At 61.2% G+C, this 230,686-nt stretch carries 213 protein-coding genes, 4 pseudogenes and 1 riboswitch (2 of these 218 only partly in view); of the genes and pseudogenes, 120 read left to right on the top strand and 97 right to left on the bottom strand.

All coding sequences use genetic code 11. From position 1 onward, the window contains the following. From AC2444_RS33885 to AC2444_RS33875, 3 genes are all read right to left on the bottom strand, one after another. Positions 1-765, bottom strand: the 5' portion of a protein-coding gene (locus AC2444_RS33885) for an aldo/keto reductase (protein WP_222004432.1). The gene continues 267 nt to the left of window position 1, outside the view; the window shows 765 of its 1,032 coding nt (coding positions 1-765); its start codon is at positions 763-765; the stop codon falls past the left edge of the window. Between the two features lie 230 nt (positions 766-995). Then, complete coding sequence (locus tag AC2444_RS33880; protein WP_128450427.1) at positions 996-2,267, bottom strand: flavin monoamine oxidase family protein; 1,272 nt, start codon at positions 2,265-2,267, stop codon at positions 996-998. Positions 2,268-2,330: 63 nt separating this feature from the next. Next, the gene (locus AC2444_RS33875; RefSeq protein ID WP_128405905.1) at positions 2,331-2,843 is read right to left on the bottom strand and encodes a MarR family winged helix-turn-helix transcriptional regulator; all 513 of its coding nucleotides are present in this window, start codon (positions 2,841-2,843) and stop codon (positions 2,331-2,333) included. On the opposite strand from AC2444_RS33875, the gene AC2444_RS33870 reads away from it, so the two are divergent. The 9 genes from AC2444_RS33870 to AC2444_RS33830 all read left to right on the top strand — a co-directional run bounded on the left by AC2444_RS33870 (position 2,844) and on the right by AC2444_RS33830 (position 10,968). Beyond that, positions 2,844-3,734, top strand: a complete 891-nt coding sequence (locus AC2444_RS33870; RefSeq protein WP_128405904.1) for a haloalkane dehalogenase — start codon at positions 2,844-2,846, stop codon at positions 3,732-3,734. It abuts the gene before it with no gap. Positions 3,735-3,829: 95 nt separating this feature from the next. Beyond that, positions 3,830-4,093: a hypothetical protein gene (locus AC2444_RS33865; RefSeq protein WP_128450426.1), complete on the top strand. Its 264-nt coding sequence runs from the start codon at positions 3,830-3,832 to the stop codon at positions 4,091-4,093. Between the two features lie 135 nt (positions 4,094-4,228). Next, positions 4,229-4,903 (top strand): response regulator transcription factor, encoded by a 675-nt coding sequence (locus AC2444_RS33860; RefSeq protein ID WP_012763182.1) that lies wholly within the window; start codon positions 4,229-4,231, stop codon positions 4,901-4,903. Then, entirely contained in the window at positions 4,900-6,279 is a 1,380-nt protein-coding gene (locus AC2444_RS33855; RefSeq protein WP_017996917.1) for an ATP-binding protein, read from the top strand. Before AC2444_RS33860 ends, AC2444_RS33855 begins: the two co-directional genes overlap by 4 nt. Before the next feature lie 198 nt (positions 6,280-6,477). After that, on the top strand, positions 6,478-7,458 hold the full coding sequence (locus tag AC2444_RS33850) for a 3'-5' exonuclease (protein ID WP_128450425.1): 981 nt from the start codon (positions 6,478-6,480) through the stop codon (positions 7,456-7,458). A gap of 183 nt (positions 7,459-7,641) precedes the next feature. Continuing rightward, the gene (locus tag AC2444_RS33845; protein WP_003594835.1) at positions 7,642-7,788 is read left to right on the top strand and encodes a DUF1127 domain-containing protein; all 147 of its coding nucleotides are present in this window, start codon (positions 7,642-7,644) and stop codon (positions 7,786-7,788) included. 629 nt (positions 7,789-8,417) lie between these two features. After that, entirely contained in the window at positions 8,418-9,254 is an 837-nt protein-coding gene (kduI, locus tag AC2444_RS33840; RefSeq protein ID WP_113547768.1) for a 5-dehydro-4-deoxy-D-glucuronate isomerase, read from the top strand. Further along, positions 9,251-10,015, top strand: coding sequence for a 2-dehydro-3-deoxy-D-gluconate 5-dehydrogenase KduD (gene kduD, locus AC2444_RS33835; RefSeq protein WP_281021075.1), 765 nt, complete (start codon positions 9,251-9,253; stop codon positions 10,013-10,015). Before kduI ends, kduD begins: the two co-directional genes overlap by 4 nt. Positions 10,016-10,227: 212 nt before the next feature. Beyond that, positions 10,228-10,968 (top strand): FadR/GntR family transcriptional regulator, encoded by a 741-nt coding sequence (locus AC2444_RS33830; protein ID WP_128450423.1) that lies wholly within the window; start codon positions 10,228-10,230, stop codon positions 10,966-10,968. A gap of 27 nt (positions 10,969-10,995) precedes the next feature. Here the strand turns inward: AC2444_RS33830 and AC2444_RS33825 are convergent, their stop codons facing one another. Beyond that, entirely contained in the window at positions 10,996-14,283 is a 3,288-nt protein-coding gene (locus AC2444_RS33825) for a GH36-type glycosyl hydrolase domain-containing protein (protein WP_128450422.1), read from the bottom strand. A gap of 341 nt (positions 14,284-14,624) precedes the next feature. Here AC2444_RS33825 and AC2444_RS33820 point away from each other — a divergent pair, with 341 nt between their 5' ends. From AC2444_RS33820 to AC2444_RS33805, 4 genes are all read left to right on the top strand, one after another. Next, a complete protein-coding gene (locus AC2444_RS33820) occupies positions 14,625-15,293 on the top strand; it encodes a hypothetical protein (RefSeq protein ID WP_128450421.1) in 669 nt (222 codons plus the stop codon). A gap of 811 nt (positions 15,294-16,104) precedes the next feature. Next, a complete protein-coding gene (locus tag AC2444_RS33815; RefSeq protein ID WP_012763190.1) occupies positions 16,105-16,893 on the top strand; it encodes a DNA polymerase III subunit epsilon in 789 nt (262 codons plus the stop codon). A 48-nt stretch (positions 16,894-16,941) separates the two neighbouring features. Continuing rightward, entirely contained in the window at positions 16,942-17,202 is a 261-nt protein-coding gene (locus tag AC2444_RS33810; RefSeq protein ID WP_012763191.1) for a hypothetical protein, read from the top strand. A gap of 222 nt (positions 17,203-17,424) precedes the next feature. Further along, complete coding sequence (locus tag AC2444_RS33805) at positions 17,425-17,721, top strand: PRC-barrel domain-containing protein (RefSeq protein WP_012763192.1); 297 nt, start codon at positions 17,425-17,427, stop codon at positions 17,719-17,721. 105 nt (positions 17,722-17,826) lie between these two features. Here the strand turns inward: AC2444_RS33805 and AC2444_RS33800 are convergent, their stop codons facing one another. Next, a complete protein-coding gene (locus AC2444_RS33800; protein WP_128450420.1) occupies positions 17,827-19,368 on the bottom strand; it encodes a DHA2 family efflux MFS transporter permease subunit in 1,542 nt (513 codons plus the stop codon). Positions 19,369-19,605: 237 nt separating this feature from the next. After that, the gene (locus tag AC2444_RS33795) at positions 19,606-20,514 is read right to left on the bottom strand and encodes a flagellin N-terminal helical domain-containing protein (protein WP_128450419.1); all 909 of its coding nucleotides are present in this window, start codon (positions 20,512-20,514) and stop codon (positions 19,606-19,608) included. 585 nt (positions 20,515-21,099) lie between these two features. Here AC2444_RS33795 and AC2444_RS33790 point away from each other — a divergent pair. Further along, positions 21,100-23,121, top strand: a complete 2,022-nt coding sequence (locus AC2444_RS33790; protein ID WP_128450418.1) for a beta-N-acetylhexosaminidase — start codon at positions 21,100-21,102, stop codon at positions 23,119-23,121. Between the two features lie 85 nt (positions 23,122-23,206). On the opposite strand, the gene AC2444_RS33785 is transcribed toward AC2444_RS33790, so the two are convergent. Then, complete coding sequence (locus AC2444_RS33785) at positions 23,207-23,683, bottom strand: winged helix-turn-helix transcriptional regulator (RefSeq protein WP_012763196.1); 477 nt, start codon at positions 23,681-23,683, stop codon at positions 23,207-23,209. 89 nt (positions 23,684-23,772) lie between these two features. Here AC2444_RS33785 and AC2444_RS33780 point away from each other — a divergent pair, with 89 nt between their 5' ends. Further along, positions 23,773-24,588 (top strand): oxidoreductase, encoded by an 816-nt coding sequence (locus AC2444_RS33780; protein WP_012763197.1) that lies wholly within the window; start codon positions 23,773-23,775, stop codon positions 24,586-24,588. A 50-nt stretch (positions 24,589-24,638) separates the two neighbouring features. Further along, positions 24,639-25,640 carry an NADP-dependent oxidoreductase gene (locus tag AC2444_RS33775; protein ID WP_128450417.1) on the top strand — a complete coding sequence of 334 codons (1,002 nt, stop codon included), beginning with the start codon at positions 24,639-24,641 and terminating at the stop codon, positions 25,638-25,640. Positions 25,641-25,744: 104 nt separating this feature from the next. On the opposite strand, the gene AC2444_RS33770 is transcribed toward AC2444_RS33775, so the two are convergent. Then, positions 25,745-26,632 carry a helix-turn-helix domain-containing protein gene (locus tag AC2444_RS33770; RefSeq protein ID WP_487762931.1) on the bottom strand — a complete coding sequence of 296 codons (888 nt, stop codon included), beginning with the start codon at positions 26,630-26,632 and terminating at the stop codon, positions 25,745-25,747. A 130-nt stretch (positions 26,633-26,762) separates the two neighbouring features. Here AC2444_RS33770 and AC2444_RS33765 point away from each other — a divergent pair, with 130 nt between their 5' ends. Then, positions 26,763-27,713, top strand: coding sequence for a DMT family transporter (locus tag AC2444_RS33765; protein WP_128450416.1), 951 nt, complete (start codon positions 26,763-26,765; stop codon positions 27,711-27,713). Here AC2444_RS33765 and AC2444_RS33760 read toward each other — a convergent pair. From AC2444_RS33760 to AC2444_RS33740, 5 genes are all read right to left on the bottom strand, one after another. Then, positions 27,710-28,912 carry an ROK family transcriptional regulator gene (locus tag AC2444_RS33760; RefSeq protein ID WP_128450415.1) on the bottom strand — a complete coding sequence of 401 codons (1,203 nt, stop codon included), beginning with the start codon at positions 28,910-28,912 and terminating at the stop codon, positions 27,710-27,712. The two genes, AC2444_RS33765 and AC2444_RS33760, sit on opposite strands and share 4 nt — an antisense overlap. Before the next feature lie 96 nt (positions 28,913-29,008). Next, positions 29,009-30,208: an MFS transporter gene (locus AC2444_RS33755; protein WP_128450414.1), complete on the bottom strand. Its 1,200-nt coding sequence runs from the start codon at positions 30,206-30,208 to the stop codon at positions 29,009-29,011. 61 nt (positions 30,209-30,269) lie between these two features. Then, positions 30,270-31,046, bottom strand: coding sequence for an SDR family oxidoreductase (locus AC2444_RS33750; protein WP_012763203.1), 777 nt, complete (start codon positions 31,044-31,046; stop codon positions 30,270-30,272). A gap of 25 nt (positions 31,047-31,071) precedes the next feature. Then, positions 31,072-31,935 (bottom strand): MurR/RpiR family transcriptional regulator, encoded by an 864-nt coding sequence (locus AC2444_RS33745; protein ID WP_012763204.1) that lies wholly within the window; start codon positions 31,933-31,935, stop codon positions 31,072-31,074. A gap of 21 nt (positions 31,936-31,956) precedes the next feature. Further along, positions 31,957-32,346: a RidA family protein gene (locus tag AC2444_RS33740; RefSeq protein WP_012763205.1), complete on the bottom strand. Its 390-nt coding sequence runs from the start codon at positions 32,344-32,346 to the stop codon at positions 31,957-31,959. 111 nt (positions 32,347-32,457) lie between these two features. On the opposite strand from AC2444_RS33740, the gene AC2444_RS33735 reads away from it, so the two are divergent. The 3 genes from AC2444_RS33735 to AC2444_RS33725 are packed head-to-tail and all read left to right on the top strand — an operon-like array spanning position 32,458 to position 35,548. Further along, on the top strand, positions 32,458-32,940 hold the full coding sequence (locus AC2444_RS33735; RefSeq protein ID WP_128450413.1) for a hypothetical protein: 483 nt from the start codon (positions 32,458-32,460) through the stop codon (positions 32,938-32,940). A gap of 31 nt (positions 32,941-32,971) precedes the next feature. Continuing rightward, entirely contained in the window at positions 32,972-34,447 is a 1,476-nt protein-coding gene (locus AC2444_RS33730) for a M81 family metallopeptidase (RefSeq protein ID WP_128450412.1), read from the top strand. Continuing rightward, positions 34,448-35,548: a D-TA family PLP-dependent enzyme gene (locus tag AC2444_RS33725; RefSeq protein ID WP_128450411.1), complete on the top strand. Its 1,101-nt coding sequence runs from the start codon at positions 34,448-34,450 to the stop codon at positions 35,546-35,548. It abuts the gene before it with no gap. A gap of 264 nt (positions 35,549-35,812) precedes the next feature. Here the strand turns inward: AC2444_RS33725 and AC2444_RS33720 are convergent, their stop codons facing one another. Next, positions 35,813-37,192 carry a transposase gene (locus AC2444_RS33720; RefSeq protein WP_487762926.1) on the bottom strand — a complete coding sequence of 460 codons (1,380 nt, stop codon included), beginning with the start codon at positions 37,190-37,192 and terminating at the stop codon, positions 35,813-35,815. 441 nt (positions 37,193-37,633) lie between these two features. Here AC2444_RS33720 and AC2444_RS33715 point away from each other — a divergent pair, with 441 nt between their 5' ends. Continuing rightward, complete coding sequence (locus AC2444_RS33715; protein WP_128405890.1) at positions 37,634-39,340, top strand: adenylate/guanylate cyclase domain-containing protein; 1,707 nt, start codon at positions 37,634-37,636, stop codon at positions 39,338-39,340. Between the two features lie 305 nt (positions 39,341-39,645). On the opposite strand, the gene AC2444_RS33710 is transcribed toward AC2444_RS33715, so the two are convergent. The 5 genes and pseudogenes from AC2444_RS33710 to AC2444_RS33690 all read right to left on the bottom strand — a co-directional run bounded on the left by AC2444_RS33710 (position 39,646) and on the right by AC2444_RS33690 (position 45,057). Then, on the bottom strand, positions 39,646-40,779 hold the full coding sequence (locus AC2444_RS33710) for an ABC transporter ATP-binding protein (RefSeq protein ID WP_012763210.1): 1,134 nt from the start codon (positions 40,777-40,779) through the stop codon (positions 39,646-39,648). 90 nt (positions 40,780-40,869) lie between these two features. Further along, the gene (locus AC2444_RS33705; RefSeq protein WP_017996939.1) at positions 40,870-42,075 is read right to left on the bottom strand and encodes an ABC transporter substrate-binding protein; all 1,206 of its coding nucleotides are present in this window, start codon (positions 42,073-42,075) and stop codon (positions 40,870-40,872) included. Between the two features lie 73 nt (positions 42,076-42,148). Next, positions 42,149-43,005 (bottom strand): annotated as a pseudogene (locus tag AC2444_RS33700) (carbohydrate ABC transporter permease). Beyond that, a complete protein-coding gene (locus AC2444_RS33695) occupies positions 43,002-43,886 on the bottom strand; it encodes a carbohydrate ABC transporter permease (protein ID WP_003553168.1) in 885 nt (294 codons plus the stop codon). Before AC2444_RS33695 ends, AC2444_RS33700 begins: the two are co-directional and overlap by 4 nt. A gap of 13 nt (positions 43,887-43,899) precedes the next feature. Further along, positions 43,900-45,057 (bottom strand): Gfo/Idh/MocA family protein, encoded by a 1,158-nt coding sequence (locus AC2444_RS33690; protein ID WP_128449664.1) that lies wholly within the window; start codon positions 45,055-45,057, stop codon positions 43,900-43,902. A 332-nt stretch (positions 45,058-45,389) separates the two neighbouring features. On the opposite strand from AC2444_RS33690, the gene yghX reads away from it, so the two are divergent. Continuing rightward, positions 45,390-46,277, top strand: a complete 888-nt coding sequence (yghX, locus tag AC2444_RS33685) for a YghX family hydrolase (protein ID WP_003553166.1) — start codon at positions 45,390-45,392, stop codon at positions 46,275-46,277. Between the two features lie 65 nt (positions 46,278-46,342). Here the strand turns inward: yghX and AC2444_RS33680 are convergent, their stop codons facing one another. Continuing rightward, the gene (locus AC2444_RS33680; RefSeq protein ID WP_128449665.1) at positions 46,343-47,716 is read right to left on the bottom strand and encodes an MmgE/PrpD family protein; all 1,374 of its coding nucleotides are present in this window, start codon (positions 47,714-47,716) and stop codon (positions 46,343-46,345) included. A gap of 39 nt (positions 47,717-47,755) precedes the next feature. Here AC2444_RS33680 and AC2444_RS33675 point away from each other — a divergent pair, with 39 nt between their 5' ends. The 8 genes from AC2444_RS33675 (at position 47,756) to AC2444_RS33640 (ending at position 57,249) form a co-directional block, all read left to right on the top strand. Further along, positions 47,756-48,730 carry a LysR family transcriptional regulator gene (locus AC2444_RS33675; RefSeq protein WP_206615934.1) on the top strand — a complete coding sequence of 325 codons (975 nt, stop codon included), beginning with the start codon at positions 47,756-47,758 and terminating at the stop codon, positions 48,728-48,730. Positions 48,731-48,767: 37 nt separating this feature from the next. Then, positions 48,768-49,673, top strand: a complete 906-nt coding sequence (locus AC2444_RS33670) for a LysR family transcriptional regulator (RefSeq protein ID WP_003553160.1) — start codon at positions 48,768-48,770, stop codon at positions 49,671-49,673. A 178-nt stretch (positions 49,674-49,851) separates the two neighbouring features. Continuing rightward, positions 49,852-50,796: an ABC transporter permease gene (locus tag AC2444_RS33665; RefSeq protein ID WP_003553158.1), complete on the top strand. Its 945-nt coding sequence runs from the start codon at positions 49,852-49,854 to the stop codon at positions 50,794-50,796. After that, complete coding sequence (locus AC2444_RS33660) at positions 50,793-51,611, top strand: ABC transporter permease (protein ID WP_003553156.1); 819 nt, start codon at positions 50,793-50,795, stop codon at positions 51,609-51,611. The genes AC2444_RS33665 and AC2444_RS33660 overlap by 4 nt, the downstream gene beginning before the upstream one ends. Then, entirely contained in the window at positions 51,608-53,236 is a 1,629-nt protein-coding gene (locus tag AC2444_RS33655) for an ABC transporter ATP-binding protein (protein ID WP_128449667.1), read from the top strand. The genes AC2444_RS33660 and AC2444_RS33655 overlap by 4 nt, the downstream gene beginning before the upstream one ends. A gap of 1 nt (position 53,237) precedes the next feature. Further along, entirely contained in the window at positions 53,238-54,101 is an 864-nt protein-coding gene (locus AC2444_RS33650; RefSeq protein ID WP_128449668.1) for a serine hydrolase, read from the top strand. 24 nt (positions 54,102-54,125) lie between these two features. Beyond that, entirely contained in the window at positions 54,126-55,670 is a 1,545-nt protein-coding gene (locus AC2444_RS33645; RefSeq protein ID WP_128449669.1) for an ABC transporter substrate-binding protein, read from the top strand. A gap of 130 nt (positions 55,671-55,800) precedes the next feature. After that, positions 55,801-57,249: a M20 family metallopeptidase gene (locus tag AC2444_RS33640; protein ID WP_487762930.1), complete on the top strand. Its 1,449-nt coding sequence runs from the start codon at positions 55,801-55,803 to the stop codon at positions 57,247-57,249. A gap of 135 nt (positions 57,250-57,384) precedes the next feature. Here AC2444_RS33640 and AC2444_RS33635 read toward each other — a convergent pair whose 3' ends face one another. Together AC2444_RS33635 and AC2444_RS33630 are read right to left on the bottom strand one after the other, a co-directional pair. Then, positions 57,385-57,825 (bottom strand): DMT family transporter, encoded by a 441-nt coding sequence (locus AC2444_RS33635; protein WP_128449671.1) that lies wholly within the window; start codon positions 57,823-57,825, stop codon positions 57,385-57,387. Then, positions 57,822-58,304: a DMT family transporter gene (locus AC2444_RS33630; RefSeq protein WP_128449672.1), complete on the bottom strand. Its 483-nt coding sequence runs from the start codon at positions 58,302-58,304 to the stop codon at positions 57,822-57,824. The genes AC2444_RS33635 and AC2444_RS33630 overlap by 4 nt, the downstream gene beginning before the upstream one ends. A 243-nt stretch (positions 58,305-58,547) precedes the next feature. On the opposite strand from AC2444_RS33630, the gene mug reads away from it, so the two are divergent. From mug to AC2444_RS33610, 4 genes are all read left to right on the top strand, one after another. Continuing rightward, on the top strand, positions 58,548-59,054 hold the full coding sequence (mug, locus tag AC2444_RS33625; protein WP_245461262.1) for a G/U mismatch-specific DNA glycosylase: 507 nt from the start codon (positions 58,548-58,550) through the stop codon (positions 59,052-59,054). Positions 59,055-59,106: 52 nt separating this feature from the next. After that, entirely contained in the window at positions 59,107-60,867 is a 1,761-nt protein-coding gene (locus tag AC2444_RS33620) for an MOSC and FAD-binding oxidoreductase domain-containing protein (RefSeq protein WP_128449674.1), read from the top strand. 88 nt (positions 60,868-60,955) lie between these two features. Further along, positions 60,956-61,801 carry a pirin family protein gene (locus AC2444_RS33615; RefSeq protein ID WP_128449675.1) on the top strand — a complete coding sequence of 282 codons (846 nt, stop codon included), beginning with the start codon at positions 60,956-60,958 and terminating at the stop codon, positions 61,799-61,801. A gap of 60 nt (positions 61,802-61,861) precedes the next feature. Further along, a complete protein-coding gene (locus AC2444_RS33610) occupies positions 61,862-62,080 on the top strand; it encodes a hypothetical protein (protein ID WP_003553121.1) in 219 nt (72 codons plus the stop codon). 155 nt (positions 62,081-62,235) lie between these two features. Here AC2444_RS33610 and AC2444_RS33605 read toward each other — a convergent pair whose 3' ends face one another. The 5 genes and pseudogenes from AC2444_RS33605 to AC2444_RS33585 all read right to left on the bottom strand — a co-directional run. Next, positions 62,236-62,757, bottom strand: coding sequence for a cupin domain-containing protein (locus AC2444_RS33605; RefSeq protein WP_128449676.1), 522 nt, complete (start codon positions 62,755-62,757; stop codon positions 62,236-62,238). A 94-nt stretch (positions 62,758-62,851) separates the two neighbouring features. Further along, on the bottom strand, positions 62,852-63,262 hold the full coding sequence (locus AC2444_RS33600) for a TIGR02588 family protein (protein ID WP_003553118.1): 411 nt from the start codon (positions 63,260-63,262) through the stop codon (positions 62,852-62,854). Positions 63,263-63,268: 6 nt separating this feature from the next. Then, a complete protein-coding gene (locus tag AC2444_RS33595; RefSeq protein WP_164902782.1) occupies positions 63,269-64,138 on the bottom strand; it encodes a TIGR02587 family membrane protein in 870 nt (289 codons plus the stop codon). Positions 64,139-64,308: 170 nt separating this feature from the next. After that, a complete protein-coding gene (locus AC2444_RS33590; RefSeq protein WP_012763225.1) occupies positions 64,309-65,196 on the bottom strand; it encodes a DUF1206 domain-containing protein in 888 nt (295 codons plus the stop codon). A 156-nt stretch (positions 65,197-65,352) separates the two neighbouring features. Further along, a pseudogene (locus AC2444_RS33585) lies at positions 65,353-65,570 on the bottom strand (hypothetical protein); the annotation flags it as partial. Between the two features lie 79 nt (positions 65,571-65,649). On the opposite strand from AC2444_RS33585, the gene AC2444_RS33580 reads away from it, so the two are divergent. Then, positions 65,650-65,964, top strand: a complete 315-nt coding sequence (locus AC2444_RS33580; protein ID WP_128449678.1) for a helix-turn-helix domain-containing protein — start codon at positions 65,650-65,652, stop codon at positions 65,962-65,964. A 16-nt stretch (positions 65,965-65,980) separates the two neighbouring features. On the opposite strand, the gene AC2444_RS33575 is transcribed toward AC2444_RS33580, so the two are convergent. The 9 genes from AC2444_RS33575 to AC2444_RS33535 form a co-directional block, all read right to left on the bottom strand. Next, on the bottom strand, positions 65,981-66,355 hold the full coding sequence (locus tag AC2444_RS33575) for a type II toxin-antitoxin system RelE/ParE family toxin (RefSeq protein ID WP_128449679.1): 375 nt from the start codon (positions 66,353-66,355) through the stop codon (positions 65,981-65,983). A 21-nt stretch (positions 66,356-66,376) separates the two neighbouring features. Next, entirely contained in the window at positions 66,377-66,898 is a 522-nt protein-coding gene (locus tag AC2444_RS33570; RefSeq protein ID WP_128449680.1) for a GNAT family N-acetyltransferase, read from the bottom strand. A 19-nt stretch (positions 66,899-66,917) separates the two neighbouring features. Further along, entirely contained in the window at positions 66,918-67,736 is an 819-nt protein-coding gene (locus AC2444_RS33565; RefSeq protein ID WP_128449681.1) for a bifunctional allantoicase/(S)-ureidoglycine aminohydrolase, read from the bottom strand. A 204-nt stretch (positions 67,737-67,940) separates the two neighbouring features. Beyond that, a complete protein-coding gene (locus AC2444_RS33560) occupies positions 67,941-69,776 on the bottom strand; it encodes an ABC transporter ATP-binding protein (RefSeq protein ID WP_128449682.1) in 1,836 nt (611 codons plus the stop codon). Positions 69,777-69,808: 32 nt separating this feature from the next. Beyond that, the gene (locus AC2444_RS33555) at positions 69,809-71,005 is read right to left on the bottom strand and encodes an aminotransferase class V-fold PLP-dependent enzyme (protein ID WP_128449683.1); all 1,197 of its coding nucleotides are present in this window, start codon (positions 71,003-71,005) and stop codon (positions 69,809-69,811) included. Positions 71,006-71,073: 68 nt separating this feature from the next. Next, positions 71,074-71,586, bottom strand: a complete 513-nt coding sequence (locus tag AC2444_RS33550) for a RidA family protein (RefSeq protein WP_128449684.1) — start codon at positions 71,584-71,586, stop codon at positions 71,074-71,076. A 50-nt stretch (positions 71,587-71,636) separates the two neighbouring features. After that, positions 71,637-72,506, bottom strand: a complete 870-nt coding sequence (locus AC2444_RS33545; RefSeq protein WP_128449685.1) for an ABC transporter permease — start codon at positions 72,504-72,506, stop codon at positions 71,637-71,639. Then, a complete protein-coding gene (locus AC2444_RS33540) occupies positions 72,506-73,447 on the bottom strand; it encodes an ABC transporter permease (RefSeq protein ID WP_003547937.1) in 942 nt (313 codons plus the stop codon). The genes AC2444_RS33545 and AC2444_RS33540 overlap by 1 nt, the downstream gene beginning before the upstream one ends. 80 nt (positions 73,448-73,527) lie before the next feature. After that, a complete protein-coding gene (locus AC2444_RS33535; RefSeq protein ID WP_128449686.1) occupies positions 73,528-75,054 on the bottom strand; it encodes an ABC transporter substrate-binding protein in 1,527 nt (508 codons plus the stop codon). 228 nt (positions 75,055-75,282) lie between these two features. On the opposite strand from AC2444_RS33535, the gene AC2444_RS33530 reads away from it, so the two are divergent. From AC2444_RS33530 to AC2444_RS33440, 19 genes and pseudogenes are all read left to right on the top strand, one after another. Next, positions 75,283-75,867 (top strand): DUF1349 domain-containing protein, encoded by a 585-nt coding sequence (locus tag AC2444_RS33530; protein WP_128449687.1) that lies wholly within the window; start codon positions 75,283-75,285, stop codon positions 75,865-75,867. A 224-nt stretch (positions 75,868-76,091) separates the two neighbouring features. After that, complete coding sequence (locus AC2444_RS33525) at positions 76,092-77,225, top strand: transporter substrate-binding protein (protein WP_128449688.1); 1,134 nt, start codon at positions 76,092-76,094, stop codon at positions 77,223-77,225. Next, positions 77,222-77,803 (top strand): ANTAR domain-containing response regulator, encoded by a 582-nt coding sequence (locus tag AC2444_RS33520; RefSeq protein WP_128449689.1) that lies wholly within the window; start codon positions 77,222-77,224, stop codon positions 77,801-77,803. Before AC2444_RS33525 ends, AC2444_RS33520 begins: the two co-directional genes overlap by 4 nt. After that, the gene (locus AC2444_RS33515) at positions 77,803-78,651 is read left to right on the top strand and encodes an ABC transporter permease (protein ID WP_128449690.1); all 849 of its coding nucleotides are present in this window, start codon (positions 77,803-77,805) and stop codon (positions 78,649-78,651) included. Before AC2444_RS33520 ends, AC2444_RS33515 begins: the two co-directional genes overlap by 1 nt. Beyond that, a complete protein-coding gene (locus AC2444_RS33510) occupies positions 78,651-79,571 on the top strand; it encodes an ABC transporter permease (protein WP_128449691.1) in 921 nt (306 codons plus the stop codon). The genes AC2444_RS33515 and AC2444_RS33510 overlap by 1 nt, the downstream gene beginning before the upstream one ends. 25 nt (positions 79,572-79,596) lie before the next feature. Further along, the gene (locus AC2444_RS33505; protein ID WP_128449692.1) at positions 79,597-81,216 is read left to right on the top strand and encodes an ABC transporter substrate-binding protein; all 1,620 of its coding nucleotides are present in this window, start codon (positions 79,597-79,599) and stop codon (positions 81,214-81,216) included. A 67-nt stretch (positions 81,217-81,283) separates the two neighbouring features. Next, positions 81,284-82,228: an acetamidase/formamidase family protein gene (locus AC2444_RS33500; protein ID WP_128449693.1), complete on the top strand. Its 945-nt coding sequence runs from the start codon at positions 81,284-81,286 to the stop codon at positions 82,226-82,228. Continuing rightward, on the top strand, positions 82,225-83,913 hold the full coding sequence (locus tag AC2444_RS33495; protein WP_128449694.1) for an ABC transporter ATP-binding protein: 1,689 nt from the start codon (positions 82,225-82,227) through the stop codon (positions 83,911-83,913). The genes AC2444_RS33500 and AC2444_RS33495 overlap by 4 nt, the downstream gene beginning before the upstream one ends. Before the next feature lie 186 nt (positions 83,914-84,099). Continuing rightward, positions 84,100-84,196, top strand: a riboswitch (TPP riboswitch). 50 nt (positions 84,197-84,246) lie between these two features. Continuing rightward, the gene (gene thiM / locus AC2444_RS33490; RefSeq protein ID WP_128449695.1) at positions 84,247-85,050 is read left to right on the top strand and encodes a hydroxyethylthiazole kinase; all 804 of its coding nucleotides are present in this window, start codon (positions 84,247-84,249) and stop codon (positions 85,048-85,050) included. Further along, a complete protein-coding gene (gene thiE / locus AC2444_RS33485; RefSeq protein WP_128449696.1) occupies positions 85,047-85,682 on the top strand; it encodes a thiamine phosphate synthase in 636 nt (211 codons plus the stop codon). Before thiM ends, thiE begins: the two co-directional genes overlap by 4 nt. Then, entirely contained in the window at positions 85,679-86,488 is an 810-nt protein-coding gene (thiD, locus tag AC2444_RS33480) for a bifunctional hydroxymethylpyrimidine kinase/phosphomethylpyrimidine kinase (RefSeq protein WP_128449697.1), read from the top strand. The genes thiE and thiD overlap by 4 nt, the downstream gene beginning before the upstream one ends. 220 nt (positions 86,489-86,708) lie before the next feature. Then, a pseudogene (locus AC2444_RS33475) lies at positions 86,709-87,187 on the top strand (GNAT family N-acetyltransferase). Between the two features lie 24 nt (positions 87,188-87,211). Next, positions 87,212-88,234 carry a glycoside hydrolase family 3 N-terminal domain-containing protein gene (locus AC2444_RS33470; protein WP_128449698.1) on the top strand — a complete coding sequence of 341 codons (1,023 nt, stop codon included), beginning with the start codon at positions 87,212-87,214 and terminating at the stop codon, positions 88,232-88,234. Between the two features lie 44 nt (positions 88,235-88,278). After that, on the top strand, positions 88,279-89,925 hold the full coding sequence (locus tag AC2444_RS33465) for an ABC transporter substrate-binding protein (RefSeq protein ID WP_128449699.1): 1,647 nt from the start codon (positions 88,279-88,281) through the stop codon (positions 89,923-89,925). Between the two features lie 56 nt (positions 89,926-89,981). Further along, on the top strand, positions 89,982-90,959 hold the full coding sequence (locus AC2444_RS33460; RefSeq protein ID WP_113547709.1) for an ABC transporter permease: 978 nt from the start codon (positions 89,982-89,984) through the stop codon (positions 90,957-90,959). A gap of 1 nt (position 90,960) precedes the next feature. After that, on the top strand, positions 90,961-91,839 hold the full coding sequence (locus tag AC2444_RS33455; RefSeq protein WP_128449700.1) for an ABC transporter permease: 879 nt from the start codon (positions 90,961-90,963) through the stop codon (positions 91,837-91,839). Further along, positions 91,836-92,639, top strand: a complete 804-nt coding sequence (locus AC2444_RS33450; RefSeq protein ID WP_128449701.1) for an ABC transporter ATP-binding protein — start codon at positions 91,836-91,838, stop codon at positions 92,637-92,639. Before AC2444_RS33455 ends, AC2444_RS33450 begins: the two co-directional genes overlap by 4 nt. Then, complete coding sequence (locus tag AC2444_RS33445) at positions 92,636-93,535, top strand: ABC transporter ATP-binding protein (protein ID WP_128449702.1); 900 nt, start codon at positions 92,636-92,638, stop codon at positions 93,533-93,535. The genes AC2444_RS33450 and AC2444_RS33445 overlap by 4 nt, the downstream gene beginning before the upstream one ends. A gap of 70 nt (positions 93,536-93,605) precedes the next feature. Continuing rightward, on the top strand, positions 93,606-94,286 hold the full coding sequence (locus AC2444_RS33440; RefSeq protein WP_128449703.1) for a spermidine synthase: 681 nt from the start codon (positions 93,606-93,608) through the stop codon (positions 94,284-94,286). A gap of 3 nt (positions 94,287-94,289) precedes the next feature. On the opposite strand, the gene AC2444_RS33435 is transcribed toward AC2444_RS33440, so the two are convergent. The 3 genes from AC2444_RS33435 to AC2444_RS33425 form a co-directional block, all read right to left on the bottom strand. Further along, positions 94,290-95,081, bottom strand: a complete 792-nt coding sequence (locus AC2444_RS33435) for an HpcH/HpaI aldolase family protein (protein ID WP_128449704.1) — start codon at positions 95,079-95,081, stop codon at positions 94,290-94,292. A 99-nt stretch (positions 95,082-95,180) separates the two neighbouring features. Further along, positions 95,181-95,384 (bottom strand): hypothetical protein, encoded by a 204-nt coding sequence (locus tag AC2444_RS33430; protein ID WP_113547705.1) that lies wholly within the window; start codon positions 95,382-95,384, stop codon positions 95,181-95,183. Positions 95,385-95,505: 121 nt separating this feature from the next. Beyond that, positions 95,506-96,408 carry a choline sulfate utilization transcriptional regulator gene (locus tag AC2444_RS33425; RefSeq protein ID WP_128449705.1) on the bottom strand — a complete coding sequence of 301 codons (903 nt, stop codon included), beginning with the start codon at positions 96,406-96,408 and terminating at the stop codon, positions 95,506-95,508. A 142-nt stretch (positions 96,409-96,550) separates the two neighbouring features. On the opposite strand from AC2444_RS33425, the gene betC reads away from it, so the two are divergent. After that, positions 96,551-98,059 carry a choline-sulfatase gene (gene betC, locus AC2444_RS33420; protein WP_128449706.1) on the top strand — a complete coding sequence of 503 codons (1,509 nt, stop codon included), beginning with the start codon at positions 96,551-96,553 and terminating at the stop codon, positions 98,057-98,059. A 137-nt stretch (positions 98,060-98,196) separates the two neighbouring features. Here betC and AC2444_RS33415 read toward each other — a convergent pair whose 3' ends face one another. Both AC2444_RS33415 and AC2444_RS33410 read right to left on the bottom strand, forming a co-directional pair. After that, positions 98,197-99,057 carry a sugar phosphate isomerase/epimerase family protein gene (locus AC2444_RS33415; protein ID WP_128449707.1) on the bottom strand — a complete coding sequence of 287 codons (861 nt, stop codon included), beginning with the start codon at positions 99,055-99,057 and terminating at the stop codon, positions 98,197-98,199. Between the two features lie 66 nt (positions 99,058-99,123). Continuing rightward, entirely contained in the window at positions 99,124-100,494 is a 1,371-nt protein-coding gene (locus AC2444_RS33410; protein ID WP_128449708.1) for an amidase, read from the bottom strand. 275 nt (positions 100,495-100,769) lie between these two features. On the opposite strand from AC2444_RS33410, the gene AC2444_RS33405 reads away from it, so the two are divergent. Next, positions 100,770-101,048, top strand: coding sequence for a hypothetical protein (locus tag AC2444_RS33405; protein ID WP_017996456.1), 279 nt, complete (start codon positions 100,770-100,772; stop codon positions 101,046-101,048). A gap of 72 nt (positions 101,049-101,120) precedes the next feature. Then, positions 101,121-101,561 (top strand): DUF1810 domain-containing protein, encoded by a 441-nt coding sequence (locus tag AC2444_RS33400; RefSeq protein WP_128449709.1) that lies wholly within the window; start codon positions 101,121-101,123, stop codon positions 101,559-101,561. 48 nt (positions 101,562-101,609) lie between these two features. On the opposite strand, the gene AC2444_RS33395 is transcribed toward AC2444_RS33400, so the two are convergent. Then, positions 101,610-101,798 carry a hypothetical protein gene (locus AC2444_RS33395; RefSeq protein ID WP_003547852.1) on the bottom strand — a complete coding sequence of 63 codons (189 nt, stop codon included), beginning with the start codon at positions 101,796-101,798 and terminating at the stop codon, positions 101,610-101,612. Between the two features lie 82 nt (positions 101,799-101,880). Further along, positions 101,881-102,504, bottom strand: coding sequence for a TetR/AcrR family transcriptional regulator (locus tag AC2444_RS33390; RefSeq protein ID WP_003553843.1), 624 nt, complete (start codon positions 102,502-102,504; stop codon positions 101,881-101,883). Between the two features lie 127 nt (positions 102,505-102,631). Between AC2444_RS33390 and AC2444_RS33385 the strand changes: the two genes are divergently transcribed. Continuing rightward, the gene (locus tag AC2444_RS33385) at positions 102,632-102,847 is read left to right on the top strand and encodes a hypothetical protein (protein WP_003553845.1); all 216 of its coding nucleotides are present in this window, start codon (positions 102,632-102,634) and stop codon (positions 102,845-102,847) included. Positions 102,848-102,929: 82 nt separating this feature from the next. Here the strand turns inward: AC2444_RS33385 and AC2444_RS33380 are convergent, their stop codons facing one another. Continuing rightward, positions 102,930-103,787, bottom strand: coding sequence for an SDR family oxidoreductase (locus AC2444_RS33380; RefSeq protein ID WP_003553847.1), 858 nt, complete (start codon positions 103,785-103,787; stop codon positions 102,930-102,932). Between the two features lie 249 nt (positions 103,788-104,036). On the opposite strand from AC2444_RS33380, the gene AC2444_RS33375 reads away from it, so the two are divergent. Further along, entirely contained in the window at positions 104,037-104,885 is an 849-nt protein-coding gene (locus tag AC2444_RS33375) for an IclR family transcriptional regulator (RefSeq protein WP_017996459.1), read from the top strand. A gap of 22 nt (positions 104,886-104,907) precedes the next feature. Here AC2444_RS33375 and AC2444_RS33370 read toward each other — a convergent pair whose 3' ends face one another. Then, complete coding sequence (locus AC2444_RS33370) at positions 104,908-106,116, bottom strand: amidohydrolase/deacetylase family metallohydrolase (RefSeq protein WP_113547904.1); 1,209 nt, start codon at positions 106,114-106,116, stop codon at positions 104,908-104,910. 213 nt (positions 106,117-106,329) lie between these two features. Next, positions 106,330-107,199 carry a sigma-70 family RNA polymerase sigma factor gene (locus AC2444_RS33365; protein WP_128449710.1) on the bottom strand — a complete coding sequence of 290 codons (870 nt, stop codon included), beginning with the start codon at positions 107,197-107,199 and terminating at the stop codon, positions 106,330-106,332. Between the two features lie 125 nt (positions 107,200-107,324). Between AC2444_RS33365 and AC2444_RS33360 the strand changes: the two genes are divergently transcribed. Further along, the gene (locus AC2444_RS33360) at positions 107,325-107,783 is read left to right on the top strand and encodes a carboxymuconolactone decarboxylase family protein (protein ID WP_128449774.1); all 459 of its coding nucleotides are present in this window, start codon (positions 107,325-107,327) and stop codon (positions 107,781-107,783) included. 93 nt (positions 107,784-107,876) lie between these two features. On the opposite strand, the gene rhaI is transcribed toward AC2444_RS33360, so the two are convergent. Then, entirely contained in the window at positions 107,877-109,169 is a 1,293-nt protein-coding gene (gene rhaI / locus AC2444_RS33355; protein ID WP_128449711.1) for an L-rhamnose catabolism isomerase, read from the bottom strand. Positions 109,170-109,247: 78 nt separating this feature from the next. Here rhaI and AC2444_RS33350 point away from each other — a divergent pair, with 78 nt between their 5' ends. Continuing rightward, positions 109,248-109,406, top strand: coding sequence for a YqaE/Pmp3 family membrane protein (locus AC2444_RS33350; protein WP_003547831.1), 159 nt, complete (start codon positions 109,248-109,250; stop codon positions 109,404-109,406). Positions 109,407-109,450: 44 nt separating this feature from the next. On the opposite strand, the gene AC2444_RS33345 is transcribed toward AC2444_RS33350, so the two are convergent. Beyond that, on the bottom strand, positions 109,451-111,547 hold the full coding sequence (locus AC2444_RS33345) for a bifunctional rhamnulose-1-phosphate aldolase/short-chain dehydrogenase (protein WP_128449712.1): 2,097 nt from the start codon (positions 111,545-111,547) through the stop codon (positions 109,451-109,453). 198 nt (positions 111,548-111,745) lie between these two features. Here AC2444_RS33345 and AC2444_RS33340 point away from each other — a divergent pair, with 198 nt between their 5' ends. The 14 genes from AC2444_RS33340 (at position 111,746) to AC2444_RS33275 (ending at position 127,922) form a co-directional block, all read left to right on the top strand. After that, the gene (locus AC2444_RS33340) at positions 111,746-112,558 is read left to right on the top strand and encodes a DeoR/GlpR family DNA-binding transcription regulator (RefSeq protein WP_011655152.1); all 813 of its coding nucleotides are present in this window, start codon (positions 111,746-111,748) and stop codon (positions 112,556-112,558) included. Positions 112,559-112,606: 48 nt separating this feature from the next. Further along, positions 112,607-113,602: a rhamnose ABC transporter substrate-binding protein gene (gene rhaS, locus AC2444_RS33335; protein WP_003553864.1), complete on the top strand. Its 996-nt coding sequence runs from the start codon at positions 112,607-112,609 to the stop codon at positions 113,600-113,602. 73 nt (positions 113,603-113,675) lie between these two features. Next, entirely contained in the window at positions 113,676-115,211 is a 1,536-nt protein-coding gene (locus AC2444_RS33330; RefSeq protein ID WP_128449713.1) for a sugar ABC transporter ATP-binding protein, read from the top strand. A 59-nt stretch (positions 115,212-115,270) separates the two neighbouring features. After that, positions 115,271-116,272: an ABC transporter permease gene (locus tag AC2444_RS33325; RefSeq protein WP_128449775.1), complete on the top strand. Its 1,002-nt coding sequence runs from the start codon at positions 115,271-115,273 to the stop codon at positions 116,270-116,272. Further along, the gene (locus tag AC2444_RS33320) at positions 116,269-117,276 is read left to right on the top strand and encodes an ABC transporter permease (protein ID WP_003553869.1); all 1,008 of its coding nucleotides are present in this window, start codon (positions 116,269-116,271) and stop codon (positions 117,274-117,276) included. The genes AC2444_RS33325 and AC2444_RS33320 overlap by 4 nt, the downstream gene beginning before the upstream one ends. Beyond that, entirely contained in the window at positions 117,273-117,593 is a 321-nt protein-coding gene (rhaM, locus tag AC2444_RS33315; RefSeq protein ID WP_003553870.1) for an L-rhamnose mutarotase, read from the top strand. Before AC2444_RS33320 ends, rhaM begins: the two co-directional genes overlap by 4 nt. Next, the gene (locus AC2444_RS33310; RefSeq protein WP_128449714.1) at positions 117,590-118,969 is read left to right on the top strand and encodes an FGGY-family carbohydrate kinase; all 1,380 of its coding nucleotides are present in this window, start codon (positions 117,590-117,592) and stop codon (positions 118,967-118,969) included. The genes rhaM and AC2444_RS33310 overlap by 4 nt, the downstream gene beginning before the upstream one ends. 79 nt (positions 118,970-119,048) lie before the next feature. Next, a complete protein-coding gene (locus AC2444_RS33305; protein WP_012763263.1) occupies positions 119,049-119,807 on the top strand; it encodes a fumarylacetoacetate hydrolase family protein in 759 nt (252 codons plus the stop codon). A 125-nt stretch (positions 119,808-119,932) separates the two neighbouring features. Then, positions 119,933-120,817: a helix-turn-helix domain-containing protein gene (locus tag AC2444_RS33300; protein ID WP_041935778.1), complete on the top strand. Its 885-nt coding sequence runs from the start codon at positions 119,933-119,935 to the stop codon at positions 120,815-120,817. A gap of 166 nt (positions 120,818-120,983) precedes the next feature. Beyond that, entirely contained in the window at positions 120,984-123,143 is a 2,160-nt protein-coding gene (locus AC2444_RS33295; protein WP_128449715.1) for a TonB-dependent siderophore receptor, read from the top strand. A 93-nt stretch (positions 123,144-123,236) separates the two neighbouring features. Continuing rightward, complete coding sequence (locus AC2444_RS33290; protein WP_128449716.1) at positions 123,237-124,016, top strand: ABC transporter ATP-binding protein; 780 nt, start codon at positions 123,237-123,239, stop codon at positions 124,014-124,016. Between the two features lie 3 nt (positions 124,017-124,019). Next, positions 124,020-124,895, top strand: a complete 876-nt coding sequence (locus tag AC2444_RS33285; protein ID WP_128449717.1) for an ABC transporter substrate-binding protein — start codon at positions 124,020-124,022, stop codon at positions 124,893-124,895. Next, the gene (gene fhuB / locus AC2444_RS33280; protein WP_128449776.1) at positions 124,888-126,876 is read left to right on the top strand and encodes a Fe(3+)-hydroxamate ABC transporter permease FhuB; all 1,989 of its coding nucleotides are present in this window, start codon (positions 124,888-124,890) and stop codon (positions 126,874-126,876) included. The genes AC2444_RS33285 and fhuB overlap by 8 nt, the downstream gene beginning before the upstream one ends. Next, positions 126,873-127,922, top strand: coding sequence for a DUF2218 domain-containing protein (locus tag AC2444_RS33275; protein ID WP_128449718.1), 1,050 nt, complete (start codon positions 126,873-126,875; stop codon positions 127,920-127,922). The genes fhuB and AC2444_RS33275 overlap by 4 nt, the downstream gene beginning before the upstream one ends. Positions 127,923-127,929: 7 nt before the next feature. Here the strand turns inward: AC2444_RS33275 and mmsB are convergent, their stop codons facing one another. The 7 genes from mmsB to AC2444_RS33240 all read right to left on the bottom strand — a co-directional run bounded on the left by mmsB (position 127,930) and on the right by AC2444_RS33240 (position 135,126). Beyond that, positions 127,930-128,811, bottom strand: a complete 882-nt coding sequence (mmsB, locus tag AC2444_RS33270) for a 3-hydroxyisobutyrate dehydrogenase (protein WP_128449719.1) — start codon at positions 128,809-128,811, stop codon at positions 127,930-127,932. A gap of 9 nt (positions 128,812-128,820) precedes the next feature. Further along, the gene (locus AC2444_RS33265) at positions 128,821-130,416 is read right to left on the bottom strand and encodes a GMC family oxidoreductase (protein WP_128449720.1); all 1,596 of its coding nucleotides are present in this window, start codon (positions 130,414-130,416) and stop codon (positions 128,821-128,823) included. Between the two features lie 132 nt (positions 130,417-130,548). Continuing rightward, entirely contained in the window at positions 130,549-131,538 is a 990-nt protein-coding gene (locus AC2444_RS33260) for a branched-chain amino acid ABC transporter permease (protein WP_128449721.1), read from the bottom strand. Between the two features lies 1 nt (position 131,539). After that, positions 131,540-132,427 carry a branched-chain amino acid ABC transporter permease gene (locus AC2444_RS33255; protein ID WP_128438643.1) on the bottom strand — a complete coding sequence of 296 codons (888 nt, stop codon included), beginning with the start codon at positions 132,425-132,427 and terminating at the stop codon, positions 131,540-131,542. Positions 132,428-132,431: 4 nt separating this feature from the next. Further along, positions 132,432-133,133 (bottom strand): ABC transporter ATP-binding protein, encoded by a 702-nt coding sequence (locus AC2444_RS33250; protein ID WP_128407204.1) that lies wholly within the window; start codon positions 133,131-133,133, stop codon positions 132,432-132,434. Then, complete coding sequence (locus AC2444_RS33245) at positions 133,133-133,915, bottom strand: ABC transporter ATP-binding protein (RefSeq protein WP_012763273.1); 783 nt, start codon at positions 133,913-133,915, stop codon at positions 133,133-133,135. The genes AC2444_RS33250 and AC2444_RS33245 overlap by 1 nt, the downstream gene beginning before the upstream one ends. A gap of 5 nt (positions 133,916-133,920) precedes the next feature. Next, on the bottom strand, positions 133,921-135,126 hold the full coding sequence (locus tag AC2444_RS33240) for an ABC transporter substrate-binding protein (RefSeq protein WP_003553898.1): 1,206 nt from the start codon (positions 135,124-135,126) through the stop codon (positions 133,921-133,923). Between the two features lie 174 nt (positions 135,127-135,300). Here AC2444_RS33240 and AC2444_RS33235 point away from each other — a divergent pair, with 174 nt between their 5' ends. Continuing rightward, complete coding sequence (locus AC2444_RS33235; protein WP_003553900.1) at positions 135,301-136,254, top strand: LysR family transcriptional regulator; 954 nt, start codon at positions 135,301-135,303, stop codon at positions 136,252-136,254. Here AC2444_RS33235 and AC2444_RS33230 read toward each other — a convergent pair whose 3' ends face one another. Next, positions 136,255-136,593, bottom strand: coding sequence for a cupin domain-containing protein (locus AC2444_RS33230; RefSeq protein WP_003553902.1), 339 nt, complete (start codon positions 136,591-136,593; stop codon positions 136,255-136,257). 163 nt (positions 136,594-136,756) lie between these two features. Here AC2444_RS33230 and AC2444_RS33225 point away from each other — a divergent pair, with 163 nt between their 5' ends. From AC2444_RS33225 to AC2444_RS33210, 4 genes are all read left to right on the top strand, one after another. Then, positions 136,757-137,944, top strand: a complete 1,188-nt coding sequence (locus AC2444_RS33225; RefSeq protein ID WP_012763286.1) for an acyl-CoA dehydrogenase — start codon at positions 136,757-136,759, stop codon at positions 137,942-137,944. Positions 137,945-138,134: 190 nt separating this feature from the next. Further along, the gene (locus tag AC2444_RS33220; protein ID WP_003553906.1) at positions 138,135-138,596 is read left to right on the top strand and encodes a DUF4126 family protein; all 462 of its coding nucleotides are present in this window, start codon (positions 138,135-138,137) and stop codon (positions 138,594-138,596) included. Beyond that, positions 138,593-139,954, top strand: a complete 1,362-nt coding sequence (locus AC2444_RS33215) for an FAD-containing oxidoreductase (protein WP_003553908.1) — start codon at positions 138,593-138,595, stop codon at positions 139,952-139,954. The genes AC2444_RS33220 and AC2444_RS33215 overlap by 4 nt, the downstream gene beginning before the upstream one ends. Before the next feature lie 43 nt (positions 139,955-139,997). Beyond that, positions 139,998-140,567 (top strand): DedA family protein, encoded by a 570-nt coding sequence (locus AC2444_RS33210; RefSeq protein ID WP_003553910.1) that lies wholly within the window; start codon positions 139,998-140,000, stop codon positions 140,565-140,567. 128 nt (positions 140,568-140,695) lie between these two features. Here the strand turns inward: AC2444_RS33210 and AC2444_RS33205 are convergent, their stop codons facing one another. Continuing rightward, on the bottom strand, positions 140,696-141,739 hold the full coding sequence (locus tag AC2444_RS33205; protein WP_128449722.1) for an NAD(P)-dependent alcohol dehydrogenase: 1,044 nt from the start codon (positions 141,737-141,739) through the stop codon (positions 140,696-140,698). A 490-nt stretch (positions 141,740-142,229) separates the two neighbouring features. Here AC2444_RS33205 and AC2444_RS33200 point away from each other — a divergent pair, with 490 nt between their 5' ends. The 8 genes from AC2444_RS33200 to AC2444_RS33165 all read left to right on the top strand — a co-directional run bounded on the left by AC2444_RS33200 (position 142,230) and on the right by AC2444_RS33165 (position 151,002). Continuing rightward, a complete protein-coding gene (locus AC2444_RS33200; RefSeq protein ID WP_003547774.1) occupies positions 142,230-142,319 on the top strand; it encodes a K(+)-transporting ATPase subunit F in 90 nt (29 codons plus the stop codon). A 69-nt stretch (positions 142,320-142,388) separates the two neighbouring features. Continuing rightward, the gene (kdpA, locus tag AC2444_RS33195) at positions 142,389-144,092 is read left to right on the top strand and encodes a potassium-transporting ATPase subunit KdpA (RefSeq protein ID WP_128449723.1); all 1,704 of its coding nucleotides are present in this window, start codon (positions 142,389-142,391) and stop codon (positions 144,090-144,092) included. A gap of 9 nt (positions 144,093-144,101) precedes the next feature. Beyond that, positions 144,102-144,257, top strand: a complete 156-nt coding sequence (locus AC2444_RS33190; protein ID WP_164902783.1) for a hypothetical protein — start codon at positions 144,102-144,104, stop codon at positions 144,255-144,257. A gap of 44 nt (positions 144,258-144,301) precedes the next feature. After that, positions 144,302-146,362, top strand: coding sequence for a potassium-transporting ATPase subunit KdpB (gene kdpB, locus AC2444_RS33185; protein WP_128449724.1), 2,061 nt, complete (start codon positions 144,302-144,304; stop codon positions 146,360-146,362). A gap of 33 nt (positions 146,363-146,395) precedes the next feature. Next, complete coding sequence (gene kdpC / locus AC2444_RS33180; protein WP_003553920.1) at positions 146,396-146,965, top strand: potassium-transporting ATPase subunit KdpC; 570 nt, start codon at positions 146,396-146,398, stop codon at positions 146,963-146,965. A 112-nt stretch (positions 146,966-147,077) separates the two neighbouring features. Next, the gene (locus AC2444_RS33175; protein ID WP_128449725.1) at positions 147,078-149,786 is read left to right on the top strand and encodes a sensor histidine kinase; all 2,709 of its coding nucleotides are present in this window, start codon (positions 147,078-147,080) and stop codon (positions 149,784-149,786) included. After that, entirely contained in the window at positions 149,783-150,475 is a 693-nt protein-coding gene (locus tag AC2444_RS33170; RefSeq protein ID WP_012763295.1) for a response regulator transcription factor, read from the top strand. The genes AC2444_RS33175 and AC2444_RS33170 overlap by 4 nt, the downstream gene beginning before the upstream one ends. 71 nt (positions 150,476-150,546) lie before the next feature. Further along, on the top strand, positions 150,547-151,002 hold the full coding sequence (locus tag AC2444_RS33165) for a PTS sugar transporter subunit IIA (RefSeq protein ID WP_128449726.1): 456 nt from the start codon (positions 150,547-150,549) through the stop codon (positions 151,000-151,002). Positions 151,003-151,117: 115 nt separating this feature from the next. Here AC2444_RS33165 and AC2444_RS33160 read toward each other — a convergent pair whose 3' ends face one another. Then, complete coding sequence (locus AC2444_RS33160; protein ID WP_128449727.1) at positions 151,118-152,134, bottom strand: porin; 1,017 nt, start codon at positions 152,132-152,134, stop codon at positions 151,118-151,120. Positions 152,135-152,494: 360 nt separating this feature from the next. On the opposite strand from AC2444_RS33160, the gene AC2444_RS33155 reads away from it, so the two are divergent. The 5 genes from AC2444_RS33155 (at position 152,495) to AC2444_RS33135 (ending at position 157,356) form a co-directional block, all read left to right on the top strand. After that, positions 152,495-153,520 carry a sulfate ABC transporter substrate-binding protein gene (locus AC2444_RS33155; RefSeq protein ID WP_128449728.1) on the top strand — a complete coding sequence of 342 codons (1,026 nt, stop codon included), beginning with the start codon at positions 152,495-152,497 and terminating at the stop codon, positions 153,518-153,520. 8 nt (positions 153,521-153,528) lie between these two features. Beyond that, entirely contained in the window at positions 153,529-154,386 is an 858-nt protein-coding gene (gene cysT, locus AC2444_RS33150; protein ID WP_003553931.1) for a sulfate ABC transporter permease subunit CysT, read from the top strand. Further along, a complete protein-coding gene (gene cysW / locus AC2444_RS33145; protein WP_128449729.1) occupies positions 154,376-155,248 on the top strand; it encodes a sulfate ABC transporter permease subunit CysW in 873 nt (290 codons plus the stop codon). The genes cysT and cysW overlap by 11 nt, the downstream gene beginning before the upstream one ends. 10 nt (positions 155,249-155,258) lie before the next feature. Beyond that, positions 155,259-156,299, top strand: coding sequence for a sulfate/molybdate ABC transporter ATP-binding protein (locus AC2444_RS33140; protein WP_128449730.1), 1,041 nt, complete (start codon positions 155,259-155,261; stop codon positions 156,297-156,299). 220 nt (positions 156,300-156,519) lie between these two features. After that, on the top strand, positions 156,520-157,356 hold the full coding sequence (locus tag AC2444_RS33135) for a cell wall hydrolase (RefSeq protein WP_128449731.1): 837 nt from the start codon (positions 156,520-156,522) through the stop codon (positions 157,354-157,356). A 55-nt stretch (positions 157,357-157,411) separates the two neighbouring features. On the opposite strand, the gene pepT is transcribed toward AC2444_RS33135, so the two are convergent. The 8 genes from pepT to AC2444_RS33095 all read right to left on the bottom strand — a co-directional run bounded on the left by pepT (position 157,412) and on the right by AC2444_RS33095 (position 165,687). Continuing rightward, positions 157,412-158,644, bottom strand: coding sequence for a peptidase T (pepT, locus tag AC2444_RS33130; RefSeq protein ID WP_128449732.1), 1,233 nt, complete (start codon positions 158,642-158,644; stop codon positions 157,412-157,414). Positions 158,645-158,748: 104 nt separating this feature from the next. After that, entirely contained in the window at positions 158,749-159,501 is a 753-nt protein-coding gene (locus AC2444_RS33125) for a metallophosphoesterase (RefSeq protein ID WP_128449733.1), read from the bottom strand. Between the two features lie 70 nt (positions 159,502-159,571). Next, positions 159,572-160,630 (bottom strand): ABC transporter ATP-binding protein, encoded by a 1,059-nt coding sequence (locus AC2444_RS33120; RefSeq protein ID WP_017996489.1) that lies wholly within the window; start codon positions 160,628-160,630, stop codon positions 159,572-159,574. A gap of 4 nt (positions 160,631-160,634) precedes the next feature. After that, on the bottom strand, positions 160,635-161,465 hold the full coding sequence (locus tag AC2444_RS33115; RefSeq protein WP_003553943.1) for a carbohydrate ABC transporter permease: 831 nt from the start codon (positions 161,463-161,465) through the stop codon (positions 160,635-160,637). A 4-nt stretch (positions 161,466-161,469) separates the two neighbouring features. Next, positions 161,470-162,405: a carbohydrate ABC transporter permease gene (locus AC2444_RS33110; RefSeq protein ID WP_026157612.1), complete on the bottom strand. Its 936-nt coding sequence runs from the start codon at positions 162,403-162,405 to the stop codon at positions 161,470-161,472. A 95-nt stretch (positions 162,406-162,500) separates the two neighbouring features. After that, complete coding sequence (locus AC2444_RS33105) at positions 162,501-163,760, bottom strand: ABC transporter substrate-binding protein (RefSeq protein WP_003553948.1); 1,260 nt, start codon at positions 163,758-163,760, stop codon at positions 162,501-162,503. A gap of 35 nt (positions 163,761-163,795) precedes the next feature. Next, positions 163,796-164,968, bottom strand: coding sequence for a PLP-dependent transferase (locus AC2444_RS33100; protein ID WP_128449734.1), 1,173 nt, complete (start codon positions 164,966-164,968; stop codon positions 163,796-163,798). Next, complete coding sequence (locus AC2444_RS33095; protein WP_003553952.1) at positions 164,965-165,687, bottom strand: FadR/GntR family transcriptional regulator; 723 nt, start codon at positions 165,685-165,687, stop codon at positions 164,965-164,967. The genes AC2444_RS33100 and AC2444_RS33095 overlap by 4 nt, the downstream gene beginning before the upstream one ends. A 221-nt stretch (positions 165,688-165,908) precedes the next feature. Here AC2444_RS33095 and AC2444_RS33090 point away from each other — a divergent pair, with 221 nt between their 5' ends. Both AC2444_RS33090 and AC2444_RS33085 read left to right on the top strand, forming a co-directional pair. Continuing rightward, positions 165,909-166,187, top strand: a complete 279-nt coding sequence (locus AC2444_RS33090; protein WP_128407619.1) for a hypothetical protein — start codon at positions 165,909-165,911, stop codon at positions 166,185-166,187. Positions 166,188-166,563: 376 nt separating this feature from the next. Beyond that, positions 166,564-168,189: a carboxylesterase/lipase family protein gene (locus AC2444_RS33085; RefSeq protein WP_128449735.1), complete on the top strand. Its 1,626-nt coding sequence runs from the start codon at positions 166,564-166,566 to the stop codon at positions 168,187-168,189. A gap of 77 nt (positions 168,190-168,266) precedes the next feature. Here AC2444_RS33085 and AC2444_RS33080 read toward each other — a convergent pair whose 3' ends face one another. Continuing rightward, positions 168,267-169,097 (bottom strand): SDR family oxidoreductase, encoded by an 831-nt coding sequence (locus AC2444_RS33080; RefSeq protein WP_128449736.1) that lies wholly within the window; start codon positions 169,095-169,097, stop codon positions 168,267-168,269. 110 nt (positions 169,098-169,207) lie between these two features. Between AC2444_RS33080 and AC2444_RS33075 the strand changes: the two genes are divergently transcribed. Continuing rightward, positions 169,208-170,113: a LysR family transcriptional regulator gene (locus AC2444_RS33075; RefSeq protein WP_003553995.1), complete on the top strand. Its 906-nt coding sequence runs from the start codon at positions 169,208-169,210 to the stop codon at positions 170,111-170,113. A gap of 7 nt (positions 170,114-170,120) precedes the next feature. On the opposite strand, the gene AC2444_RS33070 is transcribed toward AC2444_RS33075, so the two are convergent. From AC2444_RS33070 to AC2444_RS33060, 3 genes are all read right to left on the bottom strand, one after another. Continuing rightward, on the bottom strand, positions 170,121-171,011 hold the full coding sequence (locus tag AC2444_RS33070; protein WP_128449737.1) for a LysR substrate-binding domain-containing protein: 891 nt from the start codon (positions 171,009-171,011) through the stop codon (positions 170,121-170,123). A 210-nt stretch (positions 171,012-171,221) separates the two neighbouring features. After that, on the bottom strand, positions 171,222-172,037 hold the full coding sequence (locus AC2444_RS33065) for an endonuclease/exonuclease/phosphatase family protein (RefSeq protein WP_017996496.1): 816 nt from the start codon (positions 172,035-172,037) through the stop codon (positions 171,222-171,224). Between the two features lie 93 nt (positions 172,038-172,130). Beyond that, positions 172,131-173,594: a phospholipase D-like domain-containing protein gene (locus AC2444_RS33060; RefSeq protein WP_128449738.1), complete on the bottom strand. Its 1,464-nt coding sequence runs from the start codon at positions 173,592-173,594 to the stop codon at positions 172,131-172,133. A 161-nt stretch (positions 173,595-173,755) separates the two neighbouring features. On the opposite strand from AC2444_RS33060, the gene AC2444_RS33055 reads away from it, so the two are divergent. The 4 genes from AC2444_RS33055 to AC2444_RS33040 all read left to right on the top strand — a co-directional run bounded on the left by AC2444_RS33055 (position 173,756) and on the right by AC2444_RS33040 (position 178,174). Next, complete coding sequence (locus AC2444_RS33055) at positions 173,756-174,397, top strand: UdgX family uracil-DNA binding protein (protein ID WP_003554004.1); 642 nt, start codon at positions 173,756-173,758, stop codon at positions 174,395-174,397. Between the two features lie 142 nt (positions 174,398-174,539). After that, positions 174,540-174,794, top strand: a complete 255-nt coding sequence (locus AC2444_RS33050; RefSeq protein WP_012763312.1) for a DUF2934 domain-containing protein — start codon at positions 174,540-174,542, stop codon at positions 174,792-174,794. Positions 174,795-175,110: 316 nt separating this feature from the next. Next, positions 175,111-175,284: a hypothetical protein gene (locus AC2444_RS33045; RefSeq protein ID WP_164902784.1), complete on the top strand. Its 174-nt coding sequence runs from the start codon at positions 175,111-175,113 to the stop codon at positions 175,282-175,284. Positions 175,285-175,456: 172 nt separating this feature from the next. Beyond that, positions 175,457-178,174 (top strand): hybrid sensor histidine kinase/response regulator, encoded by a 2,718-nt coding sequence (locus AC2444_RS33040; protein WP_128449739.1) that lies wholly within the window; start codon positions 175,457-175,459, stop codon positions 178,172-178,174. Positions 178,175-178,203: 29 nt separating this feature from the next. Here the strand turns inward: AC2444_RS33040 and AC2444_RS33035 are convergent, their stop codons facing one another. Then, on the bottom strand, positions 178,204-178,581 hold the full coding sequence (locus AC2444_RS33035; protein ID WP_128449740.1) for a hypothetical protein: 378 nt from the start codon (positions 178,579-178,581) through the stop codon (positions 178,204-178,206). A gap of 134 nt (positions 178,582-178,715) precedes the next feature. Between AC2444_RS33035 and AC2444_RS33030 the strand changes: the two genes are divergently transcribed. Genes AC2444_RS33030 through AC2444_RS33020 form a run of 3 tightly spaced genes read left to right on the top strand, consistent with a single transcriptional unit; the run spans position 178,716 to position 180,106 of the window. Then, positions 178,716-179,030, top strand: coding sequence for a hypothetical protein (locus AC2444_RS33030; protein WP_003554014.1), 315 nt, complete (start codon positions 178,716-178,718; stop codon positions 179,028-179,030). A gap of 53 nt (positions 179,031-179,083) precedes the next feature. Further along, a complete protein-coding gene (locus AC2444_RS33025) occupies positions 179,084-179,374 on the top strand; it encodes a DUF3175 domain-containing protein (RefSeq protein WP_128449741.1) in 291 nt (96 codons plus the stop codon). Between the two features lie 6 nt (positions 179,375-179,380). Continuing rightward, positions 179,381-180,106, top strand: coding sequence for a glutathione S-transferase (locus tag AC2444_RS33020; protein WP_128449742.1), 726 nt, complete (start codon positions 179,381-179,383; stop codon positions 180,104-180,106). A 133-nt stretch (positions 180,107-180,239) separates the two neighbouring features. Here AC2444_RS33020 and ligD read toward each other — a convergent pair whose 3' ends face one another. The 12 genes from ligD to AC2444_RS32960 all read right to left on the bottom strand — a co-directional run bounded on the left by ligD (position 180,240) and on the right by AC2444_RS32960 (position 197,430). Then, a complete protein-coding gene (gene ligD, locus AC2444_RS33015) occupies positions 180,240-181,118 on the bottom strand; it encodes a non-homologous end-joining DNA ligase (protein ID WP_128449743.1) in 879 nt (292 codons plus the stop codon). Further along, the gene (locus AC2444_RS33010) at positions 181,115-182,122 is read right to left on the bottom strand and encodes a DNA topoisomerase IB (protein ID WP_003554023.1); all 1,008 of its coding nucleotides are present in this window, start codon (positions 182,120-182,122) and stop codon (positions 181,115-181,117) included. The genes ligD and AC2444_RS33010 overlap by 4 nt, the downstream gene beginning before the upstream one ends. 15 nt (positions 182,123-182,137) lie before the next feature. Beyond that, positions 182,138-184,294, bottom strand: coding sequence for a glycogen debranching protein GlgX (glgX, locus tag AC2444_RS33005; protein ID WP_128449744.1), 2,157 nt, complete (start codon positions 184,292-184,294; stop codon positions 182,138-182,140). 104 nt (positions 184,295-184,398) lie between these two features. Further along, positions 184,399-185,193, bottom strand: a complete 795-nt coding sequence (locus AC2444_RS33000) for an SDR family NAD(P)-dependent oxidoreductase (protein ID WP_128449745.1) — start codon at positions 185,191-185,193, stop codon at positions 184,399-184,401. Between the two features lie 114 nt (positions 185,194-185,307). Then, positions 185,308-185,898 (bottom strand): DUF4760 domain-containing protein, encoded by a 591-nt coding sequence (locus AC2444_RS32995; RefSeq protein ID WP_128449746.1) that lies wholly within the window; start codon positions 185,896-185,898, stop codon positions 185,308-185,310. After that, a complete protein-coding gene (locus tag AC2444_RS32990; RefSeq protein WP_128449747.1) occupies positions 185,895-186,335 on the bottom strand; it encodes a hypothetical protein in 441 nt (146 codons plus the stop codon). Before AC2444_RS32990 ends, AC2444_RS32995 begins: the two co-directional genes overlap by 4 nt. Beyond that, entirely contained in the window at positions 186,322-190,800 is a 4,479-nt protein-coding gene (locus tag AC2444_RS32985; protein WP_245461263.1) for a caspase family protein, read from the bottom strand. Before AC2444_RS32985 ends, AC2444_RS32990 begins: the two co-directional genes overlap by 14 nt. A 596-nt stretch (positions 190,801-191,396) precedes the next feature. Continuing rightward, positions 191,397-192,611 (bottom strand): MFS transporter, encoded by a 1,215-nt coding sequence (locus AC2444_RS32980; RefSeq protein ID WP_003554035.1) that lies wholly within the window; start codon positions 192,609-192,611, stop codon positions 191,397-191,399. A gap of 175 nt (positions 192,612-192,786) precedes the next feature. Further along, positions 192,787-194,280, bottom strand: coding sequence for a sulfatase (locus AC2444_RS32975; RefSeq protein WP_128449749.1), 1,494 nt, complete (start codon positions 194,278-194,280; stop codon positions 192,787-192,789). Positions 194,281-194,318: 38 nt separating this feature from the next. After that, positions 194,319-195,176 (bottom strand): carbohydrate ABC transporter permease, encoded by an 858-nt coding sequence (locus tag AC2444_RS32970; protein ID WP_003554040.1) that lies wholly within the window; start codon positions 195,174-195,176, stop codon positions 194,319-194,321. Continuing rightward, complete coding sequence (locus AC2444_RS32965; protein WP_245461264.1) at positions 195,173-196,138, bottom strand: carbohydrate ABC transporter permease; 966 nt, start codon at positions 196,136-196,138, stop codon at positions 195,173-195,175. Before AC2444_RS32965 ends, AC2444_RS32970 begins: the two co-directional genes overlap by 4 nt. Next, the gene (locus AC2444_RS32960) at positions 196,138-197,430 is read right to left on the bottom strand and encodes an ABC transporter substrate-binding protein (protein ID WP_128449750.1); all 1,293 of its coding nucleotides are present in this window, start codon (positions 197,428-197,430) and stop codon (positions 196,138-196,140) included. The genes AC2444_RS32965 and AC2444_RS32960 overlap by 1 nt, the downstream gene beginning before the upstream one ends. 245 nt (positions 197,431-197,675) lie before the next feature. Here AC2444_RS32960 and AC2444_RS32955 point away from each other — a divergent pair, with 245 nt between their 5' ends. Further along, a complete protein-coding gene (locus tag AC2444_RS32955; RefSeq protein WP_128449751.1) occupies positions 197,676-198,584 on the top strand; it encodes a LysR family transcriptional regulator in 909 nt (302 codons plus the stop codon). Here the strand turns inward: AC2444_RS32955 and AC2444_RS32950 are convergent, their stop codons facing one another. From AC2444_RS32950 to AC2444_RS32935, 4 genes are all read right to left on the bottom strand, one after another. Further along, entirely contained in the window at positions 198,585-199,067 is a 483-nt protein-coding gene (locus tag AC2444_RS32950) for a GNAT family N-acetyltransferase (RefSeq protein ID WP_128449752.1), read from the bottom strand. A gap of 76 nt (positions 199,068-199,143) precedes the next feature. Continuing rightward, complete coding sequence (gene pcaF / locus AC2444_RS32945) at positions 199,144-200,349, bottom strand: 3-oxoadipyl-CoA thiolase (RefSeq protein ID WP_128449753.1); 1,206 nt, start codon at positions 200,347-200,349, stop codon at positions 199,144-199,146. 9 nt (positions 200,350-200,358) lie between these two features. After that, the gene (locus tag AC2444_RS32940) at positions 200,359-201,063 is read right to left on the bottom strand and encodes a 3-oxoacid CoA-transferase subunit B (protein ID WP_128449754.1); all 705 of its coding nucleotides are present in this window, start codon (positions 201,061-201,063) and stop codon (positions 200,359-200,361) included. Then, on the bottom strand, positions 201,060-201,767 hold the full coding sequence (locus AC2444_RS32935; protein ID WP_003554056.1) for a 3-oxoacid CoA-transferase subunit A: 708 nt from the start codon (positions 201,765-201,767) through the stop codon (positions 201,060-201,062). Before AC2444_RS32935 ends, AC2444_RS32940 begins: the two co-directional genes overlap by 4 nt. 157 nt (positions 201,768-201,924) lie before the next feature. Here AC2444_RS32935 and AC2444_RS32930 point away from each other — a divergent pair, with 157 nt between their 5' ends. From AC2444_RS32930 to AC2444_RS32885, 10 genes are all read left to right on the top strand, one after another. Continuing rightward, positions 201,925-202,683: an IclR family transcriptional regulator gene (locus tag AC2444_RS32930; RefSeq protein WP_003554058.1), complete on the top strand. Its 759-nt coding sequence runs from the start codon at positions 201,925-201,927 to the stop codon at positions 202,681-202,683. Beyond that, a complete protein-coding gene (locus AC2444_RS32925; protein ID WP_409565780.1) occupies positions 202,680-202,850 on the top strand; it encodes a PIN domain-containing protein in 171 nt (56 codons plus the stop codon). Before AC2444_RS32930 ends, AC2444_RS32925 begins: the two co-directional genes overlap by 4 nt. Before the next feature lie 112 nt (positions 202,851-202,962). Further along, positions 202,963-203,889, top strand: a complete 927-nt coding sequence (locus AC2444_RS32920; protein WP_017996516.1) for an ArsR/SmtB family transcription factor — start codon at positions 202,963-202,965, stop codon at positions 203,887-203,889. A 210-nt stretch (positions 203,890-204,099) separates the two neighbouring features. Further along, positions 204,100-205,608, top strand: coding sequence for an arabinosylfuranosidase ArfA (gene arfA / locus AC2444_RS32915; RefSeq protein WP_003554061.1), 1,509 nt, complete (start codon positions 204,100-204,102; stop codon positions 205,606-205,608). Between the two features lie 203 nt (positions 205,609-205,811). Further along, on the top strand, positions 205,812-207,716 hold the full coding sequence (locus AC2444_RS32910; protein WP_017996517.1) for an ABC transporter substrate-binding protein: 1,905 nt from the start codon (positions 205,812-205,814) through the stop codon (positions 207,714-207,716). Positions 207,717-207,829: 113 nt separating this feature from the next. Further along, positions 207,830-208,834 carry an ABC transporter permease gene (locus tag AC2444_RS32905; protein ID WP_003554064.1) on the top strand — a complete coding sequence of 335 codons (1,005 nt, stop codon included), beginning with the start codon at positions 207,830-207,832 and terminating at the stop codon, positions 208,832-208,834. Positions 208,835-208,837: 3 nt separating this feature from the next. Continuing rightward, positions 208,838-209,695: an ABC transporter permease gene (locus tag AC2444_RS32900; RefSeq protein WP_003554066.1), complete on the top strand. Its 858-nt coding sequence runs from the start codon at positions 208,838-208,840 to the stop codon at positions 209,693-209,695. Between the two features lies 1 nt (position 209,696). Next, the gene (locus tag AC2444_RS32895) at positions 209,697-210,686 is read left to right on the top strand and encodes an ABC transporter ATP-binding protein (RefSeq protein ID WP_003554069.1); all 990 of its coding nucleotides are present in this window, start codon (positions 209,697-209,699) and stop codon (positions 210,684-210,686) included. Beyond that, positions 210,683-211,495: an ABC transporter ATP-binding protein gene (locus AC2444_RS32890; protein ID WP_128407604.1), complete on the top strand. Its 813-nt coding sequence runs from the start codon at positions 210,683-210,685 to the stop codon at positions 211,493-211,495. The genes AC2444_RS32895 and AC2444_RS32890 overlap by 4 nt, the downstream gene beginning before the upstream one ends. Before the next feature lie 148 nt (positions 211,496-211,643). Further along, a complete protein-coding gene (locus tag AC2444_RS32885) occupies positions 211,644-213,887 on the top strand; it encodes a bifunctional diguanylate cyclase/phosphodiesterase (protein ID WP_128449755.1) in 2,244 nt (747 codons plus the stop codon). 78 nt (positions 213,888-213,965) lie between these two features. Here the strand turns inward: AC2444_RS32885 and traA are convergent, their stop codons facing one another. Continuing rightward, positions 213,966-217,253 carry a Ti-type conjugative transfer relaxase TraA gene (gene traA, locus AC2444_RS32880; protein ID WP_128449756.1) on the bottom strand — a complete coding sequence of 1,096 codons (3,288 nt, stop codon included), beginning with the start codon at positions 217,251-217,253 and terminating at the stop codon, positions 213,966-213,968. A 287-nt stretch (positions 217,254-217,540) separates the two neighbouring features. Between traA and AC2444_RS32875 the strand changes: the two genes are divergently transcribed. Further along, positions 217,541-217,858 carry a mobilization protein gene (locus AC2444_RS32875; RefSeq protein WP_128449757.1) on the top strand — a complete coding sequence of 106 codons (318 nt, stop codon included), beginning with the start codon at positions 217,541-217,543 and terminating at the stop codon, positions 217,856-217,858. Next, positions 217,858-218,274, top strand: a pseudogene (locus tag AC2444_RS32870) (hypothetical protein); the annotation flags it as partial. The gene AC2444_RS32875 and the pseudogene AC2444_RS32870, both read left to right, overlap by 1 nt. Positions 218,275-218,458: 184 nt before the next feature. On the opposite strand, the gene AC2444_RS32865 reads toward AC2444_RS32870, so the two are convergent. Continuing rightward, positions 218,459-219,715 (bottom strand): type II toxin-antitoxin system HipA family toxin, encoded by a 1,257-nt coding sequence (locus AC2444_RS32865; protein WP_128408279.1) that lies wholly within the window; start codon positions 219,713-219,715, stop codon positions 218,459-218,461. Beyond that, on the bottom strand, positions 219,708-220,037 hold the full coding sequence (locus AC2444_RS32860; RefSeq protein WP_128408281.1) for a helix-turn-helix domain-containing protein: 330 nt from the start codon (positions 220,035-220,037) through the stop codon (positions 219,708-219,710). The genes AC2444_RS32865 and AC2444_RS32860 overlap by 8 nt, the downstream gene beginning before the upstream one ends. A 406-nt stretch (positions 220,038-220,443) precedes the next feature. Between AC2444_RS32860 and AC2444_RS32855 the strand changes: the two genes are divergently transcribed. Further along, positions 220,444-220,689, top strand: coding sequence for a WGR domain-containing protein (locus AC2444_RS32855; protein ID WP_128449759.1), 246 nt, complete (start codon positions 220,444-220,446; stop codon positions 220,687-220,689). Positions 220,690-220,751: 62 nt separating this feature from the next. Here the strand turns inward: AC2444_RS32855 and AC2444_RS32850 are convergent, their stop codons facing one another. Next, on the bottom strand, positions 220,752-221,672 hold the full coding sequence (locus tag AC2444_RS32850) for an ArdC family protein (RefSeq protein ID WP_128449760.1): 921 nt from the start codon (positions 221,670-221,672) through the stop codon (positions 220,752-220,754). Between the two features lie 359 nt (positions 221,673-222,031). Beyond that, entirely contained in the window at positions 222,032-222,874 is an 843-nt protein-coding gene (locus tag AC2444_RS32845; RefSeq protein WP_245461269.1) for a GGDEF domain-containing protein, read from the bottom strand. Positions 222,875-223,133: 259 nt separating this feature from the next. Here AC2444_RS32845 and AC2444_RS32840 point away from each other — a divergent pair, with 259 nt between their 5' ends. The 3 genes from AC2444_RS32840 (at position 223,134) to AC2444_RS32830 (ending at position 225,282) form a co-directional block, all read left to right on the top strand. Then, positions 223,134-223,568 carry a hypothetical protein gene (locus tag AC2444_RS32840; protein ID WP_012763335.1) on the top strand — a complete coding sequence of 145 codons (435 nt, stop codon included), beginning with the start codon at positions 223,134-223,136 and terminating at the stop codon, positions 223,566-223,568. A gap of 454 nt (positions 223,569-224,022) precedes the next feature. Further along, complete coding sequence (locus AC2444_RS32835) at positions 224,023-224,328, top strand: hypothetical protein (protein WP_003548855.1); 306 nt, start codon at positions 224,023-224,025, stop codon at positions 224,326-224,328. A 306-nt stretch (positions 224,329-224,634) separates the two neighbouring features. Beyond that, a complete protein-coding gene (locus AC2444_RS32830) occupies positions 224,635-225,282 on the top strand; it encodes a thermonuclease family protein (protein WP_245461265.1) in 648 nt (215 codons plus the stop codon). Here AC2444_RS32830 and AC2444_RS32825 read toward each other — a convergent pair whose 3' ends face one another. The 5 genes from AC2444_RS32825 to AC2444_RS32805 all read right to left on the bottom strand — a co-directional run. Beyond that, positions 225,283-226,257, bottom strand: coding sequence for an OmpA family protein (locus AC2444_RS32825; protein ID WP_128449761.1), 975 nt, complete (start codon positions 226,255-226,257; stop codon positions 225,283-225,285). It abuts the gene before it with no gap. Then, positions 226,242-227,447 (bottom strand): hypothetical protein, encoded by a 1,206-nt coding sequence (locus AC2444_RS32820; protein ID WP_128438611.1) that lies wholly within the window; start codon positions 227,445-227,447, stop codon positions 226,242-226,244. The genes AC2444_RS32825 and AC2444_RS32820 overlap by 16 nt, the downstream gene beginning before the upstream one ends. Next, complete coding sequence (locus AC2444_RS32815) at positions 227,447-228,271, bottom strand: hypothetical protein (RefSeq protein ID WP_128449762.1); 825 nt, start codon at positions 228,269-228,271, stop codon at positions 227,447-227,449. The genes AC2444_RS32820 and AC2444_RS32815 overlap by 1 nt, the downstream gene beginning before the upstream one ends. Beyond that, positions 228,249-229,697 carry a hypothetical protein gene (locus AC2444_RS32810; protein ID WP_128449763.1) on the bottom strand — a complete coding sequence of 483 codons (1,449 nt, stop codon included), beginning with the start codon at positions 229,695-229,697 and terminating at the stop codon, positions 228,249-228,251. Before AC2444_RS32810 ends, AC2444_RS32815 begins: the two co-directional genes overlap by 23 nt. Before the next feature lie 779 nt (positions 229,698-230,476). Next, positions 230,477-230,686, bottom strand: partial view of a type 1 glutamine amidotransferase domain-containing protein gene (locus AC2444_RS32805; protein ID WP_128438608.1) — the 3' portion only. It continues 492 nt past the right edge of the window; 210 of the gene's 702 nt are visible here — the last part of the coding sequence; its start codon lies off the right edge, out of view; its stop codon occupies positions 230,477-230,479.

The raw sequence follows: 230,686 nt of genomic DNA, 5'->3' as shown, positions 1-230,686 counted from the left end.
GCCGATGATCGCCCAGGTTCTCTCCAGCGCATTGCGCGGCGCATAGGATTCGCCGCCGCGATTGGGGTTTTCACCGAGGCGGGTGGCGCCGGTCGGCATCTCGTCGCGCTTGTACTTGCCGGTCAGCCAGCCGCCGCCGAGCGGTGACCACGGCAACAGACCCATGCCGGCATCCTGGCAGGCCGCGACGATCTCGAGTTCGATGTCGCGCACCAGCAGGTTATATTGCGGCTGCAGCGTCACCGGACGGGTATAACCGCGCGCCTTGGCGATCTCCGAGGCCTTGGCGATATGCCAGCCGACATAATTGGAGAAGCCGTAATAGCCGATCTTGCCGGAGGATACCGCATCATCGAGGAAACGCAGCGTCTCTTCGATCGGGGTCAGCGCGTCCCAGGCATGCATCTGGTAGAGGTCGATCTGCTCGAGGTCGAGGCGGCGGAGCGAATCGTCGAGCGCCTGGCTAAGATGCCGACGCGACAGGCCGATATCGTTGGGCCCGTTGCCCATCGGAAAGCGTCCCTTGGTGGCGACGATCGCCTGGCGGGCCTCGGTCGGTCGGGCCTTCAGCCAGCGTCCGATGATCTCTTCCGACTTGCCGGCGCTGTAGACATCGGCGGTATCGATGAAATTGCCGCCCCAGGCGAAATAATCGTCGAGCAGCTTGTGCGACGCGGCCTCGTCGGCCTCCGCGCCGAAGGTCATGGTTCCGAGGCAATAGGCGGTGACGACGGTCCCGCTGGGACCGAGCTTGCGATAATCCATTTCTTCCTCCTCATGCGGATACCCGCAGCCGACGTGCAAACGTCGGGGTAGAAGCCGGGGCTCCTGCAATCAATGACAATGACAATATTGTGCTTGAGGCGGCCGCTTGCCGCCGGATGACGTATAGCGCCCTGGGCTGGGAACTCAGGGGCGAGGGCAGCATAACCAATCCCGCCCGCGCGACCAAGTGAGAAAAAAATATTCCTGCCTGCCGTCGTGCCCGGCGAGGATCACGGATTTTGCCAAAACGAACCGGCGATCCGATCGGCTGCGGCGACACCGGTCTCGTAGGCGCCGTGCGCCGTCGAATAACGCGACGTCGAACAGGCCTCTCCGGCAAAAAAGATCCGCTCGTCATGCGGCGCGGCGAGACGGCCGCGTTGATCGGAGGCGCCGGGTTCGGCGTAGGAATAGGAGCCGCCGATATGGGGCGTTGCGGCCCAGGCCGACATCGCGGCGACCGACAGCTCCTCGCGGATATCCGCGCCGAAATGTGCCGACAGTTCGTCTCCAGCGAAGGAGAAGGCGGCCTCTCTGCCTTGCCCCTCAAGATCATGCGCGAGGTCGCCGGCGAAATAGGCTTCGACGACGGGGGCGCCGAACGGCCGGAGCTGATAGGTGCCGGTCGCGCCGCGACTGTTGGAGCCCAACATATGCGTGTCCGCCGGCAACGCCTCCCGATTTGCGAGCCTCAAGAACAGCTTGTCGGCGAGCCCGAGCGGTAAACGGGCTGCTGCCTCGATCTTGTCAGGCAAAGGCGGGTCGAAGGCGATCTTGCCGGCGGCAAGCACATTCGTCGAAACCGTCACCAGCACCGCGCGGGCACTGAGCACACCCTGGTTCGTCTCGATGCCGATACGGCCGGCATGACGATGGTCGATGCGCGTGACTTCGGTGCCGAGCCTTGCCCGAACCGGCTTGCCGTAAAGCGAGACCAGCGTCCCATAGCCCTCGCGCACCCGCCAGTCAGGGCCGGGGCCGGGATCATATCTGTTGTAATCGACGACCGACGACCGCTCCAGTTCGGCGCCGGTGATGTAGGTACCGACCGCCCGGATCTGGCCGTTCCAGGGATTGCCGGGCTCGAGCATATCGGCCATGGCTGCATCATTGCCCGCGTGGCTCTCCAGCCGCTCGAAATAGGCGCCGATCGCCTGCCTTGCCGCACGCGCCTTTGCGTCATCGCGCTGAAGCCGCCGTCCGCCATCGTTCCAGGGCGCAGGTGTGTGGTCGACCGTCAGTCCGACCTCTCCGGCGATCGCAGTCCAGGCATTGGTCCGCGCGCCATGCAGCCAGCCGCAGCCAAGATCGAGCCCGATATCGGCGGCCTCAGGCAGTCCAACCGTCCAGGCGCGACCGCCGAGACGATCGCCAGCGTCAAGCAGGAGGATGGAAAGATCCGGGCGGATTGCCTGTAGGCGACGGGCGGCGGCAATGCCGGCGGCACCGGCGCCGATGATGACGACGTCCTCGTCGGCACCTTTGTTGTTGTCACCAGGCATGTATTTTCCTTCGGTCGTGCGACGGTTAAGTGGAAAGGGTCGTCTCAAGCCAGCCCCGCTTCGCTATTGCAGCTGCTCCAGCAGCCGCTGGAGTGCTGTCCGCAAATCGTCCATCTGCTGCTGGCTGGCCAGGGCGGCCCAGCTTTCATCGACGCGCCGGCCCGCCGCCATCGCTATCGGCCTGACCCCCTGGCCTTTTTCCGTCAGAAACACCAGCCGGCCACGCCGGTCAGTCGGATCGGGCCGGCGCTCGACATAACCCAAGCGCTCGAGTTCTTCCACGGCCTGCGTCATCGTCTGCTTGCGAACACGGGCGAGCCTGGTCAGCTCGCTGACCTGGATGCCCTCCGGCCGCGCGAAGGTAAAGACATTGGCGTGCGGCGGGCGGATATCGCCGTAACCGGCCTCATCGAGTGCCGCTTCCACGGCCTGTGTCCAATGCTGATGGACCAGACGCAACAACAGGCCAAGGGAAGAAGACGACATGAAACCCCGCGCAGCGATATAGACAGTTACCTGTCTATATGATAGATGGACAGTCGCCTGCCTATATAGCACGAAAGCGTGGAGCTCCATATGCCGACCATCGATATCCTCAACTCGTTCATCTCCTACGAGGAGCTGGGGGAGGGCGACCCGATCGTCTTCCTTCACGGCAATCCCACCTCATCGCATCTCTGGCGGAACATCATGCCCGGTATCGGGCCTGGCCGCTACCTAGCGCCCGATCTCATCGGCATGGGACGCTCCGGCAAACCCGATATCGGCTATCGCTATGGCGATCACATCGCCTATCTCGACGCCTGGTTCGATGCGCTTGACCTCGACGACGTCGTGCTCGTCGGCCACGACTGGGGCGGCGCGCTGGCATTCGACTGGGCTTCGCGCCACGTCGAGCGGGTGCGCGGCATCGCCTTCATGGAAACCATCCTGCGGCCGATGGGCTGGTATGATCTGCCGGGCGGCGGAAAGGCGCGTTATGAACTGTTGCGGGGCGCGGGAACCGGCGAGACCAAGGTCCTCGACGAAAATTTCTTCATCGAACAGGCCTTGCGCGCGACCACGCTGAAAGGGCTGAGCGATGCCGACTGGGATGTCTACCGAGCACCCTATCCGGACCGTAACAGCCGGCGCCCGCTGCTGGAATGGCCGCGCGCCATGCCGATCAACGGCGAGCCGGCCGACGTGGTCGCCAGGATCGAGGCCTATGACCGCTGGCTTTGCGCCAGTCCTCAGACTCCCAAGCTGTTGCTGACCTTCGACGGTCCCTCCGAAACGCTGTTGATCGGCAGCGAGATGATATCGTGGTGCCGCGACAATATCGCCGGCCTGGAGATCAGGGGGTGCGGGCCGGCGCGCCACATTGCCCCCGAGGACCAGCCCGAGGCGATTGCCGCCGAAATCAAAAGCTGGATCGACAGGAAGGGGCTCAGAACAGCGCAGCGGAAGGTCGCGTCTCAGACATAAAATCTGCGTCTGCGTCACCGTGACTGCGACATGACAGACTGCTGCAATGTTGAGCCGGTTCATGGGTGGAATCAATCAGCCACTGTGAAGGTCCAATGCCACGTTTCGATCGACGACGCTTTCTTCTTGCTTGGCTTCGTGCGCCGCTGCGCATCGCTTCGATCACGCCATCAGGCCCGCGCCTTGCGGGCCTGACCTTTGGCCCAAAATGCTCGGTGCCCATCGAAATCCTCGACTCCCTCGGTCTTGTCTCAAAGAGGATCGACTGGACCTTGCGCAATATCCCGCCGGCCGCAGTCTACCGCATCAGCCGCAGGTACCAACCGATGGCTTTGATCGAGCAGCGCCGTGCATCATGATGGATAGGATCCTTTGCTACGAGGCGGCGATCTTCCATTCGATGCTCTGAAGGCACCGCCGCCTTGCTTGATGGTGATATGGTTTCCACCTGAGGACCGGCAGTCCCCGATAGGCACCCCCGATAGGAATATGAGATGCGCATACTACTGATCGAGGATGAACCTCAAATGGCCGTGGCGCTCCGAGGCGCCCTGACCAGGCACGACATGGTGATGGATCACGTTTCGACGCTGTGCGACGCCGAGATGGTGATCGGCGACGGCGCCTACGACGCCGTGCTTCTGGATCGGCAATTGCCCGACGGCGATGGTCTCGAACTCATTCCGAAGATCCGCAAGAAGGGGCTGACGCTGCCGATCATCGTCATTACCGCCAAGGGAGAGGTTCCAGACAGGATCACCGGCCTCGAGACCGGGGCCGACGATTACCTTGCCAAGCCCTTCGTCTTTGACGAACTTCTGGCGCGGCTGCGTGCCGTGATGCGCCGCTCCGAAACCTTGCGCCCGGCGCTGATCTCGATCGGGCGGCTTTCGTTCGATCCGACCTATTGCGACATCATCGTCTCCGGCCTGCGTTTGGAAATGCCGCGCCGGGAGGCGTTGGTGCTCGAATGCCTCATGCGCCGTGCCGGTCGTATGGTGCCGCGACCGGCCTTGATGGAAGCGGTCTTCGGCTTCGACGACGAGATCCAGTCGAACGCGCTCGATTCCCACATATCGCGGTTGCGGCGCAAGCTGGCGGCATCGCAAGCAGGTGTCGTCATCAACGTTATCCGGGGCGTGGGTTATCTCCTGCGTGAAGCATCATGAGCAAACGATGCTCCTATTCGCTGCGCAAGCGCCTGTTCTGGCGGCTCCTTGCCGTCCAATCGGTCGTCCTCATCCTGGTGATGATCGTGCTGATTTCGGTTGGCAAGATATCCGAATTCAGGTCGACGGAGGGCACGATCGAGGTCCTGCGCCAGGCCGTGTTCCGCCAGCCCACCGGAGAATTGAGCCTGAGGGAGACCGAGGATCTGCGACAGCTGCGCAAGGACGCGCCCGATCTCTGGTACACCATACGCGACCTGCAGGGTCATGTTTTGACCGAGGGCCCGGTTCCGGAAGAATACGCCGCAATCGGCAACACGCTCGATCATGTCGGCCAGGCCAAATTCGGCTCGAATCTCGACGACCACGACCGTCCGGCTGCCCGAATGAAGTGGATTGCCACGGATGGGGGACAGGTGCAGTTTCTGACGGGCACCGACGGCCCAAACTCGTCCACCTTCATCCTGCTCAAGCTTTCGCTGGTCCTTGCGAAAATTGTTATTCCGATCGTCGCAGTGATGGCGTTGGGTGCGTTGATCGCGACGCCGCTGGTCGTGCGAAGGTCGCTGGTCGGGATCGACCAGGCCGCGCTCCAGGCCGATACGATCGATATCGACCAGCGTGGCGGGCGGCTGTCGGAAAACGATACTCCCGAAGAGATCGCGCCGCTGGTGCATGCCGTCAACCGCGCGCTCGGCCGTCTCGACGAGGGTTATGAGCGGCAGGAACGGTTTCTGACCGATGCCGCCCATGAACTGCGCACACCGATCGCCATCCTGAACACGAGAATTGGATCCCTGCCGCACAGTTCAATCAAGACCGACCTGTTGGAAGATGCCGCAAGGCTTGCGGTTCTCACCGAGCAGATGCTCGATCTTCAGCGACTGAAACAGGGCAAGGTCCAGTTCATCAAGATCGATCTCGGCCAACTGGCGAGGAAGGTCATCATCGAGATGGCGCCACTGGCCTTTGCCGCCGGTTACACGGTGCAGTTCGATGTCGACGGCGCCGGCGAGATCGAGGGCGATCCCCTGGCGCTGCAGCGCGCCCTGATGAACATCCTGCAGAACGCGATCAACCACGGCGGCAGGAAAGGCATCATCTCGCTGACATCAGGCTGCAACTGGATCGAAGTCAGCGACGAGGGACCGGGCATCCCCGCCGATATGGAGGATCGGATATTCGAGCCGTTCTTCAAGCGCCATCACGACGGACGCGGTGCCGGCCTCGGTCTCAACCTTGTTCGCGACATCCTGCGCATGCACGGCGGCGAGGTGACGATCGACAATCGCAGTCCTGGCGCGGTCTGCCGGCTGCGCTTCCCGCCGGACAAATCGGCAGGCGTTTATACCCCATCGCATCTGGCTACTGCATAATTCAACGCGCTAAAGCGCGTCGCGTTCTTTCAGATTCGCTTGCCACGCTTTAGGTCTTTGTTTTGCGCATGTCGTTGTCGCAAAATCGCTCCACACTTTTGCGCGACATGCTTTGTTGCGTCCTTTGCGCCTCTCGAAAAGAGGCGCAGCGCTGTCCGTGCGATGGATTAAATCGCGTCTGCGTGACATATAGATTCGATGAGCGTGCACAGAGATTCGCAACTCGACATGTTTGCCAAGGCATCGCCCGTGACGGCTAAGGCGCGCGGTCCAGCGCGCCGGCGGCCGTCGCAGCCGGTCGTCCACTCCGATGAGGACGTGGCGCGGGCGCTCGAAGAGAGCGGCAACTATCGCATCTTGAGAAAGCTGGTCGCCCGCCCGATTGCGTCAGTCAAACGGCCCGGATTTTCGCGCCTTGGCGTCATTCTCGATACGGAGACCACCGGTCTCAACCACCGCAGCGACGAGATCATCGAAATCGGCGCCGTCGCCTTCACCTTCAACGATGATGGGGCGATCGGCGATATCGTCGGCATTTACGGCGGCCTGCAACAGCCGTCCCGGCCGATCCCGCCCGAGATCACCCGGCTGACGGGTATTACCGATGCGATGGTCGAAGGGCAGCTCATCGATATCCAGTCGCTGAGAACTCTGATCGAGCCGGCGGATCTGATCATCGCCCATAATGCCGGATTCGACCGGCCGTTCTGCGAGGCCTTCTCAAAGATTTTCACCGGCAAGGCCTGGGCATGCTCGGTTTCGGAGATCGACTGGAGCGCCCGCGGCTTCGAAGGCACGAAGCTCGGCTATCTCGTCGGCCAGGCCGGATATTTCCATGAAGGCCATCGTGCCGTGGACGACTGCCATGCGCTGCTGGAAATCCTCGATCGAGAGCAACACGACGGTGAAAGCCCGTTCACCGAGCTTTACCGCGCCAGCCAGCGCTCGCGCATCCGCGTCTTTGCCGAACACAGCCCGTTCGAGATGAAGGATCATCTGAAGGCGAGGGGTTATCGCTGGTCGGACGGCAGCGACGGCCGCCTGAAGTCCTGGTGGATCGAAGTCGGCGAAGAGGATCTCAACGACGAGCTCTCCTATCTGCGCTCGGATATTTACCGATGGGCCGAAGCGGAGCCGCCGATGGTGCGGCTGACGGCCTTCGATCGTTTCAAACTCTGACCGCGAAGCGGTTCGGATCCTGATTGGCTGCTAGATATGGCGACCCATGCAACTGCCGCATAGGTGCAGTGATGCATTGGCGCTGCAATAATCGGATGCCCCACACTATATACAACTCATCGAAGCGAACAAAGCGCCAAGGACTGGCAGCTAAGCTTCGAAAGCCCACGAAAGGGGATCATCATGAACGTAGCACGCTCTTTCAACAACTGGCGCAAGTACCGTCAGACGGTCGCCGAACTGGGTCGTATGTCCGCACGCGAACTGGACGACCTCGGCATCGGCCGCGGCGACATCCGCAACGTCGCGCGCGCAGCCATCGCCCGCTAACGGCAGCTTAGACCAAGCATCTTCAAGACCATGCCAGCGCCTGCTTCTTCCCGAGCGGGCGCTTTGCTTTTGTGCTTCCGGCAAGGTGGAATCAAGGCGATCGAGCCTCCCGCTTTTCGCATAACGCATAGCTGCCCTGCAAAGAAATGCCTATCAACTGAGCAAGAAATAAGTATGATTATTTCTATCGAAGCGATGCACCTCCTCCCGCATCCCTCGATATACAGGCGCCCCATCCTCCTCCCAGGGTCGTCTGTGGAATGACAGCACTCCTCCTCCCAGCTGTCGTTCGGTTTTTTACGAAAGCCTGCCGCACCTCCTCCCGCGGCAGGCTTTTTCGTTTTGGGCGATAGCATTGCCGGATCTCGCCAAGAGCGACCGCCAGCGATCGATCCATCGCATGACGATGGTGTCATCACCTCCGGCGTTTTGCTCTTATCCCAATTCTGCTTTCGTGCTCTTGCCGGCCCGTGCATCTCCTAAAGCGCGCACCGACAAAGCTGTTGACACCAAACTTGTCGTACAACTATGTAACCGGATGGATACCGCCGCAGCGGAATACGCCGGACAAGACCGGCTTGCGCAATAGCGACGACCCCTGGCGACAATGAAGCGGAAGGAAAATTGACATGCAGATCGACGTGAGGCACGCCTCCCATCCGGAGGCCGTGCGTGATTTCGACACGGAGACGCTGAGGCGTCACTTTCTGGTGGAAACCGTCTTCGCGAGCGGCGAGATCCGGCTCACCTATTCGCATTACGACCGGATGGTCATCGGCGGCGCGACGCCGATCGGCCCCGGGCTGACGCTGACGGCGCCGACAGCGATCGGACAGGAAACCTTCCTTGCCGAACGTGAACTGGGCGCTCTGAACATCGGCGGTGCCGGCCGCATCATCGTCGACGGCACGAATTACGATCTTGCCAAATATGATTGCCTCTACGTCGGCAAGGGTGCCAAGGACATCAGATTCGAGAGCACGGATACCGCCAATCCGGCAAAGTTCTATCTGGTCTCGACGCCAGCCCATCAAACGCACCCGACCGTGTTGCTCACCCGCGAAAAGGCCCGTCACCTGACGCCGGGCGAAGCCGCGACGGCCAACAAGAGGTCGATCTACCAGTTCATCCATCCTGAGGTCTGCCAGTCCTGCCAACTCACCCTGGGCTTCACCATGATCGAACCGGGCAGCGTCTGGAACACAATGCCGGCCCACACGCATGACCGCCGCATGGAAGCCTATCTCTATTTCGATCTCGAAGCAGAGCAGCGCGTCTTCCACTTCATGGGCGAGCCGCAGCAGACCCGGCATATGCTTGTCGCCAACGAACAGGCGGTCATCTCGCCGCCCTGGTCGATCCATTCGGGCGCCGGCACCAAGAATTACAGCTTCATCTGGGCGATGGCCGGCGACAATAAGAGCTTCACCGACATGGACCATATCGCCATTGCGGATCTGAGGTGAGCGTCGTGGCAAATCCCTTCGACCTTTCCGGCAGGACTGCCGTCGTCACCGGCGCCAATACTGGCCTCGGCCAGGCCATCGCGGCCGCACTGGCAGGAGCCGGTGCGTCGATCGTCGCCGTCGGGCGCTCCTCGATGGACGAAACCGAGGCGCTGGTGAAGGAAGCGGGAAGCCGCTTCCATGTCGTCAAGGCCGATCTTGCCAGCATCGAACCGGTCAAGGGGATCGTCACTGAGGCCATCCAGACCTTCGGCGGCGTCGACATCCTCGTCAACAATGCCGGCATCATCCGCCGCGCCGATGCGCTCGATTTCACCGAGGAAGACTGGGACGCGGTGATCGACGTCAATCTGAAGACCGCCTTCTTCCTGTCGCAGGCAGCCGGCCGCCATATGGTCGACAAGGGCAGGGGCAAGATCATCAACATCGCCTCGCTGCTCTCCTTCCAGGGCGGCATCCGGATTCCGTCCTATACCGCATCGAAAAGCGGCCTCGCCGGACTGACCAAGCTGCTTGCCTGCGAATGGGCCGGGAAGGGCGTCAACGTCAACGCCATTGCCCCTGGCTACTTCGTCACCAACAACACCACGGCGCTGCGCGAGGATGCCGACCGCAATGCCGCCATCCTTTCCCGCATCCCGGCCGGGCGCTGGGGAACGCCGTCCGAACTCGGCGGTGCGGCGGTATTCCTGGCATCGTCGGCATCCGACTACGTGCATGGAACGGTGCTGCCCGTCGATGGCGGCTGGCTGGCGCGCTGATCGGTCTCACCAACCGATCACACCGAGAGCGCCTCGCGTCTTTTCAGACGCGCCAGGACGCTCTATCGCTTCGATCTGCGCATAACCCCGAAAATCGATTCGGATTTTCGGGATTGTGAGCGAGGGCCGCTGCCGACGCTCTCGACTTATATGTGGATGCGAACAGGAAACGGGTCGGCGCAGCCGCCTCGACACCAGGATCTCGAAACAGGATGGCAGACAAGGACAACGCGGTCTTCAACACCATTCAGCAGGCGCCGAACCTGCGTAGCAACCTTGCCGATATGCTGACGGCGCAAATCGAGTCCGGCGACCTGAAGCCCGGCCAGCGCCTGCCGACCGAACAGGCGATCATGATAGCGACAGGCGTCAGCCGGACGATCGTTCGCGAAGCGCTCGCAGCGCTGCGCGCGAAGGGGCTGATCACCACGCGGCAAGGCCTTGGGGCTTTCGTCTCGAACGATCCGACGCCCCGATCCTTCTCCATCATTCCCAACGACCTGCGGTCGATCGACGAGGTTCTGCGCGTGCTGGAGCTGCGCATGGGGGTCGAATACGAAGCCGCCGGTCTTGCCGCGTTGCGGCGCACCCAGGAGGATATCGACCGCATGCAGGATCGTCTCGATGCCCTCGACAAGGCGCTTGAGGAGGGTGGATACGGCGCGCAAGAAGACTACGCCTTCCACAGGTCCATTCTGGTCGCGACGCAGAACTCCTATTACGGCCGTCTCTTCGATACGTTCGGCAACATCATGGTGCCACGGCAATGGGCGCGCCTGGACAAGATGACATCAGCCGAGCGCAAGCGCCATGCGGCGCGCATGCGCAGGGAACACCATGCCATATTCGCGGCGATCCGCGACCGCGACGAGCCCGCCGCGCGCCGCGCCATCCGAAGCCACCTGTCGAAGAGCGCCGCGCGCTTCGAAGAGTTGCGTGACGCTACCGCATAATGCCGCGGTGCATGAGGCGCGCCCGCTTCACACCTCAGGCTTCGGCTTCATCAGCCGGCGCCAGACGGCGTGGTCGGTTTGCAGATCGGCAGAGGCGTGGACCGCGGGAAGAAGCGGCTTGCGTTTGCGGCGGCCGAAGCGCCGTTTGAAGCCGAGGATATTTTCGACGAAGCTCCTGATGTAAAGCCCGGGGCCGCTTGAATAGATCCGCCATCCGCCGTCGACGGCGATCTTTCCCGCCTTGACGCGCTCCCATTCGGCCGCTGCCTGATAACGGTCATGGAAAGCCGCATCGCTGCTGCTGAAATAGGTGTTGCGCTGGCGCAGCGATGCATGCGGCAGCGCCGATGTGGCCGAAATCGGGTTGACGAGGGCGATCGCCTTCCAGAGCTCTTCCGCTTCGGCATCAAGCGCCAGCGTTTCGCAGTAGCGCAGATGCGCATGCACATACATCAGCCCGATCTCGCGGCCGAAGAAGGAGGAGGATTCGGCGCGGCGAAACAGCGTCTCGGGTCCGCCGGCATAGGTCGCGGGCTTCTCCATCAGTCGTACGCCGTCGGGAAAGAGCAGATGCTCTTCGATCAGCTTCATATGACCCTGTCTTTGAGCCGGTGTGAAGAGGCCGCCGAGCATCGCCTGCGTCATCGAGATCAGCGAAAAATGCAGGCCGGTGCGCCGGTCGCTCGGGTGCAGCAGCAATTCGACGCCGTCATGGCTGGGATCGAAGATACCGTAGCCGGCCACGACGCCGTCGCGCACGAGATGGCGGTTGAAATCCCGGCGCATCGCCGTTGCGATCTTTCTCAAGCCTTTCGCCTTGCCGCCATGGCCGAGGCGGCGCAGGATCGCCGAATAGCGCACGATCTGCTCGTAGAGCAGGGCAACGGTCCAGCTGCTGACCATCCAGTCGCGCAGATGCGGATCGGCCGGCTGCAGAGAATCGTTCCAGTCTCCCTCGCCATAGCGGATCAGATGCGTTCCGGGGATGAAAGCTTCGCGAACGGCATCGAGCAGCTTCTCGACATGGATTGCGATAGTGTCGAGCTCCGGCGCCCTGGCCATCGTCTTTTCATCGCGCCAGGAGACTTTCTCGTCGAGGATGGCGAGATCGCCGGTCGCTTCGATATAGTCGCAGAGCGCCTTCAGCGGCCAGACGACGATATCGCCGTGACTATCGCCCGCCCGGATGTTGGCATAGGGCTCCAGCATGAACCATTGCGGCCAGTCGCCTTTTCCCAGGTATTGTTCGCTGAAGACGGTTTTCAGCACCTGCTTGGCTTCGCGGTCATGCTCGTAGGCGAGCAGGAATTCTATCGGCCCCTGGCAGGCGTCGCGTGTGCCCCAGGCCGCACCCGTATATTGCTCGAGGCCGTGCGGCACGCTTAGATGCACGATTGCATCATGGGCGAGCCAGGGCAGCAGGGTCGTCTGCGCGGCAAGGTCGGGTGACGTGCTGGCGACCGTCAGGCCGCGCACGGTGTTCCGCCAGAATTTCGATGCCGGGGCAAGCATGGCTTCATCGGTGACGCCGGCCTGATAACGCTGCGCCAGGCGCTCGGCTTCCGCCGCATCTGTCATCGAGCCGACGACAGCGAACGACAGCGCCTGCGTCATCAGTGATCGTAGTGCCACGAAAGCGCCGTTGCGTGTTACCCCATCGCTGTAGAGCAGTTCGTCGCCGCCGATCTCTTCGATGGCATCGGGCGTCGAACTCACCAGCCAGTAGCCGGCGTCGGGATAACGCTCGCCCCAGAGCCAGGCCGGGTCCGGCCGGAAAAGAATGCGTTTGCCCGACGTATCGAATTCGATCTGCCCGCCCGCATCATATTCGCGCTCGCCGAGCACGACATGACCAAACACCAGGAAGCGGCACGGCTCGCCCTCGACGGAGACGGTCCACTGCATCGCCGCATCCTCGCCGGAGGCGACCGCCGACACGATGATCGTGCGTTCAGGGAGGCGATAGATCCAGCGGCAATCGCTGAGCCCCATTTCGAAAGCCGACGGCACCGCCAGAAGCTGCCAGCCGGCGCCGACATCGGCCATGATGCGCAGCCCGCTGGCGCGGGTCAGATTGTAGGGGTCGCGGGAGACCGAAAAGAGCTTGTGAAAGGACGTATTGCCGATCGTCAGCTGGGCCGCGAAAATACCCTGCATCCAGCAGGTCGCGGCAAGCGTCCTATCGTCGAGCAGCATATTCGCACCGCTTCTGACGATCGCCCCGTGACGGCGCGCTACCAAGAGCTCCTTGTCGCGCAGGACCACATGGCGGTTCAAAACGCCGTCGGAGACGAAAAACGAAAGAAGCTTTCCGTCGACGCGCTCTTCCAGGCTCCGTTGCGGATAGAGCTGGCTGATCATTTTTTTATCCAGCGCCTCGGCCTTCAGCAAAGCAGCATCCTGGAGCAGGCTGCGGACCGGCGCGGCCTCGGCAATATCGGCCGCCGTCCCCTCTGTCGCCGCAAGCTCGTCAAGCCGTGAAAGGTCGGCATCGCTCGATGCCTCGGGATGATCCGCGGCGAAGACGGCAAAGAAGGTCGCGGTCGCACCGCTTGCCGGGACGGAAAGCGATTTTGACTGGATGGCGGGGCATGCCGTCTCCTGCTGGCGCCGCTTGCTCGGCAGGTTGGTGCCGAAGGGGCCGACCAGCAAGTCGCCGAGACGGTCACTCGCCTGTACCAATTGGATCGCATCGGTGGCATAGGCAGCCGCCCCATCGAGGCAGCCCTGCACGAGCCAGGGGTTGCGAGCACCCGACTGCTTGAGATTTTGCCGGTTCATTACGACAGAACCGAATGTCTCGTGATCGGCGATATGGTGATCGACATATTGCGAGGCATAGGCTTCGCTGTTCATCAGGAAGCCGCGATCGCCAAGACCGACGTCCTGGATCAGCACCAGATCGACCGGCAGCGTGCCATCCTTCAGATGCCGGATGGAAACACGCCAGAACCAGGCCGTTTCGGAGGGATGAAGCTCGAGGCGGACATTGTAGCCGATATCGCCTCTCTTGCCGCTCCAGGAGAGACTTGTCGCATCGTGCCCAAAGCTGCCATCGGCGAAAGACCCGACAAGCTCGACGACATCAGGTGCCGCACCACCGATACGCAGATAAAGGCGACTGACGCCGCCGGTCAGCGGCGAGCCCTGGATCTGGTTGATCTGCACCGATCCCTTGTCGTCGGCATATTCGATGGCAAACAGGGTGCCGTTCGGCAGCGCCGATATCGACAGGCCGGAACCGTTGCTGATCGTGAAGAGGCCAAGCTCGTCGCGTCGGGGCATTTGAAAACTGCGGTCAAGGTCCGTGGCCATTGAGATCTCGTCGATTGGCTTCAGAGGGGAATTGGAGGATGACGCAAAATGGTTGAGAGAAATCTTACCAACATCGCCGGTTCTCGATTTGGTCCTTGAAAGCCAGGCCAGTCGATATCACTTGATGTTCTAATTCGATAGTTGCAGCGATAGGTCATTGCCAAGGCCTCAAAGGAACAGTGGTCGCCGGTGACGAGGCGTCAGGTTGCCCGATGGCGCCATACCGGCGGGAACGGAGTTCCCTATCGTTTAAGTTCAAGGCAAACTGGGACGGAAACCGCTGATTCCGTCTGTGCGTGCTTCTTGATGCAACTCGCAGCTCCTATTCAACGAGGTGACTATTGACGCAGTTCTTCGAAACCACTCAAGGGATCATGGCAATGGGAGCGTTGATCGGCGCTGGCGGTTTAGCCGCTGGCTCCTTGCTTCCCATCGTCATTCGACTTGCGAAGTCTGGGATCAACCGGCGCCCGAAAGCCGAGGTTAGAAATCTGGCGATGCTGACGGTGCTGGCCCTAGACGATTTTGTCGGAGCCAGCTATGCGGCCGTTCACGACATGCCAGAATTCAATCCTATGGATGAAGGCCAATTCGCGTTTCACGTTCCCGATCCAACCCTTGCTCTTCCGCGTGAGGCAAACTGGGGGCTTTTTAATACCGAGCTTTCAGAAGAAATTTTGTGGTTGTCGAACCGAGTGAAGACGCTTTCTTATGCGTTGGATAGCCTCGACCTTTCCAGGCCCGGATACGATGGCTTCTTTGAACGACGCCGAGAAGGTTATGCTGGTCTGGCCGCTGAAGCGATGGACATTATTGAGCGCATGCTTGAAGAGTTTGACCTCACCCTGCCTGGCAAGCCAGATTATTATCGCCAGCGGGAAGGTCTCGTTTCAGCTGTCCAAAAGGCTGGGGAAAACAACTCGCAGCGCCCAAAGGCTCGCACTGTCGCGCACCCGAGCGGGTCAAATGTGCTGCAACTGTTCCCAAAGGCGAACGACGACGCCGAGTAAAATCAAGCGAAATCGTCGAACCCGATCAAAGGCATCGCATCCTCACGCATGGCCTCTTCTCCAGTGGATGGCTCGTTCCATTGCGGCGTAGTCCGGCGCCAGATCGACGCCTTCTAAAAAGTTCAAGATCCAGGCGCGGTAGCAGCCTTCAAACACGGACTACTTTCGGCTAGATGGTCCGCCATTGCATAGCTGCGTTGCACAAAAAATGTTTTCCAACTGGTCAAAAAAGGAGCATAACGATCATAGCTGATGCAACACGACGGCTTTCCTCCCAGTTCCGTCGTTTCAGCTGTTCCCCTCTGGAGGTTTATATCTCCACAATTAATGGGCCACGGTTTACCGTCGGCCCTCTTTTTTTGTCTCCGAAAATCACGCGTTGCCGCCGGGTTTGATCGACCGGCCTCCCAATTCCCAGGCGCTGGCTTCGGTCCGCGATTGCAATGGAGAAAAACTTATAGGGCGCTCAACCCGTGTCCGGGGAGCGCCCTTTTTGTTGCTCAAAGCGCGAAAACCAACGAGTCGGCAGGCGATTTGAAGTGGCGCTGCAATACAGGCGTGACGCCGTCGCGTAAAGTCCCGATCTCTCAGGCCTGGTAAGTGGTCCCGGTTATTTTCCGGAACATTGGGCACAGTGACCTGCCGCTCGGAACATTCTCCAAATTGATCAGTGCTGGTGGCGGAGCAGGCCTCTTTTAGCCATGTCGCTCAGGTTAAGCACGTCGACCTTGTCGACAATCGTTAGCAAGCCCGTCGCATCGTGTCCGAGCGATATCTGGACTTTTACGGCATTCGGCCGAAATAGATAAATATGTTGATCGAGAGCAGTGGGATCCTATCAAAACCGGTAGATCATAAGTCTCGCATCCGGGTCGTTGACCTCGAAACAGCCGGGAATGGCCTGAATGATGTTTGCGAGGTCGGATGGCAGGACGTCGTGCTTGGCCATGACGGGGGATGGCAGGTTGACGAAGAGCGCGGATCATTGCTTATAAATCCAGGGCGACCGATCTCTCCTGAGACGATGGCAATACATCACATCGTGGACGCGGAGGTCGCGACGGCACCTTTTTGGAAAGAAATCGCCTCCAGCGTCTTACGGCCGGAAGGTGGAGTGATCGCACTGGCTGCACATCGGGCAAGTTTCGAGCAGCGCTACTGCACCCCCAGATTTACCGGCGGAGCGGCCTGGATATGTACGTGGAAATGCGCACTTCGGCTGTGGCCTGAACTGCCGAGGTTCTCCAACCAGATGCTCCGGTATCTGCGTATGCCCGAGGGACTGGTGCACGCGATTGGCCTTCCCGCCCATCGCGCAATGCCCGATGCATACGTAACCGCACACCATTTGCGGGACATGTTGAATGAATCCACCTTCGAGCAACTGGTGAAATGGAGCAGCGAGCCCGGTCTTTTGCCACGAGTACCTTCTGGCCCAGAGCGTGGCAAAAGCTGGGATCGGCTGGATATTGCGGCATTGCAGGCGTTTGCTCGCGATCGGGATGCCGACCTCCGCTTCAGCGCGGAGACGGAACTTCGCCGGCGAGGCGACGCGGACATGAAAGTAGCTGACGAAGCCGAGCAGGGAACACTGTTTTAGGAGTTCTTCGGCTCCTGCAGGGAAAAGGGACACAGCGGTGAGGGTTTGATGGCAGAACGAATGTCTGAACGCGCCAAGGGTGACATCGACGCCATTTTGGAACGGCTCTATCGGGTTTCCCCGGAGCTGGATAGAATTGCCGCCGATTGCGAGAGAGCTTTGCGGCTCAATGCTGAAGCAAGAGGCGATTACATTTCGCCACGAACCATGCAGGCATTTGCCGAAATGCGCGATGCCGTAAGCGCGCTGTATGGCTCGGCGCAGAACGCGATGAAGGAAGCCGACAGGTTCTTTAAGCCGAAATCGTAGGTCAGTTTTCGCTCCAAATGCGCGATCGGGCCATGGGGCTCGGCACGGCTGATGATTTCAACCCATTCGCCAAGTTAACCGTTCATCTACAGGAGCTTAGACAACCAAGAGCGACAACGGTTCCGAAAGGCCGATAGCTCTTGAGCGTCAGCTTTTAGCCTCACGCAGGAACAAACAGCACCCCGGCGGCTTTCACATGGGCTCGAACGGAGGAGTTTGAAAATGGACCACAGCAAGCACGTGAGACTTGGCACCGACGAACTAACGCCCGCAGTCCTTGAAGGCGCTACTGTCTACGGCGCAGATGACGACAAGGTTGGAAGCGTGGACCACATGCACGGTTCAGGCAGCAGCGCAAATGTCGTCATCGACGTCGGTGGGTTTCTCGGCATTGGCGCGAAACCTGTTTCCGTGCCGATCAGCGATCTGGACTTCATGCGCGATGAAGATGGTGACGTTCACGCAGTTACGTCCTGGACAAAAGATCAGCTGAAAGACATGCCTGAGCATCGAGACTAACTCGCGGCGAGGAAGTTGAAAGCCCGATCTCAGCATCAGTCTCGGCTCCAGGTTTTTCAACAACTTGGTTGATTCTGTTCAGAGCGGCCTCGTCAACCCCAGTTTTCACGTTGGCGTTGGCCGCCTGGCAAAGGGCACTGAGAGCAGGGCGCAGCCGGTCAGGACGGCAATCACCATCCAGGCTTCGTTGATGGCCTGGACGCTTGCCGCGGTCTGGACCAGCGGATCGAGCAGTGCCGTGGTATCCGCGTCGAAGCTGCCATTATGCCCCGCTATCGTCTGAAGAGGCGCGCCGACGAATGACGCAGCCTCGACGTCGCCGGCTTGAAGGCGGGTCCACAGGCCTTGTCCCAGCGGCTCCGAGCGCGTGTAGATGATCGTATCGATCAGAGCGATGCCGATGGCCCCGCCGAGATTGCGCATCAGGTTGAAAAGTCCGCTGGCATCGGGGATGCGCTCTGGCGGCAGTGTACCGAGCGCCAGCCGCGTCGGCGGCAGCAGGCAGAACATGATAGCGACGCCGCGCACCACCTGCGGCCAGAACATCGCGTCATAGTCCGAACGAGGATCCTGAAAAGCGCTCATCCCGACACCGATCGCAAAGAGAGCGAAACCGGCCGCCGACAGCAATCGCGCGTCCATCCGCTTCTCCAGCGCCACCGCGATCGGCGCCGTGATCAATTGCGCGATGCCGGTGACCAGCATCGTCATGCCAATTTCGAGGGCGTCGTGTCCCCTGATGAAAGCGAGATAAACCGGCATGAGATAGACCGAGCCGAACAGGCCGATGCCGAGCACAAAGCTCAAAACCGAGCCGACCAGAAAGTTCCGGTCGCCGAAATTGCCGAGATCGACGATCGGACGGCGTCGGCGCAGCGTTCGCCATATGAACGCGCCTCCCGATGTGAGGCAGATCGTCAGCAGACTGAGCACATAGGCCGAGATCCAGCCGCTCGTCGGCGCCTCTTTCAGGCTGAGTTCCAGGGTCGTCAATGCGGTTGCCATCAGCAGAAGCGAGAGCGTGTCGAGATGCCCGAGTTCAGAGGGATCGGGCGCCTGCCGCGGCAGGAACCACGCAGCGACGATTGCCGAAACGATGCCCGGAATAACGTTGATCAGGAACAGCCAGTGCCAGGAGTAGGTCTCAGTCAGCCATCCGCCGACGATCGGTCCGACGGTCGGGGCCAACACCGCGAGAACGCCGGCGATCGTCGTCGCAAGCGCCTGGCGCTCGTTCGGGAAGAGAATGAACACGGCTGAAAACACCGAGGGGATCAGGGTTCCGCCGGAAAAGCCCTGCAGCACCCGCCAGGCTACCAGCTCGCCGAAGCTGCCGCTCGCCGCACAGCCGGCCGAGGCGACGACGAACAGGCTGATGGCGGTAACGAACAGCCATCGCATCGTCAGCAGTCGGGTCAAGAGGCCGGTGAGCGGAATCGCCACCACTTCGGCGATGAGATAAGCGGTCTGTATCCAGCTCATCTGATCGGGATCGATACCCAGCGCCGACTGAATGGTCGGCAGCGATGTCGCCACCACCTGAACGTCGAGGATCGCCATGAACATGCCGACGCACATCGCCATGAAGCCGAGCCAGACGATGGCGGGGGTTTCATCAGGGCGGGCAGATTCAAGTCGTTCCGACATGCGATGATCCGGCGCGCTGCATTCTCAGCCGAGGGTGCGAAGACTACTGCATAATTTCTTAAATCGGAATCAATCGAGAGTAAAATATGCGGCAATTCAAAGTGCTACAGCGCCGCGTTTGAAAGACCGCGGCGCTATTGGCATTTCCATCCCCAATTGCGATCGAGCCTGACCAGGTGGGTCAGGCTCGATCGTCTTTTCAACGGATTTGGTTCAGGCGTAATATATGTCAGGCGCTTAACTGCGGAAGAGCGACAGAATATTCTGCGACGACGAATTCGCGATCGATAGCGATTGGATCGCAAGCTGCTGTTGCGTTTGCAAGGCAGACAGCCTGCTCGACTCCTCCTCCATGTCGGCGTCGACCAGCCGTCCCACGCCCGACTCGATTGAATCGGACAGCGCACCGACGAAGTCTTCCTGCAGTTCGACGCGCGTCGAGATCGAACCCAGCTGCGCACCGGCAGAGGTCATTGCCGACAGCGCCGATTCGATGGTTGACAGCGCCGACTGGATCTGACCGGTGGTGAAGTCGGTAATGTCGAGCGAATAGACGGAATCGCCATTTGCGTCCACCGTTCCGAGGATGCCGGACGCGGTATCGATCGTCCCGCTGCTCATGCCGAACAACACGTTGCCCGTGGAGCTGGTATCCAGGGCATAATCCGTCACTTTAACGGAAACGGCGCCGGAGCCATCGCGAACAAAGGACGACACGACGCTTTTCGTGCCGCTTTCGCCCGCGACCCAGTTCTCACCAGAGAACGACGCTGACTGGGCGATGCTCAGCAGCTGTTCCTGAAGCTGCGTGATTTCTTCCTGGACCTTGGATTTGTCGACACCGTCTTCCGTCGCTGCCACAAGCTTGGATTTGATCTCGTCGACGACATCGATCGCATTTTCCATGGCCGTATAGGCAGTATCGACCTTTGCTGCGCCGAGGCCAAGGGCGTCGGAGACGGCCGAAAGCGCCTTGTTGTCGGACCGCATCGTGGTCGCGATCGACCAGTAGGCGGCGTTGTCGGATGCGGTGTCGACCCGATAGCCGGTAGAAACGCTGTTCTGCGTCGTTTCGAGGTTGGAGTTGATGCTGCGCAGCGTCTGAAGGGCAGACATCGCTGAATTGTTCGTATTGATGCTCGTCATTGGAAGTTCGACCCGTCCATGAGTTGGATGTGTTGCATCCCGGGTGAATCCGGGCCGTGGCGAGCAGCCTCATGCTTATCGACCCGTGTTCGGAAAGGTCAATTCGCCATCGTTGAGTTAATTATGGTACTTAAAAGTACCTTAATAGTTAACGCGAAGGACGAGTCGACACTTTTTGCATGAATACGCCGCGAAGGCTCGGCTGCTTGATTTGACGGTCGTTTTTCGGTGAGGGTCATGCCCAGACAATGTCTGCCGGGAGCCGGTCCGAAAGGCGCTTCAGAAATTTCCAACCGGCAATTGACGTCTCGGCGGGAAACTGACTATCAATCTTAAATCAATTTGATTGACTTCAAAACAACGGGCTCGCGGGCATGAGGTTGAGCAAGGCTGCACCGCGCCACTTCCATCGGAGCCAGCTTCGCGGCAGCAACCGCCTCCGACCGGCTGGGCCTACGCGATCGTCGGCAACGTCACACGCTCGGCCTGCCACGAAAAGGCCGCTTGCCCCATGCCGATCACCAATTCCGCTCCGGTAGTGTGCCGGAATACTCATGATCCGATCTCCAAGAAGAAAGAGCGACCATGTCCACATCTCGACCGAAAGCCCTGCGGCTTGAAACCCTTTGGAACCCGCCCGCTGACGGTAAGGAATTCTCCTACGTCCTGCGTCTCAAGAACCTCGGCACCGAGCCGCTTTCGAATTTCTCCCTCTGCGTGAGCGGCCCAGGCCGTGTCGATCCGGCCGGTCGTGTCGAAGGCGCCACGGTTTCGCAGCGGCTCTCGAATTTCACCGAATTCCAGCCACCGGCCAATTTCGTTCTCGGCGCCGGCGAGACGTGGACGATATCGGTCTACGCACTGAGCTGGCAGTTCCGTCACTGGACGGACGGCGCGACAAGCGGTTATCTCGCGCTTTCCGATGGAAGCACGATCGTGCTCAGCATAGAGCCGACGCGATCTTCGGTCAGCAATGCGCCGCTGAAGCGTGGCGCCGAGATCTATCCGGTTCCCATCAATGCGCCCGTTCAGGTGTCGATCATCCCCTGGCCGAACCATGTGGCGGTCACTTCCCGCCGGCCGCTGCCGGCCGGTTTTGCGCCGCAGTCGCAGAGCGCTGAAGGGGAGGCGGCATCAAGAAGTTTCGCAGCGCTGGTCGAGCATCTCTTTGCCGTCGAAGGCATTATGCGGAGCGAGACGGAAGGCGCGGTTCCAGTTGCCCTGAAGGATGCCGCCGGCTTCGGGCCGGAGGCCTATCGGCTGAGCTTCGAGGGTGAGGCGATCACGATCGAGGCAAGCAGCCAGACCGGCTTTCTCTACGGCCTCGTCACGCTCGGCCAGATCTGGCGCGGTGCAAGGCTGCATCCCGAGGTCTTCCAGTTTCCGGCTTCCGGCGAGATCGTCGATGAGCCGTCAATGGGCTGGCGCGGCCTGCATCTCGACGTCGCCCGCCAGTTCTACGGTGCGGCTGAGGTCAAGAAACTGCTGGCGGTGCTTGCCTGGAACAAGCTCAACCGTTTCCACTGGCACCTTTCCGACGACGAAGCATGGCGCGTCGAGATCGACGCCTATCCTGATTTGACCGCGGTCGGTGCCTGGCGCGGCCACGGTCTTGCCGTTCCGCCGCTGCTCGGTTCGAGCCCGGCGCGCACAGGCGGTTATTACACCAAGGCTTCGATCCGCGAGATCGTCACCCATGCCAAGAGCTTCGGCGTGGAGATCGTGCCGGAGATCGATATGCCAGGCCATTGCTACGCCATGTTGCAGGCGATACCGGAGCTACGCGATCCGGCTGAGGTCGGCAGCTATTATTCGGTTCAGGGCTTTCCCGACAATTGCATCAATCCCGCCCGCGAGAAGACCTATGAGATCGTCGAGACGATCCTTTCGGAACTCATCGAGCTCTTTCCGTTCAAGACCATCCATCTCGGCGCCGACGAAGTTCCGCTTGGCGCGTGGTCCGGTTCGCTGGAAGCGCTCGAGCGCCTGCGTAGCGTGGCGGGGAACGAAGTTGCCGATGCGCATGCCAAGCGGCTGAACGTCGTGACCAATACCCACGGTGCCGACGACATCCACGGCTCGGGCGCCGCCATCCTGCAGGCGGAGTTCCTGAACCGGGTCCAGCGCTTCCTTGCGAGCAAGGGCTGCATCACCGGCGGCTGGGAAGAGGCGGCCCACGGCGATGTCATCGACAAATCGAAGAGTTATCTCTGCAGCTGGCGCAATGTCGAGGTCTCGGCCGAACTTGCCGAGCGCGGCTACGAAATGGTCGTCTGCCCCGGACAGGTCTACTACCTCGACATGGCGCTCAGGCCCGACTGGGATGAGCCCGGCGCCAGTTGGGCGGGGACTTCGGACGCCGAGAAGCTCTACAATTTTGATCCCATCGGCGGCTGGACGGCGAGCCAGAAACAGAAACTCCTCGGCATCCAGGCCTGCATCTGGTCCGAGCCGATGACGGATCGGGCCGTTTTCGACCGCCTCGTCTTCCCCCGCCTTTCCGCACTTGCCGAAACGGGCTGGACGAAGCCGTCATCCAAGTCGTGGGAGCGCTTCAGGGCGCTCGCAGGACTGATGCCGCTGCTCTACGGGCTGCAACAGTCGTAGCGCTCCGTTTGGGCCGCCGGTTTTGATTTAAGGATCACCCTTGCCATTGCCGGAGGCGGTGATGGCAAGGATACTGACATCGCTTTCAAAGGGCGTTGTCAGGTGCCGCCCCATCTGCCGCGGGCAGCTCGCATTCGGGTGCGGCGATACGAATAGGACGGGTTCCAATCTCCGCGCCGGTCGCGCGGTCGATTGTGAGGGGATCGATCTCCGTTCCGGTTGCAGCGTCAAAGAAACGGGTGACTGCACCGCCGCTGCGATGCTTGCGGCCCCAGGCGCCGATCGCAAACAGCACCGGCAGAAAGTCGCGGCCGGCTTCGGTCAGCACATATTCATCGCGCGGCGGACGCTCGGAATAGCGACGCTTTTCCAGCAATCCTTCCTCGGTCAGCGATGACAGCCGCCCCGTCAGCATTGTCGGGACGATGCCGAGGCTTTTGCGAAATTCATCGAAGCGGGTCAGCCCCGCATGGGCGTCGCGCATGATCAACATGCTCCACGCATCGCCGACGAGTGCCAGGCTACGGGCGATCAGGCAGGGCTGGTTCGAAAGATTCTTCATGTCGATATCTTTTTAGTAGTGACTTGCTATCAATTTGATAGTAACAGAATGCGCATGGATATTCCACGACAAAACGAAGGCAGACGTCGATGAGCAAAAGAGAACGCGGCATTGCCCTGGTCACAGGGGCTTCTTCCGGCATCGGGCTGGTAACGGCGAAGGCCTTGCTACGCGACGGCTACAAGGTGTTCGGCACCAGCCGAAAGCCGATGGCCGACACCGCCGACGGCATCACCATGCTGGTTTGCGACGTCATCGACGATCAATCGGTGCAGAGCGTCGTCGATGAGGTTCTGAAGCGCACGGGACGGATCGATCTGCTGGTCAACAATGCCGGGATCGGCCTGCTCGGCGGCGCCGAGGAGTCGACGACGGAGCAGGCCAAAGCCGTGTTCGACGTCAACGTCTTCGGCACGATGCGCATGACCAATGCAGTGCTGCCAGTGATGCGGCGGCAGCGTAGCGGCCGGATCATCAACCTGAGCTCGATCCTTGGGCTGATCCCGGCGCCCTTCAACGCGCTTTACGCAGCGACCAAACACGCGATCGAAGGCTATTCGGAATCCCTCGACCATGAAGTGCGCACACAGGGCATCCGCGTCGTGCTCGTCGAACCGGGTGTCACCCGGACCTCCTTCGAGGAGAACATCACGCGCCCCGACCGGCCGCTTGCCGTCTATGATGCGGTGCGCGCCGACGCGGAGAGGCTGATGCGCGAGATCGTCTCAAAAGGCGATGCGCCCGAGGTGGTCGCCGCAACCGTCATCCGGGCTGCCAATGCAGCCTCGCCCAGGAGACGCTACACAGCCGGAAAGGCCGCAGGACAGATCCGTTTCATCCGCCGCTTCTTGCCCGAGTCCTTCGTCGACAAGAACCTCCGGAAATTCAACAAACTTCCCGATTGATCCTGGCTTGCCGCATTGTCGGCTCATCACAAAAACGAAAGTTCGCCGTTATGAAAGCATTCCTGATCGATCACTACAAGAAAGGCGGCGCCCTCAGGCTCGGCCAGAGCCCTGAACCGCAGCTGCGCGAGAATGACGTCATGGTCGAGATCCATGCCGCTAGCGTGAACCCGCTGGATGCCAAGATACGGGACGGAGAGTTCAAGCTGATCCTGCCTTACCGGCTTCCCTTGGTTCTCGGCAATGATGTCGCTGGTGTCGTGGTCCGGGTGGGCGCCAATGTCCGGCAATTCAAACCCGGCGACGCGGTCTATGCGCGTCCCGGCAAGGATCGCATCGGCACCTTCGCCGAGTATATCGCCATCGACGCTGCCGATGTTGCGCTGAAACCCGCCAATCTCAGCATGGAAGAAGCCGCATCCATTCCGCTTGTGGCACTGACCGCATGGCAGGCGCTGGTCGAGCGCGCCAAGCTGCAGAAGGGCCAAAGGGTGCTGATCCATGCGGGCTCCGGCGGCGTCGGCACCATCGCCATCCAGCTTGCCAAACATCTCGGCGCCCATGTGGCGACGACCGTGAGCACGGCAAATATCGATCTGGTGAAAAGCCTCGGCGCCGATGTGGTGGTCGATTACAGGAAGGACGACTTCGAAAAGGTGCTGAAGGGCTATGACGTGGTGCTGAACAGCCTCGACAAGGAGACGCTGGAGAAATCGCTCGCCGTCCTGAAGCCCGGCGGCAAGCTGATCTCGATATCAGGTCCGCCCGATCCCGATTTCGCCCGGCAAAACGGTTTCGGCTTTCTGCTGCAGCAGGTCATGCGCTTCTTGAGCTTCGGCATCCGGCGGAAATCGAAACGCCGGGGGATCGGCTATTCCTTCCTCTTCATGACGGCAAACGGCGCGCAACTCGGCAAGATCACCGCGCTCATCGAGGCAGGCGCCATCCGCCCCGTCATCGACCGGGCCTTCCCGTTCGAGAAGACCAACGAGGCGGTGGATTATGTGGAAACCGGACGCGTCAAGGGAAAGGTCGTCATCGCGGTGAAGTGAGGTTTGGGAAGGCCGAAGAGCGCTCGGTTAGCCGAGCGGCTTTTGCAGGACGTCGAAGCGCGGATTGATTTCGGAAAAGAAAAGTGCGCTCGAGCGAAGCGGCTTCACGGTCGTTGCCGGTAGGCTGAGGGTGTAACACCTGTGCCCGACTTGAATGCCCGCGTCATGTGGCTCTGGCTGCTGAAGCCGCAGGCCGAAGCGATCTGTGCGATCGGGTCCATGCCTGATAACATCGATTTGGCGCGCTCGATACGCCGGTGAGCCACCCAGCCATGCGGGGACACACCATAGCTTGCCCGGAACATCCGCTGAAAATGAAAGGCGCTGAGCTGCCCGATCGTCGCCAGATCCTGCAAGCGGATCGTCTCACCGAGATGGGCCTCGATATACTCCAGACTCCGGCGCCGCACGTGAGGAGCGAGCCCGCCGCTGATCGCGCAGGGACGCATCCCTCCATAACGCGGATCAACGAAGAAATCGTTGATCGCCTGCGTCATCGCTTCCTCAGCCAGCAGATGACCGCCCGTCACCATCGCTTTCGTCATCTGCCGAAGCGTGTGCGCCAAGACGGGCGCATCTGCGAAGGTTAATTCGGGAAGAGCCATGAGCCGAGCATCGCGGTCAAACGTCTCGGCAAACATCCGGCGCATCTGGTCGTCGGGAACATACAGATGGACGAATTGGGAGAAATCGGTGATTTCCCATTCGGAAGAGTGCTCCTGTGGCATGATGCACAGCACTCCCGGACGGCCGCGAGCGGCGGGGCTGCCATCCAGACGACGCGTTCCGGCGCCGCCTCTCAGATAAAGGCTGAACGTATGATCGTTCGGCCGCTGATAGCTCATCCTGTCGTGTGCATTGCTCCAGATGGCAGCTGATCGCCCGAACCCCAGATCGATGGACTGTGACATCTGCGCAGTGGGAGATGCGGATAGAAACCTGAAAACCGAGGGGTGACTATATCTCACCAATTCTTCCCCACACCTGATCATGCCGCGCGAACAATACCGGCGGACGACCAGTATGGCGAGCCGGAAGTCCGGGCAAATCGATTTCGTAGCAAGAATCTGCAAGAGGCCTGCTCACGGTTCGCCTATTGGTCGGGAAAACGAGGATCACGCCATGGCAAATGCCGCTCTTTTCATCGCCACCGTCCTGATATGGGGCACGACCTGGATCGCCATTGCGATGCAGGTCGGTCCCGTGCCGGTCTTGGTCTCGGTCTTCTACAGATTTGCGGTTGCAGCAGCTATCCTCGTCGCCATCCTGGTTGTCATGCGGCGGCTCAAGCTGCCTGCCTTGCGCGATCAACCTTTCATCCTTGCGCAAGCGCTCTGCCTGTTCAGCCTCAATTTCATCTGTTTCTACAACGCCGCCGCCTCTATCCCGTCCGGGCTGATCTCGGTGATCTTCTCGCTCGCAACGATCTACAACGCCGTCAATGCGCGCCTCTTCTTCGGCGACCGCATTACCGGCCGCACGCTTCTCGCAGCCGCGCTCGGAGCAACCGGGCTTCTGCTTCTTTTCGGACAGGACGTTGTCGTCGATTTCGATATGGCCACGTTGAAAGGGATCGGACTCGCAGCGCTTGGCACCCTGTTCTTCTCGCTGGGCAATATGGCATCGCGTCGAAACAGCGCGGTCGGAATCTCACCGCTGACCGCCAACACCTGGGGCATGACCTATGGCGCGATTATCCTGCTCTTTCTGATTGCCGTGACGCGAACGCCGATCGTGGCACCGCCTAACATCACCTATCTTGCCGCCATGCTCTATCTTGCGGCAATCGGATCGGTGATCGGCTTCACCACCTACCTCATGCTGGTGTCGCGCACCGGCTCCTCGCGCGCCGCCTATGCCACCGTCCTGTTCCCGATCGTCGCCCTGTCGTTGTCGACGGTTTTCGAGGGCTACCACTGGAGCGGTCTGGGCCTGTTCGGCCTGGCGCTGACGCTTCTCGGCAACGTGGTCATCTTTGCGCCACCTCCAGCCCGTCGCCCGCAGTCAGATGCGAGGCTGCCAGCAGGCGGAGGAGGGGCCGGCCTCGGCAATCTCCGGGGCGGAGGTAGCTAACCGAGCGGCTTTTGCAGGACGTCGAAGCGCGGATTGGTTTCGGAAAAGATCGGCAGGGCGGCGGCGCCGAGGATTGCCGTATCCTTGCCGGTCATGCCGATCATCACCCGAGGGACCGCCCGCTTCTGGTTGGGATCGATGGGGGTGTGCAGCGGCTCCAGCCGCTCTGCAAGCCGAAGCATCAGCGAGGTCGATATGCTGCCGCCGAGCACGATGGTCTGCGGATCGAAGGCAAGCTCCAGAAAATCGACGGTCTGTCGCAGCGGCTGGACGGCTTGCTCCAGCCAGGCATCGAGGCCTTCGCCACCCTTGGCGATCAGCGCATCGAGATCGTCGGGCGACAGCTCCTCGGCATTGGCAATGCCCATGAATTCGTATGCAACGGCCGGCGAGACGTAGCGATCCAGACAGCCGCGCTTGCCACAGCTGCAGAGCTTGCCATGCGGTTCGACGATGATATGGCCGATCTCGCCGGCATTGTTGCGGCTGCCCTTGTAGAGGTGGCCGTCGAGGAACATTCCGGCGCCGATGCCGCCGCCGCCCGCAAGAAACAGATAGACGAAGCTGCCCAAACCGCGGGCGACACCATGAAGACGCTCGCCGATCGCTGCTGCCGTCGCATCGTTCTCGACCAGCACCGGCACTTTTATCCGCTGTTCCAGCTCATGCCCGACAGGAAAATCCTGCCAGCCGGGCAGGTTCAGCGGACTGAGCGACGTGGTGCCGCCATCGGCATAACGGCCGGGCAGGGCCATCCCGACGCCCAGCAGCCGGTTCCGGTCGAATGCGAAGGCCTGCTGAAGATCCTCGACTATTGCTTGGAGCGCCGGCATGGCCCGTTGCGGATCGGGATGTTCGACGTGGCGCTCGATGCGCGCGCAGACAGCGCCGGAGAGATCCGTCAGAACCCCGCTGGCGCGCTGGCGGCCAAGTTCGAGACCGATCGAATAAGCGCCGCGCGGATTGATGGAGTAGGGGATGATCGGCTGGCCGCGCGATAGCTTCTGTGCCTGGGATGGGACGAGAAGGTGCGACCTCTCCAGTTCCTCGACGATATTCGACACGGTCTGGGCAGTCAGCGCCGTCATCCGGGCGATCGCCGCGCGCGACAAGGGACCGTTCGTGCGGACAGCCTCGATCACCACACGCCGGTTGTGAGACTTGGCCTGCTCGAGATTCGTGCCGGAGATCGCCTTCATGTCGCCTTCAAAGGAAATGGTGCGTCACCCTTGTCACAAGACGAACACCGATGAAAGCCGCATTCTTCGTCTGGTCCCATTTGCCAATGGTGTCGACTAGCGGGCTTTGCCTCTATGCAGGAGGCCGATGATCGCTATCCCCGCCAATCCGGTGACAGTGCTGAGGATTGCGGTTCCCGAATAGCCGGTCACATAGGTGCCGGCGGCAAAGACCAGCGCGCCGATCCCGGCACTGGCAAAGATATTGACGGAGATCAGTGCGCTGCCGAGGCCCGGCCGGTCGGCGATCAGATCCTGCAGATAGGTGATCGGAATGGTGATGATCGCCGACGCTCCGATGCCGGCAAGCAAGGTGAGCGCATAGAGGTGCCACGGCTCGGAGGCAAAGCCGAGCAGACTGAGGAAGACGGCATAGATGATGGTACCGGCGGCAAGCGCCGTCATCTGTCCGGTCTTCCGCGCGATCCGCGACCAGACGATGATGAAGACGACTTCCAGCAATGCGACCATGCCGACGAGAATGCCGACGTCGCTCAGCTTGCCATGCGCAGCACCAGTGGCGATCAATGGCAGCAGGGCGTCATTCAGATGCAGCGTACTGGTGATCAGCGCGACCCCGCAAATATGCGCCGAAATCCGCGGAGAAACCACTTGGCCAAGCGCGCCGAGGTAAGTGAGATGATGAACTGCTGCCATTTCCGTTGCCGCTCGCTTCGGCAAGGCGAAGACGATGATCCCCTGGCACAACAGACATGAGATGCTGGCAAAGAGGTAGGCCGGCAGCATGCTCGATGCGCCAGACAGCAGCAGGCCGGTTATCCCTGGGATCAGCACCCACGACAGCGAGATCATGGCGCGCACGCCGGAGTTGGCCGTCACCATGTCGCTTCGGTTCATGCCGTGCATAGCCGCGCGCGCATTGGCAAACAGCAGCGAGTTCAGCGCCCCGTAGATCGGCAGGGGCAGCAACCCGCTGATGACGAAGACGGCGGCGCTGGGAAAGGCGTAGACCACGCCGTAGCCGACGATGCCGAACAGGCAGGCGCAGATCATCGTCGAACGGTATTCACCAAGCCGGTCGGCGAGATTGCCGAGCAGGATGCTGATGACGACATTCACCGCCGCCGAGACGAAACTCAGGAAGGAATAGAGGCCGTCGCTCAGCCCCAATTCGCGGATGCCGATGATCGAACGGTAGGGTGCGGTCATCGCTCCCGCCATGCCGAAGGTGAAAATGGCGATCATGCTGGCGCGGATCGCCGGATTGCGGAAGACGTCAGGGAAAAGTCGGCTCATGCGGTGATCGATCAGAAGTAAGCCGGCTTCACAACCTGCTCCTCTCGTCTTCCTCTAGGTTTCAGTAATGTTCCGATTGCGAGAAGGTCCGCGCGAGCTCGGCCTGGCCTGCCGTGAGGCCGCAATCGACAGGCAGGCAGACGCCGGTGATGGCTGCGGCCAGGGGACCGGCAAGGAAGGCCACCGCATTGGCAACATCTTTCGGATCGACGACGCGCTGCAGCGGATACCAGCGGCGTGCTTCCTCGAAAACATTCGGATTGGCTGCCGCGCGCGCTTCCCAGGCCTGCGTCTTTACCGTCCCCGGTGCGACGGCGTTGGACCGGATGCCGAACTTGCCGTATTCCACCGCAACCAGCCGGGTGAAATGCAAAAGGCCTGCCTTGGCGACGCTATAGGCAGGGTGCCCGAAGACATGCAAGCCATTGACCGAGGCAATATTGACGACGGAACCCTTCGAAATCGTCAGCATGGGCTCGAACGCGCGGAAACATAAGAATGCCGCTTCGAGATTGAGCGCATTGTCCGCCCGCCAGATCTCGGGCGTCGTGTCGTGCAGGCTGGTCGCGCGGGCAGCACCCGCATTGTTGACCAGGGTTCGACACACGCCGACGTCGGCGGCGCGTCTTGCCAATTCCGCAATGCTCGTCTCGCTGGTTACATCACATTGGACTGCGACGAAGCGATTGTCCGGCCCGAGCTTCAATGCCACGGCAGCCGCGGCCTCCGCATCGATATCGGCGAGCAACACGACGTCGTGGTCATCGGCGAGCCGTGCGGCGATCGCCGCGCCGATATCGCCTGCAGCGCCGGTAACGATGGCTATCGACTGCGTCATTTTCCGTCGCTCCCGTTCATGAACTTCAATCTCCAAGCAATTGCCGGTCGTCGCCGTCACGGTGAATGACAAGCTGCTGCTTGATACGCCGAAGCGTGGTCGTTGCCTTCGGCTGAACGGCATAAGCGACCAGGCTCGACAAGATATCGATCGTCGCGATGTAGGCGATGCGCGTCGAGGTCGGGCGATAGATATTGTGGCCCTCGGGAAGGTCGATCGGCACGACGATTTCGGCGGCCTTGGCAACCGGGCTGTCCGTCTGGGTGAGCGCGATCGTCTTCACCTTGGTCTGGCGGGCAAGCTCGAAGGCGCGCACCAGCTCCATATTGCGCCCTGAGAAGGACGAGCCGATCAACACGTCGCCGGGCCTTGCCGCGGCAGCCATCATCAGCTGCATGCTGTGGTCGGAACTTGCCGTGATGCGAAGCCCGAGACGAAAGAGCCGGTTCTGGAGCTCGTCGGCGATCATCGATGAATTGCCGCCCGACCCGAACGCATAGATCATATCGGCCTTGGCGATATGCGATACGGCGGCTTCGATCGCGGCAAGATCGAGCGACCGATGCAGGAGAAAGAGCGCGTTCTGGGCTTTGGTGATGATATCCTGGGCGACATCGGCCGGATCGGTGCTTTTCGATTCCGGTTTCAGGTAGCGAACGCCGATATGGGCGGTGCGGGCAAGCTGCACCTTGAAGTCGGAAAAGCTCTCGCAACCAAGCCGCCGGCAAAAGCGTGTGACGGTTGGCGGCGATACCTTCGCCCGTTCCGCCAGCTCGATGATCGAGGCATTCACGGCAAATTCGAAGTCGTTGACGATGATCTCCGCAATGCGGCTCTCGGAGGGAGAGAGCCGACCCTTGTCTTCCTGCAGCGTTGAAAAGATATCCAAGCCCGTCCCCCCGATGGTTCTCTATCCATCCCTCTTCTTATAGGCCACGCAGTCGATCTCAACCTTGCAATCAACCATCATCGACGATTGCACACAGGCGCGTGCCGGCGGGTGTTCGCCGAAATACTCCTGATAGATTTTATTGAAGGTCCAGAAATCGCGCGGATCATCGAGCCAGACGCCGACGCGCACGACGTCCTCGACGCCATATCCGGCCTCATCGAGGATCGAAAGGACATTGGCAATCGTCTTGTGGGTCTGAGCAATGATGTTGCCGTCGATGATTTCGCCATCTTCCATCGCAACCTGGCCGGAAACATATAGCCATCCGTCGGCTTCGACCGCACGTGCGAAAGGCAGCGCCTTGCCGCCGGCGCCCGTTTGAACAGTGCCATAGCGCTTGATCGGCATGCTGAAGTCCTTGCAAATTATTTTCTTGATAAGTTGACAAGTGACCATAGAAAGCAGAATTTGACCAGTGAAAAACACTATTTATGAAAAGAATTTCAATCCGGGGCTGATATGCGCGATCCTTTCCAGAATCCTTTCCCGTCAGACAGCGCCCGGCATGCCATCTGGGAAATGCTCGTTCCGCGCGATATCGATGCGTTTCTGGCCGCCGATTGGTCGATGGTGGAGCATGACTTCGTGGAGGAGGGCTTCATCGGTATCGATGCCCAGAAGCAGGTCAACCCCGACAGGTGGCGTCTCGCATTTCCGACGCTGTCGGCCTATCGCCAGGAATGGCTGAGGCAGGCAAAGGATTTCGCCGAGCAGAGTTTCGCAGAAGACGCGCGCATGGCGATCTTCACCACGACGACGCTTGAGGATATCGAAATCGAGGGCGACATGGCGCTTGTTCGCAAGAAATTCGACGGCGGCATTACCAAGAGCGACGATTCCCGGGACGTCCTGCAATGGCAGACGCTCTATTACTGCAGGCTTCACCAAGGACGCTGGAAGATCTCAGGTTTCACCGGCTACCTGCCGAACCCGATGGGTTGACGCGGGGGCCGACAACACGAAGGCCACTTTCTTGCGCATTTTCACCGCAGCACTGGCGACCGAGACCAACACCTTTTCCCCGATCTGCGTGGATCGTCGCGCATTCGAAGCCTCTCTTTATGCTCCGCCCGGCCAGCATCCCGAAACACCGACGCTTTGCACTGCGCCGATCACCGTCGGAAGGCGCGTCACCCGAGAAAAGGGTTGGGAACTGATTGAGGGAACTGCCACCTGGGCCGACCCCGCAGGCCTCGTCAACCGGACAACCTACGAGGAATTGCGTGACGAAATCATAGACCAACTCCGCGCAGCAATGCCTGTCGACGCTGTCGTCATGGGCTTGCACGGCGCCATGGTGGCCGCCGGATACGAGGATACCGAAGGCGATCTTCTGTCGCGCATCCGCGAGATCGTCGGGCCTGATGTCCTCATCTGCGCCGAGCTCGATCCGCACAGCCATCTCACTGCAAAACGTGTCGCCGCTCTCGATTTGGCCGTCTATTTCAAAGAGTTTCCGCACACGGACTTCGTCGACCGCGCCGAGGACCTCTGGCGCATTGCGGTCGCGACGCTCGAGGGCCGGATCAAGCCTGATATGTCGGTGTTCGACTGCAAGATGATCGACGTCTTCCCGACATCGCGCGAGCCCATGCGTTCCTTCGTCGACAAGATCATGCAGATCGAGAAGGATGATCCGGACGTCCTGTCGATCTCGGTGATCCACGGCTTCATGGTCGGCGACGTTCCCGAAATGGGAACGAAGCTGCTTGTCGTGACGGATAATAAGCCGGAGAAGGGCGCGGCGTTGGCCCGCGAACTCGGCCTTGAGCTATTTTCGAAGCGCGGCACCTTCATGGTCCCGCAGATCGACGAGAAGGAAGCTGTCTCACGCGCGATGACTGCCACCGCATGGCCTGTTGTCATCGCCGATGTCTGGGATAATCCGGGTGGCGGCACGGCAGGGGACGCGACGGTTATCCTCGGGGAGCTGATCGCCCGCGGCGTCACCAGTGCTGCGATCGGCACCATCTGGGATCCGGTGGCCGTCCAGATTTGTTTTGCGGCAGGCGAGGGGGCGGAAATTCCACTGCGCTTCGGCGCCAAGTCGGCGCCCGGCACCGGCAATCCCATCGACGGCACCGTCAAGATCGTCAAGCTCGTGAAGAATGCCGAGATGCACTTCGGCGAGAGCCTCGCACCTTTCGGCGATGCCGCACATATCGTGCTTGGCGGCATCGATATCATCCTCAATTCGACGCGCGCTCAAAGCTTCGATCCGAGCCTTTTTTCGGTGATGGGCATTAATCCCGCCCGGCAGAAGATCCTGGTGATCAAATCCACCAACCACTTCTTCGCGTCCTTCTCGAAGATCGCGGCGGAGATCCTTTACTGCTCCGCCGGAACGCCCTATCCCAATAATCCGGCAACGACGCCGTACAAGCGGGCACCGAAGACCATATGGCCGATCGTCGCCGATCCACACGGACCAGAACGCGGAGCCGCCTAGATGCATGACAACAGGTTTGCCGTCGTCGCCAAGGCAGGCGACAGGATCGCCGATCTCTCGACGCCGCGTCCTGTTATCGACGAAGACAGGCTGGCTGCAAACATAGGCCGCGTTCAATCCTATATGGATCAGCACGGGCTGAACTTCCGCCCGCATATCAAGACGCACAAGATCCCGGCTCTCGCCGTCGCGCAGGTTGCCGCCGGCGCCAAGGGCATCAATTGCCAGAAGGTGACGGAAGCCGAAGTCTTTGCCGAAGCCGGCTTCGAGGACATCCTCATCACCTTCAATATCCTCGGACCGCAGAAACTCGAGCGCCTGGCCAAGTTGAACGAGAAGATTTCGGCCCTCAAGGTCGTCGCCGACAGTGAAGTGACGGTCGACGGGCTAGCGGCACATTTGTCCGGCCACAAGCCGCTGAACGTGCTGGTCGAATGCGATACCGGCGGCGGTCGTTGCGGCGTGCAGACACCAGATGAGGCGGCCTCGCTCGCCAAGCGCATCGCCGCTTCCGACGGCCTCACCTTCGGCGGCATCGTGACCTATCCGAAACCGCAATCGGCCGCCGCCGTCGAAGCCTTCATTGCCGAAACGCTGGCACAGCTGAAAGCCGAAGGCATAACCTGCCCGATCGTCAGCAATGGCGGAACGCCAAGCCTCTTCGAGGCGCATCTCGTCACCTCGGCCACGGAACACCGCGCCGGCACCTATATCTACAACGATCGCCAGATGGTGCGCATGGGCCATTGCACCGAGGACAATTGCGCCATGCACGTGCTGGCGACCGTCGTGTCACGGCCAAACGCCGACCGCGCCGTCATCGATGCCGGGTCGAAGGCTCTGACATCGGATCTTCAGGGTTTTAGCGATTACGGCCTGGTGGTCGGCTATCCCGAGGCGCGGATCAGCAGCCTCTCGGAAGAACACGGCGTGATCGACCTGTCGAATTGTACCGGCCCCCGGCCGCAGATCGGCCAGAAGCTGTTCATCATCCCGAACCACACCTGCGTCGTGTCGAACCTGTTCGACACCATGGTCTTCCATCGGGGCGGCGTCGTCACCCGCGTCGAGCAGGTCGCGGCCCGCGGTCTCGTCTGGTAGGGGGCGGTTCCGGTTGGAGCGAAATGATACCGATTGCCGAAGGCTGCGGTTATCGGTGGATCGCTCGCGATCTCGGTATCAGCAAAATACAGTAGCCGATGTTGCGAGACGTGCGCGCAAGGGATGACCTGGTTGCGCCGATATCGTTGAAAAACTCGATGGATTAGCCGCTTAGCCCGCCGTTTGGGCCTTTTGGGCCTTTTGGGCAGGGAGTTATCGGTTATCTGCCCTGCGCCTGTGCGCAAGGTTTCGATTTATGCCGCCTTATGCGGCGATAACGCCGTGCAGCGACCTTTGTGGTCTGAGTTTGGCCAGCCTCCTGAGGTTTTGAGCGGTTGCGGCAAGCAGGAATTCGTCTCGCGCCCCGCACGGACCTCGCAGCCTCAAACGGGCCATCCGGAGAATGCGTTTCAAGTGTGCAAAGAGCATCTCGACCTTCTTGCGACGATGCCGGGACTGCTCATATTCTGGCGTGGCAGCAATCGCTCGGGCGACATCGCGGGCATCTTCGTTGAGATCACGCGGTACCTTGCGTGCAACCGCATTTGGACAGCAAAGCTGTTTGAGTTCACAGCCGTCGCAGTCCTTCTTGCTGGCGCGATAGAGCCGTGTCCCTTCGCTCGTGATCCCCGATCTGGGCGTTGCATAGGTTCGGTGGAACTGCTTCAGCTCCTTGGCCGCCGGGCATATGTAGCGATCATTCGCACTGTCCCAGGTAAAGTCCGAGCGCGAGAAGGTCCCGTCGGTCCGGTTCGATTTGTCGAAGACAGGAATGTGCGGCGCGATCGTCTTTTCCTTGACCAGCCAAGCCAGATTGTCGGCGGAACCATAAGCACTGTCAGCAGCGAGATAGCCTGGCCTCAAGCCGAAGCGGTTCTCTGTCCTATCGATCATCGTGCGGGATGCTCCGACCTCCGCTTGGCGGATGGCACGCGTCGCCTCCACATCAAGAATGACGCCATGATCGGTATCAATCAGATAATTGGTGGCATAGGCGAAGAAGGCATGCCCTTTGTGGGCACCAGTCCATTGAGCTGCCGGATCGGAAGGCGAGATGAACTTCGGCCTCACCGGTGACGCAGCACCAAAAGCCGCGTCATCGAGGACCGCCAGATATTCCTGCACCGATCGACCGGCATCCTCTTTAACTTCCCATTCCGCGCCAGGCACTGAGCGCTGCTTGTTGGCGTCCGCCGCGATCAAGCTGGCATCGACGGCAAAGCCTTCCGCGCCGACCAGTCCCTGCGCCAGACAGCGCTCCACCACCGTCTCGAACATATGCCGCAGGATATCGCTTTGCCGGAACCGGCCATGACGGTTCTTCGAGAAGCTGGAATGGTCCGGCACCTTGCCATCCAGCCCAAGGCGGCAGAACCAGCGATAGGCAAGGTTGAGGTGGACCTCCTCGCAAAGCCGCCGTTCCGAGCGGATGCCCATGCAGTAACCGATGATCAGCATCCGCATCATCAGTTCAGGATCAATCGAAGGACGGCCCGTATTGCTGTAGAAAGGCTTCAATTGTACTCGCACGCTGTCGAGGTCGAGATGGCAGTCGATCCCGCGCAGCAAGTGGTCCGCAGGGACGTGTTCATCAAGGCAGAAGTCGTAGAAGAGCTGCGCCGGAACCGCCTGACATCCCATCATTGCTCAATTCTCCGCAAATCAATGCGACGATTGAATCACGCCACTACGGCGCCAGCAAGCCGAGTTTTTCAACACAATCCGCCAAGAGCTGACATTTGGCGAGATTGAGTGAGTGACCGATTTGGGGCCGGAAGGAGACTGGCCGCATCTGGAGAGTTAGCCAGAAATGCAGACTTAGCGCAGTTGCAGTTCGGGCTCCCCGGGACAGAACTGGGCACTTCCGCCGAGGCCCCCGCTCGCCGCCCATCACCAGACGTTCAAGAACCGTCCGCTTTCCGTGGATACTCATTTCCGTGTCGTCCACCTCGACGCCGTCGGTCACAAAGAAGGATGACGGCTCGATGGAGGTGGAGATCGCCTGGGCATCACCTCTTTACCACTTGTTGACTCACCCGCGGTTGAACAATAACTTGCTAATTCGGTCGTTAGGCTTGTCCTCACATGACGGATCAATCTATTCAGCGTCGCCTTGCCGCCATCGTCGTTGCCGATGTGGTGGGATACTCACGCCTGATGGAGGCTGATGAGGTCGCAACGCTGGCGACCCTCAGGGAACTCCGTTCCGGCGTTATCGAGCCGGCTGTGATGCGCAACCACGGTCGCATCTTCAAGGTCATGGGCGACGGGTTCCTAATCGAATTCGGTAGCGCAGTGGACGCGGTCGCAGCAGCGTTGGAAATGCAACGGGCCACCACTGCTGTTGAAGCTTCCGGAGACCGGCGCCTGCTTTTGCGTGTAGGCGTCAATCTGGGAGATGTCATTGACGACGGTTCAGACGTCCTCGGCGACGACGTCAATGTCGCGGCGCGCCTCCAGACGCAGGCCGCACCGGGAGGTATCTGCATTTCAGCCAATGTTCACGGCGAGATCGTCGGCAAGATTAGCGACCGGTTCTTTGATGCAGGCGAACGCTACCTGAAGAACCTGACTCGCCCGGTCCACGTGTGGCATTGGCCGGATGCGCTGCAGAGCATATTGCCGCTGCCCGAATGTCCCTCGATTGCTGTATTGCCGTTCACGAATATGAGTGGGGATGATGCGGACGCGCCTTTCGTCGACGGCTTGACTGAAGACCTGATCACCGACCTTTCCCGTACGGCTGGTCTGTTCGTCATCGCGCGCAATTCCGTGTACGTCTACAAGGGCAAACCGGTCGACGTACGGCTGGTCGCCCAGGAACTCGGCGTCCGCTATGTCCTCGAGGGGAGCGCCAGACGCGCAATGGGCCGTGTCCGCATCAATGCCCAATTGGTCGACACGCTTGCCGGCCAGCACTTGTGGGCCGACCGGTTTGACAGGACGGTGGAAGATGTTTTCGAACTACAGGATGAAGTTAACGCCAAGATTGTTGAAGCCCTCGTCGGCCGGCTGACCATCCCGACGCCGCGCAATCGGCCGAAGAACTTTGAGGCGTACGATCTGTGTGTGCGCGCCCGCCTCCTGACGGAAGAGTCGCCGCAAACTGAGCGTGAGGCCTATATGCTGCTCCAACGCGCGGTTGAGCTCGAGCCATCATATGCCGAGGCGCTCGGTCTGCTCGCCTATAACCGTTGGCTTGCCTGGACTCATTTCGGCGAGCCCGAAGATCCTAATCGTCGGATGGCGGCGACGTTCGCGCAGAAGGCGGTCGACCTGGATCCCAACGATGCCGGCTGCCGTTACGTTCTGGGGACCATTTTGGCTTATGAGCGGCGATGGGAGGAATCGGAGGCCGCCTTCGCCAAGGCCCTGGAGCTGGACCCCAACCACGCCGACACCTGGGCCGCCATGTCGGACATGTCCGTGCTGGACGGCAGGGTTGCCGACGGACTGGCGCAGATTGAAAAAGCTCTGCGGCTCAATCCCTACCCAGCCTGCTGGTATCTTTGTCATCTTGGGCAGGCGCAATACGCCGCGCATGACTATGAGGCGGCAGCCGCTACGCTCCGCAGGAAAGACACGTATCGTACCAACTCACGCAAATTCCTGGCTGCTACGCTTGTGCAGTTGGGCCACCGTGAGGAGGCGCGGCGAGAAGCAGAATTGTTCCTGATCGCCCACCCTCATTTCACGATCGGCCATTGGCTCAGCTCCCAGCCGCTGCGCGATGCATCTGTACGAGACCACTTTGTTGACGGCTTCCGAAAGGCCGGCCTGCCGGAGATGTGACAGCGGGTGGGCACAATCCCGACGCGTTCGAGGACTTGATCAACGGATATGCGCTGTGCGAGAACGGCGGTCTGGATCGCAGTGCCCGGCTTCTTCAGACGCTCCACAAAACGCGTCAATCAGCCCGAGTCTTGCATGACTTCAAATAGGCCGGCCTCTGCCATCTGCAGGAGATTGTCCAACGACGTTCGTGGGGTGAAAATCACCCCGAACCCTACCGGCGAGCAGCCAAAATTGCTTAGGGCGTCGTTTAGCCCCTATCCGGTGCCGCCCCCGGTAGGAAAAACGCCGACCTGGCCGCCGGTTCACGCCGCCGTCGGGTTGATCACGTTCATATCGATTTCGGTCAGTTCAACCCGCCGCTCAAAGGCTATGCCCGCCTCGTCGAAGAGATGGCAATCTGCGGCATTGATGCCGGTTGCAACCGGCGCGTCCGCACGGATGCCGACGCTTCCTGGCAGCATGGCACAGAAATTCTCGGACTCTCCATTGAGCGAAGCGTAAGCGACCGTATTTGCTCCAAGGCGCTCGATGACCGTCGGCGTCACGGTAAAGACGATATCGCCGCCGCCAAGCTGGATATGTTCCGGCCGGATGCCGAGCGTCAAAGCCTTGCCGACCATACCGTCACGCGGCGTCACGGGCAGAACGGCTGTCTGACCCTGATAATCAACTTCGACACCATTGGCGCTGACGCCCTTGCAGATTACGGGCAGAAAATTCATTTTCGGATTGCCGATGAAGCCGGCGACAAACTGATTTGCGGGCTTGTGATAGAGCTCCAGCGGCGCCCCCGTCTGGGAGATATCGCCGGAATCCAGCACGACGATACGATCGGCCATCGTCATGGCCTCGACCTGGTCGTGCGTCACATAGATCATCGTCGCCTTCAACTGCCTATGCAGCTTGGCAAGCTCGATGCGCATGTCGGCGCGAAGTGCTGCGTCGAGGTTGGACAGCGGCTCGTCGAACAGGAATATCTTCGGTTCGCGCACGATCGCGCGGCCGATCGCGACGCGTTGGCGCTGGCCGCCGGATAACATGCCGGGTTTCTGCTGCAGCCGCTGTTCGAGGTGAAGGATGCGCGCCGCGTTTTCCACCTTGGCCTTGAGCTTTTCCTCCTCCATCCTTTCGACGCGAAGCGGGAAAGCGATGTTCTCGAAAACAGTCATGTGCGGATAAAGCGCGTAGGACTGGAACACCATGGCAATGCCGCGCTTGACCGGCGGCAGATCATTGACCCTGATACCATCGATGACGATGTCGCCCGCGCTCGTCGCGTCGAGACCGGCGATCATGCGCAGCAAGGTGGATTTGCCGCAGCCGGACGGACCGACGAAGACGACGAACTCGCCGTTCTTCACATCGAGCTGCACGCCCTTCAGAACTTCGTAGTCGCCATAGAACTTCTGAACTTTGTTGAGAAGGAGCTGTCCCAAAAATCTGTCTCCGCTGGCGGCCGTCGCACATTCGATCATCAGAGAAGGGATCGCGGATGGTCTCCCGCGATCCCGAAGAGCCCAATGGGCTTACTTGAACGCCTCGACTTCGCCGGCAGCCTTCTTGAGAGCAGCCTCCGGCTCGGCCTTGCCCGTCACCACGGACTGTACCATCTCGATCATCGAGTTCTGGAAGCCCTTGTAGTCGGTGAAGAGCGGCTCGGGACCACCGTAGCTGATGCCGTCGATGAGCGGCTTCCAATGGGGATCCTTGGCGACGAATTCATCGACCTTTGCAGACGGCCGCAGCGGGGTGAGGCCGGCGCCGCCCTGCAATTCGTATTCGGACTGCACATCGGGCGAGGTGATGAACTTGGCGAATTCCGTCGCCTTGTCCTCGACCCCCGAACCCTTGAAGATCGCCAGGCTGTCGGTGATCAGCAGCGTGCCGGGGCCCTTGGCGTCGGGACCGAGCGGCAGCGTCGTGATGCCCCAGCTGATCTTCGTCGCCTTCAGGCGGTCGGCTGCACCCGATCCTGCCTGGATCATCGCCACCTTGCCGTCGAGGAAGATGGCGCGGACTTCGTTCTGCTCGTAGGCCGTCGGGCCTTCTTCGGAGTAGGGGACGATATCCTTGTAGGCCTTTAGCGCGGCGAGTATCTGCGGGCTGTCGAGCGTAACTTTGCCGTCGGCATCGATCACCGTGCCGTTGTTGGTGTAAACCCAATGCATGAACTGGTGCATCGTGTTGTCGAAGGTCTTGGCGGAGAGACCGAAGCCCGGAATGCCGGTCTTTTCCTTGATGGTCTTTGCCATCTCGATTTCTTCAGCCCAGGTCTTCGGCGGCGTCTCGGGATCGAGGCCGGCCTGCTTGAAGAGATCCTTGTTCCAATAGAGCGCCTTGGTAGAGAAGGCGATCGGAACGCCCCACTGTGAGCCCTCGAAGGTCACGGTGTTGACGATGTTCGGATAGTAGGTCTTCTTCTCGTCGTCCGTCATCGGCACAGGAACGATAAGGTCGTTCTGCGCGAATTCCTTCAGCGTGCGCGAGCCGACATAGGCCATCGCCACCGGCGTACCGGCGGCAGCGAGCGTCGTTGCCTTGTCCTGGCACTGTGCCCATCCGACGACCTCAGGGGCAATCTTCCAGCCCGTGTTCTTTTCTTCCCACTGCTTGATGTATTTGGTGTGGACCGGGTCGATCGTGTCGCCGCAATAGATCCAGCTGATTTCCTTGTCGGCGGCCTGGGCAGTGACGGCCGTCAGTGCCGTCGAACCGAGCAGGGCGAGCGCCATAAGGCCTGTCTTGATTGATATGCTCACGTCGTGACTCCCATTCTTGTGTTAGCTGTTCACTCGTTTTTTGGTCTTATTGTTTCACCGCACCGGCGGTCAGCCCGCCGACAAGGTAGCGCTGAAGGAAGAAGATGACGACCATCGCCGGCGCAATACCGACGAAGGAAGCCGCCATCAGTTCGTTCCAGATGACCTCCTGCTTGCCGAAGTAAGCAAAGAGCCCCACCGGCAAGGGCATGTATTCGGTCTTCGAGTTGAACGTCAGCGCGAAGATGAATTGCTGGGCGTAGGCGCCGATGAAGGTGGTGATGGCGACGACGATGATCCCCGGCATCGCAATGGGCAGGATGACCCGGCGCAGCGTGTAGAAGTGGCTGGCGCCATCCATGTAGGCCGCTTCGTTGAGTTCCTGCGGAATACGGATCATGTAGGTTCGCAGCAGCCAGATCGCCGAGGGGATCAGGAAGGCGACGCCCGGCACGATCATGGCGAGATAGGTGTTGAGCACGCCGATGCTGCGCATCAGCCGGAAGAGCGGGATCAACAGCACGGCGCCGGAGAACATGTTTACCGTCAGGAAGGCGCCGAGCAGAATGCCCATGCCCCTGAATTCGAACTTCGCAAAGGCATAAGCCGCCGGAATGACGAGGCAGAGCACGATCAGCGTGACGATGATCGAGATGAAGAACGAGTTGAAGATATAACGTCCGAAGCCCGGCACGCTGATCCACATCGTCCGATAGGCTTCAAACGAGCCGTTCTCCGGCCAGAAACGGTAGGGCGAAGAGAAAGCTGGCTGAGCGGCTTCAGCGAAACCAGGAAACCTTCGACGAAGGGCGACAGCACGAAGAAAAGAAACAGCGCGATGCCGCAATAGATCAGGATGATTTCCCACCAACGGTAACGGTCGATCATGGCTGCATTGCTCATGCGCGCTTCTCCGGGTTGAGGCGGCGGGTGACGCGGAAATAGGCGAAGCAGAACAGCGACAGGAAGATGCAGATCAAAACGGCGCGCGCTGCACCTTCACCGTATTTCTTCGAGCCGATCGCGGTCTGATAGGTATCGATGATCATCGTCGTCGTCTCGCCGCTCGGTCCGCCCTGCGTCAGGATCCAGATGATGTCGAACGAGTTGAAGGTGGCGATCAGCGACAGCATCGACATGGTGATGATCGCCGGCACCATCAGCGGCAGCGTGATGCGGCGGAAGCGGTACCAGCGGCCGGCGCCGTCGGTCCAGGCGGCCTCGTAGAGATCCTTCGGAATGGATTGGATCGCCGCCAGGAAGTAGATCGTCACCAGCGGCACGCCGATCCATACGTCGGTGATGATCGTTGCCCAGAAGGCGGTGTTTCCATAGGCGAGGAAGGCGACGGGGCCGTCGACGAGACCGAAGCGCTGCAGCATGCCCGATATCATCCCGAACTGGCCATTATACATCCAGCCCCACATAAAGATGCCGATGGCCATCGGCACGATCCATGGCGGCATGGTCAAAAGCCGGAACAATGAGCGGCCGGGGACCGCGGCATTCAGCATGGTCGCACCGAAGGTGCCGATCACCATTTTCAGGGCGACCGAGAAGAAGGTCCAGATGAAGGTGCGGATGATGACTTCGGCAAACCGCTCGTTGAAGATCTTCTCGTAGTTGGCCCAGCCGACCCAATTGGTGGTCTTCCTGAGGGACGCGTCGGTGAAGGAGAGAATGAAGGTATCGACCAGCGGATAGGCGACGATCGCCAGGACATAGAGCACAGCCGGAAGAAGAAGGACGCAAGCGAAGATGAAGGTGCTTCTTTGAACACTCATCTTGCCGCCCTCCTCAAGCCGCTCTCGCGTGAAGGGCTTCGTCGAAGCGGTCCCAGATGGGTCTGAGATCGACGACCGCTTTCTTCATCCTCGCTTCGTCCATCGCCAAGGCGAGGATGCCGGCTTCGAGCGCATTCAGGGTGGAAACAGGAAGTTCGAGCCCGGTGCGCACGCTTTCAAGCAGGTCGCTCGCCATCTGCTCATCGGCGCCGTAGTGCTGAGAGAGCTCGGTGGCGGCATATTTGTTTTCGAGCACCTTGTTGCCGGTCAGCTGTTCGTGAACGTCGAGATAGCCGCGAACGAAATCGCCTTCGGCCATGCCGCGCGAACCCATGATGGCAAAACGGCGGAATTGGTCGGGCACATTGAGATTGGTGTGAAAGTTCATGCCGACGCCATTGGCATATTCGACGATCGCGACCTGATAGTCGATGATATCGGCATCGCTGTCGAACACCTTGTCCGATCCCATCCATCCGCTCGGCTTGCGGTGGAAGAGCTCGAGGTCGTTGATGCCCTCGCGCGCCGGGTCGTTTGCCGGAATGAAGCTCTTGCGGCCGCCGAAACTTGCGACGCGCTCCGGCCGTGCGCCGGCGACGCCATTATAAAGATCGAGGTCGTGGCAGCATTTCTCCAGCATGAAGCTGCCGGAATAGCGCTCATAGCGGCGCCAGTCGCGCATGAAGAAGGCGCCGTGATAAGGCTCGATATGTTCGGAAGCCTCGATCGACACGATCTGACCAAGCTTGCCCTCGGCCTGGATGGCGCGAAGATCCTTATAAAGAGGAGAATAGCGCAAGACGAGACCGACCATCAGTCGCTCATGTCCGAATTTTGCCATCAGATGGGCAAGTTCGATGCTTTCGGCGATCGTCGTGACGATCGGCTTTTCGCAGAAGACCTTGAGACCGGCTTGAAGTCCGAGCCTGATATGGTCGAGATGCAGGTGGTTGGGGGAGCCGATCATCAGCAGATCGAGCTTTTCAGAGGCAAGGAGCTCCTCCGGCGAACCATAGGCCTTGCCGACCGAAATTCCCTTTTCCGTCAATCCCGGAAGTCCGGCGGGTTCCGGATCCACATAGCCGACAATGTCGAAGCTGCTATCGATTGCCTTGAAAACATAGCCGAGATAGCCGAGCCGGAATCCTAGCCCGATGATTCCCACTTTCATGCCGATCAAGTTCCCATTTAGTAATTTATTTTCTTTAAGTTGGGACAAAAATCGGGGGGCGTCAATAGAAAACGGGCATCGAAGCGCAAGCATGAAATTAATTTTCATAGATCGATAGCCGGCGGTCGATTGCTGGCTGTCACCGGCCGGACGCAGATTCCACAAGGGACGTGTGCGCATCACTTAACGCCGGGGCAGCGAATTCAGCGACTGTTGGCACAGCCAGCGATCGCCCCGGCAAAGCTCACGCGGAACTCGCGAAATGTTGAAAAGAGCCGCGAGTTTACGTGTGTAGGATGGGCGCGACAACCCGGAGGCAAGGAGGAGCCATCATGACACGTATGACAGCCAAGGATTTCCCTCAGGAACTTCTCGAACTCTACGATTATTACGCGCACGGGAGAATTACCAAGCGCGAGTTTCTCGACCGGGCCGGCAAATTCGCTGTCGGCGGACTGACCGCAGCTGCCATTCTTTCATCGCTGAGCCCTGACTATGCGCTGGCGACCCAGGTCGAGTTCACCGATCCCGATATCTCAGCCGAATACATCACCTATCCCTCGCCAAAGGGAAATGGCGATGTCCGTGGCTATCTCGTCCGCCCTAAAAACGCGACCGGCAAAGTCGCGGCCGTGGTGGTCGTTCACGAGAATAGGGGCCTGAACCCCTATATCGAGGATGTGGCGCGTCGCGTGGCGAAGGCAGGTTTCATTGCACTTGCGCCGGATGGCCTCACCTCGGTCGGAGGCTATCCCGGCAACGACGAAAAGGGACGGGAACTGCAGCAGAAGGTCGACCCGGAGAAGCTGATGAACGACTTCTTCGCGGCGGTCGAATTTTTGATGCACAGCGATCTCACCACCGGCAAGGTCGGTATCACCGGCTTCTGCTATGGCGGCGGCGTTGCCAACGCTGCGGCGGTCGCCTATCCGGAGCTTGCCGCAGCCGTGCCCTTCTACGGCAGGCAGCCGCGCGCCGAAGACGTGCCGAAGATCAAGGCCCCGTTGCTTCTCCATTATGCCGGACTGGACAAGGGCATCAACGAGGGCTGGCCGGCCTACGAAGCTGCGCTGAAGTCATCGGGAAAAACATTCGAGGCCTACGTCTATCCTGACGTCAACCACGGCTTTCACAATGATTCCACGCCCCGCTACGATGAGGCGGCAGCCAAGCTCGCCTGGCAGCGAACGGTCGACTGGTTTACGAAATACCTCGCCTGAGAAACCGGACTTGAACGAGCCGCGGCGGGGAGCCATTCCCCGCCGCTTTTCCGTCCCGCGGCTTGTCAAGGCGACTGACGGCCTGTGATCAGGCTCCAGAAGGGATCGTCGCCGGACAGGTTTTCCAAATCGGCAAGCCCGCGAAGCCGCAGGAAAGCGGCGCCGGACACACTCCGATTTCCCCAGCGCAAGCAGTCCATGAATTTGACTTCGCGTTCCTGGACGCTCATCGGCGCTTCGAGCGATCCCTTCGCATGCAAGCGGGACTTGTTCAAAATGCGCCCGTCGCGCATCGTCACAGTGACGACATGCGGGAGGCGCTCCACGCCTTTTTCCTCATCAGCCGAATAGGACTGCATGTCGATGCGCGGCATGAATTCCCGGATTTCCGCTCGCCCAATCTCCTGCCGTGTAAAGTCCGAAAGGCTAAGGGAGCCTCTGAGGAAAGCTGTCGCCAGGCAATATTGCATCGAGAAGCGTGCCTGCATCTCGTCGGTGGGCTCGGGATAGGCGAGGTTACGGGCAGCGGATATGCCGACTTTCGTCTCGATCCTGGCAATGTCGTCCGCCAAAAGCCCATGCTCCTGCTTCAGATCCAGAAGCGCGTCGATGGCGCGATGAGTGGAGGCGCAGCAGGGATGGCGCTTGGTCACCACGCCCCGGCTTTCGATGATGTGCTCCGCCTCGAATGTCAGGCCGTCCCAGCCCTTGGCGTCATCGCCGCCGAAAAGATCGAGGAAGCCTTGCGGCCGTTCGAGGATATCCGGCCGCCCGCTCATGCCCGCCAGCGCCATTCGCGCCGCGTCCACGGCATTGCGCGCGGCAATGCCGGCGTGAAGCGGTTTGGCGGTCGTGCCGAATTGCCCTTTCGGGCCGCAGGCAAAGCTCGTCGCCAGGCTCATCGCCGCGACTAAGCCGTTTTCGTCGGCGCCGAGAAGCCGTGCTACGCCAGCCGCGGCCCCGATGCTGCCGACCGTCGCCGTTGCGTGCCAGCCCCTGTTGTAGTGGGAGGGATTGACGCCAAAGCCAACCGCCGCTTGCGCTTCCAGCCCGGCCAGGTAGGCCTCGAGAAACCGTCTTCCGCTGGTGGCCTTGCCGCGCGTCAGAACGGCCAGCAGCGCCGGCACCAGAACCGCGGAAGCATGCGCCCTTGCCGGATGGAAATTGTCATCGAAATCGAGCGCATGCGCCGCCGTTGCGTTGATGAGTGCGGCCAAAGAGGGCGAGGCGGAGCCGCCGGTGACGAGCCGCGCTTGCCCGCCTCCGGCGATTTCCCCGTCGAAGGCACGGGTGAGTGCGGCAACGCTGTCATCGCCCCTGCCTGCAATCATGCAGCCGATGGTGTCCACCGCAGCATCTCTTGCCCGGTCCATCGCGAGGTTTGAGAACGTCGTTCGCGACAGGAGCTGTTCCGCGATCTTCCGGAGAATGGTGGCCATTGACGAAAGTCTTTCCGTGAGTTTGGTTCTCAGCGGAAAATGTTCAACTTTCCGCAGCTCCGCAATCTTATGCGGTTTGCGGGTAGGGCTATCGACGTTGGAGATAGAATGGCGCGACACACGAGTGCGGCGATCAGCCTGAAGCATATCGAGGCCTATGACGCGATCGCCGCGACGGGCTCGACGATCGCCGCTTCCGTCGAGCTTGGGATCTCGCAATCGAACGCCAGTCGCCTGTTGCAGCAACTGGAAGACTATCTCGGCGTCCGGCTTTTCGACCGGGAAAAGAACCGGCTTCAACCAACCCGCGAGGGCCTGCAGCTCGGCCCGGAAATCCGGGCCATTTCCGACCGGCTACGCGCCTTGAAAACGGCGGCGATGGAACTCGAGAGCGGTCGATCGCGCGAGATCATGCTGCGGCTCGCCTTTCCCTCCAGTCTTTCCTCGACGCGCATTCCGAAGCTGGTGAAGAACTTTCTCGCAGCGAATGGACCGATGCGCGTCGAAGTCGCATCCGGCAGCTATCTGGCAATTGAACGGATGGTGGCTGACGGCGAGGTCGATCTCGGCTTCGCGCGTCTGCCGCTGATGAGCCCGGGATTGAAACAGGAGAAGATCCTGTCGTCGCGGGTCATTTGCGCCCTGCACAACGATCATCCCAAGGCCGGCAGCCGCCAATTGTCGGTCGGCGACCTGAAGGGGCAGGATCTGATCATGCTGAACAGGGAGCGACCGGTTCGCCATGAGCTTGAGGCATTGTTCTACAAATCCGGCATCCGTCAACGCCCCCTGCTCGAGGCGCATTCGGTGGCGAGTGCCTGCGCGCTGGCTGCACAGGGGCTCGGCATTGCACTGGTCGGCGAGATCATCGCCCGCGAATATGCGACGCTGCCGCTGCAGTTCATTCCGCTCGAACCGGAACTGCCGGTTGCTTACGCGCTGATCAGCGGAGAGAAATTTCCGATGCCCAAGGCCGCCAGCCTCTTCCTTCAAAGCATTTCGGACTGGGTATGATGACGGCGCCTGAACCGTACCGGGGGGTCGCAAACGCATGAATATCAAGCAACTGGAAGTCCTGCGCACGCTTTTGGCGACAGGGTCGACGATTGCCACGGCAAAGACGATGGGCCTCAGTCAGTCCGGCGTCAGCCGCCTTCTCCAGCAGCTCGAGGCGGACCTTTCGATGTCGCTTTTCGTGCGCGACAAAGGCCGTCTCATCCCCACCCCCGAGGCCCTGCTTCTCGCCCGCGATGCCGAGAACATCTTGCTCGCAGTCGATCGGATGTCGGGCCACGCGGAGGACTTGAGAAGCGGCGCTGCCGGCCCGGAGATCGTCCGCGTCGGCTTGCCGAGCAGCATGTGGGAGCATTTCGCGCCGGCAATGCTGGCCGATTACTTCAGCGATTTCCCCGGTGTGCGGATCGAAACCTTCTTCGAGACGACGACCGCGATCAACAAGCTCGTCGAGCAGAGGGTGATCGATTTCGGCTTTCTTCGCATGGAGGGCGAGAGCGGACCGGGCATCGAGGTCGAGCGGGTCGCAACCGGCGAAAGCGTCTGCGTCGTTCCGAAGGATCATCCTCTAGCGAAACTGGAGGAAATCACGGTCAGAAATTTGCGCGACGTGCCCCTCATTCTGATCGGCCGCCAACGGCCGAACCGCATGGCGCTCGACCAGACCTTCCGGCGGGCCGGCATCAAGCAGATCGTCAAGATCGAGACGCATACCAACAGTTCCGCCTGTTCCTATGTCGCGCATGGCCTTGGGGTCACGATCATCAGCAGCTTTTATGCGAATCTCTATCGCCACCTGCCGGTGGTGCACCGTCCTTTCGTGCCACGCGCGACCCAGGAGTTCGGATTGGCGAGGGCGGTCGGAACGCCACTCTCGATTGCCGCCCATGCTCTCAGCGACGCCTTAAAGCGACAGATCAAGCTATCGCAAAAAGACATTTGAAATTAAATATTTAGCCTGCATTCCTATTCCAGCGCAGCCGCTTTGGTTGCGGTCGTATTCCGCATAGACTTATGACAGAATCGCATAATATTGCGGATATTTCCTCATTCGATCATAGTCTGCGGCAACGAAACCGATGGCGCCGGGCACTATCCGTCGCCAATCGCGGGGAACAAAAATGCTGAAATTCGTTCTAAACCGCCTGTTGATGGCATTGCCGACGATCGTCCTCGTTTCGGTGACGGTCTTCACGCTGATCCGCTTCATACCCGGCGATCCGGCGGCATTGATGCTGGGTGATATGGCTGAGCCGGGTCAGATCGCGGCGATGCGCTCCGAACTCGGCCTCGACAAATCGCTGCCGGAACAGTTCCTGATCTGGACCGCCAATGTCGTCCAGGGTGATTTCGGCCGCTCGATCGTCAATGACGAGCCGGTTCTGCCGCTCGTTGCATCACGTTTTCTGGTCAGCGCCGAAGTCGTCGTCATCGCCGTCCTTCTGGCGAGCCTCATCGCCGTGCCGGCCGGTGTCATCGCCGCCTGGCGGCAGAACAGTCTGACGGACCTGGCGCTCGTCGGCACGGCCACGATCCTGCTGTCGATCCCGACATTCTGGCTCGGCCTCCTGCTCCTGCTTTTCTTCGGCCTGAAACTCAGCTGGCTACCGGTCCTCGGCTATGTCTCGATCGGCAGTAATCTCACCGGCGGCCTGCTTTACCTCGTGCTGCCGATCATGACCCTGGTCATTCACGAGATGGGTGTGTTGATCCGCATGGCACGCGCCTCGACGCTGGAAGTGCTGCGTCTCGACTATATCACCCACGCCCGGGCCAAGGGGCTTTCCGAGAGCGCCGTCCTCTGGCGGCACGCCTTCAAGAATGCCTTCGGCCCGACCTGGACAGTCATCGGTCTGATCCTCGGCAATCTGCTCGGCGGCATTGCCGTCATCGAAACTGTCTTCACCATACCGGGGCTCGGGCGACTGATGGTCGACAGTATTTTTGCCCGCGATTACCCCGTGATCCAGGGGTGTCTGCTGTTCGTCTCGCTTTCCTATGTGCTGGTCAATTTGGTCGTCGACCTGCTCTATCCCCTGTTCGATCCGCGGGTAGTCGCCGAATGAAAAACGTCACCTTCAACGGCTTCATCGGCAGCATTCTGATTGCCGCATTGCTCATCTCCGCTGCGATCGGCCTCTTCTGGACCCCCTACGATCCGATGAAGCTCGGCTTCACCGCACGGCTGGCGGCACCAAGCAGCGCCCACTGGCTCGGAACCGACGAATTCGGCCGCGACGTGCTCAGCCGCCTGATCGTCGGCGCCCGGGCGAGCGTCTGGATCGGCACCTTGACGGTCACATTCGCGACGGTCTGCGGCACTCTGATCGGTCTCGTCAGCGGCTATGCCCGCGGTTGGATCGATGCCGCTATCATGGCCGTCAACAATGCGCTTCTCGCCTTTCCCGGCATCCTTCTGGCGCTTGGATTGCTCGCCGTCTTCGGCGCCAACCAATATGGCATCATCTTCGCGCTGGGCATTGCCTATTCTCCCTCCATGGCCCGCGTTGTCCGGGGTGCCGTCCTGTCGCTGCGCGAGCGGGAATTCATCGAGGCCTCCAAGGTGATGGGCAATGGCGAGCTCTACACCATGTTCCGCCATATCCTCCCCAATTGCATCGCGCCGATCACCGTGCTGGCGACCTCGATGTTCGGTTGGGCGATCCTTTCGGAAAGCGCGCTCAGCTTTCTCGGTCTCGGCGTCCCGCCACCGGCGCCAACCTGGGGCAACATGCTGGCTGCGGGCCGACCATTCATCGAACAGGCTGTCTGGCTGGGTCTCTTCCCGGGCCTGGCGATCGCCCTGACGCTTCTCGGCATCAATCTTCTGGGCGACGCTCTACGGGACAAGCTTGATCCGCGGATGAGGGGGCTGAAATGACCAATAGAACGCTTTTGAATGTCCGCAACCTGTCGCTTCAGGTCACTGGGACCGGTGTGCAGGTCGTCAAGGACGTCAGCTTCGACATCGCGCCGGGCGAAATCTTCGGCATCGTCGGAGAAAGCGGATCGGGCAAGACGCTGGCAACACGCGCCCTGATCTCGCTGCTGCCGGCACCCATCAAGGTGATCGGCGGCTCCATTGCCTACAAGGGACGCGACGTGCTTTCCATGAACGGCGCGCAATTGCGCCAATTGCGTGGTGCGGAAATCGGTGTCGTCTTCCAGGAGCCGATGACCTCGCTCAATCCCTCGATGACCGTCGGCCGCCAACTCGAAGAAGGGTTGCAGCTGCATACGAAACTTTCGAAGGAGGAACGACGCAGCCGGATCCTCGACATGCTGAACCGGGTCGGGATCCGCGACCCCGCCGGGGCGCTCACGTCCTATCCGCATGAATTCTCAGGCGGCATGCGCCAGCGCATCATGCTGGCATCGGTGATGCTGCTGAAACCGGCGCTCTTGATCGCCGACGAGCCGACGACCGCGCTCGATGCCGTGATCCAGCGCGATGTCATGGAATTGATGGTGGAGCTGACGCAGGCGGAAGGCACCGCCGTGCTGCTGATCAGTCACGATCTGCCGATGGTTGCCCGCTACACGAACCGCATCGTCGTGATGGAAAAGGGCGTGATCGTCGAAGAAGGACGCACCGCCGATCTGCTCGACGCACCGCAGCGTGCCTATACGAAGAAACTGCTTTCCTCCCTGCCGTTTCGCGGAGAGACGCGGACGATCGACAAGACCAGGGCGCCGATGGTCTCTGCGCGCGATATCGTCGTCGACTATCCGGGCCGGCGGTCGCTGATGAAGAAGGCAACGCCGAAACGGGCGCTGCATGGCGTCAGCATCGATATCCACGAGGGCGAAGTCGTGGCGCTGGTCGGCGGTTCGGGTTCCGGCAAGACCACGCTCGGCCGCACCATTGCCGGACTGGTCCGCGAGAGCGAAGGCGATATCCGGTTCAAGGGACGCAGCCGCGACGCCGACTGGATGGACTATCGGCTGAATTGCCAGATGGTGTTTCAAGATCCTTATTCCTCGCTCGATCCGCGCATGACCATCCTCGCGCTCGTGGAAGAAGCGCTGCGGCTCGTTCCCGATCTCGACGCCATGACTAAGCGCAAGCGCGCCCTGGAGACGCTGGAGGAAGTCGGTCTTGGGTCCGACTATGCCGGGCGCTACCCGCATGAGCTTTCGGGCGGCCAGCGGCAGCGCGTGGCGATTGCCCGCGCCATTGCGCGCCGGCCGAAATTCCTGATCGCCGACGAACCGGTATCGGCGCTTGACGTGACGGTCAGGGCGCAGGTGCTCGAACTCCTGTCCGATCTGCAAAAACGCTACGGCTTTTCCTGCCTGTTCATCAGCCATGATCTCGGCGTGGTCGAACAGGTGGCCGATCGCGTCGTCGTCATGCAGGACGGCCGGATCATCGAGGAGGGCGACCGCGATACGGTTTTCGACCGCCCGAAGGAGGCCTATACGCAAAGGCTTCTCTCGGCCATCCCCACTCTGGACCACAATGCTCAGGGCGGCGTGATCCTCAAATGGCGCCTGGAGAACTGACATGACGACGATGATTGAATCCGCAAAGCTCGGCGAGCGATTGAACGCGATCTGCGATGCCCAACCTTTCGTCACGCGTTTCATGGTGCGTGCGCTTGGCACAGGTGAAACGATCGGCAGAGGCGCGGACGAGGAAACCCCTTCCGCCAGCACCCGAAAGACCTCGATCATGATGGCAGCCTTGAAGGCCGCCCATGAAGGCCGCCTGGATCTGGACGAACGGATCACCTACGAAAAGCGATTCGCCGAGGAAGTGGCGAGCGGGATGTTCCGCTATCTGACGCCCGGTATCGTCATATCGCTGCGCGATGCCATCACCGGCATGATGGTGCTGAGCGACAATGTCTGCACCAAGATGGTGTTCGAAAGGCTGACGCTCGAAGAGGTCGACAGCTATTGCAAGTCGATCGGCATGACGGGCACCAACCATCGCTTCCTCATCCCTCCCTTGGCGCTGTCGCCCGATCACTCATTGAAAGCCGTCACCACGACGACGGCGCGGGATCAGGTCTATCTGCTGCAGACCATCCTGGATGCGCAGGATTCGCGGGAAGCCGCGGACCGGCTCGGCTGCTCGCAGGCGCTCAGCGCCTATGCGCTTCAGACCCTGAAGAACCAGATCCTGCGTTATGCCATTCCCTCCAGGCTGCCCTTCGGTGTGCTCGTCGCCCACAAGGGCGGCACGGGAAAGCGCGGCCGCATGAATGCCGGTATCGTCTATCGCGACGGTTCCCCCTTCTACATCATCGCCGCCTATACCGACGACGTGCCGCAGGAGATGCCGGACGGCACCCCCGGCTACACGGTCGCGCTTGAAACCATCGGCAGGCTTTCACGCGCCTGCTGGGATGAATTCCAATCCTGACGATCATAAAAAGAGGGTAGAACGATGCACAAGCTTCTTCTTGCAGGCACCATGTTGATGGCGATGACCGGCGTGATCCACGCCCGCGACATCGTCGTGGCTCAAAGTTCCGATCTGCGCAGCAACAATCCGGGCGTCAATCGCGACGGCAATACCGATGGCGTCATCCTGCATATCGTCGAAGGGCTCGTCGGCTATGCCAACAACGGCGAGGTCAAGCCGCTGCTGGCAAAGAGCTTCGAAGTCTCGGCCGATGGGCTGACCTACAGCTTCAAACTGCGTGACGACGTCAAATTCCACAACGGCAAGACATTGACCGCCGATGACGTCGTTTGGAACTGGAACCGCTATCTCAAGCCCGAAACGAAATGGACCTGCCTTCCTGACTTCGACGGCAGCGGCAGCGTGCATGTTACGGGGGTCAAGGCAGTCGATGCGTCGACCGTCACCATCACGCTGGAAAAGCCATCCGCGGTTTTCCTTGGCCTCATGTCGCGCCCCGAATGCGGTTACACCGGGATCATCTCCCCGGAATCGGTCGGCGCAGACGGAAATTTCGTCAAGCCGATCGGCACCGGTCCCTTCAAATGGGATGAATGGAAAAAGGGCGAGTATATCCATCTCGCCAAGTTCGACGATTATGTCTCGCCAGAGAATGACGGCAAGCCCGACGGCATGGTCGGCTCCAAACGCCCTCTCGTCGATGGCATCAAGTTCATGGTCATTCCCGATGCTTCGACCGTAAAGGCCGGCCTTCAGTCCGGGGTGCTCGATACCGCGGAGATTTCGCCGGATCTCATTCCCGAATTCAAGACGAGCGACATGATGCAATTGATCGTGGCGCGCAACAACGGCAAAAACCTCTTCTACATCCAGACGCGCGACAAGGTTCTGAGCAATCCCGGCGTGCGCCGCGCCATGGCAATGGCGCTCGATCTCGACCAACTCGTCGAGGCCGCCTCCAATGGCACCGGCGCAGCCAACGGTTCGATGGTTTCGCAAGACTCGCTCTATTTCGACGATGTCCAGAAGGAGCGTCTGCCCTACGACGTCGAGGCCGCGAAGAAAGAACTAGCGACGGCCGGCTATAAGGGCGAGCCGATTACCATCATCGCCAACAAGCGCAGCAACGTGCCAAGCTTCCCGGCCGCGGTGATGGCGCAGGCCATGATGCAGCAGGCAGGTCTCAATGTGCAGATCGAGGTGCTCGACTATGCGACGCAGGTCGATCGCCGCCGGTCCGGCAACTACCAGATCATCTCGCAATCGGTCGCGCCGCGGCTCGATCCGGCGCTGATGTACGGCTTCTATGTCGGCAACAAGGACAAGAATGCGTCGTTGATGTGGGATGATCCAAAGGCCGTCGAGTTGATGAAGGCCGCCTATGCGGAACCCGACCAGACGAAGCGTCAAGCGATCTTCGACGAGTTTCACACGCTGATGCTCAAGGAAATGCCGGGCATCTTCCTCTATGACATGGTCGATGTCTGGGGCGCGACCAAGAAGCTGAAGGGCCAGCCCGTCTGGCAATCGAATGCCCGTCTTTGGGAAGTTTCGCTCGACAACTGATCCTGAACTCCGCGCCCGATGGTCGGGCGCCACCATCCCACTCAACAGTCAACAGGAGATCCGGCAGGCAGTCCTGCCGGGTCCGGTGCAACACATCCCTGTGGCGGCAGGGCAGACAGCGAGGAATACCATAAATCTTGACGCGATCAGCTCCATTGCCGCGACGATCGAAAAGATCAAGCCGGACTATACAGCCCTCAGCGACAGCATCTGGGATTTCGCAGAGTTGAAGTTCGAGGAGCGGCGCTCGTCGCAATTGCTGGCAAGGACACTCGAGGAAAACGGCTTTGCCGTGCGCCGCGGCGTCGCAGGCATGGAAACGGCCTTCATCGGCGAATCCGGCAGCGGCAAGCCGGTGATTGCTTTCCTCGGAGAATTCGATGCCCTGGCCGGAATGAGCCAGACCGCCGACGTAGCCGAGCCTCTTCCCGAGGCGGCGGGAGCAACCGGTCACGGCTGCGGGCACAATCTGCTTGGCGTCGGATCGCTGATGGCGGCGGTTGCGCTTGCCCGCCACCTCAAGGAGAACAACCTGCCCGGGACGGTGCGCTATTATGGCTGCCCGGGAGAGGAGGGCGGTTCCGGCAAGACCTTCATGGTTCGCGCCGGCGCGTTCGATGACGTCGATGCCGCACTGACCTGGCATCCGGCTCCGTTCAACGGTGTTCGCTCGACGAACAATCTTGCCGTTCTCGAATATTACTATCGCTTCAGGGGTGTCGCAGCACATGCGGCCAACAGCGCCCATCTCGGCCGCTCGGCGCTCGATGCGGTCGAACTGATGAATGTCGGCGTCAATTTCCTGCGTGAACACATGCCGCAGGATTGTCGCGTTCACTACGCGATCACCGACACCGGCGGCAGGGCCGCCAATGTGGTGCAGGCCAGCGCCGAGGTTCTCTATCTGATCAGGGCGCCTGACATGCCGCAGGCGCTTGAGCTTGCCGGGCGGGTCGAGAAGGTTGCACGAGGTGCGGCGATGATGACCGAAACAGAGGTCGAGATCGTGTTCGACACCGCCTCGACGAACCTTCTTCCCAACATCACACTTGAAACGGCGATGCACGAGAACATGGTCGCCCTCGGGCCGATAGCCTTTGACGAGGCCGACATCGCCTTCGCGAGCAAAATCCAGGATACCTTCACACCCGAAGCGATCAGGAGCAGCATCCGCCTCTATCAGATCAAGGGCGATGTGTTCTCCAACGCCAAGGTCGATGGCTCGGCGCCCCTGCACACCGGCCTGCGCGATTTCGAGGGACAATCGCATTTCCGGGCCGGATCGACCGATGTCGGCAATGTCAGCTGGGTGACGCCGACCGCGCAATGCTGGGCACCAGCCTGGGCGATCGGCACCAATCCCCATACCTGGCAGGTCGTCGCGCAGGGAAAAAGCCCGGCCGCGCACAAAGCCATGGCGCATGCGGCCAAGACGCTTGCGACAACGGGGCTCGCATTGATGTCGTCATCCGACCTTCTGGCAGCCGCGACGGCCGAGTGGCGGGAAAAGACCAGCGGCAAAGCCTATGTGTGCCCGATACCTGACGATGTGATGCCTGCATCGGTTCATAGCCGCTAATCCTGCCCTGAGAAGGCCGCGCCTAAAAGATGCTGCGGGGCGGGGAGGCATCCCCCGCCGTCCATCCGTCCCTTGGCCTGCGATCGGTCGATCAAATTGCCCGGTCGGCCATGGCGTCGAAAGCCATCCGCTTGGCTATTGGGGACCGCCGGCTTTGCGTCGTCCCCGGCTGACCATCATTCCGCCGACGATGAGAGCAATTCCGGCGGCGTTCGCCCAAAATGACGCTGGGACGGCGCTGATATAATCAAATGCCACCCCTGTTACCATCTGGCCACCAATGATCAGCAGAGCCGAATTCACCGCGCCTATTCGAGCAATGACCCAGCTGCCCGCCGCCACGAAGATGACGCCGATGGGACCACCCAGATAGGCATACCAAGGCGCCTCGGCCGCACCCGCAGGAAGCAAACCTCCCACAAAAAGACCGAGGCAGGTGAGGGCGGCAAAGCCTATCGCATGGTTCCAGAAGGATGCGATCAGCGGCGTCGTCGATACGCTCAACCGTCCATTGAGCTGACGACTGAGGCCGACGAGCACACCGCCCAGGCATGCCAGGAGAATGAATATGGTCACGCCGCACCTCGCCCGAACAATATAATGAGTGCAGCCCCCGTGACGACCAAGCCGAGTGCTACGATGTCTCGTCTGTCTGGGCGCCGCTTTGGCAGACCGAACAGTCCCCAACTGTCGGCCGCGACGCTGAAGGCGACCTGGCCTGCCAAACCCAAAGCCAAGGTGCCGGAGAGCCCGAGCGGTGAGTTGACCGCGGTCGAGGTCAGAATGACCGTTGCAGCGCCGGATATCCCTCCGAGATAAGCCCACCAAGGTGCCCTGGGAGCTTTTTCTACCCTCGGCGTGCGCCGGCGTTGGACCATCAGGAGAAGAAGGACAGCGGCGATGATGCCTGTGCCGTGTGCGGTCCAAGATGAGAACAGAGGATTGGCATAACGGGCCAACTCGCCGTTGAGGTGCACCATGAAAGTCAGGAGCCCGCCCGTGGCAAAAGCTCCAATGAAGTAGATGGGATGCGAACTACGTGCTTCGGTGGTCATTACAGATCCTGTCAAAGAATCGATTAGGCTCAGATTTTCAAATTGCCACTAAGGCCATTCATCGGCATTTTCAGCAAGATGATTGACACCGTGTCTGTTAGACCAACCTCTCCTTGATGGTGTTCAGGAAGCTCGTTTCGATCGATGCGCGGTTGGTGTATTTGACAGACTTAATTCGAGCGATGTCCCATAATGCAAGATGATGCCATGTCCGGGAACCTCGATGGCACAGGCGACCCGACAATGCCGAAAGCCGGATTGTCGGAAATCCTCGCTCCTGGCCTTTCCGTGGTTTTCTGCGGATTGAATCCGGCTCTGTCCGCGGTTCGCGACGGCCATAATTTCTCGAACCCGAGCAACCGTTTTTGGCGGGTCTTGCATCTAGCCGGATTTACACCGCGTCTGCTGCGGGCGGATGAAGAGCGCGAGCTGCTGCAATTTGGCTGCGGTCTGACATCCGCGGTTTCACGTCCTACGAAAAGCGCAAGCGAGCTCAAGAAGCAGGACTATCTCAGCGCCGCGCCCGTTCTGGAAAACAAGATACGAAAGATTGCGCCAGCCAACTTGGCCTTTCTCGGAAAGGCGGCATACGCCGCGATCAGTCTTCGAGCCGCTGTTGAATGGGGTCGGCAGCCTGAGGTATTTGCCGGCGCAGACGTCTGGCTGTTGCCAAATCCGAGCGGCCTCAACAGAGCCTTCACCTTGACGACATTGACCGAACACTATCTCGACCTGAGATTGACGCTGTAGCCGTCCTTCGTCGATCTCGAAATTGCGGTGATCATCATTCGGGAGAAATGTCATGGGACGCTTGCTTTCGGTCAATGTGGGCCTGCCGCGCGAGATCAACTGGCAAGGCAAGATCGTCAACACTGCCATTTGGAAGACGCCGGTCGACGGCCCGCGCATGGCGCGGCGCCTGAACGTTGACGGCGATGGACAAGGCGATCTGGCCGGCCACGGCGGCGAACGCCGCGCAGTCTTTGTCTATCAGACCGATTCCTATGGGTACTGGCAGGAGCACTTGCGCCGAGACGACTTCGTCTACGGGCAGTTCGGCGAGAATTTCACCGTCGATGGCTTGCCGGACGTAGAGGTATGCATAGGAGACCGTTACCGCATCGGCGGCGCCCTGTTCGAAGTGACGCAACCGCGCGTCACCTGTTACCGGCTCGGCATACGCATGGAGGAGCCGGAGATGGCCGCGCTGGTCGTCAAACACGGCCGACCTGGTTTCTATTTCCGTGTGCTGGAGGAAGGCGAAGTGCAGGCCGGCGACGAGATCACCAAGGTCGGGTCCGGACCGGAGGGCATGAGCGTTTTCGAGATCAACGCGCTGCTTTATATGCCGGGTCACCCTCACGATCAGTTGGAGCGCGCCCTGCGCATCCCGGCACTAAGCGCAGGATGGCGCGGTTCATTCGAGGCGCTGCTCAAGCAGGAGCGAAAGGAGGGCGCGACGACAGGGAATGCCGGGCTGGCAGCCGCGTCCGGGCCGCCTCCGGCATGGCGCGGATTCCGCCCATTGCGTGTGTCGCGCAAGGTGCGCGAAAGCGGTAGCGTCGTTTCCCTCGTGCTCGAACCGGCAGATGGCCAACCTGTTGCCGCAGCACTCCCCGGGCAGTTCGTGGTGCTGCGGTTCGGCCCGGCTTCTGCGCCTGCGCTGACGCGCAGCTATTCGCTGTCGGGCGAGCCCGGCGGCACGCACTACCGCGTCAGCGTCAAGCGGGAAGCCCATGGCGCTGCCAGCGGTTACATCGACGAGGAATTGCGGGTCGGCGACATCGTGCAGGCAAGTGCGGCACGCGGCAGTTTCACGTTGCGACCGGGCGATACGCCGGTTGTTCTGTTGAGCGCCGGGATCGGGGTGACGCCCGTGCTCGCGATGCTTCATGTTTTGGCCGCCGAAGCATCGTCCCGGGAAGTCTGGTGGCTATATGGAACCCGCAACGGCCGCGAACATCCCTTTGCCGAGGAGGCGCGCGGGCTGCTTAAGAGGCTTCCTCACCACCACAGCCATGTTTGCTACAGCACTCCCGACCCCAAGGATCGGCCCGATATAGATTTCGACGCTCGCGGCCATTTGAATGCGCAGGCGCTCAAGTCGCTCAACCTGCCGCGCGATTGTGACGTCTATGTCTGCGGGCCGTCGAGCTTCATGAGCGATCTGAGCGCCGGCCTTGCAGCCTTGGGCATCGCGCCGAACCGGATCCACACCGAGATGTTCAGCGCGGGTCCCGCGATGACCCCGGGCATAGCTGCCTCGCCGCGCCGGCCACCACATTTGCCGAAAGGGCTTGCAGGTTCCGGGCCACTGGTGTCGTTTGCCCGCACCGGCCTCAATGTGCGCTGGGAGCCGACATTCCAGAGCTTGCTCGAGTTGGCCGAGGCCTGCGACGTGCCAGTGCGATGGTCGTGCCGCACCGGCGTCTGTCATACTTGCGAGACCGGACTTGTCGAGGGAAGGGTCCGCTACCGCCCGGACCCCATCGATGCGGCGGCGGACGGCAATGTGCTGATCTGCTGCTCGAAGCCTGACGGCGACATCGTGATCGATTTGTAAAGCGGGACGACGCGCGCCCTGGTTCTTGATCACAACAGACGCGGTCGTAGCCCGGGCTCATCACTGCCTTGCAAGCATGGAGGTTGCGATGCTGCTCAAGGGCGAACGAACATTCGTGGTGCGGGATATGGGAGGCTTCGTCACGCACCTCAACATGCCGGGGTGGTTGAAGCCCAATTCGACTGATCACGGCCACGGCCCTCTCGCCATGGTCGTTGAATCCATCCTCGATCCTGGCCGCATGATCGCCATGCATGAGCACAGGAACGACGAGATTATTTCCTGGGTGCCGGAAGGCGTCATGCGTCACGACGACAAGGCTGCCGGCCGGTTGGTTATCGACCGTGACCATCTGATGGTGATGAATGCCGGAGCAAGCTTTTGGCATTCCGAAGAGACGCTGGCATCCGATCCACCTTTGCGAATGCTGCAGATCCTCGTTCGCCCTTACGCGGTCGATCTGGAGCCGAAGATCCAGCACGGGCCGATGGCAGCTGCCGCGGCAAACGTCTGGCGACACCTGGTCGGGCCCGAAGGAGAGGGCGCGCCCTTCTATGTCCGCAGTGCGATCGACGTCTTTGATATCCGGCTAGACGCAGGCATACGGGTGGAATTCCCGCAGAAACATGGCCGAGACCTCTATTTCTATGTCTTTAGCGGTTTCGTTGTCGTCGATACGCGACCGTTCGCCGAAGGCGAGCAGGGGCTGCATTTATCGGGTGACAAGCTCGAAGTAGAGGCGCAGAGTGCAAGTACGTTGGTCGCGTTTCTGCTCGACCCGAACGCAACTATCACCAAGCAGGGGACTGTCGGCGACCACAAGAAGATCCCGCCGGCGATCATCATTCGCGCGTTCCTGCGATGGAGGAAATTTCGCCATATGTGGCGTAGTCATCTTTCGCATCGCCGCTCGAAGACCGAAAAGGCGATATGAATGGAACAAGGATGCCCCTAACGGGTTTCGAACCTTAGCGTTCAATAGGAGGAGCATTTCATGCCTACGGTTGCCGCCACACCCATCACCCCACCGGACCAGCACGTTGTAACGGCGCGCGAAGCCATCGAGCCGCTTTATGAGAAGCTCGAGCTTCAAACGGAATCGCTGGTTCTGTCTGCGGCGCTGGAAGCGGGATGGTCTTCGGACGAGGCAACCAAGGCTCTGGCGACGCTCAGACTTCAGGACGCACTTTCCACCCTTGGACGAACGGCCTGACCAATAGAACTCCGGGAATAATCGACGCTCTTGTCGGAATGCCGACTATCCGAACGGTCTCGCGCGGCGTGCTGACTACACGGCGGCTGCGTGATTAGTGGCATGGAGCGCGCCCTCGCATTTTCAGTTTGACCAGGCATCCCAAGGAACCTCAATCAATCTCTGCGCCATGCGCGAACCAAGTATCCATCGGCGCCCTCGATAGGGTCGCTGCTCGGGATCGAGAGTTCGGCAATGGTCAAAAGTTGCTCTTCAGACGGAGCTGATGTCAGCATGTCTGCATGCTGTCCGGGCGGATAGCCTCCTACCACAGAAAAATCCGCACTCGCCTCAAGGTTCCGATGGCCGGTCCCGGCTGGCAAGATCAGACAATCGCCCGCTGCGACATCGATTTCTTTGCCCTCTGGCCCGCCGAGCAAAAGCTTCGCCGTGCCCCTGGCAATACCAAGCACCTCATGGGCACCAGAATGATAATGGTCGTAGGTGAAGATGCCATTCCGCCATATCCCGGTCCATCCGTTGCTCGCGAACAGGTCTTCGAAACTCTTGCTGCCTGCTGCGGCTGAAAGCGCACGTCGATAGATTAGAACTGACAGTTTCGGGTTGTTTGGCACCCAGCTGCTTCGCTGTAGCTGCAGCTCTTGTACGACAACCGGGTCAGTGGCATCCTCGGTCATAAAAATGTCTCCCAAGCATATATCCGATCTTCGTTGAGCTAATCAGCCTGGCACGGTTGGGGAGGCGCTGGTCTCGCAAGAAATCCCAACTCGACTATGGCTCATCAAATGAGGACGCTCTGACCGTCAACGTCTTCCCGGCGGGGTCTTGCTGGAATATCAGCCCACCTTTGGCCTTCGAGTGTCCCGGGACATAATCCAAGACGGTCTCAACGTTTTCAAGGACCGAATCTTGTTCTCGTATCTCGCCCTGGACGGTTACCTGCGACGCGGTCGCGCTTGAATCGTTTCGGATTTCGAAGAGAACTTGAAAACCATCGCCGCGTTTTTCGGTTTGCAGCACGACCCCGACCAGGTTCGGCGAAGAGTCACGGTCAACCAATGCATCCTTGCCAATCCAAGCAATCACGCCAAGGACAATTACGGCCGAGACGACACCCGTGACCCATTCAATCCAATGCGGTTCGCCTGCTTCCAGATTTTTGCCGTTGGAGATTTTTGTCATCGTGCCTCACAGGATCAGGCGAGCTGCTGCCGCGCCAATGGCACCGGGAAAGCTCAGAACGACAACGGCCATAAGGATTTGGGTAGACCCGATGTCATCGGTTCTATGGAACGTCCAGAGGCAATAGGCACTGATCAGACCGGCAATTACGTAGCCCGGCAGGGTGAAGCGAACGAAAGCGTGCCAGCTTGGCGTACCCTCGGCGAGATCGTGGCTCCCCTTGAAAGAAAGGGCGTAAACGAACCCATGCATGACTGCCAGCGAGGCGGCGATCATGAGCAAGGCATGCCACGGCGTCATCTTGTAGGAGAGCAAGATCATTTCCTCTGTGGGCGCGACGTTGAGGTTGAGGAACAGGGCGCCGACCGCCATCAGGAATAGTTCACCGGCGTAGCTCGTTTCCCGTTCGTGGATTGGGTCATCACTATCGCCTTCCTTGGCATCGTCGCCATCGTCCGATTGTCCGCCGAGCTGGCTCCGACCTAGCATCGCGCCGATGCTGGCAGGTATGGACTGGATCGCGATCATTCCGATAATCTCGTGCGGAGATTGGTCGTATTTCAGAACCCCCATGGCGAAGAGGATAAGTGCGCTGCCCAGAACCCCAAGGCCATAGGCAATGCTTGCATCACGGATCGCTTGTCGCCAGGTTGACGTCCGCTCAAATCCGATCCGGTCCGAGAGAATAACGAGAAGGGGAATATTGACGATCAGCAAGAGAAACAGGCGGCTGCGGTCCATGTAGAAGCCGAGCTCCCACATTTCCATGGTCATGAACATGGGCAGCGCGAAAAGCAATGCTCCCGCAATACCGCGTGCGATCCCTGCAAAAAATTTGCTTCTATCGAAATCCTCGCGCGTGATCGCGACACTCAAGTTTGATCTCCCCCTAAATGAAAAACTCCCACCACCCGTAAACCGAGGCAGCGGCATTCAAAGCGCAGGCGCTCGCTGCAGAAGCGCGGGTTGGACGCATGAGCACCAGCGCCGCCGAAGTCAAAGCCGTCATGGACATCAAGGTTGACATGACTTTTCTCGAATGCTTCTCAGTTGTGAGATAGTGGCAGCTCCGACCGTACCTGCGAGAGATTTGGGGTCGACACGGTTCGATATCGTGCCTCGACCAAATTATAAATTCCGAACGCAGCCAAGCCGATAGCCACGACGAGGTAGAGAACAGCTCCGAACGGAAGCTGTCTCACGAAGGTCAAGGCATCACTTATGCTCCCTGCCTGGCCCGGATCGACGGTAAAGGCCGCATAGCAAAAGAAGATGCCGACGATCACGAAAACGACCCCACGGGAAACGAGCCCATAGATGCAAACCAATAACAGAGGTCGGCTTTGACCGAGCGTGAGATATCGCTCAAACCGCCTCGTGATACCTTTCAGCGCGGTAACGGCGCCACCAATGACAAACCCGAGACCAATCGCACCAGCTAGGAATCGACCAAACGGTTGCGACATGACCCAGGCTGCCAAGCCCTTTTCTCCGCCGTCGCCACCGGATCCAAAGCCAAGTGCGTCCTGAAAGGCGTATATCGCCAACCCCAAGTACGTCACGGCGCTCCCGAGAAGGGCGGCACGGATCAGGTAGCTTTTCACACTGTGGTCATGGTTGTCTGCGTTTGCGATGGACTGGGCAAGCCGCCATGCTACGAAGCCGAGTAGCCCGAGCCCTATCAAGCCAAGCCACACCCGGCCCAATGGCTGTTCCAAGACAGCGTCGAGCGCCGATTTGGTATCGGCCTTTCCGCCGCCGAAGCTCGAAAATACTGCCAGCGCAGCAACGAGCAAAAACACAATGCCTCGGGCGCTATATCCAGCCCGCGCAAGCCATTCAAATTTCGACCTGGTCATCTCTGGTTCCCCCGCCGCGGATTTAACGAGCGCCCAGCAAAACAGTTCCGACTTCTCCGCGATGAATGTCTTCAACGAGGCAAGGTCCTCGAACTTTTATCGCAAATTTGACTGTCGGACGCCAACAGGGGTTCCCAATGAAACGAGATTGCGAGCAGCGCGAAACGCGGCTCAATATATTTCAGTTCCATAAGATAGATTACGCCACTTTTACTATCATAGGTTGTTGTTTCATGATATGGCCTTCGCAGGTTGATTTGGATGCGTGGGGGCCAATACCGTTTGATAATAGCAGTGCACGTGGTCGCGCAACCGAGGCCCCTCGGCGAAATTGGGATGATTGAACTCACCGATCCAGCTCATCCCCAGTCGTCTCATCAACCCCAGAATTTGATGTTTGCCGGCACCGTGAAGCTAATCGTGCGATGAAGCATCAGCTTTTCGTAGGCGGGGCGAAAAGCGATTTACGAGCTTGACGGTCCCGTCATTTTGACCTATATACAGGAACCTGTATAAAGGGGTCTTCATATGGAACGGCTTGTCTACGACAACGTCTTCGAGTCACTCGTTGACAACACGGATGAAGCCGCCGACTTGAGCTTCCGCGCATCGTTGATCTCCGCTCTCGTCGATCTCTTCGAGGATCGCGGTTGGAAGCAAGCAGATGTAGCAGAAGCACTAGGCATCCCACAGCCACGAGTTAGTGAGCTGATGCGGGGGAAGGTTCATCTGTTCTCGGCCGATCGGCTCATAGGCTACCTGGCTCGCCTCGGCGTTCGCTTCAAACCATCTTTTGAACATCACAGAATCGTCTGTGATGTGGAAATGACAGAGGCCGCCTAACGCGGCCTCAGTTGTCTCACTTCTTCTTTTGCTTCTTTCGCGCGTTCACCTCGGCCATCATGGCCTTGTAGCGCTCCTCCACCGTCTTCATCGCAGCCCTGTCTACCCCGTTCGTGGTCTTGGTGAATGCGTGCAATACGAACACCGTGTCCTCATACTTGGCGCAGTAGACTGCCCGATAAGCCGGGCTGCCGTTTTCGATTAATTCGATCACCCCGCCCTGCCCGATACCCTTTAAATGTTTAAAATCCGACAGGGGGCTCTTGCCATCTTGCACCCTCTGCAGGTCCGTCGCAAATTGGAGTGCGATCTCCTTTGGGAGAGCCTTCAGCGCCTTCAGCGCGGAGCTATTGACATACTCTAAATTCATTTTTTTGACATTTTCCTTCATCAGTTCCCGATAGACCTCTTTCTAGCTGACCTTCTCGTAGAGGACGTGATGACGCAACGGATGGCCCTCGGCGAAATTGGGATGATTGAATTCACCGATCCGGCTCATTCCCAATCGCCTCATCAAACCCCAGGAATTGCTGTTTGCGGGCACCGTGAAGCTGACGATGCGGTCAAGCTTCAGCTCGTTGAATGCAAAGTCGAGAGACCGTTCCGCGGCCTCGCGCGCATAGCCGGCGCCGTGCCGAGACGCTGAAAGCCGCCAACCGATTTCGACTGCCGGAGCAAATGGCAAAGCAGGTGAAACCTTGGCGAGGCCGCACATGCCGATCAACTGGCCGCTTGCCTTTTCCTCCAGCGCCCAGAGCCCCCAGCCATGATCCTCGAAGTGAAGGTCGATGCGGTCGAGCATCGCATTCGACTGTTCGTCGGTCAGAGGGTTGAGATATCTGACGACGTCGGGCTCGGCATTGATCGCAGCGAAGGGCTTGCGATCCTGTTGTTGCCAGGGTCTCAAAATCAGGCGTTCAGTTTCGAGCTGCATCGTCCCTCACCATTAGCTCCTACCAGAGCGTCATGTGACGGTTGACGTCCTTGTAGAGCAGGTAGCGGAACCGGCCGGGGCCACCGGCGTAACATGCCTGCGGGCAGAAGGAGCGCAGCCACATGAAGTCGCCGGCCTCGACCTCGACCCAATCCTGGTTCAGCCGATAGACGGCTTTGCCCTCCAGCACATAGAGACCATGCTCCATGACATGGGTTTCCATGAAGGGGATCACGGCGCCCGGCTCCAGAGTCACGATATTCACGTGCATGTCGTAGCGGACATCGGCCGGATCGATGAACCGGGTCGTCCCCCAGCGTCCATCGGTATCGGGCATTGCCGAGATTGGGTGCTGGTCCTCATGCGTGACAATCGCCGGCGGCGGCTCCAGCCCCTCGACCTCCTGAAATGCCTTTCGAATCCAGTGGAATTTTGCCGCAGTCGAGCCGCCGTTTTTCAGGCGCCAGACCGAGCCCGCCGGAAGATAGGCGAAGGAACCGGCGCGAAGCGCATGGCTGTTGCCATCGAGTTCCACGGTCATCTCGCCTTCGACGACGAACAGGACCGCTTCGGCCCGCTTGTCGGGCTCCGGCCGATCGCTTCCGCCGCCCGGCTGAACCTCCATGACATATTGCGAGAAGGTCTCGGAGAAGCCGGAGAGCGGCCGGGAGAGAACCCATGCCCGTGTCCCCGTCCAATGCGGAAGGACGCTGGTGACAATATCCGTCATGACGCTGCGTGGGATAACCGCATAGGCTGTGGTGAAGACGGCCTTGCTGGAAAGCAGCTCGGTTTGCGGCGGCAATCCGCCGAGTTTGGAATAATAATCTCTGTTCATCGGTCCAGGCTTCGCGGCTTCTTTGGCACTGCATCTGCTTTATGCGCCGTCGGCCCGTTAGGCAACTCCCAATGGGCCGAGCGGAGCCAACTGACGGACTGCATAATTCCTGAAATCGGACCAGGCCTCAGGATAAACTAGACAGCAATTCAGGATGTTACAGCGCGATCTTCAGGCGTCACGAAAAGACGGGCGCGTTATGGCTTACCGATCGGCCATGACCAGATGGCCCGGCCCGACTTCGCGATAAGACGTGCTCGCGGGCTGATAATCGACCGGGCGCATCGGGCTCTTGATCTCGTCATTCGCCACCATCCGCTTTTCGTGGCGACGGTCCGGATCCGGCACGGGCACTGCCGCAATGAGTTTCTTCGTATAGGGATGCTGCGGATTTTCGAAGACCGCGGCCCGCGGGCCGATCTCGACGATCTCGCCGAGATACATCACCGCCACCCGGTGGCTGACGCGCTCGACCACCGCCATATCGTGCGAGATGAACAGGAAGGCAAGGTTGAGGCTCTGCTGCAGGTCGAGCATCAGGTTGATGACTTGGGCCTTGATCGAGACGTCGAGCGCCGAGACGCTTTCGTCGGCGACGATGACCTTCGGCTGCAAGGCAAGCGCGCGCGCAATGCAGATGCGCTGGCGCTGGCCGCCGGAAAATTCATGCGGGTAGCGCGCTGCCATATCCGCCGACAGACCGACCTTCACCAGCAGATCGGCGACGACGTCTTTTGCCTGTTTCGAATTGCCCATCCTGTGTTCGAGATAGGGTTCGGCGATCGCAGCACCGACCGTCATGCGCGGATTGAGGCTGGCAAAGGGATCCTGGAAGATCATCTGCACGGATTTGCGCATCTCGCGCAGATCCTTCCTGTCGAGGCCGAGCACCTCCCTGCCCTCGACGAGAACGGAACCGGCCTGCGGCTCAATGAGTCGCATGATGGCGCGGCCGGTCGTCGATTTGCCGCAGCCGGATTCGCCGACGAGCGACAGCGTCTCGCCGGCATGAAGGTCGAAGGAAACGTTTTCGACGGCATGCACCCGGCTGGTCAGCCGGCCGAACAGACCGGAATGAATATCGAAACGCTTGGTGAGGTTCTTCACCTGCAGGACCGGCGTCGCTGCCACCGTATCGGTGACCTCGACGGGAATGTCGGATTCACCCGTTGCGGTGTTGACCACGGGAAAGCGCAGCGGCCTTTGCTTGCCCTGCATCGAGCCGAGCACCGGCACGGCGGATAGTAGCGCTCTGGTATAGGGATGTTTGCCGCGGTGGAAGATATCGGCGGTGGCGCCGCTTTCCACCTGTTCGCCGCGATACATCACCACCGTCCTGTCGGCGATCTCGGCGACGACACCCATGTCATGGGTGATGAACAGAACGGAGGTCCCCTCCTCGTCCTGCAGCATCTTGATGAGATCGAGGATCTGGCCCTGGATGGTGACGTCGAGCGCCGTCGTCGGCTCGTCGGCGATCAGCAGTTTCGGCCGGCTGGCGAGCGCCATGGCGATCATCACCCGCTGGCGCATGCCGCCGGAAAAACGGTGCGGATATTCGCCGAAGCGCGAGGCGGCCGAGGGGATGCGGACCTTTTCCAAGAGCCGGATCGTCTCCGCCTTCGCATCGGTTTTGCTCATGTCGGAATGGCAGAGCAGCGCTTCGGAAATCTGGTCGCCGATGGTGAAGAGCGGATTGAGCGATGTCATCGGCTCCTGGAAGATCATCGCCACCTCGTTGCCGCGAACCTGCCGCATGGCATTTTCCGGCAAGGCCAGAAGGTCGCGTCCGCCGAGCATGACGCGGCCCTCGACACGGCTCGTGTCCGCCTGCAGCAGCCGCATGATCGAGAGCGAGGTGACGCTCTTGCCCGAGCCGGATTCGCCGACAATCGCCACTGTCTCCGCTGGCGCCACCGTGAAAGACACATCGCGCACGACCGGTTTCCAGACGCCGTCCACCAGAAAGGATGTCGTCAGCCTTTCGACGGAAAGAACATCGGTCGTCGTCTGGATCGGTTGGGTTTGGGCGCTGGCCATGGCGGTTCCTCTTGCGACGGGTAAGCGGCGGATCAATCCGGCCAGCGCAACGCACCGTCGAAGCGGTGCCTGCTGCGGTTCTCGATGGGCGTTGCGATGATCTCGTTGGAGGCGCGTGCCTTGTCGAGTTCCTGCGCCAGGCGCTCCGCGACAATCTTCTCCTCGCCCGGGTGCAGATTGCAGGGGTCGAGGTAGAAATAGCGGTGCTCCACCTCATGATCGCGCACGATGATCGGCGGGCTGCCCTTGGCAAGCGCATCGGCCAGATCCCAGGCGGTGATATGGGCTTGCTCGGGATCGACGATCAGGCGCAGCCGCTCGAGCGGATTGTGGGTCGGATCGGGCTCGATCAGCGCGGTAAGGCCAGGGCGGCCGTCGAGCGTGCGCTTCCACAGGTTGAGATAGCCGGTCTCGCGTTCCCGGATGCCGGCATGGTCACGATTTTCCCAGGCTTCGAGTGCCGCCATGACGCCGAAGATGCTCTCCTTGCCGACCTTCATGCCGCGGCCGATGCCCATGTTCTGCAGGAAGGCATGACGCACCAGCTCCTTGCTGCCGGCAACGATGCCCGAAGTCGGACCGCCGAGGAATTTGTGGCCGGAGTAAAGGGCGATATCGGCCCCCTGCTCCAGGAAAATCCTGAGATCATATTCCGAGGCGGCGTCGACGATGACGGGCACGCCCTTGGCATGGGCAATCTCGACGAATTCCTTGAGGTTCAAAAGGCCGTAATCGACGACATGGTGGGAGACGACATAGACGGCAGCCGCGGTCTTGTCGGTGATGGCGTTTTCCATGTGGAAGCGATGCGTCGAGGTCGCCTGCCCGACAAGCACGACCTTGCCGCCGGCAAGCCGGATCGCCTGGTCGACCGGGGCGCCGTAGCTGACCACATGCCCCATCTGCACCAGCACTTCGTTCTTCTCCGGCACGACATCCGGCAACCTCTCGATCGCCAGCAGATTGTTGCCGGTGATCGCGCCGGCAACAGCCAGCGAAATGCCGGCCGAGCAGGAGGCGGTGACGAAGCCCGCCTCGCCGCCGGTCAGCCGGCCGATGACGCCGCTTGCCTTGCGCTGCAGGTCGTTGATCTCGACGAAATGCGGCAGGATCGATGCCATCGCGCTGATCGCTTCTGGAACGACGATCGAGGCGCCGAGGCTGGTCATCGTGCCCGATACATTGATGACAGGGCGAAGGCCAAGCGACGGGCGGATATCAGTGGACATGGAGATCTCCAGGATTCTGGGTCGAAAAACGAAACATGGGGCGGTCGATCAAGTGTGTCGAGTTCCCGTCAGCCGTGCAAGGCGACGATTGCCTCGATCTCGACGGTGATGTTGCCGGGCAGCGAGCCGAAGCCGACGGCCGAGCGGGCATGTTCGCCGGCCGGCCCGAAGACTTCAATCAGCAGATCCGAGCAGCCGTTAATGACGCTCGGATGATCTTCGAACTCAGGCACGGCATTGACCATGCCGAGCAATTTCACCACCCGCTTGACCCGGGCGAGATCGCCAAGCGCATCCTGCATGACGGCAAGCAGGTTGATGCCCGTCAGCCGCGCATGGCCGTAGGCCTCGTCGATACTGACTCCACCGCCGACCTTGCCGGCATGCATGAAACCGTCGGCCTCACGCGGTCCCTGGCCGGAGAGATAGAGCATATTGCCTTCGATTACGTGCGTGACGAAATTGGCGATCGGCGGCGGCGGCGGCGGCAGCGCAATGCCGAGGGCGGCGAGCCGTTCGTAAGGCGAGCTCTCGACCTTGCCGGCGGCGGTGGGAAACTGATTCACGCAAACTCCTGTCATGCAATTTTCGATTTGGCGAATTTCGATTGGGCCAACGCTTGGTCGGCGGATTAAAGATCCTTGCGCAGTCTTGGATCGAGCATGTCCCTAAGGCCATCGCCGACCATCTGCAGCGACAGCACGGAGAGGATGATGGCGACACCCGGAAACAGCGTCATCCAGTCGGCCTGGCCGATATACTGCCGGCCGGCGGCGATCATCGTTCCCCAGGTCGGGATTTCGGGGCTGACGCCGAGGCCGAGGAAGGACAGGCCGGCTTCGGCAAGCATGGCGCTGGCGAAAAGGAACGTCGCCTGCACCAGGATCGGCGACAGCAGATTGCGCAGGACATGCCGCGTCATGATATGGAAGGTCGAAATGCCAAGCGCCCTCGCCGCCTCGACATAAGGCAGCTCGCGAATGACCAGCGTCGATGCGCGGACAATGCGGGCAAGGCGTGGCGCATAGACGATCGACAGCGCGATGATGACCGTCGTCAACGACGGGCCGAGGGCGGCGACGAGCGCAATCGCCAGCAGAATATCGGGAAACGCCATCATCGCGTCGATTAGCCGGGCGATCGGCGTATCGAGCTTCTGGAAGAAGCCGGCAAGCAGACCGAGCGTCACGCCGATCACGGCTGACAAAGTCACGACCGCAACACCGACGAGCAGCGACAGGCGGCCGGCGAAGATCGTACGCGAAAAGACGTCGCGGCCGAACTCGTCGGTGCCGAAGAAGAACATGCCGCTCGGCGGCTTCAGCCGGTTGACGATGGAAAGCTTCGACGGCGAATAGGGCGCGACAACAGGTGCAAAGACTGCCAGAAGCACGAAGATCGTCAGGATCAGCAGACCCAAGGCGACCGTCTTGCGCTTCAGCAGGCGCCTGGTGAATTTGCTGCCCTCACCTTCGACGGGCTTGATTGCGATATCGGCCATCAGTAGCGCACCCTCGGATCGATCAACAGATAGAGCATGTCGATCGCAAAATTGATCAGCACGTAGAGAGCGGCGATGACGAGCAGCGCCCCCTGGATGACGGGATAGTCGCGGCGCAGAACCGCGGAGACGACGAGATTGCCGACACCAGGCAGGCCGAACACGGTCTCGGTGACGACGGCGCCCGAAATCAGCACCGCTGCCGTCAGGCCGATCACCGTCAGGATCGGGATCAGCGCATTCTTCAGTGCGTGCTTGAGGATCACCCGTCGCTCGATCAGCCCCTTGGCGCGGGCCGTGCGGATATAATCGTCGCCAAGCACATCGAGCATCGACGCGCGGGTGAAACGCAGGATCAGCGCCGAGGAGACAATGCCGAGCGCAAAGGCAGGCAGCGTCAGGTGATACATGCGCTCGAAGAAGGTCGAGCCCGGGCCGCCATAACCTGAGACCGGGAAGAGATTGAGCCTGACGGCGAAGAACTGCATCAGGATCAGGCCGAGCCAAAAGCTCGGAATGCTGGCGGCGAACATCGCGAGCGTCGTTGCCGCCTGATCGATGAAGGAGCCGCGCCGATAAGCGGCATAAATGCCGATCGGCAGGGCGATGATGCTGGCGATTGCGAGCGAAAACAAAGTCAGGAAGAAGGTCGGCTCGGCCCGGTCGAGCAAGGCCGAGGTGACCGGCATGTTGAGGAAGATCGACTGGCCGAGATCACCTCTCAGCATCTGGCCGATATAATAGACATATTGCAGGCCTAGCGACTGATCGAGGCCGAGGCGAGCCCTGAGGTCGGCAATATCCTGCGGCGTCGCATCCGGCCCGAGCATGACGGCGGCCGGATCGCCCGGGGTCACGCGCACGATGACGAAGACGATCGTGACGACGAGAAACATCACGACGATCATGCCGAACAGGCGCTGGAGGATGTAGCGTATCATGAATACCTGGCAAACCCTTGCAGATGCTACGAAAAAGAAGACCGATACCGACCAGGGATAGCCGGTATCGGTGGCGATGCTTACTTCTTGATCGAAGCATTCCAGAAATACGGCCACGGAGCCGGATCGACGCCCTCAAGCTTGGTCGATTCCGCCGAAACGGCGTTGAAGTCGCCGATCTTCATGAAGGGTGCGTCGGCATAGATCGCCTTCTGAACATCGGCCCAGAGCGCCACGCGCTTCTTCGGATCGACTTCCGAGGTGAAGGCATCGACGGCAGCCTTGCGGGCCGGCGTATCCCACCAGCCCGGCGAGCTGGTCGAGAGCGAGCCGATCAGGGCAGGCTCCGGCAGGAAGGGGCTATGGGTGATGTAGATATCCCAGAGCTTCGGATCGGTGCGGCGCTGCGTCAGCGTCGCCCAGTCCACAACCTGCATATCGACAGTGAAGCCGGCAAGCTTCAGATATTCGGCGGCGACCTGCGCCATCTTGTAGTGGAACTCATACTGGCGGCTGGTCAGGATACGGATCGGTTCGCCGTTGTAGCCGGCCTTCTTGGCGGCGGCAGCAGCCCCTTCCGGATCGGCGGCGTTATAGGCGCCCTCGACGCCGGCATCGGTCGACCAGGCAAAGGTCTTTGGATAGATGGCGCCGTCGAGCGCGTAGAAATCCGTGCTGCCGAAAGCCGCGGCCAGCATGTCTTCCATGCTGAGCGCCTGGCGGATCGCCTTGCGGACCTCGACATTCCCAGCAATACCTTCCTTCGTATTGAAGACGAAGACGGGATAACCGAAGGGCTTCAGGATGATCGGCTGCGAGGCGGTGGAGGCCTTCAGCTTGTCGTAGGATTCGACCGGGATCGAGTCGACGTAGTCGTACTGGCCGGAAACGGCGGCCTCGACGCGGGTGTTCGGATCCGGCACCGGCACGAAGCGGATCTCATCGAGATACTGGTGGCGGGCGCCGCCATAGCCATCGCTGTCGCCTTCACGTGACTTGTAGCCATCGAAGCGGACAAGCTGGATATACTGGTCGGCCTTGCGCTCCTTCAGCATGTAGGGACCGGTGCCGATGAAGTCCTTCATCGGCTCGTCCTGCTTTTCGGACGGGATGATGATGGCGGCCGAATTGTTGAAGGCGAGCAGCGAGGTCAGCGGCGCATAGGGCTGCTTCAGCGTGATCGTGACGGTTGAGGGATCGACGGCGGTGACCTTATCAATGAAGCCGGCCACCTGCTTGCCGCGCGAGGCGATCTTCATCCAGCGGCCAAGCGAGGCGACGACATCTTCCGAGGTCATATCGGTATTGTCGTGGAACTTGATGCCGGTCCTGAGCTTGATCGTATAGGTTTTGCCGTCGGCGCTGATCTCTGGCAGGCTTTCGGCGAGAAGCGGCTTAACGTTCCAGCTCCTGTCGAAGGTGTAGAGCGTTTCGAAAATGTGCTGCGTGACGATGCCGACCAGATCGGCCGTCGACGACATCGGATCGAGCGTCGGCGGCTCGCCGATCGTCGCGACGTTGATGACGCCGCCTTTTTCCTGGGCAAGAAGTGTCGAAGGCAGGGCGACGAGCGCAGTGCCGAGAAGGAATGCGACCAGTGTTTTCATGTGAGGTCTCCCGTTTAGTTCCACAATTATGTAACTCATCTTTTTGTAACAGAATAGGAGATGGATCGATCCTGTCAAGCACGAGCGACGGATTATGCCCTCGGCGGGTGTCGGGACGCCGGAAAAACACACAATCTTCGGCTGCGCCAGCCTGCAACAAGACCGGGCATTATGCCAAGATGAGCCAATCGCCCTGCGGTGAGACTTTTAACGGAACGGGAGAGCAGCATGAGCATCGATTTCAACGACGGCAAATGGCTGAACGAGCCGGCTCAATGGCAGGCGACCGACGCCGGCCTCACCCTGACGACCGATGAGAAAACCGATTTCTGGCGGGAGACCCATTACGGTTTCACCCGCGACAGCGGCCATTTCCTCGCCTTTCCCGCCACCGACGGCTTCACTGCGCAAATCCGCGTTCAGGGCGAATTCCGCACGCTCTACGACCAGGCAGGCCTGATGGTGCGCATCGACGAAAAACGCTGGTTGAAGACGGGCGTCGAGTTCACCGACGGCGAACCCTTCCTCAGCACCGTCGTCACCGATGGCAGGTCCGACTGGTCCGTGGCCCAGCCTTTCAAGGAACTCGAGGATTTCTATATCCGCGTCACCGTCGCCAAGAGCGCCATGCGCATCCAGGCCTCGCGCGACGGCAGTTTCTGGCCGCTGCTGCGGCTAGCGCCCTTCCCGGCTGCAGCGCACTACGAGGTCGGACCCACGGCCTGCACGCCGGAGCGTAGCGGACTAACGGTCCGCTTTTGCGAATTCTCGATTGGGCCGGCGACTGCCAAGGATCTGCATGACTTGAGCTAGAAGAGCGTCCTTTCGCGGCTCTACCGAAAGAACAGATCAAATGACTGCGAGTGCAGCGCAGCACACTTGACAAAGACAAGCTGCCTGTATTTTACTCAAGCCTGCGGATTAGGCAAAATGCCGGCCGCATTGACATGACTCCGATAGTCTCTGGGCAGTTTCGCCCCATGACGCCTCATCGCTCGATGGGACCAGCGTCGTGGGGTTTTTGATGTGGTCACTTCATGAATGACGCGCTGAAAATCGGCATCCTCTATTCGACCACCGGGCCTTACGGCTCGATGGGCCGCGACGCGCGCGATGGCGCCGATTTCGCGATGGCCGAATATGCTGGCGTCGAAGGGCTGGCGATCGAACCCGTCTTCTTCGATCCGCATGCCGATCTTGCCGCCTATCTCGATGGCGCGCGCCATCTTCTGCGCGCCGGCTGCCGCCATATCGTCGGAACGATCACCTCTGCGGCACGCAAGGAAGTCATCCCGCTCGTCGAGAAACATGACGGCCTGCTCTGGTACATGTGCCCCTATGAAGGTTTCGAGGCCAACGAGAACGTCATCTATGTCGGCGGCTGCCCGAACCAGCATCTGCTGCCGCTTTTCGAGCACCTGATCCCGCGTTTCGGCGCAAGGCCCTATCTCGTCGGCGCCAACTATGTCTGGGGCTGGGAGATGAACCGGCTCGCGCGCGAACTGATTACCAATGCCGGCGGCGAAATACTTGGCGAACGCTATCTTCCGCTTGAGGAGACCGCCGTCGAGCGCATTGTCGCCGAGATCGCACAACGCCGCCCGAGCTTCATCCTCAACAATCTGATCGGCCCCTCGAGCTACGCCTTCCTGGAGGCGATCAAGGCCCTCGGTGATCGCGACCCGGCCTTCCGCGCGGAAAACTGCCCGGTCGTGAGCTGCGACCTGATGGAATGCGAGCTCGACGATATCGCCGCCGGCGCTGCTGCCGGCCAGCTTTGCGCCGCTTCCTATTTCGACAGTATCGCGACTCCCGAAAATGCCGCCTTCAAGGCCCGTGTCACTGAGCGTCAGGGCGCCGAGCGGCGTGTCTCCAGCGTCTTTGCCAGCGCCTATACGGCCGTCCGGCTCTGCGTCGACGCGATCGTCGCTGCCGGCGGTGACGAGCCTGACGCCGTCCGGCGCGAGCTCTACAATCGATCCTGGCCGACCCTGTTCGGCGCGCTTTCGATCGACCGCGAGACCAATCATGCCGCCCTGCCCTTCCATCTCGGCCGGATCAACGCCGACAACGGCTTCGATGTCGTCGCCTCGCGGCCGCCGCTTGCCGCCGACCCCTATCTGACCGGCCGCAACCGCCAGGCCTTTCCGCGGCTAAGGGTGGTGTCATGAGGGAGACACCCAATTTCACTGGCTGGCAGGCGATGGTCCTGCACCGCGAGGACGGCAACACCGAAAAGCTGATCCGCCAACTTCGCCTGCTCGGCATCCATGCAACGCTGCAATGGGCGCCGCTCTCGGCTCCGGCACTGCCCGATCTCGTCATCGTCGATGCCGATCAGGGCTGGGACGATCTGCTGCCCTGGAACGGCGAAACGCCTGCTTGCCCCGTCGTCGCCTTGCTTGGTTCGGAAGCGCCCGGCCGCATCGCCTGGGCGCTCGGACAGGGCGCCGGCGCGATCATCGCCAAGCCGATCGCCACATCGGCCGTCTATCCGGCGCTTGTCATGGCCGTCTCCATTCATCAGGAGCGCAAGGCGACTGCGGAAAAGCTGCAATATCTCGAAGAGCGCGTCCGGCTGCGGCCGCTTGTTCACGCCGCCGTCGAAAAGCTGCGGGCCGCACACGGCATCGACGAGGAGAACGCTTACGCAATCCTGCGCAATTGCGCCATGCGCCGCCGCCTGCCGATGGAGCAGATATCAGCCTTCATCCTGGCGGGTGCCGAACCCCTGCCGGAGGCCGGCTGATGCATGTGCTGAAACAGATGATCCGCCAGCCGACGGCGCTCTTCGGCCTGATCGTCGTCACCCTCGTCATCGCGCTCGCCATCGCAGCGCCGTGGATCGCGCCGTTCAGCCCCGACGAGCAGATGTTTGACGGCCTGTCGCTCGAAGGCGCGCCGTTGCCGCCGGGAGGTCCTTATCTGCTGGGCACCGACACGCTCGGCCGCGACCTCTTCTCGCGCCTGCTTTTCGGCGCCCGCACCTCGCTGATCATCGGCCTTGTCGCCAACGGCATCGCGGTGGCGATCGGCCTCTTCGTCGGCATCGTCGCCGGTTATCTCCGCGGACTGCCGGGCAACATCCTGATGCGCTTCACCGATCTGATGATGGCTTTTCCGGCGCTGCTGCTCGCCATCGTGCTCGCCGCATTGCTGAAGCCGAGCCTCTGGATCGTCGCCATGGTGATCGCGCTCGTCAACTGGGTGCAGGTCGCCCGCATCGTCTATACCGAGACTCGCGGCATGGTTGAGCGCGATTTCATCATGGCGGAGCGCTCGCTCGGCGCCGGCCATATGCGCGTGCTCTTCATGCATATCCTGCCGCATCTTGTGCCGACGGCAATCGTCTGGGGCACCCTCGGCATCGCCACCACCGTGCTGCTCGAGGCCACACTCTCCTTCCTCGGCGTCGGCGTCCAGCCACCGCAGCCCTCCTGGGGCAATATCATCTTCGAGAGCCAAAGCTATTTCCAGGCCGCCCCCTGGCTGGTCTTCATTCCGGGCGCGATCATCCTTCTGACGGCACTTTCCTTCAATCTGGTCGGCGACGCGCTGCGCGACATTCTCGACCCGACCCAGCGCGGGAGGGGCTGATGGGTTTCGTGATGCTCCGCCGGCTGGCGCAGGCGGCTCTGATCCTGCTCGGTGTCGCGGCGATCACCTTCGTGCTGCTCTACGCCCTTCCGGCCGACCCGGCCCGCATGATCGCCGGCCGCAGCGCCACGGCCCAGACGGTCGCCAACATCCGCCATGAGCTCGGCCTCGACCAGCCGCTGCTGGTCCAGTTCGGCACCTATCTCGGCAATCTGCTGCATGGCAATCTCGGCCGCTCCTATGCGCAGAAAACCGATGTCTGGACGCTGATCGCCGCGCGACTGCCGGCAACACTGACGCTGATGCTTGCCGGCATCTTCGTCGAGGTGGTGCTTGGCCTGACGCTCGGCACCATCGCCGCCGTGCGCCGCGGCGGCTTCATCGACCGGCTGGTGATGATGGCCTCCTTTGTCGGCACCTCCGCACCGCAATTCCTCGTCGCCCTGCTGCTGCTCTATCTGCTGGCGGCAACGCTCGGCTGGTTTCCGATGAGTGGCTACGGCAGCTTTTCGCATCTCGTCCTGCCTGCTGTCACACTCGGCATCTGCGGCGCCGGCTGGTACGCCCGCATGGTGCGCTCGTCGATGATCGACGTGCTGAACCAGGATTATGTCCGCACGGCGCGCGCCAAGGGCCTTTCCTCGAGACGCGTCATCCTGCGCCACGCACTGCCCAACGCCGTACTGCCGATCATCGCCATGATCGGCATCGATATCGGTCAGTTCATGGGCGGCGTGGTCGTGGTCGAGGCGGTCTATGGCTGGCCCGGCATCGGCCAGCTCGCCTGGCAGGCGATCCAGCAGGTCGACATCCCGATCATCATGGGCGTCACGCTGACCTCGGCACTTGCCATCATCATCGGCAATCTGCTTGCCGACCTCGTCGCGCCGGTCATCGATCCGCGCATCCGCACACGCTGACAGCAACCAAAGAAGGGGAACCAAGATGTTCAAACGCTGGCTGCAACAGACGACCATGGCAACGATGGTGGCGCTCGCTCCATTGTCCGTCATGGCTGATGAAACGCCCAAGCAGGGCGGCGATATCGTCGTCACCTACAAGGACGACATCACCACGCTCGACCCGGCGATCGGCTACGACTGGGTCAACTGGTCGATGATCAAGAGCCTCTATTCCCGCCTGATGGACTATACGCCCGGCACGCCGAACCCAGTTCCCTCGCTTGCCGAAAGCTTCACCGTTTCGCCCGACGGCATGACCTATACCTTCAAGCTGCACAAGGGCGTGAAGTTCTCGAACGGCCGCGAGGTGGTCGCCTCCGACGTGAAATATTCGATCGAACGCGCCGTCGACCCGAAGACGCAAGGCCCCGGCGCCGGCTTCTTCGGCGCGATCAAGGGCTTCGAGGATGAAACCGGCGGCAAGACGACGACGCTCTCCGGCATCGATACGCCTGACGATAGCACCGTCATCTTCAACCTCTCGCGCCCAGACGCCACCTTCCTGCACGTGCTTGCCATCAACTTCGCCTCGGTCGTGCCGAAGGAAGCCGTCGAGGCGGCCGCCGGCGACTTCGGCAAGAAGCCGGTCGGCTCCGGCACCTTCATCCTCAAGGACTGGACGATCGGCCAGCAGCTCGTTTTCGAGCGCAACAAGGATTATTTCGTCAAGGGGGTTCCCTATATCGACAGCTTCAAGGTCGAGGTCGGCCAGGAGCCGCTGGTGGCGCTCTTGCGCCTGCAGAAGGGCGAGGTCGATATTGCCGGCGACGGCATTCCGCCGGCAAAGTTCCTCGAAATCAAGAATTCGGCCGAAGGCGCACAGATGATCGTCGACGGCGAACAGCTGCACACCGGCTACATCACACTGAACACCAAGGTGAAGCCTTTCGACAACGTCAAGGTTCGCCAGGCGTTGAACATGGCGATCAACAAGGACCGCATCACCCGCATCCTCAACGGCCGCGCAACGCCTGCCAACCAGCCGCTGCCGCCGCTGATGCCGGGCTACGACAAGGCCTTCACCGGCTATGCCTATGACGTGGCGAAGGCCAAGGCGCTGCTTGCCGAAGCCGGCTATCCCGACGGCTTCGAGACCGTGCTTTACTCCACCAACACCGATCCGCAGCCGCGTATCGCCCAGGCAATCCAGCAGGACCTGGCCGCCGTCGGCGTCAAGGCCGAAGTCCGGGCGCTCGCCCAGGCAAACGTCATCTCGGCCGGCGGCACGGAAGGCGAAGCGCCGATGATCTGGTCGGGCGGCATGGCCTGGATCGCCGACTTCCCGGATCCGTCCAACTTCTATGGCCCGATCCTCGGCTGCGCCGGCGCGGTCCCGGGCGGCTGGAACTGGTCATGGTACTGCAACGCCGATCTCGACAAGCGCGCCGTTGCCGCCGACTCCATGTCCGATCCGGCAAAGGCAGCCGAGCGCACCGCCGCCTGGGGCAAGATCTTCACCGACATCATGGCCGATGCGCCGTGGATTCCCGTCATCAACGAACGTCGCGTCGTCGCCAAGTCGCTGCGCATGGGCGGTGCTGACAATATCTACATCGATCCGACCCGCGTCATCAATTACGACGCGATCTACGTCAAGCAATAAGCCCTGAAGAAACAAAGCCTTCCCGGTCCCGGCCGGGAAGGCGTCATAAATTCGAGGGAGACATGACATGTGCATCGCCTGCACCCACACGATCCACCGCGCCCAGCATAATTTCGGCTGGAACAAGGATTTCACCCCCGCCGTCGTCGCCAAGCCCGGCGAGACGATCCACTTCGAATGCATGGATTCATCGGGTGGCCAGCTCGGAAGCGACGCGACGCTGGAAACGTTGAACGCGCTCGATTTCGGCAAGATCAACCCGGTCTCCGGCCCGGTCTATGTCGAAGGCGCCAAACCCGGCGATGCGTTGAAGGTGACGCTGCGCAAGTTCATTCCGTCGGGCGTTGGCTGGACGGCCAATATTCCAGGCTTCGGCCTGCTTGCCGACCAGTTCACGGACCCGGCGCTGCATGTCTGGTCCTATGACGCCAACAGCATGGTGCCCGCCCTTTACGGCCCGGGCGGCCGCGTGCCGCTGAAGCCCTTTGCCGGCACGATCGGCGTCGCCCCCGCCGAGCCCGGCACCCACTCCGTCGTTCCCCCACGTCGCGTCGGCGGCAACATGGACATCCGCGACCTGACGGCGGGGGTGACGCTCTACCTGCCCGTCGAGGTCGACGGCGCGCTGTTTTCGATAGGCGACACCCATGCCGCGCAGGGCGATGGCGAAGTCTGCGGCACGGCGATCGAAAGCCAGATGAACGTCGAAGCGACGATCGAGCTCGTCAAGGACGCCAAGCTGCAGACGCCGCGCTTCACCACGACCGAACCGGTGACCCGCCATCTCGACGGCGCCGGTTACGAGGTCACGACAGGCATCGGCCCTGACCTGATGACCGGGGCGCGCGAAAGCGTCATGCGCATGATCGATCTTCTCGGCGCCGAACACGGCATGAGCGCCGTCGATGCCTATCTGCTCTGCTCCGTCTGCGGCGATCTGCGCATCAGCGAGATCGTCGACCAGCCGAACTGGGTGGTTTCCTTCTACTTCCCGAGGATCGTGTTCTCGTGAACGAAGCCATGCCCGCCGCGGCACCGGTGCTCAGCCTTCGCAATCTGAGCGTTGATGCCCGCACCCCCGAAGGCCGCAAGCCGGTGCTCGAGGATGTCAGCTTCGAGCTTGCAAGCGGCGAAACGCTCTGCATCGCCGGCGAATCCGGCTCGGGGAAGTCGGTCACCTCGCTGTCGATCATGGGGCTCTTGCCGAAAGCCTCGCTGCGGGTCGCCTCCGGCAGCGTGCTGCTTGGCGAGCGCGACCTGCTCACGCTTTCCGACCGGGCGATGCGCAGCGTGCGCGGTGGCGATATCGCCATGGTGTTCCAGGAGCCGATGACCTCGCTCAACCCGGTCATGTCGGTCGGCAACCAGCTGACCGAGGCCATCCGCGCGCACCAGGGCAGCAACAATGCCGAGGCGGTGGCGCTGAAGATGCTCGATGCAGTGCAGATCACCGAGCCGGCCCGGCGGCTGAAGCAATATCCGCACGAGCTGTCCGGCGGCATGCGCCAACGGGTGATGATCGCCATGGCGCTCTCCTGCCGGCCGAAGGTGCTGATCGCCGACGAGCCGACGACGGCACTCGACGTCACCGTGCAGGCGCAGATCCTCAGACTGATGCGCGAGTTGAAGCGCGAATTCGGCGCCTCGATCATCCTGATCACCCATGACATGGGCGTCGTCGCCGAAATGGCCGACCGCGTCGTCATCATGCAGAATGGCAGGATCGTCGAGCAGGGAACGGCGCTCGCCGTCTTCCAACGACCGAAGGAGGCCTATACCCAGCAATTGCTCGCCGCCGTCCCGCGGCTCGGCGAGCTTGCCGGCACCGACCGTCCGCCGCGCATCACTGAGCGCGCCATCGAGACGCTGCATCCGGACCGCACGCCGGTTCTGAACGTGCGCGACCTCACCGTCACCTATGGCAATGCCGCAAGCCGGTTTTTCAAGGGCAAGCCGCCGGTCGCAGCCGTCGATGGCGTCTCCTTCGATATCCTGCCGGGTGAAACGCTCGGTCTCGTCGGCGAAAGCGGCTCCGGCAAATCGACGACCGGCAAGGCCGTGCTCGGTCTCATCCCCTTCCAGGGCAACGTCCTGATCGACGGCCGCAACATTGCCGGCCTCAGCCAGCGCGAGATGCGGCCCGTGCGCCGCTCGGCGCAGATGATCTTCCAAGATCCCTATGCCTCGCTCGACCCGCGCATGGCCGTCGGCAAAGCGATCGGCGAACCGATGCTCATCCACGGTATCGGCAACCACAGCGATCGGCAGGACCGCGTCGCCGAACTGCTGCGCCGGGTCGGCCTGACACCTGATGCGGCGACGCGCTATCCACACGAGTTTTCAGGCGGCCAGCGCCAGCGCATCTGTATTGCCCGGGCGCTAGCACTGGAGCCGAAGCTGATCGTCGCCGACGAGAGCGTCGCAGCGCTTGACGTGTCGGTGCGCGCCCGGGTGCTCGACCTGCTGCTCGAACTGCAGGAGACGATGGGGCTCGCCTATCTCTTCATCTCCCACGACATGGCGGTGGTCGAGCGCATGTCGCACAACGTCGCCGTCATGCGCGCCGGCCGCATCATCGAAACCGGCACACGGCGGGATATCTTCGAAAACCCTAAGGATGACTACACCCGCGCACTGATCGCCGCAGTTCCGATCCCCGATCCCGAGGTCTATCGCGGTAGGGAAGCGCATGCGTGATTGAGGGCTTGAGACATGACTAGAGTATCGACGAGGAGCGCTTTGCTGCCGAAGCTCGTGCTGCAGCAGCCGATCCGCCGGCATCTCGTCGGCTGACCCTTTCGTAAGAGAGACGCGCCGCTGCGTCGGTCGCAGGATTGTCATTTTCGGGGTGACATCAGCCCCGTTCTCTGCGAAAAAGAGCGCGATGAGAGACAGGGGCGCCCGTCGACAGACGGGCTGAGAAGCACCCTTCGAACCTGAACCGGATAATGCCGGCGGAGGGAGTCGCTCGGGGTCGCGGCATCGCCCGCACGAACCGCCCCGTGCCCGCCCCCGCCTGAAAGGGGCCATATGCAGACCATGACCACACCAGGAGCGATGCTGAAGGCGATGCGAGAGAAGCCGCCGCTCGTTCAGTGCATCACCAATTACGTCGCCATGAACATCGCCGCAAATGTCCTGCTTGCATCAGGCGCCTCGCCCGCCATGGTGCATGCCGCCGAAGAAGCCGGCGAATTCGCCGGGATCGCCAGCGCGCTGACCATCAATATCGGCACGCTGTCGACGCAATGGATCGACGGCATGCAGGCGGCGGCGAAGGCGGCGACATCCGCCGGCAAACCCTGGGTACTCGATCCGGTCGCCCATTATGCGACGGCTTTCCGCCGCAACGCGGTCGCCGACCTCCTGGCGCTGCGTCCGACCATCATCCGCGGCAACGCTTCCGAAATTATAGCGCTGGCCGGCGGAGAGAGCCGCGGCCAGGGCGTCGACAGCCGCGACCCGGTCGAACAGGCGGAAGGTTCGGCGCGATGGCTCGCTGAGCGGCAGCGGGCGGTCGTTGCCGTTACCGGCGCGGTTGATTTCGTCACCGACGGCGAGCGGGCCGTGCGCATCGAAGGCGGATCGGCCTTGATGCCGCAGGTCACAGCACTCGGCTGCTCGCTCACCTGCCTCGTCGGCGCCTTTGCCGCGACGGCACCTGAGGATATCTTCGGCGCGACGGTTGCGGCACTTGCAACCTTCGCCATCGCCGGCGAGGAGGCCGCACTTGGAGCGGCCGGGCCCGGCTCCTTCTCCTGGCGCTTCCTCGATGCGCTGGCCGCGCTCGACGCCGAAACGCTTGACGCCAGGGCAAGGATATCAGCGGCATGAAGGCTTTCGACCTTTCGCTCTATCTCGTCCTCGACCCCGATCTTTGCGCCGGGATCGGCATGGTCAAGACCGCGCGCCTTGCCATTGCCGGCGGCGCCACCATGGTGCAACTGCGCGACAAACATGCCGGCACCATCGGGATGATCGAGACCGGCCGTGCCTTGAAACAGGCATTGGATGGAACCGGCGCCCTCCTCATCGTCAACGACGATGTCGAGGCGGCCATCGCCATCGGCGCTGACGGGTTGCATATCGGCCAGGAGGACATGGATGCGATGAGAGCGCGGACGATGATCGGCCCCGACATGATCCTTGGCCTGTCGGTCGAGAGCGAGGCGCTTGCGAACGCGGTCGACCCTGATCTCGTCGACTACACGGGCGTCGGGCCAGTGTTTGCGACGCCGACCAAGGCCGACCACAAGCAGCCGATCGGCTTTGACGGCCTTGCAAGGCTGGTGAAGGCCTCGCCGGTGCCGTCCGTCGCTATCGGCGGGCTCAAGGCGGATCATGTCGCCCAAGTGTTCGCCGCCGGCGCCAAGGGGCTTGCCGTCGTTTCCGCCATCTGCGGCACGCCCGACCCCGAAGCGGCCACGCGCCGCATCGCCGCAGAAATCCGAAAGGTGCGCGCATGATCCGCAACGTTCTCTCGATCGCCGGCTCCGATCCCTCCGGCGGCGCCGGCATCCAGGCGGATCTCAAGGCTTTTTCCGCCCGCGGCGTCTACGGCATGGCGGTGCTGACCGCGCTGACGGCGCAGAACACGCAAGGCGTCAGCGGCGTGCATCTGGTGCCGCCGCAATTCGTCGCCGACCAGATTAATGCCGTCTTTGCCGATGTCCGCGTCGACGCCGTCAAGATCGGCATGATCGCCAATGCTGGCATCGCCGAAGCCGTTGCCGGTGCGCTGACTGACCACCGCGACATTCCGATCGTTATCGACCCGGTCATGATCGCCAAGGGTGGAGCCGCTCTGCTCGCGCCCGAAGCGGTCGACGTACTGACCCGCCGGCTGCTGCCGCTTGCCACGCTGCTGACCCCGAACCTGCCCGAAGCCGCCGCCCTACTGCACCAGCCGGTAGCGACAAACCGGGCGGAGATGGCGGCGCAGGCCGAGCGCTGGCGGGCGCTTGGACCGGCCGCAGTGCTGGTCAAGGGCGGCCATCTCGACAGCGACGAGAGCCCTGACGTGCTTGCCACTGCCGCCGGCCTGCACTGGTTCGAAGCCAGGCGCGTGCCGACCAAGAACACCCATGGCACCGGCTGTACGCTCTCCAGCGCCCTGGCGGCCGAGCTCGCCAAGGGCGCCTCGGCGCAAGAGGCCGTCGCCATCGCCAAGGAGTATCTCGCCGGCGCGGTCGCCGCTGCCGGACACCTAAGCGTCGGCTCCGGCCACGGCCCGGTGCAGCATTTTCATGCGCTTTGGGAAGACGGCGAATAGGCGCTCGTTCCACCAATATTCCGCCAATCGACAACGGCCCGGCCTTCCCGGGCCGTTTTTGTGTCCGGCACCTACTTTGCGTCGAAACCGCGGAGGGCGGCGGCGGGTCGCGCCTTTGGCCGTTTGAAAAACCATGTTGACAAGCCCGGCCAGATAGCCAAGTCTATGACACTAAAAGGGGATATGTTCCGCAATAACGGAATAACTGGAGGAGTGACGGGTGCCAGACCTGCTTGTGAGCCTATATTCCACTCAGCTCGCCGACCTGAAACGCAAAGCCGGCGATGTCGGCGTCTCCATCCGTCCGGCCTCCCCCCGGAACTGCATCTTATCGTCAGCTGGGTTCGCGAACGGTTCAGCGAGAACTGGGCAAGCGAAGTCGCGGTCGCCTTCTCCCGCCAGCCCGTTGCCTGCCTGATATCAGTCGAAAACGGCAAGCTCCTGGGCTTTGCCTGCTATGACACGACGGCGCGCGGCTTCTTCGGCCCGACCGGCGTCGATCCCGACGCCCGCGGCAAGGGCATCGGGCTCGCCCTCTTTTCCGCCTGCGTTCAGACCATGAAGACGCTCGGCCACGCCTATGCCTTCATCGGCGATGCCGGCCCGGTCGATTTCTACGCCAGGAACGCAGGTGCAACCATCATCCCCGCCCCCGACAAGGGCATCTACGAAGGCATGCTGAGAAGCACGCCGAAATGACCATCTGATCCCGGAGTTACAGAATTGTCCTCGACCCCGCTCGCCCTTTTCGTCGGCCTTCCGAATCCCACTATTTCGGATGAGGAATTCGCCCTCTTTCGCGAAACCAATCCGCTCGGCCTCTTCGTCGGCCGGCGCAATCAGCGCGAGCCGGAGCAGACGAGGCGCCTGATCGACCGCTTCCGCGAAGCCGTCGGCCGCGACGACGCGCCTGTCTTCACCGACCAGGAAGGCGGCCGCGTTCAGCATCTCGATGCCGGCCCCTGGCCGCTCTTCCGCAGTTTCGGCCAGTTTTCCGAACTTGCACGCCGCGATTTCGATCTCGGCAAAAAAGCACTGCGCCTTTCCTCCCAGGCCATGGGCGCGATGATGACGGAACTCGGCCTTTCCAGCGGCTGCTCGCCCGTTCTCGACCTCGTCTTCGAGACGACGAGTGCGGTCATCGGCGCCCGCTCTTTCGGCCCCGATCCCGACTTCATCGCTGCCCTCGGCCGCGAGGTGGTCGATGGCCTGCTCGAGACCGGCAACATGCCTGTCATCAAACATATACCCGGCCATGGCCGCGCAACGCTCGATTCCCACAAGGAGCGTCCGGTCGTCGACGCCAGCCGCGAGACGCTCACCGCCACCGATTTCAAGCCCTTCGTGGCACTGAAGGATACGCCCTGGGCCATGGTCGCCCATGTCGTCTACTCGGCCTATGACGCTGAGCTGCCGGCGTCGGTCTCGCCTGTTATGCATGACGTGATCCGCAACGACATGGGCTATGAGGGTGTGCTGATTTCCGACTGCATCTTCATGCAGTCGCTCTCCGGCACCCTGCCGGAACGCGTCAAACAGGTGCTCGACGCAGGTTACGACATTGCGCTCCACAGCCACGGCGACATTCCGGAAAGCGAAGCCGCCGCCAAGGCCGCCCGCCCGCTGACGGAAGCCGCCCTCAAGCGCATCGCCGCCGGCAAGGCCCGCCTCGGCAATCTCAAGATCGATGTCCGCGCCGCCCATGCGGAAGTCGAAGACATGTTTGCAAGCGCGTTGGTCTCCTGACCAGCACCTCATCTCTCACCGGATAAGAAAAGGGGAATAAGACCATGAAAAAATATCTTCTTGCCGCCGCAGCGCTAACGCTGTTTTCGGGCTCTGCCATGGCGCAGACGATCCTCACAGTGAATATCGAACCGGCGACGACCTGGGTCCGCAACTTCAATCCGTTCAACCAGACCTCGTCGCGCCAGTCCACGCTCGACTTCATCTACGAGCCGCTGGTCGTCTTCAATCGCTTCGACAGCAACAAGCCGGTCTATCGCCTGGCTGAAAGCTTCAAGCTCTCCGACGACCTGAAGAGCATCGACTTCAAGCTGCGCCCGAACCTGAAGTGGTCGGACGGTAAGCCGCTGACCGCAGCCGACGTCAAGTTCACCTATGATTACCTGAAGAAGTTCCCGGCGCTGGATTTCGTCAGCATCTGGACCTTCATCACCGATGTGCAGGCCGTCGACGGCCAGACGGTGCGCTTCACGCTCGCCAATCCGAGCTCGCTTGCGGCCGAGCAGATCTCGCAATTGCCGATCGTTCCGGAACATGTGTGGAAGGATGTCGCTGATCCCGTCACCTTCGCCAACGAGACACCTGTTGGCAGCGGCCCGCTGACGGAAGTGCCGCGCTTCACCGGCCAGACCTACGACCAGTGCCGCAACCCGAACTACTGGGACAACGAGCACCTGAAAGTCGATTGCATGCGCTTCCCGCAGCTCGCCGACAACAATCAGATGCTGACGGCAACGGCCGACGGCACGCTCGACTGGGGCGTCTCCTTCATCCCCGATATCGACAATGTCTATGTTTCCAAGGACCCGGCGCATTTCCACTACTGGTATTCGCCAAGCAGCATGGTCGCCTTCCTGTTCAACCTGGAAACGGCGAACGAGAACAACAAGAAGGCCTTCAACGACCTGAAGTTCCGCCGTGCCGTCTCGATGGCGCTCGACCGCAAGACGATGATCGACGTCGCAGGCTACGGCTATCCGACGCTGAACGAAGACCCCGGCCTGATGGGCGAGCTTTACAAGAGCTGGGCGGACCCATCCGTCAAGGCCGACTTCGGCAAGTTCGCAACCTATGACGCCGACGCCGCCAAGGCGCTGCTCGACGAGGCGGGCTACAAGGACAAGGACGGCGACGGCTTCCGCGACAATCCCGACGGCACCAAGATCTCCTTCTCGATCATCGTCCCGAGCGCCTGGACGGACTGGATCGATACCGTCAACCTCGCGGTCGAGGGCATGCAGGCGGTCGGGATCGACGCCAAGATCGAAACGCCGGAGGAAGCCGTCTGGACCGGAAACCTCATCAACGGCACCTTCGATGCGGCGATCAACAGCCTGCCGGCATCGGCCTCGCCCTATTACCCCTACAAGCGCGCTTTCAGTGCTTCGGATAAGGGCAAGACCCGCTTCACCGCGCAGCGCTGGTTCAATCCGGAGGTCGAAAAACTCGTCACCGAGTTCACCCATACCGCCGACCTTGCCAAGCAGAAGGACGCGATGAACAAGGCGCAGCGCATCGTCGCCGAAAACCTGCCGATGATTCCGGTGTTCAACAATCCGAACTGGTATCAGTACAACACCAAGCGCTTCACCGGCTGGTCGACCAAGGAAAACCCCTTCGTCAATCCGTCGATCTCGCGGACCAATCCGGCACGCCTGCTGAACCTGCTGGCCCTCGAGCCGGTCAAGTAAGCATCGCAATCCTCGGGAGCGGCGTAAAGCGCCGCTTCCGTCACGACGGAGTTCCCATGGCTTTCCTGCTTCGCCGCCTCGTCTTCTACATGGCAGCCTTCATCGCGGCAGCGACGATCAATTTCTTCCTGCCGCGGCTGATGCCGGGCGATCCCGTGCAGATCATGTTCTCCAGCGCCGGCACCGAATTGCCGCCGGAAAGCCTGCAGGCGCTGAAGCTTACCTTCGGCTTCGTCGACGGTCCGCTCTGGCAACAATACCTCACCTATCTCGGCAGCATCTTCACCGGCGATCTCGGCCGCTCGATCAAGTATTTTCCGCTGCCGGTCACCTCGGTGCTCGGCCATGCACTCGTCTGGACCGTCGGCCTGATGGGCACGGCGACGATTGTCAGCTTCGCGCTCGGCACCTTCCTCGGCATCGTCGCCGCCTGGCGCCGCGGCAGCACGTTCGATGTCATCGTCTCCGTCGGCGCGATCTTCGCCACCTCGGTACCGGCCGTCGTCACCTCGCTGATCGTGCTCTTCATCTTCGGCTTCACGCTCGGCTGGTTTCCGAACGGTTATGCCGCCGACCCATCGCTCGATCCGGCCTTCAGCCTGCAATATATCGGCAGCCTCGCCTATCACGGCATCCTGCCGATGGTGACGCTCTGCACCGTGCTGATCGGCGGCTTCACCGTCACCATGCGCAACAACATGATCAACCTGCTCGGCGAGGATTATATCGTCATGGCCCGCGCCAAGGGCCTTTCCGACCGGCATGTGATGCTCTGGTACGCTGCGCGCAACGCCCTGCTGCCGACCGTCTCCAGCCTTGCCATCGCCATCGGCACCATCCTCGGCGGCTCGCTGGTGACGGAGGTCGTCTATAACTACCCCGGCCTCGGCAACATTCTCTACCAGGCGATCCTCGCCCGCGATTACCCCGTCATTCAGGGCCAGCTCCTCATCATGACCGCGACCATGCTGATCGCCAATTTTATCGTCGACGTCAGCTATGTGCTGCTTGACCCGCGGCTGAAGGGAGCGTGAGATGAAGACCCTGCTTCGAAACCGCAAGGCGCTGATCGGGCTTGCCATCATCGCTTTCATCGTCCTTGTCGCGATCGCAGCGCCCCTGCTGACGCAGTACGATCCCGCCGCCCGCACCGGGCGGCCGCACCAGCCGCCATCGCTCGACCACATCCTCGGCACGACCCGCATCGGCCAGGATGTCTTTGCCCGGCTGATCTACGGCGCCCGCACTTCGCTTGCCGTCGGCTTCGGCGCCGGCCTGCTGATCACGCTCGTCGGCACCGCACTCGGCATCATCTCCGGCTATCGCGGCGGCAAGACCGACGAGATCATCAGCTTCTTCACCAATATGGTGCTGGTCGTTCCCAACCTGCCGCTGCTGCTCGTGCTCGCCGCTTTCATCGGCCAGGCAAGCCCCCTCGTCATCGCCCTCATCCTCGGCGCCACCTCCTGGGCCTGGGGCGCACGCGTCACCCGCGCCGAAACGCTCTCCGTCAAGCAGAAGGATTTCGTCAAATCCGCCGAGATGATGGGCGAGCCGCAATGGCGCATCATGACATTCGAGATCTTTCCCAACGTGATTTCAATCGTCGGCATCAATTTCATCGGCAGCGTCATCTTCGCGATCATCACCGAAGCGACGCTGGAATTCCTTGGCCTCGGCGATCCGAGAGCGATCTCCTGGGGCACCATGCTCTACAATGCGCAGAAGGCTTCGGCCCTTTCGGTCGGCGCCTGGTGGGATATTCTCACCCCGTGCTTCGCGCTCGCCTTCCTCGGTATCGGCATGTCGCTCTTGAACTTCGCCGTCGACGAGATCGCCAATCCGCGGCTGCGCACCGGCAATCACCTGAAGCGCTGGTCCCTGCTCGTTCGAACAGGGGAGGGCCGCCTGTGACGCAGCCGCTGCTTTCGGTGAGGAACCTCACCATCGATTATATCGGCGAGGAGAAGGATTTCCGCGCCGTCGACGACGTCAGCTTCGATGTCGCGCCCGGCGAGGTCTTCGGCCTTGCCGGCGAATCCGGCTGCGGCAAGAGCACCATCGCTTTTGCCATAAGCCGCCTGCACAAGCCGCCGGCGCTGATCCGCAAGGAGAGCCGCATCCTGCTCGACGGCCGCGACGTGCTCGGCCTCGACCGCCAGGCGCTCAGCGCGTTTCGCTGGCGCGAGGTTGCGATGGTGTTCCAGAGCGCCATGAACTCGCTGAACCCGGTGCTGCGCATCGAGACGCAGTTCTACGACATGCTGCGCACCCACAAGGGCATGAGCCGTGCTGCAGCCCGCGAGCGCACCGCCGAGATGCTGAAGCTCGTCGATATCGCGCCCGATCGCATGCGCGACTATCCGCATCAATTTTCCGGCGGCATGCGCCAGCGCATCGTCATCGCCATCTGCATGGCGCTCGATCCGAAGCTCGTCGTCATGGACGAGCCGACGACAGCGCTCGACGTCGTCGTCCAGCGCGAAATCCTGCAGCGCATCAACGAACTGCGCCGCAGCTTCGGCTTTTCCGTGCTGTTCATCACCCATGATCTCGGGCTGATGGTGCAATTCTGCGACCGCATCGGCATCATGCTCGCAGGCCAACTGGTGGAGCAGAACACGGCCGAGGCGATCTACAGGACGCCCAAGCATGACTACACGAAGAAGCTCTGGGCCTCCTTCCCCTCGCTGCATCGAGGAGTGCTGTTATGACGGACGCCATTCTCGCACTCGACCAGGTGACGAAGACCTTCGGCCATGGTTCCGCGGCCGTGCATGCGGCGCGCGCCATCTCGTTTTCGCTGCATGCCGGCCGGGCACTGGCGCTGGTCGGTGAATCCGGCAGCGGCAAGACCACCTGCGCCCGCATGGCGATGCGCGAATATCTGCCGACATCGGGCCGGATTCTCTACAAGGGCCGCCCTGTCGAGGCCGCCAAATCCGCCGAGATCGCCCGCTACCGCCGCTCGGTGCAGATGATCTTCCAGGACCCCTTCGCTTCCCTCAACCCGGCCCACACCATCGCCCATCATCTCCGTCGGCCACTGAAACTGCACCGCCCGGAGATCAAGGGGGCCGAGATCGACGTTGCGGTCCGCGAACTGCTGCAGCGCGTCAGGCTCGATCCCGATCTCGTCGCGCCGAAATATCCGCATGAGCTCTCCGGCGGCCAGCGCCAGCGCGTCAACATCGCGCGCGCCTTGGCCGTCAAGCCGGAGGTCATCGTCGCCGACGAACCGACCTCGATGCTCGATGTGTCCGTCCGCCTCGGTGTGCTGAACCTGTTGAACGAAATGAAGCAGGAGATGAATCTCGGCTTGCTTTACATCACCCATGATATCGCCACCGCCCGTTATGTCGCCGAGGACATCGCCGTGATGTATGCCGGCCAGATTGTCGAATGGGGCAGCGTCGCCAAGGTGATCGACAATCCGCTGCATCCCTATACCCGTCTGCTGCTCTCGGCCGTACCCGATCCCGACGTCCGCTTCGACGACCCGAAGGCCCGGCTGAGGCCTGACGAGGTGGAGGACATTCGCCGCCGTTCGGCCGAGCCGCAGGACGACATCGTCGAATTCGAGCAGGATCATTTCATGCGGATGATCTGAGGCCGGCTTGCTGGCCTCATCTAGCGCCCTATGCTAGGGGACGGTCCCTTTCATATGAGGCGAAGCCGTCATGCTGCCCTGGATCCAGCTCGATTCCGCGACCATTCCCGGTGAAAACGGCGAATTACGGCTGAAGCAGCGCGGCAGCGAATTTTCGATCATGCTTGGCGCCAACGAGCTGATGAACAGCCGTCTCAGCGGCTCGGAGGAAGCGCTGGCAACCCTGTCCTGGGATCGGATCAAGTCGCACCCGAAGCCGCGGATCTTGATCGGCGGGCTCGGCATGGGTTTCACCCTGCGCGCCGCTCTTGCCGTCCTTCCCGAAGATGCCGGCGTCACCGTCGCCGAACTGGTGCCGGCCGTGATCGCCTGGGCCCGCGGGCCGATGGCCGAGGTCTTCAAAGGCTGTCTCGACGATCGGCGCGTCGGCATCCATCAGGGCGATGTCGGCGAGGCGATCCGCGCCGGCAAGGCTGCCTATGACGCCATTCTGCTCGATGTCGATAACGGCCCTGACGGCCTGACCCGCAAATCCAACGACCGGCTCTACGATTTTGCCGGCCTTCGCGCCGCCAGCGATGCGCTGCGCCCCGGCGGTGTGCTCGCCGTCTGGTCGTCCGGTCCGGACCCCGATTTCACCCGGCGTCTCAAGGGCAGCGGTTTTTCCGTCGATGCGGTCAACACGCGCGCCAACGGCAAACGCGGCGGCGCCCGCCACGTCATCTGGCTTGCCGTTAAACCGGTGAAATGACGCTCAAGCCGAAGCGATCCTGCGGGCGGCATTGATGGCGCGGCGGGCGCCGGAGCGCAGCTGCGCTGTCTCGGCACCGGCAATGACCAGATCGAAACCGAACTTCAGCAGTTCACCGGCCCGCTCGCCGTCGCCGGCGAAGGCGCAGGCGAATTTGCCATGGGCGCGGCAGCGTGAAACCGCATGCTGCATGGCGCTGTCGATCTCGGCGGCATTCGGCGCCACCTGGTCGCCGTTCGAGAGTGCGATCGAAAGGTCGGAAGGACCGATGAAAATGCCATCGATACCGGCAACGCCAAGGATGTCGTCAATCGCCTCAAGGGCTGCCCGGGTCTCGATCATGGCAATGGCGACGGTAAGCGCATTGGCGTTCTTCAGATAATCATCGGCCGACAGGCCGGTATGGTTGAGCGCCAGCGACGGTCCCCAGCTGCGTTCGCCGAGAGGCGGGTATTTGGTGGCCTTGACGAAGGCTTGCGCGTCTTCGGCCGAATTGATCATCGGCGCGATGATGCCGGAGGCGCCGGCATCGAGCAGGCGCGAGGCGGACGCGAAATCACCGACCGGTATGCGCGCCAGCGCCGGCTTGCCGGCAAGGCGCACCTGGGCGACGGCGTTCGCGGCCGAGGGCATGTCCCACATGCCGTGCTGCATATCCAGCACGATGGCGTCGAAGGCCTCCTGCGCCAGGTGATTGGCGAGCGTGGCGTCGGGAATACCGATCCAGGCGGAGATCATGCCGCCTCGGTGGTGCCTGATCCGGTCCGCAAAGCCGTCGATTTCAGCTGCGCTCATGCCATTCTCCTCAATTCGACAGGCCGCCAGCGGCCAGATATTTCACCTCGAGGAACTCCTCAATGTCGAATTCCCTCAAAGCTATGCAGGGTTGCCGGCTTATCCTCTCCGGCGCAGCCGTGAAATAATGACCGTCACGGCAATCCCCGCCGCAGCCATGATGCTCCCCCAGAGGATCCAGATGCTTTGATTGATCATGAAACTGGACGCGGGATAGGGAAAATAACCGCTTCCCTGGGCGATCCAGATCAGCCCGAGGAGGATCAGGAGCAGTCCAACGACGTATCCGACGGTTCGCAACATGCTTCGGCCCTTCCCTATGAATCGATGCCACAATGTCGATCGGCATCGGTCATGACAAGGCTTCTCTCCTTGAGCGCTAACATATTCCCGATGCAATGACGCGCCAGCCTCCGTCCGAATGTCATGTCCTGCCGACTTCATCCACCAGCCAGGTGCTGAGCCTCTCGCTATCAACATTTGCCGATCGCGGCGGTATCAGCCAGTAACCGCGGTCCCAGGCGTCGAGCGGCGGCCCGGCTTCCACCAGCATATGCGTGGAGAGAAGCGTATCGACCAGCCCCATCCAGCCGATCGCCACGCCCTGTTCGCTGAGAGCGGCCTGGACGACCAGCGAGTAGGTGTTGAAACTGACATCACCGCGGCCGGCATGGAGATCGCGAGTAACGGAGAATTCGGCGAGATAACTTCGCCAATCGAACCAGGGCGATGGCATCGGCGAGTCGAGATGAATCAGGATCGCCTTGGCAAGCTGCTGCGGATCGTCGAACGGACCGTTGCGATCGAGAAAGCCTCGCGTACAGACGGGCACGACCTTTTCCTGCAGCAGAAGCGATCCGATGGCGCCGAATTCCGCTTTGGTGCCGAAAACCACCACCACATCCGCGTCGTCACGAAAGCCGGGTTCAAGCCTTTGGGTCGCGACGATCTGTATATCCGTTTCGGGGTGAAGCAGGCGAAAGCCGTGCATGCGCGGGATCAGCCAAAGCGCTGAAAAGGCATAGTCGGTTCTCAGCCTGACCACCGGCCTTTGAGCCTCAGTGCGGAAACTGCGCGCCAGGGCATCGATATCACCGACCGTCTTGGCGGCGACCTGGAAAAGCCGCTCTCCCTCCGCGGTCAACTCGACGCCGCGGTGCTGGCGGCGCAGCAGGGCGACGCCGAACTGCTCTTCCAGCCGCCGAATCTGATAACTGACAGCAGGCTGCGTAAGACCGAGACCTGCCGCCGCGGCCGAAAAGCTGCCGAGCCTTGCGACCTCCGTAAAGATGCGCATCCATCCCAGCTCAGGCCGGCGGTCTGGCATAAAAATTCCTTTTGGCAGCCATCGAAAAAAGCCAGCTTTACAGGCACTATGATACTGGCTTTGATAAGATCTGCAAATAGCAAGGGACGTCCCCTTCCAGCAAGATCGTCCCGGCCTTTGAGACCATAGGAGACAATGTCACATGGCGCATCCGAATATCCTCATCCTGATGGTCGATCAGTTGAATGGCACTTTCTTTCCCGATGGCCCCGCCGATTTTCTGCATGCGCCGCATCTGAAATCATTGGCGGAGCGCTCCGTACGTTTCACCAACGCCTATACGGCAAGCCCGCTCTGCGCACCGGCGCGAGCCTCCTTCATGTCCGGGCAGTTGCCAAGCCGAACCCGCGTCTATGACAATGCGGCGGAGTTTGCCTCTGACATTCCGACCTATGCGCATCATCTGCGCGCTGCCGGATATCAGACGGCGCTGTCCGGCAAGATGCATTTCGTCGGCCCCGACCAGTTGCATGGCTTCGAGGAGCGCCTGACGACGGACATCTACCCGGCCGACTTCGGCTGGACGCCCGATTATGGCAAGCCCGGCGAGCGCATAGACTGGTGGTATCACAATCTGGGTTCGGTCACCGGCGCCGGCATTGCCGAGATCACCAACCAGATGGAGTATGACGACGAGGTGGCCTACCATGCCACCCGCAAGTTGTTCGATCTCTCGCGCGGCCATGACGAGCGCCCCTGGTGCCTGACCGTCAGTTTCACCCATCCGCACGATCCCTATGTTGCGCGCCACAAATTCTGGGACCTCTATGAGGATTGCCCGGCACTCGACCCTTTGGTTGCGCCGATTGCCTTCGAGCGGCAGGACCCGCATTCGCAGCGTCTGATGAAAGCCTGCGATCACGACGCCTTCGACATCAGCGATGAGCAGATCAGGCGGGCAAGGCGCGGCTATTTCGCCAATATTTCCTATGTCGACGAGAAGATCGGCGACATTCTCGGCGTCCTCGAACGGAGCCGCATGGCTGAAAACACGATCATCCTCTTTGCCTCCGACCATGGCGACATGCTCGGTGATCGCGGCCTCTGGTTCAAGATGAACTTCTTCGAAGGATCGGCCCGCGTTCCACTGATGATCGCAGCACCCGGCTGGAAGCCCAGACGGATCGACCAGCCTGTCTCCACACTCGACGTGACGCCGACGCTGGCGGGTCTTGCCGGGATTGATATCGCCTCGCTGAAGCCGTGGACCGAGGGCGAGGATCTCGCAGCACTTGCCGAAGGCACCGGCAGCCGCAGCCCGGTGCCGATGGAATATGCCGCAGAGGGTTCCGAGGCGCCGCTCGTCTGCATCCGAGACGGACGATACAAGATCTCGCTCTGCGAGAAGGATCCGCCGATGCTGTTTAATCTCGACGCCGATCCGCAAGAACTCGACAATCTGGCGGCCGACCCGGCCCATGCCGAGATCTTGGCAAGGCTTGTCGAACAGGCCGGCCGGCGCTGGAACCTTTCCGATTTCGACGCAGCCGTGCGCGAAAGCCAGGCACGCCGCTGGGTGGTCTATGCGGCGCTGCGCAATGGAGCCTATTATCCATGGGACTATCAGCCGCTGCAGAAAGCCTCGGAGCGCTACATGCGCAACCACATGGATCTGAACGTGCTGGAGGAAAACCAAAGGTTTCCGCGCTAGAACAGGATGATTTTAGGCCTGGTCGGCCCAAAATCTGAATCCTGTTCTACATTATCTAGTTAGAGCATGATGGCGTCCGAAAACCGCTCACACTTTTCCCCATCATGCTCTGGGAATGAGAAAGAAGTGCTTCTGATTTAAGCCGTCTTGCGCGCCGGCGCCTCGCGCAGGAAATCCTCGATGAACGTCTTTTGCAGCAGGATGCCGTCCCATTCATCGGGGAAGAAGGGGGAGTCGTAGATCAGCGTGAAGGGGCCGGCATAACCGGCCTTCTCGCACATCTCCAGGCAGGTGCGGTAATCCTCGGCATCGAGACCGGCAACGCCGTAGTCGGCCTTGGCATGGCAGATTTCCGCCCGGCCCATGATATCGGCAAGGCCCTGATATTTCGCTGGCGCCGCCCAGTTGCCGAGGTCGCCGTTGAGCCCGACCTTGCCGTCCAGCCGGTCTAGCAGCCAGTTCATTTCGACCGGCGACGGCAGAAGGTCGAACCAGTTCTCGACGACGACGCGCACACCGCTGCCTTCCGCCTTTTCCGCCAACCAGTTCAGATGATGGGCCGCGCGGGTAAGATTTTCCTCCGTCGGCTTCTGCTTGCCGGCAATGACGCGCATCCTCTCAGCCCCGAGGGCTTCGGCGATGTCGATCCACTGCGCCATCCAATTGACGTCGCGTTCGGCGGTCTCCGGATGGCTCGGATCACCGTCCTCGACGAGCAGCGTCTGGAACAGCACGTTCGAGGTCGCCATCGCATCGCGAAATTCGCTTATATAGGCGGCGTCGAGGCTCGGCAGATGGAAGGAACAGACCTCCAGCCGGTTGACGCCGCGTGCCGCAAGCGCCGCCGGAACATCGATCAACGCCGCAGCACCGGGACCATAGGGTTCCTTAGGCGCGGCACTTTTGTCGGGATCGGGGCTATAGGCATAAACGGCGCCAAGCAGCCGATGCAGCGACCATGTCGAAACCGCGAAACGTCCGTTTTGCAAAACCTGCACTTGCTTTCCTCCAGCATCTCCTCATGCCATCAATGGCAACTAAATCCCGGCGGTTCAATTGCCAATTCAGGCAAAATCGTCGCGGATGATCGGCTCGGCGGCAAGGGCAATCCCCAGCAGCGCCTCATCGCGATGGGTGGTGGCCGAAAGCAGCAATCCAACAGGCATGCCAGCCTCGCCGGTGCCGCAGGGAATGGAAACGCCGCACCAGTCGAGGAAATTGCCAAGTGCTGTGTTGCGCAACGTCTTGTTGTTCGTCGCGAAGAACAGCTCGTCATCCTGCTCCAGCGGCCCGATCGGCGGCGCGACATGGGCGACAGTCGGAAAGGCGAGCAGCCGGTCGCCGACCAGGCGCTCGACATCGGCGATCAGGCGGCTGCGCGCCTCGAGGATCGCCAGGTAATCGGGCAGCGTCGTCTTGTTTCCGAGACGGGTGCGCATGACGACACGGTGGTCCATCCTGTCCGCATCCGGTCCGGCCAAGCGTTCGCGGTGAAGCGCGAAAGCCTCCGCCGTCACCAGCGGACCATATCTCGTCATCAGCTCGAATATCTCGTCGAAGGCGGGAATGACGGTACGGGCAACCTTAGCGCCGGCCTTTTGAAGACGTTCCAAAGCTGCCTCGAATGCAGCGACGACGCCGGGTTCCGCTCCACCGAAGACGATATTTTCAGGCACGATGAGTTCCAGCCCTTGCAAGGGATGCGTGGCGACATCGGGTGTCGTCAAGCCGCGCATCGCCGCATCGATCCAGACTGCGTCCCTGACGCTGCGGCAGAGCGGCCCCAGCGAATCCAGGCTCTTTGCCAGCGGATAGACGCCTGCCATCGCGTGGCGACCGCGCGTAGCCTTATAGCCGACGATACCGTTGAAGGCGGCGGGAATACGCACCGAGCCGCCGGTATCGGTGCCCATGGCGACCGGAACCAGTCCGGCGGCGACGACGACACCGGCGCCAGAGGACGAGCCGCCCGGAATGCGTGGAAGATCAGTGCCGCGCGGATTTACCGGCGTGCCGTAATGCGGATTGATACCGAGGCCGGAAAAGGCGAACTCGCTCATATTTGTGCGTCCGACGGCGACCATGCCCGCTTGCCTGAGCAAAGCGACAACAGCCGCATCGCGCTTGGCCGGCATATCCTTGGCCAGAACGACGGAACCCGCCGTCGTCGGCAGACCTTCCATGTCGAAAAGATCCTTCCAGGCAATCGGAATGCCGTCCAGCAATCCAAGCGAGCGCCCTTCCCGCAGACGTCGCGAAGAGGCGCGCGCCTCCTCCATCGCCCGGCTTTCGAGCAGTGTGGTGAAAACCGCCTTGTCGGCATAATGCGCGATGGAATCGAAAACCGCCTCGGTCACCTCGACCGGATCGACCGCGCCACCTTGAATGAGGACGGAAAGCTGCGCGACCGACATCGCGCCGTAGGATTTGCTCATGGGACTATCCAGAAGAGAGATGTTCCTCTCTGGACTACCCCGGATCATTCCGGTCAACCAGAGCTTCACGATATTTTGCATTTATTGGTACGATTTTTTGAACACTGCGTTTGAAGATCGCCCCTTCAATTGCCACGATCGAAGACACACATGCTGCTCGCATGCGGAAGCGGTTCGGCACGAGGGTGGGAGTTTGCCCTAAAGAGACCGGCGCCGCATGTGTTGCAGGAGTAATTGAAATGACAGATTGTGAAACTTTAAGCCGTCGCCAGGATATGGTGACACTTCATGCGAAAGAGGACGAAACCGCCGGTTTAGGCGAGCGCGATTATGTAGATCATGTCAGCGCCCAGAAACTTTCAGCCTTCGAGCGCATTGTCGTGGTCGGAGCGCTGGTTCTCTTGAGCTTTGCGGGGTTTGCCGCATATTCTTCCGGCAATACGGACCCGATGACGACATCGGCCATTGCCGCCCCGGCCGGCGATAACATGCCGCCGCACCCGGCCTACGGCCATTGCCGCGACAGCAGCCCTTACGCTGAGAGGGTTTGCTGATAGCAAAACATATTGCCGGGCGTGGAAACCTTGGCCCAGGCTGCATCGACAGCAGGAAAAGGGAAAAGGACCATGGCCGGCGACATCGACTTCAAGCTTCACCGCTTCATAGACGCCCAGAACGGCGTCTACGAACAAGCGCTCTTAGAGCTGAAAGCCGGGCGCAAGACCTCCCACTGGATGTGGTTCATCTTCCCGCAGGTCGCCGGTCTCGGTACGTCGGCGATGGCCGAAAAATATGCGATCCGCTCGGCGGAGGAAGCCGCCGCCTATCTCGCCGATCCTATTCTCTCAAGCCGGCTTCTGCGTTGCGTCGAGGCGATCCTGTCCGTGAACGGCCGATCGGCGCACGAAATCCTGGGTTCACCCGACGACCTCAAGCTACGCTCGTCAATGACCTTGTTTGCCGCGATCAGCGATCACGGTTCGCCCTTCCACCAAGTGATCGAGCATTTTTATCAGGGAAAATTCGACGATCGAACGATGAAAATCCTCAGTGCCAGCACCGACTGATTTTATGCCGGTCGGCTTAAAATCTGAATGCTGTCGCAAATTAAATAGTTATCGGCCCGGCCTGCTCTCCAGCGTAGCAATTTCCTCGGAAATTTCGCTCAGCCGCTGACGCAGATCGCTGTCGGTGCCGTCATCGACCTCTTCCTCGCCGAAACAATAGCGCGCATCATGGAGCTCCAGCTTGGCCTCAAGCTCGGCGCGTTTGGCATACAGGCGTTTGAGATAGACGTAGTTCATCTCCCTGCCTCCACATCGCTCTCGGGTTAGTGTGAAAACGGCATGGAAGCGGTAAGGTTCCCCTCCCACACACTTGTGGTCGTCAGGCGAAAGAAGCGATTGCCGCCTGGCAGGCCTTGGCGAAATGACCGCAGCAGCCGGCAGCGCCCATGGCCTGGCGGCTGACGCGCGCGCCTTCGAGCAGCAGCGTCAACGTATCGGCAAGAAGCTGGGGTTCGCGCGCGCCGGCCGCCGAACAGAGCGCAGCCAGGCGATCACGCTGTTCGGCCTTGTGCCGCTCGATCATTTCGTGGGCGGGATGGCCCTCGCCCTTCAGCTCGATGGCTGCATTGGCGAGATCGCAGCCGGCGGGCTCACCGTTCAGACATTGCGCCCGCAGTTCCACCCAGGCATCCAGCTGGGCGCGCGGATTGTCGGGATAGGCCGCTTCCAGATCTCGCCAGATGGTACCCGCCTTTTCGGAGGCGCGGCGCAGCGTTTCGCAGACGAGTTCGTCCTTCGAGCCGAAATGCCGGTAGAGCGTCATCTTGTTGGTCAGAGCCGCGTCGGCAATGGCATCGACGCCGATGCCGCGAATGCCGCGCTCGCGGAAAAGCTCCGAGGCGGTCGAGACGATACGCTCCCGCGGCGGGATGCGATCTTCTAAAACGGCTGCGGAGATTTCATTCGAAGTTTCTGATTTTTTTGAGGACGTAGTCCTTGACATCAGTGTGACCGATCGGTAACAAATGCATTGTTACTTACCGGTAACACCACAAAATGCGAAAGTCAATGCCGAGGGCATGGCAGCGGAAAGTGGAACACGGGCGACCGCCCACGAAAGGAGGACAACCATGACAAAGACCAGAGATGACCTGACGATATCCGAAGCCCTTCGCGACCCCCTGATCGCCATGGTGTTGCGCGCCGACGGCGTAAAGCTTGAAGACTTCAAGCAACTCCTGGAGACGGCCGCCCGCAAACGCGAACCGCGCTCGCCATCGGTGGGCAATATGATCGGAGCACTCGCAAGCCGCGCCAATCTGCCGGCAATGCCCTGCTTCGGCTAAGGAAGCCGCCTAAACAGCTTGGGGATCTCTCCCTGCCCCCGTCAAGGGCTGCCGTCATAACCAGACGGCGGCCCTTGCCGCTTTAAAGGATCGGCTTGCCGCCGGTGACCGCGATCGTCGTGCCGGAGACGTAGCTCGACAAGGGATCGGCCAGCATCACATAGGCTGTGGCAAGCTCGGCCGGCTGTCCCGGCCGTTTCATCGGCACCTGCTTGCCGAAGTTGCTGACGCTTTCTTCAGGCAGTGTCGATGGGATGAGCGGCGTCCAGATGGGCCCAGGCGCTACCGCATTGGCGCGAATGCCTTTCTCGGCCAGAAGCTGAGCAAGGCCGGCGGTGAAATTCTGGATCGCGCCCTTGGTCGTCGCATAGGCAAGCAGCGTCGGGTTCGGATTGTCCGAATTGATCGAAGCCGTGTTGATGATGGCGCTGCCGGGCTTCATATGGGCGACGGCCGCCTTGGTCAGGTAGAACATCGAATGGATATTGACCTTGAAGGTCAGTTCCCACTCTTCATCACTGATCTCGTCGATGCTCTTGAAGCTTGCCTGATGTGCGGCATTGTTGACGAGAATGTCGATACCGCCGAGCTCCTTGACCGCCGTCTCGACGATCTGTCTGCAGTGGGCGGGATCCTGGATGTCACCGCTGACGAGGATAGCCTTGCGTCCGGCCTGCTCGACCAGCCGTTTCGTCTCATCGGCATCCTCATCCTCGTCGAGATAGGACAGCAGCAGATCGGCACCCTCCCTGGCATAGGCGATCGCCACTGCCCGGCCAATGCCGCTATCGCCGCCGGTGATGATCGCCCGCTTGCCCTTCAGCCGCTCGGAACCGCGATAGCTCTTTTCGCCATGGTCGGGAACCGGGTCCATCTGTGCCGTGAAACCCGGCATCGGCTGCTTCTGGGACGGGAAAGGCGGTGTGGGATAATTTGGCATCGTGACCTCCTGAGTTTCAGAGATCAAACTCGGCCTGATGCTTGTTGTTCCAAGTCTCGCGGCGGAATGACCTTCTCGAGCAACCGCTGGCGCTGTGCGCGCTCACGGCCGTCGCCGCATCCTAAATTTCCGGTGATGATTGAAAACGGAGCCTCATCTGATCGGCCCAATCCGACTGGCAACCCGCGAAATGTTGCCATTTGCCACGGCGACAGCTATGCCATAGTAATGTAACATAGTCGCGTTTTCATGAGGGGCGTTGAATTGGACGGAAAGACATCAGCAGCAGTTTATTCCGAAGATGAGGGTGTTGCCGGCGAGACCGGTGGCAAGACCGCGCGTCGCGCGCGCGTCAGCGGCATCGACCGGGCGCTTCAGGTAATCGACCATCTCTACGAGACCGGATCGCCCGCCGGCGTCTATGCTATCGCCAAGGCGGTGAAGGCGCCGCTGTCGACCGTTTACGTCATCGTCGACGATCTCGTCGAGAAGAACATGCTGACGCGCCAGGCCGACGGCTCGATCTGGCTCGGAGCGCGGCTTTACCATTACGGCCTTGCCTATGCCAGGTCGCTGGATTTCATGAGCATCGCCACCCACGAAATGCACGATCTCTGCCGCCAGGCCGGCGAAACCGTGCAGGTCTGCGGCCGCGACGGCGACTATATGCTGGTGCTCGCCATGGCCGACGGTCCGAGCCATTTTCAGGTGGCGTCCCGCGTCGGCACAAGGGTGCCGCTGAACTGGACGGCCTCCGGCCGCCTGCTCGTCGGCCACCTGGCCGAAGACGAGCGCATCGAACTGTTCAAGCGCTGCGCCCGCTCTTCACCGACTGGCCGCGCCGAGATCGATCCGGGCACGCTGTCGGAAGCCGCCGGCAAGGCCTTCGAATCGCGCCTGTCGATCCAGGCGGGAGAATCCGATTACGCGGTTGCCTGCATCGCTTCGCCGATCTGCGATCGCGACGGCCAGTGCGTCGCCACCATTTCCATCGTGCTGCCGGAACAGAAGGCGTTTTCCGACGAGAACCACTATACGGCCCATGTACGCAGTTCAGCGGAACGGATCGAAAAGCTGATGGGCTGGCGCAACCGCTAAGCATTGCGACCTTCAGCGTATCCTACCTGTAGGAATAGCCGTGGCTATGGCGCACCAGCTTGCGCGCCCGCGGCACATAGCGGCTGGCGGCAAAGGCATCGGCGCCCATCACCGCATAGCGCGGCTCGAACAGCTTGCTAAGGACCGAAACGTCGCCGTTGGAATCCGTCGCCTCGAGATCGGAATCGACCAGGTCGAAAATGGTAAATTCCGCTTGCGAACCGACCGCGAGCCGGTTCTCCATCGACAGCTTGATGACGGATGCCGGCGCATGGGTGACGGCTTCCACCACCTTGTCGAAAGGCATGCCGACACTGAGCAGCTTCGACATCGTCGTCGCCAGGTCCCAGACCGGGAAGTTCATCGAATGGCCGTGCAGGTCGGTCGAGATCGAGAACGGCAGAAGCCCGCGCGCGATCGCCGCCTCGGCGACCTTGAAGGAGAAGGAGGCGCCGCCATGGCCGATGTCGAGACGGATGCCTTCGGAGGCGCAGCGCTCGGCGAGATTGAAGAGGTCCTCGTCTTCCATGATGCTCGACCCGGCCTTGCCGTTGAAGCAGTGGGTGACGACGTCGCCGGGGCCGAGGATCTCCAGCACCTCGTCATAGAGCGCCGGCGGCTCGCCGACATGCACCATCATCGGCACTTTCAAGATCTTGGCGATCTTCTTGCCGAGCTTGACCGGGGTGACGCCCCAGGATCCGGTGATGACATGGCTGGCGCGCACCTTGATGCCGACGATGTGCTCGCTGTTTGCGGCATAGACTTCGAGGATGCGGTCGAGATCGATATCGCGGATATCCCGCAATTCCGCGACGCGGTTGCAGGCCACGAGGCCGATCGAGCCGAGATTGAGGAAGGCCTTGATGCGTTCGCGCGAGGGCTCGATGATATATTCGCGGAAGCCATGGAAATTCGCCTCACCAGCCGAACCGGCATCGACGAGCGTAGTGACGCCGCGCTCGAGGCCGCATTCGGACGGGCGGATGGAAATATCAGTGCCGCCGTGCCAGATATGCACGTGCAGATCGACCCAGCCCGGCGAAATGAAGGCGCCTTTGCCGTCGATGCGCGTCACATCCTGCGAAACGGTAAGCGACGGACCGATCTCGGCGATCCTGCCGTCGGCATTGACGAGGATGTCGGTCGCCCCCTCGGATGGGCCAGAACCGAAAGCCATCGGTTTGACATTGGTGAGGAGAAGCGGCTTCTTCGCCTGGTCGCCGGGCATGACATGCATTCCTTTCGAAGTCTTGGACCGGGATTACTCCTCGGTCCTCCATCTAAAATTCCATAGTTATGCTATATAAATCTTTATAATAGAATAAAGCTGGAGATGTCGCTGTCAAGAAAAATGACGCGGCCGACACCGCTGAGAAAATGGCAGCGGCGCGCTCCTTGCGACGCGCGCCTCTCTCGAAGAGCCGATAAATTCGCGTTTGTTTCAATCCCCAAGGATCGAATAGTCGAGCCTTTCCAGGTGCTCCGGATCGGCGATGGCGTCGATCGCGGCGATCCTGCCATCGGCGATCGTCAGCGCCACGACGACGCGGAGCTGGCCCTGGATCTCCACGACGAACCCAAGCTCACCGCCGACGATGGCGATTTCGGCTGCCTGCGCCCGACCCTTGAAGGCTTCGGCCACGTCAATTGCGCCGCGCATTTCGCCAATGGTGCCGAAGCGGGCGGCCGTCGCATCCGGCCGGAAGACGACGTCGGGGGCAAGCACCGCGATCAATCCCTCCAGATCGCCGTTGCGCGAGGCCGTCAGAAAGGCCTCGGCGATCGTCCGCTTACGGCCGAAATCGACATCTGGCGCTTCGTCCACCCCCTGCACCCGGCGGCGGGCGCGGCTTGCAAGCTGGCGGGTAGCGGCGGACGAACGGCCGATGATCGGCGCGATCTCGTCGAAGGGCAGATCGAACATGTCGTGAAGCACGAAGGCGACACGTTCGGCGGGCGCCAGCGTCTGCAGCACGACGAGCAGCGCCAGACCGACGGAATCGGCGAAGGCGGCTTCGCGCTCGGGATCGTTCGCCGGATCGGCGATCCCGCCATGGTCGGGCACCTCCAGCGGCTCCTCGCGCCGGGTCTTGCGGGCGCGCAGCATGTCGAGGCAGATGCGCGCCACCACCGTCGTCAGCCAGCCGCCGAGATTGCCGACCCCTGTCGTATCGGTGCGGCTAAGCCGCAGCCAGGCCTCCTGAACGGCATCCTCCGCCTCGCCGCGCGAGCCGAGCATGCGAAAGGCTGCGGCCCTCAGATGCGCTCTGTTCGCCTCGAATTCTTCAGTCAGCCATTTTTTCTCGTCCATTTGTCACATTCCTCCGCTGCGTTCCGTCAAGGCCATGACGCATAAAACCCGGCCGATGTGACAGCGCCGGCGGATCGTCGAACACGAAACGTATAAGGAGACATATCATGCAGGAAAAATTGGTCATGCAGGAGAGAATGGGAAATCCCGCCCTCGTCCTTCCCGCGGCCATGCAGGCGCTCAATGCACTCAGCAAGGTGCCGACCGAAACCGACCTCTCGCCAAAGCTGCTCGAACTCGTCAATCTGCGCGCCAGCCAGATCAACGGCTGCAGCGTCTGCATCGATGGTCATTGGCGCATTGCCCGCAAACACGGCGAGACCGATGAGCGGCTCTTTGCCGTCGCTGGCTGGCGCGACGCCCCCTATTATAGCGATGCTGAACGCGCCGCGCTTGGGCTGGCGGAGGCGATCACCCGCCTTAGCGATCGGGCGGATCCGGTGCCGGATGATATCTGGGATGAGGCGACCCGGCATTATGACGGAAAGAGCCTTGCGGCACTGGTCATCGCCATCGCCAACATCAATGTCTGGAACCGGCTGAACGTCGCCACCCGACAGGTCGCGGGGCAATGGAAGCCGTAAACGGCGAGGTTGCCGGCAGCGCGTCACGCCTGCGCTGCCGGCAACCATCATCCCGCTCAGCATGGCTTCAGGCCATGCGAGACAATCGGTCGTTCAGATGATGCCGCCGCCGCCGGCAGCGGATGCCGGGCGCTCGGCCGCCACTTGTCTGCGATAACCGCTGGCGCGGTAGACGGCGATCGGGTCGATTGCGCCGCCGGCCCTGCGGCGGGCTTCGGCCAGAATCGGCTCGACATCGGCGCGATAGGCGCGCTTCAGCGTTTCCGACGCCATCAGCGCGTCGTTATCGTCCTGGTAGCCGGAGAGCGCCTTGCGGTCGACGAGCAGTGCCTGCGCATAGGCACGGCGGATTTCGTTGGCGCTGTTGATCAGGCTTTCGATCGGGTCGGTGACATTGTGCGACTGGTCGATCATATGGGCCGGGTTGAAATCGTTGACGCCGCGCTGCTCGGCGTCGACCAGTTCGTTGAAGACGAGGAACAGCCGGTAGGGATCGATCGCGCCGGCGTCGAGATCATCATCGCCATATTTGGAATCGTTGAAGTGGAAGCCGCCGAGCTTGCCGAACTGGATCAGCCGAGCGACGATCATCTCGATATTGGTATTCGGCGCGTGGTGGCCGAGATCGACGAGGCAATAGGCCTTGGGGCCGAGCGTCTGGGCGATCAGGTAGTTGCTGCCCCAATCCTGCACGATGGTGGAATAGAAAGCCGGCTCGTACATCTTGTGCTCGGAAAACAGCTTCCAATCGTCGGGCAGCGCCTTGTAGATATCCGCCATCGAGGCAAGGTAACGCTCGAAAGCCTTGGTGAAATGGCTCTGGCCGGGGAAATTCGAGCCGTCGCCGATCCAGACCGTCAATGCCTTGGAGCCGAGCGCCTTGCCGATCTCGATGCATTCGAGATTGTGCTCGACCGCTTGCGCCCGTGTTGCCGCATCGGTGTGGCTAAGCGAGCCGTATTTATAGGAATGGGCCTGGCCGGGCGCATCGGAAAATGTGTTCGAATTCATCGCATCGAAGCCAAGGCCGAGCGTGTTGCCCTTGGCCTTCAATTCGCTGGCATCCGCCTTGTCCCAGGGAATATGCAGCGAGACGTTCGGGGTCGCCTGCGTCAGCTGATTGATGACGGCGCAATCGTCGAGTTTGTCGAAGATGCCGCGCGGCTCGCCGGTGCCGGGGAAACGCGCAAAACGCGTGCCGCCGGTGCCGACGCCCCAGGAGGGAACGGCAACGAAGAATTCCGCAACCTTGCGGGTGACCGCCTCGATATCGACGCCGCGACGGGCAAGCGTCGCGCCCAGTGCCTCGTAGTCGGCTTTCAGAGCGGTTGCCCGCTTGTCGTTGTCAGTCGCGACCAGATCTGGCGCAATCCTGGAATCTGTCATCTATTCCTCCCTGGTCGCGAACCATAGGGGCACGGTTCGCGTTCAAACGCTTACATGTCTTCAAACGAAGGAGCTACGATGGACGTTGTCCGCATTCTTCTTGCGATCATCCTGCCGCCCCTTGGCGTATTCTTGCAGGTCGGGATCGGCCTGCATTTCTGGCTCAATATATTGCTGACACTCTGCGGCTATGTGCCGGGGATCATCCACGCAATATGGGTGATCCTCCGGAAATAGCTCTATCCGTTTGCTTACGTGTCCGGACGCAAAACCGAATCGCTCTAACGCGTAAAACTCTGCACGTTGCCGGCATCGACGTTGATGATGTTGCCGGTCGATTTCGCCGAAAGGTCCGAGGCGAGGAAATAGATCGCCTCGGCGATATCTTCCGGAAACACGTTGAGTTTCAGCATCGAACGCTTGCGGTAATGTTCCTCGAGATCGTCCACCTCGATCTTGGACGAGGCGGCGCGCTGCTCGCGCCATTCACCGCTCCAGATCTTCGAACCGCGCAGGACCGCGTCCGGATTGACCGTGTTGACGCGGATGCCGGCATCCGCGCCTTCCAGCGCCAGGCAGCGGGCCAGATGGATTTCGGCAGCCTTTGCCGTGCAATAGGCAGATGCATTCGGCGAGGCGGCAAGACCGTTTTTCGAAGCGACGAAGATGACGTTGCCGCCGAGCGCCTGACGGCGAAACAGGCGGAAGGCTTCGCGCGAGACGAGGAAATAACCGGTCGCCAGAATATCGATATTGCGGTTCCACGTCGCAAGCTCGGTCAATTCGATCGGCGCGGAGGAGGCAATGCCGGCATTCGAGACGAGGATGTCGATGCCGCCGAATTCGACGCAGGCTTCCGCGAAGGAGGCGATCACCGCATCTTCCTTGGTGACGTCGAGCCGGACGCTGCGCACGGCGTCAGCGCCGAACTTCTTGACGAAATCGGCTTCGGTGCCTTCGAGCGCTGTCTGGTCGATATCGGCAAGCACCACGCAGGCGCCTTCGCCGACGAGGCGCGCGGCCGTCGCCCGGCCGATGCCGCCGGCGCCGCCGGTGACGAAGGCGACGCGACCGGCAAGGCTCTTTGGCTTCGGCATGCGCTGCAGCTTGGCCTCTTCAAGCAGCCAATATTCGATATCGAAGGCTTCCTGCTCGGGCAGGCCCTGATATTCGGAGACCGTCGAGGCGCCGCGCATGACGTTGATGGCGTTGACGTAGAATTCGCTGGCGATGCGGGCCGTCGCCTTGTCGCGGGCAAAGGACAGCATGCCGACGCCGGGCACCAGGAAAATGACGGGATTGGCGTCGCGGATGGCGGGCGAATTGTCATGCTTGCAGTCGATATAATAGCGGGCGTAGTCGGCGCGGTAATCCTCTAGCGCCTTGTCGAGACCGGCAACGATCGCGTCGACATCCGGCTTGGCCGGGTCGAAATCGACGATCAGCGGACGGATCTTGGTGCGCAGGAAATGGTCAGGGCAGCTGGTGCCGAGCGCGCCGAGCGGGCGCAGATCGGTGGAATTGACGAATTCGAGCACGGCATCCTGATCGTCGAAATGCCCGAGCTTGCGCTCCTGCTTGCCGATGCGGCCGCGAATCTCCGGCATCAGCCGGGCGGCGATGGCGCGGCGTTCGGCGACAGGCAGGCTTTGTGTCAGCGCGCCACCGAAAATCGTCTTGCCTTCGGTCTTTTCGGCAAACCAGACGATCGCCTTGTTGATGATATCGAGCGTCAGTTCGTAGCAGGCCTTGGCATCGTTTGCCCAGGTGAAGAGGCCGTGGCTCTCGAGCACGACACCCTTGGCATTCGGGTTTGCGGCAACGAATGCGCCGAGGTCGAGGCCGAGCTGGAAGCCCGGACGGCGCCAGGGCAGCCAGCCGATCTCGTCGCCGAAGATCTGCTGCGTCAATTCCTTCGAATTCTTAGACGCGGCGATCGCGATGATCGCGTCGGGATGCATGTGGTCGACATGGGTGAAAGGCACGAAACCATGCAGCGGCGTGTCGATCGAGGCAGCACGGGCGTTCAGGTTGAAGGTGCAGTGCGGCAGGAAGCCGACCATGCGGTCCTCGTCCTCGACGCCCTTGTAGATGCTCTTCAGCGATTCCAGCTTGTCCTGGTAGAGCGTCGCGAAACCGTCGAGCTTGATCGTGCCGACATCGCCGCCCGATCCCTTGACCCAGAGTACCTTCACCTTGCCGCCGGTCAGCGGATCGGTTTCCAGCACCTTCGCCGAGGTGTTGCCGCCGCCGTAATTGGTGATGCGCTTGTCGGCGCCGAGCAGGTTGGAACGATAGAGCAGCTTGCCAGGCTCATCGAGGCCCGCCGCGTAAGCATCATCCCACCGGTTTTCCAAAAGCCGGACGTTCGCCGCCATGTCATCCTCCCATATGAAATCATCATCGGAGCGCAAAGTTCGCGCCCCTTTTCGCAGACGGTATCGCTCATCAAAACGGAGGTTGTCAATCGAAAACGATCAAATTCGATTATTGTGCAGCGCAATATGAAAATTTATGATCGTTTTTGATTGACACATTGTCATATGTGCGAAATAAACGATCGAAGGAGGAGCCCCATGCACGAACGCGAACGCCATCGCATCATTCTCAGCGCCGTTCAGGAAAAGTCCGTCGTCACGGTTCAGGATATTTCCGAACTGACCGAGGCTTCCGAGGCGACCATCCGGCGCGACATCGCGGCTCTCCATGTCCAGGGCAAGATCCGGCGTGTGCGCGGCGGCGCCGAGGCGGTACATCCGCCGCAGCTCGGCAATCTCGCGGGGCGTCCCTTCCGCGTTTCGGAATCCGTCAATATCGATAAGAAGCGCGCAATCGCACGCCAGGCCGTCGAGCTTTGCGATCCGGGCGACGCGATCATCATCAATGGCGGCACGACCACCTTCCAGATGGTGCATTTCATGGCGGCGCACCGCCTGCAGGTGATGACCAATTCTTTCGCGATCGCCGAACATCTGGTCAAACATTCGAAGAACACGGTGACGGTGCCAGGTGGCGCGATCTATCGCGAGCAGAGCCTGATCCTCTCTCCCTTCGACAATGACGCGATTCGCAATTTCTACGCCCGCCGATTCTTCATCGGCGCGCAGGGCATCGGCCCGCTCGGCATCATGGAAGCCGACGCGCTGATTATTCAAAGCGAACAGAAGCTGATGCATCAGGCCGACGAACTGGTCGTCATGGCCGATTCCAGCAAGTTCCATCGCCGGTCGAGCCTCATTTTATGCCCGCTCGAGCGTGTGTCTACGATCATCACCGATGACGGCATTCCAGAGGAAGCCGTCAGGATGATCGAGAATGCCGGCATCAGGCTCATTGTCGCGAGCCCGGTCGCCCAGGCAATCAAGGAGGATTCCTCGTCGGTCGCATAAGGCGCCGGGGAGGTGTGAAGAGTGTCAATCAAGTGGGAGGATGAAAGCATGAAACTCGCAAAGAAACTCGCAATCGGCGTGGCATTTGCCGTCGCCATGATGGCCGGCACGGCAAGTGCCGCCGACATCAAGATCGGTCTCGTCGTCAAGTCGCTCGGCAACGGCTTCTTCGATGCCGCCAACAAGGGCGCGCAGGAAGCTGCCAAGGAGCTCGGCGGCGTCGAGGTCATCTATACCGGTCCGACGACGACGACGGCCGAAGGCCAGATCGAAGTCATCAACTCGCTGATCGCTCAGGGCGTCAGCGCCATCGCCGTTTCGGCCAACGATCCCGACGCGCTCGTTCCGGCGCTGAAGAAGGCTGCACAGCGCGGCATCAAGGTCATCTCCTGGGATTCCGGCGTCGCACCTGAAGGCCGTATTCTGCAGCTCAACCCGTCGTCCAACGAACTGATCGGCAAGATGTGCCTGACGCTCGTCAAGGACCATCTTGACGGCGGCAAGGGTGACTTCGCCATCTTGTCGGCGACGACCACCTCGACCAACCAGAACATCTGGATCGACCAGATGAAGAAGCAGCTCAAGGATTTCCCGGGCCTCAACCTCGTCACCACGGTCTATGGCGACGATCTCTCGGACAAGTCCTATCGTGAAGCCGAAGGCCTCTTGAAGGCGAACCCGAACATCAAGGTCATCGTCGCTCCGACGACCGTCGGCGTTCTCGCCGCTTCCAAGGTCGTCGAAGACAAGGGTCTTGTCGGCAAGGTCTACGTCACCGGTCTCGGCCTGCCGTCCGAAATGGCCGGCGCGATCAAGTCGGGCGCCACGAAGGAATTCGCCATCTGGAACCCGATCGATCTCGGCTACTCCGCAACGCAGATCGCCTATCGCCTCGTCAAGGGCGAGACCGACGGCAAGCCGGGCAGCGAGATCGAAGTCGGCCGCATGGGCAAGATCAAGGTCGGCGACAATGGTGAAGCCGCCATGGCCGATCCCTTCGTCTACAATGCTTCGAATATCGACCAGTTCTCCAAGGTCTTCTGATCCGGAACCACCGCATTAAAGCCCGGCGGCCTGATGGCCGCCGGGATTCTCATTCGACACTGGTAGAAGCTTGATGAACGCTGCCTTTCAACAAACCGCCACGGACAGCAAAACCGGTGATGCGCCCGCCATTCTGGAAATGCGCGGCATCTCCCAGATCTTTCCGGGCGTGAAGGCGCTCGACAATGTCAGCATCGCGCTGCATCCCGGCACGGTGACCGCGCTGATCGGCGAAAACGGCGCCGGCAAATCGACGCTGGTCAAGATCCTGACCGGCATTTACAGGCCGAACGAAGGCGAGATCCTGGTCGACGGCCAGCCGGTGACCTTTGCCAGCGCCCAGGCCGCAATCGATGCCGGCGTCACCGCCATCCATCAGGAAACCGTGCTGTTCGACGAGCTGACGGTTGCCGAGAATATCTTCCTTGGCCACGCGCCGCGCACGCGTCTGCGCACCATCGACTGGCAGGCGATGAACAGCCGCGCCAAGGCGCTGCTGACCGCGCTCGAAAGCAATATCGATCCGACGATCCGGCTGAAGGACCTCTCGATCGCGCAGCGCCACCTGGTGGCGATTGCGCGCGCGCTGTCGATCGAGGCCCGCATCGTCATCATGGACGAACCGACGGCAGCCCTTTCCCGCAAGGAGATCGATGATCTCTTCCGCATCGTCCGGGGCCTGAGGGAAAAGGGCAAGGCGATCCTCTTCATCAGCCACAAGTTCGACGAGGTCTACGAGATCGCCGATGATTTCGTCGTCTTCCGCGACGGCCGCGCCGTCGGCCAGGGCCGGCTCAAGGAAACGCCGCAGGACGAGATCGTCCGCATGATGGTCGGCCGCGACGTCGAGAATGCTTTTCCGAAGGTCGATATCGCCATCGGCGGCCCGGTTCTGGAGATCCGCAACTACAGCCACCGCACCGAATTCCGCGACATCTCCTTCACCCTGCGCCAGGGCGAAATTCTCGGCATTTACGGTCTGATCGGCGCCGGGCGCTCGGAACTGTCCCAATCGCTCTTCGGCATCACCAGGCCGGCCTCCGGCACCATGATGCTCGAAGGCCGCGAGATCACCATCCATTCGCCGCAGGACGCGATCCGCGCCGGCATCGTCTATGTGCCGGAGGAACGCGGCCGCCACGGGCTGGCGCTGCCGATGCCGATCTTCCAGAACATGACGCTGCCTTCGCTTACCCGCACCTCGCGCCGGGGCTTCCTCAGGGCGGCAGAAGAATTCGCGCTTGCCCGCAAATATGCCGAGCGGCTGGACCTACGCGCCGCCGCCCTTTCCGTCCCGGTCGGCACGCTGTCGGGCGGCAACCAGCAGAAGGTCGTCATCGGCAAATGGCTGGCGACGGCGCCGAAGGTCATCATCCTCGATGAACCGACAAAGGGCATCGACATCGGCTCGAAGGCGGCCGTGCACGGCTTCATCAGCGAACTCGCCGCCGAGGGCCTGTCGATCATCATGGTCTCGTCCGAACTGCCCGAGATCATCGGCATGTCGGACCGCGTCCTGGTGATGAAGGAGGGTCTCGCCGCCGGGATTTTCGACCGCGCCGAGCTGTCGCCGGAAGCGCTGGTGCGCGCCGCCACCGGCAATGCATGAGGCCCGCAATGCATAAGGCCCGGCAATTCATAAGGCCCAGGAATTCCTAAGGTATGAGCATGGCAAGACTGATCAGAAAACGCGAAACCCTGCTGTTCCTCATCATCGTCGTGATGATCGCGATCTTTTCGACGCGCGCTGCCGATTTCGCAACGCCGGAGAACCTCGCCGGCATTTTCAACGATACCTCGATCCTGATCATCCTGGCGCTGGCGCAGATGACGGTTATCTTGACGAAATCGATCGACCTGTCGGTCGCCGCCAACCTCGCCTTCACCGGCATGGCGGTCGCGATGATGAATGCCGCCTATCCCGACCTGCCGCTCGTCGTGCTGATCCTTGCCGCGATCGTCATCGGCGCCTGCCTTGGCGCCATCAACGGCTTTCTCGTCTGGGCGCTCGAAATCCCGCCGATCGTCGTCACACTCGGCACGCTCACAATCTATCGCGGCATGGCCTTCGTGCTTTCGGGTGGAGCGTGGGTCAATGCTCACCAGATGACGCCGGTCTTCCTGTCGGTGCCGCGCACGCCGATCCTCGGCCTGCCGGTTCTTGGCTGGGTGGGCATCGTCATCGTGCTGCTGATGTATGTCCTGCTCAGATACACCCAGTTCGGCCGCTCGGCCTATGCCACCGGCGGCAATCCGACCGCGGCCGTCTATGCCGGCATCGATACGGGCTGGACGAAATTCCTGGCCTTCGTTCTGTCGGGCGCGCTTGCCGGCCTTGCGAGCTATCTCTGGGTGTCGCGTTATGCTGTTGCCTATGTCGATATCGCCAACGGCTTCGAGCTCGACAGCGTTGCGGCCTGCGTCATCGGCGGCATTTCGATTGCCGGCGGCGTCGGCTCGGTCGCCGGCACCGTGCTCGGCGCGCTCTTCCTGGGCGTCATCAAGAATGCGCTGCCGGTGATCGGCATTTCGCCCTTCACGCAGATGGCGATCTCCGGAACCGTCATCATTCTCGCCGTCGCCTTCAACGCCAGGCGCGAGCGCAACCGCGGCCGCATCATCCTGCGCGACCGCGCCGCAGCCGAGATCAGAACGGAGGCCGCAGCATGAGCACCGTGTCCACCCACGAAAAGCGGGTCATCCCCGACCGCCTCGGCACACCCTTTCGCCGCATCGCCGCAAGCTGGGAAGTGCTGCTCTTTGCCGTCGCTGTGCTGATCTTCATCTTCAATTCGCTGGCTTCGCCCTATTTCCTCGATGCCTGGAACCTCTCGGACGCCACCTTCAATTTCACCGAAAAGGCAATGATTGCCTTCGCCATGGCGCTGCTCGTCATATCGGGTGAGATCGACCTCTCGGTCGCCGCGATCATCGCGCTCGCCTCGACGGCAATGGGCGCGGCAGCGCAGGCCGGCATCGGCACACCGGGCCTCGTCGCGATCGGCATCGGCACCGGCCTTGCCTGCGGCATCTTCAACGGCGTGCTGGTCTCGGTGCTGAAACTGCCGTCGATCGTCGTCACCATCGGCACGATGAGCCTTTTCCGCGGTATTTCCTATATCGTGCTCGGCGACCAGGCCTATGGCAAATACCCGGCTGATTTCGCCTATTTCGGCCAGGGTTATGTCGTCTGGGTATTCTCCTTCGAATTCGTGCTCTTCATCGTGCTGGCGATCCTTTTCGCCATCCTGCTGCATGCGACGAATTTCGGCCGGCAGGTCTATGCGATCGGCAACAACGACTTCGCCGCCCGCTTCTCCGGCATTCCGGTCGAGCGCGTCAAATTCATCCTCTTCCTGTTGACCGGCGTCATGAGCGGCGTTGCCGCCGTCTGCCTGACCTCACGCCTCGGCTCGACCCGGCCGTCGATCGCCCAGGGCTGGGAACTCGAGGTCGTCACCATGGTCGTGCTCGGCGGCATCTCGATCCTCGGCGGCTCCGGCACCATCGTCGGCGTCGTCATCGCCGCCTTCGTCATGGGTCTCGTCACCTTCGGCCTCGGCCTACTGAACGTGCCCGGCATCGTCATGTCGATCTTCATCGGCCTGCTTCTGATCATCACCATCGCCATCCCGATCATCGCCCGTCGCATCAAGGTCATGAGCTCCCGATGACTTTAGAAAAACACGCCTTCAAAATGCAGCTCAATCCCGGCATGGAAGCCGAATACCGCAGGCGGCATGACGAGATCTGGCCGGAACTGGTCGATCTCCTTCATAAATCAGGGGCCAGCGACTATTCCATCCATCTCGACCGCGAAACCAACACCCTGTTCGGCGTGTTGACGCGGCCGGCCGACCACACGATGGCGAGCCTGCCGGACCATCCGGTCGTGAAAAAATGGTGGGCGCACATGGCCGATATCATGGCGACCAATCCCGATAATTCACCGGTCCAGAGCGACCTGGTCACCGTCTTCCATATGCCATGAACGCCATCTCCTATCGCCGCATCGCAGTCCTCGATATCGGCAAGACCAATGCCAAGGTCGTCGTGCTCGACAGCGAGACGGGCGCCGAGATCGCCGTGTTGAAACGGCCGAATATCGCGATCAAAACCGGTCTCTATCCGCATTACGACGTGGAGGCTCTGTGGTCTTTTGCGCTCGATGCGCTGAAGAGCCTTGCGCGCGAACCTGGCTTCGACGCCATTTCGATCACAACCCATGGCGCCTCCGCAGCACTGCTTGGCCGGGACGGCACGCTTGCCATGCCTGTCATCGACTATGAACACGAATATCCGCAGGACATCCGCGACGCCTATACGCGGCTGCGCCCCTCCTTCGACGAAACCTTCTCGCCGCGCCTGGCGATGGGTCTCAATGTCGGCGCACAGCTGCACTACCAGAAGAGCGCCTTTCCCGAGGAATTCGCTAAGGTGGCGACCATCCTCACCTATGCGCAATATTGGACGGCGCGGCTGACGGGTGTTGCCGCCAATGAGCTGACCTCGCTCGGCTGTCATACCGACCTCTGGAACCCTAAGGCCGGCCGCTATTCCTCGCTCGTCGACAGGCTCGCCATTCGCGACCTCATGGCGCCGATCCGTTCCGCCTTCGATGCGCTCGGCCCGGTCCTGCCGGATATCGCCACGGAGCTCGGCCTCACCTCCCCCGTGCCGGTCTATTGCGGCATTCACGATTCCAATGCCTCGCTGCTGCCGCATCTGGTTCATCGAGAGGCACGCTTCGCCGTCGTCTCCACCGGCACATGGGTGATCAATTTCGGCGTCGGCGGCGATCTCGATCACCTCGATCCGAAACGCGATGCGCTCGCCAATGTCGATGCCTATGGTCGGACCGTCCCTTCCTCGCGTTTCATGGGTGGGCGGGAATTCGAGATCCTGTCGGCCGAGATCGGCCCTGCCGACGAAAATGACACTCAGGCGGCAATCGGCCCGATCATCGACAAGGGCATGATGCTGCTGCCGAATATCGCCCCGGGTTCAGGGCCTTTCCCGGGAAAGACAAGCCGCTGGATCGGTGCCGAAGAGGCAAGCCTCGAGGAGCGCTCTGCCGCTGCCTGCCTCTATCTCGCTTTGATGACCGATGCCTGCCTCGGACTGATTGGCGCCAAGGGCCCGGTTATCGTCGAAGGGCCTTTTGCGCTGAATGGGAGCTATCTCAAGCTGCTTGCCGCCCTGACCGGCCGCGAGGTCATGGCCCTTCCGGGTTCGACCGGCACCAGCCAGGGTGCGGCCCTTCTTACCGGCATCCGGCCAGTGTCGGGTGCCGAGACGCATGTTCCGCCGACCGATATCCCCGGACTGACCGCCTATCGCACCCGCTGGTACGCGGCGATGGAATAGGAGTCTTTCCAAAAGCGGCCTTGTTCGTCCCAACCTTCTCGCTAGTGTGGCACCTCGAAAATCATGTCGAGGAGATAGCATGACAGAGACATTCGATCCCCGCGCCCTTGCCACCCGGCTTCACAGCCTGCGCCAGGCCGGCCGACAGGAAGCAACGAGCGCTTTCGCGCTGCCAACCGATCTCCATCAGGCGATGGAGGCGCAGGATTTGCTTGCCGCTGCGGGCGGCATTTCCAGCAATGCCTGGAAGGTGACGGTCTCGCCGCAGGGCCAGGCGGTCACCGGCCCGCTGCATCCCTATGCCGAAGCCGTCTCGGGCGCTGACATTCCATGGTATCCGGGCCTGAAATTCGAGACCGAGATCGCCGTCCGCCTCGGCAGCGACCTGCCGGTCCGCGCCGGCATTCCTTACAGCCGCACTGAGGTGGTCGAGGCGATATCCGCTGTCTATCTCGGCGCCGAGCTGCTGGTCAGCGCCGTGAAGGAAAGCGGCAACGTTTCGTTTCTGCTGTTCGTCGCCGACCGTCTCGGCAATAGCGGCTATGTGCTCGGCCCGAAGCTCGAAAAAAGCGTCGTCGATACCGCCGGTAGCACGCCGCTCAAGGTCACCCATGCCGGCCGCACGATCTATGATGGTCCGGCACAGCATCCGAAGGGCGACGTTCTCACCTGGCTCGTCGATTATGCCAATGACGGCTTGCGCCCGCAGACATCGCTGAAATCAGGTGCGCTCATCACGACGGGCACGTTGAGCGGCGCGATCGAACTGACCGAACCCGGCGAGATCGACATCCTGCTCGGCAATAGCAGCCTCAGCTTCTCTGTGTCGAAGGTCTGATTGACCCCGATTTTCCCTGGATTGGTGCCGGATTTGGCAATTGCCATCCGGTTCGGCCTGCGGTAATAAACTTGAGTGCAAATTGAAGGTTTACTTCCGGCGCGTCGCCGGAGGCGGAAGTGGAAATGACGTTTCAACCGCGGATGCAAAACAAGATCCAGGGCTTTTCCGTCGTCGGCGGCGTGCATCGCCGCCTGTGGAACGGCATCGTCGCCGATGTCTGGGACGTGGAATGCGCCTCTTATGCCGGCGGCTATTACGTCTCGCGCGATCCGCGGCTGTTCATCATGCTCGACAAGCGGGGACCGGGCAATTCGCATATCAAGCTCTCGCCGAAGGAGCAGGGCACCGTCCAGGACACCGAGAAACGGCCGATCTCCTATGTGCCGGCCGGCATGGAAGTCTGGGCCGATCTGACCGACGTGCATTCGGTGCGCCACCTCGACATCCATTTCGACACCGAGACCGTCAGTCGCCGGCTGATGGAGGATATCGATCCGCGCCGTCTCGAAAGCCCGCAGCTTCTGTTTTCCGATGAGCGGGTGCTGTCGCTGGCACAGCTGGTCGCCGCCGAATGCCTCAATCCGGAGCCGTTGCACGATCTCTATGGCGACGGCCTAGCATTGGCGCTGATCATCGATGTCCTGAAAATTGCCAAGGCAATGCCGCGCAAACGCAGCAAGCTGGCCTCCTGGCAGCTTCGCCGCGCCACCGAATTCATCGAGGAAAATTGCCTGCGCAATATCCGCCTCGAGGAACTCGCCGGCCTGACAGGCCTGTCGCAATCGCATTTCAGCCATGCCTTCAAGGCCTCGACCGGCATCGCTCCGCATCAATGGCAGACCAATGTCCGGCTCGACAGGGCAAAGCGGCTGCTTGTCGAAAGCGAAAATGCGTTGACCGCAGTCGCCGCCGAAACCGGCTTTGCCGATCAGGCGCATTTTACCCGCGTCTTCCGCAAGCATATCGGCATCACGCCGGCGAGCTGGAAGAAGGCACAAGTTGCCTGATTGCAACGCTTGGCGGGCAATTGTTTGCAACGCGGAGAATTGCCCAAAAACGTTCAATTTTCCCCGATCGCGACAATCCACCCCGGTAAAACTGAGTTAGTCACTCATCTTATTCAGGGCTTCGCCGCACGCGGGTATCGCGCGGCACGAGTGGGGTATAGGACATATGCGCGGGCAGACCAGGGGTCTCAATTTCAAGGTAATTCTATTGGCAGGAGTGGCGATCGCCGGCCTGATCGCGGGCTCCGCCGCGGCGCAGGAAGCGAATTCGACTGAGCTCGCGCCGATCGTCATCCAGGGCGGCGGCGACACCGCCACCAGTCCGGTCAAGGGCTATGTCGCCAAGAACTCCTCCGCCGGCTCGAAGAGCGACACTCCGCTCAACGAAATCCCGCAATCCGTCTCCGTCATCGGCACCCGTGAAATGGACGATCGCGGCATTACCAACAAGATCGACGAGGCGCTGCTTTATACACCCGGCGTCACCTCGCAGCCCTTTGGCAACGACGGCGATACCGACTGGTTCTATATCCGCGGCTTCGACGCGACGCAGACCGGCGTCTACTTCGATAATCTGACGCTGTTCAGCTATGGCTTCGGCGGCTTCCAGCTCGATCCCTTCATGCTGGAGCGCGTCGAGGTGCTGAAGGGTCCGGCCTCGGTGCTTTACGGCGGAGCAAACCCCGGCGGCATCGTCAATCTCGTCCGCAAGCGCCCGCTCGACGAGCCGCTGTTTTATACCGAGATCGGCATCAACAGCAACGGCAACGCCTTCACCGGCTTCGATGTCTCCGACAAGGTCGGCTCCAGCGGAACGATGAGCTACCGCATCACCGGCAAGGTTGCCGGCGGCGACAATTATTCGGATTTTTCCGAGGATCTGCGCGGCTTCATCATGCCGCAGCTCACCATTTCGCCGGATGACAGCACGAGCCTGACGGTCTGGGGTTACCTCGCCGGGCTCGACCAGGTGCATACCGGCAACGGCTTCTTCCCTTATGTCGCCACTGTCGAGGATGCGCCTTTCGGCAAGATCGACCGCGACGCCTTCTATGGCGAGCCCGACATCGACAACGGCAGCTATGTGCAGAAAATGATCGGCTACGAATTCGAGCATGAATTCGACAATGGCATCAAGTTCTCGCAAAATGCGCGCTACGGCCATCTCGACAAGCATGAGATCGGCCCCTACCTGAACGGCTGGGTCGGCGGCGTGCCGACGGGTCCGGACTACCAGCTGGCGCGCATCGGCTTCGAAGGCCGCTCGGGGGTCGATAGCGTCTCGATCGACAACCGGCTCGAAGGCGAGACCGAAATCGGCGGCGCCACGCATAATCTTCTCGTCGGGCTCGACTACACCTATTACCGCCTCGAAAATTGGCAGGCCTGCTGCGGCTCCAATTCGATCAGCGCGACCGATCCCACCTATGGCACGACACAGGGCGCCAATTTCGTCTATGCGGACGGCGTCGTCACCAAGAACCAGATCGGCGTCTACGCCCAGGATCGGATCCATTTCGGCGATGGCTGGCTGCTGACGCTCAACGGCCGCTACGACTATGTCGATATCGACCAGGACGCCGTAATCGGCACGACCTACAGCACCAACGACAGCGCGCTCAGCGGCCGCATCGGCCTTGCCTATGAGTTCGACAATGGCTTGACGCCCTATGTCAGTGCTGCGACTTTCTTCAACCCGCTCGTCGGCACCGGTGTTTCCGGCGCCTTGAAGCCGGAAGAGGGCGAGCAGTTCGAAGGCGGCATCAAGTATGAGCCGGCCTTCATCGACGGTTCGCTGAACGCCTCGGTCTTTCACATCACCAAGCGCAACAACACGGTGACCAACCCGCTGACCTTCGCCCAGAGCCAGCTCGGCGAGGTGGTTTCACGCGGCGCCGAACTCGAAGGCAAGGTCAATATCAACGAGAACTGGAAGGTTCTCGCATCGCTTGCCTATACCGACATGGAGGTGATGGAGAACGACGCCAATCCGGCGCTGGTCGGCAATTCACCCTATATCGTCCCGAAGATGACGGCCTCTCTCTGGGTCGACTACACGCTGAGGACAGGGGCTTTCGAGGGCATGAGCCTTGGTGCCGGCGTCCGCCATCAGGGCTGGTCCTGGGCCGATGAGGCCAATACCGAGAAGGTGCCGGCCGCCACGCTCGTCGACGCTGCGATCCGATATGAGAAGGAAAACTGGGGCGCCTCGCTCAACGTCGCGAACCTCTTCGACAAGGAATATGTCAAGGGTTGCGGCGGGCTAACCGTCTGCGGTTACGGCGATGCCCGCACCATCACCTTCAAGCTCAGCAGGAAGTGGTAAGTTGACAATCTGAGTTTAGTTTTGCAGGAACCTGTGGGGAAAGGGAGGGCCTGCCCTCCCGAACCCGTTGCAGCGCCGAACCTGGAGCAGACCATGCCTTCGCCTTTCCTTGCCCTGTCGGCGATAGATTATGCCATCGGGCCGAAATCCATCCTGTCCGGCATCGACCTGACGCTTGAGCGCGGCCGCATTTACGGACTGGTGGGGCCGAACGGTTCCGGCAAGAGCACGCTTTTGAAGATCATCGCCCGCCAGGTCGCGCCGAAATCCGGCGCCATCTCCTTCGACGGCAAGCCGGCGGGTGACTGGGGCAGCCGGGCCTTTGCCCGGCACGTCGCCTACATGGCGCAATTCACGCCGGCGACCGACGGGATGACCGTGCGGGAACTCGTGGCGCTCGGCCGTTTTCCCTGGCACGGCACGCTTGGCCGCTTCACCGCGACGGATCGCAACATGGTCGAGGAGGCGATCGTCCGCACCGAGCTCGAGGATTTTGCCGATCGTCTCGTCGCCAGCATGTCCGGCGGCGAACGCCAGCGCGCCTGGATCGCCATGATGCTCGCCCAGGACGCCCGCTGCCTGCTGCTCGACGAGCCAACGTCGGCGCTCGACCTCGCCCATCAGGCCAGCGTTCTCTCGCTAGTCATGGAACTCAGCCATGAACGCGGGCTGACCGTCATCATCGTGCTGCACGATATCAACCTCGCTGCGCGCTATTGCGACGCGATCATCGCGCTCAAACGCGGCCGGATCACTGCCGAGGGCACGCCCTCCGAAATCATGCAGGCCGACACGCTGCAGTCGATCTTCGGTGTCGGCATGGGCGTCTTCCCGCATCCGGTTCGAAACGAGCCGGTCAGCTATCTGTTGTAGACCATGGCTGTTTTCTCCCGCAGGCAGTTTCTGGCCGGTGCGGCGGCCTTGCTCTCCGCCCCCGCGCGTTTGCGGGCGGCGGAGGGCTTGCGCGTTGCGACACTCGATTGGGCGCTGCTTGAAACGCTGCTGGCAATCGGCGCGAATGTCGTTGCGGCGACGGAACTGCGGCAATTCCGCGAGGTGGCGGTCACGCCTGACGTGCCGGCCACGACTGCCGATCTTGGCCTGCGCGGCACGCCGAATTTCGAGGTGCTGCGGTTTGTACGGCCGGACCTGATCTTCAACTCGAACTTCTATGCCTGGGCAGACCAACGCATGCGCGGAGTCGCGCCTGTGGAAAGCCATGCGATCTACAAACCCGGCGAAAGCCCCTTTTCGCTTGCCGAACAGGCCACACTTGCAATCGGCGAGCGCCTGCAGCTTGCCACCGCCAGACAATTGACCGAAGAGCTTGCAGCCAGGCTCGATCGCCACCGGGCCCTCCTTGCCGCCGGTGACGGGCGTCCGGTGATCCCGATCAATCTCGGCGATGCCAGGCATTTCCGCGTCTTCGGCTCCGACAGCATGTTCGGCGAGGTGCTGAAACGCGTCGGCCTCACCAATGCCTGGCAGGCTCAGACCAGCTACTCGGCCGCCGCTCCCGTCGGCATTGAGATATTGGCATCGATGCCCGACGCCTGGATCGTGATGATCCCGCCACACCCGGCCGATGCGCTCGCCACGCTGGCGACCAGCAGCTTCTGGAATGCGTTGCCGGCCGTGCGCGAAAAACGCGTGCTGATGCTCGGTTCGATCAATCCCTATGGCGCACTGCCGGCGGCCGGCCGCTTTGCCGATCTTCTGGCGGAGGGGCTTCAACATGCATGGAATGGTTAGCCGCGCCAAGCCCGCAGGAAGCGCGGGCACGCCCGTCTTGGCGATATTACTGCCCGTACTCTGCATCACGGCCTTCGCACTCCTCATCGTAACGCGTCCTGAGGTTCCGAAGGGCGATGCCGATGCAGCCATGCTGAACAGCGTGCTGCTCTGGAACAGCATCATGCCCCGCGCCATGTTGGCATTGATTGCAGGCGCAGCACTCGGTCTTTCCGGCACATTGTTGCAGCGTGTCCTGCGCAATCCGATCGCCGATGCCTCCACGCTCGGCATCGCCTCCGGGGCGGAACTGGCAATGACCGCGGCCATGGGCTTCTCGCCCCTGCTCATCGGATTTTCGCGCGAGATGGCCGCCTTCGGCGGCGGACTCGCGGCTGTCGCCATCGTGTTGGCTCTGAGCTGGCGGCGTGGGCTCGAGCCGGTGACCGTCGCACTTTCTGGCCTGATCGTCAGCCTGATCGCCTCCGCCCTCAGCGTCACGCTGATCCTTTCGCGCGGCGAATATGCCATGTCGATCTATATCTGGGGCGCCGGTTCGCTCAGTCAGCAGGATTGGAACGGCGCGCTCTCGCTCGGGCCCCGGCTTATCCTCGGCTTTGCCGCCGCTCTTCTCCTGGTGCGGCCGCTCCGTATCCTTGCCCTCGACGACAGCGGCGCCAGGAGCCTCGGCCTTGCCCTGCATTCGACCCGCCTGGCGATCATCGCACTCGCCGTCTGGCTTGCCGCCTCGGTGATATCAGAGGTCGGCGTCATCGGTTTCGTCGGGCTCGCAGCCCCGGCCATCGCAAGGCTTGCCGGCGCACGCAGCACCGGCAAACTGATGCTGACCGCACCGCTGATGGGCGCCGGCCTGCTCTTCCTGACCGATTGCCTCACCCAGATCCTCGGCCCCGGCTTTACCGATCTTGCGCCGACAGGAGCCGCAACCGCCCTGCTCGGCGGTCCCTTATTGCTTTGCCTGCTGCCCAGCGTGCATTCCGTTTCGGCCGTTGCCACCCAGTCGAACGCAGCGCTGAACAGGCTCGCTAAGCCGCTTCTGGCCCTTGGCGCGCTTTTTACTGCCCTCGCCCTGATCTTCGCCGTCGTCCTCGCCCTCGGCCCTGCCGAGGACGGCTGGCATGTCGCGACCGGCTCGCTCTTGACTGATCTCCTGCCCTTCCGACTGCCGCGAACGATCGTGGCGGCCGGGGCTGGCGCCATGCTGGCAGCAGCCGGCTTCATCATGCAGCGCGTCACCGGCAATCCGATCGCCAGCCCCGAGGTCCTGGGCGTCAGCAGCGGAGCCGGTGCAGGTCTGACCGTGGCGCTCTTCCTCTTCGGCTTCCCCTCGCCCATCATCATGCTGCTTGCCATGGCGCTCGGCGCGCTGGCAGCCTTCCTTGCAATGATCGCCATAGCAGCCCGCGCCCAATTCTCGCCGGAACGCATGCTGCTTGCCGGCGTCGGCATCGGCTCCTTCGCCATGGCGATCGTGACCATGGTGCTCGCAAAGGGCGATATGCGCGGCTATATCCTGCTGACATGGCTTTCCGGCTCGACCAACCGCGCCGGCGCCTTCGAAGCCTGGACGGCCATCATCTCGCTCGTCGTGCTGACGGCGCCCTTGCCCTTCCTCAGCCGCTGGCTGACGATCCTGCCGCTTGGCGCCGGCCCCAGCCGCGCTGCCGGCCTTCATGTCGGGGCAAGCCGGCTGGCGCTTGCCATCCTCGCCGCGCTGATGACGGCGATCGCCTCATTCCTTGTCGGGCCGCTCAGCCTCACCGGCCTGATTGCGCCGCATCTTGCCCGCCTTGCCGGCTTCCGCGCCCCGGGCCACCAGCTGACGGCGAGCCTTCTCCTCGGCGCCGGCGTGCTGATGGCGGCGGACTGGCTGTCGCGCATCGTCATCTACCCCTACCAGGTGCCGGTCGGCCTCTTCGCCGCCCTGATCGGCGGCCCCTATCTCATCTGGCTGCTTTCGCGAAAGGAGGTTCAGCAATGATGGCTGAACGATTTACAGTATCCGGCATCGCGATCACCGCCGATCCCGGCAGAATGCTCGACGAGATCTGCACACATTTCGTCGAGCACGGCACCGTCACCCGAAACGGCGACGCCGTGACAGTCGAGACGATGATCGGCAAGGCCGATATAAGTCGAGACGGCCAGGCACTCGCGATCGAGCTCTCCTGCCGGAGTGCGCGAGCGCTGCAGAATGTGCGGGCCATCCTTGCCGAACACCTGTTCGACTTTGCCGGCGAGGCGACGCTGGAGCTCACCTGGTCCGATGCTCCAAAGGCGGACCGCCTGCCCGATCTGCGCGAAATCCGCGTCATCGGCGCCAAAAACATCACCCCGCATATGCGCCGGGTTACCGTCGCCTGCGACGACACCAGGCATTTTGCCGATGGCGGTCTGCATTTTCGCCTGCTCATTCCGCCGAAGGGGCGCCCACCCGTGTGGCCGCAATTGCGCCCCGATGGCCGCATCCACTGGGCGAGCGGCGAAGACGCACTGACCGTGCGCATCTATACGATCCGCAGCGTCGATGTGGAGCGGGGCGAGATGGAGATCGATTTCGTCCTGCATGAGGGCGACAACATGCCCGGCGCCGAATGGGCGATCAACGCCAAGCCGGGCGACATCGCCGGCGCCCTCGGGCCGGGCGGCGGCGGAGTTCCCGACGCAACGTCGATCATCCTTGCCGGTGACGAGACGGCGCTGCCCGCCATCTCCCGCATCACCGCCGATATCCCCGAGGGAAGGCGGCTCACGATCTTCCTCGAAGTCGACAGCGCGGCGGAAGAACAGCCGTTACCCTCGGCAGGCATTCTCGATGTCACCTGGATGCATCGAAACGGCAAACCGGCCGGCACGCTTGATATGATCGAGAAATCAATCAAGAACGCGCTCAGCGATGCGGATGCCGACACCTTCGTATGGGCCGGCTGCGAAAGGGCGGAAGCCAAGCGCATTCGCGACTTCCTGAAGACCGAGCGCGGCCATGACCGCCGGAGGATGAGCATCGGCGCCTATTGGGAGCGCTGATCAGCGCTTACGCCTTCTCGCGGAACATCTCGATGATGGCGGAAAAGTCCCTTCCGCCATGTCCTAGTTTGTCGAAGAGCGCATAAAGCTGCGCGGCTTCCGCGCCGAGCGGCGTGGAGGCGCCGCTTGTCAGCGCCGCCTCCTGCGAAAGCCTGAGATCCTTCAGCATCAGAGCCGCGGCAAAACCCGGCTTGTAGTCATTGTTCGCCGGCGAGGTCGGCACCGGTCCGGGCACCGGACAATAGGTATTGATCGACCAGCACTGGCCCGACGAGGTCGAGGCGACGTCGAACAGCGCCTGATGCGAGAGACCAAGTTTCTCGGCGAGCACGAAGGCCTCGCAGACGCCCACCATCGAAATGCCCAATATCATGTTGTTGCAGATCTTCGCCGCCTGGCCGGCGCCGGCCTCGCCGCAATGGACGATCTTCTTTCCCATCGCCTCCAGGATCGGCTTCGCCCTGGCGAAGGCGTCTTCCGTGCCGCCGGCCATGAAGGTCAGCGTGCCCGCGGTCGCCCCGCCCGTGCCGCCGGAGACCGGAGCGTCAAGCGACAGGCAGCTTGCGGCCTTGGCCATCTCATGCGCCTTGCGGCTGCTCTCGACATCGATGGTCGAGCAATCGATGACCAGCGTCCCTTGCGCGGCGGACTGCAGGATATCGGTCCAGGCGGTCAGCACGTGTTTGCCCTGCGGCAGCATGGTGATGATGATCTCCGCGTCCTTGACCGCCTGGCTGGCATGGCTTGCCGGCTTGACGCCGCTCTCCTCGGCCGCCTTCAGCACCGAAGCCGCGAGATCGAAACCGAGCACCTCGTGACCTGATTTGACCAGATTGGCCGCCATCGGCCCACCCATGTTGCCAAGCCCGATGAATGCGATCCTTGCCATGCTCTTCTCCTATCGATTGTCTTCGAGGATCATTGCTGCCGCCTTTTCGGCGATCATGATCGTCGGCGAATTGGTGTTGCCCGAGGTGATCGACGGCATCACCGAGGCGTCGGCGATCCTCAGCTTGCCGAGCGCCCGGAATCTCAGCCTAGGATCGACGACGCTATCCCTGTCGGCACCCATGCGGCAGGTGCCGACGGGATGGAAGATCGTCGTGCCGATCTCGCCCGCTGCCCGCTCCAGATCGGCCTCCGTCTGATAGACGGGCCCCGGCTTGAATTCCTCTGGCCTGAAACGGGCAAAGGAAGGCTGCGCGACGATCCTGCGCGTCAACCGTATTGAACGGACAGCTATGTCACGATCGCGCTGCGTCGAGAGGTATTTCGGGCTGATCGTCGGCTGGGCGGCGAAATCCGGGCTCGACAGGTGCACCGAACCCCGGCTTTCCGGCCTCAGATTGCAGACACTCGCGGTGATTGCCGGGAAAGGGTGGACGGGATCGCCGAACTTCTCCAGCGAGACCGGCTGCACATGATATTGCAGGTCGGGCGTTTCCCGGTCCGGGCCTGATCGGGTGAAGATGCCAAGCTGGCTCGGTGCCATCGCCATCGGCCCTGAGCGGCGGACGAGATATTCGAGCCCGATCGCCGCCTTGCCGATCAGCTTCGTCGCCTTCTCGTTCAGCGTCGGAACGCCTGTCACCTTGTAGGCCAGACGCAGTTGCAGATGGTCCTGCAGGTTCTCACCGACACCCTTGACCTCGGTGACGACATCGACGCCGGCACGCTGGAGAACCTCGCCCCGGCCGATGCCTGACAGTTCCAGGATATGCGGAGAACCGATCGATCCGGCGGACAGGACGGTTTCTTTCACCGCGTAGGCGCGTTTCGCCACGCCCCGATGCTGGAATTCGACGCCGGCAACGGCGCCTTCCTCCACCAGCAGCCGCCGAACCTGCGCCTTGGTCAGCACGGTCAGGTTGGAGCGCCTCATTACCGGGCGCAGGAAGGCCTTCGAGGTGTTCCAGCGAATGCCGGAACGCTGGTTGACGTCGAAATAACCCGAGCCTTCGTTGCTGCCGCGGTTGAAATCCGCGGTCTCCGGGATGCCCGCCTCCCTGGCCGCCTGCTGAAAGGCATCGAGCACGGCCCAGCGCACACGCGCCTTCTCGATGCGCCACTCGCCGCCGGCACCATGCATCTCGTCTTCGCCGCGATAAAAATCCTCGGACTTGCGGAAGAAGGGCAAAACATCGTCCCAACCCCAGCCGCTGCAGCCCATCTGCCGCCAGAGGTCGTAATCTCGCGCCTGGCCGCGCATGTAGATCATGCCGTTGATCGACGAACAGCCGCCGAGAACCTTGCCGCGCGGATAGCTCAGCGCCCGGCCGTTCAGTCCCGCTTCCGGCGCCGTGGTGAAGCACCAGTCGGTACGCGGATTGTTGATGCAATAGAGATAACCGACCGGAATATGGATCCAGTGATAGTTGTCGCTGCCGCCGGCTTCGAGCAGCAGCACCCGGCTCCGGCCATCGGCAGACAGCCGGTTGGCGAGCACGCAGCCGGCGCTGCCTGCCCCGACGATGATATAGTCGTAACGATCCATGCCCCGACGAGACTCCAGATGCTTGCCGCTTCCCTCTCCCCGCAGCACGGGGAGAGGGAGAGTCGCAGCGCCGCCGCCCGTCTCTTTTCCCGGGAAAAGTAATTCTTTCCGGAAAGAGAGAGGTCCGCCCGTTCAGCGGCGATAGACGAAGCCCAGTTTCCGCCCCAGCCGCGAGGCGTAGAATTCGCCGATGATGCCGCGGCGGAAGATCAGCACGCAGACCATGAAGACGATGCCAGTGATGATCGTCACCGGGAATTCCGAGGTGGCGAGGTAGTTTTCCAGCGCCACCACCAGCCCGGCGCCGAAGAGCGGGCCGATCAGCGTGCCGATGCCGCCGAGCAGCGTCATTAGGATCACCTCGCCCGACATCTGCCAGGCGACGTCGGTCAGCGTCGCAAACTGGAAGACGATCGATTTCACAGCACCCGCGAGCCCGGCAAGCGCTGCCGACATGACGAAGGCGCCGAGCTTGTAGCGCGCTACGGAGTAACCGAGCGAGATCGCCCGTTGCTCGTTTTCGCGGATCGATTTCAGGATCATGCCGAAAGGCGAGTTGATGAAGCGCCAGATGATCAAGACGCCGATGATGAAAACAGCCAGCACGAAATAATACATGTTGGTCGAGCTGTTCAGATCGATCAAGCCGAAGAGATGGCCGCGCGGCACCGACTGGATGCCGTCCTCGCCCTCGGTGAACTCCGCCTGCAGGCAGAAGAAGAAGAACATCTGCGACAGCGCCAGCGTGATCATCGCGAAATAGATGCCCTGGCGGCGGATGGCGAAGAAACCCATGACGAGACCGAGAAACGCCGCACCCGCCACGCCGATCAGGATGCCGAGTTCCGGCGGCAGGCCCCATGCCTTCACCGTATAGGCGGTGAAATAGGCAGCACCGCCGAAAAAGGTGGCGTGGCCGAAGGACAGCAGGCCGGTATAGCCGAGCAGCAGGTTGAAGGCGCAGGCAAAGAGCGCGAAGCAGAGCAGCTTCATCAGGAAGATCGGATAGAAAAAGAACGGCGCCAGCAGCAGGATCAGCAGCCCCGCCAGCAGAAAACCCGCCTGCACTGAAAGAGCGGTACGGCTTTTTTCCGTTTCGATGGTTTCGGTGACGTCAGCCATGTCAAGCATCCCGTCCGAAGAGGCCCGCGGGCCTGATGAGAAGCACGATCGCCATGATGACGAAGATCACGATGTTGGACGCCTCGGGATAGAAGACTTTGGTCAGGCCCTCGGCAATGCCGAGCACATAACCGGTGATGATCGCGCCCATGATCGATCCCATGCCGCCGACGACGACAACGGCGAAGACGACGATAATCATGTTCGAGCCCATCAGCGGCGAGACCTGGTAGATCGGCGCCGCCAGCACGCCGGCAAAGGCGGCAAGACCCGCGCCGAGCGCGTAAGTGAGCGTCAAGAGCACCGGCACGTTGACGCCGAAGACCTGAACCAGCACGGCGTTTTCCGTGGCGGCGCGGAGATAGGCGCCGAGCTTGGTCTTCTCGATCAGCAGCCAGGTGCCGAGGCAGACGACGAGCGAGGCGACCACCACCCAGCCGCGATAGATCGGCAGGAACATGAAGCCGAGATTGGCCCCGCCGGCAAGGGCTGCCGGCGTCGCATAGGGCTGGCCGGAGGAGCCATAGAGATAGCGGAAGGTGCCCTCGACCGCGAGCGCCAGCCCGAAGGTGAAGAGCAGGCCGTAGAGCGGATCGAGATCGTAGAGCCGGCGCAGGAAGAGCCGCTCGATGATTGCACCGGCAAGGCCGACGATAACGGGTGCCAGGATTAGCGATGGCCAGTAGCCGATGCCGGCATAGGTCAACAGCAGGTAGGCGACGAAGGCGCCGAGCATATATTGCGCGCCATGGGCGAAGTTGATCACTCTCAGAAGGCCGAAGATGATGGCGAGGCCGAGGCTGAGCAGCGCGTAGAACGAGCCGTTGATCAGGCCGATCAGCAGCTGGCCGAGCAGCGCCTGCAGGGGAATGCCGAAGATCATCGTCATCTGATCACACTCCCAGGACCTTGTGCAGCGTATCCATGCGCTGCGGTAGTTCACCGACCGGGAATTCCGACACCATCTGCCCATGATCCATCAGATAGAAGCGATCGGCAATACGGCTGGCGAAACGGAAATTCTGCTCGACGAGCAGGATCGTCATGCCGCGCTCCTTCAGGGTCTTCAGCACCTCGCCGATGCGCTGGACGATCACGGGGGCAAGCCCCTCCGTCGGTTCGTCGAGAATGAGCAGCCTGACGCCGGTACGCAGGATTCGGGCGATCGCCAGCATCTGCTGCTCGCCGCCTGATAGTTTGGTGCCCGGGCTGCCGCGGCGCTCGTAGAGATTGGGAAAGAGCTCGTAGATTTCGTCGAGCGTCATCCCCCCTTCTGCCACGACAGGCGGCAGCAGCAGGTTTTCCGAAACGGTGAGCGTCGAGAAGATGCCGCGCTCCTCCGGCACGAAGCCGATGCCCCGATGCGCCGTCTTGTGCAGCGGCACCTGCATCATGTCGCTGCCGGCAAAGCTGATCTTGCCCTTCCGGGCACGCACGATGCCGGTGATGGTGCGCAGCGTCGTCGTCTTGCCGACGCCGTTTCGGCCGAGAATGGTGATCATCTCGCCTTCGGCCACACGCATGTCGACGCCGTGCAGGACGTGGCTTTCGCCGTACCAGGCATTGAGCCCCTGGACTTCGAGGAGAGTGGCCATCAATGCTCCTCCGTGCCCATATAGGCCACGCGTACGCGCTCATCCTGGCTGACGGTGGCATAATCGCCCGCGGCGAGGATCTCGCCGCGCTGCAGCACGGTGACGTGCTGGCAGATATTGGCGACGACGGAGAGATTGTGTTCGACCATCAGCACCGCCCGGTCGCGGGCGACCTCGCGGATGATCGAGGAAACGACGCCGACATCCTCCTGGCCCATGCCGGCCATCGGCTCGTCGAGCAGCAGCACCTTCGGATCCAGCGCCAGCGTTGTCGCGATCTCCAGCACGCGCTTGCGGCCATAGGAAAGATCGGCGGCGATATGGTCACGCTCCTTGGAAAGCCCGACGCTGGCCAGCAATTGCTCGGCGCGCCCATTCAGCCGGTCGAGCGCCGAAATCGGCCGCCAGAACTGCGTGGAAAGATTGTTCGGTCGCTGCAGCGCCACGCGCACATTGTCGAGAACGGTCAGATGCGGAAAGACCGCCGAGATCTGGAAAGAGCGGACCAGCCCCATGCGCGCCACCTTGTCGGGCGGCGTCTTGGTGATATCGGTGCCCATCAGCGTGATCGTGCCTGAGGTCGGCTGCAGGAACTTCGTCAGCAGATTGAAGACCGTCGTCTTGCCGGCGCCATTCGGGCCGATCAGCGCATGCACACTTGCGTCATGCACGTCGAGATCGACATTCTTGACGGCGGTGAAGCCGCCGAAATCACGGCGCAGGCCGCGGGCGGACAAGACCACCCGCGGCTTTTCCTGAGTTTCAATTGCGGAAACCGCCATCGTGCCTACTTCACCAGATCGCAGCCGCTCTTGGCGGGATCGATATAGGCTTCCTTGCCGGGAATGGTGGCGAGCACGTTGAAATAATCCCACGGCTCCTTGCTTTCGGAAGGCTTCTTGACCTGCAGCAGGTACATGTCATGGATCATCCGGCCATTGGCGCCGACCGTGCCGCCGCGGCCGAAGACGTCATCGACCGGCAGTTCATGCAACTGCTTGGCGACGGCTTCCGTCTCGTCGGTGCCGGCCTTCTGCACCGCCTTCAGATATTGCGTCACTGCCGAATAGGTGCCCGTATGGATCATGTTCGGCATCTTGCCGGTGCGGGCGAAGAATTTTTTGGCGAAGGCGCGGCTTTCGTCGTCGCGATTCCAGTAAAACCCTTCCGTCAGCGTCAACCCTTGAGCCGCTTCGAGGCCGAGGCCATGGACTTCGGCGAGCGTGAAGAGCAGCGCCGCCAGATGCTGGCCGCCCTGGGTGATGCCGAATTCGGCCGCTTGCTTGATGGCGTTCGAGGTGTCGAGGCCGGCATTGGCAAGGCCGATCACCTTGGCGCCGGACGATTGCGCCTGCAACAGGAAGGACGAGAAGTCCTGGGTCGAGAGCGGATGGCGGACGGCGCCGACCACCTTGCCGCCGCTTGCCTTGACATAATCGCTGGTCTGCTGTTCCAGCGAATAGCCGAAGGCATAGTCGGCAGTCAGGAAGAACCAGCTATCGCCGCCCTGCTTGACGAGCGCGCCACCGGTGCCGACGGCCAGTGCATGGGTGTCATAGGCCCAGTGGAAGCCATAAGGCGAGCAGGCCTTGCCGGTCAGATCCGTCGTCGCAGCACCCGTGACGATGTCGATCTTCTTTTTCTCCTTGGCGATTGCCTGCACGGCGAGCGCCACCGACGAGGTCGTCAGTTCCATGATCGCATCCACCTGCTCGGTATCGTACCATTGGCGGGCGATATTGGAGGCGATATCAGGCTTGTTCTGGTGGTCGGCATCGACGATCTCGACCGGAACATCCAGCACCTTGCCGCCGAAATCCTCGACCGCCATCTTGGCGGCTTCGACGGAGGACTTGCCGCCGAAATCGGCATAGACACCCGACTGGTCGTTCAGGATGCCGATCTTGACCTTGCCGTCGGTCGCGCTCTGCGCGAGCACCGCTGTGCTGCTTGCAAGCAGAAATGCAACTGATGCAATGAGATTCTTTCGCATATGATCTCCTCCCAGAGATTGGCCAGATTGCGGATCTGTTCAAATTTGGCCAGCCGCACTCCTCAGAACGACGGACCCTCCCCCTACGATCACGGAAATTCCGCCCTGAGGCAACGGGTGATTTACAATTAATTCCAAACAGTATCTGTTCGTTTTTGAACAGAGGGCACCGCGATGAACAATCCACCGCAGTTTACTTGGGACGATCTGCAGTTTTTTCTAGCCGTCGCCCGCACGGGACAGCTGTCAACGGCGGCCCGACAGCTGCGCTCCAGCCATGCCACCGTCTCGCGCCGCATCGACCGACTGGAGTTCACCCTCAAGGTCAAGCTGTTCGAGCGCAATCCGCGCGGTTACGTGTTGACAGCCATGGGCACCCGCTTCGTCGAGACGGCCGAGAGGATGGAACAGGAGACCGAGCGGCTACGCGCCGACCTCGCCGACGGCTCGATGGCGCAGCGCGGCCTGGTGCGGCTCAGCGCGCCGGAGGGTTTTGCCAACTTCTTCTTCGCAACCGTGCTGCCGCAGTTTGCCGCCCAGCATCCGCATCTATCGCTCGAACTGGTGACGATCCAGCAGATCATGTCGCTGTCGCGCAAGGAGGCCGATCTTTCCGTCGTGCTCGATGAGCCGAAGGGCGGGCCGTATTTTGCCGAGAAGCTGACCGACTATCATCTGCAGATCTATGGCTCGCGCGACTATCTGGCGAAGGCCGCACCGATCAGCTGCCGTGAAGACCTGCTCGGCCATCCCTTCGTCAGCTATATCGAGGAGATGATTTTCGCGCCGGGCCTGGATTATCTGGGCGATGTGCACCCGCGCATCAAGCCGCAGTTCCAGAGCTCCAGCATCTTCGCACAGCTTACTGCCACCAGAAACGGTCTCGGCCTTTGCATCCTGCCTTATTTCTTCGCCAGCCGTTATCCCGAACTCGTGCGCGTGCTGCCAGACGAGATCGACCTCAAGCGCCATTACTGGATCACCTGTCATCGCGACCTCAAACAGGCGCCGCGCGTGCGCGCCGTCATCGACTTCCTGCGCGAGGCGGTGCGCGGCGAGGATGCGCGCTTCGTGCCGCCCTATGTCACCGCTGCCGGCCCGGCGCGCCGGGCAAAGGTGGAAACCTGACTACTTCAGGAATTCAGTCCGATGCGGGGTGAAAGCATCGATCAGCCGGCCCTTTTCCAGCGCCTTGACGCCGTGGACCAGATTGGGGGGCACGATGAAGCTGCCGCCCTGTTTCAGCACTTCGGTCCGGTCGTCGATCGTCACTTCGAAACTGCCTTCGGCGACGTAGCTGGCCTGGATGTGCGGATGAGAATGGGCCGCACCCACGGCGCCGCTTTCGAAGACCACTTCCACCAGCATCATCTCGGGCAGATAGGTCATGATGCGCCTGACGACGCCGGGCTCGGGATTGACCCATTCGGCGCCTTCGGCCGATACGAACAGATCGCTTGACGACATTTCCGCCTCCTCGTTCCAGAATCGATCGTGGGCAAAGTGGATCATGCCGACGCTTTTGAAAAGATGGCCGGGCCTGTCTTTTCGACGCGACCGCCGTCTGTTGACGCGGTCGGCTGGCGGGTCTATGGCCAACTTGAGCGAGGCAAGCTGAGGAGACACCGCCATGCAGCATACGCGCGAAGTTTTCGACTGGGCCGATCCGTTCCGCCTGGTAGAGCAACTGACCAGCGAAGAGCGCATGGTGCAGGACACCGCCCATGCCTATGCGCAGGAAAAGCTTGCTCCCCGCGTTCTCGACGCCTTCCGCAATGAAAAGACCGATCCTGAGATCTTCCGCGAAATGGGTGAACTCGGGCTGCTCGGCCCGACCATCTCGCCGGATTATGGCGGCGCCGGTCTCGGTTACGTCGCCTACGGCCTGATCGCCCGCGAGGTCGAAAAGGTCGACAGCGGTTACCGCTCGATGATGAGCGTCCAGTCCTCACTGGTGATGGTGCCGATCGAAACCTTCGGGTCTGAGGCGCAGAAGCTGAAATACCTGCCGAAACTCGCCACCGGCGAATGGATCGGCTGCTTCGGCCTGACCGAACCCGATCATGGCTCCGACCCCGGCTCGATGGCGACACGCGCCAAGAAGGTCGACGGCGGCTACAGCCTCACCGGCTCGAAGACCTGGATCTCCAACGCGCCGATCGCCGATGTCTTCGTCGTTTGGGCAAAGACCGAGGACGGCCTCATCCGTGGCTTCATCCTCGAAAAGGGCTGGAAAGGGCTTTCGGCTCCCGCCATCCACGGCAAGGTGGGCTTGCGCGCCTCGATAACAGGCGAAGTGGTGATGGACGGGGTCTTCGTGCCGGAGGAAAACCTTCTGCCTGATGTCACCGGCCTCAAGGGACCATTCACCTGCCTCAACTCGGCCCGTTTCGGCATCGCCTGGGGCGCACTTGGTGCTGCCGAGGATTGTTATGCCAGAGCCCGGCAATATACGCTCGAGCGCAAGCAGTTCGGCCGGCCGCTTGCCGCCAACCAGCTGATCCAGAAGAAGCTCGCCGACATGGCGGCGGAGATCTCGCTCGGCCTTCAAGGCTGCCTGCGGCTTGGCCGCATGAAGGAGGAAGGCCATCCGCCGGTGGAGCTGACCTCGATCTTGAAGCGCAACAGCTGCGGCAAGGCGCTGGAGATTGCGCGGGCGGCCCGCGACATGCTCGGCGGCAACGGCATCTCCGACGAATTCGGCATCGCCCGTCATCTCGTCAACCTCGAAGTGGTCAACACCTATGAGGGCACGCACGACATCCACGCGCTGATCATCGGCCGGGCGATCACCGGCATTGCCGCCTTTGCGAACTAATACATGCCGCCCAAAAGTGTGCAGCGGTTTTGGGACAACGGTGTGCATAAAACAGAGACCTAAGCGCGTCGCATGATTCCGGTTTGACGCGACGCGCTTAGCCTTTGACGCGAAAGGGCGAATTGCCACGCGCCTGACAATGTGCAACCTTCCCTGACGACGGCAAGAGCCGGCAAAAAGGGGATCATGCATGTTTCTGCTTCTTGCATTACTGATTGGTGTCATTGCCGGGCTTCGCACGATGACCGCGCCTGCCGCCGTTGCCTGGGGCGCGGCGCTTGGATGGTTTGATGTCTCGCAGACGCCGCTTGCCTTCATGGGTTACCAGTGGACGCCGTGGATCTTCACGCTTCTCGCCATCGTCGAACTGATCGCTGACCAGTTGCCGACCACGCCGTCGCGCAAGGTGCCGATGCAGTTCGGCGCCCGCATCGTCTCCGGCGCGCTGGCCGGCGCCACGATCGGCGCCGCCAGCAGCCTGCTTTTCGGCGGGCTGATTGCCGGCGTGATCGGCGCCGTCATCGGCACATATGGTGGCGCCGCCGTCCGCGGCAGACTTGCCGCGTCCTTCGGCAAGGATCTGCCGGCCGCTCTCATCGAGGATGCCGTCGCCGTCATCGGCGCGGTGCTGATCGTGGGGGCCGTCGCATGAAAAGCTTCGACGCCATCGTTATCGGCGCCGGCCAGGCCGGCCCGTTTCTTGCCGCAAGGATGGTCGAAAAGGGCATGAAGGTGGCGCTGATCGAGCGCAAGTTCCTCGGCGGCACCTGCGTCAACGCCGGCTGCATGCCGACGAAAACGCTGGTCGCCAGCGCCCGCGCCGCCCATGTCGCAAGAAACGGCGCCACCTACGGCGTCAATATCCCAGGCGAGATCGCCATCGACATGAAGGTGGTCAGGGCGCGCGCCGAAACCGTGACCATGAACGCCCGCAACGGCCTGATCGGCTGGTTCGCCGGCATGGACGGCATGACCGTTATCTATGGCCACGCCCGTTTCGAGGACCCGAAGACCGTCAGCGTCAACGGCGAAACACTGACCGCACCGCGCATCTTTCTCAATGTCGGAGCACGGCCAGTCATCCCCGATCTGCCCGGGATCAACGATATCGATTACCTCACCAGCACTTCGATCATCGATCTCGACTCCCTGCCACGGCATCTGGCCGTCATCGGCGGCAGTTATATCGGGCTGGAATTCGCGCAGATGTATCGCCGTTTCGGCGCCGAAGTCAGCGTTATCGAGCATGGTCCGAAGCTCGCATCGCGCGAGGACGAGGATATATCCGACGCGATCGCCGACGTCCTGCGCTCGGAGGGCATCGACATTCATACCGGCGCCAGCGAGATCGCCTTTTCCAAGAGCAGCGACGGAATAACGGTCGCCACCGATTCAGCGAGGATCGATGCGAGCCATGTGCTGATTGCCACCGGCCGCAAACCGAACACCGACGATCTCGGCCTCGATGCCGCCGGCGTCATCACCGACGGACGCGGCTTCATTACCGTCGACGACAAGCTTGCCACCAATGTCGACGGCATCTGGGCGCTCGGCGACTGTAACGGCCACGGCGCCTTCACTCACACCTCCTACAATGATTTCGAGATCGCCGCCGCCAATCTGCTCGACAGCGACGACCGCAAACTCTCGAGCCGCATCCTGGCCTATGCGCTTTATATCGACCCGCCGCTTGGCCGTGTCGGCATGACGGAGAAGCAGGCGCGCGCCTCGGGACACAAGATCCTGATCTCGACCCGGCCGATGAGCCGCGTCGGCCGCGCCAGCGAGCGCGGCGAGACCAAGGGATTCATGAAAGTGATCGCCGACGCCGAGACCAAAAAAATCCTCGGCGCGGCGATACTCGGCATCGAGGGCGACGAGGTGATCCACGGCATCATCGATGCGATGAATGCAGGAACGACCTATCCCGCATTGCAATGGTCGGTGCCTATCCATCCGACGGTGTCGGAGCTGATCCCGACGCTGCTTGGGGATTTGAAGCCGGTTTAGCGATGAATTGATGCTTCGAAATCGACAGCTGGAGGCGGGCTGAGTGTCTATCGAACTGCTGATCGAGCACTACGGCCTGTTGGCGATATTTCTGGGCGCGGCCTTCGAAGGCGAAACAGCCGCCTTCCTCGGCGGCGTCATTTCCCACCGCGGACTGCTGACCTATTGGTCGGCGTCGCTTGCGGCAACGGCAGGATCCTTCGCCGGCGATCAGTTCTGGTTCTTCGCCGGCCGTTATGCGGCTCGATGGGGTCTCGTGCGCCGGCTGATGGAAAGGCCGGCGCTGGCGCGCGCCACCCGCCTTCTGGAAAGATATCCGACCGGCTTCATCCTTGCGTTTCGTTTCCTGGTGGGATTGCGGACGATCAGCCCGATCGTCATCGGGACAACGCGAATAGCGACCGGAAAATTCATCATCCTGAATGCCGTGGCCGCGTTTGCGTGGGGGCAGCTTTTCACGGCGCTCGGCTATCTCTTCGGGCACGGCATCCAACAGACATTGGGCCACCTTCCGCTGCACCGTCATCTGCTGATTGCAATCGGAGCCGCGGCTGTCGTCGCAGCCGCGGCCCTTGTCTTTCGAAAGATGAAACTGAGCGCCAGGCACTCATAGCGGTATGACGTCCTAGAACAGGATGATTTTAGGCCGGGTCGGCCTAAAACCCGAATCCTGTTCTAAATTATATAGTTGGAGCATGTTGTTGTCCGAAAACCGATCACACTTTTCGGCATCATCATGCTCTAGTCCATCACGATTTGCAGCTTCACGTCGCTTGGCCGGGCCTCGACGGCGCGATCAAACGCCTTGATCGAATCTTCGAACTTAAAGGTCTCTGATATCAGCGGCTTCAGATCCACGCGTCCCGAGCCGAGCAGCGCGATCGAGCGCTCATACTGATGCGCGTAGCGGAACACTGTCTCGATGCGGATTTCCTTGGTGGATGCCGTCGAGACGTCGAAGCCGATCGGGTTGACCGGCAGGCCGACGACGACGATGACGCCGCCTGGGCGCGGCAGCGCCATGATCGTCTCCCAGGCCTTCGGCGAGCCGGAGCATTCGAAGACGACATCGGCGCCCCAGCCGTCGGTCAGCCGGGCAACCTCTTCGGCCAGGTTCTTCTCGCGGATATTGACCGGAATGACGCCCTGGTACTGCGCGGCGATATCGAGCTTCGGCTGGGCAAGATCGGCGACGATCGCGCGGGCGCAGCCGCCGGCAAGCGCCGCGATCGCCACCATCGTGCCGATCGGCCCGGCGCCGAGGACGACGGCAGTATCACCAGGCGTAATCTTCGCCTTGGTGGCCGCCTGCATGCCGACGGCGAAGGGCTCGACCATGGCGCCTTCGGCGAAGCTGACATTGTCGGGCAGCTTGAAGGTGTAGTTGGCGGGATGCACGACCTCCGGCGTCAGCACGCCGTGGATCGGCGGGGTCGCCCAGAAGGTCACGGCCGGGTCGATATTGTACATGCCGAGCCGGCTTGCCTTGGAATTCGGATCGGGAATGCCGGGCTCCATGCAGACGCGGTCGCCGACTTTCAGATGCGTGACGCCGGCGCCGATCTCGACCACCGTGCCCGCCGCCTCATGGCCGAGCACCATCGGCGCGTTGACGATGAAGGGGCCGATCTTGCCGTGCGTGTAATAATGCACGTCTGAACCGCAGACGCCGACCGTGTGGATCCTGATCTTTACCTCGCCGGGGCCGGTTTCGAGCGGCAGATCGATATCGCGGAGCGCAAGCTCATGTTGGCGCTCGAGGACAAGCGCACGGACTTTGGTCATCGTCGGTTTCCTTCCCTAGTGGCTTGCCCATGGTTTCATCGGGCAGCGTTGAAGCCGACTATAAAGCCCGAAGCCTTCCCAATTCAACCAGATTGAGAAGGCTTTTGCTCAACAAATGAAAAACTGCTCACGCAGATCTGCAGCGGCTCGGCACCGCCAGCGGCCCGCCCGAAAACTGCACCAGGCTGGTCCGATGGCGAGCGGCCCCGTAAGGGCATTTATAAGATTTTTATATTGATGGCCCGTCGTCCGTCTCGAACCTTTATGCGCTTCGGCTCCATATTGATGTCCGAGAGGTCGGAAGATCATCTCCACGCCAGAAAGCATGAAAGGCAGCCTCCCAGCGCCCTTTGTCTTGTCTGACTCCAAGAAGAACAACAGGAGTCACGATCATGATGGATATCATTTTACTTGGCACCGCGATCATATTCTTCGCGCTGTGCTTTGCCTACACCCGGGCCTGCGACAGGCTTTGACCGGAGAAACGACGATGACCCTCGATTATGTCTTGAGCGGTGCCGTGACCGTGTTTCTCACCGTCTACCTCACCTACGCTCTCCTTCGCCCAGAACGCTTTTGAAGAGAACTGGCACTTCTGCGGTCGCGCATGCGCGACCGAGAGGCAGCCGGGTATTGAAAGTTTACCTCCATGACCCTCAACGGATGGCTTCAGATCCTGCTTTACTGCGGGATCGTCCTCGTGCTCGTCAAACCGCTCGGCGGTTACATGACGCGTGTCTTCAGCGGCGAGCGCACTTTCCTGTCACCGGTCCTCGTTCCGATCGAACGGGGGCTTTACCGCCTTGCCGGCACCAGCGAAGGCGAGGAACAGCATTGGACCTCTTATGCCTTCGCCGTGCTGCTCTTCAGCCTGCTTGGTGTCATCATACTTTACGCGCTGCAACGCCTGCAGGCCGGCCTTCCCTATAATCCGGCCGGCATGGCAGCCGTCCCGCCCGAGCTTTCCTTCAACACCGCCGTCAGCTTCGTCAGCAACACCAACTGGCAGAACTACGGCGGCGAAAGCACGATGTCCTACCTGACCCAGATGGCCGGCTTCACCGTCCAGAACTTCGTCTCTGCGGCGACGGGCATCGCCATCGCGCTCGCCTTCATCCGCGCCTTCTCGCGCGCTTCGGGCAAGGCCGTCGGCAATTTCTGGGTCGATATGACGAGGGCAACCTTCTATGTGCTGCTGCCGATCTGCATCGTGCTGACACTGGTCTACGTGTATCTCGGCGTGCCGCAGACCCTTGGCGCTTATGTCAATGCCACCACGCTCGAAGGCGCGCAGCAGACGATTGCGGTCGGGCCTGTCGCCTCGCAGCTTGCGATCAAGATGCTCGGCACCAATGGCGGCGGCTTCTTCAACGCCAATTCGGCCCATCCGTTCGAAAATCCCGACGCGATCTCCAATCTCATCCAGATGGTCTCGATCTTCGCGATCGGCGCGGCTTTGACCAACGTCTTCGGCCGCATGGTCGGCAACCAGCGCCAGGGCTGGGCGATCCTTGCCACGATGGGCATCCTGTTCATCGCCGGTGTCGGTGTCACTTATTGGGCGGAAGCTGCCGGCAACCCGCTGATGCATGCTTTCGGTCTTGGCGGCGGCAATATGGAAGGCAAGGAAGTCCGCTTCGGCGTCGCCCTGTCCTCGCTCTTTGCGGTCATCACCACCGCGGCCTCGTGCGGCGCGGTCAATGCGATGCACGGCAGCTTCACCGCACTCGGCGGCCTCATCCCGCTGATCAACATGCAGCTCGGCGAAGTTATCGTCGGCGGTGTCGGCGCGGGTTTCTACGGCATTCTGCTCTTCATCATCGTCGCAGTCTTCGTCGCCGGCCTGATGGTTGGCCGCACGCCGGAATATCTCGGCAAGAAAATCGAGGCGAAAGAAATGAAGATGGCCGTTCTCGCCATCCTCTGCCTGCCGCTCGCCATGCTGGTCTTCACGGCAATCGCAAGCGTCCTTCCAAGTGCGGTTGCATCGATCGGGACCGCCGGCCCGCACGGCTTCTCCGAAATCCTCTATGCCTATAGCTCGGCTGCGGCCAACAACGGCTCGGCTTTCGGCGGCCTCACCGGCAATACGCCCTGGTACAACATTACCCTTGGCCTCGGCATGCTGATGGGCCGCTTCCTGGTCATCATCCCGGCGCTTGCCATTGCCGGTTCGTTGATCGCCAAGAAGTCGGTTCCAGCCTCGGCAGGCACCTTCCCGACGGATGGTCCGCTGTTCGTCGGCCTGCTCGTCGGCACGATCCTGATCGTCGGCGGCCTGACCTTCTTCCCGGCGCTCGCCCTTGGCCCTGTCGTCGAGCACCTGGTCATGATCGCCGGCCAGACCTTCTGAGGTGATGTCATGATCCTCCGTCACAGGCTTCGCAACGCCTTCCACCCTCGTCCCGGTGCGCCGGGACGAGAGAATGGCCCGAGACCCCAAGCCTCCGACATCATCCTGGTGATGATGGCAGGCCTCCTCGTCATCGCCGCCATCTTCAAGATCCTACAGGGCTGACCGGCTTCCGGTTCGCCATCCTCGTTTCAAAGCTGGAGTCTCTTATGAGCCAGGCAAAATCCGCGAGCGTCATGGACTCTCGCATCCTCATTCCGGCCGTGGGGGCCGCTTTCAAGAAGCTCAACCCGCGGGCGCTTGCCAGAAACCCGGTCATGTTTGTCGTGGCAACGGTCTCGGTACTGACCACCGTTCTTTTCCTGCGCGATCTGGTGGCGGGCAACGGCAATCTCGGCTTCTCGTTCCAGATCAATATCTGGCTCTGGTTCACCGTGCTCTTTGCCAATTTCGCCGAAGCCGTCGCCGAAGGCCGCGGCAAGGCGCAGGCGGATTCGCTGCGCAAGGCGCGCACCGAAACCCAGGCCAAACTGCTCACCGCCAACAATGGCAGCGGCTACCGCATGGTGCCGGGCACCAGCCTCAAGGTCGGCGACCTCGTGCTCGTCGAGGCCGGCGACATCATCCCCTCGGACGGCGAAGTCATCGAAGGTGTCGCCTCCGTCAACGAAGCGGCGATAACAGGCGAATCCGCCCCTGTCATCCGCGAATCCGGCGGCGACCGCTCGGCCGTGACCGGCGGCACGCAGGTGCTGTCCGACTGGATCCGCGTGCGCATCACCGCGGCTGCCGGCTCGACCTTCATCGACCGGATGATTGCGCTCGTCGAAGGTGCGGAGCGCCAGAAGACCCCGAACGAGATCGCGCTCAACATCCTGCTTGCCGGTATGACGCTGATCTTCGTGCTCGCCACCGCGACGATCCCGAGCTTTGCCATTTATGCCGGCGGCTCGATCCCGATCATCGTGCTCGTCGCCCTCTTCGTCACGCTGATCCCGACGACGATCGGCGCGCTGCTGTCGGCAATCGGCATCGCCGGCATGGACCGCCTCGTTCGCTTCAACGTGCTCGCCATGTCCGGCCGCGCGGTCGAAGCCGCCGGCGACGTCGATACGCTGCTGCTCGACAAGACCGGCACGATCACGCTCGGCAATCGTCAGGCGACGACCTTCCGCCCGGTTCGCGGCGTTTCCGAACAGGATCTCGCCGATGCCGCCCAGCTCGCCTCACTTGCCGACGAAACGCCGGAAGGCCGCTCCATCGTCGTGCTCGCCAAGGAGAAATATGCGATCCGCGGCCGCGACATGGCAAGCCTCAAGGCGACCTTCGTGCCCTTCACCGCCCAGACCCGCATGAGCGGTGTCGATCTCGACGGTTCCTCGATCCGCAAGGGTGCGGTCGATGCCGTGCTGGCTCATGTCAACGGCGATGCATCCTCCAAAAACGGCAGCGAGATCGTCCGCGAACTGCAATCGATCTCCGACGAGGTCGCCAAATCCGGCGGCACGCCGCTCGCCGTTGCCCGCGACGGCAGGCTGCTCGGCGTCATCCAGCTGAAGGATATCGTCAAGGGCGGCATCCGCGAGCGTTTCACCGAGCTTCGCCGCATGGGCATCCGCACCGTGATGATAACAGGCGACAACCCGCTGACGGCAGCGGCCATCGCCGCCGAGGCCGGCGTCGACGACTTCCTCGCCCAGGCAACGCCAGAGATGAAGCTGGCGCTGATGCGCGAGGAACAGTCGAAGGGCAAGCTCGTCGCCATGTGCGGCGACGGCACCAACGATGCGCCGGCGCTCGCCCAGGCCGATGTCGGCGTCGCCATGAACACCGGCACGGTCGCCGCCCGCGAGGCCGGAAACATGATCGATCTCGATTCGGACCCGACGAAGCTCATCGAGATCGTCGAGATCGGCAAGCAACTGTTGATGACGCGCGGCGCGCTGACGACGTTTTCGATCGCCAACGACATCGCCAAGTACTTCGCCATCATCCCGGCGATGTTCCTGACCTTCTACCCGCAGCTCGGCGTCTTGAACATCATGGGGCTGTCGACGCCGCAAAGCGCCATCCTCTCGGCAATCATCTTCAATGCACTGATCATCATCGCGCTGATCCCGCTGTCGTTGAAGGGTGTCCGCTACCGTCCGATCGGCGCCGGTGCGCTACTGTCGCGCAACCTGCTGATCTACGGCGCCGGCGGCATCATCGTCCCCTTCATCGGCATCAAGGCGATCGACATGGCTGTCGCAGCCCTCGGCCTTGCCTAACGGCAGCCTGAAAGCACTCTAAGGAGTAAGACAATGTTGAAAGAACTTCGTCCGGCGGTCGTCATGATCGTTGCCACCACCGCCATCACCGGCCTTCTCTATCCGCTCGCCATGACCGGTGCCGCCCAGGCCCTCTTTCCGAAGCAGGCGAACGGCAGCCTGATCGGGAACAACGGCCAGGTGATCGGCTCGATGCTGATCGGCCAGGCCTTCACCAGCGACAAATATTTCCACGGCCGTCCTTCGGCCGCCGGCGACGGCTACAATGCGGCTGCCTCCAGCGGCTCGAATCTCGGCCCGACCAGCCAGAAGCTGATCGACCGCGTCAAGGGCGACTACAACGCCGCCAAAGCGACGAACCCGAACGCGGAGGTGCCGGCCGACCTCGTCACCGCTTCGGGCAGCGGCCTCGATCCGCATATCTCGCCGGAGGCTGCCTATTTCCAGGTGGCGCGTGTTGCCAAGGCGCGAAGCCTTGATGAGGCCAAGGTCAAGGCGCTGGTCGACGGCGCCGTAGAAGACCGCGAGCTCGGCATTCTCGGCGAACCCAGGGTCAATGTTCTGGCGTTGAATCAGAGCCTTGATGCTTCTATGACTGAGTGACCCTGGCAGGCTGGGCGCCCTTTTTCTTCCCATCGCTGCGCTAACCGGAGGGGCGAAGGATAGGAAGATATAGCGCCCGTCCTCGGCAGCCATCTGCAGAAAGACCATACGCATGCCAGACGACAGTCGCGACCAGGCCGGCAGGCCCTCGCCCGATGCGCTTCTCGAAAAAGCCCGGGCTGAAACGCGCGGCCGTCTGAAGATCTTTCTCGGAGCCGCCCCCGGTGTCGGCAAGACTTACGAGATGCTCGTCTCCGGCCGTGCCAAGATCGCCGACGGTCTCGATGTCGTCATCGGCGTCGTCGAGACCCACGGCCGCAAGGAGACCGAAGCGCTTATCCCCGGCTTCGAGATCATCCCTCGCGTCGAAATCAGCTACAGGGGCCGGGCGCTCGAGGAAATGGACCTCGACGGCATCCTTGCCCGCCGGCCTGATCTCGTGCTGGTCGACGAACTCGCCCACACCAATGCCGAGGGCAGCCGCCATCCGAAGCGTTATCTCGACGTCAAGGAATTGCTCGATCGCGGTATCGACGTCTATACGACGCTGAACATCCAGCACGTCGAAAGCCTGAACGACGTCGTCTCGCAGATCACCCGCATCCGCGTGCGCGAGACTGTGCCGGACTCGATCATCGACCTTGCCGACGACATCGAGATCATCGACCTGACGCCGGATGATCTGATCAAGCGCCTGCATGACGGCAAGGTCTACATGCCGCGCACCGCCGAGCGGGCGCTGACCAACTATTTCACGCCTGGCAACCTGACGGCGCTCAGAGAACTTGCGCTGCGCAAGACCGCCCAGCGCGTCGACGACCAGTTGCTTTCCCATATGCAGGCCCATGCAATTTCCGGCCCATGGGCGGCGGGCGAGCGGGTGCTCGTTTCGGTCGACCACCATTCACGTTCCGCTTCGCTGGTGCGTTACGCCGCCCGCATGGCCTCGCGGCTGCGTGCGCCATGGGCCGCCGTCTATATCGAGACCAACCGCTCGATCAATCTGACCGAAGCCGAACGCGATTCCGTCGCCGCGACGCTGCGCCTCGCCGAGCAGCTCGGTGGCGAGGCGATTACCCTTCCCGGTCGCGAGGTGGCTGAAGAGCTCGTCGGCCACGCCACTGCCAACAACGTCACCCATATCGTCATCGGCGCCCCGAAGAAGCCGACATGGCGGGACTGGTGGGGCCGCTCGATCACCGACGAGCTGATCCGCAGGGCCGGCGAGATCAGCGTCCATGTCATTTCCGGCAATGAGAAGGACGGCACCACCACGCGCGGCGTGAGGGCGGCGGCCACCCCGCCGCCACTGGATCTCAGGGCCTATCTGCTGGCGACCGGTTATGTCGCCATCGCGCTCGCCGTCGGCGTCGTGCTCGACCAGGTGCTCGACGTGCGCAACCTCGCCCTCGTCTTTCTGATGGCCGTGCTGACCTCAGCCGTCCTCCACGGCCTGCGGCCGGCCCTTTACAGTTGCATCCTCAGCGCGCTGTCCTTCAACTTCTTCTTCCTGCCGCCGCGCTACACGCTGACGATCAGCGATCCGGAAAGCGTACTTGCGCTCTTCTTCTTCCTGGGCGTCGCCATCATCGCCAGCAACCTGACTGCAACCGTGCAGCGCCAGGCCGCCGCCGCCCGCCAGCGGGCGCGCACGACTGAAGACCTTTATCTCTTCTCGAAAAAGCTCGCCGGCACCGGCACGCTCGATGACGTGCTCTGGGCAACCGCCTTCCAGCTTGCCTCGATGCTGAAGGTCCGCGTCGTGCTGCTGCTGCCGGAAGAGGGCAGCATCGCCGTCAAGGCCGGTTATCCGCCTGATGATACGCTCGACGATGCCGATATCGCCGCCGCCCGCTGGGCCTGGGAGCACAACCACGCCGCCGGCCGCGGCGCCGATACCCTGCCCGGCGCCAAGCGCCTCTATGTGCCGCTCCGAACCGGGCGCACCGCCGTCGGCGTCATCGGCCTCGACAGCGACCGCCGCGACGGGCCGCTGCTGACGCCGGAGCAACAGCGGCTGCTCGATGCGCTCGCCGACCAGGCGGCCCTTGCCATCGAACGTGTGCAGCTCGTCGCCGATGTCGACCGGGCAAGACTTGGGGCCGAAGCCGACCGGCTGCGCTCGGCGCTGCTGACATCGATCTCGCACGACCTGAAGACACCGCTTGCCGCCATCCTCGGCGCCGCCGGCACGCTGCGCGACTATTTCGCCTCGATGCCGGCGGAGGATCGCAGCGATCTGCTGTCGACCGTCATCGACGAATCCGAACGCCTCAACCGCTTCATCGCCAATCTGCTCGACATGACTAAGATCGAATCCGGCGCGATGGAACCGAACTCGGCACTGCATTATGCCGGCGATATCGTCGGCAGCGCACTTCGCCGTGCCGCAAAGATCCTCGACGGCCACAAGACAGAGATGAGTATTCCCGCCGACCTGCCGATGGTGCGCGTCGATCCCGTCCTCTTCGAGCAGGTGATCTTCAACCTGCTCGACAATGCCGCGAAATATGCGCCCGAGCAATCGGTGATCCATATCGAGGGCTGGGCCGATGCCGACAACGTCGTCGTGCAGATTTCGGACGAAGGCCCAGGCATTCCGCCGACCGATCTCTCCCGCGTCTTTGACACCTTCTACCGCGTGCGCAAGGGCGATCAGGTGCGCGCCGGCACCGGGCTTGGCCTTTCCATCTGCCGCGGCTTCATCGATGCGATGGGCGGCACGATCACCGCCGGCAACCGGACGGGCCGTCCGGGCGCCGTCTTCACCATCCGCCTGCCGAAACCCAACGACATTCCGAAACTGGATGAACTCCGATGACCGGTTCAGCCGTCAAGATCCTCGTCGTCGACGACGAGCCTCCGATCCGCAAGCTGCTCCGCGTCGGCCTGACCGCGCAGGGCTACGAGGTGCGCGAGGCGCCGAACGCCGCCGCCGCCCGTCAGTCGGTCGCCGACGACATGCCCGACCTCATCGTGCTCGACCTCGGCCTGCCCGACACATCAGGCCACGACCTGCTGCAGGTGTGGCGCGACGAAGGGCTTTCCATGCCGGTCGTCATTCTGTCCAGCCGCACCGACGAGGCCGGTATCGTCAAGGCGCTGGAAAGCGGCGCCGACGATTACGTCACCAAGCCCTTCGGCATCAACGAACTCGGCGCCCGCATCCGCGTGGCGCTGCGCCACCGCCTGCAGCAACAGGGCGAAAAGGCGATCTTCCAGACCGGCGGGCTGTCGATCGATCTCGTCAAGCGCATCGTCAAGGTCGAAGGCGCGGAAATAAAGCTGTCGCCGAAGGAATATGACATCCTGCGCGTGCTCGCCCAGCATGCCGGCAAGGTGCTGACACACCAGTTTCTTCTAAAGCAGGTATGGGGGCCGGCGGCGGATGTGCAGTATCTGCGCGTCTATGTCCGGCAGCTGCGGCAAAAGGTCGAGCAGATTCCCGACCAGCCGCACTATATCACCACCGAGACCGGCGTTGGCTACCGGCTCAGGGAACCGGATTGAACTCCCTTCCCTCCCGCTGCCGGAACACTATCGAGCCGAGCAGTATCGAGCCGAACAGTATCGAGAATGACATGAACCTTCCCAACATCATCCGCCCGGAACACACCTTCATCGGCGTGTCGGCGCCGACGAAATGGCGCGCGCTGCAGACCATCGCAGACAAGGCCGCCAAGGCTTTCTCCGTCGACGGCCAGACCATCCTGAAGGCGCTCGAAGCGCGTGAGAAGCTCGGCTCGACGGGGATCGGCAACGGCATCGCCGTCCCGCATGCGGCAATCGACGGCATGACCAGCCCGCGCGGCCTTCTCCTCCGCTTTGCCCATCCGCTGGATTTCGAGGCGATCGACGATATCCCGACGGATATCGCCTTCGTGCTGCTCTTCGGGGAAAACAATCGCGGCGAATATCTGAACGTGCTTTCTGCGATCGCCAGGCGGCTGCAATCGGACGGCACGCTTGTCGCCATGCGCAAGGCACGAACGGTCGACGAATACTATTCCGATTTCATCGCCGATTCACGGGTATGACGTCCAAATTGAATAGCGGGAGCATGATGTCGTCCGAAAACCGCTCACACGTTTCGGCATCATAAAAAAAGGCGCGGCCCGAAGGCCGCGCCCGCTCGTCTGCAATCAGACTATCTTAGAAATCGCGCTGGAAGCGCAGGAAGCCGAACACTTCGTCGTCGCCTTCGTCCTCATCGTGATATTGCACGCTGAGCTTCGAACGCAGGTCTTCGACGATCTGGTAGTCGATGGTGACACCGGTCGTGTAGGCGCTGCCGCCGGTGAAACCGTTGCCGTCAGCCTCGAGAGCAATGTTTTCGAAGTACTGGAAGCCCGGGGTGACCGACCACTTGTCGTTGATCTTCAAGGCATACTCTGCTGCGATCGTCCATTCGGACTCTTCGTAGTAGTAGTTGGCGCCGCTTGCCCATACGCCGGCAATGCCGAGCGTGCCCGGGCCGATGTCGGCATAAACGATACCGCGGACAGCGACTTCGCTGGTGTCGGTGTCGTAACCGGCAAGCAGGTAAGCGCTGATGGCGCCGGCCTTGTAGGAGACCTGGCCTGCGACACCAAAGTTGTTCGGGCCGTCGCCCGGCTTGGTGGCGTAGACTTCTTCGAGTTCGTCGACCGAGATGCCGGCCGCGAAAGCGCCATTCTCGTACTGATAACGGATCGAGTTGTGGGTCGTCTCGTTGCTGGCGAGCGTATCGGTCTCGCCGCTCATGTCGTCATCCCACCAGCTGTACAGCTTACCGGCGCGGAAACCGGCAATGTCGAGATAGCCTTCATCGAGCAATGCTTCCTGATCGGAGGCATTGTCGGCATTGTAACGCAGCGTGATGACGCCGGTGAGCGTACCGTACTCGGTGTCGTTCTTGGTCTGGAAGGTGACCTGACCACGAGTCCAGAAGTCTACGTCGGAATCGCCGGATATCTGCTGACCGAAGCGCACTTCGGTACGGATATAACCGCCGATCGAAAGGCATGTTTCCGTCCCCGGAATATAAAAATAGCCGGTACCGTAGGCGTCGCAAACGCGAACATATTCCACGGGCTCGGGTTCCGCCGCCACGATGGCGTCGGCTGCGCGGGCTCCGGAGGCCGCGGCAAGGGCGGCAACGGAGGCAAAGAGGATAGTTCTGATATTCATTTTGAATGGCCCTAACAGGTTTGGAATGCGAGGCGCACTTCAAGGGTACCCCCGCGTAGCAGTCGGCGAATACGACCGCACGGGAGCCATATAGGAATCCGCAAGTGTCATCGCGGCAAAATCTTGGCAAAAATCTGCATCACCATGTCGTTTTCGTGGAGGAACTGTGGCCAAAAAAACACGGCCCCACGGCAGGCAGCGCCCAGCGACCAATTGGCCGCGGCCAACTTCGGCACGTCCATTTCCAAATTGCCGCTTAAATGGAATGGCATTCTAACAGCCACGCCGGAACCGGAAGAACCTTTGTTTCATTATACGACTGAGTTGATAGAGTTAAGGCAGAAAACAGGAGGGTTCCCCATGCAGACACAACGGCTCACCCGGCTCATCGCAGCTGCGGTCATGGCAGGCAGCTTCGCGATCGGAAGCATTGCTCCGGCATTCGCAGATCAGACGCTTCTTAACGTTTCCTACGATCCGACCCGCGAATTGTATAAGGATTTCAATGCCGCCTTTGCCGCCAAGTGGCAAAAGGACAATGGTGAAACCCTGACGATCCAGGCTTCGCATGGCGGTTCCGGCGCCCAGGCCCGCTCGGTCATCGACGGTCTCGACGCCGATGTCGTGACACTTGCCCTCGAAGGCGATATCGACGCCATCGCCAAGGCGACCGGCAAGATCCCGGCCGACTGGAAGACCAAGTTCCCCAACAATTCGACGCCTTATACGTCGACGATCGTCTTCCTCGTGCGCAAGGGCAACCCGAAAGGCATCAAGGATTGGGGAGACCTGGTCAAGGACGACGTGCAGGTGATCACCCCGAATCCTAAGACATCGGGCGGCGCGCGCTGGAACTTCCTTGCCGCATGGGCATGGGCCAAGCAGTCAAATGGCGGCGACGAAGCCAAGGCGCAGGAATACGTTGCGAAACTCCTGCAGCACGTCCCGGTTCTCGACACCGGCGCTCGCGGCGCCACGACCACCTTTGTCCAGCGCGGCCTCGGCGATGTGCTGCTCGCCTGGGAAAACGAAGCCTATCTTTCGCTCGAAGAGCTCGGTCCCGACCAGTTCGAGATCGTAACACCGACCTTCTCCATCCGCGCCGATCCGCCGGTCGCCGTCGTCGACGGCAATGTCGACAAGAAGGGCACGCGCAAGGTCGCCGAAGCCTATCTCAACTACCTCTATTCGGACGAAGGCCAGAAGATCGCCGCCAAGCACTACTATCGGCCGACCGAGCCGGAAGCCGCCGATCCGGCTGACATCGCCCGCTTCCCGAAGCTGACGCTGGCGACCATCGACGACTTCGGCGGCTGGAAGGACGCACAGCCTAAATTCTTCGGCGACGGCGGCGTATTTGACCAAATCTACAAGCCGGCCCAATAATAGACTTCATGAAAGCACATAGCCCCACGCGGTGGCGGTTCAAACGGCCGAGCGTCATTCCGGGTTTCGGAATGGCGCTCGGCTTTACCTTGACCTGGCTCACCCTTCTGATCCTCATCCCGCTCTCGGGCCTTGCCGTCCGCTCGAGCGCGCTCGGCTGGGAGAAATTCTGGTCGATCGCGCTCGATCCGCGCACGCTGAACGCGTTGCGCATAAGCTTCGGCAGCGCCTTCATCGCCGCGATCGTCAATGCCGTCTTCGGCATCATTCTCGCCTGGGTGCTGGTGCGTTACCGCTTCCCCGGCAAGCGCATCATCGATGCCATGGTCGACCTGCCCTTCGCGCTGCCGACCGCCGTTGCCGGCATCGCACTGACGACGCTCTATGCGCCGAACGGCTGGATCGGCCAGTTCCTGACGCCGCTCGGCATCAAGATCGCCTTTACGCCTACCGGCATCGTCGTGGCGCTGATCTTCGTCGGCCTGCCCTTCGTGGTGCGTACCGTGCAGCCGGTCATGGAGGAGATCGACAAGGAAGTGGAGGAGGCCGCGGCAACGCTCGGCGCCAATCGCTTCCAGACGATTTTCCGCGTGTTGCTGCCGGGGCTGGCGCCCGCCGTGCTCACCGGCTTTGCGCTGGCCTTTGCCCGCGGCGTCGGCGAATACGGCTCGGTCATCTTCATCGCCGGCAACCTGCCGTTCAAATCGGAGATCGCGCCGCTGCTGATCATCATCAAGCTCGAAGAGTATAATTATGCGGCAGCGACCGGCATTGCGGCGATCATGCTGATCATCTCGTTCGCCATGCTGCTCGTCATCAATCTCATCCAGAGCTGGAGCAGGCGGAGGTACGGCTATGGCGCTTGATGCGACCGCTCAACCAACGATGCTGCGTTCGGTGACCACCGAAAACAGGATCGCGCGCTTCAGCCTGATCATCCTCTCGCTCGTCTTCCTGCTGCTGATCCTGCTTCTGCCGCTCGCAGCCGTCTTCGTCGAGGCCTTCCGCAAGGGGGCCGGCCCGTTCCTCCAGGCGCTCGCGGACGCCGAGACCTTCTCGGCGATCCGCCTGACACTGATCGTTGCCGGCGTCAGCGTGCCGCTCAACCTCGTCTTCGGGGTTGCTGCCGCCTGGGCGATCGCCAAGTTCGAGTTCAAGGGCAAGGCGTTCCTGACGACGCTGATCGACCTGCCCTTCTCGGTCTCGCCCGTCATATCGGGCCTGGTCTTCGTTCTGCTGTTCGGCGCCAATACCTGGCTCGGCCAGTGGTTCAGCGCTCACGACATCAAGATCCTGTTCGCCGTGCCGGGGTTGATCCTCGCCACCATGTTCGTCACCTTCCCCTTCGTCGCCCGCGAGCTGATCCCGCTGATGCAGGAACAGGGAACGGCCGACGAGGAGGCAGCCCTTTCGCTCGGCGCCAGCGGCTGGCAGACCTTCTGGCACGTGACGCTGCCGAACATCAAATGGGGCCTGCTCTACGGCGTGCTTCTCTGCAACGCCCGCGCCATGGGCGAATTCGGCGCCGTTTCGGTGGTGTCGGGCCACATCCGCGGCCAGACGAACACCATGCCGCTGCAGGTGGAAATTCTCTATAACGAGTATAATTTCACCGGCGCTTTTGCCGTCGCCACGCTTTTGGCCTTGCTCGCGCTCGTGACTCTTGTTTTGAAGACGCTGCTGGAAATGCGCTATAGCGCCGAAATCGCCGCCAGCCGGCGGCACTGAAGGATTTGGAATGGAAGTACGCGTTCAAAACATTCGCAAGGAATTCGATCGTTTTCCGGCGCTGCACGATGTCTCGCTCGACATCCGCTCCGGCGAGCTGATCGCACTGCTCGGTCCATCGGGCTCCGGCAAGACGACATTGCTGCGGCTGATCGCCGGCCTCGAAAGCCCGACGGAGGGGCTGATCTTCTTCGGCGACGAGGATGCCTCGAAGAAATCAGTGCAGCAGCGCAATATCGGCTTCGTCTTCCAGCACTATGCTCTCTTCCGCTACATGACGGTGCTCGAAAACGTCTCCTTCGGCCTGAAGGTCAGAAACAGTGCGCGGCGGCCGCCGAAGGCCGATATCCGCAGGCGGGCGCTGGAACTGCTCGACCTTGTCCAGCTTTCGGGTCTCGAAAAACGCTACCCAGCCCAGCTTTCCGGCGGCCAGCGCCAGCGTGTGGCGCTCGCCCGCGCCATGGCCGTCGAGCCGAACGTGCTGCTGCTCGACGAACCCTTCGGCGCGCTCGACGCCCAGGTGCGCAAGGACCTGCGCAAATGGCTGCGCGATATCCACGATCGCACCGGACATACCACAGTCTTCGTCACCCACGACCAGGATGAGGCGCTGGAGCTTGCCGACCGCGTCGTCGTCATGAGCCAGGGCGCGATCGAACAAGTGGGCACGCCGGACCAGGTTTACGACAATCCCAATTCTCCCTTCGTCTTCGGCTTCATCGGCCAGTCGAACTGCCTGCAGGTCGAGATATCAGACGGCGACATTCGCTTCGAAGGTCGCTCGCTCGGCCTCAATGCCGAAGGCGAGCCGGATGGCGCGGCGCAGCTCTATTTCCGCCCGCACGACGTCAGGCTTTGCGAATCAGCTGAAAACTGTATCGCCGGCCAGCCGGTCTCCAGCCGCCGCGTGGCAGGCACCCGCCATATCGAATTGGATATCGGCAATGATCGCCCGCATATCGAGATCGAATTGCCACCGAGCGAGGCCGACAGGCTTGACCGCAACCGGGTAGCCTTCAAGCCGACCCGCTGGAAACTGTTCCGCAGCTGATGGGGATTGGTGACGCTAACACCTTGAATTCCTGCACCATTTATCCCTAAATCGATTCCGATTTAGGGGATTATGCAGAAGGCCATCGCCGGAATCGTATTTGGCGAGAGTCCCTTAAGGTTTTTGTTATCTAAGGTTGTTTGTATTTCAGTCATATGACGAGTAAAACGTTTACGCTTAACCATAAGGGCTGGACTAATCCCATAGGAGGCACCTGGCGTTGAGGGCGGAGATTTCCTTTGGAAAATCCCTGATCGGGATTTTGTTCGTGGGACTGGCAGCTGCAAGCTGCACAACGACATCGAAACCGGCGGCAACGGCGGCGAACAGCAAGACGAAGCCGGGCCAAGCGGCGAAAGTCACGTTCAATTATACGGCCAAAGACCGCGAGTGCCTGCAGCGCGCGATGTATTTCGAATCGCTGCATTCGGACAAGGACGGCTACATGGCTGTCGGGACCGTGGTCATGAACAGGCTCACCTCCGGCGCCTATCCGACGTCGATCTGCGGCGTGGTGGCCCAGAAACGGCAGTTCGCGCCCGGCGTGATGACGCGCGAAGTCAAGCCGCAGGCGGAAACCGAGCTTGCCAGCGCGGCCGATGCAATCCTTGTTAAAGGCGCACGCCATCCTGCGGTGAAGGACGCGATGTTCTTCCACACCGATGGGCTGAAATTCCCGTACGACAACATGCACTATGTGACGGTTGCCGGCGGCAACGCCTTCTACGAGAAGCGCGACTCCAACGGCATGCTTGAAACGCCGCCGCCGCTGCCCTCCTACGAGGTGGCGATGAACTATGTGCCCGGCGAAAGCATGCTGCCGCCGCAATTCGAGGCCCTGATACCCTCGGCGGTTCCCGTTCCTCTCCCGGCGCCAGACCCCATGGCGACGGCGAGCACGGGGCAGATGCGGATCACGGCGCCGGTGACCGCGCCGGAAACATCCCCGGTAATATCGGTCGAGCCCGAGCCGGGAATGCCCATTGCGATCCCTATCCCCCGGCCCGCCTATGACAGCGTGATGCTGCGTGAAAGCCTTCCAGCGAACGGCGGTTAAACCAACCGCCGTTCCGGTATGAGTTAGATGGAAGCGCGCTTTTGCTGGACTTGTTTTAGGCGCGCTCTTCCCAAACCCTCGCCAGTTCCACGATCGTCTTCACCGCCTTTTCCATGTCCTGGCGGCTCACCCATTCGAGCGGCGAGTGGAAGGCGTGGCCGCCGGCGAAGATGTTCGGGCACGGCAGCCCCATGAAGGAAAGACGCGAGCCATCGGTGCCGCCGCGGATGCTGCCGCGCACCGGCGTCATGCCGGCCCGGCGCACCGCTTCGATCGCGTTGTCGACGATCTCCGGGTGACGATCGAGCACCACCTTCATGTTGCGATACTGCTCCTTCACCTCAAAATGATAGGTCGAGCCGGGATAGACAGCCATCACGTCCTTGACGATGCCTTCGAGCATCGATTCCTTTTCCGTGAGACCCTTGTCGGTGAAATCACGGATGATAAAGCTCAGCGACGCCTTCTCCATCGAACCGGTCACGCCTGTGGGATGGATGAAGCCCTGCTGGCCTTCCGTGGTCTCGGGGGCAATATCCCTCGGCAGCCGGTCGATGATGGCGCCAGCGATTTTGATGGCGTTTTCCATGCGGCCCTTGGCAAAGCCGGGATGGATCGCCACACCTGATATGCTGATCTCGACGCCGTCGGCCGAAAACGTCTCATCCTCGATATGGCCGGCCGTCTCGCCGTCCATCGTATAGGCGAAGTCGGCACCGAGTTTCTTCAGGTCGACCTTGTTGACGCCGCGCCCGACTTCCTCGTCGGGCGTGAACAGGATCTTGATCGTCCCGTGCCTGATATCTGGATTGCCGACGAGTATCTGAGCCGCGGTCATGATTTCGGCCAGTCCGGCCTTGTCGTCGGCGCCGAGCAATGTCGTTCCATCGGTCGTGACGATATCATTGCCAATCTGGTTCTGCAGTTCGGGATGATCGCTGACGCGGATCACCCGGCCGGTGTCGCCGGCAAGCTTGATATCGCCGCCGGCAAAATTCCTGATGATCTGCGGCTTGACATCAGTGCCGCTGAAATCGGGTGCCGTATCCATGTGCGAGCAGAAACAGATGACCGGCACCGTCTTGTCGCTATTGGCCGGAATGGTCGCGTAGACATAGCCGTATTCATCGAGATGCGCGTCCGCAAGGCCGATCTTCAGCAGTTCATCGACCAGAACGCGGCCGAGATCCTTCTGCTTGCCGGTGGTCGGCTGCGTCGACGAGGTAGGGTCGGATTGCGTGTCGATAACGACATAACGGAGAAAGCGGTCGAGAACAGTGTCGGTCATGGCATCCAATCCAGCAAGATCACACGGACGATATAGCCCTCATGGGCGATGCGGCAAAAGATTTTTCCGCTCGCAGCACGTGAGGAATGATCGTGCAATCCCTTTCATGCGCCCCTGTCTGATATCGGAACCGAGACCACATGTGAAACCAGCCTGCCGTCGCTGACCTCATGCATGAGGAAGGACGGAGCGTCGATCACCGAAAGATCGGCACGGCCGTCCAGCAGAAGCGGATTGGGCGGGCAAAGGGAGCCGCAGGTCTGGACAGTCATCGATCCCAGCCGGCCAAAAGCGGGTCGGTGAACATGGCCGCAGAGAATCGCCAGCGGTAGCCTGTGCATCGTCTTCAGGGTGCTGAGAAGCGCACTGCCGTTTCTGCATCCGACCTGGTCCAGCACCTCGATGCCGATCCGCAACGGCGGCTGATGCATGAAGAGAAGGGAGGGCGTCGTCACATCCGCAAGCGCGCTCGTCAGCCATGGCAGGTGCGGCAGGACGTCGCCGTAACTCTGACCGGCAACGGTCACATCGACACCGAAGAGGGTCAGCCCATCGACGGCTGTCCGGAAATGCATCGGTCCCGTCGCATTGATCCCCGTGCCGACAGCGACAAGTTCGGAGCGCATCAATTGCACATCGTCACCGTTGCCCGGCAACAGATGGACGGGGCAGTCCAGCGACCGCAGGTTTTCGGCGACAAGGCGATAGCCGTGCCGCCATCGGTCGTTTACCAGATCTCCGGTGACAACAAGCACATCCGGGCGGAACGTTTTCAGCCAGCCTATCGCTCGCTCCAGCGTCCGCAGCGACGAAAGGTCTGGCCCCGCATGGATATCGGAAATCTGCGCAACGAGCATGTTCTGCCTCCCCGCCCCTGCCGGAGACACTATGCCGAAACCGACAGCATCGGGCTACCGGCCTAACCGTTCAATCGACGCGTTTTCCCTCGCCGTCGAACACATGCAGATATTGAGCCGGGAAGGCCACATTGACCTTGGGACCTGCCTTCAGCGCTTCGCGGTTCAGCGTGAAGATCTTGAACGGCAGACCATGCAGGGCAAGGTGCAGGATGATGCCGAAGCCTGTCGGTTCGACGAGTTCCACATCCGCGGCAAGCCCCGCCCCGCCGTCACTCATCAGCACATGCTCCGGCCGGATGCCGAGCGTCACCTTTGCGCCGTCTGAAAGCGGCAAAGGCTTTGCAAGCGGCACGATCGTGCCGTCCTTCAGCTTCACGCCGCCGGCATCGTAGGTGGCCTCGAGGAAATTCATCCCAGGCGAGCCGATGAAGCCGGCAACGAAGAGATTGGCGGGGCGGTCGTAGAGTTCCAGGGGACCGCCGACCTGCTGGACCACTCCGCCATGCATGGCGACAATCCGGTCCGCCAGCGTCATTGCCTCGATCTGGTCGTGGGTCACGTAGATCGAGGTCGCCTTCAGGTCGCCATGCAGTTTCTTGATTTCGGCGCGCATCTGTTCGCGCAGGCGCGCATCGAGGTTGGACAGCGGTTCATCGAACAGGAAGGCCTTGGGCTGGCGCACGATGGCGCGGCCCATGGCGACGCGCTGTCGCTGGCCACCGGAAAGCGCCTTCGGCCTGCGTTCGAGCAACGGATCGAGGCCGAGCTTTGCGGCAGCCGCGGCGACCGCGCCTGCAATCTTCTCCTTCGCCACCTTCCGCAGCCTGAGGCTGTAGCTCATATTGCCGGCGACATTCATATGCGGGTAAAGCGCGTAGGACTGGAACACCATGGCGATGTCGCGGTCCTTGGGATGCAACTCGTTGACCCTATTGCCGGCGATGCGGATCTCGCCTGATGTGACCTCCTCAAGCCCGGCGATCATCCGCAGCAGCGTGGACTTGCCGCAGCCGGACGGACCGACGAGCACGACGAATTCGCCGTCCTGGATTTCCAGGTTGACGCCGTGCAGCACCTGCACATGGCCATAGGCTTTGCGGATATTCCGGATATCGATCGATGCCATTTGTTTAACCCTTGACCGCGCCGGCCGTCAGGCCCTGGACGAGATAGCGCTGGATGAGCAGGAAGAAGAGGCCGGCCGGAATGAGCGCCATGACGCCCGCCGCCATCATCTGCCCGAAATCCACCGAGAATTTCGAAACGAAGGTAAGAAGGCCGACGGGGAAGGTCGCCGCGTCATTACCGTTGATCAGCATCAGCGCGAAGAGCAGCTCGCTCCAGGCGGCGGTGAAGACGAAACCGAGTGTGGCGGCGATCCCCGGCAGCGTCAGCGGCAGGATGATCTGGCGAAATGCCGTGAACTGCGTCGCGCCGTCGATCTTCGCCGCCTCTTCGAGATCCCTTGGGATGCCGTCGAAGAAAGACTGCATCAGGAACGTGGCGAAAGGCACGTTGAAGGCGGTGTAGACGATGACGAGCCCGGTCAGGCTGTTGGTCAGATGCAGCGGCGACAGGATCTTGAAGATCGGCGCGACCAGCATGACCAGCGGGAACATCTGGGTCAGCAGCATCAGAGCGACAATCCAGTATTTTGCCCGGAAATTGAAGCGGGAAAGCGCATACCCCGACAGCGAGGCGCAGATGGTCACGGTGATGGCCGTCGAGGCCGAGACGATCAGGCTGTTCTTGAAGAAGGTCGGAAAGGCGCTGTGCCGCAGGACAAAGGCATAATGATCCCAAGTCGTGCGCGACGGCCACATGCGCACGCCCTCGCTATAGAGCAGGTCGTTCGGCGTCACCGAGACCTTGAGCAGCCAGAACAGCGGAAAGAGCGCGAAGGCGATGTAGCAGAGGATCGCCAGACGGTGTGCGATGGTGGGAATGACGGATCGTCTCATGATCTCAATCCTTGTTCAGCAGCGTCTGCCGGAGCAGGATGATCAGCATCGAATAGGCAAGCAGCAGTACGAGCAGCACCAGCGCGATCGCCGAGGCATAACCGAAATCGAGCCGCCTGAAGGCTGTCGTGAAGATATAGCTGGCGACGATCTGCGTTCGGTCTGCCGGCCCGCCATTGGTCATGACGACGATGAGATCGGCGAAATTGGAAATCCACACGGTGCGCAGCAGGACGGTGATGGCGATCGTTGGCGCCAGAAACGGCAGGGTGATCGAGCGGAACCGCTGGAACCAGCCGGCGCCGTCGATCGACGCCGCCTCATAGAGATCGCGCGGGATCGCCTGCAAGGCGGCGAGCAGGGTAATGGCGAAGAAGGGAATGCCCCACCAGACATTGGCGACGATCGGCCCCCACATCGCATAGTTGGGATCGGAGAGGATATTGCCCGGCTCATGCATCAGCCCAAGGGCGAAGAGCCAGTGCGGGATCGGCCCGATGACGGGATTGAACAGCCAGGCCCAGTTGAGGCCGGCAAGAAAGGACGGCACGGCCCAGGGCAGGAAGACCAGCGCCTGGGCGATTGCCCGGCCCTTGAACGGCTTGTCAAGCAGCAGCGCCAGGATCAGCCCGAAAACGAACTGCAGGACGACGGAGGCGCCGGTCCACCATAGCGTGTTTCGCAGCGCCCCGTAGAAGGCGGCGTCGCCTGAAAGCTCGCGGAAATGATCGAGCCCGACGAAGCCGCCGGAAAACGGATTGAGCAGCTGGATATCGCGGAAGGCGTAGGAAATGCCGACCGTCAGCGGCACCAGCATCACCGCAATGATCAGGATCAGCGACGGCGCGCTGTAGAGATAGGGCTCCGAAGCATCGGCAACGCGACGCAGCCATGGTCTGCGGTCGCGACGCATGTCGAGCGTATCGGCGGAAATGGTCATCAGCCAAAAGGTCCCGTTCGCGGCGTTCTGCGCCGTCTGTGTCATCAAAAAAGCGGCGGCGGCCTGTTTCGAGGCCGCCGCCGTCAGTCCGTCGCTTATTTCTTGGCGAGGAACTTCTGCTGCGCCTTGGTGAGGTATTCCGCCCACTGGTCGGCCAGATCCTTCGCCGAGATATCGCCGAGCATCGCCTGTTGCGAGGTCTTGATCGCCAGCGAATCCTTGAAGAAGGCGAATTCCTCGAGATAGGTCGGCATGACTGTTGGTACCGTGTTCGGGTCGGCCAGTTCCTCGAACCAGCCCTTGAACTGGTCACCGGCGTAGAAGGGATCCTTCTCGGCCGCCGTATAGGCCGGCAGGGCGCCGATGCGCTTGTTCCACTCGATATTGCCTTCCGGCCCTTCGAGCGTGGCGATCAGCTTCCAGGAGAGATCCTTGTTGCCGCTGGTGGTGAACATCGACCAGCCGCCATAGCCGATCGTCGGGAAGGACTTGCCGTCAGGCCCCTTCGGCAGCGGCATGACGCCGAAATCCTCCTTCTTCATGCGTTCGGCAATGGCGATCAACGCATCCGGATCCTGATCGAGGAATGCGCAGGTGCCAGAATAGAAGCCGGCGACGACCTCGTTGAAGCCCCAGTTGACGCTGTCCTTGGGCGCATAGCCCTTCTTGTAGAGATCGACCATCCATTCGATGCCCTTGGCCCAGCCGGGGCTGTTCATCGTCGAGGTGCCGTCGTCGTTGAAATACTTGTTCGAGCCGGCCATCGAGGCGGCGAAGATCATCCAGCCGTTTAGGCCGCCCGCTCCGCCGCGCATGCAGTAGCCGTATTTGCCGGACAGTTTGGAAACCTTCTCCGAAGCGGCGGTGAATTCTTCCATCGTCTTCGGCGGCGCGGCGACGCCGGCTTCCGCAAGCAGCTTCTTGTTGTAGAACATCGCCCTGAGATAGAAGCCGTAGGGCAGCATATAGGCGGTGTTCTTGACGTCGCGGCCGAGTTCGAGTGCGCGCGGCGTCAGCTCCTTGGTGTGCTCCCACTTTGCAAGGTAGGGCTCCAGGCTCTCGAGCATGCCGTTATTGGCATAAAGCGACAGCCAGGTATCGGGCATTTCCATCACATCGGGCACGTCGCCGGCAGACACCATAGTCGCGAACTTCTGGAACGCCTCGTTCCAGGGCAGCGAGATGATGTCGACTTTGGTGCCGGGATTGGCGGCTTCGAACTTGCCGACGATCGATTTCAGCGTTTCGGTGCGCTCCGGGCTGGTGATGACTTCGACAAGCTTGAGCGTCGTATCGGCAAAGGCCGTGCCCGCCATCATCGAAGCAAAGATCGTCGAGATTATTAGTTTTTTCATGGCTCAGTTCCCCCTTATTAGGTTTCTCTCGGGTTTCAGGATTGTGAGGCGGCGGCGAGCGCCTCCTCGATGTCTCTCCACAAAGCCTCGGTTCCTTCGAGGCCGACATGGAGACGTACGGATCGCGCATGGATGCCGAAGGCATGTGCGGAATTCGGCTGTGCTTTCTGCTGGAGCACCACCTCGCCCGGTACGATCAGGCTTTCATGTCCACCCCAGCTTACGCCCAGTTTGAAGAGCTTGAGGTGATCGGCGAAGGCACGGATATCCACGCCGTCGCGGAATATGAAGGAAAACAGGCCCGAGGTGCCGATGAGGCCAGTGGGCAGACGGTTGGCGAGCCCCGGATGGCAGACCGTCTCCACCACGCCGAGCTTCTGAAGGCGCCTGGCGATTTCAAGCGCCGATGCCTCGTGGGCTTTCATGCGCAGCGGCAGCGTGCGCAACCCGCGGATCAGCAGCCAGGCGTCGAACGGCGAAAGCTTGCCGCCGAGATAGGGATAGGCCTCGGCCTTGACACGCGCGATCATCGCCTTCGAGCCGGCGATGACGCCGGCCACCACATCGCTGTGGCCGCCGAGATATTTCGAGGCTGAATGGATGACGAGATCGACGCCGAGCGTCAGCGGCCGCTGGAAGAACGGGCTTGCCCAGCTGTTGTCGATCATCGAGACGGCGCCATGTTGTCTGGCGAGTGCTGCGAGCGCGCCGACGTCATGCGCCTCCATTACCCAGCTCGTCGGGCTTTCCATGTAGAAGACCTTGGCGCCGGGCAGCGCCTTGGCGACCGCCTCCTCGTCGCGTCCGTCGACATAGGTCACCTCGATCTTCATCCGCTTCAGGATGGTGCCGAACAGGCGAAAGGCATCGGGATAGACATGCTTGACGGCAACGATGCGGTCACCCGGCTCGACGAAGCTTAGGACCGCCGATGAGATCGCCGCCATGCCGCTTGCAAAACCCAGCGCATCCTCGGCACCTTCGAGCTTGGCGAGCATTTCTTCGAAGGCACGCACCGTCGGGTTCAGGCCGCGCGTATAGATCGGCCGCACCCTCTCGCCGCGATAAGAGGCGATCATGTCGTCATAATCGGAAAAGGTGAAAAGCGAGGTCTGGAAAATCGGCGGCACGACGGCGTCAGCGAAGTTGCCTTCGTCGTGCGCCGTGATGAGGGAAGCAAGATCGAACGGTTCAGAGCCGTTGCTCATTTGGACATTTCCTTGATGTCTTCCTCGACGATATCGAGAATTTTCAATGTTTCGGCGCGCGCCGCCTCGGGATCCCCGGCAGCGATCGCATCGAAAAGGGTGCGGTGAAAGGGAAAGGACCGGCGCGCGAAATCCTGGCGGTCGAACGGATGCTCCCAGAAGCGCTCGAAGGTCTCGCGCATCTGCTCGAGAAGCTGGCGAAACAGCGGATTGTGGGTGGCGTCGTAGACAGCGAGATGGAAGGCCAGATCCTCCGGCCCGGAGGTACCCTTCTCCAAGTGCACCCGCTCCATCGCGTCCAGCTTTTCCTCGATGACGACGAGGTCTGTGTTCGTGCGCCGCCGGGCCGCGACCATGCCCGCCTCGCATTCGATGCCGCGTCGAACCTCCAGCGTCTGCAGCAGCACGTCGCGCAGATGAACCGTGTCGAAAGAGAGCGGCATGTGGATCGTCGCCCTGGAAACCGGTTTCAGCAAATAGGTGCCGCTGCCCTTACGCGTCTCGATGACGCCGAGCGCCTGAAAGTGGCGGATCGCCTCGCGAATGGTCGAGCGGCCGACGGCAAGGGCTGCCATCAACTCGCGCTCGGCCGGAAGCCTATCGCCCGCCTTCAACCTGGCTTCCTCGACATAATCCGCCAGCGCATCGGTCACCTGACGCGCGCGGTCCATGACTGGAAGCGGCCGGATCACCGGCCTGTCGCTGCTATTTGCCTTCATGGTTCCCCATTTTCTTATCAGGCAGCCGACGTCTAGAATTGGTCTGACATCTTAGCATTTCTCAAAGATGGAAAGACGTCAAGGGGTGTTTGTTGGTCGGCCGGCCGCTCCACAATTCCCTTTGCACCTCCGAAATGGTTTCAGCGCGGCGCTTACCGCGGGCACGCAGTGGAACCGCCTCTCTCTTCAGGTGTTCCTGTCGATCAGCAGGGAGCTTTCAAATGACCTACGTCGCATCGCCAAGCTACGACCGTAACGACGCCAGCCGCGCTTCGAACCTTCGTCAGTGTCTCGAGACCGCCAGACGCCGCCTCGATGAGATATCGCACAACTCGGAAACCGAGAAAATTGAAACGCTCGTGGCTTCCGCCGTCGAGGCGGGTTGGGAAGAGGATGAAGTGCGCGAGGCCCTGAGCGCCGGCGACGAGCAAGGAAACAAGATGCCGGAGCACAAACCACCCGTCCCAACGATCGGCGTGGTCCCTTCGTCATCTTTTTGACAAGTGGCGGATGCTAGCGCGGTCCTGGCAAGCGGCGGGATCTCGGCTTATCTCGCCGTGTGATCACCTGTGCGGATAATGTTGCCCAATCGCCACCACCCAGGCGCCGATGGTGTTCCGTCAGGCATGCTCAAGACGCTCGACGTCCGGCGGGACCAAACCGCGTGGAAGCGGCCCGCCCGGCGTCAGATCTCCTGTTCATTGGTGGCCGGTCGGCAAGAAAGACTCGTCCAACCCTCCGGCATGATCCTCTCTCCGGCAAACAGTCTGACCGTGGCGTGAAAAAGCGTCGGCGCCGACCTAGTTAGTCACCGACGGCCGGGGATGGCGGCCGTCGGACTTTTGAACTTACAATCAACGACAAGAGGATAAGTTGATGAAAAGGACGTTTCTATATTATTGCACTTTGATATCCGCGCTATCGGCGATGACGGCTTCTATTGTCGGCGCGCCCGCTCTCGCCGAAGAGTTTGTTGCTTCGCAGAGCAAGACGGTCGTCGAAACCAACAAGGGCAGTCTCGTCGGCGCACTCGACGATGGCATCTTTAGCTATCTTGGCGTCCCCTATGCACATGCCGACCGCTTCATGCCGGCGGAAGAGGTCGCGCCCTGGAAAGGCATCCGCCCCGCGGTCACCCATGGCGAGAACTGCTTTATCCCCCGCATGAAGGAAGTGGCCGGCGACGAACTCTTCAATCCGCACCGCTATCTGCCGATGAGCGAAGCCTGCCAGTTCCTGAACATCTGGACGCCGGCGATCAACGACGGAAAGAAACGGCCGGTCATGGTCTGGATCCATGGGGGCGGCTTCACCAATGGTTCAGGCATCGAACTGACCTCGTATGACGGCCACAATCTGAGCAAGGACGGTGATGTCGTCGTCGTCACCCTCAACCACCGGCTCAACGTGCTCGGCTTCCTCGATCTTTCCGCTTACGGAGAGAAATACAAACGGACGGGCAATGCCAGCGTCACCGATCTCGTCGCCGCGCTGAAGTGGGTCCACGACAATGCCGCGGCCTTCGGCGGCGATCCCGGCAACGTGACGATTTTCGGCCAGTCCGGCGGCGGCTACAAGGTGCGCGCCTTGATGGGGACGCCTTCGGCGAAGGGCCTCTTCCAGAAGGCCATCGTTCAGAGCGGCTCCCGGAGCGATTCCGTCGTCGATCAGGCATCCTCGCGGAAGGTGGCCGAACTGACGCTTGCCAACCTCGGTCTCAAGGCTGAGGAAATCGACAAGCTTGCCGACGTCGACTACTACGATCTCCTTGCCGCGGCCGACAAGGCCATCAAGGACGCGACCGCCCAAGGCGCAAAAGACGCCCGCTACGCACCTGTTCAGGACGGGGACTACATTCCGGTGAACCCCGTCGGGACAGAGTGGGTTGACCAGGCCAAGGACATTCCGCTGATGGTCGGAAACACCCTCAACGAGTTCGAGACGGTGATCAATCACAAGGCGGGCGAGCTTCTTGCCGACAACAAGAACAACTGGGACGAAGACAAGTCCGAGGCCAAGCTGAAGGAGCGCTTCGCCGACAAATCCGACGCGGTCGGCAAGGCATTCATGGCGGCCTACCCCGAGAAAAAGATCGCCGACGCCTATTTCCTGGATCTGCGCTTCCGGCCGGGAGCCATCCGTGATCTCGACCTGAAGGCGAAGCAGAACGGGGCTCCTGTCTACTCCTACATGTTCGCCTACGAGTCACCGGTCCTGGATGGGATTGCCATGGCCTGGCATTGCTCGGAACTGCCCTACGTGTTTGCGAACGCCGCTCTGGTCAAGACGTCGACCGGTGGTGGGAGCGACGCCCTGGCGCTTTCCAGGAAGGTGAGCCAGGCCTGGGTCAACTTCGCGCGCAACGGCAAGCCGAGCGCCGAGGGCTTGCCCGACTGGCCGGCCTACACAACCGTCAAGCCTGCGACCATGGTTCTCGACAAGCAGTCCCGCGTGTCAGTCGATCTCGATCGCAAGCTGCTGCAGGCGGCGGGCGCTCTCTAACGAGATTTGCAGGATGGGACATACGGCGCCTGACGACATCGACCAACCGGCACCGGCGGAGCATTTGCTGGTCCCGATCAGGCATCGACATCGGCTGAAATCGTCACCTCCTTGAAGGCGTCGAGTTCAGCCAACCGCTCGACCAGCGCCTTGCGGATCGAGGCATAGCTGCCGGCGCCAAGCGCCAGCCGCTTCGGAGCCAAGTGTTGTTCGGCAGCCTCGATCATCGCCTGCGCCATCTTGACGGGGTCACCCTTGGCCTCGAACCTGCCGTCGGCGATAGCGCGGCGGATGTCGCCGGCCGGCGTCGGGTCATAGGCTTTCATCGGCCGCGGCGCGACCAGCCCGCGGCCAAAATCGGTCCGCGCCGGACCTGGCTCGGCGATGATGAATTCGATGCCGAAGGGGGCGACCTCCTGCGAAACGGCTTCGATGAAGCCTTCGATGCCCCATTTGGTCGCGTGATAGAGGCTGAAATTCGGATAGGCGATCTGCCCGCCTTCCGAAGACACCTGCAGGATGCGGCCGCCGCCCTGCGCCCGCATATGCGGCAATGCTGCCCGGATCACCTGGATCGAGCCGACCAGGTTGGTATCGATCTGATGGCGGATCTGTTCGTCGCTGACCTCTTCGGCAGCACCGAACAGGCCGTAGCCGGCATTGCTGACGACGACGTCGATCCGGCCCATCGCTCCAAAAGCGGCGTCGACGACCGAGCGCACCGCCCCATCATTGCTGACGTCAAGCGTCGCGATCCAGAGGTTGTCGCCGTAATGCGACTTCAAATCATCGAGCGCTGCCGGCTTGCGCACTGTCGCCGCGACGCGATCGCCGCGCGCCAGCAATTTTTCGGTCATGATGCGCCCGAAACCGGAGGAGGCGCCAGTAATCATCCATGTCTTTCCCATTGTCTTTACCTTTCATGCCGCGGCATTGCGGCTGCTCTTGAAGGTAAAGATAGATAAGCCTATTCCTGCTTCTATCCGTCGAATGCTGCATGAGTTGGTGAATTCTAGCCATGAATTACAAGCCGAGCCTTGCCGATCTGAGAGCCTTGTCTGCTATCGTCAACCATCGCAGCTTCCGCAAGGCTGCCGACGAGTTGGGCCTGTCGCCTTCGACGCTCAGCCATATGATGCGTTCGCTCGAAGCCAATATGGGCGTTCGGCTTCTCCACCGGACGACCCGCAGCGTGGCGGCGACGGAGGCCGGCGAGCGCCTCGTTACCCGTCTGACGCCACTGTTCAGGGATTTCGATCTGGCGCTTGAGGAGGTCAACGAATTCCGCGGCCATCCCAGCGGCACGTTGCGGGTCAATACCAGCGAGATCGCCGCGCGGGTGCTGCTCGATGCCGCTGTCCCGACCTTTCTCACCTGCTATCCCGACATGTCGCTCGATCTCGTCACCGACAATCGGCTCGTCGATGTCGTTGCCGACGGTTTCGATGCCGGCATAAGGCTTCGCGAGGCGGTGCCGCTCGATATGATCGCGGTGGAATTCGGCGGAGATACCCGCTTTGTTGCCGTCGCTTCGCCGGCCTATCTGGCAGCGCATCCGGCGCCGCAGACACCGGACGCATTAAAGACCCACGCCTGCATCCGCTTCCGGCTGCCAAGCGGCAAGCTCTTCCGCTGGGAGTTCGAAAAACACGGCCACGAGATTGCCGTCGACGTTCCGGGCGTGCTGACGCTCGACCATGTCGAGCTGATGGCGCAGGCGGCGGCAAAGGGGCTCGGCATCGCCTATGTCTCGGATCGCACCGCCCGGCCGTTTCTCGAAAGCGGCGCGCTCGTCACGGTGCTGGACGACTGGTGTCCTGCCATTCCGGGCCTCTGTCTCTATTATCCCGGCCACCGTCACGTGCCGCAGGGTTTGCGGGCCTTCATCACGGTGCTGACCGAGGTCGAGCGTCACGGCAGATAGGCCGCCTTCAGAAGGTTTCGATCCGGGAGTTGATCCAGCGGACAAAGAACGAGGCAGGCGGAGCGAGACGTTCACAACTGCGCGCGACCAGCCAGTAGGCGCCGTGGGCAACGGCAAGGTCAGACAGGCGAAGCAACCGGCCCGCCCTGATCTCTTCCTCGGCGAAGATATCGTCCATCAGTGCTATGCCCTGCCCGCGCAGGACCGCCTGCATGACCAGCCCGCCATCGGCATAGACCGGCCCCCGCGCGATTTCCGGCATGGCGATGCCTGCCATCTCGAACCAGCGGAACCACACGTCGCGGGTCTCCTCATGCAACAGCGTATGACAGAGCATGTCTTCCGGGCGGTCGATCGCTGGCCCTCCCTTGAGCAGCGCAGGTGCCGCGACCGGCACCATCCTGACATCGGCGAGATGCCCGCTCTCCGTCCTCGGCCAGGCGGTCACGCTGGCGCTGTGGCGGATGGCGATCTCGGCCTGTCCGCCTCGGAACTCGACCAGGCGTGAATCGGCGTCGATCGTCACGTCGATCTCAGGATGCCGTTCGCGAAACTCCGGCAGGCGGGGAACGAGCCAGCACGCCGCGAAGGAAGGTTCCACGCTGATCGTCAGCGCTGCCCTCGCCGGTCGGCTGCGGATTTCTTCCAGGGATTCGTCGATCCGGTCGAAGGATGACGTCAGGATCGCCAGCAGCTTGTTGCCCGATGCGGTCAAATGGACGCCGCGATGGCAGCGCTCGAAGAGCGCTTCGCCCAGCAACGTCTCCAGCTCGCGGATCTGCCGGCTGACCGCCGCCTGCGAGATGAACAGCTCCTGCGCCGCCAGCGTGAAGCTCTCGAGGCGGCCGGCGACCTCGAAACTCCGCAAAGCCGTCAATGGCAGGCGTCCGCGCTTCATCCATAACCTCAAGTCATTCGAGGCTGACGATAAGCTCGTTTGAAGGCGCGAGGCAAGGGGCGGCATATGATTGCGAAGGAGAGATATCGATGCGCAAGCGGATATTCGAGATCATCTTGAACGCCATCCGGCTTGTGACGTTTCAGCCATGGCTGAGTGAAAGCGCCGGCCGAAGTGACAACGGCGACAGCACCCGCTGTCGCCATGACATCAACCCGCAACCGGTTCCAGATCGATCAGCGCCTTGATCGGCAGGTGGTCGGAGGCGATACGCGCGAGCGGCGTATCATGTGCTTCCACCTCCGAGATGATCCCCTTGCGGTTGGCGATGATGCGGTCGAGCGCCAGAAGCGGCAGGCCGGCGGGGAAACTCGGGACGGCGGGCGGCAGTGGTCCGAAGGCGGATTGAAAGGTGTTGAGCGAAGACCGGTCGCCGAGCCGCCATTCGTTGAGGTCGCCGAGCAGGATGGTCGGCATCTCGTGCCTGTCGTTGATCAGTTCGACCAGCATGCGCGCCTGCTGGGCTCTGCTATGGCGCAGCAGCCCGAAATGCGCGGCGATGATGCGCAGCACCCCGCCCTTCTCGAGTTCGATCTCGGCAACCAGCGCGCCGCGCGGTTCCAGCCCCGGCAGCTTGACCTGATGCACGTCATGCACCAGCCCCTTCTTGAAGAGCACGACATTGCCGTGCCAGCCATGCGCCTTCGCCATGCCGGCAATCGGGACCGCGATCAGTCCCGTTTCCCGCTCCAGCCGCCCGAGATCGAGAATGCCGGTGCGCTCGCCAAAGCGCGTATCGGCCTCCTGCAATGCTATCACGTCGGCGCCGATTTCGTGGATGACGCGGCTGGTGCGCTCCGGATCGAAGCGGCGGTCGGTGCCGATGCACTTGTGCACGTTGTAGGAGGCGATCAGCGTCCCCGCACTGGGCGGCCTTGCCTCCGTATAGGCTGCATCGAGCCGCTTTTTCCTGCTCCTGATCGAGGCGAGAATGCTGGCGGGAAGGCTGTCTTTTCTGGCGTGCATCGGCAGGCGCACTTGTTCCGTTGATCGAAAAGGCTTGTCTCAACAGTATAGGCGGGCAAGCCGGACTTGCCACGTCCGATCACAAAAAATCCTTCAGAGATAGGGCGACCCTAGCCACAGCACCTTCTCAAGCAGCCGCACCGGGAAGGGTCGCGCCTGCAGCCCCTCAAGCGTCACGGGCGTCGCGGTTTTCAAGGTTTCCTCGATGTGCTCGTCGATCTCGGCGGCGAAGCCCTCGTTCAGCACTTCGAGATCGACCTCGAAATTCAGCCGCAGCGACCGCGGATCGAGATTGGAAGAGCCGACATAGGCCCAGGTACCGTCGATCGTCAGCAGTTTCGAATGGCTGAAGCTGCCGGTGGAGCGCCAGATGCGGCAGTAATTCTTGAGGATCTGATCGAACTGCGCCGTCATCGCCCGGTCGACCAGCACGAGGTTGTTGAGCGCGGGCACGACGATATCGACTTCGACGCCGCGCCGCGCCGCCGTCACCAGGGCGCTGATGAGTTCGCGGTCCGGCAGGAAATAGGGCGACATGATGCGGATCGACTGGCGCGCCACGGAAAAGGCGCCCATCAGCATCTTGTGGTTGGTCTCGACGCTGCGATCCGGGCCGGAGGCGACGACGCGCATCAGGATGGGATCGCCGGGACTGCGCTCCGGCGGTTCGATGCGCCAGGGCACGTCGTTCAACAACTCCTGCGTCGAGAAGCGCCAGTCTTCGGCGGCGAGGTCGAAAAGGTCGGCCACGACAGGGCCGGTGACGCAGAAGTGCGTGTCGTGGGCAAAGCTCTCGCCTGTTGCCTCCTCGCTGAAACCCGCCCTGATGTTCATCCCGCCCGTCAGCGCGATTTTCCCGTCGACGATCAGGATCTTGCGGTGGGTGCGCAGATTGGCATAGGGCAGCCGTAAACCCATGATGACATTGCCGTTGAAGACGGCCACGGTGACGCCGCCTTCCCTCAGATGGCCGAGAATGCTCGGCACCGAATAACGCGCGCCGACCGCGTCGATCAGCACCCGGACTTCCACACCACGGCTGGCCGCCGCAATCAGCGCATCGGCGATGCGAAGGCCGACCGCATCGCGGTCGAAAATATAGGTTTCGAGCAGGATGCTGCGCGCCGCCTCGTCGATGGCGGTCTTCATCGCCGCATAGGCCTCGTCGCCGGTTTCCAGCACATCGATCGTATTGCCTGAAGTCAGCGGATTGCGCGTCACCCGGTCGCCGAGCGTCTGCAGCGCCGCGAAGCGGCGGCCGAACTGGCTGATCACCGTCTCGGCCTCGGCATCGAAGGTCTCGAGTTCGTCGAATTCGGCCGCAAGCAGCAGCGCGTCGCGCCGCACGCTCAACGATTTGCGGCGGATGCGGTTGATGCCGGCAATCGCATAGAGCACCGCGCCGATGATCGGAGACAGAATGATGACGCCGACCCAGCCAATCGCGGCGCGCACCTCCTCCTTGGTCATCGCGGCATGGATCGCCGCGGCAGCCCCCATGGCGATCGAAACGACAAAGAGGATATGCGGCCAGTAGGTCGACAGGAGATAGAACATCGCTGGCGAATATAGCCGCGAAACGCCGGCGATCAATCACAACGCTGTTCTCTCATGACGCGAAATTTTATGCCGTGACCATTTTACCGCCGCCGCCCGCTTCACCGCGGGAACAATGCCGGCACAGATCGATTGATCCCGAGGAGATGAGGGTCGCCATCATGACCATAGCCGCAAATGTCGGTCCCGCCTGGGCGCTTGAAGTCGCGAATGCCGACAGCATTCCCGAACTTTGGCATCAGGCCGAAGACTGCACCCGTTGTGATCTCTACAGGAATGCCACGCAAATCGTCTTCGGCGAAGGCTCCGGGAAAGCCGAGATCGTCCTCATTGGCGAGCAGCCGGGGGACCAGGAGGATTTGACCGGCAGGCCCTTTGTCGGCCCCGCCGGCCGGCTGCTCGATCACTGCCTCGAAGAGGCCGGTCTCGATCGTCAACGCTGTTATGTCACCAATGCGGTCAAGCACTTCAAGTTCACGCCGCGCGGCAAACGGCGGCTGCATGCAAAACCGAATGCCGGCGAGATCAGGCGGTGCGCCTGGTGGCTCGGCGCAGAGCTCAACATCCTGCGGCCGAAGCTCGTCGTGACGCTCGGTGCAAGTGCGCTGTATGCGTTGCTTGGCCCGAAAGCAAAGCTGACGCCGGAGCGCGGCCATATCCTGCATCCGACAAACCATCCGCCTGTTCTGGTCACCATCCACCCCTCCTATCTCTTGCGCATCCGTAACGAGGCGGACCGAGACCAGCAGCGCCGGGATTTCGTGTCAGATCTGCACAAGGCCGCGGAGTTTCGGCCCCGGTAAGCGTCGATTCTCAACCCTAATATGCTGCGATGCGAAATATTTCCGGTTGCGGCGCGATTTCGCTTGAAAGAGCTCCCCTCCTCTGGAACCATCCGAGCAGTATCGCGTTCGAACGACGGCATCATGTGACTGGAGATCAGCGATGGCAGAAACTCGGGAAGAGTGGATCAAAAAACGTGCATACACCCTCTGGGAAGAAGAGGGATATCCGACAGGGCGAGATTCCATTCATTGGGAACAGGCACGAGACGAGCGCGACGCGCTCGAGGGCTCTGCTGCGTCTTCCAACGGCAAGGAAGCCAAACCCAAGGCGAAGCGCAGCGTGACGGGCAGCAAGACCAACGGCGTCGTGACACCGGCACCGAAGCGGACTGCAAGCCGCAAGACGGCGTCCTGAACACTTGGATTACCGAGCAAGTCTATTAAAAAGGGCGTCGTCGCGACGCCCTTTGATCTCGTTTTGTCATATGCCTGAATTAGTTTTGCTTTAGGGATTCCACGATGGGCTTCCATGCGGGGGTGAACAGAGGCCGAATGACGCTGCAAGCTTTGAGGCTTCCGAAAAAAGTTGAATCTTCGTCCGATAACCGGGAACAAGAAGGTGCGATGATTGTTTATGGCGCAACGAGGAAGTTGCCATGAAGGACAGTCATACCGAAATCCTCTTTTTAGCCAGCAGCCGCGCTTCGACCGCGATCGTGTGAGGGATGGAGATGTCGCTCCTCATCGTCGCCGCGCTGCTCTACCTCGGTCTCGCCCTTGGCTTCATCCTTGTCGTCGATAACCTCGTCGGACTGGTTTTCCGCGATCCCCGTGCGCCCGCGCAGTTGCCCTTCTTCCACATCGGCCGCGCTTTGGTCGCTTCACAAAAACTCTATCGAAAATAACCTCCCGGGCACCGCCGCAAACCGCGAAAAGCGTTGAACACCCGGCAGTCAGGGATATTTCGATCGCGCCCTTTTCCTCCCATCGTTAGCCTCTATGTTGAAGCTTTGGAAGGGCTGGACCCCGAGCCGACCGATCACATCGGTGCGGCAGACGACAAGGAAGCGATTTTGAATGAGAAGCGTCGGGGACGGCTGGCCGAGAGGTGGAGGCGAAATCGGCGAATTGTTACGGCATCCGGATTTCCACGCCGTCGGTCTCGGTCCGGTCGAAAGCTGGCCTGCCCCTCTCAAGCACGTCGCCGAAATGGTGTTGAATTCCCGCCAGCCCAAATTCGTCGCCTGGGGTCCGGATCTCGCTTTTCTCTACAATGAAGCCTATGTGCCCGTTTTCCCCGAGCGGCATCCCGATGCCCTCGGACGACCCTTTCGTGAGGTCTGGGCGGATATCTGGGAACAGTTCTCGCCGATCGTCACCAGCACGCTCGAAGGCAGTTCGCAGCTCTTCAAAGAGCTGCTCATCCCGATGCGCCGCGACGGCCGTACCGAAGACACCTGGTTCACCTTCTCATACACGCCGCTGCGCGACGATGACGGCAGGGTCGCCGGCATCCTCTGCGCGGCCCTTGATGTCACCGACCAAGTGTCGGCCAAGCGCGGCGAACAAAGCGCGCTGGAAGAACTGCGTGCAAAATCGGAGGCACTTGCGGTTGTCAACCGGGCGGGCGCGGCGATCACCGCCGAGCCCAGTGTCGAACGCCTCACCCAGATTGTCGTCGATGCCGGCGTGACGCTGACCGGCGCGGAATTCGGCGCCTTTTTCTACAATGTCGATGATGGCGAGGGTGGCAGCTACATGCTCTATGCCCTCTCCGGTGTCGATCGGAAGAACTTCGAGAAATTCCCGATGCCGCGCAATACCAAGGTCTTCGCGCCGACCTTCAACGGCGAAGGCATCACGCGCTCCGACGACATCCTGCTCGACCCGCGCTACGGGCAGAATGCGCCGCATGCTGGCATGCCGAAGGGACATCTTCCCGTCAGGAGCTATCTTGCCGTGCCGGTGAAATCACGCGACGGCGGCGTCATCGGCGGCTTGTTCTTCGGCCACGGCCAGCCCGGCCGTTTTTCCCAAGCGGCCGAGGCGAGCCTCGTCAGTCTCGCCGGCCAATCGGCCGTCGCGATCGACAATATGCGGCTTTTCCGTGCCGCCAAAATCGAAATCGACCAGCGCCGCAATATGGAAGATCAGCTGCGGAAACTTAATGAAATGCTCGAGGTCCGCGTCGCGGCCGAGATTGCCGAGCGCCAGCAGGCCGAAGCAGCGCTCCAGCAGTCGCAGAAGATGGAATCGATCGGCAAGCTCACCGGCGGCGTTGCCCATGATTTCAACAATCTGCTGCAGGTGATCTCAGGCAACCTGCAGCTTCTCGGCAAGGACGTGGCAGAGAGCGGTCGGGCCAAGGAACGGATTTCCAACGCGCTTGCCGCCGTCGAACGCGGCTCGCGGCTGGCAAGCCAGTTGCTCGCCTTCGGCCGCCGGCAACCGTTGGAGCCGAAGGTCGTCAATATTGGCCGTCTCGTCACCGGCATGGACGACATGCTGCGCCGCGCGCTCGGCGAGGAGATCGAAGTCGAGACCATGGTCTCCGGTGGGCTCTGGAACAGCTTTGCCGATCCGACCCAGATCGAGAACGCACTGCTCAACCTTGCGATCAACTCCCGAGACGCGATGGCTGGCCCCGGTAAGCTGACGATCGAGGTCGGCAACGCCTTCCTCGACGACACCTACAGCCGCACCCATCCTGAAGTCACCGCCGGCCAATATGTCGTGCTGGCGGTTACCGATACCGGATCCGGCATGATGCAGGAGGTCATAGAACAGGCCTTCGAGCCTTTCTTCTCGACCAAGCCGGAAGGCAAGGGTACCGGTCTTGGCCTGTCGATGGTCTATGGCTTCGTCAAGCAGTCCGGTGGCCACGTGAAGATCTACAGCGAGATCGGCGAAGGCACGACCGTCAAGCTCTATCTGCCCCGCTCGTTCCAGAGCGAGGATCGCATCACCAATGTCGACAGCGTGCCGGCGACCGGGGGCACGGAAACCATCCTCGTCGCCGAGGATGACGAGGGTGTGCGCACGACTGTCGTCGAGATGCTGACGGATCTCGGCTACTACGTGTTGAAGGCCAAGGATGCGCAAAGCGCGCTCACCGTGATCGAAAGCGGCGCCCATATCGACCTGCTCTTTACCGATGTCGTCATGCCCGGGCCGTTGCGGAGCCCGGAGCTTGGGCGCATGGCACGCGAGCGTCTGCCTGACATCGCCGTGCTCTACACATCGGGCTATACCGAAAATTCGATCGTCCATGGCGGCAGGCTCGATTCCGGCCTCGAACTGCTCTCCAAACCCTATACGCGCGAGGAACTCGCCCGCAAGATCCGCCACGTGCTTACTATCAGGACGCAACGCCGCCAAGGGGCGAGCGATGCCGCGGTGGCCGCTCCCAAACATCCCGAGGTCGCCCGTCAAAAGCTGAAGCTGTTGCTGGTGGAAGACGACGCCTTCATCCGCATGGATACCGCCGAGCTTCTGCAGGATCTCGGCTATGACGTCATCGAGGCTGATAGTGGCGAACGGGGCGTGGAAATCCTCCGACATACCATCGTCGACATCATCGTCGCCGATGTCGGCCTGCCCGGCATGTCGGGTCAGGCCTTTGCCGCGAAGGCGCGTGAGGCCTTTCCTTCGGTCGGACTGGTATTTGCCACCGGCAACAGCAGCCTGCCGGATGCAAATCATCTCCCCGGCTCGGTGCTGCTGTCGAAACCCTTCAGCAGCATAGCGCTCGACCAGGCGGTCAAGAACGCCGTCCAACAACGGCCTGGCGTGTAGGCCAGTCACGATATGCTACAACTTTTGCTTTATGCGTCGGCGCCGTCGAGCTCAGGATATTTCCGCATCAGATCCACCTCGCTGGTGCAACTGTCGTCGCGCGCCGTCAGCTCGATCGAGATGGTGTCGGCAGGGTCGAGACGACCATCATCGTGATGGCTGCCGCCATCGTGAAAACTGCCATCGTCGTGATAGACGGGAATGCGCGCACCGCTCTGACTGACCAGCACGGCATCACGCTTGAAGCCCCTCCGTAGCAGCCAGTCACGCGGCGCCATCAAACGGATGTCGACCTCATAGGAACGCCCCTTCCCGTGCTTGAGGCTGACGGTGTAGATGACCGGTGATACCTGGCCGTTCACGTCGATCGCACCGTTTCCATCGGCTTTGACGATGTGTTTTTCCATGTTCTCGGCTCCTTCTTATGCACATCGGAAACCTGATAAACCTGGCTTTTGTTCCGAATTCGGCCCAATGACCTGGGCGGGAACTTTTGGGCTCCGTACCGGTTCAGTCCCTTTGCAAACCACAGGAGGCCGAGATGCCGAGAGGTGATAAATCCGACTATACCGACAAGCAGAAGCGCAAAGCCGAGCACATCGAGGAGGGCTACGAGGATCGCGGCGTCTCCGAGAAGGAAGCCGAACGGCGTGCTTGGGCGACCGTCAACAAGGAAAGCGGCGGCGGCAATAAATCCGGTTCCGGCCGCGGCAAGAAGGATACGCATGAATCCTCCGAAAAGGGCGGCCGCGTCGGCGGTGCGGCATCCGCCGCACGCTCGAAGGAGGAACGTTCCGCTTCCGCGAAGAAGGCCGCGGCGACGCGCAAGCGTAACGAACACCACAGCCACCATTGACTAGGATGCGGCAGCGGAGGCTTTCCGCCAGCCACACGGGGAGTTTTAGACCCATGGCCAAATCGAAAAAGAAATGGTCTCAGGACGTCACCGAACGCAGCGATGCGATGGACCTGAAGGAAGGCGTGTTCAAATCGGACGATCCGAGGAAGATTGCCCGTTCCGTCAAGCACTCCGCCGAGGAGAGTGATCGCCGCAAGTCAAGCCCTTATGGCGCTGCCATGTCGATGCTGACCTTCTACATTAACCGCGCGGGCGACCAACTGACGAAAAAGCGGCGCGGGACCCTTGAAAAGGCCAAGGACGAACTGCGAAAAGACTTTGGTCGTAAACCGAAGGATTGAGCAGCCATGGCATACGAGCTTTATTATTGGGACGGCATTCAAGGCCGTGGCGAATTCGTGCGGTTGGCGCTGGAAGAAATCGGCGCCGCATATATCGACGTTACCCGCCAGCCCGGGCGCGGCACCGGCGCCATGATGGACATCATGGAGAGCGAAAGCGAAACGCACATTCCCTTTGCGCCACCGTTCCTGAAGGACGGCGACCTTATTATACCGCATGTCGCCAACATCCTGTTTTATCTCGGACCGAAACTCGGCCTTGCGCCTGAGGATGACGGCCTTCGCCATGTCGTCAACGGCCTGCAGCTGACCGTCACCGATTTCGTCGCCGAAGCGCATGATACGCATCACCCGATCGACATGTCGCTTTATTACGAGGACCAGAAGCCAGAGGCAAAAGCCCGCTCGGCCGCCTTCATCCGCGACCGCATTCCGAAATTCCTCGGTTATTTCGAGCGGGTGCTGCGACAGAACCCGAAAGGCCCCAACCATCTGGTCGGCGATGCGCTGACCTATGTCGACCTCTCGCTCTTCCAGGTAATCGAGGGCCTGAATTACGCCTTTCCGAAAGCCATGACGAAGCGCAAGGCGGAATATCCCTGCCTCTTGGCTCTGCATGACGCGGTCGCGAAGCGTCCGAACATCGCCCGCTATCTCGCCTCCGCCCGCCGCCTCGCCTTCAACGAGGAAGGGATTTTCAGGCATTATTCTGAGCTGGACGGTGCCGGCTGAGACAAGAGAAATTTCAGGAAAACTGCGAAGCGGTTTTCGCCAGGCAAAGCGCGAAGCGGTTTTGCCGGGACTGCGTAAAAGTAAAAGGATAGAGCCGCTTCTGCGCTTCCGTTAAAGCCGAACTAAAAGCCGTTCATTCCAGCGGAACGGCCGCATCGAAGAAATTTCCCCATGGATCCTTCGGCCGGGTCTCCAACCGTTGCGGCACGTTGGCGAGCGTGAAAGCGGCCGGACCGCTCACCTCGTTCAATTCTGACCAATCCAGCGGCATGGAAACCGGCGCGCCCGATCGTGCCCGCGTCGAATAGGCCGCGACCGCCGTGTTGCCGCGGCCGTTGCGGAGATAATCGATGTAGATATGTCCACCGCGTTTTGCCTTTGTCGCGGTTGCCAGATATTTGTCCGGCGCATCGGCCGACACGCTTTCGGCCAGTGAATGGGCGAAATCCTTCACCTCGGCCCAGCCGGCCTTCGGCGCAAGCGGCGTCACCACATGCAGCCCCTTGCCGCCCGACGTCTTGACGAAGGCAGCCAGGCCGCGGGCTTCCAGCCGCGACTTCAATTCAAGCGCTGCTGCTATCACCGCGCTCCAGGTCACGTCTTCGCCGGGATCGAGGTCCATGGTGACCATATCGGGTCTTTCCCAATTGTCGGCCGTTGCCCCCCAGGGATGAATTTCGAGCACGGCCGACTGCACCAGCGCCACGAGACCGTTGAAATCGCCGATGCGCAGCAATTTTTCGCCGACCGCATCCTGCGGGTCGGCGATCTCCTCGATGTGCGGATTCATGCCTTTCCAGGCATGTTTCTGGAAAAATCGCTGATGGCCCTTTATGCCGTCCGGCAAACGCAACAATGCCAAGGGCCGGTTGACGACATAAGGCGCCATGAATGGCCAGACCGCCGCGTAGTAATCCGCCAGCGCCTGCTTGGTCACGCCCTCGTCCGGCCAGTAGAGCCGGTCGGGATGCGTCAAGGATACGTCCGATGCCGGCGTATGTCTGGGGCTCATTCTTCGATCTCGCTTGTGAGGAAATCAAGTAGCCTGTTTTCCTCGGCCCGCAAGCCCCGCAGCGGCTCGTTGCCAGTCTCGATCAGCGGATGATCGTTGCCGGCGAGCGCGATGATCGCGGGATGGATATAGCTCGAGCGCGAGATCGCCGGTGTGTTGTGTAGCGCCTCGGCCGCGGCCTCCGACATCTGCTTCACGGTCGGCCGGCCGCCACCGAGGATCGTCTCGCGCGCCGCTCCGAAAGCCGCCAGCGATCCGGCCCAGGTGCGAAAGGTCTTCGCCGAAATCGGAATGCCGGATATCTCGGCCAGATAGGCGTTCAATCGCCCGGAATCGATTGGCTTCAGCGTCCCGCTTTCGTCCTTCCAGACGAAGAGTTGGCGGCCTGGCAGGTCGGCTATCTCCTCCAGGATCTTCTGCAGCCTGGGATGCTTGAGGCTGCGCTGGACGCGTTTGCCACCTTTCGCACGGAATTTCAGTTCGATCTGCCCGTCGACGATCTTCAGGTGGCGTTTTAGCAGCGTCGTTGCGCCATAGGTGCCGTTCTCCCTGACATAGGCCTGATTGCCGACGCGTAGGTGCGCCTCGTCGAGCAGCGTCGTCAAAGCCGCAAGCACGCCATTGACATCCTCTGCACCGGTATCGAGATGGCGCAGCACGGTGCGGCGTATTCGAGGCAGCGCCCGGCCGAACTCGATCAATTGATGGAATTTTCCCGCACTTCGGAAGGATTGCCATTCCTTATGGTAGCGGTATTGCTTGCGCCCGCGCGCATCGAAGCCAGTCGCCTGCAAATGGCCGTTGTCGTAGAGGCAGATCCAGACATTCTCATAGGCTGGGGGCAGACCGAGCGCGCCTATGCGCGCCCGCTGCAATTCGTCGGCAAGCGTCGTACCGTCGGGCATCACATAGCTGAAGCCCTTACCCTTCCTTCGCCTGCGGATGCCTGGTTCGGTGTCGCTGACATAGACAAGACCAAGGTCGGTGATGGCTTCGGCATTCATGTTCTCTGCGACCCGTTACTTGCTCCTGCGGCCGAACTGGAACCAGCGGCGACGCTCGGCTTTTGTCGCGCCTTTCGGCGGCTCGGTTTGTCCCTTCGGCGCGAAGACCGCCACGCTCTGGGCATAGACGATGACCGGATTCTCTGGCTCGCGCACCTCGAAAGAACCCGTCTCCGAGCCCGTGTCGAGAACCCTCGACCACTGTTTCAGCCCGTTCACCACGGGCAGATGAACCTCGCAGTCGCCACCTGCATTGAAGACGAGGAAGAGGTCGTCCATCTCCTCGGTGTCCGGTGCATGCACGCTCCTCGAGACGTATACGCCGAGTACCTGCAAACCGTCGTCGTTCCAGGCCCCATCGTCCATGAAACCGCCGTCCGGCTTGTACCAGGCGATCTCGATGCGTCCGTCGTCGGCTGTCTCTCCGGTCAGGAACCGCTCCTGCCGCAAGACGGGATGGGCCTTGCGGAAGGCGACGGCCTGCCGGCAGAAATCGAGGAAGGGGTCGTCGACCCCCGACCAATCCGTCCAGCCGATCTCGTTGTCCTGGCAATAGGCGTTGTTGTTGCCGCCTTGGCTGTTGCCCAGCTCGTCGCCGGCAAGGATCATCGGAACGCCCTGGGAGAGCATCAGCGTCGCCATCAGATTGCGGCGCCGCCGCGCCCGAAGGCTGTTGATGTCCCCGTTATCCGTCACGCCTTCGGCACCCATATTGTCCGAATGATTGTCCGAATGTCCGTCCCTGTTCTCCTCGCCGTTCGCGTCATTGTGCTTGTCGTCGAAGGAAACCGTGTCCATCAACGTGAAGCCGTCATGGGCCGACAGCAGATTGATCGATGACGTCGCGCCCCGATCCGAGTGGTTGAACTGTACCGCCGAGCCGGTGATGCGTTGCGAGATCTCCGAGACCATGCCGCCATCGCCCTTCCAAAAGCGACGCACGTCGTCACGAAACTTGTCGTTCCACTCACGGAAGGGATGTGGAAAGCCGCCAACCTGATAACCGCCATCGCCCACGTCCCAGGGCTCGGCGATCAGCTTGACACCGGCAAGGATCGGATCCTGGCGGATTGCGCCGAAGAACAGGCCCTGCCGATCGAATTCCATATCCTGGCGGCCGAGCGTGCTGGCAAGGTCGAAACGGAAGCCGTCGATATGCATGACGCCGACCCAGTAGCGCAGGCTGTCGAGCACCATGCGCATCACCATGGGATTGGCGGCATTCAGGGTGTTTCCGGTCCCCGTGGTATCGAAGGTGTGGCGCGGATCGTCGGGGGAGAGAATGTAATAGCTCGCATTGTCGAGCCCGCGGAAGGACAGCGTCGGCCCTTTCTCGCTGCCTTCGGCGGTATGGTTATAGACCACGTCCATGATGACTTCGATGCCGGCGGCATGGAACTTCTTCACCATGGTCTTGATTTCGGTGATCTTGTCGCCGGACAAGTAGCGCGATTGCGGCGCGAAGAAGCCGAGTGTCTGATAGCCCCAATAATTGCGTAGGTTTTTTTCCAGGAGATAACGATCGTCGAGGAAATACTGGATCGGCAGTAGCTCGATCGCCGAGATGCCGAGCTTGACGAGATGGTCGATGATCGGATCGCTGCACATGCCGAGAAAGGTGCCGCGTAGCCGGTCTGGCACCTTCGGATGGATCATCGTCAGGCCGCGCACATGCGCCTCGTAGATGATGGTGTCGGGCCAGGGACGGCGGATCGCCTCTTCACCCGCCCAATCGAAGTCCGGATCCTGCACCACGCCCTTGACCATGAAGGGGGCGCTGTCACGCTCGTCGAAGGAAAGGTCGTCCTCGCCGATCTGGTAACCGAACAGCGCGTCATCCCATTTAAGCTCGCCCGTCACTTGTTTGGCATAGGGGTCGAGCAGGAGCTTGTTCGGATTGAAGCGATGGCCGGCTTGTGGGTCATAGGGGCCGTGGGCGCGATAACCGTAGACCGTGCCCGGGCCGACGCCGGCGATATAGCCCGACCAGATGTCGCCTTCGCGCTTCGGCAACGGCAGCCGGGCAATCTCGTTCTTTCCGTCAGGCGAGAAGAGGCAGAGCTCCATCTGTTCCGCATGGGCGGAGAATACCGCGAAATGGGTGCCAGAACCCGTATACTCCGCTCCCAGCTCCGGCTTGAGGAAGTCGAGTTCCGAAAATGAAAAGCTCATGGTGCCCCGCTTGGTGAAAAGAACAAGCGGGAAACGTCACGGCGGTTCGAAAGTTCCCTTTTTAAAAAAGGGAAAGCGAGGATCTTGCCCGCCGATCGAGGCGTTCACGGCATCAGCTGGCCGCCATTGACCTCGATGATCTGGCCGGTGATGTAGCCCGACAGCGTCGGCGAGGCGAGGAAGAGATAGGCGCCGACGCAATCTTCCGACGTGCCGACGAAACCCATCGGGATCGACTTGCGCTGCAGCTCCATCTGCTCGTCATTGGTATAACGCTCGTGGAAGGGTGTGGCGATAACGCCCGGCGCCACTGCGTTGACACGGATCCGGTCGGGGACGAATTCCTTGGCATGGCCGCGCGTGATCGTCGAAACGAAGCCCTTGGACGCCGCATAGAGGATCGCACCATTGCCGCCGCCATTGCGCGCAGCGATCGAGGTGGTGTTGATGATGAAGCCACCCTGCTTCTTCAGCCAAGGATGCGCCGCACGTGTTGCCGCCAGCACCGAGCGGGCGTTGAGGTCCATGACCGCGGCATAATGGGCGTCGGTATATTCCGAGGTCGGCTTGCGCCCCAGCATGCCGCCGGCATTGTTGATGAGCCCGTCGAGATGACCGAAGGTCTTCGCCGTCTCCTCGACGACACGCTCGGTCTCGCCTTCCCTCGACACGTCCCCCTGGATCAGGTGCACGGTGCCGCCGGCAGCCCGGATCTCGTCTGCAAGCGTCTCCGCCGGTTCGCGGCTGGCATTGTAATGCACGCCGACCTTGGCCCCTTGAGCCGCAAAGGCGCGGGCCAGCGCCGCGCCGATCCCGGTCGAGGCGCCGGTGATCAGCACGGCCTTGCCGGACAGGTCCGGCAGCTTGATGGATGCGAGCGATTGCGCAAGTTCGACCATGGCGACGATTCCCTCCCGAATAACCAAGGACATAGGTGATGAAACGACTAGGAGAAGTCTTATCAGGGGAAATCGGCGAAGGGCAATGCACGAAAGGGAGAGATTCGCAGGTGCCTAGTCCCGACCAGCGGGATTGAGTTCCCGAGAGAGATCGACAAGTGTCGCGCCCCGGCCTGGCAATGTTTCCTTGCTGCTTTCGATATAAGGACCATAGGCATCGAGGAAAGACTGCACGGTATCATTGAAGAAGACCGCGGTTGTCTCCTTGGAGCAGAGCGACGCACTCACGCAAAGACCAAGCCGGTTGAAGAAATAGACGACCTCCCTGACCTGCTCCTGGCGTGCGGGCTCCTGCGCGATCCGACGGTTGAAGGACTGCAGCAGGTTGTCCCTGGCGTGTCCGCTCGTCTCAGCCGTCTTCCTGTCGGCGGGCGGGACCGTCTCGATGAACGCCGTGTAGAACTCACGAAGTTCACCATAGGCTTGCCGATAGCCCTGCGTTTCCCAGGTCTCAATGAGGGTGAGCGTATATTTCGTCCGTTCGGTCTCCTGGTTCTCGCGGTACTCGAAGACTGCCCAAAAGATTCCCCCCACCGCGCCGACGAAGGTCACAACGGTGATAATGCTGCTCAGAAGCGACCAGCCGGCATCGGAAACGTAGAAGAAAGAGAGGCCGGCCGGCCGCCTGGATGATGGCTGGCTCATGGCTTGCAGTTCTCGACCAGATCGAACCGCACCGACGGATCGATCGTGCCTTCGTGACCATCCAGCAACCGCTTCAGGCAAACAAGGCCTGCCTCATCGAAGATGTAGACGGAGCGTAGCTCGCGCTGGTTCCGTGCTGTGGATTCACCTCCGGGCGGTAATAGCCCGGGCATCCGATCAAGACCGCGGCGTTCGCGTCCGTCGTCCCCGGCGCAGGCGGAGAGATCGACCTCCGCATTGCTCGTTTCCGCGCTCCGGGCGGTTGAAAGAAACTTTTCATAGTCCTGACGGAAGCATTTTGCCCTTACCTCATCCAGCTCGACGACCTCGTCACAAATGAGGCACGCGGCGCCGGCGGCGGCAGGTGCGAGAAGCAGCATGGCAGCTGCCAGGGCCGCAACCGTTTTATACGCGTCGCGAAATCTAAAAGAGGGCATAGTCTCCCACCAGTCGGCTGTTGATGATCCAGGGTGTCTGCTTGCCGTCGCTCGCCGCGAAAACCAGCGTCTTGACGCCGCGATACAGTTCGGAGGCCTCGATGCGACCATTGTGATTGTGGTCATAACGATCGCGTTCCTTTCCAAGGACGGTAACGATCGCGTTGGTGAACAGGCCGCCGACCTCCCGCCGCCCAAGCGACTCCTGTCGCCCCTTCGCAGCGGCGAGAATGGTGAGATTGGATTTAAGGGCGACGAGGCTGTTGGCGAGATCGTCGTTGGTGGTGAAAGCCCCGGTCCCCGCGGCGCCGGAGTGGCAGGCGTCAAGAAGGATGGTGATGCGCGCCTCGGTCCTTTCGAACAGCGCGGCCAGCCGGTCGAAAGGCAAGGCTGTGTGTTCGAGATCCGTTGGATCGGTGGCAGACGTCGCGAAATAGAAACGCCCATTGCGATCCTGCATGCCATGGCCGGCCAGAAACAGGACCGCGTGGTCCCCACGGACCAGCCCGTCCAGCAGTCGCGCCGTCGCCTCCAGTATGGCCTCGGGTGTGGCACGCCTGTCCTTCGGCCCTGCCTCGCCGTGGAACGGTGGCTCTTTACCAAGCGGCTCGGTCAGCGTTTCGAGCACCGTGCCTGCATCGCGCAGAGGGTAATTGAGCGAACGGAGGCGCTCATCCTCGTAAGTGTTCACGCCGATGACGAGCGCGCGGGTGACCGCACGGCGCGCAAGAGGCTCGCCGAGATCAGCCGATACCGGGAGGCTCGCCAGACCCGCAGAATTGAATCCGATGACCGACACCCAACGCGCGTCCTTGAGCCTCTCGATCGACACTGCATTTCCGATGGTGGCTGCATCAACCGTTCCGGTCAGAACACCGTCCTGAAAAACGGACATATGCACCGTCTCAGCCGGGTCGAAGTGCAATACGGCTCTTACGCGACTGCCGTTTTCCTCGAGCGCAATCTCGCCTGTCAACGACGGCGGTACGCCCACCTCGGCGACGGCCTGCGGCGTCTGCCCTCGATCAAGAACGGCGCGCGCCAGATCTGGGACCTGGCGCGCTATGCCGAACCGGTCGAGACTATACTGTCCAACCCTACCGGGAAACTTCAGATCGATGAGGGCGGCGGCCTCGGCTGTCGCGTCGTAAAAGTAGTCCCTGGTCCAGACCGCGATCTCGTCGTCGGCGATGCGCCCGGACAGAAGCGACTGCCTATCGTCCAGAATGGCGTGAATATAGAAGTTGCCGTCAGAATTAAGTTGCACCGCATGGCGACGGTCTTTCGTCAACCAGGCGTCGACAAGGAGGTCGCCATTCGGAAGATTCTCGCCGATCCAGAGGAACTTCTGTGTTGCGCGGTCACGCACGGTAATGACGCCGTTGCCGGGCGCATAGGTCAGCAGCAGGTCGTCATTGGCTTTGATACGAAAAGCGTGCTGGTACCACAGACGATGGGCATTGTTTTCGAAGAAAAATGCGCCTTCCGCCTGAAGTGCCGCACTCGCCGCCGGCGCGGGGCGCGCGATATCCATGACGTAAAGGGCAGCATAGGGCCTGAGGCTCCCGAACGTCGCCCCCGCGACACACTCCGCACGCGCCACCCATACCGCCCCGCGAGACGTGCGGACGGTCGAGACCTCGACAACATCGCGAGGCGCTAGCAGCGAGCCCGTGCCCCCCGAGCTTGAGGATTCTCCGAGCAGAAGATGTTCACAGTCGGAGATGGGACCCTCCTCCCCGACGGGCAGAGCCCAGTCGAATCGCCAGCCCGCACGCTCCGCCTCGCGGCGGAAGCGCCCCATCGCCTCTGCGGATCGTTTCAGCCGCTGGTCGCGATCAAGCGCGTGAAGGGCGTTGTTTTCACCCGCGGCGTAGGACGCGAGGAGGCGTTCACCGTCGACCATTGGATCGAGCGCGACGCCGAGGCGCAAGAGTTGTTCGGGCAAGGCAGCGGCGAGAGGCGTGTCGTTGCCGGCTCTGGTGGAGCCTTGGTCGTTCGATGCCACGGCGGTATCGATCATGACTGCCTGAAGCTCAATTTTGGCCAACGTGCGCGACAGGCTCTCCGTAAAATCGCGGGGGCGGCGGCTGTCGGCTTCCGCGACCTCCCAGTCTTCCCAGGTACTGGTCGTCTTGAAGCCGCCGGCAACATCGAATTCCCGAGCGACACTGACGGGCGACACCATGCCAAGCGACCAGAACATATGAAAATGAAGGGGAATTGTCTCGCCACCTTCGGAACTGTAAGCGCCCGAAGAATTCGCGATCGAGGCGTAATCCGGGTTCTGGAGCGCACCAACGCGGTAGCCGGCGCCACCCCAGATGGCGTAGGCAGCATTCTCCAGATCGATCGCCACGCGGGTTTGACCGCGTTGCGCCGTGCAGCAAGACGGCCCGGTAATCTGTTCCCGTATGCGCAAGTGATCGCCGAAGGTGGAGGTAAAATTCACCTCCGCCCAAGGCGCGAGTGTGGTGAAGACGACACTGTCGCCGAGCGCCCAGCGAAGGTCGCCGGCGTCCGCTGTCGCGGCCGTATGCCCATCGACCATGTCGACGATGTCGAGCCGGCCATTATGCTCGACGCCGATGAAGCGGTGGGTTGGCGAGATCTGCAGGTGTGTGCCTGCCCGCTCGACGATTTCCGTCCCGCTTGCCGCATCCAGCAGAAGAAAGCGGGTATCGTTGAGGAGGATGCGGCGGGAGAATTTAGGGATATCGATGCTATGTGTGAACGCCGCGCGGCCCTCGGCGGTGTTGAGGACGATCTCGGCGGGCGCCGGTGCGATGTCGAGCCGCTCCGACTCTTCCTTCAGAACGATCTCCTCCTCGCAGGCGCGCAGATAACCCACCAATGAGACGGATAGGTTCAAAGGCCCGGCTTGCAGCGGAATGGCTGAAACTGAACCACTCGCCGCGGCGCCACGCGTCGCCAGAGCGACCATGGCGCGTGTCTTGCCGAGACCGGTTTTGATCGCGAACGGATTGGGTGCATCAGGACCCAACGCGACATGCCCCTTGCCTTTAAAACGGACGGGCTGTTCTGCTTTGACCATGAACCAAACCGGTATGCGATCTTCGAGCGTGTTGCCCGACCACTCGATCGCAAAGCTGTTTCCGGCGCGGAGCGGTCCCTGATGCGGTAGTGTCCATTGGAATTTTTCGGCCAGGCGCCGGAGCGTCTCCTTCTCCTCCTCGCATGACCCGCCGAGCCTGCGAGCAGCTTTTTTCACGCGGGCCTGGAAGCCTTCCAGCGGCTCGCCCTCGTGCCACCCGACCGCTCCATCCACGATCGGTCCCGCACCGCGGGTGGGTGGAGGTGCTAAACCCGCTTTCCGGCCATCGAAAACGCCGCTTTTTGCGGCTGCGTAGGGTTTCGGCGAGCCCTTTGCGGACTTCAGGAAACATACCCCGCCGCTCGGGTTGACCGTATAGGCTCGGCACATGTCGGTTTCCGAGCAGATCGCGATACATTCGCCTTCCGTCAGACCACGCAGGAGCGGATCGGTCAGCCCATGTCGAATGTCATCGCCGCCAAGATCCGTATTCGGCTGCGAGGTCCAGGTTCCTTCGGACACGGTGGCCTCGGCCAGTTCGTCGGCAAGACGGGAGAACTGGCCAGGGAAGGGATCCTGGCCGCTACGAAGCCTGGCGAGGAGGGTAGCACATGCCTTTTTAACCCGGTCGTACTCGGGGCCGAATTGCGCGAGACCGAAGGACATCGACCATGTCCCCAACTTGAGGTTCAGCGACCGCCCGGAGGAAAGGCGGGCGATGAGCGCTGCATCGCGACCGGCATCGAGGACCGGTCTCTTGCGGATGCCATCGAGGGGAAGCGTTGCCTCAGGGCCTCGATCCACCGTCAGTCCCGCGCTCGAGACCGACGGTGTCGAGTAGCCCGCTACCTCTTCGAAATCAAGGACCACACCGGCTTCGGCATCGCAGGCAAGACGAAGGCAGACCTTGCTGTAGCCGGTGGAGGCGCAGATTTTGCTGCCTATCCCCGTGTCGTCCGGCTGCCACGGTGGCAAGGCCGCATCGCCGACAACCGGGCCTGTCCCATGGGAAAGCTCCTCCTCCATGTTGACGGCATGTGCCTCGCGGATCGATGCCGGCGCCTCCCAGTTCCGATCGGCTGCCCAGGCCGCCATGGCAGCCATGGTCGCTTGGTCTGTCTGGCCATTCACCAGCCCCGAATAGTAGCCGAGCCGTGAGAGGGCCGATTGAACGCGACGAACAGTCGCATCTTCTGGACCAGAGCCTGGACGATCCTGTTCTGCGACCTGTCCCTGCGCGCGTTCAGCTTCAAGAGAATTGAGATGCGCGACACGTAGGGTTGTTGGAGCCTCCCATCCCCGGTCGCGTGCCCACGCTACCACCGAACTCCACGTCTCGACCCCGGCATTTCCGTCGATCGGACCATGATAGTAACCGAGCGCTTCCAGGGCACGCTGCAGCCGTTGCACTTGCGATCTTGTCAGCTGTGATTGAAGAGTCGGTATCGGTTTAGACGGTGGGCTACCAGCATCTGGCGGCGCGGCATCACGTGTGACGCCGTCGGTCAAGCTCCTGATGATGTCGAGTGGAGACTGCGCCAGAGCCGGCTGCGACAGCAACACGATACATGCCAGAGCAATCCCTATTACCCTCATTGATGCAGCATGGCCCCCAGCCAAAAGTTAATAAAGAGTATACTGCCGAAGAACTGAGGGTTCCTCAAGTGAATATTTAAGGATTGGTGCGTCTTACCCGTTACCGCCCTAGCAGAGCGCGTCGCCGTATCGTCCGCTACTACACCAATACGAACTCGACTTTTGCGTGAATCAAGTATATTCCTTGCCTTGCAACGCTTTGTTCTTTCGCAATCCAGAATGGCACACAAGCCAGCGGATGTGAATGATCGCGGTCCGGCTGGTCCTCGTCCATTTTTTACGGTGGAGGCGAATGTGCCGCCTGCGGTGTTGGCGATCTGGCGGCAAAAGTCGCGACGATGCGAAAACCTTGAGTGGGCGTTCACCGACGTCCACTCTCGATACTGCTCGTGAGGGCTTTAAGGCGCCGGTTACGGCGCCATGCCGAAGGCAGGCTGTGGTTTCTGGCGGGCGAGAGGCGGGAACGCGAGCGCTATCGCCGCGGCCCCCAGCCCGACCATCGCGGAGCCGATGAACAGCCAGGAATAATTGGCGAAGGTGTCGAATATCCAGCCGCCGATGAGAGGGCCGAAGGCCATGCCGAGGCTGGAGAGCATCGTCGCCGCGCCGAAGACCGTGCCGATGATGCGCGGCCCGAAATATTCCCGCGCCAGCACGGCATAAAGCGGCATCACACCGCCATAGGCGCTGCCGAAGACGATGGCGAGCGCGTAGAATTCACCGAGCTGGCTGACGAGGAGATAGGTCGCAAGGGCCGCCGCCTGCACGAGCAGGCCGGCGACCAGCACCGGCTTCACCCCGATCCTGTCGGCAAGGCTGCCATAGAGCAGCCGGCCGCCCAATCCCGCCAGACCCTCGACGCTGTAGATGCTGACGGCCGCCATCGGTGCGACGCCGCAGATCGTCGCATAGTTCACCATGTGGAAGATCGGCCCGGAATGTGCCGCACAGCAGGCAAAAAAGGTCAGGCCAAGCACGATGAATTGCGGCGATCGAAAGACCTTCGACAGTTGCGGCCGGGCGCCGTCGGCCGCGAACTCGGTTCCGGTGTCAGTAGTCTCGGCGGGCGGACGCCTGACGAGAAACGCGGCCGGCACGAGCAGCACCCAGGCCGCAACGCCGATGATCAGCATGGCCGGCCGCCATTCATAGGTTGAGATCAACCAACGCGCGAAAGGTGAGATCGTCATCGGCGCGACGCCCATGCCAGCCGAGACCAGCGACACCGCAAGCCCGCGGTTTTCGTCGAACCAGGCGGTCGTCGCCGCGATCATCGGCGCGAAGAACGTGCTGGCGGCCAGCCCGACGAGGATGCCGTAGGTTAGCTGGAACTGCAGCAGCGTTTCGGCCCGGCTCGCCAGGACCAGCGCCAAGCCGAGCAGCACGGACCCGATCATCACGACGATGCGCGGGCCGAAGCGGTCGCTTGCCGCCCCCCAGAAGAAGCCGCCGAAACCCATGACGATGAAGTTCAGCGTCATCGCGCTTGCTATGCCGACATGCGACCAGCCGGTCGCCGTTGCAATCGGCTCCTGAAAGATCGCCAACGAGAACATCGCGCCGAGCGCAACGCATGTCATCAATGCGCCCGCAGCGACGATGACCCAACGATAGGAAACACTCATGGCTACATAACCTCCATGCCGACAGAGTGATCGCGGCGCATGCGGCAAGCCTACCGCATTTCGCGCCTGCGATCTCAAGACGTTTGAACCGCCGCGATTTCGACAGCGCACTCACATCTTTTTTAAGTGTCGAACCGGCAATGGCCCTATCGGCAATGCGCTCTGATCCTCGAAACTAGTCCAATCCCAGTCTCTGAAACAGTTCGGTCGGCGCGCCATACTGCTCGACGACTTGCCGCATAAGATGCAGCATTCGTTCTCGCTCTTCGCGCCGATCCTGCCAGAGGTCGCGCTTTTGGTCTGGATCATTGCGTCGATCAAATAGCAGCGGCTGGCTGTCCAGGTTCCGCCGGTCTCCGGGGCCGTCGGGGGTGATGGGAATTTTCCATTGCGGCATGTCGATACCGGGAATGTAATAGCCATGATCGACCGGCCTGTCCTGCGGCTCGATGGTGGTGGGCACCATGGTCGAGTAGGCGTAAAGCGGCTTTTCGCGATCCGGCGGCTGGATCAGCGTCCATTCGCCATCGGTGCAGCAGATGCCTTGCCCGAATGTCCCGTATATGACGGCGTTCCGCGCGTTGCTGGTCTCGCCTTTGAGAAGCGGCAGAAATGAATGCGAATGCGTCTGTCGTGGCGGCTCGACGCCGGCCATCGCCAGGATCGACGCGAAGAGGTCGACGGTCGACGTCAGATTTTTTATCGCGCCACCATTGGCTTGGAAGCCGGGGTGCCAGACGAGCAGCGGGATGTTTGCGTGGCTGTCGAAATGCGGGAATTGTTTGCCATAGCCGCCGCGTTCGCCGAGGTCGTGTCCGTGATCGGTGGTGACGATAACAGCCGTGTCGTCCCAGAGCTCAAGTTCGTCCAGGGTTGTGAACAGCTTGCCCAGCCACCGGTCCGTCATCGTCAGCTTGGCGCCATACTGGGAGCGAACGAAAGCCAGTTCCTCGGGGCTCGCCTGGCTCATGAACTCCGCCTGACGCGCCGCATCCTGATAGGGCGGCCACAGCGTGAAGCGGTCGCGCGCCGCACCGTCACCGTACATCGATGCATAGGGCTCCGGCACATCGAAGGGTTCATGCACGTCGAAGGACTCGACCTGCAGAAAAAACGGCTTTCCGGTTTTCGGTTTGGCCAGCCATTCGCTGGCTGATGTCATCACCTTGGCGGGAAAGAAATCGGCCTCATCGTTGAAGTTCGCGACATTGGAGAAGTAGCGATGGCCATAGCCCGGACGCCATTTCTCGATATTGTGCGCCCATCGCGGCAGATCCGCCTCCGGCACGAGCGGTTCCCAGAAATCCAGCTCGTGCCCTCGAATGAATTCCGCGCCTTGGAAGCTCTGGATGTAGCCGTTCGCCGACTCCTCCCAGTAGTGATAGTGATCGGTGACGATCGCGGTGGTGTAGCCCGCACTCTCCAGCAGTTTCGGCAGACGAAGGTCGAAGGGTTCGAGCGGGCCCCAAGGACGCCATTGCATGCCGCTGAAGCCGGCAAAAATCTCACGCCGCGCCGGCATGCAGGGCAGGCTGCCGACGAAGTGATTGTCAAAACGCCAGGCCTTTTGCGCAAATGACTGAAGGTTCGGTGTCGCAAACTCAGTTCCGCCATAGGCCGAAAGAGCATTGCGGTTAACGCTGTCGATAAGCACGAGGATGATGTTCATGGAAGGACCTTCGATGTTCGTTCGAGGCTTTCACGCCGCTACAGCTTCACCGCACCGGCCGCGAGATCGGAGACCAGCTTTCGCTGAAGCAGCATGAAAAGGACAAGCGTGGGCAGCGTCGAAATCACCGATGCCGTCATCACCAGATTCCATTGGGTGGTGTATTCGCCGAAGAAGCCGGCCAGCCCGACCGGCACGGTCTTGTTTTCGTCCGCTGTCATCAGTGTCAGGGCAAACAGAAATTCATCCCACCCCGACACGAAGGCGTTGACCGCGACCGTCACCACACCCGGCCAGGCGATCGGCAAAATGACCTTGAAGATGATCTGGATCGTGGAGGCGCCGTCGAGCTTGGCTGCCTCGTCGAGATCCTGGGGAATTGTGTCGAGGTAGCCGAGAAGCAGATAGATGGCGAATGGCAGGTTCATGGCCGTATAGGACAGAACCAGGCTCAGCGGATTGTTGATCAGCCCGACGGCGAAAAACATCGAATAAAGCGGCGTGATCAGGATCACGTAGGGAAATAGCTGCGTGCAGATCACCAGGATCAGCAACAGGCCGCGGCCGCGGAAATCGCGGTTGCGCGAAAAACCATAGGCGGTGATCAGCGCGATGGTCACGGCCGCGACAGTCGAGATTGTGCAGACGACGAGGCTGTTTCTGAGGTAGTTCGGGAACGGCGAATTCTGAAGGAGGGTGTAGTAGTTTTCCAGGGTGACGCTGGTGAACAGCTGAAACGTCCGGGTGAAGATTTCCTTGTCCGGGCGGAAGGAAATCAGAACCACCCAAATGAAGGGGAACGCCAAAATCAGCAGCAGGCCGATACCCAGAATGACGGTGATCAGGTCCCTGGCGAACCTGATATGCCGCGCTTTATGCGTCATCGAAACATTCATGACGACGCTCCCCGTTTCCCGCGGGAGAGAATCCCGAGATAGACGAGCGCGAAGGCGAACATCATCAGGCTCATGAGAACGCCGATGGCGGCACCCTCGCCGACGCGATAGTCGACAAACGAGACCGTATACATTTTCGTTGCCAGAACCTGGGTGTAGTCGCCCGGTCCTCCTCGGGTGGCGAGCCAGACGTAGACGAAATTGTTGAAGGTCCAGATCGTCGTCAGCAGCGCGACGACCGCGATCACGGGCTTCAGCATCGGCAGGATGATGCGCAAATGGATCTGAAACTCGGACGCGCCGTCGATGCGGGCCGCTTCCCTGAGTTCCCTCGGAATCGACTGCAGCGCCGCGAGAAATGTGATGATGACGAAAGGAAGCTCGCGCCAGATCAACATCGTTTCGACCGCGCCCCAGACCGTCGACGTCCTGGAAAGGAACGGAATTCCCCTGTCGATGAGCCCCGTCGACAGGAGAAACTGGTTGACCGCGCCATAGCGGGGATCGAGCAGCCACTTCCAGGCGGCGACGGCGACGACCGGCGGCGTTACGAAGGGGACAAGCACCAGCGACCGGACGAGCCAGCCGATGCGCCATTTGGCGAAGACCTCGGCGTTGAGAAGGATCGCCAGCGCAAGTCCGAGTGCCAATCGAATGACGACCGTCACGAATGTCAGCAGGAAAGCGGTGTTGAATAAGGCGCCGGCAATTCCATCATCCTTGAGGACGGCGGCGAAGTTGGCAAAGCCGACCCACCGACCCTCCTTTCCCAGATCGAAAAGGCTAAGATCCTGAAAGCTGAGCGCGATATTGTAGAATGCCGGGCCGGCAAAAAAGATTGCCAGGATGAGCATCGCCGGCATGACCAGGCCATAAGGCTCGAAATGCCAACTCCGGAATGATCCTCGTCTTTCGGCGCGCTTGGCCAGCGCGCCGTCCGGGTTTGCGGAAACAGACATCATCAGCCCTTGCCGCGGGCAAGCAAGTCGTTGAGCTCCTTGATGATGACATCCGCAGCCTCATCAGGGTTGCGCTGCCCGGAGAATACGGCGCCGAACTCACGATTGATGAGCGCTGTCATGCTCGACACCTTGATCGGGGACGAGATGTAGCGCTCGAAGGTCTGCGCCAATGGAAGCATCGTTACATAGCCCTGTTCGGCCGGCGGAAACTGGAGCTGTGAAAGCAGCGACTTCTGCGAGGGATATTGGTTGTAGGTTTTGAAGGTCTCTGGGCCGACCAGATATTTGACGAACTCCCAGGCCTCCTTCTGATGCTTGGTGTTGGGATTGATGCCCAGCGCGCGTCCGCCAAGATGGGAGATGCGCTTTTCCGTCCCTTTCGGGATCGGTGCGGTCAGCAGCGGCTTTTCAGATTGTTTCTGGGCGGCCCTGAAGGTTTGCGGCGGAAAGAAAGTGATCGCGCAGTCGCCTCGGCCGAGCCCGCCGATCAGCTCGGGATCGCCCCAGGCATTCACGGTGATGAGGTTTTCGGGCGCCGTTCCGTCCACGAAAAACTGGTTGAAATAGTTCATCGCCGCCGCCAGTTGCTCCGGCGTCACCGCCACCTTCCATTTCCCCGGGCTTTCCTCCGTGACCAAGGTCGAGCCGTTGCTCCAGAGGTAATAATTCACCAGCGTCCACATGCCGCTGTCGGGTGCGCTGCCTGCGGGGAAGCAGAAACCGTATTGTTCGGTCCCACCACCTTCGGTGGTCAACTTCTTGGCAGCTGCCGCAAGATCGTCCCAGCTATCGGGAAAGTTCGAGACACCTGCTGCCTGCAGGAGATCCGGGCGATAGGCCATCGAGAATGTATCCGCCGTCCATGGCAGGCCGAAGATTTTGCCATCGAGGGTGGCGAGGTCGAGAGCCAGAAAATCGTCGGTGCCGTCTCCCGGCGCATTCGATTGGATGAGAGGGCTAAGATCGAGGAGCAGCTTTGATCGCGCCAGATCACGCGTCCACACGAAAGCCAGCTGCTGAACATCCGGTCCCGCACCGGCGGGAATTTCGCGCGCCAACTGGGCAAGCGTGTCGCCGCCCGACATCGTCTCCAATTTGACCTGGACATCGGGATGACTGGAGTTCCAGGCCTCGACGGCGGCAATCAGGCCGTGAATTTCGGTCGGGGGATCGAATTGACGAAACGACAGCTGGACCTTGTCCTGCGCCGCCGATGGAGCGAGCGCAAAGATCATCGACGCCGCCGTCGTCGCGGCGAAAATCAGCTGCCGGCCTATGCCATTTTTAAACATCGGTTCCTCCTCCTTCTATCCCCATCCCGCGCCCCGATTTCCTTGTCGAAGGCTTATTCTTCTGTGTAGAGCGTCCGTCGAGAACGTGCTCATCGGCGCGAACTTCCCTTTCATGAGGGGCTTTCGCAGCTCTTGGCAGGCTCGAATTAGTCTACTATTGTTGTGTACAATGTGGCGCAGATGGTGCTGAGGTCAAATGCAAACATGCTATATGTTATGCATAATTCGCATAGGGAGGGAGACGGATGCGGGAGCTACGCCAATTCGTCGAAGTGGCAAACCAGCGATCGATCTCGCGTGCCGCCAAGAAGCTGAATATTTCGCAGCCGGCGCTTTCCCGGGCTATCCGGCAACTCGAAGACAGCTACGGCGTTCCGCTGTTCAACAGGACCGGCGCCGGCGTCGAATTGAGCGTTTACGGTTCAGCCCTTTATAGCCGGGCGGTGCGGATATTGCCGGCGCTCGATGAAGCGAAAGAAGAGATCGAACATCTTCAGGGCCGCGCCAAGGCCGTTATTCGCATAGCCACCGGCGATCTTTGGGGGCTCGTCATATTGCCGGGGATCATAAAAGCCTTCAGCCGGACGCATCCGGGTGTCGTCGTCCACGTCGAGATCGCCGATGACGGTACACGTTTCGAAGGGATGCGGCACGGCGTCTACGATCTCGTCTTCGGAACGCTCTCCTACAAATATGAAGCCGTCATGCAAGTCGAGTTCGAAACGCTGGCAAGACAGGCGACCTACATCTACTGCCACAAGGATCATCACCTGGCCAAAGCGGCGACCGTCACCCTCGATGATCTTCTGCGTCAGCGCTGGATCAGCCCCGGTTACGGAGATGATGAAGGGCCTGGTCAACTCGAGCGTCAGACCCGGGATTTTGCGGTTCGTGTGGACTCCATGTTGCAGGCTCTGTTGATCATGCAGGGTTCGCCGCTGGTGATGGCCGCCTCCAGCGGCTTTGCGAAATTGTTCGATGGGTTCGGGATCAGACCGGTAATGTTCCAGGACCACGGCCGGGTACAGGAATCGGGCGCAATCTACTTTCCGCGCGCGCTCGAAAAATCTCCGGTCCGCGATTTCCTGCGTTTGGTGCGTGGTTCGATGCCGTTGTTGGCGTTGCCCCAATTCTCGCTTCCTGAAACTGCGTGATCAAAGCGTGCGAAACATCACCAATGCGTCGACATAGCCCTGCGTCGGATGAAGAAAGACGCCCGGGAGCCGGCCGACGATATCGAAGCCGAGAGATTGCCACAGCGCGACCGCGCGTTCGTTGCTGCTGACGACGAAATTGAACTGCATGGCGCGAAAGCCACGCAAGCGGGCATGGTCCAGGGAATGCTCATGCATCAGCCGGGCGACGCCGCGGCCGCTTGCGGCAGCATCGGTCATGTAGCCGCAATTGCAGACATGCTGGCCGCCACCTGCCTGATTGGCCTTGATGTAATAGGTGCCGAGGATCACGCCATCCGCTTCGGCGACGAAGGTCTCGCGGTCCGGTCCCATCCAGTAGGCCAGCGCATCAGCTTCGCTCAAATCGCGATCGAGCGCATAGGTTTCGCCGGCGCGGATCGTCGGACCGATGATCCTCCAGATGGCGCTTCGATCGTTCTTGTCCGCGGGTCGGATCAGCATGCCCGATCTCTAACGAAACCGGGCACGCCGCGCAACGGGTCGGCAGCCTCCGGCAAAAGCTGGAAGCGTCCCGGCCTCAAACCCTTTCAAGTGCTATCGCAATCCCCTGCCCGACGCCGATGCACATGGTCGACAGCGAATATTGTCCGCCGGTCTGCAAAAGCTCGAGGGCAGCCGTGCCGGTGATGCGTGCACCCGACATGCCAAGCGGATGGCCGAGCGCGATCGCGCCGCCATTGCGGTTCACCCGCGCATCATCATCGGCAATGCCGAGCGCGCGCAGCACCGCCAGCCCCTGGCTGGCAAAGGCCTCGTTGAGTTCGATCACGTCGAACTGATCCGCGGTCATGCCGAGCCGTGCCATCAGCTTGCGCGAGGCCGGGATCGGCCCGACGCCCATCACCCTTGGCGGAACGGCGGCAGCCGCGCCGCCGAGGATGCGGGCGATCGGCGTCAGGCCGTATTTCCGCGCCGCCGCTTCCGAAGCGACGATCAGCGCCGCCGCCCCGTCATTGACGCCGGAGGCATTGCCTGCTGTCACCGTGCCGCCTTCTTTTTTGAAAGGTGTCGCGAGTTTCGCCAGCGTTTCGATCGTGGTTGCGCGCGGATGCTCGTCCTTGTCGACGATAACAGGATCGCCCTTGCGCTGCGAGATGGTCACCGGGGTGATCTCCTTCGCCAACCGTCCGTTCGCCTGGGCGGCGGCGGCCTTCGCCTGGCTTCGCACCGCGAAGGCATCCTGATCCTCGCGGCTGACATGATAGTCCTCGGCGACATTCTCGCCAGTCTCCGGCATGGAATCGACGCCGTACTGCTTCTTCATCAGCGGGTTGACGAAGCGCCAGCCGATCGTCGTGTCATGGATTTCGGCGGCCCGTGAAAAGGCCGTCTCGGCCTTCGGCATGACGAACGGCGCGCGTGACATGCTCTCGACGCCACCAGCGATCATCAGCTCGGCTTCGCCCGCGCGGATGGCGCGTGCGGCCGTGATCACCGCATCCATGCCGGAGCCGCAGAGCCGGTTGATCGTCGTGCCGGCGACGGCGATCGGCAGGCCGGCGAGCAGAGCCGACATGCGCGCGACATTGCGGTTGTCCTCACCCGCCTGGTTGGCGCAGCCGAAGATCACATCGTCGACGGCTTCCCAATCGACGGCGGCATTTCGTTGCATCAGTGCCTTCAGCGGGATGGCACCGAGATCGTCGGCCCGCACCTGGGAGAGCGAGCCGGCGAAACGGCCGATCGGCGTTCTGATATAGTCGCAGATAAAGGCTTCGGTCATGGCTTTTCCTCAGAGTTTCGGGACGACAAGGTCGGCAACCGGCCCTTCGACGTGCAGCGGCGCACCGGTCATCGCCTGCAATTCCTCCTGCGACATCGCGGCCAGTTTCTCGCGCAGGATGAAACGTCCGTTGACGATGTCGACGACGGCGTGGCTGGTATAGACGCGGGTGATGCAGGCAACGCCGGTCAGCGGGAAGGCGCATGTCTCCACCAGTTTCGGCTCGCCTGTCTTAGTGACGTGCTCGGTAATGACGCAGACCTGCTTGGCGCCGTGCACCAGGTCCATGGCGCCGCCGACGGCCGGCACGCCTTTGCTGCCCACCCGCCAGTTGGCAAGGTCGCCGCTCTGGGCAACCTGATAGGCGCCGAGGATCGCGACGTCGAGATGGCCGCCGCGCACCATGGCGAAGCTGTCGGCGTGATGGAAGAAGGCGGCACCCGGCTTCAGCGTTACCGCCTTCTTGCCAGCATTGATCAGGTCCCAATCCTCCTCGCCTGGCGCCGGCGGCTCGCCGAAGTTCAGGATGCCGTTTTCGGTGTGGAAGATCGCCTGACGGCCGGGGGGCTGATAGCGGGCGACCATTTCGGGAAAGCCGATGCCGAGGTTCACATAGGCGCCGTCGGCAATATCCTGCGCGGCGCGCCAGGCGATCTGCGCATTGGAAAGCTTGATGTCTTCGCGGGTGTTGATGGGGCGGGTGTTGATGGTCATACGTAGGCCACTCCGGCTCGAATGAGCTCTTCTTCCTGCTGGGGATTGGAAACAGTGACGACGCGGTCGACGAAGATGCCTGGTGTCACCACCTGCTCGGGATCGATGCCGCCGGCCGGCACGATCGATGACACCTGGACGATGGTCTTCGCAGCTGCCATGCACATCAGCGGATTGAAGTTGCGGCCGGCCTTGTTGTAGGTGAGGTTGCCCTGGATATCGCCGATCGCAGCCTTGACGATCGCGAAGTCGGCCTTCAGCCAGCGCTCCTGCACATAGTGGCGGCCATCGAATTCGGCGATGACCTTGCCGTTGGCCAGTTCGGTGCCGTAGGCGGTCGGCGTATAGAAAGCCGGGATGCCGGCTCCGCCGGCGCGGATGCGCTCGGCAAGCGTTCCCTGCGGCACCAGCTCGAGCTCAATTTCGCCGGCTAGATATTTATCCGTGAAGGCGCGCGGATCCGACGAACGCGGGAATGAGCAGATCATCTTTCTGACCATGCCGGCATCGATCATCGCTGCAATACCGATGCGCCCGTTGCCGGCATTGTTGTTGATCACGGTGAGGTTCTTGGAGCCCTTGTCGATCAAGGCATGAATGAGCTCGATCGGGGCGCCCGAGCCACCAAAACCACCGATCATGACGGTCGCGCCATCACCGATCTCAGAGACGGCTTCCGCCGTGCTCCCGACTGTCTTGTCCATGCGTGACCTCTCCTTGGCTACTCGGTCGGGGAACTCCCATCCCGTCCTCTGGCGTAGACATAAAGTGCCGCGGGCCAAGCGGCAACGTATTTGTGCGATATTTGACATTTGTTCATATATCGCACAAATTGAGATGAATCCATTGGAGACTGGACCCATGCGCGAAACGGATTTCGTCAGTGGCTTTGCCCGCGGCCTGAAAGTGATCGAAGCTTTCGGCGAAACGCGACAGCGGCTTTCCATCGCCGAGGCCGCCAAGCTGACGGAGCTCGACCGCGCCACTGTGCGCCGCTCGCTGCTGACGCTCGCCGAGCTCGGATATGCCGATTATGACGGCAAGTTCTTCACGCTGACGCCGAAGATCCTGCGGCTTGGCCATGCCTATCTCGCAGCGACGCCGCTGCCGGCGCTGCTGCAGCCGCATCTCGATCTTCTCTCGGAAAAGGCCGGCCAGAGCGCCTCGGCCTCGGTGCTCGATGGCACCGACATCGTCTATATCGCCCGCGCCTCGCAACGCCGCGTCATGTCGATCAACCTCACCCCCGGCAGCCGCCTGCCCGCCTACTGCGCCTCGATGGGGCGCGTGCTGCTCGCAGCCCTTAGCGAGAGCGAGGCGCGCGCCATCCTCGCCCGCAGCGAGCTGAAGCAAAACACGCCGAATACGAAGACCGATCCGGAGGACCTCATCACCGAATTCCGCCGGGTCCGCACTGACGGTTACGCCATCATCGATCAGGAGCTGGAGATCGGCCTCTGCTCTATCGCGGTGCCTGTCGACAACGACCGCGGCGAAACGGTCGCGGCGATCAATATCGGCGCGCCGGCCGCCCTCGTCCCGGCGGCCGAGATGAAGGAGCGCTATCTGCCGCTGCTGAAGGAAACACAGGCCGCGTTGCGGCCGCTGCTGCGCCGGTGAGCCACCGCAATCTCGGCTTCCCTCGGGCTCCCCGCACCCCGCAACGCCAGTTCGATGCGCAGAACGCAGCCGTCGCCGTCTCGCGCGGCGCTCCACTCGCAACGCGCAATGCGTCTGATTTCGAGGGGCTCGGCTTGCAGATCATCAATCCGTGGAAGGATCTCTAAGTCCCTCGCATCGCAGAATTCTGAACCATCTAAAATCAGCCGAGACCCAAGCACTCCCACTTGATGTATCATAATTTCCGATATACATCACTTCAGCGGAAATAGTGGAGGAATGATGGAACGCTCGTTTTTGACGATTGCCGCTGGCGAGAATAATGATGCGATACGCGCGCTTTCGGCACCGGCGCGACTCGAGATGCTCAAGTTGCTTTGCGCCAAAGGGCCGATGAATATCAACGATATCGCACGTGCCCTTTCTCTTCCTCAATCGACTGTCGCCACCGGGATCCAGATTTTGGAAGACGCCCGGCTTGTCGATTCGCAGTTGACGAAGGCCCGCAAGGGAAACCAGAAGATCTGCTCGGCGATCTACAGCGAAATTTTGATCAGTTTCGAGGAAAGTGCGGCCCAAAGGGCCAACAATATCATCGAAGTCGAGATGCCGGTCGGGCTCTACACCAGCTGTGACGTCCATGCGCCGTGTGGTCTTTGCTCCACCGAGAGCGTCATCGGCCCGCTCGATGTTCCCGACTATTTTCTCGACCCGCAGCGCATGCAGGCCGGGCTCGTCTGGTTCGGCCGGGGTTATGTGGAATATAAATTCCCCAACAATGCTAAGGTGTTAAACAAGGATATCCGCGCCATCGAGTTTTCGCTGGAGTTGTCGTCTGAGGTGCCTGGCACCAATCCGGACTGGCCGTCCGACATAACGCTCTGGGTCAACGGCATGGCCATCGGCACCTGGACGTCGCCCGGCGACTACGGCGACAAGCGCGGCGCCTTCACGCCGGCATGGTGGAAGCTCGAAGGCTCGCAATATGGGATGATGAAGACCTGGCGGATTTCCACCCGCGGGACCTTCATCGACGGTATCGCCGCCTCGAATGTCACGCTCAGCGACCTCGCGCTTGCCCAGCACTCCTCGATCCGGCTGCGGGTCGGCATCGCCGAAAATGCCGGTCATACTGGCGGCGTGAATATTTTCGGGCGTAGCTTCGGAAATCACGGGCGCGATATCATCATGCGACTGCATGTCTGAAAAATAAAAATCGGAAATCTTGATTTAAATATTACGATTCTTTCCGGTTCCGGTGGCCGATAAAGGCGCCCAAATAACTGTAATTAAACAATTTTTTCTGAACTCCGTATTAGTATGATTAAAGTCGCGAGTTGGTTGACACAACAACATTCCTGATATCAAGTTAGAGGCAAGAAAACAAAATATCTGATACATAAACGGGAGGATCCGTTGAAGACGAACGTTGTGGTTCACCGCGATTTCCGCATCGCGACCATTGATTCCAGGCTCTACAGTTCATTTCTCGAGCATCTCGGCAGGGCGATCTACGGGGGCATTTATGAACCCGGTCACCCGACGGCCGATGAGGACGGATTCCGCCAGGATGTCCTTGATCTCGTCCGTGATCTCGACACGCCCTATTGCCGCTATCCCGGCGGCAACTTCGTCTCGGCCTATAATTGGGAAGACGGCGTCGGCCCGCGTGCCGAGCGCCCGGTGCGCCTCGACCTTGCCTGGCGCACCCGCGAAGCCAACCAGATCGGCGTCAATGAATTCGTCGACTGGTGCAAGAAGGCAAATACCAAGCCGATGCTCGCCGTCAATCTCGGATCACGCGGCCTGGATGCGGCTCGCAATTTCCTCGAATATTGCAATCATCCCGGCGGCACCTACTGGTCGGATCTGCGCCGCAAGCACGGCTGGTCTAATCCGCACGATGTCAAATTGTGGTGCCTCGGCAACGAGATGGATGGCCCCTGGCAGGTCGGCCACAAGTCGGCCTATGAATATGGCCGGCTGGCGGATGAGACGGCCAAAGCCATGCGCGGCTTCGACAAGTCGCTTGAGCTCGTGGTCTGCGGCTCGTCCAATTCCGACATGAAGACTTATCCCGAGTGGGAAGCCCAGGTCCTCGAGCAGTGCTATGACAGCGCCGACCATATCTCGCTGCATATGTATTTTGCCAACCGCGAGAAAAATACCCTCAACTATCTTGCCCGCGCGACGAAGCTCGACCGCTACATCACCACGATCGGCGGCGTGATCGACTACATCAAGGCGAAAAAACGCTCGAAGAAGACGATCGGCATTTCCTTCGACGAATGGAATGTCTGGTATCATTCCAACCAGCAGGACAAGGAGATCCTGGCGCGCGACGAATGGCCGGATGCGCCGCATCTCTTGGAAGACATCTATAATTTCGAAGACGTGCTGCAGGTCGGCGGCATCCTTAACACCTTCATCCGCCGTTCCGACCGTGTGCGCATCGCCTGCATCGCGCAGCTCGTCAACGTCATTGCCCCGATCATGACCGAGGACGGCGGTGCGGCGTGGCGCCAGACCATCTATTACCCGTTCTATTACGCCTCCAGATATGGCCGTGGAACGGCACTGCAGCTGGTCGTCGATGGCCCGACCTATGACAGCGACGAGGAGAACGACGTCCCCTATCTCGACGTATCGGCAGTCCATTCCGAAGACGGCAAGACGCTGACCTTCTTTGCCGTCAACCGCCATCCGAGCACGGCGCTCGATCTCGATGTGCGACTGGAAGGCTTCGGAAATGCCCGGGTGGTCGAGCAGGTGGAGATGACCCACGGCGACCTGGAAGCCGTCAATACGGCGGTGCGGCCGAAGACGGTCGCCCCCGTCAACGTCGAGAGTGGAAAGATCGAGGATGGACGCCTGCGGGCGGCGCTGAAACCGTTCTCCTACAACGTAATCCGGCTGTCGGTGTGACAGCTACCGCCGGGTAGCCCATTGGGGGCACGCCCCGGCTGAAAATATTCGGCTCGCTGCGAGGAGGCAGGGAGCCGGAGAGATGGTTCACTGAGGTCCCGGACCTGATTGTTCAAGTCCTGACGCTTCTGCGAACCGACAACCGCGACGTGCCCATGCGTGCCTTTGCGGCCGCCGTATCGTCGCTTTCTAGGGAGGAGTTCATGCAACAGTGGAAGAGGCTCGCATTTGGCGTCGCGCTGGCCGCACTCGGCCTGACAGCGACGGCCAAGGCCGATGACTACACCTCCTTGCCGCGCAAGGAGACGCTCATCGTCGAAAATCCGGAAGGGACGATCAAAAATCCCGGCTGGTTCAACATCTGGGTCAATGGCGGCGGCGGCGTATCGACCGGCCTGCAGCAGCTGACCATGGATACGCTCTGGTATATCGACCCCGAACAAGGGCTTGGCGGCGCGACCTGGGACAATTCTCTGGCTGCCGACAAGCCGCAATACAATGCCGACTTTACCGAGATGACCGTGAAACTGCGCAAGGGGCTCTTCTGGAGCGACGGCGTGGAGTTCACGGCAGACGACGTGGTCTATACCGTGAAGACGCAGATGGATCACCCCGGCATGGTCTGGAGTGCTGCCTTCTCGGTGCAGGTGGCAAGCGTCGAGGCGACCGACCCCTCGACTGTGGTGTTCAAGCTAAAGAAGCCCAATTCGCGCTTCCATGCCATCTTCACCGTTCGCTGGAACGGCGCCTGGATCATGCCCAAGCATGTTTTCGAGAAAGTCGAAGATCCGCTTCGTTATGATTTCGCCAATCCCGTTTCGCTCGGCGCCTACAAGCTCAAGTCCTACGACCCCCAGGGCAAGTGGTATACCTGGGAGAAGCGCGACGACTGGCAGCGGACATCGCTTGCCCGCTTCGGCGAGCCGGCTCCGAAATATGTGACCTATGCCGATCCCGGCCCGCCGGATAAACGCACCATCGCTCAGCTCGAGCACAATCTCGATATCATTCACGACAACACGCCCGAGGGCATGTTCACGCTGAAGGAAAAATCCAAGACGATCGAAACCTGGTTCCCGGGTTTCCCCTTCGCCCATCCGGACCCGACGCTTCCGGCCGTGATCTTCAACACCCAGAATCCGCCCTTCGACAATGCCGATGTACGCTGGGCGCTTGCCCTGCTGATCGACATCAAGGCGGTGGATATGGCGAGCTATCGCGGGGCAGCGACGCTTTCGGCGCTCGGCGTGCCGCCGACGGCGGCCACGATGAAGGACTATCAGGCGCCGATGCAGGATTGGCTGAAGAATTTCGAGATCGATACCGGCAAGAGCAAGATCAAGCCTTATGACCCGACGGTCGGGCAACAGATCGCCGATATCCTGCGCAAGCAGCCGAAGTTCAAGGACCAGATCCCGACCGACCCGGAGGCGATCAGCGGTGCCTTCGGCTATGGCTGGTGGAAACCGGATCCGAAGGCTGCCGGCGAACTGCTGGAGAAGGCAGGCTTCAAGAAATCCGGCGGCAAATGGCTGACCCCTGATGGACAGCCCTTCAAGATCCGGATGACGGTGGAAGGCGACACACGCTCGGTCTTCACCCGCGCCGGGACGTTGATCGCACAGCAATGGGCCGCATTCGGCATCGACGCCAAAGCCGTGCCGGCCGCGAAACTTTGGCAGACGGCGCTACAGCCCGGCGATTTCCAGGTTGCGATCGCCTGGAGCGTCGAGACCTGGGGCGGCGATCCCGACCTGTCGTTCTTCCTGGACAGCTGGCATTCGCAGTTCGTGGCCAAGAAGGGTGACAATCAGCCGCCGCGCAACTGGCAGCGCTGGAGCAATCCGGAGCTCGACAAGATCATCGAAAGCATTCGCGGCATCAGCGCCGACGATCCGAAGGGCGTCGAGCTCGGCAAGGATTATCTGAAGCTGGTCGCCCGCGAAATGCCGACGATCCCGCTGATGTCGTATAACGTCTTCACCTCGATGGATACGACCTATTGGACCGGTTATCCGACGATCGCTGATCCCTATACCGATCCGGTGCCGAATTGGGCCAACTCCAGGCTGATGATGGTCAAGCTGAAGCCGGCACAACCGAAATAATCCTCCCAACGCCGGCGCGAGTGTTGCGCGCCGGCCCCCTAATCGACGGGCATGTGGCATGTCCGTCGATCCTTTCCACTTGATGAAGGGAACCAGAGAGGAACCACCGCCCTATGACGTCCTATCTGATCTTTGTGCTGAAGCGGTTCGGTCAGTTTCTGCTCGTTGTATTTCTTGGCGTGACCATCACATTCTTCGTCACCCACCTGACCCCGATCGATCCGGTCGAAGAAAGCATAGGCGCCATCACCCAGATGGGGCAGTCCGATCCGAATGCGATCGAACTGATGCGCCAGTCGCTTCGCGAGCTTTACGGCATGGAGGGCTCGATCTGGCAGCAATACCTGCATTTCTGGCTGCGGCTTGCGACCGGTGATCTCGGTCCCTCGCTATCGGCTTTCCCCACGCCCGTTTCCACCATCATCCTGCGATCCCTGCCCTGGACAATCGGACTGATGACGGTATCGACGCTGATCACCTTCGTGCTCGGCAATGCGATCGGCGCGCTCGCCGGCTATTACCGCAAGGACATGGTGCTGAAGGCCGTCAGCCTCGTCTTCATCGCCCTGCTTCCCATTCCCTATTACATCCTCGCCTTCGTGCTTCTGATTGTGTTCGGCTATCTCTGGCCGGTGCTGCCGATCAATGGCGGCTACGAGATGAACGCCAATCTGGACCTCTCCTTTGCCCTGGTCTTCGATATCCTGAAACACTCGATCCTGCCGGCCTTGTCGCTGATCATGGTCGGTGCCGGCAGCTGGCTGATCGGGATGCGCGCGCTCGTTTCCAACATCATCACCGAGGATTACGTCGTCTTCGCCGAGCTTGGCGGCGTTCCGAAGCGAAAGATCCTGCGCTCCTACATCGCCCGCAATGCCATGGTGCCGCAGTTCACCGGGCTTGCCATGTCGCTCGGCGCGATCTTCAACGGCACGGTCATCACCGAAATCGTCTTCGGCTATCCGGGCATTGGCAACCTGCTGATCGAAGCGGTGCATGCCGGCGACTATAGCCTGGTGCTCGGCCTCAGCGCATTGTCGATCGTCGGCGTCGCCGCCGCCGTCTTCATCATCGACATTCTGAGCCCGCTGATCGACCCGCGCATCAAGGTGGAATAGAGCATGTTTACGATCGTCCGCGACCTCGCGCGCCAGAATATGGAATTCCTCTGCGGCCTGCTGCTCTTTGCCGTCATCGTCGCATTGATAGTGGTGTCCTATTTCTCGCCTTACGGCGCGACCGACATCTATCTTCTGCCGCCCGATATGCCGCCCGATGGAGAATATTGGCTCGGCACGACGTCGCGCGGCCAGGACGTTTTCTGGCAGCTGACAACCGCGCTCAGGAACACCCTGTTTTTTGGCATCGGCGTCGCCTTCATTTCACGCATCATCTCGCTGGTCGTCGGCCTCGTCGCCGGCTATGCCGGCGGCGCGGTCGACCGGGTGCTGATGGCCATCAACGACAGCGTCATGGTCATCCCGCAATTTCCGCTGCTGATCCTGTTCTACTTCGTGCTGAAGGACAGCATGACCTGGACGGCGCTGATCCTCATCATGGCCGCGCTCGGCTGGTCCTATGATGCACGCCTCATCCGTTCGGTGGCGATCAGCCTGAAGACGAGATCCTTCACCACCCAGAGCGTCTATTCCGGCATGAGCATGCGCAAGATCCTCGTCGAGGAGCACCTGCCCTATGTTCTGCCGATCGTCTTTGCCACCACGATGAACAACATGATCTGGTCGATCGGCATGGAGATCACCCTGTCGGTGCTCGGCTTCACCGATATCGAGACGCCGACCATGGGCATGATGATCTATTGGGCCAATGCGCATTCGGCGCTGATATCAGGCATTTGGTGGTGGGTGGCCGCCCCCGTCGCCGTCATCGTCGTCCTCTTCCTGGCGCTCTTCCTGCTGTCCATGTCGATGAACGAATACAACGATCCGCGCAGCCGGCTGAACCGGATGGGAAGTTAGTATGGATCCTTTGGTCGAAATTGAGAATCTGAAAGCCTATTACCGTGCCTTCCTCTACGGCGTCGATCGCGAGGTGCGCGCCGTCGACGATATCAGCCTGACCATCGCCCGCGGCGAGGTCTATGGCGTCGCCGGTGAATCGAGCAGCGGCAAGACGACCTTGATCAAGACCATTGCCGGCGCGATCCGGCCGCCGCTGAGGGTCGTGTCCGGGAAAGTGACATTCCATTTCGACGGCGGCACCCAGGATATCTATGCGATGAAGCCGGAGGATCGGCTGGCGCTGCGCTGGAAGCATCTGTCCTATATCATGCAGGGCTCGATGAATGTGCTCAATCCGGTGCGCCGGATCCGTCATTCCTTCACCGATTTCGCCTTTCGCCACATGAAGGTCAGCGGCCCGGTCTTTCTCGAAAGGGTCGCCACCCATCTGCAGCGGCTGAAGCTGGATCCGCATCTGCTCGATGCCTATCCCCACGAACTCTCCGGCGGCATGCGCCAGCGCATGACCATTGCGCTGGCCACCATCCTGACGCCGGAATTTATCATCGCCGACGAACCGACGACCGCGCTCGACGTCATCGTTCAGCGCGACGTGCTGTCGATGATCCGCGAGATCCAGCGCGAGATGGGCTCGTCCTTCCTGTTCGTCACCCATGATATGGGGGTTCACGCGACGGTCTCCGACCGCATCGGCATTGTCTATGCCGGGCGTCTTGTCGAGGAAGCGCCGACCGCCAAACTCTTCAACAAACCGCTCCACCCCTATACGCAGCACCTCGTCGGCAGCCTGCCGCGCATCGGCGATGCGACGGCCCGCCCTTCGCTGGAGGGGCGTCCGCCTAACCTCGCCATGCCGCCGGAAGGCTGCCGGTTTCATCCGCGCTGTCCCAAGCGCATGGAGATCTGCTCGCAGAAGGTTCCGCCGCTCGTCACTGTCGAGCCGCAGCGGCGCGTGGCGTGTTTTGCCGTTACGGGAGATCAGGTTTGAGCGCTCTTCTTAGCCTCTCGCACGTCACGAAGGTCTACCGGCAGGGCGGCATGCTCGGCCGGCGGCTGATCACGGCGGTCAAGGACGTCAGCTTCGAATTGGGAGCGGAGCCGGAGATCCTGTCGATCGTTGGAGAATCCGGCTCGGGAAAATCGACGATCGCGGCGATGATCCTCGGCCAGACCGAACCAACGGAAGGCGAGCTTCAATTCAGCGGCAGGACCGTCGCCATCCATAGCCGATCCGAACGCAAGGCTTTCATGAAAGAGGTCCAGCCGGTTCTGCAAAACCCCTTCGAAGCCTTCAATCCGCTGAAACGTGTCGACCGTTATCTCTTCGAGACCGCCCGCAATTTTTCATTCTCGGGAAATCGGCCGGACCGAGAGCAGGCGGAGAAGATGGCGGATGCAGCCCTCGTCCATGTCGGCCTGACCCTTGAAGAAGTGAAAGGCCGGTTCCCCCACGAATTGTCGGGCGGCCAGCTTCAGCGCGTCGCCATCGCCCGGGCGCTGATCCCGCAACCCCGGCTGCTGGTGGCCGATGAACCGGTATCGATGGTCGACGCATCGCTGCGCATGGCGATCGTCAATCTCTTTGGCCGTCTGAAAAACGAGCTCGGTCTTTCGATCGTCTACATCACCCACGACCTCGCCACCGCCTATTACATCAGCGACAACATCATCATCATGCGCAAAGGCGAAATCGTCGAACGCGGACAGGCGCGGGCCGTGCTGGATGATCCCCAGCATGAGTATTCGCGGGCGCTGAAGGACGCGGTCCTTGCCGCCGATTTCAGCCCGGCACAGTGAGCGGCGCGGGGAGATGCGGGCAATGCTACGTCTGTTAACCGGATCCAGCACGAATAGGCAGCTTCCCTCTATAGGACGCTGGCAAGTTTAGCGTTGCCTTAAAGAAACCGTGCAAGGATGAGGGTCTGTCATCCACGCCGGCAACCCGATGAAGTTTCGAAGAAATCTCGCTCGCTCTGCAGTAAGTCATACCAGCGCATTCGCTCCCGCAATATTTGCCGCAATTATTGCAGCAATCGTCGTTTGGGTAGCAACGAACTGGCGGCTGGAGCGATCGCTTGCCGATGAGCGCTCGATCGTTGCCGGCGAGCTTGCCACCATATCCTCCCGGCTTCAGACGAACCTCAATAGCAATGTGAAGCTGTTGCAGGGGCTGGCGGCCGGCATCGCAGTCAATCCAGAGATGGGCCAAAACGGATTTTCCAAACTTGCCGCGCAGATCCTGCAACCCGATTCGCAATTGCGAAGCTTCGCTGCCGCGCCCGACATGGTGGTCAGCTGGGTTTATCCGGAGAACGGAAACGAAAAGGCCATCGGGCTCGACTACCGAAACAATGAGAAGCAACGGGCTGCCGCGATGCTGGCGCGCAACACCCACAATATCGTTCTGACAGGCCCAGTGGAGCTTGTCCAAGGTGGAACCGCTTTTGTCGTCAGGTGCCCGGTCTACATCAATAACGGAACAAGCCAGGTCTTTTGGGGCCTGCTTTCCGGAATAGTCGACATACCGAAGCTTTACCAGGAAAGTGGCCTTGCTTCGACCGAGCTTGAGATCGCCATCAGCACCGTACCGGAGCCGAATTCGCCCAAACAGGTTTTTTTCGGCAGCCTGGCAACTTTTTCAAGCAAACCGGTTCAGACATCCGTTGACATGGTTTATGGCCGATGGACCCTCGCCGCACTCCCAAGACCGCGATGGGGCCAAAATAGCGGGATCGGTATTTTTGAGTTCTACGCCAGCCTGTTGGCATTATGTGTCGTTGCACCGATTGTCTGGATCGGCTTTCTGACCGGATCACGCCAAAGAACGATCGAAAAGCTTCGCCTTCACAAGAAAAAGCTCGTTCGAGCACGACAGAGGCTGGAGCATCTCTCATTGCATGACGCATTGACGGGGCTTCCCAATCGACGATTTGTCGACCGGATGATCTCGCAACCGCCGAGACCCCGTCCACAAGATTGTCTGATATTCATTCACATCGACCTGGATCGATTTAAGGAGATCAACGATACGAGAGGGCATGCTGCCGGTGACGCGGTCTTGCAAGCAACGGCTTCTCGCCTTGCCGATTTGGTTGGTCCAAACGACGTGGCGGCTCGGATCGGTGGAGATGAGTTCATCTTCGCCAGTTGGAGTGCCGATCCGGAGCCGAAGGCAACCGCATTGGCACGACAAATTGTCGATACGCTCGATCAGCCCCTCATCATCGACGATGCGGCGTGTGTTGTCGGTGCAAGCGTCGGCGTCGCCTGGGAGACTGAACGTGCTCTCGGTCCGGACCTCGGCCAATTGCTTCTCAATGCCGATTTGGCTTTGTACGAGGCAAAGAAGGCGGGTCGCGGCCGCGCGGCGGTTTTTACGGAAGAGCTTCGCAGCGCCGCGATCCACTCGAAAGAATTGGCGGACGAATTCAAGCAAGCGCTAGATCGCGATGAACTCGTTGCGTTCTTTCAACCGCAGTTCGATGCAAATACGTTGGACCTTGCCGGCGTCGAGACACTTGCCCGTTGGGATCACCCGCAAAAAGGTCTGCTCGCCCCGGACAAATTTCTGGACGTTGCGGAAAAACTGGGGCGCACCGGCGACATGGATAGGCTGATCCTGCAAAAGGCCCTATTCGAGCTGACAAGATGGGACAGTCTGGGAATGCAAATTCCACGTGTCTCTGTCAACATTTCAGCGCGTCGATTGGCGCAGCCAAATCTGCTTGCCGAGCTGTCCGAACTTCCCATAGCGAAAGGTCGCCTGTGTTTCGAGCTGCTCGAGACAATCTCCTTCAATGATCTTCAACCTGTTCTCAAAGAGATCATTCCAGCCGTCAAAAAGCTTGGCATCGAAATCGAGATCGATGACTTCGGCACCGAACATGCCAGCATTGTCAGTTTGCTTCGATTTGAGCCGCGACGACTGAAGATCGATCGCGAAATTATCAAGCCGATTGTCGCGTCTCCATCTCAGCGCCGCCTGGTCTCCTCCATTATCGAAATCGGCCGATCGCAGAACATCGACATCGTTGCAGAGGGCGTGGAGACAATGGACCATGCGAAGATCCTGAAGGATCTCGGTTGCCATATATTGCAAGGTTACGCTCTGGCACGGCCAATGACCTCGGAGCAGTTGATTGAATTTTATTGTGTGAAGGACAAAGGAATGACAGAGGCAGGCCGATAGCCAAGCCCCGCATTCCGTGCATGATTATCTTCCGTCGATCCTCGACTTATTGCAGCCAATCGCCTGTGACCCAAACATCTACATCCCAAGCCCCAAGCTCTTGCCCCGCTTCAGCGACCGCTTCAACTCCATCTGCTGGGTGAGCTCCGCACGATGACTACGATCGGCAAGGCGGGCAACCTGGCGGATCCGCTCGACGTCACCATCCCGATCCGGTCCCACTCGCTTCAGCTGATCCGCGAGATCTGCGGGATCGGCGCGACCGAAGCGCGTTTCGATCGCAGTCACGATGTCCTTCGCCTCGGCAAGCGCTCGACGCCCCTGCGGTGTCCCGGCCAGTTGCTCGACGAACTTTGCCTTGTCGCTATAGGGGAGATCGTCGAGCTGGCGCAGCAGCGCTTCGCTCCGGCGGCTCGGCCCCAGAACCTCGACCCCGTCCTGCTTTTCCCGCTTCCAGCGTTCGGAGCCGCATTCAGCCGCAAGGCGACGCTGCCAGGTGTTGGCGGATTGGCGAACATGCGAAGCCAGCGCATCGATCCGCAAAAGCGCGTGTTTGCGTTCAGCGTTGTCTCCGAACAGGCCGGTCTTGCCGGCGAGCGCGCCGATCGTCTCGGGCAAAGTGCTGAGTTGGTTGGCGAGCGCGACCGGATCTGCGTTCTCATCCAGGATCCGGCCGCGCAACACGTCCATTGCCGCTGGCGCGTCTTTGAACACCTGCGGCGCAAGCTGCTTTGCCGCGGCCCAATCTCGTTCGAATGCCGGCATCGCCCTTGACCGTCCGACCGCTTCGACGCTCATCGCATAGGTCTTCACGGCCGCAACGAGCACGCGGCGTTCATCGCGACGTTCATCGCCATTGGGATCCTGGTGCGAAGAGCCGCCATCGGCGATGCTGCGGGCCGCGAGCGGTGTAGGCTCTTGCAGTGGCTTGGGAACCGCCGTGTCCGGGATGGGCTGTATCCCTTTGCTGATTTCGTGAGATGCGACCTCGCTCTCGCCCTGTCCCCGGCGATCCTCCATGTCGCGCCGATTGGCAAAGTCATGGGTATAGTCAAGCGTCGTCTCCTTGACGCCTGAACGGCTCAGTGCCTCTGTCAGGGATCGCTCCGTCTTGAACGCATCCAGCCCGGCATAGAGCTGCACCTCCTCGCGATGACGGGTCATCGCCACGTAGGTCAGATGCCGGTCCATCGTCGTCGACGCCAGGACAAAACTCCGGTCGACGGTGGCACCTTGCGTCTTGTGGATCGTCGTCGCGTAGCCGTGATCAAAGGCCTGGTAACTGTTCACGGGAATGATCACCTGGCGTTGCCCATCTTGCGTCTGCGCCTTGCCGTCAAGCCGAACCTGTATTGCGTCCGGCGCGACGGCGATCACCTCGCCCAGCATGCCATTCTTGACGCCGAGATCACGATCGTTCTCCAGGAAGACGATGCGATCGCCGCGTGCGAAGGATCGCTTCCCATTGTTGGTCTGGTAGGTGAGTTCCTCACCACGATCATCCGAGGTGCCGGTGCTTCTTGAGAGCTCACCGCGCTCCTGCAACCGAGAGCGAATGCCGGCATTGATGGCACGGACGTCGTCGCGTCGATGGGCCATCGCAATGCGCGTGTCGTTGGGATTGGCCGATCGGTCAGCGACGTAATCGGCAATGATCGCCTTCAGCACGTCGTCGCGGTTTGCTTTCAGCTGGATGTTGCCATGTGCTTGGTAGGCAGCAAGCCCGTCGGCAGTCCGATGCGAGGCGAAGTCGATCGAGGCCTGCTTTTGCCAATCGGCTTTTTGCCGGCGCACTTCCGACAGTTGCGCGTGACCGACGGCTTCGGCAATCGCCCGGAACGGCGCGCCCGCTCCGATCGCCTGAAGCTGTTCATGGTCACCGACCAGGACGAGCTTGGCGCCGGCCCGTCTGACCTCGTCGACGAAGCGGGCAAGCTGACGACTTCCGACCATGCCGCCCTCGTCGATGACGAAGACGTCACGAGCATTCAGCCGACCGCGATCAGCCTGCCAGCTGTATTCCCACGACGCCAAGGTGCGACTTGAGATCCCCGACGATTGCTCCAGGCCTTCCGCCGCCTTGCCGGCCAATGCCGCGCCGTGAACGCGATAGCCCTGCGCTTCCCAGGCGTGCCGGGCAGCCGCCAGCATCGTGCTCTTGCCGGCACCGGCAAAGCCGATCACCACGGCGATCTGAGCTGGACCCGTGACATGCTCGATCGCCTGGCGCTGTTCCGCCGATAGTCCCTGCCCCGGTGAAGGATTTCCCGCCTGGATCGATCTGTCCTGAGCGGCGATGGCCGCATCGACATTGCGCTTGAAGACACCATGGTTTTGGCGCGCCTTCATCGCAACAGCGGATGTTGCTATCGCACCCTCGATCGCCACCATCTCGACCGTCGAATAACGTGCCTCGCCGTCACGACCGCGAAGGCTTGAACTGTCGGGTCTGAGCTCGACAAGTGCCTTCGACGCCATGACCGCGGCAAAAGCATTCTGGAAGGTCTGCGCATCGTCATTGATAGTGCGATGCAGAGCCCTGGCAATGTCATAGCGGCTGAAGACGCTTTTCTCGTTGGTGATGAGCTTCAATATCTCTTCGGGCCGCCGGCGAATGGTCTCGGCATTTCGCTCGGCCGATTGCGGTGAGATGCGGACGCGCGAGACTGCCCCACCCTGCCGATCGATCTGAGTGGCATGCACACCGACATGTTCGCTCGGCTCGATCGTGATCCCGGCCTCCAGATGCGAACGATGATCGATGCGGATATCGTGGCCGGCCCTCTCAAGGTGCGTGTTGGCAAGATGCTCCCAGGCCTGTCTGAGATCCTTCAGCTGCAGCTGCGATGGCGGCAGGTGATTGGCGAGAAGCCATCTGTTCTCCCGCTCGAGCAGCGTCTTGTCGCCAAGACCGGTTTCCCTCACCTCACGCGTCGTCATCATCAGATGCGCGTGGCTGTTTCTGATATCGCTTGCCCCGCCCGGCCGATGGATCGCGAAGTCGACGGCAGCGCCATAGCGATTGGCCAGATCCTCGGCAAAGGCCCGCGTCAGCACCAGGCGTTGATCGGAACTCAATTCGTGTGGCAGGGCGATTTCGAATTCCCGGGCAATACGGGCGTCGCTGCGTTTCTCGGCACGCTCGGCGGCATTCCACAAGGCCGATCGCTTCATCGCCCAATAGGCGGAAGACCCAGTCGGCAAGACGATCTCGGCATGCTCGACACCTTTCCTGTTGCTAAAATCATGGGTTAGCCCATCACGCTCGTTGGTCAGCCGCTCGGCCGCACGATAGGCGGCGGACGCGACAGCGCTGCGGCCACCGCTGCGGGCGATCGGCTTCATGCTGAGATGATAGATCGCCATCGCTTGTCCCCTTTGTTAGCGGGCTGCCGGCCCGCGCTTTGAGTTGCCCCGCAACTCGTAAGTGCGCCCTTGTGCCGTCGTCGCTTCGCTCCTTCGGGCACTGGTGGGAGCACGCGGCAATCTCCCGATGACCTCGTAAGCCGTTCACCCGGTCGCTTCCACGCGCAGATTTGCGGGTTTCGAAGCGCCGCTCTTCGAGACAACTTCGATCTAGGCACGCCGGCGGCTCTGATCATCCGTTCATCGCCGCGGCCAATGGCTGAACAGGAACAAGGGAGGAGATCATCATGGCGCGCAAAACCATCGGCGAACGGCTGGCCCAGCTGGAAGCCCAGCGAAAGACATTGCAGATCCGGCTCGGCAAACAGGAACGCGCCATCGATACGCGCCGCAAGGTGTTGATCGGCGCACTTGTGCTGCATCGGCTGGAGAATGATCGCGATGTGCTCATCGGCGCAGGACTGGCAGCCTGGCTCAGATCCGAACTGCCAAAGTTCCTCACCCGCGACGGCGATCGAGATCTGTTCGACGATCTGCTGAAGCCACAGCTACACGAACCGTCGCGCGGCAATATCGGCAATGTCGGCAACGGGAGTGCAGTGTGATGATCCATGCCATCAAGATCAAGATTGCCTTCGCAAACATGATGCGCATGGCGGCCCGTGATCCGCTCTGGGCCATCGTCGCGTTCATCACCTTTCCGCTGCGATATGCCAAGTCGTTTGTCATGGGTGCGGCCGGCTACTTGTTTGTCGTGTTCACCGTCTACTTCGGGATCGACTACCTCAGACGCGTGATGCTCGGCGGCCACAGGGGTGACGTCATCTGGCATATCGGCGATTGGGTGGTGATGGCCTTTGCGGTCGTGCTGCTCATTCGATTGTTGTCGGTTCCGTTGATCACGCATTTTGGATCGGCGGTGGACGACACGCATGGGTCTGCGCGCTTTGCCGGCCGAAGAGAGATTGCGCCGCTGACAAAGGCGGGCAGTGGCCTGCCGGCCAGCGGCCGATCGTTGCGACGAAGTTGCGCTATTATGCCGATCCGGAATTCGTCGGATTGTTTGGCAAGCAGGACAGATAAGGCAGGAGAGATGAACCAGGCGGTTCACATCACCCCGATGAACCGATCGGCGCGCGTCTTGGACGCATTCGCAGTCGCGGCAGCGGAAGATCCGTCATGACAGCGTGCTTGTGATTCCAGCCTTATTGATTGGCGCAACTGCTGAGTACCGGCGTCATCACCTTCACGTGCTCATCGATCCGCTCGAGCACTTTTTCCGGGACGACGGCCCGTTCCGGAAGGCTCCACCAATGCCTGTTGACGCGTTCAACGACATCGATGACCGCCTTGAGCACAGCCGGCTCCGGCAGCCTCGCGCGGTTGGCGAAGATCTTCCATCGCTGCGCGACGAGCGCCTTGAAGGAGCGCTCGCCGCCGAGCGACAGCGCCATCGCGTCGGCGGGAATATAGGGCACGGTCGACAGGACATCGTAGATCGGCGCGAGCTCCGGCTTGTCGCCATTGCCACGATAGATCAGCGACCAGTTTTTGAGGTGCATGTCGCCATTGCCGGTTATTGCCGTCAGGGCCAGACGGCGTACGAACTCGAGGGCGGCCGTCGGCGAGATGGCGACACCGAGGGCGGAGGCTATATCGTGGTATGCCGCGGCCTCGTATTTGCGCGAGGGATAAATGCCGAAGACCTGGGCGAAATCCTCGATATGGATGCGTTCAGCGCCGGCGCCCCGATCGAAGCGTTTGACCAGGAGGACCTTTCCGTCCGACAGCGTGTCGAACTCCTCGGGGATCCCTTCGAAATCGGACTTCTCGACAAGCTCGCGTTCTGGCACTTCCATGCCGATCGCTGCAGCCAATGCAAGGTTGGCGTACTCGTTTTCAGAGACACCAGGAAACGATGTCGAAGGAAGCTTTGCGATGTAATGGCCCTGCTCGTCACCCATCGGCAAGGTTAGGCCACCACCCCTGCCAGTGTTCTTCATCACCGAGAGTTTCATCTGCACACCCGCGAGTGAAAACCGGGCTTTCGGCTTGCCCCTCGACGCGTCCTCGATCACCGCCGTCGTGCCACCGCTCGGTACAACGCGGACAGCGCCCGGCAGGTCCTGACCGAGTGCGGCCAGTAGATCAAAATCGTTGCCCGCGCGCACATGACCTGCGTGGTGCTTTTCCATCGCCTCGCGCAATTTGTCTTCAGGAAGAAGATTGGCGAAGAACGCCGGCAAGGCGCCGGCAATTGGCTTGGGATCCTTGCGCAACCCTCCCGTCGCCGCCCGGAATGACAGGCTAAGGACTGGGAACCCACCCGTCGCGCGATAAGCTTCATCGAAGCTGAACGCATTGAAATCTCCAGGCGTCCTGACGAGTGTGCCGACCTTCAGATCGTTCAGCAGCACCTCAAGCGAAGGAATGGCGTTGGGAGCCTGAAACATCTTAGCCATGATCGTTATCGTCGGGGCGGGAGATGAAAGCCGGGAGATCATCGTCGTCATGTGGGCGCAGCAAGGCCTCGACCGCGGGAACCATTGCTTGGGGGATCATCATCATTTCCAGGCCGAGCGCGCGGGCGACATTCAGCAAAGTCGTCGCGCGAGCCGCGGCGACCCCCGTCTCGATGTCGCGATAACGAGGGCGCGAAATGCCAGCCAAATCGGCGACCCGTTCCTGGGTCATTGCCGAGGCCTGTCGTGCCTTCTTCAATAACCGCCCGATTTCGAGCAAAGCCGCCGAATCTGGGATCATGATGATACCTGCGCGTTTCATTCGACATTGGACTGATACGTATAGATATCTTCTTGTCCCCGTTGTCAACGAAAATAGATCTGTTTACGGATCATATTAGAGCTACGATATGTTTAGAGATCATCGTCAGGCGCCTTAGCCTCAACGGATAGGGCCGCCTCCAATTTGCCTGGCCAGGAGACCGTGGTGTTCAACACGCGGCGGCACTGTGTCGGAAATTGCCGAGCAGCGTGTCGCCCGCCCGCTGCTGACGCCCGCCGATCGTTGCGATGAAGTCGCGCTATTATGCCGATCCGGAATTTTCCGGATTGTTTGTCAACCAGGAGAGATGAGCCAGGCGGTCCCATCACCCCGATGAATCGATCGGGCCTCATCGATTCACAAATGTCGTTGGACGCGAGCAACTGGCGTTTGCGATTCTGCCGGCATGACAGTTCAGCCCTATCGTCTCTACATCGAACGCATCGATCCATCGAAGAACATGGCCCGCTTTTATGCGCTGTCGATCGAGCCGAACCTCTTCGGCGAGACCTCGCTGGTGCGCAGCTGGGGACGCATCGGCAGCCGCGGGCAGCAGAAGATCCATGTCTTCGACAGCGAGGCAAAAGCCGTCGATCTCCTGCTCAGCATTTTGCGCAGGAAGCGATCGCGAGGCTACCTTCCGCTGCCGTGATCGGCATCCGCGTCTCGCATGCCTGATTGAAGGAAGAGACAGTTGAGTGAAGAAGAGACGGCTTACGCCGCCTCCTCCTCGTTGCGCTCCGGCTGCAGGGAATGCAGATAGTCGACGGCGCGCTGCGCATGTGCTGCCGCCGAGAAGATGGCACGCTTGTCGTGGTCGAGAACCTTCAGCCAGCCATCGAGATAGCTGGCGTGGTCGGGGCGTGGTTCGAGCTCGGGAACGATGCCGAGATCGGCGCAGAGAAACGCGCTGCCGAGTTCGGCAATGAGCTCTTCGCGGGCGCGTTCGCTCCGGTCTTTCGCGTAGCGGCTGAGATCGCGATCAAGGCGTCGCGGTGCGGCGGTCCAGTGCGTGATCTCGTGGCTGAGGACGGCGACATAGGCGGCATCGTCCCTAAAGGCATCCAGGCATGGCATCTGGATGTAATCACGCTGAGCGGCATAATAGGCAGCCGATCCTCCGTGGCGGATCAGTGCGCCGGTATTGGCAAAGAAGCGGCCGGCATCGCCGATGCGGCTCATCGGATCCTGGAGAGGTGCGACGTCGTCAAAGCGGCCGTTAAGACCGGCGATCTGATCGATGTTGAACACCGTGTAGGCCTTGAGGAATGGAATATCCTGTTCGATCTCGCTGCCCGTCTCGGTCGTCTCGGTGCGGATGAACGAACTGGCAAAGACCACGGTCGTGCCGGTTTCGCCCTTGCGAACGGCGCCGCCGAGTTCGATTGCCTGGCGAAACGTCATCCAGCGTGATGAGGCAAAGCCGCGGGCGAAGGCTTGCGACCAGAGCAGCAAGACGTTGATCCCGGTGTAGGGTTGGCCGTTGTGGCGCAGTGGCCGGCTGACCTCACTTGCCGCATGTCCCGTCGTCCAGGGTTTGGTCCATGGCCGCACGCCCCGTTCGAGATCGGCGATGATCGTGTTGGTGATGCGGCTGTAGATATCCGATCGTTGATTGGATTGTTGCCTGCTCATGTTGGAACCTCCGTTTCGAGGTCGCGGCGATCGCGACCTGCTACGGCGGTCCAAAAGCCGGGCTGCAAGCGGCGCCTGCACCCGCAGGGCCGAAACGCAGTGGAGGACGGCAAAGCCGTTGCCGGCGGCGCGAGCCTGGCAGGACCAAAAGCCGGGGCAGGACGCGATGGCCGAAGTCTAGGTGGGGGGTTTAGACGCAGGCGGACATGGCAGATCCGCGAAGCGGCTTCATGTCGCTCGCGTCACGGCTGCACGCGACGGCGATGGCTTGCCCGGCCGGCCCGACGATCGCCATTGCCCCGGCCGAGCGACTGACGTGCAAGACAGGCCAAACAGAGCTTCAAGCGTAGCCCATGTCCCTACGCCGCGCGCACCCTGTCGCGTCCGCTCAACTTGGCAGCGTAGAGCGCTTGATCGGCGCGTCGATAAAGCTCCGAAGCGCTGTCTGACGAGGCGCAAGCGGCGATACCGGCGGAGCAGGTGTAGCTGAAGTCGGGTGATTCAGGCAGAGGCCGGGAGAAGCGGATCACCGTCAGCATGCACTCGACCATGGCAATGGCGTCTTCCGGCCCGGTTGCCGGCATCACGAGAAGGAACTCTTCTCCGCCGATCCGTCCAAAACAATCGTTGCGGCGAACATTCTGATGAATGCGATGAGCAAAATCGCGCAGGACGACATCTCCGGCATGGTGACCAAGCCTATCGTTGATGTGCTTGAAATTGTCGATGTCGAATACGGCAAGGCATCCGTTGTTTCCGTGCCGGGCGGCTGTCAGCATGTCGTCGACGCGTGCCATCACAAAGCGGCGGTTGGCGACACCCGTGAGTTCGTCGGTGTAAGAAGCCTTGATCGCCTGGTCCCGATCCTGCCGGACAGTCCTGCCATGTACTCGTAAACTGGTGATGTCGCTCGCAATGCACAACATCCAACCGTTCTTCTGGACCGCCTCGGTCATCCAAAACCACCGGCCATCGCACAGGTCCGTCTCGAAAGCTCGATAGCCGATCTTGCCGCGGCGTGACTGCGTCGAGCGCAGCCACTCGTCGAAATTGCTCGTCCGAATGACAGTGCCTCGCGCGAGCTCGAAATTGCGCCGCATGAGATCAGGCCAGAGTGGAGTTTCATCGGGCTCGATGAAATAGACAGAACGAAAGGCGCTGTTGGCGTACCGCAGCCGGTCATGACCATCGTAGACGGCAATGAGCGTCTCTGTGCGTCCAGAAAGGTGCAGAAGCTGCTCGAAAATTTCGTCCATACCGAACACTGCCTGGTTGCCTTGGCATGACATGGCGCGGAAACCCTATGAGAAAAGAGCCGCCCCGCAAGTAAAGGCGCCTCCAGTGATTACGGAAACGTCAACGACATGTCCGTTTTCAATCGTGATTGGACATCGGCCGCGACCTGAGCGACGCTGTTTTCGGGAGGCGGACCATCTATTTTTCCGGAGATAGGAGGCCGAAATGGAACAGTACGCACTCGATCAGTTGAAAACCATCGCAACGGTCAGCCCGACCTGCAAGCGCCTCGAAATAACGCGGCGCGAACGGCTTGAACGGTGGGCCGAAAGTCTCGAACGCAGCCCCAGACCGTTTCTCAAGACACTTCACGAAACCGAATATCAGCCGATTTCAGATCGGCTTGCCCTGCGCGATGACGGCACGCCCATCTCCGTCGCGTTCGCTGATCCCATTCTGCGGGCGGCGGGAATGGAAAATGACAGCTATGGAGAAGCCAAACGGTTCTTCGAACTCAGCGACGAGCAATTGCATGATCTCGTGTGCTTCTGCCATTTCGGTGAACGCGTCAGCGCGGCAGTCGTCGCTCGCCGTTTGCGGAAGATGTCAGGTTCCAAACCAAGTGGGTTTTTCGCTCAACTGCGCGCGTTCTTTGGCTAAGCACGGTTAAGGCGGCTGCTGTTGCTTGCCTCGGAAGAAAGGGCCGCCGGGTCATCGGCTGGTCCTCGTTTCGACGCGTGCCGACGTCGTCAGCTCAAACCGACCACACTCGCACCCGTGGGCTGACGACGTGTCGCCAACATCGCTCGCGCGGCATCCGATCCAAGGATGCCGCGGCGATGGTGAAGCGCGACAGCAGCTTATCCGTGGAACGGGGAACAATGTCGCCGCGACAGCGGTGAGCATGAAAACGGCAATCCGATGCGTTCTCCAAAATCGCGTCGCCGAACCCTCCAGCGATGTCACCTTGCTCCGGCCTCGGCAATGCCCGTTTCCGCGACGGGATCGGCCGCTGTTTTCCATACAGGTCAATGGCTCGCTTCGGCAAAGTTTCAGTTGACCGTTTTCGATGGGGAGGTGACATTCTCCTGTAGCGAGGCAGGAGGAAGAAACGATGGACGAGGCAGACCGTTGGCGCCATATGGCAAGCGCACCGAAAGACGGTAGTCGGATCCTGGTCACGATCCGGCCATCCGAGCAGGGGCCGGCGGAGGTCGATCTCGCGTACTGGTCGAATGGCGATCAGTTCGCGGGAGAAGGCTGGCGGGCATCCGACTCCTCGCCGGGGCAGATCATCGAATACGCCGATCCGGAACTGAAATGTTGGATGCCAATGCCTTCGGCCAACCTTGGTCGCACGTCGATACCCCCACCCTGGGAGGGCGACGATGACCGGAACCTCGACGGGTCGGGGATCTGAAAAAATCGCGCTGAAGGACAATGTGACAAGCGGGTGTGGATTTGCCCTTCACGGGCTTCCTCGGATAACGAGCCCGTTCTCACGTTGTCGCGCCGCGAGTTGAAGCGGGATGGGCGATGTCTCGCATTGCGTAAATATCGGCCACGCTCGGAGAATTCCTGATCTTTCCCGGGAAGGCAACCCCGCGTTAAGCCGGCATGAGGGTTTCGCGTGCGAATTTGAAAACGGGCGCCTCGCGACGCGTTTTTGAAGAACAGAGAAGGCAACTCCTTATTGGCGAACACGAAATTCAGACACACGGGCTGGATGATCGTCATCATCCTATTCGCGATCGGGGCATTCCCACTGGAATCGACGGCGGCCACGGTGCGGGTCATAGACGGGGACACCATCCTTGTTGACCAAATCACGGTTCGGCTCGACGGAATCGACGCACCCGAGGCCGGACAGAAATGCGCTTCTCTCTCCGGACGGGATTGGCCCTGCGGCAAGGTCGCCATCGCGGCGATGGAGGAACTGGTGGCATCGGGAGACGTCGTCTGCGATGATCGCGGAGTGGACATCTATCAACGACAGCTGGGTGTATGTCGTGTCGGCGAGCGTGAGATCAATGCCGAAATGGTCGCGTCGGGCAACGCCTGGGCATTCCGAAAATACTCCACCGACTACGTCACACTCGAGGAAAGGGCCCACAGCGAGCACCTGGGGATTTGGCAGGCTTCCACGATCCCCGCATGGGATTATCGCGCCGACAGATGGAACGTGGCCGAGCAACAAGCGCCTAAGGGCTGCCCGATCAAAGGCAACATCTCCGAAAACGGCCATATCTACCATGCGCCTTGGTCTCCTTGGTACGACCGCACCAAGGTCGATACCAAGAAAGGCGAGCGCTGGTTTTGTGATGAAGCCCAGGCGCTGAAAGCCGGATGGCGGGCGCCGCAATGGGGCCATTGATCACGGAGACAGGGACTGAGCCCGTCTCCGGATCCTGATTTCGATGCGTCGCCGGGCCTCGACATTTCCTGCCTGCCCTACGGTGACGGTATCGCCCGGAAGTATCAATTGCGCCGCCGACATGGGAAGCACCGTTGCTTGCCCCAGTTTTGGATTCGCCTTGAGGATATTCGCGACGGCGATCGCCCGGGCCAGTCCCAGACCGGCGTTGTCGGCCGGCTCAAGGGCAGTGATTGGCAATTTACTGTCCAGGACATCGATGAAAGTTTTGTCGAGATTGGAATTTGTCCGGGCCAGCGGCTGCTCGTCGGTATGGCCAATGACCTCGATGACGTCGACCTGATAGCGAGACAGGTTATCCGCGATCTGGTCGGAGATGGACGTGCCCAGTTTCTGCTGAAATTCGTTTGTCAGCTCGGCGCTGCCTGACCTGAAATAATAGCCGCCCGCTTCGCTGAGATTGATGATGGGCGGCCACTCGTGTGGGCTTTTGGCCGCCGCGTTGGCGGTGACAAGCCTTTTGATCTCCGCGGGAGCGGCGTCGAGATCTATGCCGTTGTCGTTCAGGACTTTCCGCAACGCGGCCAGTTTTTCGAGCTCCGACATCTCGACCCCGCTTTTCTGCAAGCGATCAACGGCCTGGCGGGCCGAAATCAGTTCCCGCCATTCCTTCTCGAACTTCTCCCGATCAATGGGTGAGAGGTTGCCGGCTCCAAGCCTGGCCTGAAGTTCGACCACCCGGGCGGTCGCGTCGAAATTGTCCTTCTTGAGTTCCGCCAGCTTTTGCTCGGTGACCCGCAGCTCCCGTTCGGCCTCATATCGCTTTTTCCTTTCGGCAGTCACCAGCGCGGCTGCCACCAGCAGGAGACAAAAGACGAGCAGCAGCATGGATTCGGCCATGGTCAGGCCCAGAATGAGGCCGCGATTGTAGCCCTTATGCTCGAGCTTCGGGGTCTCGGCTATGTGCGCTGCCAATTGAACCACCTCTTACGCTCGATCGCTGATGCAGGTCGCGGCTTATCATCGACTTCAACCGGTTTGGCTGGCGAGGCTTCAAGACTGGCCAAGTCGATCGCGGTTTCCTCAGAGACCGAACCAGCCCCCGTCGGAACGGCCGGCTCAGGACGCTCAGCGTACGTGCTCGGGCTCGGGCCTGCTTCAGGCGGCAACGGTGTCGGGGGCTTCTCAAGAGCGTTGGCGATACGGTCGAGCTTTTCTTCAAGGGTCTGCAGCGGCTGCAGCGCTTCCTTGGTCTGCTCGATATAGGAACGCCCTCGCTCGGTATCCGCCTCCATGCGCTTCAAATGGGCCTCGGTCATCTCCCTGATGGACTCGATGACCGGCGTGAGTTCGATCTTGATGACATCTTCCGGGGCACGTATCTCCCCAAGCCGTGTCCCGACGCTTTCCACCGCGCCGCCGAACTTATCGATGATCGTCGAAAGCTGGCCGGTGGTTTCGGTCAGTTTCGCCGCCGCGTTGTTGTTGCTGTCATTGATGGTCTTATTGTGGGATTCGATAATGGCCGAAAGCTGCTGCGCCGCCTCCTGAATGGGCTTGATCGCCTCTTTCGACAGGGATTCGATCGCCTTGCGAATATCTTCGCCGTTCTTCTCGGCCTGGCGGGCGATCTCGTCGAACCCCTCCGACAGCATCTGGTTGCTGACCCTGCGGTAGTTCGAAAACTCCCGGGCCGAGGAATCGAGCTCGGTTCTGACGCGCCTGGTCATCTCGGCAAGCTCGTGCCTGGCACTGCGCTCGATGTCCAACGGATCGCGACGCATCTGGTTGAACAGGATCCGGAGCGTCACCCCGGCAATCGTCGACGTCACCGCGATACCGAAGTTTCGCACGATCGTGTCGATGGAGGTCTCACCGGCAAATAGATAGAGCGACACCCCGAGGCTCGAGAGCGTGAACAGAAAGCCCATGTAGTAGAGATTGTCGCCGGCCTGCTCGTTATGCAGCCGGAAGCCCGCCAATAGCAGGGAAGCTAGAAAGTAGGTTGCCATCAGCAGCAACGGGACGACGGTGACGACCGCCGTCGACCATCCCCATAGCTTGGCCGTCCAGATGAACACCATGCCGCCGATGGTTGTGAGCGCAAACAGCACCAGCGGCCCGTAGTCGCGGATCGCGGATCTTGTCACCTCTCTCGAGGCCATCAGCGTTTTCCTTCCAGACGGATGAAACCGTCGAAGTAGCCGTTATTCTTTGTGATCCACTCTTTCCAGAATTCGGCCAGTTCCTCGGCGGAGAATTTCAGGTTTGGACGCTGAAACGCGAGGATCTTCACCGACACCCCGTCGAGAGATGTCCTGAACTTATCACGCGCCTCGCTTTTCTGAAATTTAGAATAGGCGACACCGTCGCGGTAGTTCGAAAACGCCGGCGTGTGTTCGATCATGTCGGAGGCGACGAACAGGGCCCTGGGCGTTCCGGCGGGGAGGCTCGAGAACACCTCGAGGTTGATCCGCTGGATTCCGGCCATGATCGGCGAGGCATCGCCCGCCTTGCCGGACGCCAGCCTGCCAGCTATTTCCTCGAGGGGCTTTTGAAAGCCCTTTTCCCAACGGTCCTGGATCAGTCGTGGATTGCTGGTCCATTCATCGGCGAGGTCGCCGCTGCCCGGATTGCAGCCGTGGAACGTACGCTCCGGCTCGCCTTCCTTCTCGGTCAGCGAATAGATATCGATGGCACCGCCGACTGGAACTCTGGTCACGATTTGCTGAAACTGGTTCTTGAGATCAAGCGCCGTCGTGTCGGAAATGGGATCGGTGACGTCAAGCAGGATGGCGGTTTCGGACGTCGCGCCGGTGACCGGGCAAAGGGAGGCCTTGTCGACCGCCACGGTGCTGCTTGCCCTGTATTTGAGCCACCCGAACGCGCCGATAATGGCGACAGACACCAAGCCAAGGGCGATGGCGCCGACAATCAGTCCGACGGAATTGCCACCCCGCCTACGGCTACGCCTGCTGGATCGCGCCAAGGCCGGCCTCCGGGAATATGTTGTCCAGCTTGTGATAATTTTCGACAGCGGCTTCGAACTCGGCACCGATCCTGCGAATCTGCTCCGACAGTTCCGCCTGAGCCGCCTGAATTCGACCGCTCAAGACCGCGTCATCCCATTCCTCGCTGGTGCGCAGCACCGGTGCCAGGCGCTCGAGCTTGTAGGGATGGGAAAAATACCCGGGCTCGGGTTCCGTCCGTCCCGCGCGGTTCGCGTCGCGATAGATCGTCAGCAGCGCGTTGGCGGCGCGCTCGAGATTGCTCTGATGCTCCGCAAACAGTCCCACGGTCCGCGTCCGGTGAGCGATGATGGCCGCGCATTCCTGGCGCCGCCCGCTGAGATCGCGCACGATCTCCTCGATCTTGGCGTTGTGATCGTCTCTTATGTCACGGAGGTTGTCGATGAGCTCGAGCTTCCGGTCGATGTAGTTCGCACGCGCGTTGTCCAACCGCTTCCTCACGCCGGCAAAACCCGGATAGGGATCCGTGAGGTAGCAACCGTCGATGAAGGCCAGAATCGAAAAAAGCAGTCCGACGGCGAAGAGCATCCAGGAATTCAGTTCGGCAAGCTCCAGCGGCGCGTTTCCGAGCCGCAATATAACTTCCGCGCCGGCTCCGGAAAGAACGGTCGATGACACCTCGCGATAATGCGCCAGGGCAAGATTGATGCTCAGGGCGATGCAGATATAGGCGACCAGCCCACAGAACCCGAGCAGCTTGAAAAACAGGGATCGATGGACCAGGAAACGAACGCAATAGACCGAGAACAGCAGAGCCGATCCGATGTTGAGGACGGCGAACGCGATCGCCTCCGTCACGCCGCCGACGATCCCCTGCTCGCTTCCCTTGGCGAGGAAGCTTCCATTCATGATCATCTCGAAGAGCACGAGGAAAACGATCAGGGCGATCTTGAACGCCTGCGCGGCGGCGGTCGAAACCTTCGCGGCGCGATCGAGATTGTGTTTCGCCTTGAAGGATGACATCTCGTCCTCGGCGGCCTTCAGGTCGCGGCGCAGCCCGTGCAGTTCGTCGACGCCACTTGCCACCTCGGCCTTGAAGTCGGATACGCTCGACGCGTTGGCTTGCCGGATCAGTCCGAACTGCCCCTCGAAGTCGAGATTGCGCAGGCGACCCTCGAAGGTCTGAAATTGATCCTCGAGGACCTGATAGGAGGCGGCCTTCTCCTCCTCGATCCGAGAGACTATCCGCTGCTCGACCTCGTCCGGCGACGCGGCGCTTGGCGCGGGCCGATTAAGCTTGCCGTTCTCGGCACCCTTTGCCCGCAGATCGAGCGTGGAACTGGTCTTGTCAATATCGAGCGAAGGGAAGATGTCGGTCGAGGCACGAAAGTCGTGGCTGGATTCCCGAACGCCCTCCCAGAGCCTGTTCAATGCTTCAAAGCGCACGCGAAACCTTTAGTGGTTTGTTTACCAAATGATGCTGCTGAACTGGATATCGCAGCGGTTGTACGTGGTCCAGCGTCCGTTTCCTTCGCCGATACTAATCGAGCCATACGGTTAATCGAGATCTTTTCCAAACATACACGAAATGCTCGCGCCCACGGCAGATCGCGGCCAGTCTGCGGTCCTTTTCAAAGCCGCGCCGGTGATGGTCGATCGTTGTTGGTCCGAAAACACTTGTCCGGCGACCGAGCGAAATGGCTCGCGATCGGCCACGTGGCGCCAAAAATCCGTAACAGCATCGTGGCGGGCGGTCGCTGCCGCAGGCCCAAGCTTAACGCGCGGCCGTGCCGGCCACGGCAAGGCGCCCCTCCAAACAATGAGCATACCAGGCGAAGGCGCGTCCGCGCCGGCGCCAGTTCGCGCACGGCTTGACCGGTTAAAAGGGTAGCCGCAAGAGGGTTAGCAGAGCGCCGCTCGCAACGAGGACCGACTGCCCCCGGCAAGCCGTTCCGCTTGGGGCGCACCCGTGGAGCGACCTCTCAGCGCCCCCAGCAGGGTGACGAAAATTCACATGCTCGGCCAGGCATTCAAGAGCTCGTCCAAACTCGTGCGCTGGCGACCAACAGGCGCAACGCAACAGGCCGGCCGCGCATTTCTCAAAACCAAAGCCGGCCACCTTGTCAGAAACCTGAATTGGCCGTTCCACTTGATCCTCCACGAGCCCACAAAGAGGCCGCAGATACACCATCTGGCGACCTCTTTTTCGCTTACCGATGATCAGCCTAGGCGACGACGGCGCCGGCTTTCAAACTGGTGAGAAGCTTGATGAGGGCCTGCGCACCCGCGGTGGAAGATGCCGGGTTCTGCCCAGTGATCAACATGCCGTCGGTGATAGCGAAGCTCTCCCAGTTCGCCTTCTTCTCATAGAGACCGCCGAGACGTTTGAGCTCGTCCTCAACAAGGAAAGGAACGACCTTCGTCAGTTGCACTTC

Source organism: Rhizobium sp. WSM1328 (assembly GCF_057653715.1).
This window is presented reverse-complemented; position numbering and strand designations above follow the sequence as displayed.

Coding starts and splice junctions, on each gene's coding strand:
- AC2444_RS33880 (WP_128450427.1), bottom strand. CDS start 2,267: ATGCCTGGTGACAACAACAAAGGTGCCGACGAGGACGTCGTCATCATC.
- AC2444_RS33875 (WP_128405905.1), bottom strand. CDS start 2,843: ATGGAGCTCCACGCTTTCGTGCTATATAGGCAGGCGACTGTCCATCTA.
- AC2444_RS33870 (WP_128405904.1), top strand. CDS start 2,844: ATGCCGACCATCGATATCCTCAACTCGTTCATCTCCTACGAGGAGCTG.
- AC2444_RS33865 (WP_128450426.1), top strand. CDS start 3,830: ATGCCACGTTTCGATCGACGACGCTTTCTTCTTGCTTGGCTTCGTGCG.
- AC2444_RS33860 (WP_012763182.1), top strand. CDS start 4,229: ATGCGCATACTACTGATCGAGGATGAACCTCAAATGGCCGTGGCGCTC.
- AC2444_RS33855 (WP_017996917.1), top strand. CDS start 4,900: ATGAGCAAACGATGCTCCTATTCGCTGCGCAAGCGCCTGTTCTGGCGG.
- AC2444_RS33850 (WP_128450425.1), top strand. CDS start 6,478: ATGAGCGTGCACAGAGATTCGCAACTCGACATGTTTGCCAAGGCATCG.
- AC2444_RS33845 (WP_003594835.1), top strand. CDS start 7,642: ATGAACGTAGCACGCTCTTTCAACAACTGGCGCAAGTACCGTCAGACG.
- kduI (WP_113547768.1), top strand. CDS start 8,418: ATGCAGATCGACGTGAGGCACGCCTCCCATCCGGAGGCCGTGCGTGAT.
- AC2444_RS33830 (WP_128450423.1), top strand. CDS start 10,228: ATGGCAGACAAGGACAACGCGGTCTTCAACACCATTCAGCAGGCGCCG.
- AC2444_RS33825 (WP_128450422.1), bottom strand. CDS start 14,283: ATGGCCACGGACCTTGACCGCAGTTTTCAAATGCCCCGACGCGACGAG.
- AC2444_RS33815 (WP_012763190.1), top strand. CDS start 16,105: ATGTTGATCGAGAGCAGTGGGATCCTATCAAAACCGGTAGATCATAAG.
- AC2444_RS33810 (WP_012763191.1), top strand. CDS start 16,942: ATGGCAGAACGAATGTCTGAACGCGCCAAGGGTGACATCGACGCCATT.
- AC2444_RS33805 (WP_012763192.1), top strand. CDS start 17,425: ATGGACCACAGCAAGCACGTGAGACTTGGCACCGACGAACTAACGCCC.
- AC2444_RS33800 (WP_128450420.1), bottom strand. CDS start 19,368: ATGTCGGAACGACTTGAATCTGCCCGCCCTGATGAAACCCCCGCCATC.
- AC2444_RS33795 (WP_128450419.1), bottom strand. CDS start 20,514: ATGACGAGCATCAATACGAACAATTCAGCGATGTCTGCCCTTCAGACG.
- AC2444_RS33790 (WP_128450418.1), top strand. CDS start 21,100: ATGTCCACATCTCGACCGAAAGCCCTGCGGCTTGAAACCCTTTGGAAC.
- AC2444_RS33785 (WP_012763196.1), bottom strand. CDS start 23,683: ATGAAGAATCTTTCGAACCAGCCCTGCCTGATCGCCCGTAGCCTGGCA.
- AC2444_RS33780 (WP_012763197.1), top strand. CDS start 23,773: ATGAGCAAAAGAGAACGCGGCATTGCCCTGGTCACAGGGGCTTCTTCC.
- AC2444_RS33775 (WP_128450417.1), top strand. CDS start 24,639: ATGAAAGCATTCCTGATCGATCACTACAAGAAAGGCGGCGCCCTCAGG.
- AC2444_RS33770 (WP_487762931.1), bottom strand. CDS start 26,632: ATGATCAGGTGTGGGGAAGAATTGGTGAGATATAGTCACCCCTCGGTT.
- AC2444_RS33765 (WP_128450416.1), top strand. CDS start 26,763: ATGGCAAATGCCGCTCTTTTCATCGCCACCGTCCTGATATGGGGCACG.
- AC2444_RS33760 (WP_128450415.1), bottom strand. CDS start 28,912: ATGAAGGCGATCTCCGGCACGAATCTCGAGCAGGCCAAGTCTCACAAC.
- AC2444_RS33755 (WP_128450414.1), bottom strand. CDS start 30,208: ATGAGCCGACTTTTCCCTGACGTCTTCCGCAATCCGGCGATCCGCGCC.
- AC2444_RS33750 (WP_012763203.1), bottom strand. CDS start 31,046: ATGACGCAGTCGATAGCCATCGTTACCGGCGCTGCAGGCGATATCGGC.
- AC2444_RS33740 (WP_012763205.1), bottom strand. CDS start 32,346: ATGCCGATCAAGCGCTATGGCACTGTTCAAACGGGCGCCGGCGGCAAG.
- AC2444_RS33735 (WP_128450413.1), top strand. CDS start 32,458: ATGCGCGATCCTTTCCAGAATCCTTTCCCGTCAGACAGCGCCCGGCAT.
- AC2444_RS33725 (WP_128450411.1), top strand. CDS start 34,448: ATGCATGACAACAGGTTTGCCGTCGTCGCCAAGGCAGGCGACAGGATC.
- AC2444_RS33720 (WP_487762926.1), bottom strand. CDS start 37,192: ATGATGGGATGTCAGGCGGTTCCGGCGCAGCTCTTCTACGACTTCTGC.
- AC2444_RS33715 (WP_128405890.1), top strand. CDS start 37,634: ATGACGGATCAATCTATTCAGCGTCGCCTTGCCGCCATCGTCGTTGCC.
- AC2444_RS33705 (WP_017996939.1), bottom strand. CDS start 42,075: ATGGCGCTCGCCCTGCTCGGTTCGACGGCACTGACGGCCGTCACTGCC.
- AC2444_RS33695 (WP_003553168.1), bottom strand. CDS start 43,886: ATGAGTGTTCAAAGAAGCACCTTCATCTTCGCTTGCGTCCTTCTTCTT.
- AC2444_RS33690 (WP_128449664.1), bottom strand. CDS start 45,057: ATGAAAGTGGGAATCATCGGGCTAGGATTCCGGCTCGGCTATCTCGGC.
- yghX (WP_003553166.1), top strand. CDS start 45,390: ATGACACGTATGACAGCCAAGGATTTCCCTCAGGAACTTCTCGAACTC.
- AC2444_RS33680 (WP_128449665.1), bottom strand. CDS start 47,716: ATGGCCACCATTCTCCGGAAGATCGCGGAACAGCTCCTGTCGCGAACG.
- AC2444_RS33675 (WP_206615934.1), top strand. CDS start 47,756: ATGTTCAACTTTCCGCAGCTCCGCAATCTTATGCGGTTTGCGGGTAGG.
- AC2444_RS33670 (WP_003553160.1), top strand. CDS start 48,768: ATGAATATCAAGCAACTGGAAGTCCTGCGCACGCTTTTGGCGACAGGG.
- AC2444_RS33665 (WP_003553158.1), top strand. CDS start 49,852: ATGCTGAAATTCGTTCTAAACCGCCTGTTGATGGCATTGCCGACGATC.
- AC2444_RS33660 (WP_003553156.1), top strand. CDS start 50,793: ATGAAAAACGTCACCTTCAACGGCTTCATCGGCAGCATTCTGATTGCC.
- AC2444_RS33655 (WP_128449667.1), top strand. CDS start 51,608: ATGACCAATAGAACGCTTTTGAATGTCCGCAACCTGTCGCTTCAGGTC.
- AC2444_RS33650 (WP_128449668.1), top strand. CDS start 53,238: ATGACGACGATGATTGAATCCGCAAAGCTCGGCGAGCGATTGAACGCG.
- AC2444_RS33645 (WP_128449669.1), top strand. CDS start 54,126: ATGCACAAGCTTCTTCTTGCAGGCACCATGTTGATGGCGATGACCGGC.
- AC2444_RS33630 (WP_128449672.1), bottom strand. CDS start 58,304: ATGACCACCGAAGCACGTAGTTCGCATCCCATCTACTTCATTGGAGCT.
- mug (WP_245461262.1), top strand. CDS start 58,548: ATGCCGAAAGCCGGATTGTCGGAAATCCTCGCTCCTGGCCTTTCCGTG.
- AC2444_RS33620 (WP_128449674.1), top strand. CDS start 59,107: ATGGGACGCTTGCTTTCGGTCAATGTGGGCCTGCCGCGCGAGATCAAC.
- AC2444_RS33615 (WP_128449675.1), top strand. CDS start 60,956: ATGCTGCTCAAGGGCGAACGAACATTCGTGGTGCGGGATATGGGAGGC.
- AC2444_RS33610 (WP_003553121.1), top strand. CDS start 61,862: ATGCCTACGGTTGCCGCCACACCCATCACCCCACCGGACCAGCACGTT.
- AC2444_RS33605 (WP_128449676.1), bottom strand. CDS start 62,757: ATGACCGAGGATGCCACTGACCCGGTTGTCGTACAAGAGCTGCAGCTA.
- AC2444_RS33600 (WP_003553118.1), bottom strand. CDS start 63,262: ATGACAAAAATCTCCAACGGCAAAAATCTGGAAGCAGGCGAACCGCAT.
- AC2444_RS33580 (WP_128449678.1), top strand. CDS start 65,650: ATGGAACGGCTTGTCTACGACAACGTCTTCGAGTCACTCGTTGACAAC.
- AC2444_RS33575 (WP_128449679.1), bottom strand. CDS start 66,355: ATGAAGGAAAATGTCAAAAAAATGAATTTAGAGTATGTCAATAGCTCC.
- AC2444_RS33570 (WP_128449680.1), bottom strand. CDS start 66,898: ATGCAGCTCGAAACTGAACGCCTGATTTTGAGACCCTGGCAACAACAG.
- AC2444_RS33565 (WP_128449681.1), bottom strand. CDS start 67,736: ATGAACAGAGATTATTATTCCAAACTCGGCGGATTGCCGCCGCAAACC.
- AC2444_RS33560 (WP_128449682.1), bottom strand. CDS start 69,776: ATGGCCAGCGCCCAAACCCAACCGATCCAGACGACGACCGATGTTCTT.
- AC2444_RS33555 (WP_128449683.1), bottom strand. CDS start 71,005: ATGTCCACTGATATCCGCCCGTCGCTTGGCCTTCGCCCTGTCATCAAT.
- AC2444_RS33550 (WP_128449684.1), bottom strand. CDS start 71,586: ATGACAGGAGTTTGCGTGAATCAGTTTCCCACCGCCGCCGGCAAGGTC.
- AC2444_RS33545 (WP_128449685.1), bottom strand. CDS start 72,506: ATGGCCGATATCGCAATCAAGCCCGTCGAAGGTGAGGGCAGCAAATTC.
- AC2444_RS33540 (WP_003547937.1), bottom strand. CDS start 73,447: ATGATACGCTACATCCTCCAGCGCCTGTTCGGCATGATCGTCGTGATG.
- AC2444_RS33535 (WP_128449686.1), bottom strand. CDS start 75,054: ATGAAAACACTGGTCGCATTCCTTCTCGGCACTGCGCTCGTCGCCCTG.
- AC2444_RS33530 (WP_128449687.1), top strand. CDS start 75,283: ATGAGCATCGATTTCAACGACGGCAAATGGCTGAACGAGCCGGCTCAA.
- AC2444_RS33525 (WP_128449688.1), top strand. CDS start 76,092: ATGAATGACGCGCTGAAAATCGGCATCCTCTATTCGACCACCGGGCCT.
- AC2444_RS33520 (WP_128449689.1), top strand. CDS start 77,222: ATGAGGGAGACACCCAATTTCACTGGCTGGCAGGCGATGGTCCTGCAC.
- AC2444_RS33515 (WP_128449690.1), top strand. CDS start 77,803: ATGCATGTGCTGAAACAGATGATCCGCCAGCCGACGGCGCTCTTCGGC.
- AC2444_RS33510 (WP_128449691.1), top strand. CDS start 78,651: ATGGGTTTCGTGATGCTCCGCCGGCTGGCGCAGGCGGCTCTGATCCTG.
- AC2444_RS33505 (WP_128449692.1), top strand. CDS start 79,597: ATGTTCAAACGCTGGCTGCAACAGACGACCATGGCAACGATGGTGGCG.
- AC2444_RS33500 (WP_128449693.1), top strand. CDS start 81,284: ATGTGCATCGCCTGCACCCACACGATCCACCGCGCCCAGCATAATTTC.
- thiM (WP_128449695.1), top strand. CDS start 84,247: ATGCAGACCATGACCACACCAGGAGCGATGCTGAAGGCGATGCGAGAG.
- thiE (WP_128449696.1), top strand. CDS start 85,047: ATGAAGGCTTTCGACCTTTCGCTCTATCTCGTCCTCGACCCCGATCTT.
- thiD (WP_128449697.1), top strand. CDS start 85,679: ATGATCCGCAACGTTCTCTCGATCGCCGGCTCCGATCCCTCCGGCGGC.
- AC2444_RS33465 (WP_128449699.1), top strand. CDS start 88,279: ATGAAAAAATATCTTCTTGCCGCCGCAGCGCTAACGCTGTTTTCGGGC.
- AC2444_RS33460 (WP_113547709.1), top strand. CDS start 89,982: ATGGCTTTCCTGCTTCGCCGCCTCGTCTTCTACATGGCAGCCTTCATC.
- AC2444_RS33455 (WP_128449700.1), top strand. CDS start 90,961: ATGAAGACCCTGCTTCGAAACCGCAAGGCGCTGATCGGGCTTGCCATC.
- AC2444_RS33445 (WP_128449702.1), top strand. CDS start 92,636: ATGACGGACGCCATTCTCGCACTCGACCAGGTGACGAAGACCTTCGGC.
- AC2444_RS33440 (WP_128449703.1), top strand. CDS start 93,606: ATGCTGCCCTGGATCCAGCTCGATTCCGCGACCATTCCCGGTGAAAAC.
- AC2444_RS33435 (WP_128449704.1), bottom strand. CDS start 95,081: ATGAGCGCAGCTGAAATCGACGGCTTTGCGGACCGGATCAGGCACCAC.
- AC2444_RS33430 (WP_113547705.1), bottom strand. CDS start 95,384: ATGTTGCGAACCGTCGGATACGTCGTTGGACTGCTCCTGATCCTCCTC.
- AC2444_RS33425 (WP_128449705.1), bottom strand. CDS start 96,408: ATGCCAGACCGCCGGCCTGAGCTGGGATGGATGCGCATCTTTACGGAG.
- betC (WP_128449706.1), top strand. CDS start 96,551: ATGGCGCATCCGAATATCCTCATCCTGATGGTCGATCAGTTGAATGGC.
- AC2444_RS33410 (WP_128449708.1), bottom strand. CDS start 100,494: ATGAGCAAATCCTACGGCGCGATGTCGGTCGCGCAGCTTTCCGTCCTC.
- AC2444_RS33405 (WP_017996456.1), top strand. CDS start 100,770: ATGGTGACACTTCATGCGAAAGAGGACGAAACCGCCGGTTTAGGCGAG.
- AC2444_RS33400 (WP_128449709.1), top strand. CDS start 101,121: ATGGCCGGCGACATCGACTTCAAGCTTCACCGCTTCATAGACGCCCAG.
- AC2444_RS33395 (WP_003547852.1), bottom strand. CDS start 101,798: ATGAACTACGTCTATCTCAAACGCCTGTATGCCAAACGCGCCGAGCTT.
- AC2444_RS33390 (WP_003553843.1), bottom strand. CDS start 102,504: ATGTCAAGGACTACGTCCTCAAAAAAATCAGAAACTTCGAATGAAATC.
- AC2444_RS33385 (WP_003553845.1), top strand. CDS start 102,632: ATGACAAAGACCAGAGATGACCTGACGATATCCGAAGCCCTTCGCGAC.
- AC2444_RS33380 (WP_003553847.1), bottom strand. CDS start 103,787: ATGCCAAATTATCCCACACCGCCTTTCCCGTCCCAGAAGCAGCCGATG.
- AC2444_RS33375 (WP_017996459.1), top strand. CDS start 104,037: ATGAGGGGCGTTGAATTGGACGGAAAGACATCAGCAGCAGTTTATTCC.
- AC2444_RS33370 (WP_113547904.1), bottom strand. CDS start 106,116: ATGCCCGGCGACCAGGCGAAGAAGCCGCTTCTCCTCACCAATGTCAAA.
- AC2444_RS33365 (WP_128449710.1), bottom strand. CDS start 107,199: ATGGACGAGAAAAAATGGCTGACTGAAGAATTCGAGGCGAACAGAGCG.
- AC2444_RS33360 (WP_128449774.1), top strand. CDS start 107,325: ATGCAGGAGAGAATGGGAAATCCCGCCCTCGTCCTTCCCGCGGCCATG.
- rhaI (WP_128449711.1), bottom strand. CDS start 109,169: ATGACAGATTCCAGGATTGCGCCAGATCTGGTCGCGACTGACAACGAC.
- AC2444_RS33350 (WP_003547831.1), top strand. CDS start 109,248: ATGGACGTTGTCCGCATTCTTCTTGCGATCATCCTGCCGCCCCTTGGC.
- AC2444_RS33345 (WP_128449712.1), bottom strand. CDS start 111,547: ATGGCGGCGAACGTCCGGCTTTTGGAAAACCGGTGGGATGATGCTTAC.
- AC2444_RS33340 (WP_011655152.1), top strand. CDS start 111,746: ATGCACGAACGCGAACGCCATCGCATCATTCTCAGCGCCGTTCAGGAA.
- rhaS (WP_003553864.1), top strand. CDS start 112,607: ATGAAACTCGCAAAGAAACTCGCAATCGGCGTGGCATTTGCCGTCGCC.
- AC2444_RS33330 (WP_128449713.1), top strand. CDS start 113,676: ATGAACGCTGCCTTTCAACAAACCGCCACGGACAGCAAAACCGGTGAT.
- AC2444_RS33325 (WP_128449775.1), top strand. CDS start 115,271: ATGGCAAGACTGATCAGAAAACGCGAAACCCTGCTGTTCCTCATCATC.
- AC2444_RS33320 (WP_003553869.1), top strand. CDS start 116,269: ATGAGCACCGTGTCCACCCACGAAAAGCGGGTCATCCCCGACCGCCTC.
- rhaM (WP_003553870.1), top strand. CDS start 117,273: ATGACTTTAGAAAAACACGCCTTCAAAATGCAGCTCAATCCCGGCATG.
- AC2444_RS33310 (WP_128449714.1), top strand. CDS start 117,590: ATGAACGCCATCTCCTATCGCCGCATCGCAGTCCTCGATATCGGCAAG.
- AC2444_RS33305 (WP_012763263.1), top strand. CDS start 119,049: ATGACAGAGACATTCGATCCCCGCGCCCTTGCCACCCGGCTTCACAGC.
- AC2444_RS33300 (WP_041935778.1), top strand. CDS start 119,933: ATGACGTTTCAACCGCGGATGCAAAACAAGATCCAGGGCTTTTCCGTC.
- AC2444_RS33295 (WP_128449715.1), top strand. CDS start 120,984: ATGCGCGGGCAGACCAGGGGTCTCAATTTCAAGGTAATTCTATTGGCA.
- AC2444_RS33290 (WP_128449716.1), top strand. CDS start 123,237: ATGCCTTCGCCTTTCCTTGCCCTGTCGGCGATAGATTATGCCATCGGG.
- AC2444_RS33285 (WP_128449717.1), top strand. CDS start 124,020: ATGGCTGTTTTCTCCCGCAGGCAGTTTCTGGCCGGTGCGGCGGCCTTG.
- fhuB (WP_128449776.1), top strand. CDS start 124,888: ATGGTTAGCCGCGCCAAGCCCGCAGGAAGCGCGGGCACGCCCGTCTTG.
- AC2444_RS33275 (WP_128449718.1), top strand. CDS start 126,873: ATGATGGCTGAACGATTTACAGTATCCGGCATCGCGATCACCGCCGAT.
- mmsB (WP_128449719.1), bottom strand. CDS start 128,811: ATGGCAAGGATCGCATTCATCGGGCTTGGCAACATGGGTGGGCCGATG.
- AC2444_RS33265 (WP_128449720.1), bottom strand. CDS start 130,416: ATGGATCGTTACGACTATATCATCGTCGGGGCAGGCAGCGCCGGCTGC.
- AC2444_RS33260 (WP_128449721.1), bottom strand. CDS start 131,538: ATGGCTGACGTCACCGAAACCATCGAAACGGAAAAAAGCCGTACCGCT.
- AC2444_RS33255 (WP_128438643.1), bottom strand. CDS start 132,427: ATGACGATGATCTTCGGCATTCCCCTGCAGGCGCTGCTCGGCCAGCTG.
- AC2444_RS33250 (WP_128407204.1), bottom strand. CDS start 133,133: ATGGCCACTCTCCTCGAAGTCCAGGGGCTCAATGCCTGGTACGGCGAA.
- AC2444_RS33245 (WP_012763273.1), bottom strand. CDS start 133,915: ATGGCGGTTTCCGCAATTGAAACTCAGGAAAAGCCGCGGGTGGTCTTG.
- AC2444_RS33240 (WP_003553898.1), bottom strand. CDS start 135,126: ATGCGAAAGAATCTCATTGCATCAGTTGCATTTCTGCTTGCAAGCAGC.
- AC2444_RS33235 (WP_003553900.1), top strand. CDS start 135,301: ATGAACAATCCACCGCAGTTTACTTGGGACGATCTGCAGTTTTTTCTA.
- AC2444_RS33230 (WP_003553902.1), bottom strand. CDS start 136,593: ATGTCGTCAAGCGATCTGTTCGTATCGGCCGAAGGCGCCGAATGGGTC.
- AC2444_RS33225 (WP_012763286.1), top strand. CDS start 136,757: ATGCAGCATACGCGCGAAGTTTTCGACTGGGCCGATCCGTTCCGCCTG.
- AC2444_RS33220 (WP_003553906.1), top strand. CDS start 138,135: ATGTTTCTGCTTCTTGCATTACTGATTGGTGTCATTGCCGGGCTTCGC.
- AC2444_RS33215 (WP_003553908.1), top strand. CDS start 138,593: ATGAAAAGCTTCGACGCCATCGTTATCGGCGCCGGCCAGGCCGGCCCG.
- AC2444_RS33205 (WP_128449722.1), bottom strand. CDS start 141,739: ATGACCAAAGTCCGTGCGCTTGTCCTCGAGCGCCAACATGAGCTTGCG.
- AC2444_RS33200 (WP_003547774.1), top strand. CDS start 142,230: ATGACCCTCGATTATGTCTTGAGCGGTGCCGTGACCGTGTTTCTCACC.
- kdpA (WP_128449723.1), top strand. CDS start 142,389: ATGACCCTCAACGGATGGCTTCAGATCCTGCTTTACTGCGGGATCGTC.
- AC2444_RS33190 (WP_164902783.1), top strand. CDS start 144,102: ATGATCCTCCGTCACAGGCTTCGCAACGCCTTCCACCCTCGTCCCGGT.
- kdpB (WP_128449724.1), top strand. CDS start 144,302: ATGAGCCAGGCAAAATCCGCGAGCGTCATGGACTCTCGCATCCTCATT.
- kdpC (WP_003553920.1), top strand. CDS start 146,396: ATGTTGAAAGAACTTCGTCCGGCGGTCGTCATGATCGTTGCCACCACC.
- AC2444_RS33175 (WP_128449725.1), top strand. CDS start 147,078: ATGCCAGACGACAGTCGCGACCAGGCCGGCAGGCCCTCGCCCGATGCG.
- AC2444_RS33170 (WP_012763295.1), top strand. CDS start 149,783: ATGACCGGTTCAGCCGTCAAGATCCTCGTCGTCGACGACGAGCCTCCG.
- AC2444_RS33165 (WP_128449726.1), top strand. CDS start 150,547: ATGAACCTTCCCAACATCATCCGCCCGGAACACACCTTCATCGGCGTG.
- AC2444_RS33160 (WP_128449727.1), bottom strand. CDS start 152,134: ATGAATATCAGAACTATCCTCTTTGCCTCCGTTGCCGCCCTTGCCGCG.
- AC2444_RS33155 (WP_128449728.1), top strand. CDS start 152,495: ATGCAGACACAACGGCTCACCCGGCTCATCGCAGCTGCGGTCATGGCA.
- cysT (WP_003553931.1), top strand. CDS start 153,529: ATGAAAGCACATAGCCCCACGCGGTGGCGGTTCAAACGGCCGAGCGTC.
- cysW (WP_128449729.1), top strand. CDS start 154,376: ATGGCGCTTGATGCGACCGCTCAACCAACGATGCTGCGTTCGGTGACC.
- AC2444_RS33140 (WP_128449730.1), top strand. CDS start 155,259: ATGGAAGTACGCGTTCAAAACATTCGCAAGGAATTCGATCGTTTTCCG.
- pepT (WP_128449732.1), bottom strand. CDS start 158,644: ATGACCGACACTGTTCTCGACCGCTTTCTCCGTTATGTCGTTATCGAC.
- AC2444_RS33125 (WP_128449733.1), bottom strand. CDS start 159,501: ATGCTCGTTGCGCAGATTTCCGATATCCATGCGGGGCCAGACCTTTCG.
- AC2444_RS33120 (WP_017996489.1), bottom strand. CDS start 160,630: ATGGCATCGATCGATATCCGGAATATCCGCAAAGCCTATGGCCATGTG.
- AC2444_RS33115 (WP_003553943.1), bottom strand. CDS start 161,465: ATGAGACGATCCGTCATTCCCACCATCGCACACCGTCTGGCGATCCTC.
- AC2444_RS33110 (WP_026157612.1), bottom strand. CDS start 162,405: ATGACCATTTCCGCCGATACGCTCGACATGCGTCGCGACCGCAGACCA.
- AC2444_RS33105 (WP_003553948.1), bottom strand. CDS start 163,760: ATGAAAAAACTAATAATCTCGACGATCTTTGCTTCGATGATGGCGGGC.
- AC2444_RS33100 (WP_128449734.1), bottom strand. CDS start 164,968: ATGAGCAACGGCTCTGAACCGTTCGATCTTGCTTCCCTCATCACGGCG.
- AC2444_RS33095 (WP_003553952.1), bottom strand. CDS start 165,687: ATGAAGGCAAATAGCAGCGACAGGCCGGTGATCCGGCCGCTTCCAGTC.
- AC2444_RS33090 (WP_128407619.1), top strand. CDS start 165,909: ATGACCTACGTCGCATCGCCAAGCTACGACCGTAACGACGCCAGCCGC.
- AC2444_RS33085 (WP_128449735.1), top strand. CDS start 166,564: ATGAAAAGGACGTTTCTATATTATTGCACTTTGATATCCGCGCTATCG.
- AC2444_RS33080 (WP_128449736.1), bottom strand. CDS start 169,097: ATGGGAAAGACATGGATGATTACTGGCGCCTCCTCCGGTTTCGGGCGC.
- AC2444_RS33075 (WP_003553995.1), top strand. CDS start 169,208: ATGAATTACAAGCCGAGCCTTGCCGATCTGAGAGCCTTGTCTGCTATC.
- AC2444_RS33070 (WP_128449737.1), bottom strand. CDS start 171,011: ATGAAGCGCGGACGCCTGCCATTGACGGCTTTGCGGAGTTTCGAGGTC.
- AC2444_RS33065 (WP_017996496.1), bottom strand. CDS start 172,037: ATGCACGCCAGAAAAGACAGCCTTCCCGCCAGCATTCTCGCCTCGATC.
- AC2444_RS33060 (WP_128449738.1), bottom strand. CDS start 173,594: ATGTTCTATCTCCTGTCGACCTACTGGCCGCATATCCTCTTTGTCGTT.
- AC2444_RS33055 (WP_003554004.1), top strand. CDS start 173,756: ATGACCATAGCCGCAAATGTCGGTCCCGCCTGGGCGCTTGAAGTCGCG.
- AC2444_RS33050 (WP_012763312.1), top strand. CDS start 174,540: ATGGCAGAAACTCGGGAAGAGTGGATCAAAAAACGTGCATACACCCTC.
- AC2444_RS33045 (WP_164902784.1), top strand. CDS start 175,111: ATGTCGCTCCTCATCGTCGCCGCGCTGCTCTACCTCGGTCTCGCCCTT.
- AC2444_RS33040 (WP_128449739.1), top strand. CDS start 175,457: ATGAGAAGCGTCGGGGACGGCTGGCCGAGAGGTGGAGGCGAAATCGGC.
- AC2444_RS33035 (WP_128449740.1), bottom strand. CDS start 178,581: ATGGAAAAACACATCGTCAAAGCCGATGGAAACGGTGCGATCGACGTG.
- AC2444_RS33030 (WP_003554014.1), top strand. CDS start 178,716: ATGCCGAGAGGTGATAAATCCGACTATACCGACAAGCAGAAGCGCAAA.
- AC2444_RS33025 (WP_128449741.1), top strand. CDS start 179,084: ATGGCCAAATCGAAAAAGAAATGGTCTCAGGACGTCACCGAACGCAGC.
- AC2444_RS33020 (WP_128449742.1), top strand. CDS start 179,381: ATGGCATACGAGCTTTATTATTGGGACGGCATTCAAGGCCGTGGCGAA.
- ligD (WP_128449743.1), bottom strand. CDS start 181,118: ATGAGCCCCAGACATACGCCGGCATCGGACGTATCCTTGACGCATCCC.
- AC2444_RS33010 (WP_003554023.1), bottom strand. CDS start 182,122: ATGAATGCCGAAGCCATCACCGACCTTGGTCTTGTCTATGTCAGCGAC.
- glgX (WP_128449744.1), bottom strand. CDS start 184,294: ATGAGCTTTTCATTTTCGGAACTCGACTTCCTCAAGCCGGAGCTGGGA.
- AC2444_RS33000 (WP_128449745.1), bottom strand. CDS start 185,193: ATGGTCGAACTTGCGCAATCGCTCGCATCCATCAAGCTGCCGGACCTG.
- AC2444_RS32995 (WP_128449746.1), bottom strand. CDS start 185,898: ATGAGCCAGCCATCATCCAGGCGGCCGGCCGGCCTCTCTTTCTTCTAC.
- AC2444_RS32990 (WP_128449747.1), bottom strand. CDS start 186,335: ATGCCCTCTTTTAGATTTCGCGACGCGTATAAAACGGTTGCGGCCCTG.
- AC2444_RS32980 (WP_003554035.1), bottom strand. CDS start 192,611: ATGAGTGTTTCCTATCGTTGGGTCATCGTCGCTGCGGGCGCATTGATG.
- AC2444_RS32975 (WP_128449749.1), bottom strand. CDS start 194,280: ATGAACATCATCCTCGTGCTTATCGACAGCGTTAACCGCAATGCTCTT.
- AC2444_RS32970 (WP_003554040.1), bottom strand. CDS start 195,176: ATGAATGTTTCGATGACGCATAAAGCGCGGCATATCAGGTTCGCCAGG.
- AC2444_RS32965 (WP_245461264.1), bottom strand. CDS start 196,138: ATGATGTCTGTTTCCGCAAACCCGGACGGCGCGCTGGCCAAGCGCGCC.
- AC2444_RS32960 (WP_128449750.1), bottom strand. CDS start 197,430: ATGTTTAAAAATGGCATAGGCCGGCAGCTGATTTTCGCCGCGACGACG.
- AC2444_RS32955 (WP_128449751.1), top strand. CDS start 197,676: ATGCGGGAGCTACGCCAATTCGTCGAAGTGGCAAACCAGCGATCGATC.
- AC2444_RS32950 (WP_128449752.1), bottom strand. CDS start 199,067: ATGCTGATCCGACCCGCGGACAAGAACGATCGAAGCGCCATCTGGAGG.
- pcaF (WP_128449753.1), bottom strand. CDS start 200,349: ATGACCGAAGCCTTTATCTGCGACTATATCAGAACGCCGATCGGCCGT.
- AC2444_RS32940 (WP_128449754.1), bottom strand. CDS start 201,063: ATGACCATCAACACCCGCCCCATCAACACCCGCGAAGACATCAAGCTT.
- AC2444_RS32935 (WP_003554056.1), bottom strand. CDS start 201,767: ATGGACAAGACAGTCGGGAGCACGGCGGAAGCCGTCTCTGAGATCGGT.
- AC2444_RS32930 (WP_003554058.1), top strand. CDS start 201,925: ATGCGCGAAACGGATTTCGTCAGTGGCTTTGCCCGCGGCCTGAAAGTG.
- AC2444_RS32920 (WP_017996516.1), top strand. CDS start 202,963: ATGATGGAACGCTCGTTTTTGACGATTGCCGCTGGCGAGAATAATGAT.
- AC2444_RS32910 (WP_017996517.1), top strand. CDS start 205,812: ATGCAACAGTGGAAGAGGCTCGCATTTGGCGTCGCGCTGGCCGCACTC.
- AC2444_RS32905 (WP_003554064.1), top strand. CDS start 207,830: ATGACGTCCTATCTGATCTTTGTGCTGAAGCGGTTCGGTCAGTTTCTG.
- AC2444_RS32900 (WP_003554066.1), top strand. CDS start 208,838: ATGTTTACGATCGTCCGCGACCTCGCGCGCCAGAATATGGAATTCCTC.
- AC2444_RS32895 (WP_003554069.1), top strand. CDS start 209,697: ATGGATCCTTTGGTCGAAATTGAGAATCTGAAAGCCTATTACCGTGCC.
- AC2444_RS32885 (WP_128449755.1), top strand. CDS start 211,644: ATGAAGTTTCGAAGAAATCTCGCTCGCTCTGCAGTAAGTCATACCAGC.
- traA (WP_128449756.1), bottom strand. CDS start 217,253: ATGGCGATCTATCATCTCAGCATGAAGCCGATCGCCCGCAGCGGTGGC.
- AC2444_RS32875 (WP_128449757.1), top strand. CDS start 217,541: ATGGCGCGCAAAACCATCGGCGAACGGCTGGCCCAGCTGGAAGCCCAG.
- AC2444_RS32865 (WP_128408279.1), bottom strand. CDS start 219,715: ATGGCTAAGATGTTTCAGGCTCCCAACGCCATTCCTTCGCTTGAGGTG.
- AC2444_RS32860 (WP_128408281.1), bottom strand. CDS start 220,037: ATGAAACGCGCAGGTATCATCATGATCCCAGATTCGGCGGCTTTGCTC.
- AC2444_RS32855 (WP_128449759.1), top strand. CDS start 220,444: ATGACAGTTCAGCCCTATCGTCTCTACATCGAACGCATCGATCCATCG.
- AC2444_RS32850 (WP_128449760.1), bottom strand. CDS start 221,672: ATGAGCAGGCAACAATCCAATCAACGATCGGATATCTACAGCCGCATC.
- AC2444_RS32840 (WP_012763335.1), top strand. CDS start 223,134: ATGGAACAGTACGCACTCGATCAGTTGAAAACCATCGCAACGGTCAGC.
- AC2444_RS32835 (WP_003548855.1), top strand. CDS start 224,023: ATGGACGAGGCAGACCGTTGGCGCCATATGGCAAGCGCACCGAAAGAC.
- AC2444_RS32830 (WP_245461265.1), top strand. CDS start 224,635: ATGATCGTCATCATCCTATTCGCGATCGGGGCATTCCCACTGGAATCG.
- AC2444_RS32820 (WP_128438611.1), bottom strand. CDS start 227,447: ATGGCCTCGAGAGAGGTGACAAGATCCGCGATCCGCGACTACGGGCCG.